This is a genomic window from Spiroplasma endosymbiont of Megachile willughbiella, from assembly GCF_964273395.1.
In the GTDB taxonomy this organism is placed as follows: domain Bacteria; phylum Bacillota_I; class Bacilli_A; order Mycoplasmatales; family Mycoplasmataceae; genus Spiroplasma_A; species Spiroplasma_A apis.
Genome location: NZ_OZ187005.1, coordinates 173,014 through 403,699, shown reverse-complemented (window position 1 = coordinate 403,699; position 230,686 = coordinate 173,014). Strand labels below are relative to the sequence as shown.

The window sequence follows — 230,686 nt, the reverse complement described above, 5'->3', positions numbered from 1 at the left end:
GTACTTCAAAATAAAAAAAGCAATTGTGTGGTTTTTTTGTGTATTTAATTTTAATCTTGTTTTTGACTTTCTTTAGTCTCGACTTTATTATTTGATTTATTAGGAGCAACTTTTTTAGGAACGCCCATTTTTTTGTCTACCTTTTTTTGTAGTTTCTTACGTTTTTTTCATAATTTCTTATGCATTTTAGGAGTTGTTTCTTTCAATCAACTTGTTATATTGGAAACATGGTATTTATTTTTTATTGAATTTCAAAAAATGTAGTATTTATTTATTGGATTAATTAATTCATCAATTGGGTATCTGTGGCCATAAAGACTATAGTCTTCAAGTACTAGCTCTTCAATTGTTGGTGTTTTATCGATTTCTTTTATTCAAGTTTCTTTGGAAGTTGTAGTTGGCTTATCACCAGATTTTTGATCTCTTGGATTACCGTAAAGTTCTTTTCACAACTTCTCTTTTTCTCTTTGTTCTTTTTCATAATCTCTTTCCACTGGAGTGAATTGATTATTCTTTGCAGCAAATAGCTTTTCTTCGTAACTCAAAGGCTTCTTATTATCATTTTTAGCTTTTGTTGTAGTACTTGAGGTTTTTTTCTCAACAGATTCAGCTTTATTATCTTTATTTAAAGTTTTTAGTTCGTTAGAAGAGTTTTTATCTTTTATATTAGAATTAATAGCTTTATTCTTTTGAAGCTCTTCTCTTTTTTTCTGATTTTCTTTTCTTTTTTGTTCTGCAAGTTTTTTTGCAGCTTCTTTTTTAAGCAAAGCTTCTTTTTCTTTTTTTTGTTTTGCTAACTTTTCTTCATTTTCACGTTGTAGTTCACGTTCACGAGCTTCTCGCAACATTTTTTCTAATTTATCATTTATCTTTGGTGTTTCAGGTTTATTAAGTTTTGCTTTTTCAGCTGCTAATTTTGCGGCTTTTTTACGTTCTTCGTCAACCTCTTTTTTTATTAGAACTTCTTGGATTTTTTTGATGTTTGATTTTTTTTCACTGAATTCCATTTTTCTCATTTCTAAGAGTAATCTGGTTCTTGTATCTAAGTGTTGGGTATCTTTAGATTTAATTTCAGCTTCTTCTTTAGAAATTAAGAATAAAATAAACTCCATAATTTCTGATCTAATTGCGGGTTCATATAACTCATACTCTTGCGCAAATAAAGCGATGGTTTGTGTAGTAAGTTTTTTCTCAATCAAACCTTTGATTCTTAATTTAGTTTTTTCTGTTATTAATGTGAAGTCCTCGGGACTACTTTTCTTATCAATGACTATCATACTTTTATACCTCGGTTAGTTCTTTCTTTTGTAAAGATAATTTAAAAATGATTTTTTTAGAATGTTGCCTTTAAATATATACTTCATTTTTAGATTAATATTATTCTAATTATAAACTAATAAAAAAATAATTACATTCTTGTTAATTTCATAAGTATGTTATAAAAAAATGGGTTTGTTTAAAACTTTTACCCATCTTTTTCTATTTAAGATTTTCGTTGAATTTTTTGCTAATTCTTTCAACTTTTTCTCTTCTTTTTCTTTCCTCAATTTGTAATAGTCTTTCTTCTTCATCATCTAATCTTGAAAGTTTCTTAGCTTTTTTAGCTAATTTTAATGATTCATCAAATAACTTTTCATCGTGAACTCTTGTAAAGTAAGCTTTCATTTTTAACTCAGTGTTTTTAATTAACTCTTGTTCACGTCTTATTTCAGCATCTATAGATGCGATTTCTGATCTATATTTAGCGTCTCGTTCTACTCTTCTATCACGTTCAAGTTTTAAGACTGTTGCAACTCTTTTTTCTTCAGATCTTCTCATTTGTCGCTCACGCATTAACTCAATAAGTTTTTGGCGTTCTTGCATCCTTCTTAATCGATCTGCTTTTTCAATTGCTTTTAAGTTTAACTCGTCACGTTTTTTAATTCTTCTTAATTCACGTTCCTCAGCAAGTCTTCTAGCACGCGCTACTATGTAACTGTTTGCTCTCTCAACTTTCATCATATTAATTCTATGACGTCTCTCGTTACGAAGTTCACGAAGATATTCAATTTTTTCAGTCATTTCATCAATAGCTTTACCTTCTCGTCTATTTGACTCAAGTAACTCTTGCATTGAAGGTCTTTTCATATAATCATAATTCATGTTGTAATGACCAATTGGTTTTATTTCGTGATAAGGTTTTGATGATTCACCTGTTTTGATATCAAAATTTTGTTTCCCATCAATAGAATTTCTTTCGGTATTAATAAAAACTTCAAATCCATCTTTTGGGATAATGTTTCTTTTATCAGGTTTTATAAGTTCATCCTTTTCATTATATGCGATAGGCTGATTTTTCTTTTTTAGTGTATGAATAGAATTTGGTTGAATTTCAGAATAGTTTTGAAAGAAATCAATTCCAAGTTCTAGTGCTGAGAGATCTTTTTCATTTTCATCTCTAATTGGTTCCACAGCTTCAATATTATTTATAATATTAAACTCTTCTCTTGACATATTTTCATTAGCAACATAACCATTAACATTATTTTCAGTTACTTTTGACTCAGTTTTTGTCTCTTCTGATTTATTTTCATTATCTAAACTACCATTAACAAATGCTAATAAATTCGGATCTGGCTTAGCTTCTTGCGTCATTATCTCGGTCTCTTCATCAACAAATTTGTTTTCTTCAACATTTTGATTGTTTTTAAATGAATTATCCAAAATGCTTTCGGGCTCGATGATTTTTTCTTCTTCTTCAACTTGCATAGTTACATCATTTAAAATATTCTCGATTTCGTGTAAGTTTTTACCAGTTTTAGGAGTTGCTGTAAAATTGAATTGTTCACTAGTTACTTTTGATTGATAACCAGCTCTACTCATAATTTCTTCTTTTGTTAATCTTCCAGAATTGTTTGCTCCTGGAGAAAGTCGAGACATAAAGTCTTTTCTTTTTTCAGCAGGAGACGTAGCAAGTGGTTTAACATCTAGACGTTCTTTTCAACCAGAAATTCCATCTGTAGATTTTTTTTGACCTCTTGTATAATTTTCTCAAAAGAATTTAAACAGTCTGTTAAATTCAGCTTCTCATAGTTGTACCAAATTTATTTTTCTTGGATCTTCATCAGGTAAAGAATCAATTCTTTCAAATGAAGTTATTAATTTTTTATAACTCTCATCAGTTTGTAAATTATATTTATGAATAAGAGCTAAAGACTTTGGACTAAATGGTTGAAATATATATCCAAAACTTTCTACAGATTCTGAATTATTAGTTTTTTTTGATGCCGATTTTTTTGTTGCTGCCATGCCTTATTCCTCCTAATTATTTATAAACAATATTATTATACACTATTTTAGGTCGATTTTCCGTGTTAAGTTAGGTTTGAAGCTATAGCTTATTATATTATTTTATACTAAATGAATTCTTATAACCAACATAAATTGAACATAGTTATTTAAGTTTCTTTAATTTTAAAATAAAAAACTCTCTTTATAAAGAGAGTTTTTTAAAGTTTTATTTTTTTCCATCTTCATCAGAGAAAATCAAATCAAAAGTAATATCATCTTTTGTCATTGTTGTGTATGATACTTCTCCATCTATCATGTAAGATACTTTAAATTGACAATTTCTAAATTTCAGTTTAAAACTATTGTATTTCTGGAAATCGGAAGTTGAAAGACCATAATTAGTTGGGACTCAGTTTTCATTTTCTATTGAATAAAACAAGAAAGAATACTCCCCTTTTAATAATTCAACGTTAGAGTTATCTAAATCAGTTTGGGGAACTCCTAATGACACTAATATTTGTTTTAAACTTTTATTTAGTAGTGTGGACATTTTTAACTCAGGAATTATTTTGTTTAAAGCTTCATTAGCGGTTGACAAGACTTTTTCTCTAATTGTTCCTGCAAATGGCTTAATTAATCCTTTAATGAAATCACTTAGATCAGATTCATCGATTAATTTTATTGCATCGACATCTTCAATAAAATTAACATTCATGTTAGGTGATAAAATTGAGTCTTCAATATTAGTAGCGCCTGATTTCTTAGGTGTGATTATTGAATTAAAGATGTTTAAAGCAATATTTGTAGGATTAAGAAGAATCTTGTTTAATAAATTATCTAAGTAATCATTAATCATTCTATTTCGTCCTGCTACTTCTACTGTATACCAAAATTCAAGTTTGAGGTACCAGTTTCCATTAACACCCCTTTTATTTTTATTAAAACCTATCAGTGCATTAAATAATAAACTATCAATATTTGTCTTAGCTCTTGCTACACTCAAATTATCTTCGTTATTTTTTTTATTTATAAGTTTCAATGCATCACTCATATCATTAAAAAAATAACTTATCATGTTATATACAAAATTATGACTTTTTTTATAATTATCGGTTGAAAATAAGTATTTCAATAGTTCACACATATTAGGTGCGGCACTAATTAGTACATTCATAAGACTTAAATTATTTTTTCCATTAGTATTTCCAATTTCCAGTTTCATATCTTCATTACCTAATGAAGATAAATCTAAACCAAGAGTATCTATTAGATTAATATTTAGAAGGTCTTTAATTTTTACTTTAGTTTTGTTATCCCCTTTTATATTAGGTATTTCGATCTCTTCAGGAAGGCCAAAAGATATCAATAGCTCGCCTAATTTTTTTACAAATTGCTTCAAGTGATCTTTGAATTCATTTTCGAAAGACTCATATTTATTTTTACCGGCCACAGAAGATGGATCAACTTCTGTCAAATTATTTAAATTCATATTAGAAATGCTTTTTATTGGTTTCATAATTTCATCCACCAATGGTATTTCGAATGATGACAATCTATCGAGTAACTCAATGAAACTATACAATGTTCCAAGAGTTATCTTAGTTACTGACCCACCAATATTGAAAGAAAATATAGCTAAATCAACTTTTGCCGAGTTGTAATTACCAACAGTCTCTAAACTATTACCATTTATTAGATTTATCATGCTCATATAGATATCAAAATACCCAGTTGATCATTGGATTGAATTAGTTTTTAGGAGTGTATCTAAATAGTATAAATTAACTCTAGCTTTCCCATATTCAATTTTTATTTCTTTTTTTGTTGTACCATTTGCTTCATAACCTTTCATTATAGGCTTAGTGAATGAGTTATCTTCAACAATTTCTAAATGAAACTTATTATCTTCTAGAATAATTTTTTCTTTCAATTCCTCCAAAAGAGTTGCTTTTAAACCAGCTTCTGATACACCTTCTACTTTAGAATTGATAGTAAATAACTTAGAAGACTCAGCATTAAACTTGTCAACTACTTTTTTTGATGATTCCTTTATATAGCTTCCGTCATTTTTCTCATTTTCATCACCAAAGAGACCATTATAGTCATTTTTTGTACCACAACTAGTCACAATATTTAGTGGTGTAGCAATCAAAGTCATTGATGTAAAAAGTAATAATATTTTTTTCATAATTTCCTCCTAATTATTTATCTGTAACACTAATGTTGGATTAACCCTTGAAATTTGTCTATACCCAAACAGAACGGTAAACAAATAAATAGACATTACTATCACAATTACTAAAATTGGTCATAGATAATAAAAGTTAAATGGTATTACAATAAAGGAATTACTTGAAATTGCATTTATTACCGAGTAAATTGAGAACCAAGCAATCGCAAATCCAGTAAATATTGTGAATGTTAAAGGTGCTAAGTATAATCACAAAACTTGTCCAACTACGTATCTATTTGTATAACCTAGTACTTTCATAGTTGCAATAAATTGTGAGTTTTCGTTAATTATTAAAATAGTTGTTAAGAGAATTATAATTGTCGAAATGAATAATGATATAAAACTAAGAATGTAAGTCATCATTTCAAGTAAACTTCCAAGTTGGTCTAATTTTGCTTTTTGATCATTCAAGGAGATAGTTTCTAGAACACCGGGTTTCTGATAACCCTCTTTAAAACTTGATGTTTTAGTACCATCATTGTTATAGATGGTAGTTTCTTTTCCAATAAGTCCCTGAGTACTATAATCACCAAACTCTTGTGTTCTTGAAGTATTTATCCTTTCATCATTGAAACCGTTATTCAAAGTATACTTGTAATTGAAAACGGGGTATTGGTTTTTAAAGATTTTTCAAAGAATTGAAGCCCCTTCTTTATAACCATTTTTGTCATTATAGTCTTCTGGTAAATTCAAGAAAGTTTTACAAAAGTCATCATAAGGATTTTTAGCGTCTGTGTTATAGATACCGTTTCTTCAAGAAATAACATTATCATCGAAATAAGTTAGTCAATTAATTCATTTTTCAGGAGTTAGATCTTCAAATATATCGATATTGTCAAAGTTTTTCAAAGCATCTTTTTTATATCATTCATTTATGAAGAAATTGTTGAAAAAGAACTTTTCAGCTTCATCATATCCAAGGATTTTATTGGCATTTTCATTAGAAATTCATGATTTAGGTTCACCATATCCATCTTGTATACCAACTACAACAAATTTCTTTTGCCTACTTAATAGCGATGATTTTATATTTGATTTAGAAGCAGCTTCTTGTATTTCGGTTTGATTACTAATTTCAGATAGTGATTTTGGAGCTATACTTTTATCACTAATAGTTGCTGTTTTTATAGATTCATTAGTACTCCACCCAGTATCTGTCTCGTTATATGCATAATAATTTTTGTTATACTCTGTTAAATATTGATTATCACCATTCTTATTTTGAATACCCATTTTTACCGCTTCAAGTGAAATAGGTTCATTTGAATTATTTGTGATTAACTTTTGATTTATAGTTATTTCTAAATTATCTTTCACATTAACTGAGAGTTTTTTAGCAAAAGTTTGATTAACAATTATTGGTATGTACTCCTTATAATTATCATTAAGATTTTTAAATAAGTTTTCTTTAATGTCTCTATTTTGTGAATCTATTAGTGAGACTGCCTTAGTTGAAGGTTCTAAACCAAGAATATTTATATTATTTTTACTATTACCAACTTCAAAAACACCGTGCAACATAGTTCCTAACTCGTCGTTTTCCTTATCAAAAGGAACAACATTATAGGTGATGTTGTAATCTTCATTTTTTAGAAGTGCTTTTTTCGTATTGTCTTGAACTTGACTTGTTTCTTTTTGATATATAGATTGAATAAAAGAGGTTCCTATCTTACCTTCAAAATGAATTCAATATCAGAGTACCAAATATGTATTAATTTCTTGTAACTCATCGATATTTAGATTCTCAAAATCTGTATTTGAAATAGGTTTTCCCTGAAATGATAACTCACTAGTTTTTGAAGAGAAATCGTTTAAGAAATTTTTCAAGAGTTTTGTTCATTTAGTGTTTGTATTATCAATCAACAAACCAACATCTTCAGTAGATGCAAATTTGAATGGTGTTTTAACTTCCTTATTGATAACATCAAAATCGTCAATAATCAGAATTTGAGTATTGTAATCAATTTTTTCTAGCAACTCTGCACTCAATGCGCCATCTTTTATAAAGTTAGAGTTAACTTTTAAAGGTAATGCATTTATGCTTTTTTTATAAAAGTTTATCAACTTTTGAGAAAGTGCAATACCTGCTAGTTTTTTATATTTTGGATCAATAGTATCTTTTACTTCATTTGATTTTTCATAAACAATATTCACTAATTCAGAATAGTCACTTCATTGATTAAGTATCGACGCTATTGCTTTATAAGGTCCAGGGAAATTATTAGAATCTGGTATAGAAATATTGTCCAAGAGTTCTAAATACCTGATTGATAAGTTTTTTCAGTTAGCGTAATTATTTTTTGATAATTCGTTTAACACCAGTTCAGAATCAGGGTTACTTTCAACAATTGGTATATTATATGAATAATAATTTCGACTAACATCACCAACTATTAAATCTTTTAATATTTTATTAAAATCATAAGTTGGTTTGCCTTCGATATCGATCAAAGGATAAGATGTTATATATTTTTGTTTTTTCTTATTTGACTCACTAAAGTCTTCAACAATATTCTTACCATTTAAATAACTTCAGTCATCTTTTTTGTTCGGGTTATATGTTTTCAAAAAAGTCGATGGGTTATTTGCAATTGGGTTTGTATATTCAACAATATCTTGATAATTCAAACCTTTAAATGATTCTTTTTTATTATTAGAAACTATTGTTGGTAACATTACAGAAAATGAAATCAAGATTGTCGAGATAAGTAGAATCAACGTTGAACCTAACACTTTAACCTTAGAACTAATCATTAGCGCAGCATGTAGTTTTGCGCTTTTACTTGATTTTTTATAGAATCCTTTATAAAACCTATCAAGTCAAGAAAGTTTTTGTGATGAATCTCCAACAAGTAAAACGATGGCTTTATTATTCAAAACAAGAAATGCGTTATAAAAAGAAATTAAAACCAAAATCACTATTGCCCCCAATAAGATTACTGGGGCATATTCGGCACAATAAGTAAATTTTCCATAACTTATATTAAAATAACTCGAAAAGGCATTCACAAATACTTCTTGGAGTCCAACCATCATTAAATAAGCAATTATAAAACCACCCAAAGCGACTATGATTGGTGTAATCAAGAAAAAATTTATTAGGTTCATATTGCTGCAACCCAAAGCTTTAAATGTTCCCATCTTACTTTTTGTATCTGCGAGTTGCTTTTTGATAAGTAAAACGGTAACAAACAAACAAACTAAACTAATAATAACCGTTGTAACAGTTGATAATACTTTATAAATATATAAAACATTATTCAAGATTGTTACTCTTGAAAAAAACTTATACGAAGGGTCTTTATTTGAATAAAAAAGTTTCAAATTGTCAGTTGAAATATTACCACTCTTAACTCATTGATTATTAAAAGCAGAAATTTGTTCAATGGTGTTTTTTTCTCTATCTATAAAAGAACCTGAAAAATATATTTCACGTTCACTTTCTGAGTTTGCAACTAGTTTAGCTTTTGAAAAATTATAACTATAAAGATAATATTCTTCTGAAATACTTTCTAAAGTTAATCCAAAAACTTCTGGAGATAGGTAGGCAATCATCTCCTTAGAATTATTGGGTAATGATTTTGTATTATTGATAGATGGATACACAAAATCAATTGATGAACCTGTTCCGATAACTTGGAATCACATTATACTTTTATAAACTGATTTTTCTATCCCATTTATAGGGTCGTTTATATCCTTACCAATTCCGAATGGTAAATCATGAATATCTTTTTTCACCAATAATTGATTTCCATATTGGTCTGGTACTAATCTGATAATATCTCCTAAGAAAATATTGTTTTTCTTAGCAAATGTATCTTGAATTATTATTTGATGCAAAGCTAAACTTTTATCATTAGAGAAATTTTGACCTGAATAAACAACTAGTTTATCAACGTTTATATGCTCCTCTAACTCCTTTTGTTCATTAACTTTAACTATACTTGTTTTGGTAACACCCTTGATATTAAGTTCTGTCTCACCATTCTTTATATTAGTAAATAGTCTACTTTCTGTTCTTGATCAATCAAAAAAATTCTTACCTTTTATTTCACCTTCTTCATACTTTTTACCTTTGTTAGATATTACATTTAATAAATACTGTTGATATAAATCTTGATTTGAGTAATTTAAAATTGTCTCCCCACCGATAATATCATTCTCGTTAAATGAAATTTTAGGGCTTTTTTGAGAATCAACAACAAAATCTCTTAAATTAGATTGAGTTGATAAATTATGATAATTTTTTTCAATCCGTTGGTAAGCAACGTTCATAAAAAGACAAGCAATTAAACTAATGGCTATTAAAAAACTAAGCCCAATTAATTGCAAGGGGTTTTTAAATGAGTTTTTAAAACCAGACTTGATTACTAGTCAACTTAAGTTAGATTTTTTCATATTAACTCATATCTATTGATTCGATAGTTATTTTATAACTAATATCGATATCATCACATGTAGTATAGTCATCAAGTTGATTAGAGACAAGTACCTGAAACTTTATTTTTTCATTTTTGTCAGACCCGTTTTCTTTTCAAAAATTAACTTTAAAAGTTGTTTTCAAATTTAATGAATCATAATTACTTGTACAAGCACCGTACCAAGCTCTTTTTCTATACGGAATTTTTATTGGATTGAATTCTTGCATTTTGTATTCTTTTTTATTACCATTTATGTCATTCAAAGGAACACTCAAAACTTCATTACGAGCTTGTTTATATTGATTAGTGTCTATTTGTTTTGAAGAATTTATTTTTTCAGTTTGAATTGAGTATTTAAATTTCAAGCTAGTTTTTTTAGCTAAATTTTTAACATCGTTTAATGTTAAAGGAAATTCATATTCACCAATGAAAGTTTGATCTCCGTCATCGTCGTTTCTATGACTTGAGCCTATAGTTGGTGAGGAGGAAATTCTTGATTTAGTTTTTGAGCTAGTACCTTGAGGAGTTGTATTTTTAAAATCAGAAAAATTATAGTTATCCTCTTTATAAAAGATTGTTACAAATTTAACAATAACTTCTCCAAAATATTTTAAGGAATTATCTAACGCTGATAGTTTTATTTCTGAATAAGTTGGATTACCTATATTAAGGTTATTTTCATCGAAGTTTTTACCATTCACGTCTTTAATTTTATTTATAATATCTTGTCTATTTCTTCAAAATACCTTATTAAGATTATCCCTTGGTATCATGTTTTTAATATCTTTTCTAATAATCTTGAAGTTCATTTTTTCGTTACCAGTCATATTCTTGATTCTTAGGTCAAATCTAGTGTTAATTTTAGAGTCTAACTTAGTAAATTTGTCTTTAACAATATTGGAAATATTTATATCAAAATCACTTTTAATGTATTTTAGTAACGGATTAGCTTGTTTTAAATTTGCTAGTATTTTATCTTTAGAGTTTGAATCATCATAGTCATCAATTCCACCAATATCAGTTGTTTTTAATATTCCGCTTAGTTTATTACATTTATAAACTACGTTGATTTTACCCTTTAAAGCAAAATCATAAATATGAAATGTTGAGTTATCTAACTCGATTTCTTTTTCAAGAACTAAACTCTTGTTTTTTTCTTGTAAATATTTATCTAATAAAGGATTTTTTTCTTTTAGTTTACTTAAAATTGTTGATTCATCAACTTTATCCACTTCTCCTATATTAGTTACTGGAATAATAGCTGCTATATCATCAATTGAATAATTAATTACTGATTTAGAACCCTTTTCGAAAGTTATGTCTTTTAAGTACAAAGAAACGTTATTTAAAGTTTTTGAATCTTGGTTTAACATTACTTGGTTTTTATAGTTTTTAAGAATTTCATTTTTTTCAATTACTTTACTAATGATCACATTATCATCCAAGCTACCAATGCTTGATTCCAATGTTCTTTCTAAAATAACACCATCCAATGAAGTTGGTTTAAAATCTATATTAACTTTGTCACTGTAACCTTTTGCAGATAACACACCTTCATATATATTAGATAGTTCTAGACTTAAATCTTGATTTATATTTACATTTCTTAAGTTTTTATTCATTTTAATTAGTTTATTAAATATGGTTTCTGACTTGATGTTTTCTACACTTCCAATAGATGAAACGTTGATTATTTTTTTAAGAGAAGAACATCTAAACTTTATATTAATAAAGCCAGAGTAGTTTTTTATAGTTATTTTTCCGCTATTTAAAGTCATTGAGTTCAAATATACTTTCTCTTTTACTCCCGGATTTGCTTTCTTAAAGCTAGTTAAGATCTCTTCTTCACTAAAATCACTTATCAAACCAATATCAGTATACAATTTAAGGTCTTGTATTTTTTGATAACCTTGGTTGCTTTCTTCTAATTCCTTTGATTTCTCATCTTCTTTTTCTGAATCAGGTGTGATATTTTCGTTTTTGAAATTATTGTCTGTTGTATTAGCAACATAAATACAAGGTGTGACAGCTGCAGAAGAAGAGAATGTCATCATGCTTATAAATAATAATAGCTTTTTCATAAATAAACTCCTTTAAATATTGATATTCAATTCATAACCTTACAAATGAATGATTACCTTGAATCTAACAAATGTCAGTAACTAATCTTATTGATAACTACATGTTTAATTACCAAACAAAGTAGTCTTGATTAGTTAACCTTTTCAGTAATCTACTTCATTACCTTTGTTATAGTGAATTTAAAGATTAAAATCAACTCTTTTGGAGATTTGTATTTTTCTTTTATAAAATAAAAATTTTTTAGAGAAGAAAAAAAACAAGCTAAGCTTGTTTTAAATAGGAAATTAACGTTTTATATAGGCAAAAGCCACGTTTTTAGGTCTTATTGATAAAGTTTTATCCATTGAATCAAATATTAGGGAACTTAACTTTTTCTCACTTGTTGATAATTTGTCAATTGAATCTGTGTAAATTTTTACTAAAATGAACAATATATTATCGTAATGCAAGTTAACACGAGCTTCTACTTTAACTGGAGTGTTTACATTATTCGTTACAACATACTCAATAATTTTTTTAAGTATTTTTTCATCTATTTCAAGATTTCCTCTTGTATTTCTTTCCATTACAATATACATCAATTTTACCCCTTAGTTGCTAATTAGCTCTTCCTGAATATTTACCGTCATTAGTATTTACAATTATTTTTTCTCCATTTTTAATAAATAGCGGAACTTGTATTTCTAAACCTGTTTCAAGTTTTGCCTTTTTTTGGGCACCACTAGTTGTATCACCCTTTACGGCTGGTTCAGCTTCAACAATAGTAAGTTCTAGTTTTTCAGGAATAGAAATACCTAGCACTTCTCCTTCATATTCTGTTAATTTAACCATTGTTCCGTCTGTTAAGAATTTTAACTCTCAAGTTAATTTTTTAGAAGGTATTTCAACTTGGTCATAAGTTTCTGTGTCCATCAATACACAATTGGTTCCATCATTGTAGAGGAATTGCATATCTTTCTTTTCAATCATAGCTTTATCAACTTTATCACCACCGGTGAATGTTAATTCAACTCTAGCCCCTGATCTTAGGTTTTTAACCTTAACAGTTACTTTACCTTGTTGTCTTCCTGTTTTAGAAAATGAATTTTCTAAAACAACAAAAATATTACCTTCATATAAAAACGTGCTTCCTGGTCTTAAATCATTTACTTGCATAGTATCTCCTCATATATCAAAATCTACATTAATTATATCTAAAAAGATTAAACTTTAAAATATTAACCTAAAATTAAACCCATTTTGAATGGTGAATTAGGTTGGTTGTAGCTACTTGCCGCAACCATTTTTTTACCTGCTATTTGTAGTTCAAGAATTATGATAAATCCATTATTCGAAGCTACTACAATACCCTTATTATTTACTGAAACTATTTCTCCTGGTTGAAAAATTTTTAAAGGCATTGGAAATATATCATTTTCATCTAACAATCGCGCGGATTTAATTCTTAACCTTTCATTACCTAGGAATGTAAATGCTATCGGTTTAGGGCTTAAAGCTCTTATAAAATTGCAAATATTTTCGGATGTATCATCTCAATTAATTTTCTCTTGTTCATTTGTTAAGTTATAGGCAAATGTAACTTTTTTCTCATCTTGTTCCATTCCTTTGATTTTGCCTTCTAAAATGTTAAATAAACGTTTTTCGATCATTTTTTTACCTAATATAGCCATTTTATTGAAGAGTATTCCTGAATCATCACTTGAGTCAATCTCAATTTCTTCTTGAACATAGACTTCACCAGCATCCATTTTTTTTATCATTTTCATTAAGGAAATACCGGTTTTCTTTTCGCCTTTCATAATAGCATATTGAATTGGACTTCCCCCTCTATATTTTGGCAATAATGAGGCATGTACGTTAATGGAGTTTTTAAATAATTCTAAAACTTTTGAAGGAATAAATTGCCCAAAAGCACAAGTTATTAAATAATCCGCATTCAAGGCAACTATTTCATCATAAACATCTATTACTTTTGTTGGCTGTAGAAGTTTATAACCCTTTTCAATTGAATATGATTTAACCGGAGAAAAAGATAACTCTTTTTTTCTTCCAATAAGTTTATCTGGTTGTGTAATTACACCAACAATTTCTATTTTTAATGACTCTAGTCCTTTCAAAATACTGACAGCTATTTCTGGAGTTCCACAAAATATTACTCGATATTTATTCACTTAATCTCCTCTTCTCTAATATTTTTTCAATTTCTAATAGGTAATCCTTATCGTAGTCTTTAACATATTCTATAATTTTTTGTAAAACAACTACCATAGCTAATGTGTCTCTATCACAATAAGCAAGCATATCTGGTTTAAAAAGTTTGTCTCATTTTTCTTGACTAAAAGAGCCATCGATAAATTGTCTAAAAACCTGGCTAGCTTTATCTCCTTTATTTATTCTCAAATCTTTATAACTTAATTTATCATTTAGCACTGGTTGGGTTCTTTTTATAGAAGAACTTCCCTTGAAATCTGGATGATAAATTAGTCAATTGTCTTGACTTAAATTAAAAAAGTTTCATAAATCAATAGTGTTTTGTCTAATATATTTTAAGGGTTTAGAATATTTAGGATATTGGAAAATCAATGATTTTAAAACCATTCTTTCAAAGTGTTTGTTATACGCTACATACTTACCGGGACCATAAGAAAAAGAGTCTTTAATGAATTTTTTTACAAAATTAGGTCGTGGGTCTCTCTGAAAATCTTCAATATGATTAAAGTGTTTCATTGTTTTATTAGGTTTTTTAAAATCAAATTTATCATCCAAAATTACATGTATAGAATATTGAAAAGGAATTTGTTGGTAAGTTTTTGATTCATTAAAATTCGGCATTGCTCATTTTGAAGTTTCAAAGTCATACATATAAATCGGATATTCATAATAATGACTTAATAAATCTAATAATATCTCATACCTTGTTAGGTCTATAATATCAAATGAAGTTATTGTTTTGGTCTTAGCATACTTATTTGTCATTTTAATGATTCTGCAAATGACGTTATTAAAATATTTTTTTCCTTTTGAATCAACCCATTTTTTGTCTCATGGATCTTCAATATCTTCCATATACACTACATTTTTGGTGAAAAAGATTTCAGCAGCTTTTTGTTTAAAGCGCGATATATCAAATAAAGTTGCTTTATTTTTGTCAATTCAACGAATAACATGGTGACAATAGACCTCTTTTTCTTTGAAGTTAGCGTTTTTGTAGTCTATACTGTATTTACCACACTTGATATTTGCTAATATCTTCTCATTTTCAAAAGAGTTTGAGATTTCAGAAAACAAATCTTCAACGTCTGTCTCATCGATAAAATTTAGAAAAAATTCTATAAAAGATGATTTATATTTCTTATCATAGAATCTGTCCACAATGTTAAAAAGCAAATCATAATCTATGTCACTTACTTCCTCATATTTTTCATCCATAACTATATTATCGAGTATCGGCTTTATATTATCATCATAACTGATAATTTCTTCTTCAACACTCTTATCAATCTCTTCTTTATCAACTAATCCTACACCTCTATAATAGTCTTTGTTTATTAAACATAAACTTACTTTGTCAACAAAATAACCAGCTTGAGTTAATACATAATATTGATAAAATAAATCGAAAATATGTTCTGTTTTTCATTTTGAGGATGCTTTAACCTCTATAATTTCAACTCGATTGTTTCCCTTGTTGATCAAAATGTCACATCTTACTCGTAAATTGCCATCACATGCCTCAAATGAAGGTTCGAAAAGCATTTTACAATTTGAGTCATTTAATAAATCTCTTGTTTTTTGGATTGTATCTTTGTATCCTAATGATTGAAAATCAAAGTATGAATAAGAAGTATTTTCTGCAATATTTTCTTTATATAGTTTTTCAATGAAATACTCTCTTGCAGCTTGACCAATTTGATTACCATCAATGATAGTTTCAGCATCCATCGGCAATAACTCTAGTCCGTTAATGCTTTCCATCTCTTTCAAAATCAAATCTCTTTGTTCTATTTCTTCATCAGACAGATTATCACCTTTTAATAAGTGTTCATATAGACTTAATGGATCAAACCCACTAGAATTCTCAAAATCATCTTCATTGTTTATTTCATCATTCAAAAAGCATTCATAAACTTTATTTTTTTTAAGTTTTAAAAAGCTATTAAAGTTTTCCAAACTATGATAGATTCAAGCAACTTTATTACAAGTTGTGAGATACCTTTTAAAATCTTCTTTTGTTACTAGGCCCTTTAATTGCATTAAAATTTCCTCCTATAGTTAATGATAATGAAAAATAACATACTTTCGTTACGAAAATATGTTATTTGTTTCTTTTAGGCACAAACTTAACTGTAGTTGCTTTCACAACATCATCAATTTTGTTTGTATTATCTTTACGTTGTTTAGCTTTTTCTTCGCGTAAAGCTTGCATTTCTTCTTTTTCTTTTAGTTTTTGTTCTTTTGCTTTTTTAGAGTCTTCAATTTTCATTAATTTTCTTTCTTCTTTAGAAAGTTTTATTTTTTTCTCAGCAATTGCAATACGTCTTTTTGTATCTTCTAGATCCAATTCTGTATTAACTTGTCATGAAGTTGTGTATGATTTTTTACTAGCTTTAGTAGTAATTCCCTCAACTTCATATGCTCTTGTATACATTAATTTATTTGTTTTTGGCTCATACATTTGAACAACAACATCAAATACATCACGATATTTATACTCTGGTCCTTTTCTTGCGTATACTTTTTCATATTCTAATTTGATATTTTTCAAACTTTGTGTTTTTGCTAAATAGAATTTTATTTCATCTTTTACTACTCTTTTTCTATTTGCTTGCTCTTTTTTTTGCGCTTTTTTACTTGTTATCGATGAAACAATAACAAAAACTATTATAATAACAGCTACTACCCCAATAATGATTGAAGTCATCATGCTTGAAGAAAATAAATTTGGTGAAAAATTCATGTGTTTACCCCTTTATTCTACAAAGTAATTTTATCTTACTTTAAATCGTTTTTATTGTTTAACTTATAACTTTATCAATAACACCGCCACCAATACAAACATCGCCATAATATAAGACTGCTTCTTGCCCTTCAGTTACAGCGCGAACGTCATCTTCATAATCCAGTTTAATTTTTTTGTCATCCAAAATAGTAACAGTAACTGATATATCTGGTTGACGATACCTAAATTTAGCAGTGCAGTTGAAAGTTTTTTCTTCAAAATAATTTTTGTAATCAACAATAAAATTCATATCAGTTATAATACACTGTTTCGACTTTAAATATCCATCATCAGACAATTTTGAAACGTAAAGTATTTTATTATCTATATCCTTACCTGCAACGTAATACGGTTCTTTTTGACCACCTAAGTTTAATCCTTTTCTTTGACCAATCGTATAGTACATTACACCAATATGCTTACCTAAAACTCTTTTATCTTTTATATCCACGATGTCTCCAGGTTGGTTTGGAATATAGTTTTGTAAAAAACTTGTAAAATTTCGCTCTCCAATGAAACAAATACCTGTTGAGTCCCTTTTTTCAGCAGTGGGTAAATTGTATTTCGATGCCAACTCTCTAATTACTGATTTTTTGTAATTATACAAAGGAAATAATGTTGATTCTAACTGTTTTTGTGTTAGTTGACACAAAAAATATGACTGGTCTTTATTATTGTCTTTTCCGCGGAGTAATTCAAATTGACCGTAACTATTTTTTCTAACACCTGCATAATGACCCATTGCAATATAATCTGCTTCTAATTCTACTTGAGCATAATTGAGAAACTTATCAAATTTAATATATTTATTACACAGTATATCAGGATTTGGAGTTCGTCCTTTTTTATATTCATCGACGAAATACTCAAAAACATAATCTCAATATTCTTTAATAAAATCAACTCTGTGGATTTTGATTTTCAATTTATCAGCAACTGCCTTAGCATCATTATAATCTTGTTCTTGGGGACATATATCGCCCTCAAATTTATTCCCTAGAACGTCGTTATTTAAGGTACTATCTCAGTTACGCATAAACAAACCTTCAACATCATATCCTTGTTCCAACAAAAGAGCGGCTGTGACACTCGAGTCAACTCCGCCACTAAGACCAACTATGACCTTTTTTTTCTTCATTTTATTTACCTTTAATTCCTTTAGCTAATTTTTTTCTTTCTTTTCTTGATAATTTATTATTGTTTTTAACACTTTCAAACCATTCTTCAAAGTCATCAAAACTTGGTTTGTCAAGAGTTGCTTTATTTATATTTTGAGCATCAACAACTAGCTTATTGACTAATTGAGTAGTTTCCCCAGTTTGGTCAAAAAATTCTTGTTTTTGTTTTTCTTTATTAGGGTTAGTGTCTTGAGATTCAACAGCTTTATTGAAATCATCTGTGCTAAATGAATTATCGTAATCTAGATTATTAACTACTGGTTTAGGTAGACCTTTTTTGAGCGCTAAAAAACTATTGACTAAATCCATTGTCATTGATTTCTTTTTATCATTTACTATATCAAAAAATTGATCGATTTCAGTTGTTGTTGCTTTATCTCTTAAAGCTTTTTTGAAGCTTTCTTTTCTTAATTGTTTTTCCAAAACTCTTTGTTTTTTTAATTCTATATCTTGGTTATGCTTTTGTTCTAACATAGCTTGTTTGCGACGTTTTTCTTCGAAGTCCCTCAAACGTTGTTGTTCTAAAAGTTCTTCTTTTTTTCTTAATAATGCTTCTTTTTGTCTCTGTATTTGTTCTTTTTTTTCTTGTCTTTGTAGCAACTCCTGATTTTTATTAAGTAACTCTTTTTGTTTATTTATTATTTCTTGTTGATGCCTAATTGCTTCAATCATTTGAACTTCAGCTTCTTTGAGTTTACGTGCCTCTTCAAAAACACCCATTGCTTCTCTTTCAAGTGTTTCTTTATCTTCTATTCTTGAAAAACCTTTTGTTTCATTTTTATTTCTATGTATATGTTTGTTGGCAAATGTACTGTCATTACTTTTTGAGCGAGGTAAATATAATTCTTCATTATTAAGATGTTTTTCCAGACTCTGGTTTTTATTTAACTCTCTGTTTTCATATTTATCATATTCTCTAGAAGTAAGATTATAATTTTTATCAATACTTTCTTGATTTAAGTTAACATTTAATTTTTCAAGTAACTCTTCTTTTTGCAACTGCTCTTTTTGGTAACTTAGTTCTCTTAATTTTAATATTTCATTAGGTAGGTTAGATGGTCTACTATTGATACTTCGATCTAAAATATTAAGTGACTCAAATGTTCTGTCTTCAATATCATCTTTATTAAAATAAATGCTATTAGATTTATTTTTCTTCAAAAAATGTGAGTTTGCATTTTGCACTAATGATATTTTAGGCTCTGCCTTTTTTTTCTTTAAAGCAATTGTTTTATCAAAATCTAAGGAGATAGAAATACTGTCAGAGTTATCGTATCAAACATCTTCGACTGGATTAAAACTTTTTTTATTTGCGTTATCGTCATTGATTCCATTACGTTTGATTTGTAATACTTTTATTTTATCTGCCATAGTTTTTGTCTCCTTTTATTATTATACAATACATATTTATATTTTAGTCCATTAGTAAATAGGATAAACTTCAGTAAATTTACTCAAAAATATTGAGTGATTAAAAAAACCACTCTATAAATAAAATAAATTAATAGTGCCAAATAAATGTTTGTTAAGAGAGTTAAAAAAATATATCCATAACGGATATATTTTTAATTTTTGATATTATTGGAAGACTTGAACTGAGATATTTTTTGGATCTCTTCTAAAAGTTCTTTTTCTTCTTTAGAAACTTCTTTTGGTATAACAATGTTGATTTCTAAAATCAAATTACCACGACTTGATGATTTAACACCTTTGAATAACCCGTGATTTTTCAAAATTAGTGTATCAAAGTTTTTTGATCCTTTTGCTATTTTCACATCCAATTGGCCATCTAAACTATCAACTTTTATAGTATTGCCAAGTAAAGCATCCAAATATGAAACGTTTAGTTTTGCTTTAATATCATAGTTATTAACTATTTTTATATCACCTGTTACAGATAAATCTATATTAGCGTAAAGATGACCTTTTTCTCCACCCTCAACACTGTAATTTCCAACATTTCTTAAAACAATTTGTTGACCCGGAGTTAAACCTTTAGGTATAGGTAACTTGATTTTTTCGCGTTTTAAGCGAGCTCCCTCTCCCTTACAACTCTTACATGGGTTTTTAATTGATTTCCCTTTTCCTTTACACTTAGGACAAGTTTGTTGTGTTTGAAATTTAGCTATACCCATGTCTTGCAGGATTGTGACCACTCCGTGACCATTACATACCTCACAAGTGATAATATCGCTTGATGATTGGGCCCCAACACCATTACATTCATCACATTTACATACAAGTTGTAATTCTACTTCTTTGTCTACACCAAATAACAACTCGTTTAATGTTAAAGTCAAATCAACAACTACATCTTGACCACGGGCTTTTTTAGAACTGCGTGAGCTAAATCCTGAACTGCGTGAGCCTCTACCAAAAATATTAGAGAAAATATCTGAAAAGAAGTCGTTGCCACCACCCATATTTGAGAAGAAGTCACTAAATCCTGAGAAACCACCGCCAAATCCGGCACCCATTCCTTGAACTCCATCGTGACCAAACTGATCATATGTTTTTCTTTTTTGCTCATCAAGAAGCACTTCTGCTGCTTCTGTAGCTTCTTTAAATAACTCTTCGGCATTTTCTTCTTTACTTACATCTGGATGATATTTTTTAGCTAACTTTCGGTAAGCTTTTTTAATTTCATCTTCAGTAGCTGTTTTAGAAACCCCTAGAATTTCATAGTAATCTCTTTTTTTAGGCATATTGGGCCTCACTTCCTATCTTTAAAAAACAACTTTTGCGAAGTTGTTTTTTAAAACTATTTTTTATCTTCTTTATTTTCATCTACTGACTTTGTTTCTTCAGTTGTTTGTTGAGCTTGAGCGGCTGCCATTTCAGAAGCCATTTTCATAGCTTGCTCTAATTCATTCATTTTTTTCTCTAAGCCATCGTAATCTTCTTTTGCAATAAGTTCTCTAATTGATTTAGAAAGTTCTTCAGATTGTTTTTTCTGATCTTCTGGCATATCTTTTGTTGAATCTTCGATTATGTTTAAATAACTTTCTGCTTTGTTTTTTAACTCGATATTTTTACGTTTTTTGCTATCTGATTCAGCATTTTCTTCAGCTTCTTTAACCATTCTTTCAATTTCAGCCTCACTTAGACTTCCAGAGTTTGAAATTGTAATTGTTTTTTCTTCATTTGTATCTTTATCTTTTGCAGTTACCGAAACAATTCCGTTAACGTCAATTTTAAATGTTACTTCTATTTGAGGTACACCCTTTGGAGCAGGTTTAATTCCAGTTAATTGGAACTGTCCAAGAGATTTATTATCTGCAGCCATAGGTCTTTCACCTTGTAAAACGTTAATGTCTACTGCTGGTTGATTATCAGCTGCTGTTGAGAAAACTTGTGATTTTTCTGTTGGGATAGTTGTGTTTCTTTGAATCAAAGGAGTCATTACACCACCCATAGTTTCAATTCCTAAAGTTAAAGGGGTTACGTCTAATAGTAAAACATCAGTTACGTCTCCAGCCAATACTCCACCTTGGATTGCAGCTCCCATAGCAACAACTTCATCTGGGTTAATTGTTCTGTTTGGTTCTTTTCCTAATAATGATTTAACCAAAGTTTGAACAGCTGGTATTCTGGTTGAACCACCAACCAATAAAACTTGATCAATATCAATTGATTTTAGTTTTGCTTCTTTTAAAGCATCTTCAACAGGTTTTCTAGTTCTTTCAACTAAATCTTTAGTCATTTTTTCAAATTCACTACGTGAAAGTTTTGTACTAAAGTTAACTGGTCCATTTTCATTCATTGCTATAAATGGCAAGTTAATTTCTGTTTCTAACTGACTTGATAAGTTAATTTTTGCTTTTTCAGCTTCGTCTTTAAATCTTTGTAATGCCATTTTGTCATTAGAAAGATCAATTCCTGATTCTTTTTTAATTCCTTGACCAATTCAGTCCATGATTTTTTTATCAAAATCATCTCCACCAAGATCATTATCTCCTGATGTTGATAGTACATCATAAGTTCCATCTGCTAACTCTAGAATTGAAACGTCAAATGTTCCTCCTCCTAAGTCATAAACTAAAACTTTCATTTCTTTATCTTTTTTGTCGATACCATAAGCAAGTGCTGCTGCTGTTGGTTCATTTATAATTCTTTCAACTTCTAAACCTGCAATTTTACCTGCATCTTTAGTAGCTTTACGTTGTGCATCATTAAAGTATGCTGGTACTGTAATAACTGCTTTATTAACCTTTGTCCCTAGTTTATCTTCTGCATATTTTTTTATGTATCTTAATATTTCAGCTGATATTTGTTCAGGTGTATATTCTTTACCTTCTAATTTAACTTTTTTAGAAGTTCCCATGTCACGTTTAATTGATATCGCTGTATTTGGGTTTGTAACCGCTTGTCTTTTAGCTGCTCCACCAACTATAATGTCACTATTTTTAAATGCAACAACTGAAGCAGTAGTTCTTTGTCCTTCAGGGTTTTCCAATACTATTGGTTGTCCCCCCTCCATAATTGCAACAACAGAGTTTGTTGTTCCTAAATCGATTCCTATAATTTTTTCTTTTGCCATATTTTTATACCTTCCTTCTATTTTGCTACTTTAACAGCAGCATGTTTGATAACTCTATCATGTAATTTGTATCCATTTGATACCACTATTGCTATTTTTCCGCTTTCAACCTTGTCTGTTTCAACCTGTTCTATTGCAGAGTGAATTTCAGGATTTAAATCGTCACCAACGTTTACTGTAATCATTGATACACCTGCATTCGCTAATGCTTGATCCATTTGATTTATAATCATTTCAAATCCCATCAAGTAATTTTTAATTTCAGGATTATCAGGAGTTGATTTCAAAACACTTCTAAACATATCGATAGCAGGAATAATTTCTGTGGCTATTTTTTCACCACCATATTTTCTTACTAGTATGCTTTCGTTTTGAAATCTTTTAACCGTATTTTGATTGTCTGCAATTGCCATTAATCTAGATTCCTCTAGCTTTTCAACTTTATCGATTAAGTTTGCAAACTCTAACTCAAGTTTATCTAAGTTAGAAAGTTCTTTTTCCTTTTCATCTTTTTCCTTGACAGGCTCAACTTTAAATTCTTTTTTTATTTTTTTAAATAAATCCAAAACGTTCTTTTGTTCGTTTTTGTCCATCGTATTATTCTCCTTCTTTGAATTTGTCTTCTATTTTTTTGCTAATCCATTCTAAAAGATCAGAAACTTTATCATATTGAATCCTTTTAGGTCCAATTAAAGCCAGAGTACCTTTTCCCCCACCTTCTGTGGGGAAGTTAGTACCAACAACTGCTATATCATCGTTTCCTAGACCCGTCTCAAAACCAATTGCTACTGATGCCTTGTTGGCATTTTTATTTTGAGAATTAAACCACGCAAATGGCGAAGTACTCTCTATAAACTCTATAATTTTTTTTATTTTTATTGGGTCATTGAATTCAGGATTCTCAAGTAGATACTTAACACCACTTGTTTTAGATTGTGAAGTACCTGTATGTAAAAGTGCATTGATAAAAGTTTGGAGAATGAATTCATACTTTTTAACCTGTTGTTTTAAAACTGGAATGATAGCTTTTGATTTAAATTCTATCTCTGAGATTTTTGAGTTAACAAGTCTTTCATTAAAAAGATCAATTGATATTTTTAACTCTTTCAAAGTTACTTTATCTAAGTTAACAATCTTATTTTCGATTTGACCATTTGACAAAACGAAGACTACTATTGAACTAGAACCAGACAATGGTACTAATTCTACTTTAGATAATACAACTTCTGTTGTGTTTCTAGATGTTGCTACAACAGTTGCTAACTTTGTCATTTCACTTAATATCAATGAAGTTTTTTCTAGAACTTGATCAATAGTAGAACCTCTTGTTTTAAAAATATTTTCAATTTGAAGTTTTACTTCTTCCATATCATTCGACTTCATGAGGTGATCAACATAATATCTATAACCCTTTGTAGAAGGAACTCTACCAGAAGAAGTGTGTGCTTTTTCTAAGTAACCTTGTTCTTCCAGAAATGCCGATTCATTTCTAATTGTTGCAGAAGATATGTTAATTGATAGTACTTCTTGAATTCTTTTTGATCCAACAGGAGAAGCTGATTTAATATATTCTTCGATAATGGATTGTAGAATTTGTTCTTGTCTTTCAGTTAACATATTAACCTCCTTAACAATTCTCTTTAAGTTTATCAATAGCACTCTAAATATTCAAGTGCTAATTTAATTTATTTGATGTAGAGATAACAAATCTACCATCTTGTACATCTATAACATAGTTTCTTTTTGGTTGTATGTCATTTGATACAATTGCTCTTGCTATTACTGTCTCGATATTCTTTTCTATGTATCTCTTAAGTGGTCTAGCACCATATTCTCTAATATAACCTTCATCAGCGATTTTTTTAATAGATTCCTCAGTGAAGTTTATAATATATTCATTATTTTCATAAACTCTATCTTTCAGTTCACTTAAAGTTTTTTCTATAATTTCTCTAATGATGTCTTTTGATAATGGATTAAATCTTATTACATTATCAATTCTATTTAAAAATTCTGGTCTAAAGAATTTTCTTAATTCTCCTTCAATGACCTTTTCGTCTACTAGTTCGTTTTCTGTTGACATAAGATATTCTGAACCAATATTTGAAGTCATAATTATTATTGTATTTTTAAAATCAATAGTTTTACCTAGTGAGTCAGTTATACGTCCATCATCTAAAACTTGTAGTAAAACATTGAATACATCTGGGTGTGCCTTTTCAACTTCATCAAATAATACTATTGAATAAGGTGTTCTTCTAACAGCTTCTGTTAATCTACCACCCTCTTCGTACCCAACATATCCTGGTGGAGAACCAATCAATTTAGAAACAGATTGTTTTTCCATATATTCACTCATATCGAGTCTTATCATTTTTTTTTCACTACCAAATAACAACTTAGCTATGCTTCTAGCCACTTCGGTTTTTCCAACACCAGTAGGTCCTAAAAACAAGAAACTTCCTATAGGCTTACTTGGATCTTTAATTCCACTTCTACTTCTTAATATTGCATCTGCAACAGCTTCTATTGCTTGATTTTGTCCTTTTACCATTTTTCTTAAACTTGTAGGCAAGCCTAATAGTTTTTCTTTTTCAGATTCCATTAGATTTTCAGTAGCTATTCCAGTTCACTTAGCAATAATAGATGCTATTTCTTTTTCTGTTACTTCCTCAGAAAGTAACTTGCTTTCATCTTCAACAACAGCTTGTTTCAATTGTTTCTCGATCACAGGTAAAAGTGAATATTGAATTTCACCAGCTCTTTGGTACTTACCTTCTGATTGAGCTTGTTCAAGTTCTAATTTAAGTTGACCCATTGTTGAGCGTAGCTGATTAATTTTTTCATGAGCTTTCTTTTCTTCTTCTCATTTATCATTTAATAATTTTTGTTTTTCTTTTAAAGCGAATAATTCTTTTTCGTTAATAGCTGCTCTTTCAAGAGACTTTTCATCAGTCTCTTTAGATAATGCAGCTCTTTCTATTTCTAATTGAACTACTCGTCTATTTATTTGATAAAGTTCAGTTGGAACAGACGCAAGTTCTGTTTTGATTGTTGCGCTAGCTTCATCGACTAAATCGATTGCTTTGTCTGGTAAAAATCTATCTGAGATATATCTATTACTCAATTGAGCAGCTGCTACTAAGGCGTTATCGTGAATACGTACACCATGATAAGTTTCAAACTTCTCTTTTAATCCTCTTAATATTGAGATTGTTTCTTCCACTGTAGGTTCTGAAACATACACTTTTTGAAACCTTCTCTCAAGAGCTGCATCTTTTTCTATATATTCTCGGTATTCTTTAAGCGTTGTTGCTCCAATGGCTTTTAATCCACCTCTGGCAAGTGATGGTTTAAGAAGGTTAGAGACATCCATTCCACCGCCTCCACCAGTTTTACCTGCACCAACTATAAGATGTAATTCATCAATAAATAGTATGATTTCGCCATTTTCTTTTTGAATGGCATTCACAATTCCTTTAATTCTTGCTTCATAGTCACCAAGGAAGCTTGCACCAGCCATAACACTACCCATATCTAATTCTAGAATACGTTTATTTTTAAGTACACTTGGAACATCTCCTTTATTAATTCTTTGAGCAAGCCCCTCTGCAATAGCTGTTTTACCTACACCAGGCTCACCTATTAAAACTGGGTTATTTTTTGTTTTTCTACTTAATATTCTGATGACTCTCATTATTTCATCATCTCTACCTATAATAGGGTCAATTTTTCCTTCTTTGGCGTCCTTTGTCAAATCCCTAGTATATTTACTTAGTATTTCAGGATCATTTAAAGGGTCTGGTCTTTGTGTAAAATCCATAATCTATTCCTCCTGATTAGCACTCTTATAGTGATATTGCTAATCATTAATATATTGACATTTTGTTTTAGCATTGTCAACAATTAAGTGCTAATTTTTTTTTTTTTTTTTCACCAATCTAACTAGAATAATAAGAAAACCAGCCAGATATTCTTGCATAAAATCACAAAAAGAAGGCTTATGCCTTCTTGTTTTTTTTCAATAACTTATAGATTATATTGATATATTAATCAAAATTAGGGTTATTATTCAAAGAATCTTTGTAAAAGGTATTAATTAATCCTCTAACTGAGCTTCCGGTTGCTCTATTTTCTATAGAATGAGTTCCTGAAATATCTAAATGTATAAAGATAACATTCTTTGGAACAAACTCATTTAAAAAAGCAGCTATAATAGATGGATTATTACTATCTATATCTTTTGGACTACTTGTATAGTCTGCTAGAACAGAATTTTTAATTGAGTTTTTAGTACTTCAATGAATTGGTAAAATCCATAAATCCTCACCAACTAAGTTGAAATACTTCTCATAAATTCTTGCTCTTTTAATATTATTAGTGAAACACCCTGTTATATGCTTTCCTAAAACGGTTTTCATAGAGCTTCCTAAAGTGGCGATTGTAATTATTTCCCTTGGCTTGTATTCGGTGCATGCAAACGAAATTAGATCAGCTAGCACTATTCTTCCTTTTAAATTATTATCTTCAATTTGAATAGTTTTTTTATTGTGTGCAATAACAATATCACCCGACTGTATAGAGTTTATGTTATTAATTTTCTGTATTATTGGAATCAAACAAACAATATTTAGTTTCAAAGATAATTTACTACATGCATCAATTGCAGCAAATGCATTAGTAGCACCACTTTTATCTAACCTTAATATAAAGTCGTCAATATTATATATGTTTATAGATTCGTCACTAGAAGTAATTCCTTTGCCGATTATAACAATTTTTTCCTTAGAACAAGTGTCGCCATTGTATTCAATTACAAGAACCCTAGATTCTTTGTTGATGGCTAATAAACTAGCCATTCCATAATCTAATAACTGTTTTTCATTATAAGTCCTTAATGAAAGATTTTTATTTAAAATACAAAGTTTTTGGATGGTTTTGTAAAAAATATCTGTATCTCCTTCTAAATTTAAAACACTGTCTGCTAAATTACAGGCTAAATTTTGAGCTTCATAGCAGACTTTTAAAAAATTAAAATAAACAAAGTTCTCTTCAGTAAAGTTGCTTTTATAAAATCAAAAGTTTTTAGGTTTATTCTTGTTTATGGTTTTCTTTGAATATTTTTTTCCATAATTCGAATAAACCAAATTAAATAGTACCGCAAAAGTAGAATTTAAATCTTTGTCTGCTATCAAATTAAAATCCAGCACAACATTAGAACTAATATCCATTACTAGATCATTAATAACATTATATTTTTCAGATAATGTTTTATTTTTTAAATAACTTAAATTGAAATAATTGAGATTATTCTTTTTATAAAAAACAAATTCCTTTAAATCCGCATCTTTTTGAAGAATAACTTTTTCTATATCTGATGGCAAATCTTTCACAATAAATATTTTCATAATTTTCTCCTTGACTCAAAAGTTGAGCAAAATGAGGATTGATTAGTTCTTTTAAAAAAATAAAGGTTGCTTAATCAAACCTGTAAAATTTAGTTTCTTTATTAATAATTGGTTTAAATAATATATTTAATCGTGCTTCTCAGGTAAGTGATTTAACAATGAGGCAAATACAAGATTCAAGATTTGAAATAATCCCTCACCTCTCAAACTATATAAATTTCAAAGCTGACTTTCATTAGATTCAAAAGTTAACATCATATCTATATTTGGATCTTCGAGTGAGTTTTTCTTTGTACCTATATGAAGTCATTTTGCATTGTTACTTTTGGCCAACTTACCAATAGAAAGAACGGATTTATTCAAGTTTGATAGAGAAATAGTAATAAACAGGTCATCTTCATTAGAAATATTCCCTAAGGAAATTAAAGTTCTGTAATCTTGTTCTAAAAAACAATTTAATCCAAGAGCAACCAATTTATTTTTAAAATCAATAGCTTGGTTGTAATTAATATTAGAAGCTGCTATTATTATTTTTTTCGCATTTTTAATAAGAATAGACGAAGCTTCAATTTTGTTTTCATAAATCAGCGACTTGATAGATTGTCTTTGAAATTTTAAAATTGAGAAATAAAAATCATAAAATTCATCTAAATCTTTTCTGTATAAATTACGGATTACTATTTCATGATTGGAATATATATAGTTATTATTTAAGTCGTTAACCACTTTTCTAAACTCTGCAAATCCTTGAAAGCCAAGGTTTCTGCAAAACCTAAAGATAGTAGCTTTGCTTTGACCAGTACCTTCAGATATTTCTTTTAAGTTTATTTTTTCACTGTTATCTAAATTTTCTAATAAATATTTAGCTATCGTTTTATTATGTTGATTCATATCAGGCATACTAATTTTAATAAGTTTAAATACACTTCTTAACTCCATCAAACCACTTCCTTGCAAACATATATTAACTAAATATAAAAAAAATACCTACTATTTTTTTAAAACTTAAAGTTTTTTCAATAGTAAGCATTTGTAAATTTAGTTCAAATATGCTTTTTTTATATTTTTTCTAATGAATAAACAAATCATTTGCATAAAAGTAGAAAAAATAATCTTGTCCATTTTTTTTCTTTTTCTTGTTAAATTTTTTTCTTTTGTTAATAATTCTTTTTCCAAGAGAAACATTTTTATTGGTAAATAAGAACCTTGATTGTTCATCAACCGCTCATTCGTATCTTCAAACGAATCAATCATTTTAATTTCTAGAAGATCCTTTAATACTTGTTTTTCTTTTTCAATGAAAACAATTCCCATATCTTTCAATATATCAAAATCAAGTAATAGTAGTGCCATGTTTCAATCAAAATTATCTTTATTTTTTTTGTTATGCAAATTATGCCTTTCTTTTTTATCAATTGTTAATCAAAGATTAGGGTCATAGCGTATTTGATTAGTGAACAGTTTACAAGCTGCTTTTAATCTCACGAACTCTGCTATAAGGTCCAAACCTTCAAAATGCTTTTCAAATATGTTAACCGTTTGTTTTTTAATTATATAAAGTAAACCTTTTAATATGAAACAATTTTCAAAATCTTCGTTAATTGCTTTACTCACCTTTTTAAAACAGACATTCTTGATAGCATCTATCAATAATAAATCATATTTTTTTTCTATCCTAGTTTGCGGTTCGTTTAAAAAATCAAGTGTTAGTGGTATTGGATTTGTCTTATTATTTGTTGTTAATAAATGTAAAAATATATAACTACTTGATAGATTTTCATACGTATTTATATTTTTCTCCATAATAAGCCCCCTATAATTACTATCGTGACTTTACAGATATATTAACAATATTTTTATGGAATAAATTTGAAATTTTTATCTAAGGGTTTACATAAGTTCTCATTAACTATTGAATTATATCCGAACTTTTTCGCATCTAAATATGTTTCTTTAACACAAACATCGAGCGCCAAACCACAAATTTCTATGAAGTTTATATTTCTTTCAATAAGTCAATCATTCAAAGTTGATTCAACATTTTCAGAAACATAAAAAGCGGAATAACTATCCGAGAAACGATCAGTCCCTTTTTTAATTATCAAGTCTGCATCACTAGCATCAACATAAAAGTTTGAACCATTTTGGTCGACCAAACAATGCTTACCTCATAAATCAAAAGATACATGATTATTTGGATGGAAGTCACCTGAAAAAACAATGTAATCGTTGGAAGATTTGTAATCTGCTATTCTTTCTAAAATTCCTTTTTTTAAAGTTTCACCACCATCAACATATAATTTTCCGTTAGGATCAGCGAAATCAAATTGATAATCTACTACAAGCAATACTTTTTTCATTATAAAAAATCTATTAATATCTCGTTTAAAATATTAAATCCTTTCGTTGTGCATCTTAATTTGTTATCTACAATTTCTAAAAGATTTTCTTTTATTTTCTTTTGTATTAAATCATAAAAATGATTATAAGCATCAATGTTTTTGCTAACAGTAATATCAATGCCGTCAATCATTCTTAAACCCATCATTAGGATTTGAAAATAATAATCTTCGGTGGTAAGTTTTTCATAGTTTTTGGAATACTTATCTACTTTCCCCTTATTGGAAGTTAAATAATAATCGCCATCAATTTGTTCAAAACCCGTAGCACCTACTCCAACACCAACAAAAAGGGAGTTATTTCAATAGCTTGTATTGTGTTTAGAATATGCTCCATTTAATGCGTAATTAGAAATCTCATATCTTTTATAACCTAATTTAACTAAACCTTCATTAACAATATCGTCAAATAATTCATCATTGTCTGGTAATTTAAGTTGTTTTTTTCCTCATGCTGAATCTTCTTTCATTATCAATGAATACCAAGATATATGTTCTGGTCTTAAAGATTCAATATAGTTTAAATCATTTTCAATATGTTCTTTCGTTTGATCAAATAAGTTGTACATCAAATCAATACTAATATTGCTAAAGCCAAAACTTCTTGCTAACTTAAACTTTTCTATCGCCATTTTATTATCGTGGATTCTACCTATTTTTTTTAATAACTTATTGTCAAATGTTTGAACTCCTATACTTAGACGATTTATATGATAGTTCTTATAAATCTCTAGTTTCGATTCTGTTAGGGATTCAGGGTTAATCTCAATAGTATATTCAAATTCAGTCTCTTTGACAAGTGGTTTTAATATCTCACATAACTTAATTGTTTGCTCCTCGTTTAAGCAACTTGGTGTTCCACCACCAATATAGATGGTTTTAATAAATTTTAGTTTCTCGCCATAACTATTTATTTCAGATTCTAAATTCTCTAAGTAATTAAAAATCGCCTTTTCCTCTTTTGGTTTAATAACCTTTACAAAATCACAAAAAAAGCAAATATGTTCACAAAATGGTATATGAACATATAAGCTTTCAATTTGTCTATTTTCTATTTTGCTGCTCATGGTTTAAGTGATAACCCTTTTTTCTTTCTAAATATCAATCAAGGAATAACAATTACAAATAATATTAAAGCCATTGTAACACAAAATATAATTAAGCATCTTCTATTAGCTCTTTTTTTGATTTTAGTTATTTCTTGTTGTGGAATTATTTCATATCCATAATATGAAATAATATTATTCTTTCTAGATCTTGATGTGATTATATTCAAAATATGTGCAGATAGCATTACCAATAAAACAATTATATTAACAGTGATATCTGATGAAAATGATTTTGTAACTTTACCGATTTCCCAGAAAAAGAAATGTAATGGCTTATCACTATCATGCATAGCTTGGAAACCGTATAAAATACCCAAACTTATTGAACCACAAATATAAGTTGAGAATGCAATTCAATTAATATAAATACTTCTTGATAATAAAGAACGATAATTTCTAGTTATAAAATAAGGCACTTTTTCGATTCCATAAAGTAATCCCTGTTCATATTTTTTGACATTAGAATGAAGCAGAGTGTAATCAGATGTACTGATACCAAAGAAACATATCGATATGATAAGAAAAAAAATCGAAAAGAACGGATACATAACTTTTTCATAGTTAAATCCAAGTCATTTTGAGTCTTTTACACCAATTGTTTTGTAATAAATAGCTAACATAAATGATGTGACAATTATGCCAATAGTTCCTAATAAAAATAAAGCAAAGATTCGTAGCTTCTCACTTCTTATTTCACGGCCAATTGCCGCTGGTATGATGTTAGCTTTTTTCATTCTTGCTTTATAACTTAAATCATTGTACTGATTATAGTTATTTGAGGGTTGCATGTTATTGTTATAATTTTGATTATATCCGTATTGATTATTTTGGTTATAAAATTGTCTATTATTTGTGAATTCTTTATAACCATAATTCATATTATTGGCTGCATAATGTTGACTATCGTATCTTATTTGTTCAGGAAAATTAGGTTGAAATTGGGGTTGAGCACCATAAATTAAATTAGGTTGTAATTGATTATGGTAGATATCATCTTGAGCATATCTATTTTGATAAGGTACATTTTGAGCATAATTATTTGGAATGTAATCATTTTTTTGTAAAATGCTTGCTTCATTATTATAAAAGTTATAGTTTTCTTCAACTGGTCTTGGTGGTATTTGACCTCCATAAACATCTTGTCTTGGTTGGTAGTAGTTATAAGGTTCGTAATTTAGATTCTGTATATTAGCATTTTGGTAGTTGCTTGGAGGTGTCATTTGGTTGACATTTGCATATTGTTGCGATGCATTGAACTGTTTATTATATGTGTCAACTTCTTTTTCTCTCAAAGTGTTATTTCTTGGTAAATAATAACCATCGGTCATATTTTTTTGATTTACAAGGCCATTTTGGTAATTAGCAAGTTCATTATTAAAAGTGCTATTAAACTGAGGCGTTGAGTTATTAATTTGTTGAATGTTTTGATTAAATCCATATCCATTATTTGAATTAACGTCAAAAGCACCAACATTATTATGTTGGTTCTTACTTTCTTTGTCTACAGTAGATTTAAAAACATTGAATAAACTCATAAAAAACCCCCTTTTATGAGCTGTAATAAATTATTTTTGAGATTTCATATATTTTTTTATTTTAGCCAACTCAATTTCAAAGTCATTTCTTAGTTGTTCAAACTTTTCTAATCTTTTAAAATCCTTAGCGGTTACTTCAGTTTTTTCGTATAAATACTTTCTATTTTTTTTCAATAAAACGAAAATATATAAAATTAAAGAAGTTAAACCAATTATAGCGAAAATTAACAAAATAACCCATAATTGAACTTCGAAATTTAATACTTTAAAAACAGTACTGCTAGCTAATCACATATACGATCACCTTTATATTAAAGCCCATAATTGCAAACTACCCTATCTACAATCAATAAAATATTAACATAATTGAAGTTCATATTTCTATAAATTCTATCAAAAAAAATAGTTTTCAAAGTTATCAACATTAAATAAAAAAATTCCATAAATATGGAAATTTTTTATTCTCAACTAGCTACTAATGCATCAATAATATCGTTTTTTCATTCAATAACGTCTAGGTCATTAACAAAGAAATCAATGAATTGATCTTTAAAAGTAACGATTAAGTTAGCTGAAAAGTCTGATGCTTCTATTTCTAACTCTTTTAATTTATTAATTATTTCTTCTGGATATTCAGGATTAAATGCGATTGATTCAACACAATCTTCTGCGAAGTCCTCTGCATTATTTTCATCCTCTAATGCTCCCATTAATGCTGCATAAATTTCATCTTCGCCAACTTCATTAGCTTTAACTTCTTTTGCGATATCTTCTAAAGAGCTACCGCTTTCTTTTAGTTTTTCATAAACATTTTCTATTTCTTCTCCGAATAAAACGACTGCAAAGTACAAACTCATTCCAGCAATTAATTCTTCAAACATTTTATCAGCTGTTTCGTCAGGTAAACTGTCGATATACTTGCTAATTTCATTTGCTTGGGTTTCTGTCATATATAATTCTCCTCATATGTTTTATTATCTAATAAAAATATAATTTAGTCTATCAATTTACCAAAATATATTTTGTTACGCACAATTAAGGTCGTTTTAAAGTTGGAGGAACGGGTGCACTAGTTCTCTTATGACTAGATATTTTATGTAGATATTTTATTCGTTCCTCAACATCCATCGGAACAGGTTTGCCAAGTAAATAATCGTCTATTAAATCATAACCAAAGCCTATTTCTTCTTCATCTGTTTGATTTTCTCATAAACTAGCTGTTGGAGCTCTGTTTATTATACTTTCTGGAACTCCTAATATTTTAGCAGCTTCCTTAACTTCCCTCTTCAAAAGATGAATTATTGGTAACAAATCAACCCCACCATCTCCGAATTTAGTGAAGTAACCTATATGTCATTCATCGGCATTATCAGTACCTAGAACCAAATAATTTTTGGTTTGTGCTATTGAATAAAGTGTTGTCATTCTTAGTCTTGCTTTTGAATTTGCTAATGCTAAATTACTTTGTTCAACCCCACTAGCATTAAGAGCTAATTTGATAGTCTCAAAAGTATTTGTCAAATTTACATCTATACAATTTAGGTCGAGTTTTTCTATCAACTCATTTTTACAATTTTCATCCAACACCGATGAATTACATGGCATTCACACTGTCAAATAGTTATCTGGAAAAGCTTTTTTAGCTAATGCTGCAACAACTGCACTATCTATACCACCGCTAATTCCAACAACTAAGCCAGAAACTCCTGTATTTCTAACGGTCATTCTAAGTCAATCTACTACTTCATTTAAATATTTTTCTAAATACATAATTTAATCCATCCATTCTAATTCAATATCATAAATTTTAACCAAGTCACCTTTTTTAGCGCCTTTTTCTCTGAGTAAATCATAGGCCCCGATACGCTTTAACTTTTCATTGAATAATAATAAATTATCGTGAGTGGAGATAGGAGTTTTTTGGTATATTTTATAAACATCTTCACCTTCAATCATTCATTTTCCATTACCTAAGTTTTTAACCTTAACGTCTTTGGTATCTCCTTCAAAAGTATAAAGTTTAAAGTCAGCTTTTTTTTCATCGGGAATTAACCACAAGGGTTCATCTTTCACAACTTCTAACAAAGAACCGATTTCCATTAATAATTTATCGATATTATACTTATTCAAACCCGAAACTTCAATTATAGTTTTATCTTTATACTTTTCTTTGAAATAAAGTAGATTGATTTCAGCTTCTTCAATATCCATTTTGTTTGCAACTATGATCTCAGGTCTCTTTTCAAGATTTAGGTTGTAATTTAGAAGCTCCTTTTTTATCAATTCGTAATTTTTTATGACATCTTCAGAAACATAATTACCAGACATATCAATAACATGACAAATAATTTTACATCTTTCAATATGTCTCAAAAATTCATGACCTAACCCTTTACCAAGACTAGCGCCTTCGATAAGACCTGGTAAATCAGCCACTGTGAAGGTTCTACCTTTTTTATCTCTTGTAACCCCTAGTTGTGGGTTCAATGTTGTAAATGGATAATCAGCTACTTGTGGTCGGGAGTTTGAAATTGCTCTAAGCAACGTTGATTTACCAGCATTTGGTAAGCCAACAAAACCAACATCTGCTAAGACTTTTAATTCTGCTTTGATATTTATATTAACTCCTGGGTCACCGGCTTCAAAAATTGTTGGTGCTTTATTACGTGAGTTAGCAAATCTTGCATTTCCACGGCCACCCTTTCCACCTAAAGCTAATACTTGTCTTTGTTCGTTATGGTCGAAGTCTGCTATTATTTCGTTTGTATCTGCATTGAACAAAACAGTTCCAACCGGAACTCTAACTACTATATCTTTACCATTTTTCCCATGCATATTTTTAATATCACCCTTGTAACCATCTTCAGCAATATAATACTTTTGCAATTTCAAATCTAAAAGTGAAGACTTTCCTTCATCTGCAACAAAAATCACATCTCCACCTTTTCCACCATCACCACCGTTTGGTCCTCCGTTTGCAACATATAATTCATGACGAAAAGAGACGGCACCATCGCCACCTTTTCCAGATTTGATATTAAAATAAGCTAAATCTACAAACTTCATTCTTTATTCCTCTTCAATTGAAGAAATTTGTATCTCTCCATCTATTAATTGTTGATAACAATTATCGCAAGCAAAAGTTGGCATCCCAATAGATGCATTGTAATCATCAACTTCTTGTCATGCTTCTATTGGATCTTCCATCAGTTTATCTAGTTCTTCATCAGAAATGCTTGGATTATTTTCTAAAGCGTCAAAAGCTAAATCCCCCAATGATTTTGGTGAATTTGATGCCACATATCCTATTTCATCGATTCCACAAACCGAACAAGTTATTCCAAATAATTGCATCATTATATTTTTTGTGTCGTGAAACTTTATGAAGTCTTCTTCGTTAAATGTTGTTTTTTTCATGTTTTTCTCCTAAAATAAATTATCAAACTCGTTTAATAATATCATTGCTTTTTCATAATTGTAATCAATATTTTCGAAATCTCTTAATTCGTTATTTATTCCTAATGAATTTTTTGCAGTCATAATTACACACACCAAAATTTCATTGATTCCATAACCTTCAAATTCAAAGTTGGGAAATATACTGTAAAGATATGATTCTGCAATATGTTTACAAATATTATATAGTGTTGGATTTTTATCATAAACCAAATTATTTAATTTTATATCAACCTCGTTGATAACCTGATTAAATTTTGAAACATCAAAAGTAGCGGGGTTTATATTAAATGACTTAGCACCTTTTTTTACAACTAAATCTACATCTAGTTTTTGTTCTAATAAAACCAAAATTAGAAAAGTTTTGAACTCATCCTTAACAAGGTCAGAAACTAAATAATCTTTAATATCAGGCAGTATCATTCTTGCATTAAAACTACGCAAAGCGTCGAAAGCTAGTAATTGAATTTCTTGGTCTAATACTTGCTTCATTACAGAAGATATTTTATTTAATGTTCAAATAGAACCATCGTTATTTAGATTTGAAGATAGTTCGCTCTCAAGATCTTTCAAATAGTTTTGCAATTTACTTTCTATATCGCTAGGTATGTAGGGTACACTTAGTTCTTCTTTTATTAATTCCAGTGCTTTCTCAAAATCTCTGTTCTTGATATTCTGTTCAATCATTAAAATTAGATTATCGTAAAAATTTGCACTCATCAAACCACCTACTAACACAACATATTATACAATACTAATATCGATTAAGAAATAACATACTTAAAAAAGAAAAAACCATTTATCATGGTTTTTATAGTTAATTACTTAACTGCTTTTTTCATAGAGTTTTTTAATGCAGCATCTTTTGTTTTAGAAGTAACAACTTCTTTAATACGAGCAGCTTTTCCTGATAATTTTCTTATATAGTAAATTCTTGCTCTTCTCACACGTCCACGTTTTAAAACGTCTATAGAATCAATAATTGGTGAATGAACTGGAAAAGTTCTTTCCACAAAAACACCGTTAGAGTTTTTTCTTACACAAACTGAGAAAGATATTCCACTTCCTTGAGTTTTAATTACAACACCTTCAAATGCTTGAATACGATACTTTTCACCTTCTTTAATTTTTACATTAACTCTTATTGTGTCACCAGATGTGAATTCTGGTAAATTAGAGTTTAATTGTTCATCAATTAAAGATTTTGTGTTTTTTGATAACATGTTCATAACTAATTTTCTCCTTTCGTATTTTTTAGATTATCGATAAATTCGATATCTGTTTTTGATAAATTTTCATCCTTTAATAGGTCTGGTCGTTTAATATAAGTATTTCTTAATCTGCCTTCTTGACGAAACTTTTGAATGTTTGCATGATGGCCGCTAAGCAGTACATCTGGGACTTTTTTGCCCCTAAAATCCACGGGTTTAGTATAAACTGGATGATCCAATAGATTATTTTCAAAACTATCATTAATGTGTGACTCTTCAGAAATAACACCCGGAACCACTCGAGATATTGAATCAATCAATACAAGACTAGCTAGTTCTCCACCAGTTAATACATAATCTCCTATAGAAACTTCTATATCAACGTAGTCAAGAACTCGTTCATCAAAACCTTCGTAATGCCCACAAACTATTATTAGATGTTTATGCTTTTCTATATAGTTTCTAGCAAATTCTTGTTTCCAAGTTTTACCTTGAGGGCTTGTTAAAATTACTAACGAATCCTCGGTTTTACAAGCTTCAATCGCATTCACAACTGGTTCCACCATTAAAACCATACCTTTTCCACCACCAAATTGATAGTCATCTACTTGATTGTGATTATAGTTTGTGTAATTTCTTAAATCAACTACTTCAATCTCTATCTTTGTTTTATCTAAAGCTCTTTTTATAATAGATTCAGATATATAAGATTTAATCAAATTGGGAAATAAGGTTATTATTGAAAACTTCATTTAGATAAGCTCCGTTATATTCTTCAAAGTAATTGTTTTTGACTCGTAATCAACTTTTTCGACAAACCTGTCTACACAAGGAACTCATATAGATTGATTATCATTATTCAAAACTTTAACCAAATCCTGTGCTCCATTATACATAACATCAATAACTTTTCCATAATTACTATTTTCAAATAGTACATGAAAATCTATCAATGAAGTATATAGTTCAAATAAATCATCTTCTTTTAAAAAGTAAACTTCTCAGTCTTTATAAGTTAATGCCGTATTGATATTGTTGATGTCTTTTAATTTTAAAATATGCTTGTTATTTGAAATATAAAACTTTTCAACACAATAAACTTCAATACTATTTGACTTATCTTTCAAGAAAATCTTTTTATTGAGTAAATCCTTCTTTATTGATAAGTCACTATTAATTCATATCTTAAGTTCACCTTTAATACCATGTGTTGAAATAACTTTTCCAACACTAATTAGTTTTTCTTCAAGGTTACTCATAAAACTCGACCTCAATTTCAACTTTTTTCTCTTGAATCGAGAGATTCAGATTCATCGAATCTTGTAAAGATTTAATTATTCCCAAAATAGTTTCTCTTAAATTCATTTCAATTTTATCTTCGATAACTAAAATGAATTCGTAGGTTTTCTTAGTTTCAATTTTCTCTTTTAGAATATAGATAATATCTTTGGGTAAAAGATCCGAAATAAAATCATTCAAGATCTCGTATACAATTTTCATTATTTACTCTCGTCTTTTTTAGCTACTTTAGTTTTAGCCACTGTTTTTTTAGCAACTTTTTCTTTTTTTGGTGCAGCTTTCTTTTGTTCCAATTTTGCATTGTGCAAGTCTGTCATTACACCTTCTTTTGAAAGAATGTTTCTAACAGTATCGGTTGGTTGTGCTCCTTGTTGCATTCATTTTAGTGCTACTTCTTTTTTAAGATCTACAACACCATTTATTGGGTTGTAAGTTCCTATTAACTCGATGTATTCACCATCACGTTTAACACGTGAATCTGAGGCTACAATTCTGTAAAAAGCAGCTCTTTTTTTACCAGCTCTTTTTAATCTTAGTTTTACCATAAGTTCCTCCTTACTCTATATAAATACATTAATAATAATATATTAATAAATTAGGTTGTCAAGTATTTTTACTTAACAAAGTATTTTATTTGAAAACAAAAAAAACACCAAAGGTGTTTTGAATTCATAATGGCGCCCACGAGAAGATTCGAACTTCTGACCCTACGCTTAGAAGGCGCATGCTCTATCCTACTGAGCTACGTGGGCATCAACAAGACAAAAATATAATAACAAAAGAAAGTTATTTTTGCTATCTTTTTTAGTCTTTTTTTCAATTTAATAATTTTAGTGGTAATTCAAGTGATGATTGAAACTTCAAAGTTAAATCATCACTATTTGATTTTTCACCTTCATAATTTAAACATAGTTTTTTGAAATTTGCAAAGATATTTTCAATTAGAGTAGTTGTTTGTACAGTGTGTCCTAATGGATGTGGTCCAAAAAGTATAATGACATACTTTATCAATTCTTCCAAATTGTAATCAAAAGATCTTGCAGTTTCTGGTTCGATTGATAATAAAAATGTTAATACTTTTCCAAGTTTATGCAAAAGAACATTTTCTTGTAATTGTTTAGAGTTATCAAATTCAATTTGTGAGGCTTCGATCAATTCATCCTCGCTCATAAAGAATGTCCCTTCATTCATATTTTCAAAGCTTATTCTTTCTTTAAATTTATTTTCCTTAACCTCTGTAAATAATTCTAAGATTTCGACATAAAGCTTTCGTTTCTGTTGAACATGATTATCAATAACTTTAGGTAAATACTCATGAACCAAAAGCATTGTTCTAATTTCAGAAAAAACATATCAAACAATTTCGTGAATTGTAACTAATTTATTGAAATCTACTTGTATATGTCTTGTTCCCTTTGATCTAATGTATGTTTTCAAAATTTTGTAGTTCATATGTTGATGAGAAAACGGTGATAATACAGCTTTAGATTCTGATGTATAGTCATCCAATATTTTGTTGTTTGCTTGAATTTTGTCTAAGTATAAAAAGTAAGGTAAATAATTTTCTAGCATCTCAAATACCTCTCCACCATCCGAAAGCATTGTAACAGCTGTTATTTCATCTTTCATTAAAATTGTTGTAACCTTAGTTAACTGAAAAAGTGCTTTGAAACGCTCTTTCATATCAAAATCATCTCATTTAGATGCTGTAAAATTACTTAAAAATAAACTTCACTCTTCATCATTTTCAATCAATTCAATTGTTTCTTGAAGATATTCAACTTCTTTTGGTTTTCAGTCTCTGCCAGATTTATATTTTCTAATCAAATTATCTCTTTGGTAATATTTATGGACTCTTTGAAATAATCCTTGTTTTTCACCATTTTTTATTAGATTCAATGTAAACAAAAATGGATATAATGCACTAGTCTTAAGTTTTCCATCATCAGATTCATGATTAATGTCGTATTCATAATTAAACAAAGCTTCTCTTACATAGGCTTTTGATATTTTAATCAAATCTTTTGGTTTTCTAAAACAATAGTTATTGATATAAGGTAAAAGTAGACCTGAAATCAGTTCATAAACTAAATTTTCAGTTTCTTCATCTTTAATTACTAATTTTTTCGGTTTTTCTTTAACAAATCTATATCTTACTTTATGTAATTTTTCAATATTTTCAATAATATATTCAGCATATTCCTTAGTTTCTTCTAATGGAATTTCACTGATTTTTATACCTCTATAAAGGGTATATTGTATGACTCCAAAATATGTTAAAGGATATAAACTAGATATTAAGTCTTTTTGTGTAACAATATAATATTTTAATTCTGCGTTATTCTTTGCAATGATATGCAAACCATATCAAAACAAACTTTCCTTTTCAAAATTTTTCATTTTCACCTCTAAATAGACTTGATAATTTTAGACCAAAGTTGTGTTCAATACAATTATTTTGTATAAATAAACTAATAAATGAAATTATTACCCAAATTTACAAAATATTATTTTTCTTTATAAATTCTTTCATACTAGAAATTGCTCTTTGTGAGTATAATTCTCTCTTTTCCTCTTTTTTAAGTTTATTATCAATCACCATATTTTCGACTAAACTTCAGTTTGCTTTCATAGGTTGAAAGTTTTTTTCACTAGTTGTTATTATATAGTTTTGTAAAGCACCCATAACTGTATCTTTCGGGAAGGAACAAAGCGGTTCATCATTAATCATTTTATAAATATTAATTGCAGCTATAATGCCACTACTACAAGACTCTACATATCCCTCAACCCCTGTAATTTGTCCTGCAAAGAATATATTTTTATTAGTTTTCAATTGATTGTAGTTATTCAGTAATGCAGGAGAGTTAATAAAATTATTTAAATGCATAACTCCGTAACGAACAAATTCAGCTTTTTCCAAGCCTGGAATTAGTTGAAAAACTCTTTTCTGTTCTTTTCAAGTTAAATTAGTTTGAAATCCTACCATATTATACAAATCATCTTTTGCATTATCCTGTCTTAATTGCACAACTGCAAAATTTTTGCTCCCATCGATATTACTCAATCCCGCTGGCTTTAGAGGACCAAATCTAAGAGTGTTGAAACCTCTTTTTGCCATAACTTCGACTGGCATACACCCTTCAAAAAACTTTAAATTCTTTTCTTTATCTAAGTGCTTTTCAGCCAACTGAGCATTTACCAACTCATCATGAAATTTTTTATATTCTTCTTCAGACATCGGACAGTTTATATAATCTTCCGTTTCTCCTTTATCATAACGATTTTTTCTAAAACAAATGTCCATATTTATAGTATCTTTTTTTATTATCGGAGCAACTGCATCATAAAAATAAAAATACTCTTTACCAAGTAACTTTATAATTTCATTCTGGAGGTTATCGGTAGTTAGTGGTCCGGATGCAATTAATGTTATCTCATCATCATCCAAAGTGACTTTTTCCTCATCCAGTATTTCGATATATTTATTTGATTCTAGTTTATTTGTTATATAGTTTGAAAACTTTTCTCTGTCAACAGCAAGACTTCCTCCAGCTGGTATTTGAGCATAATAAGCCGCTTCTAATATCAATGAGTCAAATAGTTTCATTTCTTCTTTTAAAGTACCAACAGCATTCTTATTATCTAATGATCTAAGTGTATTCGAACAAACAAGCTCTGCAAAAGAATCGAGTTTTTGCACTGGATTTTTTTGCACTCTTTTTATTTCAAATAATCTTACGTCAATTTCTCTTTTTGCTAGTTGTCAAGCAGCTTCACAACCCGCAAGACCAGCACCAATAATATTAATTCTCTTTTTCATTACTTAATTATAGCAAATAAAAAAATGGCATAGCCATTTTTATTCCATTAATCCAGCTTCGTAAAGTTTTTTGAAGTGTCCTTCTTTAGTTTTTAGCTCGTTGAATGTACCTATTTGTACAACTCCTACATCTCTGGCTAAAACAATTATTTGGTCGCAATTTTTTATAGTACTTAACCTATGAGCGATTGATACGGTTGTTCTATTTTTCATAAGTTTATCTAGTTCATTTTGTATTTCTTTTTCAACAATATTATCTAGGGCACTTGTTGCCTCATCTAAAATTAATAACTCTGGATCTTTTAAAATCATTCTAGCAATTACTAAACGTTGTTTTTGACCACCAGATAACATAAACCCTCGTTCACCTAAAATAGTGTTATAACCGTCTGGTCAAGTCATTACTAACTCATGTAATTCCGCCTTTTTAGATGCTTCAATAGCTTCCTCTTCAGTTGCATTGAAATTTCCATATTTGATATTGTCTAGAACAGTTCCAAATAATATTTGTGGTTCTTGTTCAACATAACCAACTTTATCTAAGTAAGTAGAAAGTTTAACTTCTTTTAAATCTATATTATTGTTTATTAAAACCTTACCTTCACTAGGGTCGTAAAATCTTAACAATAGTTTAGATATTGTGGATTTACCACTTCCTGTTTCCCCAACAAAAGCATAACTCTTTCCATGTTCAAATTTGAATGTGAACTTTGGTAATATGATTTTATCTGGTTTTTCTGGATATCTAAATTCAACATCTTGTAAAATAATGTCTCCACTAATTTTATCTATTTGCATACCTTCTTCTGGTTCATAATGTGGATCTAATATAGATTTAGATCTAATAATTTCATCAATTCTGAACGAAGCTGTCGATGCTTGCACAACCCCAGCAGTAACTCTAGCTAGTTGCATAATAGGACCAACCATTGTACCAACACCACTTATAAATGATGAAAGTATAATTGAAAGCAATTGCGTTTGGTCATTGTATAATAATGCCGCCGAGATTACAACAACCATTTGGATTGAAGAAATACCAGCAATCATAACAGTAATAATAGTAGACTGCATAGAGATAAGACTAAAAGATTTTTTATAATAATCATTGTGAATTCTCTTAAATCTTTCAGTTTCATAAACTTCAGTACCTGAAGCTTTTATTAGTCTAATAGTTGCAATTCTATCTGTAACATCACCATTTATATTTGTTATAGAGTCTCGAACTTTAAACATAAGTTTTTTTACTATTCCAAAAGTTGAAAACATTGTTATTAATATTATTAACATCAATGCTACTAAAATTCCTGTTAATTTTAAATCTATTGTTAATAACATTCCAAGAGAACCAAAAAATGTAAATATAGCTGATAACAATGTAACAGGAACTTGTTGCGCTTGGTCACCAATAATTTGTGTATCTGAGACTATTTTTGTAAGAATTTCTCCTATTTTTTTATCAGAATAATAACTCATATCTTGTTTAACAAGTTTTTCAAGTGCTTTATTTCTTAGTTCTATTTCTATATTTTTACCCATAATACCAGCAATAAAATTGGAAATAAAAGTAAATAGTCCTAATGCTACAAAAAGTGCTAACTGAAAGTAAATTCATTCTTGTCAACCAAGTTGTAATCCAAAAAAGTCTGTGTAATAATTCTTTGAATCTAATAATTGAGAATTTTCGTATCCATTACCTCTATAGTATACACTTAATGAGTTTTCATTATTTTTTTCTAAAATAGAATTTAAACCATTTTCATCAATACTTCCACTACCAATGCGACTAGCAACGATAGCAGGAATCATAAGGCAAGCCATCATGTTTTGTATTATTTTTGGTCCTACAACGGTAGTTACAGCAGACAATCCAGTGATTATAAACAAACTAAAGGCAATTAAAGGGTGTCTTTTCAAATAATTAAAAACTATTCCAAAAAATGTTTTACCACTTCCTTTATTTCTTTTGGTTTTAAAAGTTGGGTTTGAGGATGTTTTATCAGGGTTTTGAGTAACTAAAGATTGAGAGTTCGAGCTATTGTTATCATTATTATTCATAAGAACCTCCGCTTTCTTTCATATTTAATAATTATTATGAACCTATTTGTAGAAAATACAATTGAATATTAATTTTTATTAAAAATAAAAAAAAGAGATTTTAAATCTCTTTTTTCAATTATTAAATAAATCTATCATTTGTGTGTCGGGAATAAAATGATTAGTTAATTTAAAAATTATTAGGTATAAACCTTACAAGTGTGATATTTCTACCACGAAATTATTATACCACTTTAAATGTCGTTTACTATATCTTTTGCAGTTTCTATCAACTTTCCACCCATCTTGATCAATTTATTGGTTCCATTTAGCTCACCAGACACAGATGGTATAGCAAAAATATCTTTCCCTTCATTGAGAGCACAGTTGATAAGATTATTAAAATTATCAGCTTCTTTAAATTGAACGAAAACAATACCCTTCGAAAGTCCACATAATAATCGGTTTGAATATTCAATATAATCATCTGTTTTATCTTCACTAACCTCATAACACTCACAAATGAATAATATGTTTTTATGTTCTATATCTAATGATTTATCTAAATAATCCTTGATTCCAGATTTTAAAATGAATATAGTTTCAAGTGACTTCTCTTTGCATATATCAAGAACCTCTTCATTTACACCCTCATTCTCGTTAGTAATTATTAATTTATTTTCTTTTTTCAAATCAGGCAATAATGTCGCTATTCTTGTTTTTCCATAGTCATCTATCTCTTTTCCGCCAACTATACCAACATTTTTTGCATAATTACCTATCAAATTTATATCTCCTTTATAGAACAGTACAAATGGTGGCTTATGTATATATTTTAATGAGTTTGGATAAAATGGGCTAAGAATGGTTATAAAATTACAATTTATTTTTTGTAATACATTTGTTATTTCTTCTTTTGAAATGCGTTCTTTTGTATCTAAAGCTTTGTAAATCTTATCTCAGTTTCCCCTATATTTTAGTGAAAAGTATAGCAATACATTTTCCATTTAAGCTATATGTATAATCTTGTTGGCAACTATTTCATTACCATAGGTAACGCTATCAGTTGAACCAAAAGATATTATCCTTCCTTCAATTCCAACAAAAGACTGATCATAATATTCATACTCATCACCCAAAACATTACTTCATACTTTAACATTTATAAATTCGTCTGTTATTATTCCATCTTTATTTTTATAATTTCTTGGAACTCTTAAAATAAATTTAAACAGCTTTTTCTCTCCATTTTTTGAGTTGAAAACTAGCTGCGGAGTCCCCTCTATTTGTCCGATTATATTTACATTATTCATAATAATTTCCTCCCAATGAATATATCGTCTGTAAGCTTTGAAATATAGCAGGAAAATAAAAAAATCATTTGGACTTGGTAATAACTCAAATCTAAATGACTTTTAAAATACTGATATTTAAAATAAGCGTTTATCTGTTCACCTATTCTAAATTTTCACCTTTTTTGTAGGAAGCAATTTGATCGATAAATGCTTCTTTCAAGTTTGCTCTATCAACATTATAAGAGTTTTCAAGTTCTTTTAATGCCTCTAGTTTTTCTAAATTATATTGTTTTTTAAGATCTTTTGTAATTTCTTTGTCTGATACTTTAGTTGCATAAGTTTTCTTTATATTTTGCAAGTTTTCAATATATGCTTCTTTCGTTTTTTTCTTAGACAAGATCAAATTTTGTTTTAGTATACCTTTATATCCGAGTAATGGCGAGTCTTGTTCTATAAGACCTTCGGACTTCGCTACAATTGGTGCAACAGCAACAGCACCAAGAACATTAGCCCCAGTTCTTCCCATGTCAAACAAACCATCTAACGGTGCTATGAAGGCTAAAACAGAATCAGTAAACCCAGGAAAACCAATACCACCAATTACACCAACTGTAACTACTGTAGCAGTACCAGGGACTCCAGCAATACCAAGAGAAGCAATAATAGTTACTAAAAGAGATATTAGGAAAAATCCGATGAACCCCATTTCATGAACTACCGAACTTGAATCCGTACCTGTTCATAAAATACTTGTTGCTAGGCCAGCTTGGACACCTGCACAAGCTATTAGACCCATTGTTGTAGAAATTGGTCCGATAGTATTTGCGGCAACTTCACCAACTTTTAAATCATTTTTAATAGTATCAATTGTAACTGGTAATGTTGCGTTTGATGATTGAGTTGCAAAACCTTGTATAAGCGGTCTTCAAGCACTTTTTCATCACCCAGAAACTTTCATACCAGATAAGAAAATTAATAATGTCAATCAACCAATAGAGATTAATATCCCTAGATAACCAACACCAATTACTTTACCAATTACAGCAAGCATACCTATTGGTCTAGTTACAATCGAAACAGTAATCATAGACATAACTGCTAATGGCATGAATTTCATAAATGTCATCAGAATTGATATGATTATATCTCATCCAGTGTCCATAGCTTTTCTAACAGCTTCCATCTCAACACTTTTTCTTTTAGATAGTATTTTTACAGATAAACCAGCAAGTGCACCAACAACCATAACTGGAATTATTGAACTTGCAGCCATTGTTGAGAAAAAGTTATCTGGTAAGTATCCTCAAATTATTGATGGCAAAGGAACTAAGCTTTTTCCTTTTTCAGAATTAGTATTATTATCAAAAACAGATAACCCTTCTACTTTACCGACATTTGTTAACATTCCAAGTGCAAATGTTACAACAAAAGCAAAGGCTACATTCAATAGAAGAAGTCCTATACCCTTGATTGTAATTATACCGACATTTTTAGATGAAGGTTTTGCTGTAATTTTAAACATTGCTATAAATACGATTGGTATAGTTAACAGTTTTACCCCGTTTATAAATATTTTACTGAAGAATTCAGCTCAAACTTTTAGTTCATATACTCAATATAAGTTATGACTACTATATTCGTAATCCTTATATGCATTTTGATCAGGGAATCCAATAATTGCTTGTAAACTTAAACCATAAACAAGCCCGATACCAAGTCCTATCAACACACGGTACATAAATTTTAATTTTATTTTTTTCAAGAATATTCATAATGAGATTTGTAACGTTATAAAGATTAATATTGTAACAGCCGATTCTCATCTACTAATTGCTAAAAAATCCTTTAATATATCAGTCTTTTCTGCTAAAAACATATTATCCCTTTCTTTCATTTTATTTTAATATATTAGATATTGCTATATGTATTATGTCAGTTGTTTTTGAGAACGGCGGCGAATAAACTAAATCAACTTGTTCCAAATGTTTATCGATAATGGTTTTATTCCAAATCATAGCTGCTAATGCATTAATTCTCAAAACAGCTTTATTGCTACCACACATTTGTGCGCCAATAATAGTTTTATCTTTATTATTCATAATTAATTTAAGATAAAGATCGCTTTGTCCATTAACATAATGAGTGAAGTCTTTATCTTTTATAAAAATTGATTTCACATCCATATTTTTTTCTTTGGCATATTTTTCTGTTAAACCAGTTCTTGCCACCTCTAGATCAAAAATTCTAATAATAGAACTTTGAATTGATCCTTCAAAACTAATATTTTTACCAACTATATTATCAGCTATAACCCTTGAAAATTTGGAAGCTACGGTTGCTAATGGGGAATAAATATCTTCACCTGTTATAAAATTTTTAGAAGTGGCACAATCTCCACCAGCATAAACATCTTTTATATTAGTTTCTCCCAGTTTATTCACCAATATAGCTCCATTATTAATTAATTTAAGATTGGTGTCTTTTAGAAACTCTGTGTTAGGTTTAAACCCTACACATAAAAGAACTGCTTGTGTTTGTATAACTTCGCCGTTTTTCAAGACTACACCAGAGACATTTCCATTCTCATTTAATATTTCTGTGACCTGTGCACCTAGAAAAACTTCAATTTCTTTCTCTATTAGTTTGTCTTTTATTAATGTTGTTATCTCAGAATCAAAACTTTTTGAAGATAATTCTTCTTCCATTTCTATAAGATTTACTTTTTTACCTATTTTAGATAATGTTTCGCACATTTCAAGGCCTATAAATCCTCCACCAACTATGGTGATCTTTTCTATGCTATCTTTATTTAAAAGTGCATTTTTAAGGTTTTTACCATCTTCTAAGGTTGTTAAAGTAAATACATTGTTTGTGTTTATACCTACAATGTTAGGAACTATAGGTTTTGCGCCAACAGCGATAGTTAAGTAATCATAAGAATCTGCGCCATCTTCTAATATTACTTTTTTGCTTTCGAAGTCAATTTTTTTTACTTTTTTATTTGAATGAACTTGTATGTTCATTTTTTCGAAGTCATTGATAGTTCTTGCCAACATCAAGTTTTCATTTTCAAACTCGTCGGCCACATAATAAGGTAGTCCGCATGCTCCAAGTGAAACATAACTTTTATCTTGATAAACAGTAATATCTATTTTTGGATCATTACGTCTCAATCTTGCAGCGACTCCCATTCCTGTAGCACTACCGCCAATAATTATAACTTTCATATCCATACCCCCTATGGTCTCCCTAACAATTATTATTATATCTACATAGGTAAAAAAAACGAAAAAAAATATAAAATTTTGAATTTTATATTTCTAAAAACATTTTTAAGTTTTTAATAAGGTTCTTGCATTTTTCCTTAGCATTCTCTAAGGTTTTATCAATTGTAACAAAATAAATCTTTATTTTTGGCTCAGTACCGCTAGGTCTAATGGCAAATCAACTGCCATCTTCAAAATAAAATTTCATAAGATTTTGACCTGGCATATTATATAAACCATTGATATAATCTTCGGCATATTTTAATTCTAAATCTCCAAGTTTTTCAAAATACTCGCTTCTTAGTTTTTCCATAATTGGCTCAACTTTTGATTTAATTTCTTCTGGTTTGAAGTTCAAGTTTTCTGTATAAGTGTAAAAATATCCGTATTTTTCATATAGTTCAAAAAGAACATCAATTAAAGTTTTATTTTGTTTTTTATAGTATCAAGCAGCCTCAACCAACATAGTAGTTGCTTGGATGCCATCTTTATCTCTAGTTGAGGAGTCCAATACATAACCGTAACTTTCTTCGTATGCAAAGACAAAATTTAAGTTCCTTTTTTCTTCTTTTAAAATTTCTGAACCCATTCACTTGAAGCCAGTTAAAGTTTTAATTACACTTACTCCATAAGTTTCACTAGCAATTCTATCACCTAGGTCACTAGTAACAAAACTTGAATACATTGCAGGATTTTTTGGTAATTTATTATGTTTTTTTAGTTGGCTCAGTTTTCACTCAATTAATAATGGTCCTGTTTGATTACCATCAATTCTTATTCATTCCCCATTATGGTTAATTGCACAACCAATCCTATCTGCATCTGGATCTTGAATAATCATTATCGATGCATCGTTATGTTTTTTTCCATATTCTAATGGAATAGTTCAAGCTGGTTCAAATTCAGGATTGGGGTTACCAACGTTTTTAAAAGTTGGGTCTTCAAAAGAATGTTCTGCAACTTCGATCACATCATATCCAAACTCTCGTAACAAAGGGGGAGTAAACTCAGTTCCTGTACCATTAACAGCTGAGTAAATAACTTTGAATTTGTTTCTATCTTCATTTTTGTAAAATTGTAAATTCTCAATCATTTTTTTGTAATTGACAATTACTTTTTCATCTACAATATTCATTAATGATTCATCGCACTTATAGTTTCAATTAAGTATATCCTTTATTGTTGACATCTTATCTGCGATCACTTTTGTTTCTTCATCTATTAATTGACAACCAAACTCATCATATATTTTGTAGCCGTTATAATTTGCTGGATTATGACTGGCAGTTATCACAATTCCACCAATAGCATTCAAATCCTTTGTGGCGAACGATACAACTGGTGTTGGTTTCATATCATTGTTTTTAAATAAATAAGCTCTTATACCAAAACTGGTTAATATTTCAGCTGCTAATTGAGAAAATTCTTTTGAGTTTTTTCTATTATCATGACCAATTACAACCCCTCTTGATAGAGAATCAGGGTATTTTTTTATTAATAATTTAGCATAACTTATTGTTACTAATTTTATAGTATATGAATTAAATCTTCCTGGTCCTGGCCCCAATATTCCTCTAATTCCAGCAGTACCAAATTCTAATTGTAAATTAAAAGCATTTTCTAATTCATAATCATCAGCTGCTAACAGTTGTTCTTTTAACTCAGGAACCATATTTTTAGCATTTATTCATTGTGAATATAATTGACTATTTTTGTCGAACTTCATTTTTTTTCTCCTTTATATTAGCCACTGGTTTGTAAGATACCCGATGAATATCTAAAATTCCATATTCTTCAAGTCTTTGAATGTGTTCTTTTGTGCAGTAACCTTTATGTTTTTTAAAATTATACATAGGATATATTGTATCAAAACCGTCCATCAAACGATCTCTATACACTTTTGCAATGATGCTTGCAGCAGCGATTGTTTGACTAAGATTATCACCCTTAATAACTTTATACGTTTTATACCCACTTAATTGTATATCTTCTCCATCAATTAAACAAACATCTGGCTTTATTTTTAAATCTTTTATGCTTTCTAGCATTCCTAAAACACTTGTTGCTTTAGGATTCAATTTATCAACGATTTTAGCATCATATTCTTTAATAGAGCAGTCTATAGAATTTTCTAGAATTTCGTTGTAAAGACTTTCTCTTTGTTTACTTGATAATAGTTTAGAGTCTCTTATTAGAACATTATTATAAGAAGGTTTTAATATTAAACTCGCTACAACAATTGGACCTGCCATCGCACCTCTTCCAACTTCATCACTTCCTGATATAAATTCCACATTTTCATTGTTCCTTATTTGTTGGTCAAATAAATATCGTTCATTTTTTATCATTCAACAGTTAAATCACTTTCAATTGTTGAATCTACATCAACTTCATCAACCAAAGTTAAACTTTCGTAGTTTACCTCAATTGGTTTTTCAAAAGAGATTTTTCCTAAATTAAGGTTCAATAAATCATGGACGAATAGTTCGATAGCTCTCTCTACATCAGCTATTGAATCTAAAATGATAAATTTATTTCTTTTAGCAATTTCTTCAAAAATTTTAAATGTATCATCGTAATTAATTGGTCTAGATATAACTTTATTTATTTTATACACATCCTCAACCAATTTTGGATATGAATTATAAATATAACGCATAAGTTTAGTGGCAAACCTTTCTTTTGGAACTACTTCAATTCTTATTGAATTAGTTGCTGCACAGTTACAAGCAATTGTTTCATTTTCAAATTTTGAAGGTAGTATTCCAGGTGTATCGATAAGCGTTATTTTGTTAGTCATAATAATTCTTTGCATACCGCGAGTTACACCCGGTTTATTTCCTATTTTAAGTCGTTTACCTTTTGAGAGTTTAGAAATTACAGTAGATTTACCAACGTTTGGAATACCTACCACTAAAACATTTATTTGTGGATTTTCTATTCCCCTTGCCTTGTCTTTTTTTTGCTTTTCAATTGTCATTTTTTCGATAAGTTTTAATATATCGTTATAAATAGGTTGTTGTTTATCTTTAATTACATAAACAACATTGCCACAGTTAAAAAAATAGTCTTTTCATTGTTTAGTTACTTCATCATCAGCCAAGTCACCCTTAGACATTAAAATCAATCTAGGTCTATTGTTAAGTAACTTTCTAAATAAAGGATTTTGAGTTGAAAATGGTGCTCTAGCATCAACAATCTCGATCACTAAATCAACAATTGAGATTTTAGCTTCTATTTCTTTTATACTCTTATTCATATGTCCTGGAAATCAATTGAAACTTGATTTTTCATTCATAGAGAACACCTCCACATATCTTTAATTGTAACGATAAAAAATAATAATTAAAATTCTTTTTTAAATTGACAACTTATAATAAGTTTTACTTATGATACGGTTCTTTTCTGATTATTTTAATTGAGCGGTAGATTTGTTCTAATAGAACTACTCTAACCAAATTATATGGTAATGTTAGTTTACCGAAACTTATTTTATTTTTGATCAGTGTTTTGAAATTATAACTAAAACCGTCGCTAGGCCCAATTATAAAAGTGACATTGCCACCCTTGAAGTCCTTAATATCACAAATTGTTTTAGCGAATGCCTCGGATGTTTGTTGAATAGCATCTATTTCCAATAAAAATATATTAGGGTCATTGATATTTTTAATCTTAGTTTTTATCGCTTCTTCATTTCTTGCCATGTTAGTTTTAATATCATTTGTACTACTCTCTGTGATCTCCACTATATTTATATCGACAAACTTTTTCAATTTATTTAAATATAAATTGTAGATTTCCAGATATTCCTTGCTCATTTTATTAAAACAAATAATTTTGATATTTATCATACATTTCTCCAAGATTTTAAATATACACTAATCATATAACATTTCGTAACTAACGACTAAAATAAAACAAGTTTATGGTAAAATATATTAAATTAGATTTTGGAGGAAATTTATATGTCTGAAAGAAAACACTTTCAATCTGTATTGGATCTAAGACCTCAATTTGAAAATATAATAGATGCATTAGTTCCTGATATTCAATTTTCATACTCAGCAATTTTGAACAATTCAACTATACAAACATATTTTAATATGATCTCATTAGAATATTACGGTTACGAATTTTATCAATTATTGAGATTAAATAAACTAGAGTTTAAGTTAAATGAAAGAACGCTAAATTTAACAATATTAGAAATGGTATATAACATAGTTTTGCAAATAGTTTCTAGAAAATGAAGATACTCAGAGTATATTGCTTATGATATGTACATATTACCACTACGTATTCAAAAATATGTAAATGCAATGAATTACAAATTTATCGAAACAGAGATTGAAAATAATAAAGTGGTTTTTAAATTAGTAAGTCAAAAAGAAAGAATCATTTCAGAGAAAGTAATAGAAGAGTATCAAGATGATAGGATTAACAATATAATTCACCAATTTAGATCGGCTACAGAACACGAAATTGAACTAAAGTTAGCTTTATTTAAAAATATTGCATTATTTATTGAGGTTGGTAAACCTATAATGTATCAGAAATTTGGGAATAAATTTGCGGATGATTTTTATAGCCAAGTTACAATATTAGATAAATATAAATCCGATAGTTTAACCGAAAAGCAAAAAAAACACATTGCTAAGGTTGTTGATGATTTATTTAATATTTCAGTATTATTAGTATTACTAATGAGTGATTCTATGAGAGCTGGAGTTTGATCTAAGATAAGTGCAGAAGAAAAACGAAAAAAAGAACTTGATAGAACTAGAAGAACTATTGAGGAAGCAAATCGAAGACTACAAGCTATTAAAGAACAAGAAGCTTCTGACGTGAAAAGAATAGGTTCAATTAAAAAGTAAATATTTCCTAAAAGTTATGCATTTTAAGTATAACTTTTTTTATTTTCATAAAAAAACTTTGCTTATATTTGAAATTTAAGCAAAGAATAAAATATTAATATTTTGTTGTTATTACTTCCCTATTTTATAAGTAACCATAATTTTTCCACCATTAATTGCTTTATACACATTTGAATTTTCCTTTATAGAAACTTGAGCATTATAATCAAACATATAATTAACCTCTATTTCATTAATATCTACATTTTTATTCTTATTTTTGATAGCAGCTATAATAGTTTCTCTATTTTTATTCTTAATAGTTCCTAAATCAGTAACAGTTAAGTCTGTTGATAAATCTTTAAGGGTTGCTTTGACAGAGAACTCGATGTTTATTTCAGAACCAGCAGCGATTTGGTTATATACTTTTGATTCTTTTTTAACTGAAACTTTTGCACTTTTATCTGTTATTGAAGATAAAGTTAACTGATCAACAACAACATTCTCATTTTTTTCTTTGATAGCATTCATGATTGTTTTTTCATCTTTATTTGCCAACTCACCTAATTTGGTAACAGTTAAGTCTTTTGATAAATCTTTAAGGATTGCTTTGACAGAGAACTCGATGTTTATTTCAGAACCAGCAGCGATTTGGTTATATACTTTTGATTCTTTTTTAACTGAAACTTTTGCACTTTTATCTGTTATTGAAGATAAAGTTAACTGATCAATAACAACATTCTCATTTTTTTCTTTGATAGCATTCATGATTGTTTTTTCATCTTTATTTGCCAACTCACCTAATTTTGTAACAGTTAAGTCTGTTGATAAATCTTTAAGGATTGCTTTAACAGAGAACTCGATGATTATTTCAGAACCAGCATCGATTTGTTTATATACTTTTGAGTCTGTTTTTACTGAAACTTTTGCACTTTTATCTGTTATTGAAGATAAAATTAACTGATCAATAACAACATTCTCATTTTTTTCTTTGATAGCATTCATGATTGTTTTTTCATCTTTATTTGATAAATCACCTAATTTGGTAACAGTTAAGTCTGTTGATAAATCTTTAAAGGTTGCTTTGACAGAGAACTCGATGTTTATTTCAGAACCAGCAGTAATTTGGTTATATACTTTTGATTCTTTTTTAACTGAAACTTTTGCACTTTTCTCTGTTATTGAAGATAAAACTAACTCATCAATTATAATATTTTTATTTTTTTCTTTGATTGCATTCTTTATTGTTTTTTCCTCTTTATTTGCTAAATCACCTAATTTGGTATTAGTTAGTACTGATGATAAATCTTTAAGGGTTGCTTTTTCTTTTGAACAAGCAACCAATGAAACTGGACCTGCTCCTATAAGTGTTATTGACCCTAATATACTTAATAGTTTCTTCATATTTTTCAACTACCTCCCAGTAAATTCGTTTAGGTTAAAACCCGTTTGTGATATTAACAAAAAAAAAAAAAAAAACATATGTTTATAAGAAAATATGTTTTTTTAGTTAGTAATAATTATTTTTAGTTTTAAACTGGTTGCTTTGTTGATGAAATAACTAATTCTCTAACAGCAACAGATTGAGGTAACTCGTATGTATAAAGTATCATATCCGCAACTACTGACGTCTTTAATCCACCGTCCAACTTAGATTTTCATTCATTATATGTTTCGATAGAATCTTTATTTACTGTGTTTGAAATAAGATTAGTATCAACAAGAGCTGGTGCTATTGTTGTGACTCTTACATTATATGGTGCTAGCTCTTTTCTTGCTTGTTCACTAATAGCATGAACTGCAAACTTTGTACCATTATAAATTGCCCTGTTTTCGGAGGTTCATCTACCAGCTACACTACTAATATTTATGATAGTACCTGTTAATCTTTCTTTCATATCATTAATCACAATATGCATTCCATTTAAAACACCTTTTACATTAATATCTACCATTTGATATTGTTGTTCAATATTCATGTCAAATATTTTTCCTAAAGGCATAATTCCTGCATTGTTAATCAAAAGATCTGTTTTACCATAAGTATTTTCTGCAAATCGAACAGCACTTTCAAACGCCTTTAAATCTTGAACATCAACACTTTTACAAATAGTATTAGGTAAATTCAACTCTGTCAGTGGTTCCAATCTTCTAGCCAATAACAATAAAGGATAACCTTTTTTTGAAAAACATAACGCTAATTCTTTACCTATACCAGAGGATGCTCCAGTTATTACTACTAATTTTTTCATTTAAAACCTCTAAATATTTAATTATTCAAATATTATCTCATTCTACCTAGGCCACCCAAGTTTGGCATTTTTCCAGACTTCATTTGTTTCGCCATCTCAAGAACTTGTTTTTTTCCTTTGTCAAATTGATTAAGTAAGTCATTGTACTCTTTTTCTGTTCTTCCTGAACCTTTTAAAATTCTTTGCTTTCTTGTGATTGCTTTTAAAATTCTAGGGTCACGTCTCTCTTTTACTGTCATTGAGTCCATTAAAACATTAGCAACAAATAATCGTTTTTGCGCTTGTTCAATTTGTGTTTCATTGATCTTCCCATTCATCCCTGGCATCATTTTCATTAAGCCACTAATGTTACCCATTTTAGCAAGTTGAGCTAATTGGTTTCTCAAATCTTCTAAATCAAATTGACCAGCAAACATACGCTTCATTGTTTTTTCCATAGTTCTTTGGTCTACAACAGCCGCTGCTTTTTCGAATAAAGTATCAACATCACCCAATCCTAGAATTCGGTCGGCCATACGTTTTGGATGGAACTCTGCTAACGCATTTATACCCTCACCCTCACCGATAAATTTAATTGGTAACTTAGTTATATCCGTAATAGATAATGTAGCACCCCCACGCGCATCACCATCTAGCTTGGTTACAATTACACCACTAAGTTTAAGAGTTTTGTTAAATTCCTGACTAACATTTATAATATCTTGACCCGTCATCCCATCGACTGTTAAAATAATTTCTTGTGGTGAAACAGCTTTTCTAATATCATTTAATTCTTTCATTAATGTTTTATCAATTTGTAGTCGTCCAGCAGTATCCAAAATAATAACATCATAGTTATTTTTTTGAGCGAAATCAACTGCTTCTTTAGCTGTTTTTACTGGACTTTGTTTTCCTTTTTCAAAGGTGTCTAGATTATTTTTATTACCCAATTCAACCAATTGATCAATAGCACCTGGACGGTAAATATCTAGACCTACCATTAATACCTTCTTTTTATATTTCTTTGATATTAAATTACTCAATTTACCTACAGTTGTTGTTTTACCTGCCCCTTGTAAACCAGCCATCATGATTATTGAGGGTTTTTTATTGATTTCAAGTGGAGTATTCACCTTACCCAAAATTTCAACAAGTTCTTCATGAACTATTTTTATCATTTGTTGATCGGCTCTTAAACCATCTTGAATGAATTCTCCTTGACTTTTATCTTCTATTTTTTTTATGAATTTTTTGACTACATCAACGTTTACGTCCGCTTCAAGAAGAGATAATCTAATCTCTCTCAAGACTTCTTTTATATTATCTTCATTTAAAGTTGTCTTTTTTAAATTTTTTTCAATAGACTTTTTCATTCTATTAGCTAAAAAATCTCCAAATCCCATTTTAATCAACTCCAATCATCTAATTAATTATAGCATATAAAAAAATGACTAAAATCGGCTTTTAGTTTGATAATAAAATAAAAAAACCGTTTAAACGGTTTTATACCTTTAGAGATTGTCTGATTTCTCTAATCAAAGTGATAACTATCTCTCCTGGTGTTCTGTTAATAGATGATATTTTGTCCTTGATTTTGTAGACTAATTTTTTCAGTTCATAGTCATCTACTAAATTAGGATTAACAATTACCCTTATTTGACGCCCTGCTTGTAACACATATGCTTTTGAAACACCTTCAAAACTTAAACAAGTTTCTTCGATCTCTCTCATTCTGTGCATATATTCCTCTGAGTTATTATTACGAGCTCCGGTTCTAGCGGCACTTAAAGTGTCTGCAATTGCTACAATTTCTGCATAAAATGATTTTTTTTCAACATCACCATGATGAGCTTCAACTGCGTTAACAATTATTTCATCCATTTTTACTTTGCGCAATAATTGAGCTCCCAATGAGATATGGGAACCTTCTTTTTCGAAGTCTATTGCTTTTCCAATATCATGTAATAAGCCTGCCAATAATGCTGTATCTTCATCAAGTTCAAGCTCGGCTGCTATTAATTTAGAGAAAGTTGCTACTTCGATTGAATGTTGCAAAACATTTTGACCATAACTATATCTAAACTTCAACTTACCTAAGGATTTGATAACCTCAATATCCAAATTATTGATTTTAAATAGCTCCATGATTTCATAACCAGTTTGTTCGAAAGTTTCTTCCAACTTTTGTTCTTGTAATATCAACTGTTCCTCAATAGCTACGGGTTGAATTTTTCCTGATTTCATTAATGCCTCTAATGCTTTGTAGGCGATTTCTCTTCTTATTGGATTGAAAGAAGATATGAGAATTCTGTTAGGAACCTCATCAATGACAATGTCAACACCACCATATTGTTGGAAAGTTTTAACATTTCTACCTTCCCTACCTATAATTTTTCCTTTTAAATTATCGTCTTCAATTTTGAAAATTGTGGTGTTTTTTTCTGTTGCAACCTGAACAGAACATTTTTGCATTGCATCAATCAATATTTCATTCGCTCTTTGTTTAGAATTTATTAAAAGTTTTTCTTCTTTAATTTTTAGTTCCTTTGCTAAATCTTCAATGTAGGTTTTCTCTGTATATAAAATTAACTTCTCTTTAGCTTCTTCGACATTCATTTCAGATGTTATTTCTAAAATAGAAACTACTTGATCAATCTCTGTTGATAACTTGCTTTTCATTTTTTTTACTTCTATTTGGGATTGAACAAGTTTTTCTTCTTTGTCAGCAACTTCTTCTAGTTGTTCAAAAAGAAGTTTTTTCTTTTTAATATAATCTTTTTCTAGAGATTCTAACTCCTCTTTTTTCAAATCGATTTCTTCTTCAGCTTTAGCCTTCATTGCAGCAATTTCAACTTTGGTATCTGCCATTGCAGTCATTTTTAGCTTTTTTGCGTCGCTCTGTGCTTTTTTTAAGACATTCTTGTACTTGCGACTAAACAGTATATATATTAGTGCGGTTGTAAGTAATACTGATAGCACAACAAATACTGTTATTATGACAATGAATGTATCGTTTTCTCATGTAAATTTCATCTATGTTACTCCTAACTGATGAAAAGCGGTTTTGTAATTCAACACTTTAATTATATACCTTTGAATATCGAAAAAGCATATATCAAAGCAAAAAACTATTTATATGAGATTTCATAAGGCTAATAAACAAAAAGACCTAGTTGAAGGTCTCTTTTATTCCAAAAGCTTGTAAAAGCATTAGAGTTTAAATAATATAAAATGCTTATATGAAATCTTTTTATTGTATTTTATTTGTATCAAGAACATTATTTTTAGATTTGTTTTTTAACAAAACTAATCCAAAGATTGTTAAAGTAGTAGCTAATATAGTTAACACAAATACTACTGGAGATACCAAAATTAGGAAAAGTGTAAATACTCACGAAATAATGCAAAGAACTATTTTAGAGTTTTTGAAATAAATGCTAGATAAGATTATCGAAACCAATGATAATGATATATAAATTGATATAAAAGAGATATTTTTCGCATTTAAATCTAAAATGAATATATTGATTATTTGTTTAATGATACATAGGATAGACGACAATATTATTATTACCTGTGTAACTTTAAAGTAAAACTTATTTTTTTGTTCTCGATTATAATCAAAACCTTCGTAATAATAAATAAATGTTATTAGACCTAAAATTAGTAACCCAACTGCTATTAGAGTTTTTATAACATTAACATCAGCATTTACAAAGTTATCTATTGCAATACAAAATGTAGCACTTAGAAAATTTAAAATCAAGAAAGGAATTAATGATTTATTTTTTTTATTAATTATTAAAATTAAACCATATATGAAGGTTGCAATTAATAAAACTAAATTAATGGAAGTCGCAGAGATTAAAGAAATGAACCTATCCACATTATCATTCTTATATTTATGATCAAGATAAACGGGGATATTAACCATGTAACCAAAGAAAACATTTACAAGAACTGCTACACCTAGCATGATTATTAAACCTACTAAACATTTTTTGTAGTTCGGTGTTTTTTTTATCATATTATTCCTCCTTTATAGTTGTATTGATAAATTAGTTCCGTCATCTTACTTAACTTAGAACAAAGACATTTAATATTGTATTCACCACCCGAGCGAATAATTTTTTTTGTATAGTAGTACTATAGTAAGTAGTTTACTTATTGAAATGTATAATAATGTGATTAGACTTATTAAATTTTATAAGATGCCCTTAATAGTTTGGTTAGTTTATCTAAATATATAAAACAAATTATTCAAAAACATAATATAAACAATTAATAAGAAAAGTTAAATAAACTTTTTATAGATGACATAATTCAAGTATATTTAAAGTGAAGTCAAAAGTAATAGTTTAAGTTTTGATTTTTTTTACTTATTTAAATTAATAACTAAGATATTATTCTTGATTGAATGATATTATGTTAATAATTTGACAGAACCAATTTTTATTTTATGACTTAAGCTTTCATATATTTATTTTCATTATAGTTGAACTTATCGCATCTAAATTTAGTAAAATATCATGACTCAAAGGATTATTTCTAAAGACTTACTTTTTTTTGTTTATTATTATGTAAAGTCTTTGTATTACATATATATAAATATTTTAAGCTTCAAGTTATCAAAAAGATTCTCTCTTGAAGATTATCAATATTAACGTCTCTTACAACTTTGTTAATTTATAATTATAAATCTTATAAAAAATAATCAAGTTAATACAGTTGACAACTTTATTATTTCCTCCTATCGATTAGAAATTACTCTATATTTAATTACTATTGCAGAGTAATTATGAATTCATAATATTTGAATAAAAAAAAATAGTAGAAAAGATAGTATTTAATTACTAAATTTAAAAATTAATTGTTCTGTTATAGTTTTTATAACATTTAGATGTACTTGTTAATATTTACCTAAAAAATTAATATTCTTCAATATGTAAAATTCATGTAGAATTATAAAAGTAAAAAAAGTTATTTTGTAAATATGAAGAATTAAAAATATAAGAAAATGTTGAAGATTTATAGACAGCGATTTATTGAAGATATCCTTTAGTAAGTTGATCAACATAAGAAACTCAAAATATATAAACAAAAGATTTTTTAAACTAGGATTTGAGAATGATAAAGATATATTTTAAATTCTATTTACAAATTTCTAAAAAAAAAAAAAAAAATCACACTCCAAAAGTGTGAAATGAATTTATTTTTTAATAACAATAAGTTTCTTTGAATCAACAAATTTCAAAATCAATTGGTATTCTTTACATTGATTTATTATTTCATAACTTCGTTGATCTTATTTTGAATTTCTAGTAACTTATCAGGATTTTTAATCAATCAATCTCGAACAGATTCTTTTCCTTGCCCTATTTTCTCTTCGTTGTAAGAATATCAAACACCAGCTTTTGTCAAAACATTATAAACAGTTGCAAGCTCAATAACTTCTAATTCTCTATCGATACCTCTGTTGTAGTTGATTGTTATTTGACAAGTTTTAAATGGTGGTGAAACTTTATTTTTTACCACTTTTATTTTAACTTTGTTAGCGCTTGGTTCACCATTATTCATAATAGTTTCCCCTTTTCGAACTTCTAATCTTACTGAAGAATAAAATCTAAGTGCTCTACCACCAGGTGTAACTTCAGGATTTCCAAAAATAACACCAACTTTTTCTCTTAATTGATTAATAAAAAGAACGGTTGTATTAGTTCTTGAAATAATCCCGTTTAGTTTTCTTAAGGCTTTTGACATCAAACGTGCTTGTAGACCGATTTGTTGGTCGGACATTTCACCATCTAATTCAATTTTTGGCACTAAAGCAGCAACAGAGTCAACAACAACAATGTTTATTGTGTTAGACTTCACCAACATTTCTAAAATATCGAGTGCTTGCTCACCAGAGTCTGGTTGTGCAACTATAAGATTATTGATATCCACTCCAAGATTCTTAGCATATCTTGGATCAAGAGCATGTTCTGCATCAATAAAAGCTGCTCTTCCACCTAGTTTTTGCGCCTCAGCAATGGCATGCAAAGATAAAGTCGTTTTACCACTTGATTCAGGTCCATAAATTTCAACAACTCTTCCTTTTGGATAACCACCAATTCCAATAGCTTTATCTAATAAGAAACTTCCAGTTGGAGTTGCTTCAATTAGAGAGTTTGCTTTGTCTCCCAATCTCATTATCGAACCTTTACCAAAAGTTTTTTCAATATCTTTTAATACAGCTTTAAATTCAGGATCATCATATATATTATTTTCCATATTTAAAATAGCCTCGTTTTTTGTTTTCTCAAAAATTTCTTTTATCATATCTTCCTCCCAATACATATATCGAGAGAAGAACATATTTTTTTACGTAATCCCTAATTTATTTTTAATTTTAGTTAATAATAAATTTAAAGCTTTTTTTTATATTTTTTCCTTGAAATATTTTTGTAAATATTCAATTCGAAGAGAAATACTTCGTCCTTAAGCAGGAATCCAACATATGATAAACCACTTCTTTGATTATGTAAATCAATTGGAGTAGCATAACCTGTAAAACCAACAACCACATCTGTGTTTAAAATATTTTTGGTTTTGTGTAGCATTTCTTTCAATGCTTCTATTGATACTGAAGAATATTTTTTAATTATTTCTGGTTCAATCCCAAGCTGATTAATTTTAAATTCATCACTATAGCATATAAAACCACCTTTATATACCGTGCTTGCTCCTGGAATATTTGATAAATCACTACCAAATAATCCGCCTGTGAATGATTCACAAGAAGAAATTGTATAATTATTTGCTTTTAAAAAATTAAATAATTTTTTCATTTCCACAAATCCTTAAAAAATATAATGAGACTAATCTGTCATAACCCACGTTCTGTACACAATTGTGCATCAACTATCTATCTATCGCTAAATCAGCGATCCAATTTTTCAGTTCAATTCCCGAAAAACTAGCTCCTCTACCAAAATTTGAGTTTCTTGCTTGTGGAGTTTACCCGTTCCATTTCACTATTTCTAGTTACTCGTCTCTGTGGCACTTTAAAGACATCACCATATGAAAAATCACTTAGGTTAGTCTTGTCGTCATCATAAAAGATGCCTAGGGTTATTTTTTCCCCTAGCACAAACACTACATCCATCTCAGGATGTGCAAGCGTGGAGTTTCCTCTATATTCTTTTTCAAATATAGCAGTTGATTTCAAACCAATCTCACCATATATTTTACACTATTCTTTATTAAACTTCCCTTTTTCTAAATTAGAAATTCTTTCAATTAATGCACTACTTCCCAACCCTTGTCTTGCAAGTTCCTCTTTTTGTTGTTCATTTAATTTTAAATGTGCCATTGTTGAACTAAGTTCTGACTTTAGTCTAGCAATTTTATCAGTAAGGTCTTTAATTTTCTTTTCTTGTTTTTGTTCCCTATCAGCAAATAACTTATAATCTTCTGCTATTATATCCAAGAATGCATCAACTTCTTCTACTTTATAACCCTTATATTCAACTTCAAAATCTTTTTGTAAAATATCTGTCCTTGTCAATTTTATAATGTTAGCCATAATTACCCCTTTTCTTCACTTTGAAATATTATATAACGAAATTTAGTTTTCAATCTATTTATTAATTCACAATAATAGCAATCAACATTGCTGTAATCTTTATGGAGGTTTCTATATGAAAAATAGTGCAAGATTAATATCAATAATAGGATCAATAATATTTTTTATTTCAGCAATTGTCACATTAATAAATGATCATTCAAAACGATGAAGTTTAGCAGAAGATATTTTTGTAATCATATTTTCAATCTTTTTGATTGTTATTTTGATAATAAAAACTAATCGAAAATTATCATTGTTGTGGTTCACACTTGTCTTATTATTTGGTGTTGTTTATATCATATTATTATTTACAAACTTTAAAAACCTTTTATATTTATCACCAGGTATCGTTTGTTGTATTGGTGGGATAATTGGATTAGTAGCAGTAGCAAAAGATTAAAATGAGTTCTTAAATAACTCATTTTTTTTATAAATAATGTAATTTGATAAAAGAAATCGGCGATATTAATTATGAGGTGATAATTTGATACTAAAAAATAAAGGACTTTACTTAGAAAGTGTCATAAACTATACACTTGAAAAATATTCTAATGATAGTTTAGCCTACTTTTATAAAATACCTTTGAATTCTACGTTAATTTCTGTTGATAACAATATCCTAAAGTCAAAGCTTACCAAAAACGTTTTTTGTGATTATATAGGTATATATAAAGGAGCCTATATAGAATTTGAGGCGAAAGAAACCGAGTTAGACTATTTTAATTTATCTAACATAAAAAAAAGTCAATTTGAAAAGTTAGAGATTGTTTCTAAAAACTCAGGGGTTTCATTTATAGTTGTTTATTTCCATAAGTATGATAAGTATTATGGATTATCATGAAGTAGTTTGCTAAATTTCAACACAAAAAAAATCAGTTTTGACTGATTTGAAAGAAATGGTTTCGAGATTTTTTTTGATGGTCGTTCACTAGGTTTGATTGATTTTATTAATCATTTAATCAATTGTATCTAGTCAACTTTAAATTATTTTTTTTAATATAATCATTAATTGTTTTTAATAAATCTTCAAAAGTTGTTATATTATTGTTGATTATTATTGATAGTAACTTTGGTTTTGAGATTCCTTTTTCGATATACGAAATTATAAGTTCAATTTCTTTTGCTTCTAGTTTTCTACCAATTAATTCTTCAATAAACAAATAATTAGTGTCATTGGTTAAATTTGAATTTTCTTCTTCAAGTTTAACTATTATTTTATTAAACAATGGAGTGAAGTCTAAAGAAGTTTTCTTACCTTTTTGTTCTAATTTTATTAAATTATTTACCAATAAGTTGTTAATTTCTTTTTCAATAATAGATTTTTCAATAGACATATATTTAGACAATTGAGATGGAGTAAAGTTTTTTTGTTCTTCGTTAGATAATTCCATAATTATTAATATTATTGCAAGTTGGTTTTCAGTTATAGATAGTTTTGAGTAATTGAGAATTAGTAAAGTTTTTTTATTGATTAATCCTTTTCTAAAAAAATCAAACACAGGGATTCCACCTTTCAAAAAAAATAAAAGTTGCTTATGCAACTTTTTTTATTAGTGATTAAATAAATTATTTAGCCACAGCTTCTTTAAGTTGTTTTGAAACTTTAAATTTCGCTACTGTAGTTGCAGGAATTTGGATTTTTGATCCTGTTGATGGATTAACACCTTCACGTGCAGCTCTTTCAGTAGTAACAAACTTTCCAAATCCAGAAATTGAAACTTCTTCTTTTTTCACTAAACATGAAACAATTTCGTCAAAAATGAAACTTACCATTTTTTCTGCCTCTGCTTTAGTTGAGTTAAAATTTGCTGATAGTTTTTCTGATAATTCTTTTTTAGTCATGGTTATTACCCCTTCTATCTATACCTATACTACCTTAGCGTATTTGAAAAAATCGTGTATTAATACACTAGGCTTGCCATTATTATATAGTATTTTATACATTATTTCAAAAAAAGGTGAGGAAATTTTGTGCTTTTTGATGATTTTATAAGCTAATTCACAAGCGGCCACACCCTCCACCGTATTTTTGTGAGTTTTTAATACATTTTTAGCATTGTCTTTTTCTGCAATTTGTAAACCTAATGAAAAGTTTCTTGATTTAGGAGAAGTTGCGGTTAATATTAAATCTCCTAATGTGGCAAAATTCATAAAAGTTTCTATTTTAGCTCCAAAATGTTTAGCAATATTGTATATTTCGGAATTGCCTATTGTAATAAGTGATGCTTTTGAGTTATCAGATCCGGCAAAACCAGTTAAAATTCCATTTGCGATGGCTACAGTATTTTTCAAGGCAGCTGCTATTTCACAACCTATAATATCTGTTGAAGTTTTAACAAAGAAGTATTCATTTGAGAAAATATCCGCCATTAATTGCGCCACTTCTTTATCTTCATTACAACTCATAACGCAAGTGGGTTTTCGCATTATCACTTCAATTGCAACTGATGGGCCATAAATTGCACCATATGACTTCATTACACCTTTGTTTGATAACTTGGTTTTTATTTTTTTACTAAGTACATCTAAGTTTTCGCTGTCTAACCCTTTTGATACATTTATGATGTGCATTTCTCTTTTTCCATACTTAAGAACATTATCTAAGGCATTATCTAAGGCAAATGTTGGTGTTGATAAAATTACTATTTCAGCCTTTTCCATAGCTTGTGCAAAATCGTTGGTAGCGATAATATTATCATTAATTATAAGGTCTCCAAAGAACTTTGAGTTCAAGTGTTTTTCATTGATATCGTTAATTTCGGTATTATCAATTCCAAACATAATAACTGAGTGTCCATTATCCGATAAAACATTAGCAAGGACAGTTCCATAAGCACCGGTGCCAACTATTGCTATTTTCATATTTTTCATTCTTATTTTCTCTCCCTAAAAATTATGTTGATTGGTACTCCTGAAAAATCAAATTGTGATCTTATTTGATTTTCTAGAAAACGTTTATAAGAAAAATGAACAAAAGAAGGATTATTGACGAACAACACAAATGTTGGTAAATAGGCCTCCACTTGTGAAGCATAATAAATTTTCAAACGACCACCATTATGATTTGGTGCTGGATTTATTAGTTGAGCTTTGTTGAAAATTTCGTTTAATAAACTTGTTCTAATTCTCTTCTTGATATTATCTCTCACTAATTCAACTATTTCAAATATTTTATGAACTCTTTTATTTTCTTTGGCTGATATAAAAATGACTTTAGCATAATTCAAATACTTGAAGTAGGCTTTAATCTCCTCTTCTTTCTTTTTCATCGTATTAGATTCCTTATTTTTAACTAAATCTCATTTGTTTCCGATAATGATTATTGGTTTATTTTCTTCGTAAGCAAAACCACCAATATTTGTATCGTGATCTGTTACAGGTTGACTAGCATCCAACATTAATATAACAACGTCTGCTTTATTGATGCTTGTTAAGGACCTTAAATAACTATATTTTTCTAAATTTTCGTATATTTTTCCTTTTTTTCTCATTCCTGCTGTGTCAATAATAGTATAGTTTTTACCTTCTACTTTTATTTTGGTGTCAACACTATCAATAGTGGTTCCAGCAACTTCAGATACAATCATTCTTTCCTCACCAACAATAGAGTTTACTAGGCTTGATTTACCCACATTTGGTTTACCAACGATAGAGATTTTTATATCATCTGAGTTCTCATTCATAGCAAACTTCGGCATTTTTGCTGTTATTGAGTCTAATAAATCACCAACCCCAATACCATGTGTTGAAGATATGAGACAAGGTTCTCCAAAACCAAGAGTCATAAAAGAATATGACTCATCATATGTTTGTTTTTTATCGTACTTATTAACTGCTAAAATTACTGGTTTTTTAGTTTTATATAATATTTTTGCAACCACTTCATCTTCTAGTGTTATACCTTCTCTAAAATTAATTACAAAAACTATTACGTCAGCTTCTTTGATGGCGATTTCAGCTTGCATTTTGATTTCTTTTGCGAATGCTGTATCTTGAAGGGTGATACCACCAGTATCAACAATTATAAAAGGCAAGGTCAATCACTCTGCATTTCCATACATTCTATCCCTTGTAACACCTGGTTTATCTTCTACTATGGCTTTTTTTTCTTTGATAATACGATTAAATAATGTAGATTTACCTACATTTGGTCTACCAACAATTGCTACAACACCTTTTCTTGACATGCTTAACCTCTTTCTTGATTTATCGAATGAATGTGTTTTAAGACTTTATCGACAACTTCATTAAAGGCTAAATCACTAGTATCAATTACTCATGCATCCTTTGCAATTTTTAGCGCTCCAACTTCTCTATTCATATCAGATTCATCTCTTGCTTTAATTTGGTTAAGGAGTATATTGTAATCCACACCTGATAAATTATTTTTTTTATTTTGTTCCATTCTTCTTTGGGCACGAGCCTCAGGCGAGCAATCAAAGTAAATCTTTAAGTCAGCCTTTGGTAGAACTACAGTCGTGATATCACGTCCAACCATTATATTCCTTCCATTTTCTACCATTTGTTTTTGTAAAAACACCATTTTCTCACGAACTTCACTTATAGTTGCAATATATTTGATATTTTCAACAACATCATAATCATTTATATATTGCGAATAATCATTGTCATTAATTTTTATAAATGAACCATCTATATCTACTGAATTAAGTTTTTTCAATAATTCAATAATTTGATCTTTTTTAGAAAAATTAACATTGTTTTGTAAGCATCATTTTGTAAATGCACGGTACATTAGACCAGTATCTATAAATTTAAATCCTATTTTTTCAGCCACTAATGACATAACTGAACTTTTACCACTACCAGCAGTTCCATCAACTGCTATATTAAAATTAGTTTGCATAATAAGAACTCCTTATAAAAAATATGGTGTGATAATAGAAACTATCATTATTATTATTGCCATTATTATGAATATCAAAACACCTTTAAATCTATATTTTTTCTCATACATTTTTCAATCTTTCATCAGTAGTGCTTGAGCTTTTTCTGTTTTATCACTCACTTCTGATAACATTTGCATAGTACTTCTTGTGTCTTGACTTCTAACTTTTTGCACAGTAGCCATAGATATCTCTTGTTCCACCCTTTTATTTAATTGTTGCTTTTGTTTCAACTTATCAATATTTATAGTAAAAATTTCTTCATTTTTTTTCAAACTGTTGAAATAACGAATAAACTTCTCATTTCTAAGTTCAATTTGTTCCTCTATATCACTATTTGGCATATTATTAGCGGGTGTTTCTTTAGATTTTATTTGTTTAAGGTCGTGCATATCTTTTCTAATCTCGTATTTTAAGTCCTCAGATATTAAACTAGTGGACCTATCTTTATCTAAATACGGTTTTTCGATTTGATGTTTTTTATCAAATATATCCAACTTTTCTTTAAAATAATTTACATCTATTTGTTTTAACTTTTCAAAAGTTGCACTTATTATTGATTTTTCATTATGAATTTGTATGTTATATGCTATTTCTTTATTAACTTGGTCATGAATTTGTTTATTTCTTTCCATTCTTGAAATCATATCCATACTTCACCTCTAATCAACATATATATTATAAATTAATTATGCCACTTTTTAAAATTTTGTTATGATAATGTTAGGTTAAGGAGAAATTTTTATGAAAAAAACTTGAATTGACAAACCTTTATGTATTGGTTGTATGGCTTGTGTTGAAATTGATGAAACAGAAACTCTCTTTATGGATGAAGATGGTTTAGCCGAAGCAAAAGATAATGATCTTGAACTGGTAGAGGCCCAAATGGTCTGTCCTACTGGTGCTGTAAAAATTGGATAAAAAAAATCTAGACAATGTCTAGATTTTTTTAATAATATAACTCTTTTTTATGTTTTTTTAACATCTCTCATATTTCAGATTCAAACTTTTTAGTACCATTTATTACAGCTAATAAAGGTGATTCACATATTTTAGTAGGAAGTTGAAGAGTGTCTGCAAAATACTTGTCAATACCCTTAATTAAAGAAGTACCGCCACATAAGGTTATACCATTTTTAAATATATCACCAGCCAATTCAGGTGGAGTTTCTTCAAGAACTTGTACGATTAAATCCAAGATTTTAGCCACACTTACTTTTAATACTTCTCTAATTTCTTCTGGATTGAGTTCTACTGTTCTTGGAAGACCAGAGACAACATCTCTTCCATAAACATTCATCCTTCTTTCATCAGGATATTTAGCTAATGAACCAATGTTAATTTTAATACTTTCTGATGTTTTAGCTCCAATATCCAAACCATATTGTGAACGCACAAACTTACAAACTTCGTCATTTAGGTAGTTACCAGCAACTTTGATTGATTTTGATAATACAATATCACCAGAACACATTACTGCAATATCTGTTGTACCTCCACCACTATCAACTATTAGTCTGCCGGTTGGAGCATTAATATTTACACCACCACCGATGGCTGCCATTTTTACTTCTTCTTCGATAAATACATACTTCGCACCAAAGCTTTGACCTATTTTCTTAAGTGCATTTCGTTCCAAAGTGGTTACTATTGATGGACAAGCTAAAAGCATAACGCACTCTTTTAAAATTTTTTCTAATCTTAATCTTGAGAAAATAAATTTTAACTGTGCCTGTGTTGCTTTTATATCTGTAATTACGCCATCAACCATAGGTCTAACTATTCTTAGATTCTTGTTACCTTTTCCAATCATCTTATAAGCTTCTTCACCAACTGCTACAATTTTGTTCTCTTTAATTTTATAGGCAACGATTGAAGGTTCATTATAAACAATACCTTGGTTACTAATATAAACCAGTGTAAAAGTTGTTCCTAAATCCATTCCCACAAAAATGTGTTTTTTACTATTTATCATATTTACCTCCAGCGAAGAAATGAATAAATCAATAACTTCCAAGTAGATTATAACATTAATAAAAAATAATTCCGTTAAATAGGTTATGTATGGAAATAATTTCAATCATAAATACATAAAGTTCAGCCTTCAGTTGGTTATTGTTTTATAGTTAATTTATTGTATGAATTTCAATACGCTCATGTTTTTCATTCTTTAACTTTTTTCTATAGGCTTTATTATTCAAACTATCATTTGAAAATTGCAAACTTAAAAAACAAAAAATCTAAATTTGGCATAAAATTGTTTATATAATGCGTATATAAAAAGCTAAAAATAATATAAAAAAAACTTGATGTAAAACATCAAGTTATTATATTAGTTGTGTTGTTATTTATTTTGAATTAGAATTTTGATTATGCTTTTTTAATTGGTCATAAATGTAACTTTCGTGTCTTTTGGTTCCGTTGATAACTGCCAATAAAGGAGATTGTCCTATTTTTGCAGGCAATTGTAATGTGTCACCAAAGTATTTATCTATCCCTTTAATCAATGCAGTTCCTCCACAAAGTGTCATACCATTTCTGAATATGTCACCAGCTAGTTCTGCAGGTGTTTCTTCAAGAACTCTAACAATCAAGTCGATAACTTTTGATAAAGGTATTTTTAAAACTTCTCTAATTTCTTCGGGTTTGATTTCGATTTCTCTAGGTAAACCAGAAACTATATCACGACCATAAACTTTCATAGTTTTTTCGTCTGGATACTTTGCCAAAGAACCCATTTTAATTTTCACAGTTTCTGCTGATTTTATTCCAACTTCCATACCATATTGTGATCTTATGAACTTCAAGATTTCTTCGTTTAAAACGTTTCCAGCAACCTTGATAGATTTAGAGATAACTATATCTCCAGAAGCGATTACAGCTACGTCAGTTGTTCCTCCACCCATATCTACTACTAATTGACCCATTGGTGCTTCAATATTAATACCACCACCAAGAGCTGCCATTTTAACTTCTTCTTCTACAAATACTGTTTGAGCTCCGAAAGAAGTTGCTATTTTTATTAGAGCACTTTTTTCCAAATCAGTAATAACTGATGGACATGCTAGCAACATAACAGAACCTTTTAAAATCTTATCCAATCTCAATCTTGAGAAGATGTATTTTAATTGTGCTTGCGTTGCTCTTATATCGGTGATAACACCATCAACCATTGGTCTAACAATTCTTAAATTTTTGTTACCTTTACCAATTAGTTTATAAGCTTCGTCTCCAACAGCCACAATTTTATTTTCTTTAATTTTGTAAGCAACTATTGATGGTTCATTATACACAATACCTTGCCCACTTATATATACCAATGTTGACGCTGTACCTAAGTCCATTGATACAAAAATCGGTTTTTTTCCTGCCATATTTCTTCCTCTTTTCAATATAATTAAATAATTTTTAACTACCAATAGATTGTACCAAAAAACCCTTAATTAATGAGTTTTAATTAAAAATCTCGTGGTGCAATTTTATCAATTGTTTTATAAATTGATATAAATATTCCATAGTTTAAAGTAAATTTTAAATAATTAAAACCAATCAAGATCAATGCAAAAGGTAAAGTTTTCAAACCTTCAGCTCCATATAATTTAAGTAAAAAAGAGAAATTTAAAAAAGTATTTCATAAACTAGTTAGACTAATTACAATTAAAGATACAATCAATAGTTTTATATAAACTCCATACTTAACTTTTAGTACAACTTTAGTTCTGAAAATTCATGCAAAGAGAATAAACATCCCCAAAGAGAAACTATCACTTAAATTCATAGCCAATACTCCTATTGGTTCAGCTAATGGGTCAATACCGATAAATCTCATTCAAGTGGCAGGAAACACAAGTAACATCGCATAAAAACCATTTATAAGTTTTCAACAGATAAGGAATGAGAAAAAACTTATTTCAATTCTTAAAAAATTATAAATCGGTATCAAACTAAACAAAATAACACTAAGCCATGACAAAAATAGATTAAAAGCCAGTAACATTGCCATAATTGTTATTCTTTGAGTATTAAGTCGAAAATAACTTTTCCACCTATCTTTTTTTAAATTCTTATCTTTTAAAATTATATTTTCCTTGTCTGTTGGTAAACTTTTAAAGTTTTTCATAATTCCCCTTTTTCAATAATTTCGCAATTAACATAGTAATTTTACTATAAAATTTATTTGTATAAGGAGAAATAAATTATGAAAAATAATGTTATTGAAATGATAGTAGAAATTCCAAAAGGAAGTTCTAATAAATATGAATATGATTTGAAAACAAAAAGCATAAGTCTTGATAGAGTTTTATATGGGGCTAATTTTTACCCAGGTGAATATGGTTTTATAGATGACACTCTAGATTGAGATGGAGATCCTTTAGATGTTATAAGTTTGGTAACTTACCCAACAATGCCTGGTGTGAAGGTGAAAGTAAGAATCTTAGGTACAATAAAAATGATAGATGCTGGTGAAATTGACACTAAACTTTTCGGTGTTTTTAATGATGACCCAAGATTTGAAAGTTACCAAAAATTAGAAGACGTTCCACAACATTTAAAAAATGAGATTGAAAACTTTTTCTTACAATATAAAGCTTTACAAAAAAAAGAAGTGCGAATTGAAGGATGAGGAGACCTTGATCACGCAATTAATGAAATCAAAGAATGTAAAGAAAGATTTTTGGAATATAAAGACAGATATCTTAAAGATGGAGGAAAAGAGGAAATATTAGCAGAGTGGAAATCTAAAGGTTTAGGTCAAGCTTAAATAATCAAAAAACTTTGGAAATAATCCAAAGTTTTTTGTTGTTTATATTTTATTACCAATAATTATCTAATGTTTTTAATATTTATTTTTTAAGTTCTTCTAGTATTTTACTTGCATAACCTTTAATTTTATCAGCGCTTAAAGTAACATCTATACCTTTGTTAGCAAGTTCTGAGAAATAATATTTAGATGAGCCTATTACTTTTTCTCCATTTTTAAATAATTTCATAATAAGGTCATATAAATTTTTATTTACTTTATTACCATTATCATATGAAATTTTACCACCAAGTCATTTTGTAGTTCCAGATCAAGTTTTTTTATCAGCTAGATTAACATCAACAAATTTTCCGTCTTTTTCTTCTGTCACTCCAATATCTTTATACTTTTCTAAAACCTTGTTGAAGAAATTCTCGTTTTTATTGTATTTTTCTAGGTGTGAGATTGCTAATACTGTTGAAGACACAATATCTTTTTCAGCTGATGTTATGAACTGATCATTAAACTGTGGGTATACTTTAATTTGATCAGTATCTACACCTATAACTTTTGTGCTAGCTTTACGTTTCTTAATAACATTTAGTAAATCCCCTGTTTGTGGACCAGCAACTGGTAAAACAACATTTGCCTTATCAGTGTTTACCAATTTATCAGATATACCTTGTCCAGATCCTGCTAAAAAACTACCAGAAAAATAATTAGATTGATCAATTGCAATACCTTCATTTTGAGAATTTGCTCTCGATACTTCTACATTCAATAATTTTTCAAGACTTCCGTCTTTCAAATTAGGATTTATTGCTTTAATCATTTCTTCTATATATTTTTTATTTTCTTCATCTTTTTTAAATTCATTATAGAAATTTATTGAAGCCAAGAAACCATGCATAAAGTTATCAACTGCAAAACCATTAGGGCTACCACCAAATGTAGCCAACACTAACTTACCATTACCATCTTTATTATAATTTTCGGTTGCCAATGAGTAAATTATTGATGCAAACCCTGAGTAAAACGCTGAAATATCTGCTCTAAACAATAAACCAGTTACGTTATTATGGTTTTCATTACTATTATCTATAATAACTACATCATCTATCAATTCAGAAGCTTTTTTAAGGCGTTCACCACCATGCTTATAACCCGGCAATATCAAGGTTTTCGCTCCAGCTGATTTTGCTATTTTATAACGATTATCAAATTCTTGTTCATCTTTTGGTTCACTATATCCTATACCATCATATTTTTTATCTAAATTATCATTAATACCAAGTAAGTTCATTATTTCATTACCTGCGTTATAACCACTCTCATTAAAAGATTTATCATTGATTTTACCTGCATCGGTTACCAAGTAAACATCCATTCAACCCTTATATTTTTTTCCACAAGAAATGGCTGAAGACGCACTTGATACCAATACTGTAGTTGCCATAAGACTTGTTAATAGTTTTTTCATATTTCAATCCCCCTTTTCGTATAGAAACAAAATCTGTTTACTTCACAAAAAACCTTAAATTATTTTACTAATTTAAGGTTCCTTTCCAATCTAATTATATGTTGATAAATGTAAAGAGACTTCATTTAACTTACGACCTAATTATACTTTCAAAAATTAGAAATTCACAAAATATTAAATAATTTAAAAATAATTATTGATTTTTCACAAAAAAAATGAGAACCATACTCATTTTTAATATTATTTAAATAAATTTGCTTAATTAAATGTTTAAATATTTGAAAGATATTTATTACATTAAGAACAAACACTTATTAATAGAGGATTTAAACCTCTGTGAATTCATCCTTAGCTACTCACGCTGTTGTACCCACAACCGCTAGTGAGAACAATGAAATAAATGTTAAAAATAAAATAACTTCTTTATCAGATGACTTCAAACCAATACCTACTATCAATATCATAATTAGGTCAATAAATATAACAACTCCTACTAAAAGATGGGCATAATTTGCTATTTTATTGAAACTATTATTTCCATTAGCATTCATGATGATAATTATAAGACTAACAAAAAGTCCTATTGCTGAAAGCGAAAGTAATAATAATGTTCAAATTATCATATTTTTTTCTAGGAAACTTCCTTTTTGATCATCTAAGAATGAGTAAAATGGGTCTCCATACTGGTCTTTTGCTGCATAAAATACTACAGTAGTAATCAGTAGACAAGAAAAGCTTGCAAGCATTGCTATTCATGATTTTTTCATAAAATTTTTCCTCCTATTAAATAAACATAAATTTACTTATAGATAAATTATACACTCTTGTTATTTTAGTAATGAGGGTAATTTAATGTTTTTTTTGATTTTGTTTTTCAAGACCAAATTATTAAATAAGAATAACAAAAAACCTCAGTAATTGAGGTTTGAAACATTATTTAAATTGTTTTATTATTTACCATTTTTAAGCGGTAAATTCATCTTTTGCTACTCATGCTGTTGTTCCAACTACTGCAGCAGAGAAAACCACCACAAGAGCAAATATAGCTGTTGACATATTTGATACAGGTTTAACAGTTATTCCTGATACTAAGATCATAATAGCAGAGAATAAAACTAATACCGCAACAAAAATATGAGCATAGTTTGCATATTTATTTAATGAATCATTATCTTTAAAGTTTAAAAATAAAATCACTCCACTAACAATCAATCCTAGTATTGATACTGCCATTACCAAGATTGCTCAAATTTGCATTTGATTTGATGGGAACTTACTTCCTTTTAAATAATCATATAGAAAAATTGAACTATCCTTTAATGCAAAAAATAAGATTGAGATGATTGTCAGTACACCAAAACTTGCACACATTGCTATTCAAGATTTTTTCATAAAACGTTCCTTTCTTATAAGAAACCAAAGGCTTCTTATGAAAAAAATTATACACCTTTAAAGTTTCAACACTTCGTTTTTCACGGTATTAAAAATTTCTTTTAAAATTTAAAATGTATTTAGTTACTAAATGCAAACAAAGGGTCCTAAGAATTTTGTGTTCTCTGTTTTTTGATTAAATCTAAAAATTTCAAAATTGAGTTTGTTAAACTCAAGTGAATACACTCTAGCTGCTATGATATCAGTTTTATAACCAATACACTCACTATCAACAAATGAGACAATTTCCCTTTCATATTTTGTTTCTAATCAATTTTTACCTTTTGTAGAAAAGTATAAACAAGAAATTATTATAAAAAAAGTTAAAAATGAAAGTGCTTGGAAAATTGGAATCCTTATTAATCACATAAATATTCCTTCAATCATTATTCTATCTTCTGAGAAAAAGAAATACATTATGAAAAGCATCATAGAGATAACTGTTGTTAATGAGTAAATAAAATAAGCTAGTTTAGGTATTACCGACCAAAACAAATTAAATTTTTTCAACTCTTTATCATTTTGATAACGTTTTGTATTATATCAAATACTTGCTAGTAGATAATCAATTTCGTATCCAACACTAGGCATCACCCATCTAGGTATCGTGATTTTTTTCTTTTTTTTGTTTAACATGTTGAAAATTCTTGAATAGTTATCTAATACTCCATATTCGATAGTCAGATCCGGACACTTTAAATACTTCTGAAAGTTCTTTATGAGTTCTTCAATTTTTGTAGTAGATATATTTATATCTGCAGAGTTTATTTCTCTTACTTTAATTCTGGAATAAACTAAAGTATTGTACAGTTTCAAAGAAAACAAGGTCAAAAGTGTTAATAAAACACCTATCAATAATATTTTATGTATATTTTCCATTAATTTTATTGCTCCTTTTTTTAACGCTTATACTTATCAAATAAATATTTAATTTCAGGCTTTAAAGTATTAACTTTTTTCACATCATAAACCGATTTTATATTCCTTACAATACCATGACTAGCCATGAAAGCATTCACAAAAAACTTCCCATCCTTATAGTTTATTGGTTTTAAAGTTCCACCAGCTGTTAAACCGGAGGCAAAAAACCTTGTTCTATTATCCGCTACTAAATCTATATCTGACAATATAGTTGTGAAATCGATATTATGTTTTGATAACCATGCTGATTCTTTTAATATTCTATTTTTAGTCTCTTCTTCATTTGGTCAAATATCTTCATAAGAAACTAAACGACATTGCATCCTACAACCAGAAGCAATTGCCAAAGAAGCCATCAAACATCCTTCAGGAGCACCTCCAATACCATAAACAATATCAGCTTCACCATTTACAACATCAATAGCAGCTAAAACATCACCATCTTTTATTAGTCTAATAATTACACCAAGATCATTTAATTCTTTAATGATCTTTTGGTGTCTTGGTTTATCTAAAACAATACATTTAATATCTTTTCTATTGACCTTTAGTTGCATTTGTTTAATTATTTCTATTATTCCTGAGTTTAAATCTAATATTTCATTGAACTCACTGCTAACAAATACCTTCTCCATATACATTTCTGGAAGTTGTAACATTGTATTTTCCCTGGAAATTGCAATTGTGGAAATACTACCTGCAAAGTTATAAGCAGCGGGATTGGTACCCTCAATTGGGTCGACTGATGCATCAAATATTGGTGCATCATAACTGCTTGGACTACCTAATATTTGGCCCACAAACAACATTGGTGCTTCATCCAACTCTCCTTCACCATTAACTATTTTTAATTTGAAACCCTGCTCATTCTTAAGCATTACTTCAAAAGCTTCGACAGCTGCTTGATCAATCTTATTTTTATCTTTCAAACCAATATATTTATAAGAAGCAATTGCTGCTAACTCAACAGTGCGCAATAAAACAACATCTTTATTCATTTAAACTCTCCTAATCAATTACTATTATAACAAAGAAAAAACCAAGTATTTTTTTAATAAGTTAAAGGAATATAAAAAAATCTTAATAGATAAGATTAAAAAATATAATTTTTTTAGAAAATGTTTTGTCAATATCACTTTAATGATATTTGTTAAATCTTAGTCCTATTAAAGTAATTATAAATACCATTAAATCCAAGTATCTTTTTTTATTTTATAATAGCTCATCAAGAAACTTGAACCAAAGTATTTTCCAGTATCTAAGATTTCCACTTTGAAGTTAGTATCTGTAATATCAACAATATTTATGTCATAATCTAATATTAAGTTAGCATTAGGATACTTTGCATTTAACAAGACTTTGATTGTATGTCGATAAACTTTGTAATCTGAAGAACGATAGGTAAATATTTCACCTAAATTTCTATCTTTTATGATTTCTTCAAGGTTTCCTAATTTATCTAACTTGTTATAATTGTATGTTATTTCAACTTCACCTTTATATGTAGGATTATCATTTTTTGCTATGATTTTTACTTTGTTATTTCCGACCCAACTTAATAAATAGTACATAAGTTGATAATCCAAAGATATATTATTCAATTCATTTATTTTCTCAAAAACAACATTAACATCCCTATTAAAACTATCAATATATCCATCGATTTCTCCGATGTTTACCATTTTGATTTCATCCTTCAAATCTTTTTTATTGAATACAGTTTTATCATTATCAATTTCAAAATATATACTACATCCAGTATTATGTTTATACGGGATTACTGGATGACTATTCGCCACACTTAAAACCAAAAAATATTTCTTTTTATCTGGACTATAATAAGGTTCGTTACTTATACCATTTCGTATATATTCAGTGTTAAAATGAGGATTTTCTAGCATAAGTTGTTTTAAAAAAGCGTCAACATCAATTTTGACCTGCCCGTTGTCGTTTTTGGCACCTCTTATTAAACCGAACTCTTTATTTTTGATTGAGTTTGTTAACGATACCTTCTCTTTGCCTTCATAATTTACCAAAACTTCTCCTCGGAATGTAGAATAATTACTATTTGATTTAATAATAGCTGATGTTGAGGTTATGTTTGTAACTATTAAGGCATCTGAGATGGATTTATCAAAATTATCATTGTGAAATGATGCAGCTTCAAGTATCTCTTCACTTGTAAAAACACTCTTTTGTGAGTAAATTTTACCTAAATAAGTCTTCTTTATTAAATTCTTGACTTCAATACTTTCCACTTTTTTGTAATTATAACTGATAGAAACTTCTCCTTCATACTTAGTTGACTGAGGGTTTGCACTTATCCTTGCACTTGATTCATTCACTTCTGATATAGAAATATCATCAAAGGTAAACTTAGTATTATTAATATCATTAATTTTATTTAATAAAATGCTATTACTAGGTATATTTGTATTATCTTTTATGTTTCCTAAATTAGTTTTAGTTATTAAATCTGTTAAGTTCCCTTTTTTATGGATGTATTTAAATGTTAACAAGCATTCTCCAATCACATTTTTTCCATTACCTTTTATTCTAGCATTAAAAACAGTTAGAGTTTCATCAACCAACGATATATCACTTGAATTCAAATCTAAGCCGGTATTAACCTTATTTACTCTAGCAATTAATAATGGTAATGAAGGAAGTTCCTCATAACCTTCAAATTCTCCTAAACTAGTATTTATTGTTCTAAGGTCCTTTAAATTTTGATCATCGTTTTTTATTTGAATACTACAACTTAATGTTTGGACTGTACCGATTAAAAATAAAAAGTTACTGCTGATTAATATTAAAACTTTTTTCATTACTTATCTCCTTTTAGATAGTATATCAATATATAAGTGTTTCTTAATTTTAGATTAACCTGATAAATTGAAAACAAATTTCATAAACTTAACTAATTATAAAAACCACCTTAATGGTGGTTTTTATGATATATTTACTTAAATTTCAACGTTGTGATAAACTTCTTGTACATCTTCAAGTTCATTTAATTTATTTATAAGCTTATTAAACTGTAATTTTGTTTCTTCATCATTAATTTTAATGAAATCATCAGCCAACATAGTAGTTTCTGCCAATTTATAATTCTTTAAACCCGCTTTGTCTAAAGCTGTTTTAACTGCATTAAAAGATTGAAATGATGCATATACCATTGTTAATCCTTCTTCTTCAATAACATCATTAACTTCTGCATCTGTGTCCATCAATAATTCTAGAACTTCTTCAACGGACTTTTCTTCAAACGCAAACAAACTAGTAGGTTGGAAAGAATGAGAAACCGAACCTGAGTTGGCAATCTTTCCCCCGTTTTTATTAAATGCATCCCTTATTTCTGCTATTGCTCTATTAACATTACTAGTTAAAGAGTCAACAATTATCATTGAATTTCCGGGTCCATACCCTTCATAACGATTAGAAACGTAATTTTCAGCTTCGCCACCCTCTGCTTTTTTTATAGCCCTATTAATTACATCTGTAGGAACTTGTTTTGATTTTGCTTTATCAATTGCACTTCTTAATGCCAAGTTTGCCTCAGGATCAGAACTACCATTTTTTGCAGCTATATAAATTTCTTTAGAAGCCCTTCCATAAATAGCAGATTTCATAGCTGCTGTTTTTTCCATACTTTGTTTTCTTACTTCGTGAGCTCTTCCCATAAATATTCCTTTCACATAATTTAAACTAATTTATTTTACCAAATTGGGTTCAATTTCGTATATTTTATTCATAATAATTTCCATTTTTTCTTCTAAATCGTCACTTTCAGCATCGACAACTAAGAAATTGAACATATGTTTTCTTCTTTCGAAAAAGTCATCGTACCTTTTATTTAGTAACTCCCAATACTCATAAGGCGTTTCTAGTTCTTGAATTCTTCCTCTATCTTTAATTCTTTCGATAGCCTTATCTGTTGATAACTTCAAATAAATAACTAAATCAAACTCTGACTTATATCCAAGACTTGGTATTATAACTTGTTCGTAAAAATCGGTGTAAGTTTTGTAATCAATATCGTTCATGGTTTTTAAATCATGATTAACTGTAACAAAAATTGGATCTTCAAGAATTGTTCTATCAAAAATTACATTTTTTAATGATTTTGCTTCTAATAATTGTCGACTTCTTGCTGTTAACATATAGATTTGCATTTTAAAAACATTTGCTTTCATGTCTTTGTAATAATCATCAAAATAAGGGTTATTATCAATTGGTTCAGGAAATATTTCATAACCAAGTTGCTTTGAAATTAACTCAGAAATTGTTGATTTGCCAGCTCCTACAGTTCCAAATAATGCTATTCTCATAAATTACTCCTTATTATTCTTTTTAGATATTGAATTATAAATGCCGTAGAATTGTTTAATTTCGTGTGGTTTTAAACTTCTAAACTTACCAACTTCAATATCATTGATTGTTAAAAACTCTATTTGCGTTCTTTTTAACTTTTTCAAATTTATATCGGCAGCTATTAACATTTTTTTAATATGATGTTTTCTACCTTCGGCTATAGTTATTTCAACTATTGACTCATTATATTGATCATCATATTTCAGTAATGCAGCATGTATTGCTTTTGTTTTATAATCTTCATCAATGATAACACCGTTTAATAAGTTTTTGATTTGTTGTTTAGTTACTTTACCATCACAAAGCGCTTGATATGTTTTTCTAAATTCATACTTTGGATGCATCACAAAGTTAGCAAATTCTCCATCGTTTGTCATTATTAATGCACCACTAACATCATAATCCAACCTACCTACTGGATATACCCTAATTTTGCTATCTTTAAAAAAGTCAGCAACAGTTTTTCTTTCTTTAGGGTCATACATAGTAGTAACAACCAATCTTGGTTTATTAAATAAATAATAAACTTTTTCTTTAACAATTTCTAGTTTTTTATTATTAATTTTAATCTCTACATCACAATTAAATTTCGAACCAAGTTCTGTAACTACGATCCCATTAACTTTAACTTTACCGCTTGTGATTAAAGTTTCAGCTTGTCTTCTTGAACAATAACCTCTTGTTGCTATAATTTTTTGTAAACGTTCCATATAACTAATCTCTTTTGAAAATATCTTTTTCTTCTTCTATTGTTTCTTTTAACTTTGGTAAATCATCAAGGCTATTTAAATTAAAGTACTTTAAGAAATCATCAGTAACTTTATACAACATTGGTTTCCCTAATTCTGATGATTTACCCGCTTCTTCAATTAAGTTTCTTAACTTTAATTTATAAAATATCGTCTCGCAATTAACGCCTCTAATGTCCTCGACTTTAGCTTTTGATATTGGGCCTTTGTAGGCAATAATAGACAAAGTTTCGATGCTTGCAGTTGATAACTTCGCTTCTGTTTTAATATTAGATAACTTAGCATAATGCTCGGCATTTTCTTTTTTGGTTATCATCCTGAATTTATTTCTTGCAAACTTTTGAATATCTAAACCACTGGCTTCGTCACTACTATATTTATCTTTTAAAGCGTCAAGTATTTTTTCGATTATAGAGTCTTCTTCTGTGTTTAAAATAAACTTCAAATCATCTATTGAGACACCATCATCTCCATTAACAAAAAGAAGCCCCTCTGTAATTGCTAATTTTTTATTAAACTCCATAGGTATTATTCCCTTTCACTAACTAAATAATCAATTATTACATCATCAACTTCTTGATAAATATAAATAATTTTTTTAGACGCTAAATCTAAAACAGCTAGAAATGTAGCAACTAGCATTCTTAAAGTAAAATGTTTCTCTTCTATCAAATCACTTAGTTTTATTTTTTTTATTCTATTTTTTTCTAAAAAATTTCTTATTTCAACAGCAATTTCTTCTGGTGATACATCTACGTTTGTCAATGTGTTAGTTTCCATTATAGTTGATTGTTTTTTTTCAATAGCTTTTAAAAATATTTTTGCAAACTTATCGATATCAATATTATTCGGCGCTAATGGTAAATTATCATCATCAATTTTAGTTATCTTGAAAACAGATTTTGGTTTACTATATACCTTTAAAGAATCCTCTTGTTGTTCTTTGAAAAAGCTTGTTACTTCTTTGATCTTATGATATTCCATTAAGCGTGATAATAATTCTTGTCTTTGATTTTCTTCATAATCTGAATCAACCTCAACAACTTCCTTTGGGATTAATAATTTCGACTTCAGTTCAATAAGATATGCAGCCATCACAAGGTATTCGCTTGCAACTTCAATATCTAACTCTTCACACTTTTGAATATATTTTATATATTGATTTGATAATTCCAATAAATTGATATCCATAATATTCAATTGTTTTTCCTTGATCATATGAAGCAATAGATCTAAGGGTCCGTTGAAATTATTTAAATTTAAAGATTGTCATCGTTCCATATTTATTCCTTAACTGTTTCGCCTTTTTCTTTAAGTTTTTCCAAAGTCTCAATTAGTTGTCTTTCGGGCTTTAAGTATTTATTCAACGCTATCATTATTCTACCGACAATTATAAATAATAAGTCTATCGAAAAAGAAATATTGTACTTAAAACTAGGGTCTGCGAAATCATGTTCCAATACATTTCTTAACCTTCTAATATAATGTCAAGCTTTTGATATAGTTATTGTTTCGATACAAATAGTTAATTTTTCATGATCAATTAAACTATTAGTTAGAAATCCGATATCTTTTGGGAAATCTACAAAAAATTTCAAACCATTTTCATTATAATCACTTTTTATGTTTTTGTAATATTTATCATTTAGGTGCCTAGCAATATATGTAAATTTATCAAAAACAGTATACAAATATTTGAATGTCTCGTTTTGTTGGTGAAACTCAACTGTATTTATGCCAAACAAAGTCTTATAATCAGACAATGAGCTGTATTCATAGGTTTTTTCTAGGAAGTAGCGAACAATACTTTTAATTTCGACAAAGATTTTGAAATCGAATATATCTCGATCACTATATAATGCTTTTTCTAATGCTTTTTTACAAATTTTTATGTAGTCCGCAATATGTTTTATAGTTAATTTTATATTTTCGTTTTTAGTGATTTGTATATTTAAATAACGTGCACTTTTTTCACAATAATGTACTAGTCTCTCAATTATGGCATCTTGTTTGAAAAATGTTTCATCTAAATATTCACCTATTACATCAACATAAGTCAAAAACTCATTACGAGATTCATAGCTTTTATGAGTTAGCGCATCATTAATTGCAACTATGTCCCGCAATGTAATTCTTTCTGCCACTTATTTCAACTCCTATAACTTTAATTATACTAAAAAATCCTTGTAGTTAAGGTTTTTTGAACTATATAAATTAAAATAACTAAAATTTGTATTTAATTAATATGTGTATAATTAATATGAAACTTTAAAAGCAAGATTGCAATTAAAGATAATGATAGAACTAAAATATAATTTGTAGGGGGTTAATAATGTATAAAAGAACTGAAACCAGGCCCGTCTATGTTGGGAAAATTCAAATTGGTGGTAATAATAAAGTTGTAATTCAATCAATGACTACCTCAAAAACTCACGATGTGGATGCAACGCTTGAAGAAATAAATAACTTATACAAAGAAGGTTGTCAAATTGCTAGAGTTGCTGTGCTTGGGATTGATGATGCAAATGCACTTCAAGAAATAGTTGAAAAATCACCAATACCAATAGTTGCAGATATTCATTTTAATTATAAGTTTGCATTGATAGCTGCTGATTCTGGATGTGCAAAAATTAGAATTAACCCTGGAAATATTGGTATCGAGGAAAACACAATTGCAGTTGTACAAAAATGTAAAGAAAAGAACATACCTATTAGGATTGGAGTAAACTCAGGAAGTTTACCAAAAAAATTAGTTGAAAAATACGGATGAACTCCCAAATGCATGGTTGAGGCGCTTAGAGAACATATAGAGATTTTAGAAAAGTATGAATTTTATGACATAATATATTCTTTAAAAGCTACAGATCCATTAATGGCAATTGAAGCATACAGTCTTGCTTCAGAAATATGAAATTATCCAGTCCATATAGGAATTACAGAAGCAGGTAGTCTATTGAATGGGGCCATTAAATCTAGTTTTGGAATCGGTTACCTATTATTCAGAGGTATTGGAAATACCATTAGAATTAGTTTAAGCGAAGACCCTGTTATGGAAATAAAAGTAGCAAAAAGATTGCTGAATTCGATTGGTTTATTTGATAATATGGTTGAAGTTATAGCTTGTCCAACTTGTGGAAGATTAGAATTTCAGTTACGAGAAGTAGTAGCGGAGATAGAATCATTTGTTGAAAATTTACATTTTCCATTAAAAATTGCTATTTTAGGATGCGTTGTTAATGGTCCAGGTGAGGCTTCGCACGCAGATATTGGAATAGCTGGAGGGAAAAACGGAGGAATCATATTTAAAAAAGGAAAAATATTTAAAACCGTTTCCCAAGAAAAACTTGTTCCCGAATTAAAATTGTTAATATTGGATTATTATGAAGAATGAAAAAGCAAAAACCAGAATAGTATGGACTAATTAGTATTGAATATCATTTCAAATGATATTTTTTTTGACTCTTTAGGATTTAATTTTAAGATCTTGTACTTATTTTTTAAATCATGATCACTATTTCCACTCTTGTCAGGCATACCACACCACGGTTCTATACAAATAAATCCACTATCATTATTATCTCTTCAAAGACCCAATGTTGAATAATCATTCAGGGGTAGTTTAAATTCAAATGAATCATTTTTATATAGTAAATAACTTGATCTTAGGGTGTCACAAAAATAAGACTTTGATTCAGAAAAATCAACATCCTTAATGATAATTTCCTTTCACTTTTTTTTATTTTGTTCATCTTCTAAGTAAAGTCCTTCTGGAGTGAATGAATCAAAGAAGGTTTCTTCTGATTCTAAAACTATTTTTGAGGAATCATCAACTTTAAATGCTGGATGATGTCCGAATGAATAATACATATCAACATCCTCAACATTTTTTACAACGAAATCAATGGAAAAAACATTTTTAGCGACTTTCAAAATTAAATCTAGTTCAAACTCAAAAGGATAAATTTTTGAGAATTGACAATTAGATGAAAACGATAATACTGCGCAGTCGTTATAAATGCTTTTTATTGTCCAATTATTTATATTTTTCATAAAACCGTGTCTTGGTAAAGGATATTTAACGCCATTATATTTAATATAACCGTTAATAGCTCCACAATTTGGAAATAGCAAGGGTCATGTTTTTTTTCAAGACGAATTCTGTTGATAGCAAACCTCATTATCTTTGAACTTCAAACTAGTTATTTCAAAATTGCAACTATCGGCTTTAAAAGTAATATCTAAGTATTCATTCTTTATTGTATACATATTTAAACCTACATTTCATTATTATCTAACTCATCGACTTTTATTTGAGTTTTGGTTTTTTCAATAACTCTTTTTTTAAGAATTATTTTTAAATTTTGCACTGCTAACCTTGGGTTAATGTAGTCTGCAAAAATATACTTATGAGTAAAATAGAATATAAACATAGCAAGCAGAACTAACAGCGAAGAGAGAGTCATAATAACAGTGATAGAATCAATGAAACTCTCGTAGATTATACTATCGTTTGTTAATAGTTGCTTGGTTTTTAAAATTTCATCTACTGATTTAAAATACTTAAACACACCTACCTTAGAATTTAATAAGGTTTCTTCAATAACTTGATTCAAAAACATACCACCAAATAAAGCCGATCCAAAAAAGCCTGTTACAGGGTTTTTTGGTGCACGATAATTCCAAAACATACAAAAGCTAAATAAAGAGTAAATTATTTGTGTGTAGCATACCCCTATTAGGATATTTAAAATCATAAATGTGAAAGGATTTTTATTGAAGGCTAACACTACGTACAATAAGAATAATGTAAAAAAACTTGTAAATAATAGATACTTCTGATTGAAATGTGGAGTTGCAAATTTGAAGATAAGATAAGAAATCAGCACTGAAGGAATAATGAAATTGAAGTCATATAATCTTAATAGTGTTTCTACAAGGTCATTTGAGTAACCATTATAAATGCCTTGGAAGGCAATAAACATTTTTGTTGTTAAGGACATACTTAAAGTACCTGCACAAGAAACTAAAAATGTAATTATATAAATAGTGAAAAAATTTCAATTATTCTTTCTGGGTAATTGTGATCGAATACTTTCATCAAAAGAGCTAGCTAAATTTTTATTCTCCTTTTGCGTAAAATTTAAATATAAACATATAGGTATAAAAAGTAGAACAAATAAATTGGTATAAGTAAAATTTTCAGAAGATAACACTATTGTTTGAAGTTGCCCTATAAATGTACCTAACAAACCAGAAAAACCAATAATTGTATAAATGACTCAAGTAACCGGTAGTGTGTTTATACGATAAAAATATTGTTCATTTAAAAACAAGTAATGTATTGTGGATGTAGAAAGAATAAAAGCATATAAAATTGAATATATAATGAAGACGTATATATTGCTAACTTTTAGAAAGTTCATCAGAAGTGTTAATAAGATAATACTAGCATAAGATAAATACATTCATAATTTTCTACTTTTTATTATACCTGTAATGAATGTAGCAAATGGTTTAAGTATTATGATAAATATTAAAGATATTATCAACAAAATTATTAGATATGTTCTGTTTTCTAAACTTCTTGCCAATGAGTCTTTAAGGTACACTAACTCGTAGCCTAATAAACTTGAACATAATCAAAATATTGCCACTTCCAAGCAAAAAAGTAAAGCATTTTTTGATAACTTCTCTTTTCGTAACATAAGTATTACAATTGTAAAGCAAATGCTAATGATGATTGGTGTTAAAACTGTAATGTCTCAATATTTCATTTCATACCTCGATACTTAATCAACTATTATTTTATTACAAATTTTCTATTTTAATGAGTAAGATTTATATTGTTATATTTGTATTATTGTTTTAAAATTAAAGAATAACTATCTTTTACTAGATAACTAGCTAAATTAACGTTTAATATGGTAAATACTTTCAAAATTAAAACATTAACATTTAGTTAGAACGATATTAAAACGAAAAAGAGGTACACATATGGAAAAGAACGAAAAACAAACGAAATTAACTTAAATAAAAGCGAAACTATTTGCAAATTGCTAGTAACAATTAGCGCTAGTATTATAGTAGCAATTAACTTAATATTTTTAATATGAATCATTATCTTAATAAATAATAAAATCACATTCAACTCAACAGAGATATTCTTAAGGAAATTTGCTCCATCAGCAAAATGATTTATATTTGGGTTTTTAATATCATCAATTATCATGTCTACATTAGTTATTCTATTTATTAATCTTAAAAAGATAAACTTATACTTGCCAGCATTATACTTAGCTATCTTCTTGGGTATTGCATCAACTATTAGAGCATTTGTCTCAGAATATTATGGCATATTGATATATTTACCAATTGGTTTATTAATATTAATACCTAGTGGATTTTTATATTATAAAAAAATTCAACTTTCTAAAAAAAATAAAAAGGTTATTCAATAATGAATAACCTTTTTATTTAACTATTCTTTGTTGAAAAATAATTCAAATATTTGTTCCTTGATAATTTTGGAAAATCTTTTCTACATTAGAAAGAATAAAATTATGGTCAGTATCAATAGTTTCTCTTAATTCTAAAGTTGTTATTTCAATTGGTCTCTTTGAATCTTGTGTTAAAGATTTAAATGTATAATCAAAGCATTTTTGTTGATCTAAAAAACTATATCTTACTTTTATCTCCGTAATCATTCTTGAGTCTAATTTTATTTCCAAAATACTGTAACTTTTCATTATTTGATTCTGCCTTTCTTTTAAGTTTTGCTACAGATTATTAAAGTTTTAGGGGAAATTTATTTTGTTTAATGTGTCATATTATACGGTTTTTCTATGTTATTAACGTGTTTTGTTAATTTTTTTTCTTCTTTCAAGTTCTTAATTTCTTTTTTAATTTTTTTCATATCATTATGAACTTTAATTAAGTATAAACTTGATTCATTATTAAACTCTTGGATAGAATCAATTACTTCAATCTTAGATTGTAACTGAAAGTTATAGAATGCTAATTTCTTATATTGCTTATTACCAACTGAAACTCAATAAATTAGAGAAAAAGTAATAAAGACTAAAAAAAGAGCTGGAGTAGCAATAATTATAAGTACATCTGCAATAAAATATACAAGATTACCATCATTATAGTTTGATTGAAAAAGAAAAAATTGCTTCAATATTTCAAACGAAATAGTGTGCTCTGGTGAATTAATATAGAAGTTAGCAATCTTCATAAATAAACCAACTATCGGGGTTATTAAGAAGATAACAAACACTGTAATCAATCAGCCGGACATATTTTTAAATTTTCTGTATATTTTAGAGTTATTTAACTCCGTTTTATCAAAGTTTGAGTTATTTCAAAATAAAGTATTACTCTTTTCGTTACTATCTTGGATATACTTCTCGTCCAAAGCATCTTTTATATTTTTTTGTTTATTAAAATTATCTAGTAGTTTTTTTGTATTAAGTGGTCCAGTTTCAAGTGCTTCAAAATGTTTTTCTTTGTATAAATTAGCTTTCTTATTCAAACTTTTTATTACGGTGTTGTCAGAAGTTGAGCTATTATTAACTGTTAATTTTTCTTCAAATTTTGTCTCATAGTTATTTTCATTCATTTTATTTATGAAATTACTATCAGCCATTCGTTTTTCTCTGTAATTTTCATTAATATTGGCAGTCTTATCTGAATGATTATTATTTTGTTGTTCTCTTACTATGAAATGTTGCTTCTGTTGACTTAAGTTTTGCTCACTTGATTTTATGTCAACTATGTTTTCGCTTTTCACATTGTCATACATATTTTGTGATTTATCTAGATTTTTATTTAGAAGTTCATTTGATATATTTTCTAATGAAACTTGTTCTTTTAAATTATGTTCACCTGAGTTGAACAAGTTTTCACGTGCCCGTTCTAGTTCACGATTATTTTCTACATTATTATGGAAAGTTTCTTGTGTATTTGAATTATTCAAAGTTCTTCTTGGAACATGGATGTTTTGACCTGGGTTAGAAAAATAATTTGATTTATGTGAAGCCATTTTCTCTTCTCAAATACCACTATTTTTCATATCAGTTAATGTTTCATTTACTGGCGTATTATTCAAATTTTCATATGTATTAAAACTTCTTCTTGGAGTAAAGTGTTTTTGAGAGTTAGGTGTTTGAAAATTTTCAATTAAACGAGTAGTTTCACTAGAATCAGTTATTTCAGAAAAGGTTATGTCTTTTTTGGGTATATATCTATCGAAATTTGATACATTCTGATTATTAGTTTCCAGACTAGAATGTTCGTCAAAATCAAAAAACTCGTTTGTGTTTACCTCACCAACTTCATCAAATAATGATTTAATGTAGGCGGTATCACCCAAACTTTGATTATGTATATTTACGTCCCCGATATTTTCACTTTGTGTTTTCTGTTTTATTTCAAATTCTCTAACATATCTTGAATCAATATTTAAAACCTCTTGTGTTAATATATTTTTGATTTTCAGAAAACTTAACTCTCCATTTGATATTTGTTTTGTTTGTATATCTAAAATAACTCAATTTTGATTATTATAGACTACTAACACCCCTATTTTAAAGCCCATATTACACCCCTTGTTTTTAGTATATATCAATGTATATTAAATGTAAAATGATTTTAATTTTAAAATTTCGTTTTTACCTTTAAGTGCGATAAAATATACATATAGTAAAAGAGGGTAAACAATGAAAGAAATACGAGTATACAATTATCAATATGATAACTTTAAACTTAAAGTTGGATTAATAGAAGAAAAAATTGCATATATCGGTTTTGAAAATGAAGATCTACTAAATTGATTTAAAACTGATGAGTTTGACATAGTTGAAACTAATGAAATTTTAGATAACAAACATTCAAATTTGCTTAATAGTTTCTTTAATAAAGAAATCTTGGATATAGACTTTGATGATTTATATGTAGTCGGTACCGAATTCCAAAAAGAAGTATGAAAAGAATTAATGACAATTCTTCCAGGTTCGACAATTTTTTGCAAACAATTAGCTGGAAAATTAAAAAGATTGGATTCAATTAGAGCTGTTACTAGAGCTGTACAAAAAAACCCAATATTATTATTGATTCCTTGCCACCGTGTTATACCTTATGAAAATGAGGAATACGCTTATAGGGCTGGTGAAGAATGTAAACAAATGCTGTTAGAATTAGAATCTTAGGAATGCTTTAAAACTAAAATTATTACAATTGATATTATTTCGATAAAAAAGATAATTGCCAAAGAGATGTAGATTATATTTACTAACTTGGCTTTTTTTGTTACATTTTTAACTTCTACATCGTTTAGTTTTTCATTATATTTATAAATATTAGTTCTTTCTTGGTGGCAATCTACGTGATATTTTTTCAAACAATCGTTTTCACCAAATATATCAGTTATAAAAGCAGAGTTTTCTTGAATTATTTCTTTGCAATAAAAACAAACTTCCATTGTACTACCTCACTAAAGAATAAATTATATATGCTGCCATTACAATAATAGAAATAACCAACATAAACAAAAATAATACATTGAACGCAGAAAACCTATTTAATTTATCTTTTTTTATATTTTTTTTATACTCTAAAATTTCAATCTGCTTGATATCACCAAATTTTTCGATATAACATTGAGTGTGATAATTAGCAATTTCACCCTCTATATTATCTACAAGAAATTTATCTTCTGCCGTTATTATTATTTTACAAACTGAACAATTCATACATCCTCCTTAAAAGAAAAATACAAAAAATAATGTATGTTAAATACTTATTTTTTGTATTTTATATTGTCATCAAGTCTTTTTCTTTTTCTTTTGCCAAGTCATCTAAAAGTCCTATATATTTATCAGTTAACTTTTGAATGCTATTTTCTGAATCCTTTTTTACATCTTCAGGAACAGAAGAATCTTTTTTGATCTTATCATTAGCATCTCGACGTTCATTTCTAACTCGTATTTTAAAAGTTTCTAATTCTTTAAAAACTTTTTTTACTAAATCTTTTCTAACATCCTCAGTTAAAGGTGGAATTTTAATTCTAATTAAATCAGCTTCTGACATTGGATTTAGTCCAAGGTCAGCCTTGTTTATTCCACTAATAATGTTACCAATTTGACTTCTATCATATGGTTTAACAACTATTTGTTGTGGTTCTGGTGTTGATATTTGTGATGTTTGTTCAATTGGAGTCATAGTTCCATAAAAATCAACCATAACACCTTTTAACATCAAAGCATTTGCTCTTCCTGTTCTAACTTTTGCTAAATAATTTTTGAAACTTTCGATAGTTTCTAACATATTCATTTCTGTTGTATCAATTAAACTATTTATCATGTTTAAATCTCCTTATTTAATAATAGTGGCTTCTAATTCTCCATGAGCAACTTTGATGATATTATCATGTCCATTCATATCGAAAACTACAATTTCAAGATGTCCATCTCTTGATAAAGTTGCAGCAGTTGAGTCCATAACCTTTAAATTATTTACTACTAAATCGCTATGACTTAATGAGTCATAAAAAACTGCTTCTTTGTTAGTGTTGGGATCAGAATCATAAACTCCCTTAGTACCATTTTTAGCCATTAGTAAAGCATCGGCTTTTATTTCGATTGCTCTAATACAAGCTCCAGTATCAGTTGTAAAGTAACTGAACCCTGTTCCACCAGCAAAAATAACAACGTAGCCTTCGTCTAATTTCTCTCTAGCATTTCTATAATTGTAAGCATTTGTAACTGTCTTGATTTCAAGTGAAGAGTAAACTTTAACTTTATCAAATCCAATTTTTCTTAAGGTTGCTTCAAATGCTAAAGCATTCATAATAGTAGCTAACATACCCATATAGTCAGCTTCAATTCTATGCAACTCAAGGGTACCTGCTAATTTACCCCTTCAAATATTTCCTCCACCAATAACTATTCCTACTTGTAGACCTTGGTTGGTTAATTCTATAACCTGTCGGGCAACATCACCAAGTTTATCCTTATCATAAATTTCTTCAGACCCTTTTAAAGCCTCGCCCGAGATTTTCAATAAAACTCTTTTAAATTTTAATGCCATATTTACCTCGCTTTATTGATTATAGCAAAAAATAAACTACATTTTGCTAAATCAAAAATAAAGTGTTAGTGGATAAAATTCAAAAGAGTTTAGTATACATAAAATATGAGTTGCTCAATTATTCCATTTCCATATTATTAACTTGGTTTTGAAAACGTGTTTTCAAGAACTTTAAGTTTTCGCAAATTATTGGAACAGTAATCATATAAATTACATAATCAAACATCGTATTAAATGTATTATAAATTAATGAGTAAACTAGTGTATTTTTTCACTCGAACGCATATGATGGATCAGAACCAATTGCATTAGGATTTAACCAAAACACAACTCCAGCAAGTACTCTTGATAAAAATATAATTATGATGGGTAATGTTATAAATCCACTTCAGAATATATAATTTTTAAATTTACTTTTTGTTAAGTTTGTAGGAACAAACAATGATGCTAATGCTATGCTACTAATTGGTATAAAGTAGTCCAATATATATTGATAAGCAGTATAAATAGCAGTTCCAGGCATAATCAAAGGAACAATACCAGCAATCAAACATAAAGTAATAGATTGTGTAAAAGTTAGTAAAAAAGTTCCAAAAAATAAAGGTATATATTTAATTGATAAAGTAATTCAAAATGGCATTGGTGGTATAAATCCACTAACATAAGACAAAATTAGGTAAACCCCTAAAAGAACACCCATTGAACAAATGTCGAATATATTTCATTTTTTTGGTTTTTTGATTAGTTTGATCTTTTTGATTTGCATAAGGTTAAAAATAACAAGTTCAATGTTTATAGAAAAAATAGCTAATCACAATGATTGTTTATCTCTTATTGGTTGTAATATATATTTCATTAGACTTGATAATGAAAGAATTAAATACATAATAAAAATTGCTATAAACATAAAACATATTAAAATTGTTTCACCAACATTAGGTGCCCTTGTGCCTCCGTCACTGTCAAAGATATTAACGGATAATAATTTTATTGTTCCAATGATTGATAGCGATAATACAAGTATACAACGTACTACAGTTAATAAAATTGATGTAAATAATAGTTTATCTTTAAAATATTTCTTCATAAAAATCCTCACGAAAAAGCAGATTTTTTATGTTTAGGTCTTCCTACGCTAGTATTAACTAGATCAGGTTCTAAGAGTATTTCTCAAACTTCTATTTAGAAGCTACCTCTGCCTTTTACAAATTAATTCTATAACAAAATAAAAAAATATCTCGTTATTTGAGATATTTTTTTATTCATTATTTTTAGTAGTTTCTTTAACTTCTGCCTCATTAGAAGAGATGTTATCATTTTTTATTCCGTTTTCCTTAACATCATTACTAGGTGTCTCTTTTTTCGTAGCTTTTGATGGTGTGCTTATATCTGTAGCTACAAGTTTAATTTCTTTTAATCTCTTAGCAAAGTATTCCTGTTGGCTCATCTCTTCAACTTTATGACCTGTTAATTCAACATTTTGAGCGAAGAATTGACCCAATACACTATTTTTAGAAAGTTTTACTTTTTTTAAGCTTTTTGTTCCTTCTAAATAATTTATAAAGAATTTGCTACTTTTTGTATCACTAATAATGTTATTGATCTTAGAATATTTGATACTTTCTCCCATGAACATAATTTGATCTTCTTCAAATATTATTCAAATATTTTGCGGCATAAACCCTAATAAAAAATATCAAACGCCGCACATTACAAATGCAATTGCTATAAAAGTAATAGTTAGAACTCTTGCTAAATCTGGGTTTTCTTCTAAAAAGAATTGCCCGAAATAAAACAACATCCCTAAAATCACTGCTACAAAACTTAAAGCTTGCATTCCTAATATCGTAAATAAACTTATTTTATTTATTAATTTTTTGTTTTGATTTTTTGTGAACTTATACATATAAATATATGAACAAGCAGCGGGTATAATAATTGATAATAATAATACTACAAGAAGTATTAATAAATTATTTTCTTTAAGAGAACCATCTGTTCCTCATGTGGCTGACGCTAATATCATAAAAACTATCCTTTCAACTGAGCAGCAACTTCAGCAGCAAAGTCTGTTGTCACCTTTTCAATTCCTTCACCAACTTCAAATCTAAACATTTGTTTTAAAGTTGCTCCTTTTGAACTTATAAATTTACCTACTGATTGTTTCTCATCCATTACGAAACTTTGTTCAAGAAGAGTAACTTCGGCAAGTTTTTTGCTCAATTTACCGTTCAAAATTCCTTCTGCTATATTTTCTGGCTTACCAGTAAGATCTGTGGTTTCTTTAATAATGTGCATTTCTGAGTCTTTAAACTCTTGAGGAACATCCTCTTTTGCCAAATATCTTGGTGCCATAGCTGCTGTATGCATACATATATTATACGCATCATCAGCAGAAATATCACCTTCAAATTGTAGTAAAACTGATATTCTGTTATTTGCGTGGTTATAGATTGATAAAGTACCACCTTCAGCAACAGATAATCTTCTTAACTCGATTTTTTCTCCAATAGTTGCAGTAGCTTCAATGCAAGCTTCTTTTATTGTTTGTCCAGAAGCTAATTTAACTTCTAATGCTTCTTCATGAGTTGTAACATTAGAGTTTAGAAGCGCATCTCCGATTTGGTTGATTAAACTCATAAACTTTTCGTTTTTTGAAACGAAGTCAGTTTCTGAATTAACTTCGAAAATAATTGCTCTTGAACCGTTGGTTTTAGCAAAAGCAACACCTTCGGCTGCTATTCTATCAGCTTTTTTAGCTGCCTTAGCAAGACCATTTTCTCTTAGTCAAACTATTGCATCATCAATAACTCCGTTTGTTGCTTCCAAAGCTTTCTTACAGTCCATCATACCAGCTGATGTGATTTGACGTAATTCTTTAATTAATTGTGGTGTAACTGCCATATATTTCTCCTTATTGATCAACAGAAACATTTGTAGCTGTTGAGTTTTCTTCGTTATTATCAGTTCTTGATGAATTAGTGTTGTAACTTCTTCCAGGTCCTGATGGTCTTTGACCTTGAGGTCTTTCTTCGCGTTTTTGTGCCACTACTTTTAGTGTGCTTGGTTGCATTTTGAACCCAGCAGCGTCTGCATAAACATCTACAATGTAGTTTGTTATTATGTTAACAGATTCTTGAATATCATCATTTGCAGGAATTACAAAATCTACCATATCTGGGTCGACGTTTGTATCACAAATAGCGATAACTGGAATTCTTAGCTTTCTTGCTTCTTTAACTGCTATTTCATCAGTTTTTGGGTCTACCACAAACATTGCTGCTGGTAATTTATGCATTTGTTTAATACCACCCAAAGTTTTTTCTAATTTCATTTTTTCTTTTTTTATTAAAATTTGCTCTTTTTTAGGTCTTAAATTAATTTTTCCTGTTTTTTCTTCGTTTTCTATGTTTCATAAAGCTTTAATACGTAAAGAGATGGTTTTCATATTTGTTAAAGTACCACCTAATCATCTTGAGTTTATATAAAAGTTTCCGCTTCTTAATGCAGCTTCTTTAACAGCACTTTTTGCTGATCTTTTAGTTCCAACAAAGATGATTTTTTCTTTTTTCATTCCAATGTTAGTAACGAATTTTTTTACGTCTTCTAACCTTCAAATTGTTTGTTGTAAATCAATGATATGATTTTTATTTTTTGCTCCATATATATATGGTTTCATTTTTGGATTTCAGCGTTTTGTTTGGTGTCCAAATTGCGCTCCAGCATCCCATAACTGTTCTCTTGTTAAATCTTTTGCCATATTTTTTGTTCTACCTTTCATGGTTTTATTCGTTAGTCTTCCATAATGGTTCGAACAACAACCACTTGTTTTATTAAAATAAACAAGCACTAGGTTGATGAATTCCCATATGTGATTGCATACCCATTAAATAAAATACACAACACTTTAAGTATAAAGTTTTTACTAATAAATATCAATAAAAAACCCATAGGGTTTTTTATATTTCTTTACTTTTTCTTTTTGCTTCATAGCAGCTGACTGCTCATTTTATGAATAGATAACTACTATAAATAAAGAAAGGCTGAATTAATGCACTAGCAAAGAAGGCAAATAACATATATAGTGGCATACCAACAGTTCTAAATTCAAAAAAACTATTTAAACTTTGAATTGGTAGCAATGTTATTGCGGTAACTAATATTGCTAAAATCATAAATGTTAACAGGTAGTAATTGAATTTATATTTATCGACTTTCTCAGATCTTTTCTTATACTTAATAGGTAAAAATGTATTGTTATATATTAATGCATAAAATATTGGTCCAAAAATTATTGCAATATACACACCAGTTTTCGCAAATTCTGCAGCGATTTCAGGTGTTTCATGAACCATTATAAGTGCTAATTGATAGTTTAAGATTGCAAAGAATGAGTTGAAAAGAGTTGTTAAGGTAATCTGCAAAATGATGCCTTTTAAAATACTCTCTTTTTTATTAAGTGGTGGCTTATTTTTCATTACCCCTTTTCTTTCTCTTTCCATTCCTATTGGTATTGCTATTATTGTTTCAACAATAAAAATATGGAATAAGATATTGACTGAACCGAGAGCTAGATTTTTATTGATTGCTAGTATTAGTAGGATTGTTATCATCTGACTAATATTTGAAGCAACTAAGAAAGAAATTGAGTACTTAATTTTTTCGTAAACGTTTCTTCCTGAATTAACACCTGAGATAATACTTTTGAAGTTATCATCTGCTAAAATAACATCACTTACTTCCTTAGCAACCTCTGTTCCACTTAATCCCATTGAAATACCTACATCAGCTTTAACTAAACTAGGAGTATCGTTAACTCCATCACCAGTCATTGCAACTATATTTTTTTGCTCTTGCAAATATTTAACAATGACCGCCTTATGATCCGGATTAACTCTTGCAAAAACATTAGTAGTTTTTAATTTCTCTTTTAAGTCTTCTGGAGATAATTCCTCAATTTCTTGACCAGTTATTACATCATTATGTTCATCATCAACTATACCAAGTCTATTGGCTATCTCATACGCAGTTATTTTATGGTCACCAGTAATCATCATTACTCTAATACCACCATCTCTTGCAATTTGAACGGCTTCTTTAACTTCTGGTCTTGGTGGATCAATTATTGCAACAACACCTAAAAATATCAAACTGTTTTCGTATCTTTCTTTTGGTTTAGAAATCGTTTTTGTAGCTAATCCTAAAACTCTCATACCTTGACTTGCATATTTATTAAGTGTTGTTGCTACGATTTCTCTGTCGTTTTCTGTTAATAATGTCACTTCTCCATCGATCAACTTGTGTGTACAATTTTTTAACAGATAGTCCAACGCTCCTTTTGAATAAACTGTTTTTTGGCCTTCAACCAAATTTAAAGTAGTCATCATTTTTCGTTTAGAATCAAAAGGAATTTCATCTAAGCGTTTATTGGTTTTTCTAATTTTTAAATAATTTACTTCTGCTTTCAAAGCTAAATCAATTGTCGCTAACTCAGTTGGGCTTCCAATTTTAGTTTTAGTTACGATTGCATCACTACAAAGTGAAATACAATTAAAAAGTTCTTTATTATCTGTGTATTTTATTTTATTGATCTCATACTCCCTAAAGTTGCAAAAAACCTTATCTACGGTCATTTTATTTTGAGTCAATGTACCGGTTTTATCTGTACAAATAACGTTAATGTTACCCAAAGTTTCAATTGACTTCGGATTTTTGATAATAACGTTCTTTCTTACCATCTTTTTAGTGGCAATCATCAAGCAAATTTTAACTATAATTGTTAAAGATTCTGGGATGATTGAAATTGCAGCTGAAACAGCGATTAACATAAGTTTATTTCATGGTCTCATATTTAATGATAATTCATCTCTCATAAACCATGACATTACAAACAATATAACTCCTAATATTATTGAAACCAATCCGATTATAGTAGTTAATTTTATAACTTTATTCTCTAATGGTGTTTTTTCCTTTTTGTGGGCAGTAATTTTAGTAGCTATTTTTCCTATTTGTGATTCACTCCCTGTACCAAAGACCACACCAAGCAACTTTCCTTCCATTACTAATGTGGACATGAAAGCAATATTTTTTTGATCTCCTAAAACTAAGTTATTTGAATCAATGATTTCACTAAATTTCAAAACTGGTTCATTTTCACCGGTTAATGCAGATTCATCTATCAAAGCCATTTGATTATCAATTATTCTAATGTCAGCAGGAACAAAATCACCTGCATTTACATAAACAATATCTCCTGGAACTAAATCTTCCACATAAACTTCTTGTTTAGTCGAACCACGTAGTGCAAGAATTTTTTGTTTTCCTTTTGAGTCTAATGAAGAAATATAATTTTGTGATTTTACTTCTTGAACTGTTGCAATTATAGAATTTATAAAAACTATTAGAGCAATTATGATTAAACCAACTATATCTGGTGCTGTCAAACCTCCAGATACTAAGGAAATAATTAATGATAAAAATCCTGCAAGCATCATTATCATACTTAAAGGATCTAAAAAGGTCTTTAAAAATATAATTAGAATGCTAGGTTTTTTTGATGAGGGAAGTATATTTTTTCCAAAAGTTTCTTGTCGATTTAAAACCTCCTCTTTTGAGAGTCCTTTATTAGGATCTACCTCTAATTTTTCATATATAGATTCATTTGATAACTGATACCATTCAAGATTATTATCTTGAACTTTTTGATCTTCATTCATGCTTTTCACTCCTTGAAACTAGAAATAATACTACTCTTTTAATTTATAAATGCAAACAAAAATGATGCGGAGAGCCTTCAAACTCTATAAGGATAGAAAAAATCCTTAAAAAACACCCTTATTAATTAGTTTATTCAGACTCTATCAGTACAAAATCTTACATAAAAAAAATAAAAACTGATTGTAAAAATCAATAAATACTAAAAAAGTGGTAATGACTTTTTTACTAAATAAAGACTTTTAAATAAAGTAATGTTCTTGTATCAATAATAAATACGTTAGAAACTAAATAGGTTCATAAAAGAACTTCAATTTTGTTTGAAAAAGGTTAAAAAAACCCAATTTATGAATTGGGCAAAATTTTATTCTATAACATTCTTCTTTATAACTTTTTGATTAATTGACTTTCAGTTTTGATATGCTTTATGTCCTTTTATCATGAATACTAAGGGAATAATCCCTAATCCGCCCATCAATGTAAGAAAAACATAAGAAAAGTAAAATAAAATTAACTCTATCTTAAATTTTTTTGGATTTCCAGTTTCAATTTCGTATAAAATGGTCATTTGGTTGTTCATAGGGCTTTTTAACTTTCTCTTACGTTTAAAAAAACTTAATATAAATATATACTCAAAAGTTAGTAAAATTATAAGACCAACCATAGGTATGACTTGAATTATAGGAGCAAGTCATTCTCCTTTGGTGATATAAATAATCATTCTCACTGAAATTGATAATAATATCAATGAATCAAAAATAGTTATTACAAGAGCTCCTGCTATAAAATAAGTTGCTTTTTTATTAAAACATTTATTATTTTCCATAGTAAACTCCTTTTCTTTCTTTTATTTTTAAAAGGAAGAATTAAATATTTACTCATCATAATGATTTTTTTTGTTTTATTAATTTTTGGGTTTGTTTAATTTCAAAAAATATTCTTTTTCTTTCCAAAAAAGACAAGAAAACTTTTAAATTTAATAATCATTCATTTAAAAAGAATAAAAACTTATTCAACATACTTTCGTTTAGATTAAATCTTAAAAAAATGTTTTTGGTTCTTTTTACAATGCATAAAACTTTTTTAAACACATAGGTTTGTATCAATTTATACAAAGACTTCATTAAAATAAAAAATAGATATAAAATAATTAGAAAAACAATTAGAAATCCCACTAAAATTCCTTGAGGTTGTAACGAACTTGTTATATTTAAATCAAAAAAAGCAACATTCAAACCTTGTTCAAATAACAACAAAGGAATGATCAAAAATATTATTTTTTCAAGATTTTGGTTAATAAATGATAATTTATAATCATCTTTTTTTAAACTTACTTGATAATTCTCCGCTAAATGTTTATTTATTTTTAAGATTATAAAAAAACTATAAATATATAATGAACAATTAAAAATCAAATTTAAATAAAAAGGAAGCTGATTACTTAAATAAGGTAAAAGATTATACAAAAAGGAAATACCAAAAGTTATGCTTAAAGTCTTTTTAAAAAAAATATTATGTTTTAAATTCTTCATACATACCTCGTTTTATTTATTAATTTTAGCAAAAGTAAGAAAGGTTTTACAGTCAACTTTTAGTTTCAAGAATAAAAAAACTGTTCCTAAGAACAATTTTTTGTATATTAATCAACTAATGTAATCTCGTATCCAAGGTTACCACTTTCTGTTTGAGATGGTTTATATTTTCCTTCAGTATATTCCGTTCCCTTATATCCACCAATTTGCATTGCAAGTGGTGCTAAAGCATCCATACCATATATATTTTGTCCACCAGGAATAATTTCAAAAGATGGAATAGCGTCATCATTTGAATAATGAATTTTTGAGAAATTCACTAATTCTTCTATACTAACAGTCTTTTTGAATTGTTCATCCATTTGAGAATATATGTTTTCAACAATATTTTTTTTATTTTTACTATTATAAATAGTTTTATTCAACTTTATTTTGTTTTCTTTTGAATCTTTTATGTGTTCTCCAAATACTATTCTGTTCTCTTCTTTTAATTTAAAATCAAAAGTTGTTGTTTTACTAGTATTTGCAAAAACTCCAGACAACGAAGTTACTCATGCTAGATTTACATTAATTTTATCTAAAAAAACATTTTTTTCTATTCCAATATCATTTGCTTTTCCGATAATTTCCATTGCACCAATGAATAAATCTGATTTTAGGTATTCTATTAGTGGGTTGGCTACACCTGCATTTTGCATTGCAAATGTATATGGTATGTAACCTGGATTACCATCGATTTTGGTATTTTCGTTTGTTTTTATAAATTCTGAGTTTGAGTTATTTTCAGAACCACCATTTTGTTTTATATAATCACCATCAAAGAATTTTCGTTGTTGATCAAAAATACCCTTTGCAACATACATATTTCCGATATTTATATTTTTTAATACAGTTGCTGAGTCTATATTTTGATTTACATCAATAGTAGTAGCTCCTATTGCTCTTTTTGAATCAGCTTTTGCTTCAATCTTATATTTTTTTTTTGTATTCTCTACTTTTTTGATTTGAACATCATCATTAGAAAGATTCAAAGTGTTCATTCAGTTAAATGATGTTAATATAGAATTTTCAGTTATTGCGGTCTCTTTAATCCCTTTTTCTGCATTAATAATCCCATTTTCATCCATATTACCAGCCAATATAGATTTAACTAAATTAGTATCATTTTCAAGATCTACTATTTTATTTTCTTCTGGTTTGACTTCTGTAGTTTTTTGCGCACAAGCAACTACTGTTGCACCGGTCGATGTTACCATTCCGAATGCTGCTATTAAACTTATTAATTTTTTCATTTTATTTTCTCCTTTAGAATTTAATCTTTTGTTATTTAAATAGTTATTTATTAAAAGACATACTACTTGGAGGGCAAAAACCTTTTTTTAGCGTGTTTAAGAAATCGGTTTTTCTATTACTTATTAAACAAGTAATTTCTTCGTTTTTTTGAACCATGAAAGTGTAAATCTCAAGTTCTATATTTTCTTGGCCCAACTCAAATGAAAAAACATCAATACTGAAAAATGAGTTTTCAATGTTGTTTGCTATTAAGAAGTTCGAGAAATTGTCATCTAACTTCAAAAAGGTAATTTTTTTTCTGAATATATCTACTGCTAGCATCAAAAATAATAATATGATAGCAAATGCCACTAATATAAAATCTAATCCAATTATGGAGTATAGAACTTTTGTATTTATATCAATAAACTCAAGGCTTAAAAAATCATAATAATTTAAAAATAAAATTGGAAGAACAATCAATGTAAATTGAGTTAAGTTCTTAATTATTTCATGAGTGGAGTGGAGTTTTTTAATGTTAATGATTTTATATAAACTACTTATCAACTGATAATAAAGTTTAATCAATTCAATTATGATAGCAAATAATAGTGATATTAAAAATATAAGGTTTGTTAAAGTACTAAAAGCAAAGTCAAACATTAAAGGTTTTTCTATTACATTTAGTTCAATAAGAGTGCTTGAAATAATGTGTAAAAATAACAAAACACCAATTGAGGAATATAAAAGTTTTTTCTTTTGAATGTTCATTATTTCACCACTCTTTCTTTGAATTAGTTTACTATATTATAAAAAATTATGTTTCAAAATAAGTAAAGGTTAACTCTAATGTTCCCTTTAACTTTGTAGGATATTCATCATTACCTACTTTTTCTCGTGTTTTAATTGTTGCCGTGAACTTGTTTGAACCTTTCGATTCAATCACTGCGCCTTCAATATTAAGATCGTTTATAAGAATACCCAAAAGGTCTAAGCGAGATGCAAAGTTTAATGTAATATATTGCATAATTATGGAAAAAGGTTTTTTAGATGACAAAACGCCGAGTTCGTTCTTTGCATCTTCTCCAGCTAATTCATTGATATCCTTTTCACCAGGTCAAGGTTCTTCTGATTTCTTAATGTTGAATTCTAATATAATTTCTCCATAAAAGCTTTTTCTTTTTTCTTTATCAAAATCACCAAAATTAATTATAGCTTTATTCTCTTCTATTGTTATATTTGCATCTTCCTTTAACATCTCTTCTGCTATTTCATCGATAAATTTGATTAATGTTAAATTCATAAACATCATTTTCATTAATACTGTTTTTTTGCGATTGTCATTAATATAACCAAGTTTAAGTGTTCTTACTATATCAGGTAAGTATCTTGAATTTGTAACATTCATTTGAAAAATCAATTCATCTTCTAAAGCTAACTTGTTAGTTACTATAAACTTGTAAGTCCCATTTCTTAGTAAGTTATCATCTAAACTTTTTTCTAATAAAGAAGCATTTCTATAAACAGTATAGTTTAAATTATTCAAACTATAACCAGCCATCTCAAAAGCGTTGTTGACATCCTTTATCAAATCATAAGTATAGACATATTTACTAATATCTAATTTGTCTTCTTGAAATTTTTCAAAACCTTTTTTTTGAAATGGATAGACTGGGTCCGGACGTTTTATTTCATCATACGAACCAGATCCTGCACTACAAGAGACCAACATGTTTGTTGATGAAGAAAGCATTAAAATACCTGTAAATAAATTAAGTAGTTTTTTCATAGTTCCTCCTTTTTTACTCTTGAATTGCTAAAAGTAATCTAATTCTTTTAAGTATATTTCAACTAATTGTTGAAGATAAAGTGTATATTACACCTACGATTGTTAATGTTAAAATTGGATATCACCATGTAAATGCAAAGAATGGTAAAACAATTGAAGATTGGTATAAATTAGATATTATGGCTGCACAAACTGCAATTCCAATTCCATACCCAATAATTGAAGTAATTATAACCAAAGGAATATACATACCTATAAATAACTTCAATAAATATCTATTTTTGTATCCTAAAACTTTCATAACAGCTATTATTCTTTGGTTTTTAACAATAACTAAGTTAACAATCAACATAATTATTATCAAACAAAGAATAAGTGCAATAGCTATTATCACATATATAACAAACTTAATATTTTGTGCTATTCTATTTGCTATATTTTCTGCTAAGTCTATTTTTAGAGCATCATTGATAGTTCCTGTTTTGTATGCATTCATTGAACCATTACTTGTTTCACCACCATTTAATCCATAACTTGAGAAGTCTCCAAATTTTTGTGATGAAGTTAACCCCTTAGAAATATCTGAGAACGATGTATCCTGAGAAGTTTTGTAATTAAATAAAGGGTACTCATTTTCAAATAGCTTCAAAATTTTGTCTAAATTAGCAATATCTGATTCCAAAAAGTCCTTAAACTTGTCTTGATAATTTTTAAGAGTATTTCCTTCGTTATTAGTAGTAAGTTTCCATTTATTTATATTGTTTATAAAGTCTTCCATTTCTTTTGGAGTATTTTTAGGTTTTCTTCATTCTTCTAAAAATATTTGAAATAAAACAGCCTTAGTTTCATCAAATTTAGCTATTTTTTTAGCTTGTTCATTCTGTATTCAAGCTTTTGGATTTCCGTATTGTCTAGAAATCCCAACAACCTTATAAGTAGTATTTATAGTTTCGTTACTTTTGAAAACTTTACCTTCAGAAACTTTTTGTGACATAACAGTTGGCTTGATTAAAGACTGTTGTGAAGGGTCAAGGTTGGTATTGTAAATAAATTCGTTTGTTTCTTCACTAATCGATTTATTTTTCCATCCTTTTTCTTTTTGGTCTATTAGTGACCTTGAATATAATTCCTGCTGATTTGTGTAGCCACTACCATTCTGAGCGTTCATTTGCGTAGTATCTCATGAATCTAATTTGATAGGACCTTTTGAGTTGTTTAAAGATTCAATAATATGATCAACAGCGATATTATCTCCAACTTTGATATTTAATTGCTTGGCTAGGGTTTCATTTATTACAATATCATTTAAATTTTCAAATGATGAACTAAGATTTTTTTTGCTTTCATTAATTAAATTTTGTGTTTTATTACTTGGCTCAATTCCATAAATCTTGAAATTAGTACTATTTATAGCAGCATTCAAATATACACCTAAATCATCAGTTTTATCATTATAAGGTATAACATTGAAACCAACATTAAACTCTTTAGAGTCATCAGATAAACTATCATTCATTATTTTTCTTACTTGTTGTGGTGAACTTACATAGATACCTTGCAAGAATCCTTGTTGAAGGTTATTTATAAAGAATGCTTTTATTCAGTTATAAATAGTAATGACTCTTTTACCTACTACTGAATACCCTTCTTTTTCCAAAACATTATAAAAACTTAATTCAAGATCTTTATCTCCTTGAATTTTTCCTTTAGATAAGATTGGTGTGAAATCTGGGTTTGCATTTTTTAGTTCATGTAAGTCATCGTTTAAATCATCTTCTGTTATTAAATCTTTTTTAGTTTGCTCACCGTTAGGACGTATAACACCACTATCTTTGTCGTAATACATGTCCTTGATATAATTTAAACCAATTGTTTTACGATAATTAATATAAAATAATCTTAATTTTTCTAACTCATCAAGATGTTCTTTTAAACTAACTGAATTTTTAATAAACTCAAATAATTGTTTCTTTTCTATAAAATTGTTTAATCCAAAATAAGAGTAATCATTTCAAACACCTGATATAACACTTGTATAAGCTGTGTTTTTATCGACTCCATCTGGAACCTCTAATTTTAAATCTTGATTTGTTAAAAACTTTTTATTTAAGTTTTTATAAAGTAAATCTGTTAGAGTTCCAACATCTTCTTTTGGACTATAAACATCTGCACTAATTGTATTATTTAAGTACATATTGTATAACTTTTCAGAATCATCGGTTGGTAAAACACTATCACTACCGGGATTATAAGTTTTGTAAAATGATGTTGGTATATTATAGCTTGGTGAATAGTACTCAACCTTATTGTCGTATTTATTATCAATATATGAAGATTTTAAATAATTATTAAGTATGCTCGGAGAAACCACACCAATAGTTACTAAAAACGAAGCAATAAGCATTACTGAAATAATTGAAACAAATTTTGAAATAGATGAAGAAAGAATAGCACCTTTAAATCTTGAGTCAAACTTTTTAGATTTTGTTAAGAATTTCTTCAATTTGATTTTAAATTTATTAGTTGTAGATATATTTTCATAATTAATCATTTGCAAAGTTGAGTATTTACTCAATATTATTCAGTAAGTTAATAGCGTAATTGACAATAGTAAGAAAAATAATCCAAATACCAAGGCCGCAAGACCCACTATTGAGGGGTCAATACCAGCAAACTGTATGGTAAAGTAATTAGAAAAAATATTTTTTACTAATACTTGAAATGGTAGACCAATAAAATATCCTAAAATTCCACCAATTAGAGATATGAAGAAAGGATATAAACAGTTTGATATAATTAAACTTCTTGGTGTGTAACCTAGTGAAATTAAAACTCCATTTTGACTAAATGATTTTTCAATCTCATTTTTTAACATAATTACTAAAATTACAATACCAATTAAGATTATAGCTGCAGCTGTTGTGTACATTACTAAACTAAAATACTTTAAAATCTCTCCGAACATAGATGTTCTTCAGTGCATAGAGTAATCTTTATCGTTTATACTGTAAACGATTTTATTTGAGTTTTGTAAAGAACTACTAAAATATGAGTCTAGTCCAACGGATTTAGATTCTACTCGATCTGTCAAATAAGAGTTCAAAATTTTAGATAAATCATCAACACTGGTTTCCTGATTATTAAATTTAATTGAGTAATAAGTTTCTTTATCTTGTTTTGAGACTACCTTAATTGTTTCTTTTGATTGCAATTCAGTACTTGAGTAATTTATTTTGAAATTGTTAATATCAGGGATTACTTCACTTAACTTTTTAATTACCCTCTCGTTAAAAATATTAACAGCATAACTTTTGTTTCATCCAAAGGCTTTTGGATTAACGTATGCTAACCCTTCATTTTTAGCATTCGGTAGTGGAGATGTGTTATCAATTATTGGTGTTGCAAAGTCTGCGCTTGAACCAAATCCCACTACTTGAAATCAATTCATATTAAAATAATCAGAGTTTTTAATTCATTCGTTAATATCTTGATTTTTGTAGTCATCAATATTAACTTTTTTAGTTTTACTATCTTTAACTAAAATTGATGAACCAAATGAGTCCTCGTCGAATCTAACTATATCATTTATTTTTATGTTGTTAGATTGAGCAAAAGATTCAGATAAATATACTCATCTAGTAGTAAGGTCATATAAAGATTTTTCATAACTTTTTCAAGTATCTAATTTCATACCTTCTGTTACTACAAATTTATCAACACTTCTAGCTGTATCTAATCCTATTATTTTTAAAGTTTTTTCGTTATTAAGAGTGATTTTTCTAGATTCCACTCTATCAAAATCAAAACTCCATCCTCTTTTCTCTAAGCTATTTTTCAAGTATGAAAAAATAGCTTCATTTCTTACTTCTTCATTTGAAATTTCTCTAAAAGCATCATCTTCTGTATACTTGTATCCAATATTATCTAAATCCACAATTGCATCATGTAAATTACTTTTTAACGAAAACTGAGCGTTACTGTTTTTCAATCTATTTACAGTTGAATTCGTTGAAGTGAAAACAAAAACAGATAAAAATATTAATAAAATAACCATTATTAGTTGCAATTGATTTTTTATTAAATTTTTAAATGTGTTTTTGAAAAAAAGTTTTTGTCTTTTCATACATACCTCTTATCTATAATTAAAATATACACAAAAGATGCTATTACCTAAAGAAAGTTCTCACTCGTTTTTTAGGTTCGTGCAGTGTATATTTGTTTTTTTCTAGTTGAGTTTAGAAAAATAGCAGTTTTTCATTAAACTACTTAAATTATATTTGGTGTGTATTTCTTGGTGGATCTATATTCTTTTTATATTTATTTAAAAACGATGACTTCATTTCTTTTATTTTGATCATTATGTCCTTATTTTTGTTAACCATATATGTAGAAATTATATGGTCAAAGTCTTTTTCGTAAACTGATCAATTAAAATAAAACATTGAAAAAAACATTGTTTCAATGTTCAATGTTGAAAAGTTATATACAATTTCTATATTATGATTTAGAATTTGTAATCTTTTTATTATATTTATATAAGATACAAAAAGACAAAAAACTATTATGTTCATAATTATAATAAGTGATAGTAATGAAATATAAAAGTATAAAAATCTTATTTCAGTAGTAACAATAATATTTGCGAAATTATCATATAGTGAAATAATTATAAAAGGAGCAATTAAAAATGTTAATTGTATCAAATCTAATATTAACTCTTTTTTAAACTTTAATTCTTTTCATTGAGATGGCTCATAAATCTTTAACTCTATCTTTGATAATAGCTTTATAAATTCGAATATAATTAAAAACAAAATTATAACTAAAAACAGTGTTTGTAGTAACAAGCTCACATTTCTATTTAGGTATTTTAAATAAACTAATCCGCTAGAGTCCCCAGTAGTAATTAAAACTAAATGCAATATTACTAGACTAATAAATACTCTAAAAAGTACATTTTTCTTTTTTAAATTGTTCATAGTGTTAATCACTTCCTTGTATTTTATTTATTAAATATATTTATATAAAATAGGTAAACTTTTACTCTAAGTTATTCTAATTTTATAACATAATCGTTATATATATCAAGAAAGTTATCTTTTGGAAGTCATAAAAGTTTATTAGTTTATTAGTTTATTTTTTTGAAAAAAAAGTGAAATTCTTTTACTATTGTGTATAATAACTTTTAAGAAAAGTTTCGAGGTTATTATGTTTTTAAAGAAATTTGTAGTTTATAAAGGAATTAAATCTAATAAATCAAAGAGATCTTTTCAAATTGTATTTTATTTTTAAATATTGCCAGTCATTTATATATGACTGGTTTTTTTATGAATAAATAGATGTAGGAGGAAAAAATGGAAAATAAAACAGATGATTTAATACTTCAACCCCATCAAAAACCAAAAAATATTGGACAATGGTTAGTATTAAGTTTACAACATGTATTCGCAATGTTTGGCGCTACAGTATTAGTACCAATTATTATAAACGGGTTAGCAAATGAAACAGTTATCAATATATCTATGGCCCTTTTTTGTTCAGGGTTTGGTACATTAATTTATATTGCATTAACGATGGCTAAAGTACCTATTTATTTAGGGAGTAGTTTAGCATATATGACGGTTATCGGATTAGGATGAAAGGATTGGCACAATGCAGTTTTTATCGCTGTATTTGCAGTTGGACTAGTATATATATTAGTTGGTTTCATCATTCATTGAACGGGCATTAAATGAATTAAGAAAGCCTTCTCACCAGTGGTTATTGGTCCTATTATTTGTATTATTGGGCTTAGTGCAGTCAAAAGTGCATTAAGTGATATTGGTTTTATATGAGATTCAACTAAGCAATATCCACAATGATTATCAATTTTGATAGGAATTATAGTATTTTTAACAGCAGCGATGTTCATGTTAAAAGCAAAATCATTTTTAAGAGTTATACCTATATTGATTGCTTTAGTCATAGGTTATGTATTTACAGTGATATTACACTATTCATTATCAGGTTATGGTTATAAATTATTAGATACTGATTTAATAACTAATGTGTCTTCTTGAGAATGGTATCCAAGCTTTAAAGGCATTTGAAATGTGGACGGTTCGAAGATAGGACCTGCATTAGTTGCTATTGTACCTATCTCATTAGTAACTATGGTAGAACACCTTGGTGATCATATAAACATTGGTAATATGACAAATAAAAACTACATCGAAAATCCTGGTATTAGTAAAACATTGATGGCTGATGGAGTAGCAATGGGATTATCTGGATTAATTGGTGGACCACCGAATGCAACGTATGCTGAGAATACGAGTGTTGTTGGTATAACAAGGGTCGCTAGTGTATGGGTTACAGGTCTTGCAGCTTGTATGGCAATAATCATGAGTTTCATAGCACCAATAAATCAAATAATAATTATGATTCCAAAGCCAGTGCTTGGGGGAATAAGCTTAATGCTCTTTGGAATGATAAGTTCTAACGGTATAAAAATTATGATAGATGAAAAAGTAGATTTCAAAAATGCCAAAAATATAATTATTTCATCAGTAGTTCTTGCTACAGGTATCGGAATGAGCATTACTGGTTCTACCATAAAGATTGCAAGTTCTTTTGAAATAACAGGCTTATTCTTGGCAACATTTTTAGGATTAATGTTAAACCTTTTTCTACCAGACCAAGATAATTTAGGTTTCAAAAGTTTGTTCAAAAGAAAAGAAAAAATAAAAAAGACAAAAATAAAAAAATAACATGAAACTTTCGAAAAAAAGTTATGTTATTTGATTATTATAACTATACTGTAAGTACTTTGATACTTGCAGTTTTTTAATTATGCGGCGCAAAAGGATCGACAACAGACAATGTATCTGGGTTTTCTCTTTTTTTCATTTGTTTATCAACAGAATAATGATTACCATTAGACATTTTCAATCAGTCGATTATATCTGAAATTTCAGAAATCTCTTCACAGAAATCAATTGAGAACCACTCGTAAAATTTCACAGATGTGTAATCTTTTTCTGCTTTAGCATTTTCTGTGTAATCATCAGTCATGTGTGAGAACATTTCTCGCATTGACTTATAATAATTTAAAATATCGATTATATTATCGAATTCCTTAACCTCAACATTTATCGAAGAAACTTTGAACTTTTCTCCTCTATCTAGTAGATAATTCATAATTCTTCTTTGGTGAAGAAATTCATCTTGCGCTTGAACTTGAAAGAAATGTGTAAATCCAGGGTAACCCAATTTATCACAAGAATTACTCAAGTTATAACAAGTCAATTGCATTTTCGCATGTTCATTTATATAATTTTGTAAATTTTCAGTAATTGATTTATTCATATTTTTTTCCTCCTTTGTGTTAATGATATAACAAAAAAAAGGAAAATCTATTCCTTTAAAATTTTGTTAATTTAGCAATTGATTTTGCATATATTTCCATCATTTTTTTTAAGTCATCTATCTTAACATATTCATTGTAAGCGTGCATTGTTGATTCCTCTAAATCAAACTCTGCTCCAAAAGCTATCATATTTGGCATTGACTTTGCAAAAGTTCCTCCACCAATAGCTATTGGTTCTGATTCTAAATCACCAGTAACTTCTTGATAAACTGACATGATTTTTTGAACTACGTCACTTTCCTTAGAAAAATAAACACTGTTTTCAACAGCAACCACTTTTAAGTCTATATTTAGTGGTTTTAAAAAATCTCTTAATTTTTCATTTACATCTCTATGCGGATTACGTGTACACGGCACCCTAAAGTTAATTGTAAATCTAAAATCTTCTTTTGTAACTTCTATGATTCCATTACATACAGTAAGTGAACCTGTTTCATCTGAGATATCTCCAAATAGTTTTTCCATATTATAGTCTAAATGAAAATATTCACTTACAAATTGTGCTAATGGATGCTTCAATCCTACTTCATTAATTGCTTTTAAAAGTCAAGATGAAGCTGCCACTCCTTTATGCGGTAGACTACCATGTGATGATACTCCTTTTACAAAAAGTTTATTTTCATCTATATAAGTTTCGATGCTATTTTGTTTTAAATAATTATTAATTTCCTCTAATTTAGGTCCTTTATATGTTACTAAGTCATTTATCGCATTATAAACTTCTCCACCGCTTATCTCAAAGTCTGAACTAAAATTTCCTAATAAATCCACATCGCTTATCCATTTTTCCGCATAAACCACTGGAAAATGTCCATCAGGAACATAACCTAAATCACAAAGTTTTTCATTTTTTACATATGCTTCCATACATTCTCAATTAGTTTCTTCACTTGTACCAAATATGAATCGTACGGTGTAGTCTGGTTTAAATCCGTTATCGATTAAATACTTAAAGGCAAAAATATTTACCATTGTTGGCCCTTTGTCATCAAATGAACCTCTACCATACAATTTACCATCTTTTTCAATTGGTTCGAATGGAGGAGTATTTCATTCTGAAATATTACCAGCTGGGACTACGTCCAAATGACAAATAATACCGAATAATTTGTCAGAGTCTCCATAATCTGCATAACCATATCTATAATCGGGAGCTATAAATGTTTTAAATCCAAATTCTTTACATAAATTTATACAATGATCCAGAACGTTACGTATATCTTGGTCTACTGGGCTTCCTTTTTCTAAATTTTTACGATAAGATGGCATAGCAACCACTTTTTTTATTTCATCCAATGCTTTTGGGAAATAATTATCTAATAAGTCTTTTTTATCCACTTTCATTTTTAATACCTCCTTTTTTATTATATGCTTGTTATTTAAATATTGCGGTGTTTTTTGATTATGTCGTATGCATTATTGATTTGAGCCATAAGTTCTTTAGCTTCGATCGTTTTATTTTTATCTGGGTGATACTTTCTTGCCAAGCTACGATATGCCTTTTTTATAGATTCGTTTGATGTTTCTTTCGTTACACCCAATAATTTGTAACACCTTAAAAGATTTTCTTCATCTAATCTATTTTTATTATCATAAGTCTCATTTCAACTATCACTTTGATGGTTAATTTTTTCTATTATTGGTACTTCATCAATGATTATTTTTGTTAATTTATCCAATTCATTAGAGAAGGTTTGAAAACTTTTATCAACTATTTTTTTGAAAAAATCATCAATAAATTTGACTGAGTTTAAGTGAGTTGTATCCATTATTCTTTTTATAAATGTATTATTGAAAATTTGAAAGCTATGTTCACTGAATTTACGATATAACTTCATCACCGGTAAATTTCTATTTTTAGTTTCTTTTGAAATTTGTTCTAAATATTCGAACAATTCTCTTTCTTTTGAAGCTCAAAAAATATAAAAACTGTTTTGAGTTTTTGATAAAAATTCAACTAAGTTATTATCATTTATGTTCTTTCTAGTTTCTAAAAAGTCACTTTTAAAAGGAAAAATATTAAAATTTTCATAAAAGTTGTGGTTCTTTAAAAAAATTTTTTTATCTGTGTCGTTTGAAAACTTCATTTTGAAATTTGCGAGTTCCTTTTCGACCTTTTTTAAGTTATTATTCTTGATTAAATAAATAAAGACAAATAAACCTAAAGCACAAAAGGCTAATAATAGTGTGATAGAAATTGCAACCAATATGTTCATTTTAACCTCTTTTAAAAAAAGACTCTTTTGTAGAGTCTTTTTTATTTTATTTCTTGTGGAACTACTACAGCACGTGTTTTGTTTTTCCCAAATCTTTGATATTTAACTATACCTGAGACTAGAGCGAATAAAGTATCATCCCCGCCTCTACCAACGTTATTTCCTGGATGGATCTTAGTTCCTCTTTGTCTAAATATAATTGAGCCAGCATTTGCAAATTGCCCATCAGCTTTTTTAGCTCCTAAACGTTTTGATTCTGAATCTCTTCCGTTTCTTGTTGATCCTACTCCCTTTTTAGAAGCAAAATATTGTAAACCTAATAAAAAACGCATTTTAAAGCACCTCCTTTATCTTTATATTTTTTGGATATTGAATTTGAATCGTTTCTAATTGTATTTTTAAAAAATCTACAAACTCTTGTAATAATTTATCGCTCTCTAGGATGATGATAGAAATTTTATTTTCTTCTACTATTATCTCGACATTTTTACCACATTTTTTATCAAACGCATTCAAACTTCCATTAACTATTGCTGTTATACCAGCACAAACTAAATCTTTTCCGTATTTATCTGAGTTAGCATGACCACTAATGATTATTTTAAAGAAACTATTATTTTCTTTATAAAACTCAGCAACTACCATACTATTCCTCGTTTTTAGTTTTTGTTTCAGCAGATTTTGTTTTTGTTGTTGAAGCTGCTGCTTTAGGTGTTGATGTTTTTGATGTTGAAGCTGCTGCTTTAGTTGTTGATGTTTTTGATGTTGAAGCTGCTGCTTTAGTTGTTGATGTTTTTGTTGTTGAAGCTGCTGCTTTAGTTGTTGATGTTTTTGTTGTTGCAGCTGTTTTAGCTGTTGAAGCTACGGCCTTAGTTGATGATGCTTTTTCAGTTGTATTAGTACTTGGTTTTGTTTCAACAGATTTTGAAACTTTACCCCCAACAGATATATCATCGATTTTAACTTTTGTAAATGGTTGTCTATGACCATAAACTTTGTTAACATTTTTCTTTGGGTGATATCTTACAACTCTAAGTTTTTTACCTTTTCCTTGTTTAACTATAGTACCCATTACAACAACATCTTTTACTAATGGTGTTCCTATTGCAGTATCTGTAGCCAACACTTCGTTAAAAGTAATTTTTTGTCCTTCCTCTACCGAAACCTTTTCAATGTAGATTTCGTCACCGGGTTGAACCTTTATTTGTTTACCACCTGTTTTAATAATTGCGAACATATATATTCCTCCAGTCTAGACTCGCCTTGTATGTGAGTTTTACCTTCTTATAACATACAAAAGAGCGGTTGAAACTAGCAACCTAAATTATTTTATACTTTTTTTAAATGAATTACTAACTTTTCTTTAAATTTAATAACAACTATTTTTACGAGAGTTTTTTTGTATTAAAGTAAAGTGAATTTATAACCACCGACAAAGACGATAACATCATAGTAGCAGCTGCTATTTGAGGCAATAAAAGACCAAAAGCAGCAAGAGGTAGACTTAAAATATTATAAATAAAAGCTCAAAATAAGTTGGTTTTTATTTTAAAGTGTGTTTTTTTAGCTATTTTGATAGCCTTAATTATTAGTAAAATGTCTTCACTTGTTATTATGATATCACTAACTTCTAAAGCAATGTCTAGCGAACTAGATAGAGTAATACCTATATCAGCCTTTTTTAATGCTAAAGCATCATTCACTCCATCTCCAACCATTACTACAGTGTTTTTTTCTTGTTTTAAACTCTCTATAATCTTTTCTTTTTCAAGAACTGTTTTTTTACTGTGATATTCTTTAATATTAGTCATATTTGCAATATATTCAACCGGTTTTGCATCATCTCCTGATAATAAAATTGTTTTTATTTTAAGTTTGTTAAGTTTTTCAATTAACGTACTTGAGTTTTCTCTTAGAGTATCACTTAATTCTAAATATCCACAATATACTTCATCAATAACTAAATTCAATATCGAGAAGTATTTATTATCTGACTTATTATAAGGTTTTTCTTTATCTAATAGTCAATTGTTTGATCCTACTTTTATTTTATGTTCATTGACTATCCCACTTAAACCCTTTGATGTATGGGTTGTAAAATTTTCTACAGGAAAAGTCTTGTAATTAGGTAGCTCATTTATTAATGCTTTAGCAATAGGATGTGAAGATTTCATTTCTAGGGATTTTAATAAGCTCAACATATAGTTTTTATCAAAAGTGTCATTTTTGATATTAATTGAGTTGATTTTAATATTTCCATGAGTTAAAGTACCTGTTTTGTCAAATACAAAAACATTTGCTTTTGCCAATTTTTCAATAACATCGCCGTTTTTGAACAAAATATTATTTTGTGCTGCTTTACTAGATCCGACTATAATAGCTATTGGCGATGCAAGTCCAAGTGCACAAGGACAAGCAATAATCAAAGTGGTAATTGCATTTAAAATGACTCTCTCTGAAACATATTTATCATATAGAACTCAGCCAAGAAACGTTACAATGGCTAACATTATCAAGAAAGGTACGAAATATGCCGTAATTTTATCAACAAGCTTTTGGATAGCAATGTCATTAGATTGAGCATTCTTTAATAAATCTACTATTCTATTTATCATAAAATCTTCTTGTTTTTTTTCAAATAGTATTTCAATATAGCCCTCTACCAAAGTGGTGCCAGCAAAAATATTATAATTATTTGCTATATGAATGGGTTTAGATTCACCAGTTATAATAGAATTATCGGCTCACCCTTCGCCATTGATTACTTTTCCATCAATTGGAACTAACATACCATTTTTAACAATAACTATATCATTTAATATTAAATCACTTAAAGAACATTCAATTATTTCATTATTCTTTTTTTTCAAAACTTTTTGTGGGACCAACTTTGAAATCAAATCCATAGAGCTTTTTGCTTTATTCTTAGCAAGACTTTCTAATAATTTCCCCAGTAAAATTAATGTAATTATTGTTCCAGCAGTTTCGAAGAATAAATGATCTCCATGAATATATGTTCAATTATTTTTAATTGATTTATATATGCTCAATGAAATCGCTAAAGTTGTGCTTAATACTACTAAAATATTCATATTTAGTTTTTTATTGATGATCGAATAATATGATGAAATAAAGAATGTATAACCAATAAAAAACTCTATTATTATAATTGTAATAAGCTGATAAATTGGATTATTTAATATAGCAGTTAAAGTACTCTCATACTTAAATAAACCTAAAAACATTCCTAATAATAAAGGAAAGGTTAAAGTGGCTGCCAAAATGAATCTTATCAAATAGGACTTTACTTCCCTATCTCATAGTTTTGTTTCAAAACTTCCAGTTTTCTCTTCAGCTTTATAACCTAATTTTTTAACTAAATCTATTATGTGCTCGCTATTGATTTCCTCATCACACTCAACGATTAAAGATTTAAGTGGTAATGATACTCTTACTTTTTTAATGCCTTGACTTTTAGAAAGAGAGTTATTAATTGTTTTTGCACAATTAGTACAACTCATACCTTCGAGGGAGAATTCTCTTTTCATAAATTACATATAACCTATCTTCTTTAAAATTAGTTTTATATCACTTGAGCTTATTTTAGACTCATCATAATTAATGGTAGCTACTTTTGTTTCTGGATCGACATGGGTAATAACAAAGTCTTTCTCTTTTTTTACTAATTTTTTTATTTTCTTTACACAACCCTCACATTTTATATTTGTTAATGTAACTTGAATTTCTTTCATATATTCCTCTTATCTTGAAATCTTATCAATTAAATTTTTTATTTCCTCAATATATTTTTCATTATTTTTATCACTTTTTACACAACCATCAATGTGATCTGTGATTAATTTTTTTGAAACAGAGTGTAAAGAGGCTCTGACAGCATTAACTTGGTTGATTATATCAATGCAGTATTTATCATTTTCAATTTGATTAATAAGACCTGTTACTTGTCCATTAATAATTTTTAATTGTTTAATTAAATCTAACTTTAATTTTTCTTCTCTATTAGTTTTTGCCATATCTCTCTCCTATACCCCTAGGGGTGTAATTATATTAACATATTTTAAAAAAAGGTCCAAGACCTTTTTTTAAAATAGTGGAAGGGTGTGGTCGACAACCTGATTTTTGTGTTCCAAACTAAGCTTATTCGAAGATGTATTATCCAATTTTATTGTATTTTTTCCAATTTTCATATCTAACTTATCATAGTCATTAGCATGATTAAATAAAAATACTGTTGAAACAATATCGGAATACATATCTTCAACGAACGAGGTTACTGAACTGATTATTGAAGCGATTCCTCCAAATAAAGATCCAGATACGCCAGCACCACCTCTAATTTGATGTTTTTCATGAATAGTTAATTCTCTCATATTTACCTCCAAATATATTTTCGTAAAGATATAAGAATAATTACTATTTTTTATGAAAATCATTATACAAATCTGTTTTATTTAGTTTATATTTTTTTGATACTGACTTAATAGCTTCTTTTTTTGATATTCCTTGTTCAACTAATTTTATTATTTCACCTCGAAAGTCAGTTTCTTTTGAAGTAATTGAGCTTAATGAGGCATTTTTGTCAATGACAATTACAAATTCTCCTTTACATATGAAATCATTTGAGTTCATATAGTTGGATACTTCATCAATGGTACCTAAAATAACTTCTTCATTAAGCTTAGTTATTTCTCTTACGACAGCGATTTTAGTGTCATCGTTCAGTATTTGGTTTAAAAAATTAATTGTTGAAATTATACGGTGTACAGACTCATATATTGTAATCACCGCTTTATAATTCTTGTCATTTAAAAAAGTTATTAAGTCAACTATTTTACTTTCTTGCGCCTTACTTTTTTTATCTAAAAAACCTAAAAAAATATTTTCATAAAAGTTAAAACTTGACATTATCGCTGCATGAATATAAGCAGGACCTACATTAACAGCTGTGACATTAAAGTTTAAAGTTTCATCAATTTTAAGAGCATTAATTATTTGGGTTCCAGGATCAGAAATACCTGGTACCCCTGCATCACTTATAATCGCAATATTTTTTTGCAAAATTAAGTCATTTTTAATTTCTTCTAGTTTTTCATGTTCGTTAAATTTATGAAGTGCTTTTAAAGGTTTGGTTATCTTTAAACTTTTTAGTAATTTTTGACTATCTCGTGTGTCCTCACAATAAATGATGTCTACTTTTTTAAGTACTTCTATCGCCCTGTGAGAAATGTCACTTAAATTTCCTATTGGGGTACCTACCATAAATAACGTTGGTCAACTATTCTTATATGTTTTTTGAATACTTAACATATTATTCTCCCATTTAAAAAAACCTAATGTATAGGTTTAAGAAATTTCTTCAATTGTTATTTTGTATGGTTCTTTTAATTCACGGATTTCCATTGTATCTCCAACTGATCTACCGATCATTGCTTTAGCTAATGGAGATTCATTTGAAATTTTATGTTCAAAAGGATCTGCCTCAATCGCACCTACGATTTTAACAGTTGATATTTTTTTTGTTTTTGTATTCATAAAAGTTACTTTGCTTCCAATTTTAACTTCAAATGTTTTTTTATCTGAACTTTCAATGATTTTAGCCTTTGAAAGCATAGCTTCAACTTCTTTAATACGAGCTTCAACTTCTGCTTGTCTATTTCTTGCCGCATCATAATCTGCATTTTCAGAAAGATCTCCTTGAGCACGTGCTTCAACTAGTTCTTCGATTACTTGTGGTCTTACTACATTAATCAAATGAGTTAATTCTTCTTTAAGTTCCTTAAGACCTTCCTCAGTTAATATAATATCTTTATCTGTCATATTAGTCCCCTTTGTTAACTATGATATTATACATTTTTTAATCAATAATATGTATATAATTTTGTCATTTTCCTTTTAATCATCTTATTATGTAAATTATAGACCTTGTTAGAGGGTCTACAATTATTCCTAAATAAACAAATATTAATCCAAATCCACCAACAGCATTAAAAGCATAGACGATGGTAAATGGTATAGCAACCATACCAATACCCATAGTTATAAATGATATTATTATTGGATATCATAAATCACCAGCACTTCACAAAGCTCTTAATAAAGTCATATTTACAGTATCAACTAAAAGTTTTACAGAGAATATTAAAAGTAATGTAATTCCTCAAGGTCAAATATATTCAGTTGGTGTATTTAGTAGTTTCAACATCGGCCACGATAGACAAATCATCACAATATTAGATATTATTGTGGCATAAATAGCTGCCTTTCAACAATTTATACCAGTTTCATAAGCTCCTTGTCGATCATTTGCACCAATTTTTCTAGCTACAAACACTGATGTAACCGTTCCCATAGCTTGTATAAAAGCGGCAGAATATTGTCCGATATTATTCGCGTCACGATGCAACACTAATCATGAAAATTCGTTACTGATTGGTGCATTTGTTGATAGTTTAGCTATTGCGATTCCTGTCGCAAAGTTACATAAATTTCAAACACCCATTTCGATTGTTATTGGTAAACCAGTTTTAATAGTTTCAACTGAGTATTTTCAGCTTAATTGTTTTTTCTTATTAATTTTAAAATCTATAAACTTAAAATTCATAAACATCATATATATAGCTTGAAAAATCCCAGTTACAGTTAACGAAAGCGCACTATAAACGGGGTTGACATTAGTAGCATATAGAATCACCATTACTACTATCAAATCAATCACATTTGCTAGTATCGCACCAATAGTAACATGTAAGCTTTTCTTCATAGATTGAAGGCCAGCTACAAATACTTGGGTTACTGATAACAACACTAAATTTATGTTCAAAAAGCGATAATATTTTGATACAAAGTGTAATTCGCTTTTTTCATATGTGTTAGCACCTATTATAGGAGTGTCTTTTGCTTCCATTAATTTTACAATTTGCTCTGCAAATGATTCAATAAAAACAAAAATTATTGAAGTTATCATTAAATTTACTATTAGTCCAGATACCACTACTCTAGAAACTTCGTCTTTTCTGCCTTGACCAATCAAATTACCTGCTACTACGATTGTTCCTGTCGAGATCAAACTTGGAATGAACTGTAACGTATTATAACTTAACACTGCTTTTGAAACAGCTTCAGAGTAAACACCACCATCATATCAATTTATAGCTATTAAATTTATTTGGGCAATGATTATATTGAATAATAATTGCACAAAGATAGGAATTGCCATCTTTGTTATATCTTTTAAGTCTTCAACTTTTCAAAAAGGTACTTTTATTTTTTCAAAAACAATAACATCATTCTTAGATGTCTTAAGTTTTGATTTGTCTTTATTATTTTTCATTTGCTTCTTCCTTACCTAAATATTCAAATAAGTTTTTTGTTGTTTGTTTATTTTTTATAATCGCCAATAATTCATCAAAACTAGCAGCCTTAATATTTTTTAAAGTCAGAAAACTTTCGTAAAGCTTTTTAGCAGTTGTTGGACCTAGACCTTTTACATTAGCAACCAAATCATCCTTCAATAGGTTATTGGATTGTCTTTTTCTAAATCCAGAGATTGCAAAATTATGCACTCTCATTTGAAAACTTTCTAACATTTTAAATAATTGTGTATTTTTTTCAAGATAAATTTTCTGATTATCGTGGTTGAAAACATATTCTGTTTTATGGTGGTCATTTTTAACAAGACCAATTATAGGTATGTTGATACCAAGTTTATTAAGTGTTTCTCTTGCTGCGTTTACTTGAATAATACCCCCATCCATAATTATTAAGTCTGCTCACTTACCATGATCATCTTTATCCTTAGAGTATCTACGTTCTATCATATTTTGCATTCTGTGATAATCGTCAGGGTGTTCAATATCAATATTGTATTTTCTAAAATCATTCTTACTCGGAACACCTTGTTTGAAAACAACCATTGCACCAGTTACGAACTCATCTAGAATATTTGCTACGTCGTACATTTCTATATGAGATGGGAATTTGGGTAAGTTTAAAGTGTTTTGCAATTCTGTTAACAATTCTTCTTTTGTTAAAACATTTTGATCACTGTAATTAATTTTTTGATATAAAAATTCTTGAGCATTCTTTTTAGCTAGATCTAAAAGTTTTTTAGATATAGTGTCATTTTCATCAAGTACCTTGTTTCCAAATAATTGTTTAAGATCATCCAACTCTATTTCAGAAGGTAGGATAATGTAGTCTGATAATATATTTTTTGCATAAATTTGCATCACAAAACTTTTCATCATTTCGAAAATGTTTTGGCCTTCGTATTTGAATATATCTTGATCCTTAAGGGCTAATTTTCCACCACGATAAAATAATACTGTAAAGCAAATATAATTATCATACTCAAAATAATTGAATACATCTCTATTAAGATTGTCATTTAAATCAACACTTTGTTGTATAAGTGTAAATTCCATATGTCTTATTATTTCTTTGATTCTCTGAGCCTCTTCAAACTGAAGGTTTTCTGAAGCTAAAAACATTTTTTGTTGTAATTTCTCTTTGACATCAGTTGACTTTCCGTCAAAGAAATCTTGAACTAGTTTAATTTGTTTATCATAGTAATCTTTATCTACTTCTTTAAAGCAAGCACCACTACATTGGTTTATATGATAATGTATACAAGGTTTATTTAAATTACCTTTACATCTACGCAATGGATAAATTCTTTCTAATGTTCTCATAATATTTCTGGCACTTGTCCCATCTGGTAATGGACCAAAAGAGATCTTGTTTTTTCTGTCATAATTACGTGTATACAAATACATCGGGTCTTTTTCATTTGTTATTGCAATATAAGGATAACTTTTATCATCATTTAATACGATATTAAATCTTGGCTTATATTTTTTTATTAGATTTTGTTCTAAAAGAAGAGACTCCTTCTCATTATCTGTTATTATAGTTTCAAGTTTAAAAATCTCACGAACTAGCTTAGTTGTCTTAAAATTATGTGCCTTATTAAAATAAGAATTCACTCTTTTTTTTAAGTTTTTAGCTTTTCCGACATAAATGACTTTATCGTCTTTATTGAAGTATAGATAACAACCTGGTTTTTCTGGAATTGTCTTTAATTGTGATGCAAGTTTCATATTGTTACCTCTTTCAATATTATATTTTATACCATTAAAAAAACACATTGCTAATGTGTTTTTTTATAATTCTTCATTTTTTACATAAACTTCTCGTGATTTTGAACCGTTTTGAGGGCCAATTACACCATATTCTTCAAGTTCATCAATTATTTTGGCAGCTCTATTATATCCTATAGAGAATTTCCTTTGCAATAAACTGGTTGAAGCTTTTTGTTCTCTAACAACATAAGACCTTATTTCATCAAACATTGGATCTCTTTGAGAAGAGGAACCACCACCATACTCGTTATATTCGTTTTCTTCAATCATAAACTCCTCATCAAATATTTGAGGTTGTTGATTTGAACAATGATAAACTAATTTCTCTATTTCTTCATCGCTAATAAATGAACCTTGTGCCCTTATTAAAGATGAACTTCCTGGTGGCACATAAAGTAAATCACCTCTCCCAATCAGTTTTTCTGCTCCACCAGAATCTAGTATTGTTCTAGAGTCGATTGAACTAGCAACAGAGAAAGCAATTCTTGCTGGAATATTTGATTTTATTACCCCTGTCAAGACATCTGTTGATGGTCTTTGAGTAGCCACAATTAAATGTATACCTGCTGCTCTTGCCATTTGAGTAAGTCTCATGATAGAGTCCTCAACATCTTTTTTGTTAGCTGTCATCATTAAATCAGCCAACTCATCGATAATGATTACATAGTATGGTAATCTTCTTGAAGGTGCTGACATTTTAGAATTATAACCTTCAATGTTCTTGACACTGTTACTTGTGAATAGAGCATATCTTCTTTCCATTTCATTTATTACTTTTTTTAAAGCACTATTTGCGAGATTCATATCACTTATAACTGGTGCCAATAAATGAGGTATTGAAGAATAAATTGATAATTCTACTTTTTTAGGGTCTATCATTAGAAACCTTACTTCGTGTGGTTTAGATCTCATTAATATAGAAGAAATAATACCATTTATCATAACTGATTTACCACTACCTGTTGAACCAGCAACTAATAAGTGAGGCATTTTATCAAGCTCTCCAAATAACATTTCTCCACTTACGTTTTTTCCAATTGCAAAAAGTAACTTTGAGTTCATATTTTTCAAAGGAACATTTTCAATTACGCTTCTAAATGGGACAATGGCTGCTTTATCGTTCGGTACCTCGATACCAACTGCTGCCTTACCTTGAATTGGAGCTTCAATTCTAACATTTTGATTAGCTAATGCTAATTTTAGGTCATTTTCTAAACTTGTAATACTGTTTACTTTTGTACCTACTCCTGGTAAAACCTCAAACTTCGTAACACTTGGACCAATATTCATATTGTTAACAGTTGCTTTTACACCAAACTGTGCGAACGTATCATTAATAGCCTTGGCTTTTAGTTTAGCTTTCTCTCTAATCTCAAGCAACTCATTTTGAGTGTTTGTATCTGAATTTAATAATTCTGTTTTTGGTAAACTATAACCGGCATTTACAAATATTTCTTTATCAACCGCTTTGTTTGAATTTATTTCAATTGTTTGATTATTATTTGATCTGTTAACAAAACTATTACCAGGGTTAATAATTGACTTAGTAAAAATATCTTCCATAGGAGAAGTATAGTCATCAATACTGTATAGAGAGTTATTTTTTTTCTCTTTTTCCTCGATACTACTATTTATAAAGTCTTCTAGTGAAATTTGACTAGGTCCTTCTTTATTAACTGGTTTTTTAACTAATTCTTTTATTATTTCTTTTGTATGACCGTTAGCACCGTGTGGGGTAATTGAAGTCTCTTTGCTAAACTTTTGTCTAGCTTCCTCAGTTGACACGTTACCATATTTTGACTCTAATGGTATTGTGTAATCAAAATTTTCTTTTGGTTTACGTCTTGGTAAAAATTGCTTATCAAAATCAAACTCATTAGTAACTTGAGTTGGAGCCTTTTGACTATTTATATCACTCTCAACGTTATCATAATTTTCAGTGACAACTTTTCTATACCCTTTAACCCCGCGTGCATAAATTGGTTCATCTCTTTTCATATACTTGTGATCATCAAAGTTAATAGGATTATTAATTTTAGGTACTTCTATATCCAGATTTGAACTGTAAAACTTTTCGTCTGGTTGTTGATAAATTTCTGATGTCATTTCTTTTCTAAAACTTGGTAATTCAATCGTTATATCAGAGTCCTTAATAGAAGAAATTATATCAACATCATTCAGATTGATTTCTTCATCAATACTTATAATATTAAAAATACCTTTTTTAGTTTTAACTCTTACCTTTGAATTATTATTCTTTCCCCTTAACGAAAGAATTCTTAACCTTTTAAACACTCTTTTATGCTTAGGTTTAAAGAAATAAAAAGGATTTCCTGTAAAAATTCACATCATATTAAGAAAGAAGAAGAAAGTTGCCACTATTAAAGAACCATATATTGTTGTATATGAAAAAATTCCTGCCAAAGTTGCTCCTATTAATCCACCCCCAGCTCAAGTGGTAAAATAACTTGTTGGACTTGACCAAAGTAAACTACCTTCTGCATTACCAAAAAATGAGTGTAGCTTTCAAGTTGCTAAATATGATTTGATAGAGTCTTGAAGAATACTTTTGCTTCAATAATGTTCAATAACTAGGCCAGGATTATTTATGTGGTAAGCGCATATAAATAAAACTGAGGTAAATATTCAACAAAACATTATTCAAGTAAGGAATATCATTGCCAAAAATCTTTTTTTTGGCTTAAACTTTATACCAAAATACACGGCAAAAACCACTATGAAAAATAGCAAGTATAAAAAATACTTAAATCAACCAAATGGCAAAGTAAAAATTATATCATCTAATAATTGACCAACTATTGTTATCCTACCTAGTGACATTATATTCAAGAAAAATAAGATTAAAGCTGTTAGAATCCAACCAATAGAGTCAGACCTTCTTTGTTTTTTATGAACAGTGAATGCTTTAGTTCTATCATTATCATTTGGTACGCCCGGAAAACCATTATAATTATTCATAAAAACTCCTTTGTTTATTTGCCCTTATATTTATCATTTTAATATAATTTAGTCTCTATTTTTAATATAAATGAAAATAGAATATATTTAAAAAATTCTAACATAATTAAAGGATAAGTTATAAGTTTTCAAGTAAAAAAAAGAATAAAGTTATCAAAAGATAACTTTATTTAATATACGTTTTTTTTATAAACTCAGTTTTTAGTGTGTTCTCGAACCTCAAAAGCAGCTTCTTTGCTTATAATAATGCTTTCTTGGCTTACTCTCTCTACAATAATCTTTATTGTCTCGACCTCGTCATCATCGGAGTCTTGTGGCCTTCAATTTTCTATTTTATTCTCCGTACAAATATCTTTTGCTCCTGGAATTAGCGATATTTTATACATAGCATCCAGAAATACTAAGGTTTTGTAGACATTATCTGAATTGATCAACGGATTACCTTCTTTTGGTGGATTATTCTTAGAACTTTCGTCATCCAATCATTCCTTGAAAGCCTCAATTTCTTTATTTAAAGAAATAATCAACTCCGTTTTTTCTTTTTCAGTGAGTTTACTGTAATCTTCTTTCCAAAAATCATCAGTTTATTTACTACAAGATACCACAAGAGATGAACTTGTTACTGAGGCTCCGAACACACCTAACACTAATCTTAATTTTTTCATCATTTTATTCCCCTTTAACACTTATATTATAAGTTTAGTTAAAGTAAAATTCTTTTTAAAAAACTAAAAAAATATTAGAGTGAAATTATTAGTCAGTATTATCATTTGAGTTAACGGCGATTGTTTTATTTGTATTAACAACCCTCGTGTTAAAACTGGTTGCTCTTCTTCTCGGTTCATAGAAAGAACCTGTATTGATTTCGTTTACTATTACTAAAACAATTGGTTGCTTCCCTGTGTCTTGTTTTAAAGTTGAACGGGTACGAGATATTATTTCCTTTTTAATTAAGGACATATCGTATGAGTTTGGGTTTATTTTCATAGCCTCTCGGTGTTTATCAAATATATCAATAATTTGTTTTTGTAGAAGTTTGAATATAGGGTTGTCATCTTGTATATAAATAACACCCCTCATTTGAATATCTATTAAAGAGACTAATTCTTTAGTTTTGTCATCCAAATTAGCCCCGATGATAACTGCTCCATCAGTTGCTAATTGTTTTCTTTCGTTCAAAACAACAGCACCAATATCCCCGACTCCAATACCATCAACGTAAACATCGCTAGTTTTAACTACTTCTGAACTAATTATTAATTTTCCATTTTTGTTAATTCTAAGTACTTGTCCATTGTTTATTAGTTGGATATTTTCAGGTTTAATACCAGCTTCTTGTGCCGCTTTTTCAGCACATAAAAAGTCTTTGTACAAACCTTTTATAGGAATAAAACTTTTTGGGTTCATTATCCTTGTCATAAGTTTGATATCCTCGTAACTTGCTCTCATAGATCAAATATTTTTATCACTTAAGGCAATCAATTTTGCATTAGTTCTTGCTAATTCATCTAATATCTCTGCATGTCTTTTTTCAACACCAGCTGCTGGTGGAGTTGCTAATATTATTACATCTTTTTCAGAAAACTCTATAATGTCGTCGTTTCCTGCAGCTATTTTCGCCATTCTTGAATATAATAAGTCACCGGCTCCTGTTAAAATAAGGATACCATCTTCAGATTTAGCATATTCTTCTAAAGAAATAATGTCATTTTTAGAAATTCCCAATGAATCTTGAATGATTTTTGATTCAACAACTTTCACTAAAGTTTTGCCATATATGGCCATTTTTCTTCCTTGCTCTTTTGCCTGTCTTATAATTTCAAAAAGTTTAAATACATCCTCTTCAAATATCCCTAAAACTATTCTGTGTTTCATATCCTTCATCGGAGTTGTAATGTATTTTTCAATTCTATGATTAGGAACAGTATATCCAATTCTTGAAGCAAATTCTGAATCACTTATGAAAGCTAGGACTCCTTTTTCTGAAATCTTAGATAAGTGGTTCATATCAGTTGAGAATCAAGATTGTTCATTACCATCCATTATGTAATCCCCAGCATAAACAATTGTTCCATCCTCTGTATGTAATGCGAAACAAAAAGACTCAGGGAAGCTTGCAGTGGCTCTAAAAACTTCGATACTGTTCTTACCAAACTTTATTATTTCTTTATCTTTGATTATTTTGAAGTTATTTTCTCTATTTTTAATTCTGTATTTAAGATTACGATATTTTAATATTGTTGTTGTTAGCTCATTGCAATAAACAGGAACATCGATATCTCTTAAAATATAACTTATTGATCCTGCATTATTACTGCTTGGGTTTGATAAAAATATTCCCTTGATTCTTTTTGAGTTAGCTTTTAGATAATCAAAACTTGGTATTACAACATCAATACCTAATATACTTCTTTCTGGGAACTTGATACCTGCATCGAAAACGAATAAATCATCATCAACACTAACTATGAAAATATTTTTTCCTCTTTCGTCTTGACCACCAAGTGCCAAGAATTTTATTTCTGCCATAAATTTTCTCCTTACTTGCAAATTATAAAATTTGATTTTTTTATTATAGATAATGTAATCATTCTATAAAAGTTCATGATTACAAACAGATAATTCAACTCTCTAATTATAGGTTATATTTACTTTTTTGTGAATATTTTTAAAATTTCTCTATTATTAGTAGTTCTTTATGCCAAATAATATTTTAAATCGTTAATTTAATTTTATAATATTTTAAAGAAAAATCCTACATATTTTTGCACATTTCTTATTCAAGAAAAGTGCATTCATAAGAAATAAAAAAACATCTTTATTTAAGATGTATGATATTGAATCTTTACAAATTCGGTAAAATTTATTCAAACTCACTAAGAAGTATTTAAAAAAATAATTTTATAACACTTTCTAGATCACTTCAAAAAAGTGGTAAATGTAAGTTACATCATAAATACTATTAAAACCAAAAAAAAAACTATGTGGATTTTTCATATGTACGAATTTATTTAGTATTTGATTGCTAAATACTACAATATTTTTATTGTTTTTCAAATACATTTATATAGACCAACCCATTCTTATTTTTTATTGCTTGCGATGATTTGTTATTCAACAATTTGTAATCAGATGGTTTATTATTTAATATAAAAAGTCCTGCTATGAAATTAAATATATTTCCAAAAATCATACTGCATAACCCTAAAGCGGTACTTTCATCATATACATAGATAAGTTTCTTAGTTTTCAATGTCATAGGTATCAATCATGCTAAGGGTAATATTAAAAACGAGTTAATGATTGTTCCCGCTAACATTAATTTGTATGCGGTGTTAATTTTCTCATTGTATGTATTATATTTTTCTTTATATTTATTGGTAAAGATCACATACCCTTTATGTTTTATTGCTTTAATAATAAACAAAATTGAAAAAGTAACCATAATAAAAACTACGATTAATAGAAACAAATTGATCATAAACGCGGCTTTAAAAACAGAATTAAATATAATTAAATATAAATATAGAAAGAATCAAATAATATTAATAGCAATAAGTAATTTAGACCCAATTAATATGTTATTTTGTTTATTTACAAAACTGATCAAAACAAGACATGAAATAGAAAAAAATATCATGAAGAATGAACACAGAATATAAATTAACGGTATTAAAATAAAACCTTCATTTAATAATTCAATTGTGAATAATAAGGCCATCGAAAAGCTTACTATACTCATAGCAATACTAAGAACAGATGCACTTATGCCAAAACTTCAATAATATTTTTTCATTTATTTCTTAACTCAACTAGATTCTAATTTTGTAGCTTAATTCAAACCTAGTTAACATTTTGCTCAACACTTGTATTATCAATTTCGTCATAACTTTCTTGTTTGTTAACAAGTAGTAGTATACCCGATACGAACCCAAATGTTCCAGTAAATAGTAAACAACAAATTCCTAAAACAAGTGAATCTGAATATTCGTTTACCCTTTTTTTAACAGCTAATGTCATTGGAATCATTCATGCCAAAGGTATAATGAAAAATGATGATAATACTGTACTCACAATCATCAATATGTAGGCAATTTTTGCTAATTTACTTTCTTTATTCATTTTATATCTCCTTTTATATGTTTATCAACTTATTTATTATAACAATTTATAAAGAATAGTCCTATAAGTTTTTTAGATACGCTAAAGAAATAAGTGGAAGAATCAATTGATATTCATATTAGCTTTTATTTGTTCAATTAAAACAAATTTTAGTAGATAAAATCTTCATTTTTAAGTTAATTTTGAGTATATAAACATTAAGCAGCGAGACTATACATATTGTTCATTTATTGAATTATAATAATAAGTAGTAACTAAGGAGTTAAGTATGGGAATAAATGTGACTGATTACAATGAAATAAAGGACCAAGTTCTAACAATAGATGTAAGAACTGTTTTGGAAGTGAAAACACTCGCTAAATTAGATTGAGCCATTAATTATGAGATGAATTATTTACATAGTAATTATGAAGAAATCTTAAAAAATCACGAGAATAAGAAAATTATAACTGTTTGTAATGCTGGTAACAGAAGCTCTCAAGCAGCACAATTTTTAAGAGAAAAAGGGTATGACGCCGATTACCTTGATGGTGGTATCTATAGGTATATGAAAATTTTTAAAAAATAAAAAACTTCATCATTAGATAGTAATCTAATGATGAAGTTATATATTAAATTTGATTTGCCAAATCCTTTTTTAATCTTCTATAAAAATTACTAAGATCGAAGCCTTTTATAAATAAGGATACTTTATCATCTTCAATGCTAACTTTTAATCCTAGCTTTTTAAGACTCTTAAGATTAACTAGGGAAGTACTTACCAGTTTTATTTTGTTATTATCATCAATTTCTTCAATATTTTCTATTCCACCCAGATATTTTATTATGTTTGGATAAGTGAATGCTGTTTCAATATTTATTAATTTATTTTTTTTGAATTTGATGTTGATTCTTTTAGCAATTGATAAATAAGTAAATAGCATTAAGGCTAATATAATAAAAGTAAATGTTATCAGAATTGTTGTAAGATCCATTAAATCACTTTTTCCTTATCTTTAATAAATATATCTCTTAGAACTTTGATTTCACTTTGTTCTTTTTCACATTGGTGGCTGATTACACTTACTTTGATATCACTTACTTTAATTGAGATTTGTTTGTCGATTAACTTTATGACTTGAGTATCGCAAATCAAAAGTTCATTGATACTCTCTAATTTCAAATTAAGCTTATAACTGTTGTTTAATATTATTGGAGAATTGAGTGTTCTGAATTTATTGGTGCTTATAGGGACAAGTTCTTGTAATTGATATAACATTTGATTTTTAGGTAAAATTACAGCTCCACCCGTTGATTTTATATACCCTGTACTTCCATTTGAAGTAGATATTACAAGACCTGTTCCATGAAAGGTTTCCAAATAATCGTTATTGATAAAAATATCTATATAAAGTGCTGTTCGCTCATTTAATATTTTTATCTCATTCGTTGCATAGAAACGATTCTGACCGTTTTTGATTTCTAAAACTTCATATTCATAAATACTATAAGTTTCTTCCTCAATCATTTCCAGTATTTGTTCAAAGTCATCAACTCTATTTTTGTTGGTATAAAAACCAATACCCCCTAATTTAAAGGGTATAAACTTTGTTTTCTGTAATTGATTTTGATATTTGGCAACAGCTTTCAAAAAGGTACCATCACCCCCGATTACAAAAACGAAATTAGGGTTTGATTCTTCTAAGACTCAACCTTTAAGGTATAACTTTTCGATAAGTTCCTTACTTAGTTTAATAGTAGAATCATAATCATTTTTAACAACATTGAATTTGAACATAAATACCGCCCTTTCCATTAATTTTACTTATTTATTTTATAAAAATAAATAAATTGTATAATTAGTTATGTAAAACTTTAAGGAGTATTAAAATGAATAAAAAAAGAATGATATCTGGTATAACCACAACCGGTCAAATGACATTAGGAAATTATATTGGTGCTATGAAGAATTTTGTAGATCTTCAAGAAGAGTTTGAAATGTTTGTATTTGTTGCTAATTTACATGGTATTACTACACCGATTGACAAAGCGTCATTAAGAAATAATATTAAAAGTATGGTGGCTCTTTATTTTGCTTGCGGTATGGATCCTGAAAAATCAACAATATTTTTGCAAAGTGATGTCCTTGAACACACTCAATTGGGTTGAATATTGACTTGTAATACAACATTAGGAGAACTACAAAGAATGACACAATTCAAGGATAAAGCTTCTAAGGTCAAATCAGATAATGGTACAGAGTTTGTTCCAACAGGTTTGTTGACATATCCAACATTGATGGCTGCTGATATATTGCTTTATGATGCAGAATTAGTTCCAGTTGGTAAAGATCAAAAACAGCATATTGAGTTAACAAGAAACATTGCCGAAAGAATGAATAACAAGTTTGGAGAAATGTTTACATTACCTGGTGAATATACGCCAAAAATAGGTTCCAAAATAATGGATTTACAGGATCCAACTAAAAAAATGTCTAAATCAAGCACAAACCCTAAAAGTTATATTGCTTTGTTAGATGATTTGGAAGTTGTTAAAAACAAGATTAAATCAGCTGTGACTGACTCTGAGAATATCATCCGTTATGACCCAGAAAATAAACCCGGAGTAAGTAATCTTTTGACAATATATTCATCTTTAACAAATAAAGATATTGAAGAAACAGAAAACTATTTTAAAGGCAAAGATTATGGTGTATTGAAAAACGAAGTTACTTCTGTTGTTGTTGATTTACTTAAAAATATACAAGACAGGTACAAACAATTGCTTAACTCTAAAGAAGTGGAAGAATGACTGGAACAAGGTGCTCAAAAAGCAACTTCAATTGCAAGTAGAAAAATGAATAAGGTGTTAAACCTTGTTGGGTTAAGTTACAAAAGAAAATAATTAGTATTTCTTTAAATATAATAATTTTATGATAATGAGCATAATAAAAAACTATCGAGATTTCGATAGTTTTTTGTTTGAAAGTTTAAAATAATAATTAAAATTATGTTTTTGTTATTCTTTTTTTATTTTTTTATTTTTAATACACTTATCTTGAAAGTATTTTAAATGACCGTTTACATTTAAAAAAACCGTTTCTTTCAAGTAAACCCTTAGTTTCATACCTCTTTCAATTGCTAACATAGTTCACTCTTTCATACTTGCTGAATTTGCTTGTAATATATCATAAATAACCATCACGTCAGCATAGGCATCATGATGATTGAATTTAATATCAAAATGATTTGCAATTGTATTCAGTTTATGATTTTCTAAGTTTGGCAATAGTTTCTTAAATAATTGTACTGTGCAAACAAATATGAAATCTTTATTGATACGAAGTTGGTTTTTTATAACTGATGAGACATCAAAAGCTGCATTATGTGCATATACCACATAGTCTCCATTAAAATAATCCTTAATATTTTTAAAATATTGTTTTAAAGTTAACTTATCTTTAAACTGTAGCGACCATTCTTGAATTTCCTCAATAGATAACTGGTTTTCTTCATCTCTAACTGAGTTTATAATAAACTCATCAAACCATCAAGGACTGGGTTTCAACCATTCGTTAAAACTTTTTACTATTTTACCGTTTTCAACGACTATCATTGCAAATTGTATAACACCGTACATATTATTGACTGTTTCAAAATCTATAATTACATATTTATCTTCACTCGTTTTTATAATTTCTTTCATAAGTTCTTTATGATTTTTAAATTGTTTACTGAAAGAGAGGTTTATATCAAAACGAGTTTTTTTATTAACTAGTTTATGAAAAACTTTTGTTTGTAATCTTGAGTTTACTTCATTTATATAAATTTCAAAATCCTCCTGCTTATTGTTTAAACTATTTTTATTTTTTTGTATTTTTATTATCTTGTTAAATAAACTTACTAACTTGGGTTCAATGTAGTTAATATATTCAATTTCGCTTTTTTTCAAGTTAAATAAACAATATTTAAAATCTTTGAATTTTTCTCTTAACTGCTCATCTAAATAAATGATTGTTTTATATAAAATTAGTTGCAACCTATGAATTGGTAAAATTTCTTCAATGAATTTAAACTCTCATATAGTTTTATTTTGGTAATCAACACAATCTATGCGACCTGAATAAGTAATACCATCTTTATGTTTTAGACTTATATTATATTCAAACTCACATTTATTACTCAATAACCCTTTAAAGATTTTCATAGCAGTTTGATTATCTTTTTTCGAGATTCAATCAATTTCTTGAATTTGATTTAGTCTAGAGAAATCTTGGTTATCTATTGCAAACATCAGCAATACTAGTTTTAAAATATTAATTTTCTTTTTTTCATATTCTTCGATTACTTGCATTATCCACTCTTTTTTCTCTTTTAAAAAGTTAAATTCTGGCAATTCCGAGTGAACGGAGTTTACTATTGATTTGATATTATCGATTATATTGTCTAACTTTTTAACTTTATATACATAATACAAAGGAAAATATACCCCGTTAAATACGGTTAAGTTTTCGTAATATTCTTTATTATTTTGTACAAATTTTTTTGAGTTCGGAATATGTTCTAAAGAGTATCTAGTATTATATTTAATTTTTTTAATATCAAATTTTTCTAACTCCTTATTGAAATGTTCAATTGGTAAAAAACTAAGAAGACTAGACACACTTTTTTCCGTAACATCATTCTTGAAAAATGGTTCAAATTCTAGGTTATTATTTTTGTTTCAAGTTTCTTTGTCTTGTTCAGAAATGTTATATTGTATATATTCTTTCAAATTATTAAAATTTAGGAACTTGAAAGCTTGATTTGAAAAGTGATTGATGACTATCGTTTTTTCTGAACTCCGAGTTAGAGCTACATAATGTAAATTAGTTGGTTTCTTGTGATCTGAATATTTATCATAATGAGAAAAATAGCTATTATCAAAATCAAATATTATCGCTACTTTTCGTTCCCTTCCTTTTGCTTGATGAATTGATGAAAAAACAATTTTGTTCATCAATTCATTGTCTACTATATTTTCTTCATCACTAAAAGGTTTATAAATCAAATGACCTTTATTCGATAGGAAGGTTGCAAAGTTTCCCAAAGGATTCCTAGATGATTTAACCGAGTTAGACAAAATAAAAATATCTTCATCGTTGTATTTATCAAAGATAGGTTTTAAATAATAATAAAGAGAGTTAGTGTCAAAAGCATTTGTTACAAGATAATTGAAACTACCATCGATTTTTTTATTTGAGTTTATTATTTTCTCATTGTAATACACTTCGTTTATAAAATTTGCACACTCTTTAGTGATTCTAAAGCTTTCACTTAAACTCATTTCTTTCCATTCATAATCATTTATTTCTTTGAATGCATATTCGGCATTAATCAAAAAATTAGGGTTTGAGTTTTTAAACCCATAAATTGATTGCTTTGAGTCTCCTAAAACACAAATTAATGAATGAGAAAATTTTGTTTTCAAAATTTTCATCAAAGGTTCATAAATTAATGGTGTCATATCCTGAACTTCATCCAAGATTATAATATCGCTTTTTTCACCATCAGTTCGAATAGGTTTACTATCAGATTTAATTTTAGCCAATTTTAAGTCATCATCACAAAGAGTGTTAAATCAATAACCCATAAAAGAGTGAAATGTTCTTACCTTAACATTTTTTAGATTTCATAAGTTTATTTTTTCCTTTGTTTCATCAGCTAATCGTTTATTATACGTTAAGATCAAGACTTCTTTCTCTTTGAAAGATTTGGCAATCAACAAACAAGTAGTTGTTTTTCCGCTTCCTGCAACAGCTTCAACGGTAATGTTATATTGATTTTTGAGATTTTCTATTATGGCTTTTTGTTCTTCGCTAGGATTATGATTCATAAGTAGATTCCATTCTAAGTTTTCTAAAATTATTTTATAATAAAAATGATAACAATAAGTTTAAAAAAAATCATTTGAATAAGGTCAAATGATTTTTTCTAAAATGAATAAGGTCAAAAAAACAAAGTATTTTAAAATAAACTAAAAAAATATAATGCAAAAACAAATACAATAGATAACAAGAAACGTATCTATGTATTTCACGAATTATATTTATGATACAAAATTACTTTGTAAAACCTATTATCATTTATAAGATGCTCTATACTTTTGTTCTTGCACAATGAAATAATTGTACACATATCAAAGCACATAAATTCAAATTTAATTAGTATGAGCGAAACTTTATCGAGGTTTTCTTGCTTATATAAACACTTGCGGATTTTTTATCTTCAAATATATATCAACGTATCTGCTGTCTCACCACATCCACAGATTCCACAATTTTCTGATGTTTCTTTAAATTCGCAATAAGCGTTTAAAAGTTCTATACGTCCATTTTCTAATGAGCTTGAAGTTAGTTCACCTTTTTTTACCGCTAATAAAATAGTTTTACCACTATCAAGGGCATTTAAAATAGGTGAAAAATCTCCTTTATCAACTGATGTGATTTTAACTACATTATTCAAATCTTTAGCCATAACTTACTCTCCTCTTAACTATAATATTATAAAATAGTTGAAAATGATTAACTCTCATATTCTTCTTCGTTGAACTTTCATAACAAATAATTAACTTTCTTTAATATTTTCGAACAATTTTGTTTAGGACGATAATCTCTACAAAATGGATGAATTGCAATAAAGTTTTTTTGTTCTAGCGACATCTTTTTAAGGTCAACAAGTTCAATGATTCATCCGAAGTATCCGTATTCAGTATTGTTGAAGTTCTCTTTAATCATATGAAATTTACATATAAAACATAATCTCATTTCATTCTCATCTTTATTTATTAATTTCGGTGCGTTATTTCAAGCACTCTCAATATCTTCTTTAGTGAATTCAATTGTGTGATCTTCCTTTAAGGTGGCCATAATTTACCTCTTTTCTATAAAATAAAAAGCCTTGTAAAAAGGCTTTTAAAACAACTATTTTTTTTCGTTTAAAGCTTTTTTTGAAGCGTCAACAATAAGTTCAAACTGTTTTGGTTCGTGAATAGCTAATTCTGATAACATTTTTCTATTCATGTCGATACCTGCCAATTTTAGTCCATTAATGAATTTTGAGTAACTTAATCCTAATGGTCTAACAGCAGCATTAATACGTATAATTCATAATTTTCTGAAATCACGTTTTCTTAGTTTACGTCCAACGAACGCATAATGCATTGAACGAACTACTTGTTCGTGTGCTTTCTTATAATTTGCTTTTTTTGTACCATAGTAACCTTTAGCTCTTTTGATTCAACGTTTTCTTCTAGCTCTAGTTACTTTTCCAAATTTAATTCTTGCCATATTTTCTTACCTACCTTTTAGTTTTGTAATAGTCCTTTTAGACGTTTCATGTCTCCTGCTGAAACAAATTGAGCTTTTTTAAGATGTCTTTTTTGTTTTGTTGTTTTATTTTGTGCTAAGTGAGATCTATAAGCTTGACCTCTTTTAAGCTTTCCACTTGCTGTTTTCTTTACTCTTTTAGCCAAAGAGCTTTTTGTTTTCATTTTAGGCATAACTATTTCCCTCCTATATTTAACCTTTTTTAGGCACTACATACATATCTAAGAAACGAATATTTAGTTTCGGCTCTCTTTCGATTTTTGCGATGTCTTCTATTTTTGAAAAAAATTTCTTTAGGGTTTCTTTACCAAAATCTTGGTATGCGATTTCTCTTCCCTTAAATTTGAGTGAGATTTTTACTCTGTCACCAGCTAGTAAAAATTCTCTTGCTTTTCTGGCCTTGGTGTCAATATCATGATCACCTATACCAACTGTTAATCTAATTTCTTTATTTTCGACTTTAACTTGATTTTTTTTATTTTCTCTAGTTTTTCTTTTTTGTTCATATTTGAATTTACCGTAATCTAATATTTTAGCAATTGCTGTTACATTATCTTGATTACCAACTTGAAGTAGATCAAGTCCTTTTTCTTCAGCGATTTTCAAAGCCTCAAACTTATTAATAGGTCCAACCCTTGAACCATCTTCATTTATAATAAGAATTTGTTTCGCTCTAATTTCACGATTTACAAATTCTGCTTTCACATTTCTATTGTCTGCCATTCTTCCTCCAAAAAAAAGTGTGCCTTAAAAGATTAGGAGCACACTATAAATTATTTATTTCTTCACTTAAAATAATAAATAAGTTTTACCGCTTCCTGAAAGTGACGGTGAGCTGCGTGCTTCTTCTTTTAAACCAAAATAATTATAATACATTTTTAGATATATTATTAAAATATTTATATTAAATTTAAAAAATTTTGTAGATTATAAAAAAGTTACAAATCTTTATAGATTATCTTTAAGTTGAAATACAGCAATAAATCATTTTTTTAGTGAATAAAGTGTAAGAAATAGTATATTAATTAGTCATATAAAATTTACTGTGCTAATTTAAACAATAGAACAATAAAAAATACAAGATTGACAATTAAATCTTGTATTATTTATTTTAAATAGTTATTACAGGTTTTTTTAAACTACATTTCTTTGATAACTTCTATACCAATTAAATTAAATGCATTGCTCAAGACTTGTAAAATACATTTTATTAAAAATACTTTTTGCTTAGATAGAGCAAAATTATTCTCATCAAAAATCTTAGTATCTCCATAATATGAGTGGAATTTTTTTGATAAATTTTGAATAAACTCACATATTATATTGGGTAATCTTGAAGAAGCAGAGTATTCGACAATTCTATTGAAAGAATCCATCAAAATTATCAACTGTTTTTCTTTATCATTTATTTCAAGTTCAGTGTCTAATTCATTGATATCCAGACCCATATCAGCTGCCTTAGTAATTATTTTGTTACATCTTGCTGTTGCATACTGTGCATAATATACAGGGTTAGTAGCATTTTTTTGAACAGCAACATCTAGGTCAAAATCCATATGACTTGAAGGTGTTTTAGAAAGCAACATATATCTTACTGCATCTTTACCAACCATTTCAATCAGATCTATTAGCCAAACCGCTGTCCCTTTTCTTTTAGACATTTTGTATTCCTGACCATCTTTCATCAATCTAACCATTTGGATCATATCGATGCTTAATATGTCTTTTTTGTTTCCTAAAAGTGATAGACCGGCATTCATTCTTGAAATATAACCATGATGGTCACCACCCCAAAAGTTAACGTACTTATCAGCACCTGATCTTTCTATTCTTACTTGATGACATGCAAGATCAGGTGTTATATATGTGTAGTCACCATTAGATTTGACTAAAACTCTATCTTTATCATCGCCATACTCAGTGGTTTTTAATCATAAAGCTCCGTCAAGTTCATAAGTCTTTCCTTTTTCTTTATATATACTTAGAACATGTTCAATTCCATTACTTGAGTACATTTCAGCTTCACTCGTATACAATTGAATTTCTACACCAAACTGAATAAGTTGTTTTTTAATTTCACGCATAAAAATTTCAATCGATTCTTTTTTAAATAACTCATGTGTTTCAGGATCAGAAATCTTATTATCCTTGAAAGTTAAATCTTTAAATTTATCTCCGTGCTTTTCTAAAAAAGCTTTTGCTACTTCGATATACATATCCCCACCATACATCTCTTCTGGTTTTTCAATATTTTGTCCTAACAACAATTTATAGTGGTAAAACAATGTTACTGCAGACACATTTATTTGATTCCCCGCATCATTTGTATAGTATTCTGTTTCAACATCATAACCAGCAAATCTTAATATTCTTGCAACTGAGTCTCCTATTGCACCATTTCTTGCATGACCAACATGTAAATATCCTGTCGGGTTTGCAGAAACTAATTCTAAGTTGTACTTGAAATTTTTTCTTTTAGAAGAACCAAAAGCTTCTTTTTCTTTATTTATGGAATTTAAAACCTTAAATGTAATTTTTTCATTAATAGTCATATTGATAAATCCTGGGCCAGCAACTTCAACTTTATCAAATATTTTATTTTTAGATAATTCAGTGGTAATTTTATTAGCTAATTCTATTGGGTTTGAGTTGTTTAACTTTGAGTTAATCATTGCAAAATTAGATGAAAAATCTCCGTTACTTCCTTCTCTTGGTCTTTCAATTAAAACTTCTCCCTCAAGATTATTATTACTTATGATATCTTTGAAAATACTTTCAATTTCTTTTACAATAATGCTCATAGTTTATCTTCCCTTCTCAGTATATATTTTTACACTAAATTCACTTTGGATACACAGTAAATTATACCTTATTAAATTGCCTGTTTTATTGACTTAATTAAATATAATTTATCTTTAATCTTAAATAGTAATAAAAATAGACACGCTTGTGTCTATTTTTTTATATAGTGAATGTTGTTCCACTAGTTCCTTCGATAACTTGGTTCGCCTTTTCAAGTGATCCAATAATAGCATCTTTTTTTGTTCTTTCAACAAAAGATAATGCTGCCTCAACTTTTGGTAGCATACTACCAGCAGCGAAGTGTTTTTGTTCAACTAAGTCTTTTGCTATCGCCAACGGTGTCTTGAATAATACTTCTTGGTCTTCTTTTCCAAAATTAATCATCACATTCTCAACAGCTGTTAGAATAATTAACTTATCAGCATCTATTATTTCAGCTATTTTGGCAGCCGCAAAGTCTTTATCAATAACAGCAGGAATACCTAGATATCGATCATCTTGCTCAATTACAGGTATCCCACCACCTCCAGCAGCAATGGTGATAATATTATTATCTAAAAAATTGGATATACAAGTTTTTTCCAATATGTCAATTGGTTTTGGTGACGGTACAACCCTACGTCATCCTCTACCAGCATCTTCTTTCATTGTCCATTTGTTTTCAACTTGTAAATGTGCGGCTTCGCTTTCTGAGTAAAAATTTCCTATTGGTTTACTTGGGTAGTCAAATGCAACATCTTTTTTATCGACTACTGTCTGGGTTATTATTGTTGCAACTTCTCCTTTTAACTTTCTAATTTTCAATTCATTTACGATTGCGTTCTGTAGATGATAACCAATATAACCTTGACTCATACTACCACATTCTGGAAAATCAACCATAGGAGATGAATCCAAAACTTTATGAGCAGAATCAAAGGCTAAATTTATCATTCCAACCTGTGGACCATTACCATGAACTATCACTATTTTATTTCCTTTTTCATACATATTTACTATATTTTTTGCTGTAAGTTTCACTATTTCTTTTTGTTCTTGTGGGCTATTGCCTAAGGCATTACCACCGACTGCTACAACTATTTTTTGCATAATTACCCCTTTAGAATATTGTTCCGGCAGGAAGCAATGACCCCAAACCTAACATTATTATTGATAAACCGGCTGTTAGTGCAATATATATTCAAGAACCTTTTAAGAACTTACCATAATCTATTCTAGCTATACCAAGAGACCCCATAACAACTCCGGAAGTCGGAGTAAATAGATTAAGAACCCCACTAGCAAATGAAAATGCTAGAATTGATCCAGAACCTGCCCCAACGCTTGTTGCTAAAGGACCTCATATTGGAAAGATTGCTGCTGCAAATCCGGAAGTTGACGGAATTAAGAATGAAAGTGGCAGGAAAATTAAGAAGGAAACAATAACAAATCCTGATTTATTCATTCCACCCATACCATCACTTAAAGTTTTAATTATGAAACCATTCATTTGAGTAGCTTCTAAAATTACACCAACACCAGCAGCAGTTGCTATGATCAAACAAACACCTAAAAGGTCTTTTGTTCCGTCAATGTATCTTTCTACAAAGTCTTTTTCACCTCTTCAATTTAGCAATCCTATAAATAATGCCGCAATTAAGAAGAAAGTTGCAACCTCAACTAAATAACCCGAACCAAATCCAGGTATTAATGCAGTTAATCAAGGAATGTGTTTATTCATTCAATCCCCCGCACCTTTAGCATCAGCACATTTTATAAGACTGTCCCATCCTACAAGATAAAGAACCATAAGTATAAATGTTATAGCAAATACAACCAGGGAAAGGATTCTTTTTCAGTTAAATGGAACTTCTTCTTGTTTTTCTCCTAGGAAAAAAACTTTGTCCCCTTCATAAGTTGAAAAAGTCACTGACTTTTGTGGATTTTTTTTAACTCTGCTAGCATACCACATTACATAACCAACACCAACAGCTGTAAATACTATTCAAGAGATTCAACGAAATGCCATACCATCTCCTGATTTTAAATTACCTGATGATTCTGCCAATGCAATAACAAACGGGTTAACTGTAGAAGCTAAAACTCCTGTTCCAGCTCCAAAAAGTACTATCATTAATCCCGTAAATTTATCAAATCCAGTTGATAACATTAAAGGTATTAGTATCATATAAAATCCTAAAGACTCTTCTGCCATTCCATAAGTAGACCCACAAAAACTAAAGAAAGTCATTAGTATTGGAATCAACCAAATTGAGTTTTTACTAAACTTTTTAGCTAAACTTTGTGTGAATGCATCTAAGGCTTTTGATTCCATTAAGACAAGAATAAAACCACCTAATGCTAATATGAATATTATTACTTCGGCTTTGTTTACAAAACCTTTCATCACTGAATAAAAGACATCTAAAACCCCAACTGCTACCAGTTTAGTTTTTTCAACATCTCCATTTTCAAGTACCTTATCATATGAAAGTCCGGCACCCCCTAATATTCAAGAAAGAACTACTATAAACAATATTATAAAAAATAATATAGTAAATGCAGTGGGCATCCTGAACTTTCGTTTTCTTTTTTTGGTATTAATTTCGTCCATATTTAACCTCTTAATAAACCCTTAATTTTTTGAGGGTTTATTATCTATAAGCCAATCATAGCTACCATTATGGCTTTAATAGAATGAATTCTATTCTCTGCCTCTTCGAAAACTAATGATCTTTTTGATTCAAATACTTCATTTGTTACTTCCATCTCGGTAAGACCAAACTTATCAAAAACTTTTTGACCAATTTCTGTGTTCAGATCGTGAAATGCAGGAAGGCAATGTAAGAATATAGCATCTTTATTTGTATTTTTAAACATCTCGCTTTTAACTTGATATGGGCTCAACAATTTAATTCTCTCTTCTCAAACCTCATCGGGTTCACCCATAGAGACTCACACATCAGTATAAACAACATCTGCTTTATCGACCGCTTTCATTGGGTCAACTTCAAACTCGATTTTAGCACCTGTCTCTACACATATCTCTTGACATCGTTTAACAAGCTCTTTGTCTGGTCACAATTCCTTAGGTGCCGCTGCAACAAAGTGCATACCCATTTTAGCGCAACCAATCATTAGTGAGTTAGCTACGTTATTTCTTGCATCCCCGCAAAAAACAAGTTTTTTACCTTTTAGGGTACCAAATTTTTCAATGATAGTCATAAAATCAGCTAAAATTTGTGTTGGATGATACTTATCTGTTAAACCATTGAAAACAGGTACACCAGAATAATCTCTCAGTGCTTCTACATCACTGTTTTTAAACCCTCTAAATTCAATGGCATCATACATTCTTCCTAACACTCTAGCTGTATCTTGAATTGACTCCTTTTTACCCATTTGTGAACCAGCACTACCTAAATAAGTTACATGAGCTCCTTGGTCCAATGCAGCAACTTCGAATGCACACCTAGTTCTCGTACTATCTTTTTGAAATAGTAAGACCACATTTTTTCCTGTTAACTTAGGTATTTCATTCCCAGCGTATTTCGCTCTTTTTAAATCTCTTGCAAGATCCAAAAGGTATTCAATCTCTCTTGGAGAAAAATCTAAAAGTGTTATTAAACTCTTTCCTTTTAAATTAAGCATTATATATCCTTCCTTATTTATCTCTATGAAGTGGCATTGTCATACATCTTGGCCCACCTCTACCACGAGAAAGTTCGCTACTTGGTATTAAAATAACTTCCACTCCTGCTTTTTCGAGTAGATTTATTGTTACTCAGTTTCTGTCATAAGCAATTACCTTTCCTGGTGCAATTGTTAGAACATTTGTACCATCGTTTCATTGTTCTCTATCAGCTGCAACCGGGTTATCACCACCACATTTAATTAAAATTGGTGGTTTACCGATAAGTTCCTCAAGAACCTCAATAAGAGATTTTGAGACAGTTTTTGTTCCGCATTCAGTAACTTCATAAATTTTGAAAGCTCCTGGGTCATCAAAAATGATTGGGTGAACAATAAATTTGTCATAATCAACATTTGTAAAAACAGTGTCAAGATGCATAAAACTTCTTGATTTTGGTAGTTCTAAAACTAATATTTTTTTATATGATCCTTCTTTAAATAATTTTTTAGAAAGTAATTCAATTGCTTCCATTGAAGTTCTTTGGGAAACACCAATGATCAATGATTCTTCATTTAAAACAAGGACGTCTCCACCTTCTATACTAAACTCATTTTGTCTTTCGTAAAATAAAGGAACTTTATCGGCATAATCTTTGTGATTTTTAAACACAAATTGCGGAAATATTGTTTCTCTATTCCTTGTTTCGCTTCACATTCTGTTCAAAACAACACCATTACCAACAGATGCAAATGGGTCCCTTTGAAATAGTACGTTTGGTAGTGGGTCGGAAATAAATGGATAATCGCTTTTATCTGTTGGTTCTAAATCAATTTTTAGAGTACCTGCAATCATCTCGTTAACCATATCTATATTGCTCATTTGGCATATATAGTTTTTATATTTATCAATTCATTTACCCTCAATCTTAGCTTCTTTTATGAAAGTGTCGATGAACTCGTCCTTAAGTTTGGGATTTTGGTCTAAAGCTTCAGCCACTAAGTTTTCAATATATAAAACTTGAATCTTATTAGCTTTCATTTTAGCGACAAACTCGTCATGCTCTTTTTGAGCAACTTTTAAGAATGGTGTGTCATCAAACAATAATCTTTCTAAGGTGTTCGGTGTTAAGTTTTCTAACTCCTTACCTGGTCTATGTACTAAGACTGTGTTAATTTTTTTTATTTCGGAAAATACTTGAATTTTACTCATATTCCTTCAACTCCTATCATTGATATGGTTAACTATCTCCCTTCCCATAAACATAATAAACCTAAAATATAAAAAAAATACTAATATTTGTATTTTAATTAGAAATTATTCTAAACATAAAAAAATAACTTACTCTTGTAAGTTATTTGTGAATTTTTCTATGTCCTTGATAGAGGGATTTAATCTTTTTTTGTTAACTACCAAATTGTTTCCCTTGCAATACTTAAGATAATTATTTTCCGCTTCTAAAAGTTGAGATTCTCTTTTTTCTGTATTTTTATCATTATCTATTTTATATTTTATATTTCTAATTTCGTTTTCTAATTTATACACATGTAAGATCATCTTATGATAATTATTTTGTTCTTCTGATGTGTATTTTTTCTTAGGAATAATAGTATCTCCTGGAAAATAATTGATATCTTTGTGTTTACATCCAACATGATGATAGCCTTTAGAGATTGCTTCACTCATAGTAATATATTTTTTATCATACTTTTCAAGAGAAAGTACTTGATTTTCGAATGGTTGACAAAGTTTACAACAATCCTTTACTTCTGCAACATATATCAAGGATTTCAGTCTAAGCGCTTCTTTTTTTCCAAACCAATTATAAATTCCAAACATAGGTTTATAGTTATCATTTTTATACTTTATTTTTTTATCCTTTGGTTTATTTATTAAATCATTTTTTTGTTTATTCTTTTTACTTAGTTTCTTTCATGGAATAACAAAATATAGTATTACAACACATAATATTATAATGAGAATCATTCATCATTTCAGACTAGATAAATTAAACATATTTAAACATTCTCCTCATTAAGTTTTTCATAATACTCCTTGGAATCTATCAGCGAGATTCTTTGTTTATTATTACAAATTGTACATAATCCCTCACGTTGTTCTTCTTTATCAAAATCTAAAGGTATTTCAAAAATAAACTTTGAAAAATCTCAACAGCTTTTACAAAATGTAAAAATATAATTAATATCATCATCAAATATAAATGCCATAAATACTCCTTATAAAAAATAAAATGATTAAATCATTTTATTTAAAACTTTATTTACCAAGTTGTTTTTTAATAGAATTAGCAACATGTTCAACATCTGGACCAATTACAATTTGAGCACCCTCTGCACCCAATCTTTTTGTTCCAAAGGCTCCTGCTAATTTGACCATTTTATCATCTATTAATGAATTATCTTTCAAAATAAGTCTTAGTCTTGTTGCACAATTATCGATACTTACAAAGTTATCTTCACCAACAGCTTTTATAATTTTTGCTGCCATCAAATCATATTTGTTAGTAATCTTAGAATTATTAGATAATTCTTTGTCAAGTAAGTCGTTAGAATTGATTGAGGCATCATCTTTTATTTCTCGTCCAGGTGTTGCCAAATTCATTTTAGTTATTGTTATATAGAAAACTAAATAATATGTTAAACCAGCACCAACTGATAAAACCAAGATTCATAGGGGATTGCTCAACACTAGACTATCGTGATATTTTGCAATACCTCAAGATTGTGCAAAAGAGATCAAATAATCTATGAAACCGGCACTAAATCCGAATCCTATTTGTATATGCATTCCAGTAGTTATTGCAACAAACACACCTGTCATTAAAGCATGTAATAACAATAATAATGGTGATATAAATACGAATGAGAACTCAAGTGGTTCAGTTATTCCTGATAAAAAGGAAACTGCTGCTACCCCACCAAGAAATCCTGCCACTTCTTTTCTATTTTCTTTTCTTGCAGACATTATCATGGCTAAAGCAGCACAAGGCATTCCACCCATCATAATTGGGAAGAAACCAGACTGGAATAATCCTGAATTTGACATTCCGTTGGCAAATGCATTAATATCTCCGTTTACAAAAGTAGGATCTCCTATCACATTTCCATTGATTGGACCTACTTTAAAGTCACCAACAGGTAGTTGGAACCAGAAGAAAGTATTTAGTATTTGGTGTAAACCAAAAGGTAGTAATAAACGATTTAATACTCCATAAATTGCAGTTCCAGGTACAGCAACAATTGGATTATTAGGATTAGCTACCAACCCACCAAATGACACTAAACCATATTGTATTCAAGGTCAAATGATTGAAAATAATAATGCAACTGGTATAGCAGCAACTAATGCAACCATCGGTACAAATCTACGACCTCCAAAAAATGATAAAGCTGTGGGTAGTTTAATATCTTTAAACTTGTTGTAGAAAAATGCAGACATACAACCAGAAACAATACCTCCTAATACACCTATATCAAGAATGTATTTACCCCCACTTATATTTTCAACCGATGCCTCAGTACCTTCTTTGTACAAAGGAACATAAAATAATCTTGACCACATGTCTCCTTTATTGTCCTCGAAAGTAAATACGCCTTTATAAAACATCTCAGGCAAAGTATGCTCAGCTGTTAATGCAGCCAGTGACATATAAAAGATTAATGCCACTAGAGCAACTTCTCCACGATGATCTTTAGCTAATCCAAATGCAGTTCCGATTGCAAATAGAAGAGGCAAATTCTCAAATGGTACCGCACCTGGTTTTTGTATTAGTGTTGATATTCAATATCCCACTTTATTTGTGATTAATACACTACCATTATCTAATATCTCAGATGTGTATTGTAAACCCAATGCACCAAAACGATTTAATATTGCTGCAAATGGTAGAACTGCAATTGGGAATTGCAATGCTTTACCGAGTTCTTGCAACATTGTTAAAAAGTTGTTCCACGACCCCGAACCACCTGACGAACTTTTTGTTTTCTTTGCAAGTCTTTTTTCTTTTTTGCTCGCAAATATTTGTTGTTCAGCCATATAGCTCTCCTTTTCTATGACTATTATTGTCTATATTATAATAATATATTTTTTTGAATATTTCTCGTTTTTTTCTTGATTTTATTGGAATATTTTCTATACTATTATCCTATAAATTTTCCAATTGCTATCCCCAATGTAACTAATGAACCAACATATCCAACTAACATAACAATAACTATTCCATAATATTGTCAAAACCTAAAAAAGGATTGTTTACTAGTTAAGGTTTTAAATGTATCCTTTTCTTCTTTTTTTCTTCTTTTGAATCAGACAAAGAAAAAAGTTGCTAGTAATCCAAGTACTAGCAAACCAATTCCAATAGCTAAAACAATTCATGCTTGATTAGTAGTTAATTTTGCTAATATTATCATTATAATTCCTCACTCGAAAATCTAAAATGGCTTCAAGGTTTGATAAAGTCAAATAACCTAAATTCCGATTCTTTGATCCTTCCTATATAATTATATTTATTTTCAGTGTCTTCTAAGTTATCCTTGAGTATTATGTGAAGTTCACCTTTATATTTTTTATCATTGTTGTTTACAATTACAACATCACCGTATGTGTACAACTTATTGAGATTATTTGGTTCAATTGACGCGTCTTTATATTTTACTCTGCTAAAAGTTGATCTTATAAAGTATTCATTAATATCTCCTCTTCGAAAGTGTTCAAAGTTTAGAACTCCTTTTTCAACTTCCGATATATTTGTTAGTATTTTTAAATCAAAAGTAATTTCGTAACGTTCAAGTGAACTTAATTCTTTTAGTTCTTCTTCAGATGCATAAGCATTACCAATCAATACAGTATCAATCTGATTGCTATAAAATAAAATTTTGGCTTGTTCCTTTATACTTAGGTCTCTTTGTTCTTCTAAGGTTGGTAATTCTTTACAATCAAAAGCAGTTGTCATCTTACCAAAATGGCTACCAACAAAAGCGGCTGTTTCTAAACCATGTTTTAAAAATTTCTTATTCGCTTTTTTAAAGAACTCAAAAGGAAGTCCTGTAAATCTCATAGGATAAAAATTATGGCAACCACTTATCCTACTTTTAACTGGTTGAAAATCTAAAACATTATCTATCAAATGATCGTTATTTGACATATTTAGTTGTATATCGATATGTTCATTGTTATGTGTTACTGTTGCAATTTCAAACGGTAGACTAGGAGAATCTAATCTCAAACAGTCAATTCCATATTGTTTGCACTTTCCTAAATTATCCATTTGTAAATTGAGAAGTCTCATTGATTTATATTCAACATCTAATATTGTATAAAAGCCAAGTGACTTAGCATATTTTAAACTTCTCAAAACTTTTTGGGCTTTATTATTAAATTCCTCGTCATTAGCAAAGTGAAGGACACTTGTAAATAATACTTCAAAACCATACTCTTTTGCTCTTTCTAAATATTGTTTATCTTCTTCAAAAGATGATTGTTCAGGATAAATTGATATACCTAACCTTCTTTTCATATGTAACCTCTTTCATAAACTAATTTTAACAAGAAAAAAATCTCTTTATTCAAGAGATTTTATAATTATTTTCCAATTGTATTTATAATTAAGTTTATTATTTTTTCTCCACTTCCAATAGAGTAAGTTTCTGCATCTATAACCAAAACTGGTATTGTTAATATTTTTTGTAAAGCTTCTTTTTCATAACTAACCTGTGGACCTAATAGTATCAGATCATAATTTTCTCCAATAATTTTAGCTTCATCAACCGAAGTTGCTTTAATATCAATTTTATAATCACTATCATAAGCGGCATCTTCGACCTTTTTTAAAAGAATCGAAGTACTCATTCCAGCTGTGCAAGCTAATAAAACTTTTTTCATATTATGTACTCCTATTTCCTATTTATGAATATTCAATATTTTTTCTATCTGGTATTACTACTTTTTGAGATTCAAGTGAACCAAATTTATTTAAAACCGATTTTTTTTCAACAAGGTTAGCTAAGATAACAAATGGAGAGTATACTCCAAACAATACACCTATATTAACAAAAGCTACAACAGCACCTCATAAGTCTTTGGTTGTTAACAAGCCACCTAAAACTGGTGGTGTCGTTCACGGAACAATTACCGAAGAATAATTCATAATACCTGTCACAGTAGATATATATGCAATTAAACCAGCTAATAATGGCGCCAAAATGAATGGTATAAATAAAACAGGATTTAAAACAACTGGTAAACCAAATAACAGAGGTTCGTTCACACAAAATATTGATGGCACAAGCGTTACTTTAGCCATAAAACGATAATCCACTCTTTTTGAAAAAATAAAAATTGCTAATATAAGACCGAAAGTTCCACCAGTTCCACCAATATGAATAAAATTATTCATGAATGGGTTTGTAAAAACATAAGAAGGAATACCTCCAGAGGCAATAGCATTCTGATTTTCACCTATACCTGCTAATTGGATTGGTTCAATTATTGGTGATAAAACTCCACCAGCATGTATCCCTAAGAATCACAACACTTGTCATAAAAGAACGATAACTATCATACCTCCAAGACCAGATACTGCATGAACTAATGGTTTTTGTATCAAAATTACAATCAATTCATTTATTGTTGAAAATGATATTGGGGGTTTACCTTGAATTACATAAACAGGTCCAACAAAGATACCCACTTGAGTAATTACAAATGCTGTAAAACCAAATGTCATCATCGTAAAAGCATACGGAATCAATACGTTAAATGACTTAGAAACACCCTCAGGAACAGATTTTGGCATTTTTATTTTTAGTTTCTTATTCTTTGATATCTTTCCAAAAATGATAGTTGATAAAATAGAAACCACGATAGAAGTGAACATACCAGTAGTACCGAAACTAGATAAATCTTTAACAAATAATGGATTCATTGCTAGAAATGATCCCATACCAACAACAGCACTAGATCATTGATTAACCTTATAAAATGGCGCAAGATGATAGGCAATTGAACCTGCTAACATAAACGCAAAGAATGCATAGGTACCATTTCAAATATTGTTACCAATATCTTGTAAATTTTTCAAAATTTGAAGTTGGTCTATTGATAATGAAAATAGACTAAATAAACCACCATTAGATGCGCTTAGCAAAATGTTATTAATCAATATAAATAAAGCACCTATTATAACTAAGGGCATTAAAGAAAAAAAACCATTTCTAAGTGCTACAAGTATCTTTCAATTTGAGATTTTTCCAGAAAATAATGTAGTCTTATCAACAAAAGTTTTAAATGTAATAGCCCCAGTTTTTCCTTTGTTGTATCTCAATTCTAATTTGATATTGTTAATTTTCGATTTTTGGAATAAAGTTTTATTTCGAAGAACTATTTTAAGAGTATTAATTTTTACGATTAGGTCATATAGACTTTCTTCGGCCTCACTTTTAAAATTTGATACTCTTTTTGAAGCGAACTTACGGATCTTTCATCAACTTAATTTTAATTCCGGATTATTTGCTTTGAACTCATCTATTAAGTTTTTATACTGTTCTTTAAACTCAAGTTTGAACTTTAAAATATTCTCTTTTGAGCTTTTCTTGCTTTCACGAAGAGATTCTAACAATTGTTTTTCATTAACCTCTCGTTCAACTTTGGTTTCGTTTCAGTATTCTTTCAATAAACGTTTACTAGCTTTGAGTTTCAATTTCATCTCTTTATTTTTATCTTTTAAAGACTTATTTGCGGATGTAATAGAGTTTATTTCATTTGTTAATGTGTTTGAACGATTTATAATTTTCTCTTGGTACTCTTTGATTAATTTGGCTTTTTTTATCTCGTAATCTAAAAACATTTTTTTGATATTTTGTTTTTGATATTTTGCATTTAATAATTGAACATTAAACTCATCTTGTATCTCTTTCAGTTTATCTTTTTTTATTTTTGTGAATCTGCTTTTGATACTTCTTAAGTCATGTTTTTTATCTAAAATGAGGTCGTTAGTCTCTCTAAGCTCGACTTTGTTTTTTTTGATATTCTTTTCAAGTTTGTTTATCGTTCCATAAACATAGCTAACTTTGGGATATTTGACATATCGATCCATTATTTAATATCTCCCTTCTATTAATTAATCATGGTATCAGTCTTTTTTAATTGCCTCGATATCATAAAAATAAAGAGAATTAGTTGAAGATACATTAAATCTTTCTAAGTACTTGATACTTTCATTACATTTAATGCAATCAAGATAACTACGATCAACATCGTATTTTTTTAATAAGTCATTCATATCGAAATTACCTACATTTATATAGTTATAAAGGTTTTCGTCGAACTTGATTTGTGTATTGCTTGCACCCATAGATTTGACTACTTTTAAATAAATAACTTTAAAAAACGGCACAAATTGTCCTACTTTTATTGTTTTTATCAAACTATCAATTTCATATAGTTCTGAATTTGTAAAATCATAGGATTGGAAATCCTCTTTATTTTTATTCATTACGCTTTCATAACAACTTGAAATGATATTTAAATTTTTTCTAAGAACCGCAAATGCAGCGGTTAAAAGTTGAAATGATGGTTCTAAAATAAAATCTTCTAAATAAGTTAAAAAATTAACTTCTGATTCATAGTTCATAACTTTAGATACACCATATGAGGAATAATCCATTAACAAATAAGTGATTCATTTAGAAAACCTATTATTTCCATCATCATCTGTTTTGCTTATAAAAGTATTTCAGAATACTTTGTATTCTTTGAATAAAATTAAGGATTTACGAACAATATCTACAATTTCATTTGAAGTAAAATTGGTATCCTTAGATAGATCAAATTTATTTTCAAAATCATATTCTATCTTGTATTCGTTTTTTTTAGTTATATTTTCTCTATCCAACTCCAAAATTTCTTTAATTTTGGAAGAATAAGTTTCTGTGCAAGAAACCGAGTTTGCAGAAGAAATAATAATTGGGGTTGATAAAAATAATGTTGAAAATATAATATATAACCTCTTCATAATTAACCTCTTTTTATAATAATATAACAAATAATATGAATTATTCAAGAAACAAGTTGTATAGTAAGAATCAATGTTAGATTAATTTCTAAAACCACTCATTGTTGCTTAATTTATAATTATTATCAATTTTTAAAAAATAAAAAAAACTTTTACAAGTTTTAGAAAAATACGGTTTCGTTAATATAATTGAATGATGTTCCTATCAAAAGCAAGATAAATAATAAGATAAATAAAATTGCATAGAATTTAAGATTACCTTTGACAAGAGATGCATAGTCCATTCTACCCACTTGTGCTGCACCAACAACGATTCCTGAAGCAGGAGAAATCATATTACAAAATCCATTTGCGAACGCAAATGCAGTTATGCTACCACTCACCATAGAAACACCTGTTCCTGTAGTAACTTTAGAAGCTAATTTCCCTCAATTTGGGAAAATAGCTGTTGCGAATGCCGTTGTGGAAGGTATTGCCAATGATATAGGCAGAAATAATAAGAATGTTATGATTATAAATACAAAGGGCTTAATATTCCCACCAACTAAATTAATACCATCACTCAATAGATTACTCATATAAGATTTTTTAAGTAAGACCGTTATTGCTCCTGCTACTCCAATAATAAAAGCTACACCAACCATATCCTTTACACCATTCAATAAATCTTTTACCATTGTTTCTTCATCTTCTCATATTAGAAAAGAGATAATTAAAGATGATATTAAGAAAAAAGCTGCTACATGTTCCATATCTCCAACTCCAAGACCTGGTACAAAACTAGCTAAAAATGGCATGTTATTATTTATTCAATTTCCAAAGTCTTTTAAAGGTCCGGTATCTTTTGGATAACCTAGAATTTTATCCCAAGCAAATAAATAAGATATCATTATGAAAAAAGTTAGTAAAAATATGATATTTATTCATATTCTTTTTTTTGTTAATTTTACTGGTTCGGTTTGCTCGCTCAAATAGAATATTTTGTCTTCTTCCAAAGTTGAAAATGTATATGACTTGGTTGGGTCCTTATGAACTTTGTTAGCATAAATCATAATATATGAGCAAGTAAAGGCTGTAACAATAACAAAAGCTAATAATCTAAAAATTAAACCATCCGTTTGCGAAACTATTTCTGGTCCATTTCCGTTAGAAGCATCAACAGCTGCAAAAATCAGGAATGGATCAAATGTTGCAAGCATTGGTCCAATACCTCCACCAAGTAATACTGTATTTATAGCTGTAAATTTATCAAATCCCGCAGCAAGCATCAAAGGAATAATTACCATGTGAAACCCAATCGCTTCCTCTGCTAATCCATAAGTTGAACCCAAGAAACTTAAAAAAGTAACAATAATAGGTATCGCTCATATTATTTTATTCTTAAATTTTCAAGCAATAGTTTGTGTTAATGCATCTAATGATTTAGACTTCATAACGACATAGATAAAAGCTCCAATTGAAAATATAAAAACAATGATACTAATTTTATCTTTGAAACCTTCGAATATAGAAACAAAAAGATCTACAATACCAATTGCAGCTATTCTTACCTTTTGGCTAGGTTCACTAGAGTTTTCTACTGTTGTTGTAACCCCACTATAATGTAATATTCAAGATATAAGCATAAGTGCTACTAAAACCATAAAAATTATAGTGAATGATGTAGGCATTTTAATTTTCTTTTTTTGTTTTCTTTTCTCCGTAAATGGTAAAGAGTCTTTTTTATTAGACATATTTTGGCTCTCGCATTCTATAATTATTGAATATTGATATATTAATTTAATATTATTTTAATTTAACACATATAAGTAAATTTGTTAACTGTACTCCTATATAAAACTCTCGTGTTTATATAAACTTATCATTTTGAACTTAAATGCATTAATTCTTTTTTTATTATATATTAAATATATTTTGAATAATTACTTTCTTAAAATTAAGTAGTAGTAATGAGAATTGATAAATCATCGAATTAAATATCTTCACAAAATATCTTAAAAAATTATCACAAAAGAATATAAAAACTTTATTCCTTTCATATCTATTTAAAGTATTTTTGAATATCAATCATAATTTATTAATAAAAAAACTAGTTAAAACTAGTTGATTGAATGTTTGTTGTTTTTGCTATTTGATAATTTATTTTTCAATAATGTGATTCTCTCTTTTTTAAACAATAAGTTTGTATATTTTTTATTAACTAAACTTAGAATACCCGGTATTACAAATGAACCCCCAACCCAATTTCCAAATAATGTGGGGATCAAACTTACAAAAAGAAATAAAATTATTTCTGTTCCATGAGAGTTTTCTGGATTGAAAATATTGCGTGCAATTATTATCCAAAAGAAAAAAGTGTTGGCCGGACCATGTTGATATCCAGAAATAACAAAAAAGAAAATTGGAAATATCATAAGCAAGAATACTGCAGCGTGATTTTTAGTTGAGTTAGTTAATTGTAATGTTGAAGAAACCATTATGTTACAAAGGATTGCTCCGCCAAATGAGTAAAGGACACTTAAGAAAATCATCTTACTTGTGTAGTTATTTGAGTTCGATTTTACAAATGAGCTCAATTCGTATAACTTTTTTATACCACTTTCATAAGCAGCATCCATAAAGGATACAGAACTACTATTCGACCCGATTTTTAGGAGCAGACCTCCACCAACTAAGAAAACAATAACGAAAATCAATGTACCTAGTAGGTTTCCTATTAGTACTCCAAAAATACCATTTAAATATTCTTTTGTTGTTACCGCCTTCTTTAGTCACGGTATTGTAGCTACAACGTGTGAAGTAAATAAACCACCGCCCAAGAATGTTATCAATATTATGCACCCTGGAAAAATAAGTCCCATTAATATATTTCCTAGACCAGACTCTTTTAAAAATTGAGGTAAAGAATTACTTGCAATAATACATGCTGTATAACCAAAACCAAGAATAATACCGCTCAATATTCCCAACAAGACTTGTTTGTAAAACGTTACACGGATTTTATTAATCGAAGATATAAAGCCGTTTAATAATCCATTAAGCATAAAACTCTCTGTTTCATCTAAAAGACTATAATCTAGTTTTTTCAATTCTTCTATTTCAGCTCTTATCTTTTTTTCTTTTGTATCCATACTTTCCTTACTACCCATATGTCTTATCTTTGATTTTTGAATTTAATAAATTAATGAACTCTTCTAATTGTATAGTTATTTGTTCACTACTACTATATTCACGGTATGTAACTGTATTATCTTTTTCTTCATTATCACCTAACACTAATTGGTATGGTATTTTTTTAATTTGTGCATCTCTTATTTTATAACTTAATCTTTCATCTCTGTTGTCTATGTGCGTTCTAATCAAATTGTTTTTCAGTTTATCTCTAACCTTTTCTGCATAATTTGAATTTTTTGTTGCCAATACAGGTATTATTTCTACTTGAACAGGTGAACATCACAATGGTAATACTCCCATTGTTTGCTCTAATAATACCGAAATAAATCTTTCATAAGTTCCTATTAAACCCCTATGAATCATTATAGGTCTTAATAAGTCACCCTTAAACCCAACATAAGACAAGTCAAACTTTTGAGGTAATAAAAAGTCTAGTTGAATAGTTGATACAGTTATTTCATGACCAAGAGCCGTTCTAGCTTGAATATCAAGTTTAGGACCATAAAAGGCCGCTTCACCTATCATCTTTTTATAATCTAATTTTAATTCCTTTAGAACATCTTCTAATTGAGATTCAGCTTCATTTCACATTTTGTCATCATTAAAATACTTTTCTTTATCTTTTGGATCTCTTAAAGATAGAGATAAGTAATCAACTTTTATATCAAAAGTTGCCAACACTTCTTGAATTAAATTAAAACATCTTACGAACTCATCTTTAACTTGATCTGGACGAGCAAATATGTGTGAATCAGTTAATTCCATTGCTCTTACTCTTTCCAATCCAGTTAAACTTCCAGATGATTCATATCGATGTTGTAAAGCATGTTCGGCAAATCTTAAAGGTAAGTCACGATAACTTCTTTGTTTATAATTGTAGACACTAATATGATGTGGACAACTCATTGGTTTCAAAACCATCTCTTCTTTAGGTAACTGCATTGGTGCAAACATATCATTTCGATAATGATCTCAATGACCTGATTTTTTATACAAATCACTAGTACCAATCACAGGTGTTTCAATTTGAATAAAATCATATTCAAATTCTTTTTCCATTAAGAATTTTTTAATCTCTTGTTTTAAAACTGTTCCATTTGGAAGTCAAATTGGTAGTCCTTGTCCGATTATAGGATCCAAATTGTATATTTCTAAATTTTTAGCAATATATTTGTGGTCTCTGGTTTTGATTTCTTCCAAAGCGTTAATTTTTCTATTAAATTCTGTTTCATTAACGGCAGTAACTCCGTGAATTTTATATATCATTTGATTATTAGAATTACCTTGAAAGTAAGAACCCGTTAAATTAGTCAAACTTACTTTAAATAATTGACCTACGTTTGTAAGAGTTGCAAATCTTGATAAAAATGGAACATTGTAAAGTTCACCAATTGCAAAATCGATATATTTCTTTTTGTCTTCTTCGATTGTAGCTTGAATGTAGTCTTCCTTCACACCCATCTTTCTCAAAATATTGATGTATTCATCTTTAGTATATTTTCCAAATATTATTTCAGGTGAATCTTTTATTATTTCATTTACTTTGTCTTCTACTCTTTTCAGGTCTTCTAATTTAAGTCCTTCTTGGTAATCAAAGAATGCATAGAATTCATACTCAGAAGACTTTTCATCTTGTGGAACCGCACTACCTTTTGGGAAGCAAAACTTCAGAGCTAGACTTGTAGCTAGTTTTGCTGTGTAGTTTACCACTTGTTCAAATAGTTCGTGTCTCTCAGTTATTATTTCTAGCTTACAATCTCTTTTTATTTTCGCTTGTGCTGGAACAACTTCTTTGTCATTAATTAGTGCTCCTAGACATTTTTTCCCTAAACTAATAGCTATGTCATTAGCAATTTCTAAAACTGTTTTTGGTTCACTGTAACTCTTTACTTGTCCGTCCAATAATGTAATTTTCATTAGTTACTCCTTTTTAAAAATATGTTTTTTTATTTAGAACTTAAGAAGCCTAAATAAAATCTCTACACAAGAATTATACATCAAAAATACTTTATTAAGGAATTAAGTTATCTCCGCCCGATATTAGTTAAAATTTAACTTTCTGAAAGGTTAATAATATTCAAAAAAACTTAATAATAAAAAATATTTTTTTAAAATTTTCAATGATAATAATAGTGTAGTTAATAGTTACTCTTATAAGTTCACATATTGGGTGGACGTTTCTACATCGGACCAATCCGATACTAATATAACTATTATTGACAATTTAAAATTAAGTGTCTCTATTAATTACAATATCAAAATTACAATGTTTTAGATAAAATAATAAGTCTAAGCATATGGAGGGTAAATGAAAAAATTATTATTTTTAGTAGGAAGTTTCTCAATACTTACTACTCCAGTATCAACAATAGTATCTTGTGGTGGAAAAAGCAACACACTTAGAATCGCTTTTGTTCCATCAAGAAATGCTACAGATATTTTAAAAACCGTTAAACCTTTGGAGGAAAAACTTAAAAATAAGTTAAAAGAAAAAGATTCATCATTTAATAAAAATGTTGAAATAACTGCAGCAACAAATTACGAAGCAGCTGGGGATTCAATGAAAAAAGGTAAATCAGACTTGGCATTTTTACCAATAAACACTTATGAAAGCTATCGTGGTGATAAAAAGGAAGATGGTACATACTCAAAAGCTGGTATCTTATTAGTTTCTTCTAGAGAGTCTCTTGCAGCAGAAAGTAACTTTGAAGAATTCAAAACAAACGGGAAATTTGATGATGCAAAGGCAAAAGCAGAATCAAATGGAGACAACTTAGCAAAACTATCAAAAAATTATGATCAAATAATTGAAAATATATTAAAGGACGAAGATTCTTTTAATAAAGAAAAATTAACTGAGAAATTATATAACAAAGATGAAAAAGTGAGTTATTATAGATCTTACATTTATGCTAACAAGAAATTTATAAAAGACACTTTGGGTGAAGAAGATTTCAGAAGCAAAGAAAATGCTAAAAAGTTGATTAAAAAAGCTTCCGAAGATAAAAAATTATCATTAGGAGGAAGCCCAACTTCTAGTGCTTCTGTTTTATATCCATTATTATGAATGAAAGAACACCTTGGTTTAGACAATAACGAACTTAAGAATATATACGAAAACAAATATAAACAAGCAAGTTATACAGATGCCGCTGAAAAAGTAAGTAACGGTACTGTTGAACTTGCAGTAGGTTATGCAGATATAAGATACGATATTAACGATCCAACAAAAATGAAGGATGCATATAAGAACACACAAACAATTGGTGCTTCACGAGGAATACCAAATGATGGAATTATGTATTCTAGAGAAACAGTTGATGAAACTTTGGCTAATAACTTAAGAGAATCATTCTTAGAGTTAGTTGCTGATAAAGCAAACTCAGAAATATTTGATATTTATAGCCATAAAGGTTATGTTGGTGTTGGGAGCAAAACTTCTATCGAATATGAGAAAGAGCAAGATCAAATAATAACAGATAACTTAAAAAGTATAAGCATCATACAAGACCTTTTGAAGGAAATAACTTCATAAACATCTTAGAAAAGTTTAAAATATGTAATATAAATTACATATTTTTTTATTGGAGGTACAATGATATATTTTAACAATGTTAACAAGGTGTGACCTAATGGTAAACATGCCTTAAATAATATTAATCTACAAATCAAAGAAGGAGAATTTGTTGCGGTTGTTGGCTTATCTGGAGCCGGAAAAACTACCCTTTTAAAAACAATCAATAAATTTAGTTCTATAAACTCGGGAGAAATCTTAATAAATTTTGAAGACAAAAATTACGAGGTCAACAATATTAAGGGAAAAGAATTAAAGGAACTTAGAAAAAAAATTGGTTTAATGTCACAAGAATATAATAATATCGAAAAACAAATAGTCATAAGAAACGTTCTAAATGCAAGAGTCTCTAAAATGAGCTTCCTTAGATCTTGTGTGGGTTTTTTTAATAAAAAGGACAAAATAATAGCTCTAAGAAATTTAGAGAAATTAAACCTTCTAGACTATTCTTATGTTAGAGTTGAAAACCTAAGTGGTGGACAACAACAAAGAATAGCCCTAGCCAGAACACTGTCACAAGAGCCAAAACTTATAATTGCAGATGAACCCGTTTCCGCACTAGACCCAGTACTTGCAAATCAAGTAATGAATGACTTTAAAAAAATAAATGAGGAGGATAATATCACTATTATAATAAACATACATCATATTGACTTAGCAATTAAGTTTGCTTCTAGAATAATTGGCTTGAATAATGGACAAATTGTTTTTGATGGCAAACCCTCGGAATTAACTCAGAACAAATTGGAAATAATATATGGAAAAAATTACGGTAAAGAATAACTATGTTAAAAAGAAAGTTAAATAGTTTAACAACGAGGGAAACTTTTAAAATAAACAATAGGTACGCTCAACCACCAACAAAATTGTTTACATGATTAATGATTATAATTGCAATCATATTAACAATATTTGGATTTATGTTTTTAAAGAATAGTTGAGAAGAATTTTTTAGTAGTTTTTCCCAATTAGGAGACACTATTAAGGAAATGTTGAAGTGAGACTTTAAAAAATTCTCAACACCAAATAGTTTTGGAGACACATTTTTAGGAAAGGCCTTTACTTCACTGGGTTCTACTTTAATTATGTCTTTCTCAGGAACAATTATAGGTGTTGCAATTGCAATACCAGTAGCGATGTGTTCTTCGTTTAACATAATTCATAATAAGTTTATAAATAACTTATGCAAAACAATCATGGCATTGTTAAGAACAATTCCTGCATTTACTTTTGCGCTTATATTGATAGGTTATTTTGGTCAAACTACTTTGTCTGTTACGATTGCAATCGCCATATTCACCTTTTCAATAACAGGTAAATTGTTTTTAGAGAGAATAGAACACGTCAACTTTAAAATTTATAGTGCAATGCAAGCAACGGGTGCTTCAAAAATGAGATCATTCAGAAGTGCAATTGTACCTCAAATATCGCATAATATTCTGTCAATTACATTCTATTCATTAGAAACAAACATAAGATATATTGCCATTATTGGTGGTATGTCTTCCGTTGGGATTGGTGAGCTAATACAGAATAATATCGATTTTCAACAGTGAGATCGTGCAGGATTCTTACTATTCTTATTGATAATGGTAGTATTAATTCTGGAAATAATAATATATTTTGTGAAAAACTTCATTTTAAAGGATAAAGATTTTATATTGGATTTTAAAGAACGAGAATCTATGTTATCTAAGACTAAGAAGAGATTGAAAAAGACAAACTTAAAGTTTTATATTTCAGAAGTAATCATTCAAAAATACAAAAAAATAAAAGAAACTACACATTTGTCAAAAGCAGAAAAGAAAAATCTAAATAATAAACAAAAAGAAGAAGTCAAGTATTTCAAATATCAACATAAAAACAATATCAAAAAAGACGTACTTCACTTTGAGACTGTAAAACAAACAGAGGTAAATAGTAAAAAATGATTTGTTTATAACGATATTTTGAAACAAAATGTTAGATTAGATAAAACTTACTTGACCAAATTCAACATCGAAGTAGAGTCAATGAAATCAAAGTTATATCAAGAGTCTAAACTTGAAATTGCTAAAAAACATGAGGAGTATTTAAAGGAATTAACAACCGAAAAGGCTCTTAAGAGTGCACCGAAAAAATGAATTAAAAGAGCGATTCTTTATACGGTTCTCATTGCTTTATTTATATATTCATTCTCAAAAATTAATTTTCACCTAGAGTCAGAAGCAACAATCAAGCAAACTAACTCTAATATAAAAAGTATATTAAATATAAGTTGAAACTCATTATTTTCTAAAACAGATGTAGCACCATATTCTGTCATATATCTTTTATTCGAAACCTTGTCTATTGCAATAGTCGGAACAGTTCTTGGTGTAATAATGGCCTATATTCTTGGGCTATTAAGTGCTGAGACAATTGTAAATATATATGTAGCAAAAGTATTTGTAATAATAACTTCAATTATTAGGGCAGTTCCAACATATATATATGCCATTATTTTTATTTCATTAGTGGGACTAGGTCCATTCAATGGTGCTATTGCTTTGGCTATGGGGACAACTGGAATGCTTACAAAATATAATAGAGAAATTTTTGAAGATGTTAATTTGAAGATATCATCACAGTTACAAGCCACAGGCTTAAATAGTTTGCAGAGATTTAGATATGGAATAATTCCGCAAACAACAAGTAGCATAATTTCATATATAATTTACCGATTTGACATCAATTTTAAAGAGGTTTCATCTTTAGGTATAGTTGGTGCTGGTAATTTAGGTTATTTGTTATCAACTTATTTTAATGATCAATTATTTAACGAGTTTGGGGCACTTTTATTCGGTATTGCTTTATTCACACTCTTGATCGAGTACATAGCTACAATACTTAGAACAAAACTTAATCAAGGAGTTAACCCAAAATTTATTGATTATTTAATTATTGAAATAAAAAATAAAATGTATATCAAATATAAAGCAAACGAGTATTTAATAAATAAAAAAGCAATTTACAGTTATGATGAATCAAGAGCTTTTTATTCATACATAAATAAAAAACTTTTCGAGTTAGAAAAACAAATTCGCAAGGAAAATGGTATTAGTCATAAAGAAGCTTATCTTAAAGCTTTCTCTAGATTAGCAAATACGACCTTTGAATCTTATGAAGAGCTATCTTCAAGATACCGACTAATCACATACAAATTGACTAAGGATAGAATAGACTATTTGAACTCCATTAAATTAGATTACAAAGAGAATATAAAACAATATAAAACAACATTAAAAGAAAACATAGATAAAAAAATTGACACTGATACAAAATATTTTAAAATTGAGTATAAAAAAAGTAAGAAAAATGCCAAGGATATTTTAAAATACAAAAGAAGTAGCTTAGCTTAATCGGAAGGAATAAAATATTGGATACACTGATAAAAGAAATTGAATCACATAAAAAAATAATATTATTAAGGCATATTTTTCCAGATTATGATGCAATAGGTTCACAAATGGCTCTCTACAGCTTTATTAAAGATAATTTCAAGGATAAAAAAGTTCTTCTTGGTGGTAACTTGCCAAAAGAGTACCGAACAATCGGTAGAGTTGATAAATTACAAGAGCAAGATTTCGATAAAGCACTAGTAATAATAACTGACACTGCGACATTAAATAGAATTGATATTCCAAACCTTGATTTTCTACATTATGCCAGCGTAGTATTCAAAATCGATCATCATGTGAATGTCGACAAATATGGGACATTTGAAATAGTTGATGATACCTATCCGGCAACTTGTGAACTATTAACAAAACTATTCGATAGTTCATCTTTGTTATTTTCAGAGTCAACAGCATATTATTTGTTTCACGGGCTTGTTACAGACACAGATCGATTTATGTATAGAAGTGTAAGTTCAAGAACATTTGATATGGCTTCTATTCTACTGTCAAAAGAAATAAACTTCAAAAAGGTATATGAAAATATTTATAGTCTGCCAGTTAATTACATGAAATTAAAAGGATATATATTATCAAACTTTTGTTTAACAAAAAGCGGTATAGCTTACTCTGTGATTACTAGCGATATACTAAAGAAATTTGAAGTGAGTGAACCGCATTTGGTTTCATTATGAGTTAACTTACTAGGTGAAGTTAAAAACGTAAAGATTTGAATATTTTTTGTAGAAAATATAGATAATTGTAGAGTAGAATTTCGCTCTAACAAGATCTCAGTTAGAGAAATCGCAAACCATTTTGGTGGTGGCGGTCACGAAACTGCATCAGGTGCAAAACTCAATACAATAGCTGATTATGAAAAAGTTGTAAATTTTTGTGAAAAATTTATAAAATAAAAAAACCTACATTTAATCAAAAGATTATGTAGGTTTTTTTATTAGTTGTTTTTTTTGTAAATATCTTTTATATCAAATCTATCCCTAATGTTTTTAGTGTCATTATCACATATAGCTTTAATTGCTTCCCTAGCCTTTTCATGAGACTCGCAAACTATCATTTGAGGTACATCTCCCTTATTAAGTTTTTCATAATGAAATGCACCACTAAACATTTCATTTATGCCAAATCCTGGAAATTCACCCTCCAGTATTCCTTGTTTCACTCTAAAATCAGAAACTATTGGTAAAAGGTACTTATTTGGGTTGTTTATTGCTTGTTCTACCATTAAACCAAATTCCATATGTGTACCAGAATCCCAACCATCTATTTCAAAGATTACAAATTTAGAATCAGTAAGACCATTATAATCTTGTTCAAAAATAAATGTATTCGTTGGTCTTTCTACTTGATTTGAATCGAAATCAACAGGATTATGAATTTCAAAACTAGGAAACATTTCTCTTAATTTCTTCCCCTCCATCTTTCTTTGATTTCATTGAGCTTCAGTAAACATACTGCCAGCATTGTATATTACATTATCTTTCATTTTTTTCTCCATTTCTCTATATATAAATAATACTAATAAAATAAAAAAATTCCTTATATAAGAAATTTTTTTATTTTAAAATTATTGATTATAGTTATACTATAGCAAAAAAGTATTATTTAATTTATGTGTCTTTGATTAAATTTATATTTTATATTGATGAAAGTAGAACTTATAGGTCACAGAACTACTTAAACATTGTATTTAAATTTATAAAATATATTTTACTTTTTTGATGAAGTTAGCAATTATGTTTACTCATTATATTTTTTTTATTATGATAGGTTTTCAAGTATTACGAAAGCAATAATGATGAATAAAGTACATAGCATCAATATGTTCTATTCTTATTGCTTATACTCAACATTCTTTCTAATATTAGAAAAAACTTGTTTTTTAAATAATATTTCTGTTAAACACGGAAATTTAATAAATTTAGATGTTTTATGTAAAGATATACGATCTATTATGAAATTTATTGGAGCAATTATCAGAAGGAGATATTCCGTTAATTATATGACTATTTAAAAGAAAGAGAAAATTTGAACAATTATCGATAATTCTAGAAAGTATAAAATTTCATCAAATAAATATTCATGTTTAACAAGAAAAGTTGATTAATAGTATCTAAACATTATCTAAAAATGTGTTGTTTGTTTATTTATAAAAAATAATAGTTTTTTAATTTATTAATATTAGTAATTGATAATCACCAGCACCATAGTATTTTAGAAATACTTTAGATAATTAAATTATGAAATATTGAAGTTAATGCAAATAACATTTAAGCTAAATTAATCGATTATGATAATATAGCAATTATTTGAAGAGTTTCTTAGTTAACGAAATAACATGATAGAAACTTAATGTAACTATCATTCAGTTACAAGTTTATTTTGTTCACAATTCATTAAAATATGTTCAAAACTTATAGAAAGCTATCAAATAGGTTTCTTGGTGCAAGAATATTTTACGAAAACTATCAATTAATATTTTGTTTTTTTAAACTTGTTTTAAATAAGAACAAATAAGCGAAAAACAATTTAATTGATATGTTTATTTTATTAATTGTGAAATAAAAAGTCTTGAGAGCATAATTAAACGTTTATTTAACCAGCCTTTGTAACTTGATAATTTATTAATAAAAATACACCTACTGAATTAGAGAGATAAACATTGGTAACTCAACTCATATAGTACTTTTTATTTCAATTTATTTATAACACAAAAAGTGTGAATTTAGAGATTTTTTTAAAACCTTAAAATATTTTTAAAAAATAAAAAAAATGTTGATTATCAACATTTTTTAGTAAACTATTTGTTTAGAATTGCTTCTAATTTTTCATCTATTGACTTCAATAGTTCCATTAATGGTTTTTCAAAATTTTCAATTCTACCATTACTTGGACCGTTACTTCCGCCACCAGATCTACCATTATTGTTAAATCTTGGACGGTCATTGCTTCTTCTATTATCACGATCAAATCCCATACATATTACCTCCTGCCATTTATACATCTTTTTAAACGGTAATATCTACGTAACATTCTCAACTTAAAAAGGTATTTATTTAAATACTTTATAAGTATATAGGAAAATAGATAAAGTTATAGTTTTTTTTATTTTTTATTTATCCCAAAAATGGACTAAGAATTATTTTGTATCCTTAAGTCAGTTTCTTGTTCTTGAAACCGCCTCTTTCCATCCCCTTAGATATTTCTCCTTGTTGAAGTTAGTATCAGCATTAATCTTGGTATCTGTTGCTCAAATACTTTTTATTTCCTCAATACTAGTTCAAAAACCAACAGCTAATCCAGATAAGAAAGCCGCACCCATGGCTGTTGTCTCTATGTTTTTAGGTCTAATTATGGTTGTTTCACTAATATTTGATTGGAATTTTATTAAATAATTATTTTTAGCGGCCCCACCATCAACTTTTACATTTTTGATTTCTAACCCAGAGTCTTCAGCCATAGCATCAAAAACATCGTTGGTTTGAAAAGCAATTGATTCTAAACCTGCTTTTATAATATGTTCTTTAGTTACACCTCTATCGAGTCCAAAAATAGCACCCCTTGAATATGGATCTCAATATGGAGAACCTAGACCTGAGAAACTTGGTACAAAATAAACTTGTCTATCGTCATTCACTTGCTCTGCGTATCATTCGCTCAATTGGGTTTTATAAATAATTCTTAGTTCATCTCTTAATCATTGTAGTGTTGCTCCAGCCATCATTACAGACCCCTCAAGTCCATAAACGAAGTTTTTCCCAATATTATATGCGATAGTTGTTAAAAGACCGTTTTTTGACTCAACTTTACTAGTACCAGTATTCATTAAAATGAAAGCACCGCTTCCATATGTAGCTTTTATCTCACCTGGTTCTAAACAAATTTGCCCAAATAGTGCAGATTGTTGATCTCCAATAGAAGAGCTAATTGGTATTTTACAATCAGACATTTTTGAAAGTAGGCCAAAAAATGTATATCCATAAATTTCACTATTGCTTTTAATTGTGGGTAACATTGATTTTGGAATTTGAAATAATTTTAATAAATCATCGTCTCAATCATGAGTATTGATGTTATATAACATTGTTCTTGACGCATTAGTGTGGTCTGTTACAAATGCTTCTCCTCCAGTTAATCTCCATATCAATCATGTATTAACGTTACCAAAATAAAGTTTTCCGTTTTTTGCTTTCTCTTTTGCTCCCTTAACATTATCTAAAATCCATTTCACTTTACTAGCTGAGAAATAAGCATCTACCACTAAACCTGTTTTTTCCTTAATAAATTCTTTATGTGTTTTTTCTAAATCAATACAAAAGGCATCGGTTCTTCGATCCTGTCAAACAATTGCATTATAGATAGGATTCCCAGTCTCTTTGTCTCATACTATAACTGTTTCTCTTTGGTTAGTGATTCCAATCGCTTTTATTTGTTCTGGACTTATATCGCTTGCATTTAAGGCTCCTATAAGTGTTGTACGTTGAGTATTTCAAATCTCAACAGGGTCTTGTTCAACTCATCCCTCATTTGGATAAAACTGAGACAATTCTTTCTGATTTGAGGAAACAATTTCCCCTTTTTTATTGACAACAAGTGTTCTTGCACTTGTTGTCCCCTCGTCTAGTGTTACAATATATTCTTCCATTTCGTGCATTCCTTCCTAATTATTTTATCTTTATTTATAAAATATGTTTTTCTCATTTGGTTGATAATTTGGGTTTATTTCCATTTTTAGAAATGGTTTCAAGAGATTTATTACATAGTCAGCAATTGACGGAGCACAAGATATTCCAGGGCTCTTAATACCTGCGATATTAATAAAGTTTTTATCCTTTGATGCGTAATTGATATAAAAATCATCTGTCTTTAAATAGATAGGTCGTGATCCAGAAAAGCGAAGACTAGTTAACTTAATATCTAAATTAGGTAATATTTGTTTACCAATTTTTATTATTTCTTGTTCCTTCTCTGGTGTTATCACTCTTGTTTCCTCTTTTGGAACATTTTCTTCAGCTGTTGGTCCAACTAGTATTTTTCCCTTCAATGTAGGGGCTACGAGAACACCTTTACCGTGGATTGTTGGAACCATAAATAAAACATTATTCACATTATTATTCACAGACTTCTCTAAAACTAAATATTCGCCCCTTCTTGTATTTAAAGTAAAATCATCAAATCCTGCCATCTTAGAAATTACATCAGCATAGTGTCCAGCACAATTAATGACCCTTTTTGCAGAAACAGTTTCCTCATTAAATGAAACTTTAAAACGATCTTCACTTTTAGAAATATGAGTAACTTTACTGTTAAATTTAACTTTAACTCCATTTCTAATGGCGTTTTTTAATAAAACTCCTGTTAGTTCAACTGGATCAATTACCACTGAACTATTACATAATAAAGCTTTTTTCACATCTTTATTGATATTTGGCTCCATTTCTAAGATTTTATTTTGATTAATGATTTGCATTTCTTTTGAGTTTAAACCATTATCTATCCCTCTGTTATACAAAATATTCAAATGTTCTACCTCATTATCATTGAAAGCTAATACTAAAGAATTTATATTCTTGTGACTAAAATCCAACTCTCTAAATCAGTCATTATACCTTTCCTTACCGAGTATATTCAAAGATGCATTTAGTTTTCCTGTTTAAGCATCGAAACCACCATGTATTAAACCAGAATTTCCTTCTGATGTCTCCATTGCATAACTGGGATTTGACTCAAGGACAATAATATTTAATTTATATTTCGATAATTCTCTTGCTACTGAGGCACCTATTATTCCAGCGCCTATGATACAAATATCATATTCGAACTTTTCCATATGTAATCCAATCTAACGTGATTTTTTAAATCAAAAATGCTGCTCCAACTACTAACCCACTTGCCAACGGTGCTATTACAGGTATTCAAGAATAACTTCAATCTGAGCTCACTTTGTTTTTAATAGGTAATATTTGGTGAACTATCCTTGGTACTATGTCTCTTACAGGGTTTATGGCATACCCAGTTGTTCCCCCTAAAGATAATCCAATACCAAACACAGTTAATCCAACAAACAATGGACCCATTCATCCAGCATTAGAATAAAATTTTTTAATGGATAATATAGCAACAATAAGAACAACAGTTCCTACAAACTCTGCAAAAAAGTTAAGTGCTGCGTTGCGATAAGTTGGTGCTGTACAGTGCATTCCTAGTACATTAGCACCTTCCCCACTTGCTGCTGTGTGTAAAATATGTTTAATATAAAATATATCGATAATTACTTGCCCTAATATTGCTCCAATTAATTGACCAATTAGAAATATTGGTAGTAAACAAAAATCACCAACATTTTCCTTTCATCCATTAGTCAAAACAGCAATCGTTACAGCTGGATTTAAATGTGCTGCTCCACCAAGAGCTGATGAAATTGTTGCAGCTAATGCAACAGCTAATGCTCAACCCGTTGTTATAGCTATAAATCCACCTTTGTTACCCTTAGTATCCCTTAAAATAACATTGGCTACTACTCCATTGCCCAATAAAATTAAGAAACAAGTTCCTAATAATTCTGTTCCAAAATGTGTAAATCAATTCTCCATAAAAATTCCTTTCCATACTTGCCAAAGTGCCAAGCAAATTTAAAGTATCAAATAATACTAAAATAGCAATCTAATAGACAAATATTGGTAAAAAAGATTTTCCAAGAATAATAAAAAAAACTCTTTTTTTTAAAAAGAGTTTTTGATAGGTTTTTATATTATAAAACTGAGATTTCTTTGATGTTTTCATTTCTAACGAAAAGAATTTTTTCCCCAGATTTTGCACCTCAAGATTTTGCAATCTCAGACACTGCTTTTTCATCATTTAGGAAATCATCGAAGTTTTCTACTTTATTCATAAATATTGAGTGTCATACTCCGAATGATGTTCATAATTTTTCATCATCTGTTACACCCAAAATTGTAACATTTGGTCTGAATTTAGAGATAGTTTTTAGTAACTCACCTGTTCTTGATGCTACAACTGCGTACTCATATTTACCATCCATAGTAGTATTAGCTAATTGGTTTGCAATATCGGCACGTTTACCACTTGTAGTATTTCTAGCATTTTCTAATTGTTTTTCATAATATAATTTTGTATAAAATTCAATTTCTGCACGTTTATTAATAGTAGACATAGTTTCAGTTGTTATGAATGGATAATCACCATTAGCTGATTCACCACTTAACATTGTTGCATCTGAACCTAATTCGGTTGCATAATAAACATCTGTTACTTCTGCTCTTGTTGGTTGAGGATTATCAGTCATAGATTCTAACATTTGTGTTGCAACTATTACTAGTTTACCTTTTTCACGACATTTTCTGATTATTCTTTTTTCTTGGAATGGAACTTCATAATAAGGAATTTCTAAACCTAGATCACCACGAGCGATCATTATTCCATCACTTGCATCAATAATTGAATCAATATTATCAATTCCAATTTGTGATTCTATTTTTGAAATAATTTGAATATGCTCTGCGTTATTGTCTTTTAAAATATTTCTGATTTCTTTTACATTATCAGCAGTATTAACGAATGAGGCTGCAATATAATCTATATTATTTTCAATACCGAATTTGATATCGTTATAGTCTTTTTCAGCCAAGAAAGGAAGAGTGAAATCAACACCCGGAAGGTTAACACGTTTGTTTGTTTTTACAACGTGATTATTAAATGCTTTACACATCACTAACCCAGGTTTTACATCTGTAACGTGCATAGTAAGTTTCCCGTCGTCTACTAAAACAACATCTCCCACTTTAACATCTTGTGACATATCATAAGACATTTGTAACTCAGTAGGTCCACATTCCCTTGTTTTAAAGTCTTCTGGGTTTGTATAAACAGTTACTTCTGTTCCTGCTTTAATTTCTTGTTTTCCATCTTTCATTTTACCTACACGGATTTCAGGTCCTTTTGTATCTAATAGAATTGAGATTGGAAGTTTATGTTCTTTTCTTAACTCCTTAACTCATTCAAATCTTTCACCATGTTCTGAAAAATCAGCATGTGAGAAGTTTAAACGTATTGTAGTCATACCTTTATCGTAAAGTTCTTTAATTGCCTCTTTAGTATGAACTGATGGTCCAACTGTAGTAATAACTTTTGTGCGCTTCATTTTGTCTTTTAAGTTATAAATTTTCATATATTATTATTCTCCTTTTGTCTAACAAAACCATTATATCACTTAGTGTTATATAGTAGTAGTTTGTTATTGATTATTTTGTTAGCTTATAAAAAAACACAACATATGTTGTGTTTAAAGTCCTTTTTATTTTCCTGTTAAATCGTGAATAATATCTGCTACATGTTCAACATCGGTGCCAATTATCACTTGTAGATTAGAATTACCGAGCCTTTTAACACCATAACATCCAGCTTCTTTAAAAAGCTTATCGTCAATGTTGGTCTTATTATCAATAACTTCAAATCGAAGTCTTGTGGCACAATTATCCACTTTTTTTATGTTATCCATACCTATAATATCAACTATTTTTTTAGCCATATTACTGTATTTATCCGACTTAGTTTCTTTGCTAATTGGTTTTTGATTAATAACTTCTCCATTATTTGAACTGTTTTCACGACCAGGTGTCATAATGTTCATTTTTTTGATTATAAATGAGAAAGTAAAGAAGTATGTTGGGAAAGCCAATCCAGCTAACGCAAACATCCATAACGGGTTAGAGATAACACCATAAAATGCCCCGTTTACATTTCCTTCGTATTTACTCATTCCTCATGAGTTTGCAAAGGAGATTACATAATCGATAAATCCACCAGAGAAACCAAATCCGATATGCATATGCATTGCTATTGCTATTGCAGCAAATATTGAAGTAAATAGTGCATTAACAACTCACAGAATTGGTCCTACAAATATGAACGCAAATATCAACGGTTCGTCAATACCAGTTAGAGCAGCAACAGTGGCTACACCAATTAAAAAGGTTGCAGTCTCTTTACGTTTCTCTTTCTTAGCACAATATATCATCGCCAAGGCAGCACCAGGTAATCCACCTCAGAACATAGGGAAGTAACCTGTTTGGAAGTTACCTGAAACCATTGATTTTTGGAAAGCATTAATATCTCCAAAAATTGTGTAAGATCCATTACTATTACTTAACATACCTGATGGGAGAGCTTGATCTCTTACAGATATGAATTCTTGGTAATTCTCGGTTGTAATAGTTTTATTTATCAATGCTCCTAATTTAAATAAATATTCGCTATTTATTTCATGATTTTCTAAAAATATATCATTATAAACTATGAACTTACCACTAAAATCAACCAAATGACCATCTATTGGCATTTGGAATCATAGAAATGTGTTGATAATGTGATGTAGCCCAGTTGGTTGAACTAATCTATTGATAAATGCGTAGAAAAATGCTCCCGGTATAGCGAATGCATCATTTGAAATAGCTTTACCAAATGACACTAACCCATATTGGAATCAAGGTCAAATGATAGCAAATGAGAATGCTACTGGAATAGAGGCAACCATCACAATCATAGGTACAAATCTACGACCCCCAAAAAATGCTAGTGATTGGGGTAATTTGATATTTCTAAATTTATTATATGAATATGCAGAAAGACAACCAGCAACAATCCCCCCAAGTACACCTATATTTAATATATAAGTTCCACCTGTTCGGTAAAGGCCGTCATAACCTTCTAACCTACCTCAATTTGGTACATAAAATAATTCAGATAAACTTTTTGTTACTTGTAGATGACCCTCCTTATCAAGACTATGAACATCGAAAGTTAAAGTGTTTTTGTAAAATAGTGAAGGCAACCCTCCTTCTATCAAAAATGCAACAATAATTAGATAAAATGCTGCACCAACTAATGCCGCTTCCCCCCTTTGGTCTTTTGATAAACCAAAAGCAGTTCCAATAGCAAAAATTAATGGAAGTTGATCAAAAATGGTTACACCTGGTTTTTGTATTATGAAACCAAATCATCAACCCACATTTCCTTGACTATTTGCATTTAGTTCCATACCCAAAGACCCAAATCTATTAAGTAAGGCAGCAAATGGAAGTAATGCAATTGGATACATTAGGGATTTACCTAACCCCTGTAGTTTTGTTAATAAATTATTTCAAAATGTATTCCCAGCCTTATTAAGATTCTTACTGTCTTTCTCTTTTTTTTGCCTAGGAACCTTTTGTAGTTTTTTAGATACCGTATTCATCAGTGTCTCTCCTTTCTTGGAAATTTATTTATTTAATTCTCCTTTCTTGGAAATTTTATTAAGAGATAAAAAAAAAGCAACCTTTTTCTGAAATATTATGGCAGAAATTGGTTGTTTTTGAATTTTTATATATACGAAACTAACATAAAAATGCAAAACAGAGTAACAACAATTGATGTAAATAAGAAAAAGACGATTAGTCACTTGTAAAAGAATAAGTAAACGCTCCCTTTTTTATGATTATCTGAATCAAATGATTTAGCTTTATGTTTATTTTTTTGTTTCACTCTTAATATATAGATAATGGTGAGAATTGTCCCTAAAAAACCCGCAAATAATCCAACTAATAAGCCTATTTGTGTTGCAGTCATTTACTTATACTCGTGAATACGTACACCCTTGACAACTCTATTAACCTCACCAGAAGGACAAGGGTTATCAGGATCAATATTTAAAGATAAAGATTTCATAATTGCAAATAATTGAGCAAAATAGATGTAATAAACCCCAATTCAAATTTCGTCATTCAAGTTAGTATTTATAAATAATTTAAGATTTTGATTTTTATTGATACCTTTATAATCTAACTCTAAAATTAATTTTATTCTATTTTCATTTTTTAGCTCTTCTATAAGATCTTGTTCATATTTTCTAGAGTGTGAGTTCGATGATCTCAAAACTAAAACGGCGCTTTCTTTATTTAAAATTGATTTCGGGCCATGTCTAAAACCTAAAATATCATTAAAAAATGTAGGGATTATCCCCTGTGTTAGTTCGAGGAATTTTAAACTAGACTCTTGGGCAATACCTTTCATAACACCACTTCCTAAATAAATTATTCTTTTGAATGAAAGTTCTTCTAACATATGTATATTTTGTTCGATATGATGCACAGCATCTGAATATTTGCTCAAATTATCTTCAAAGTTTTCAAAAAATAAGCTGTCAGTCATTAAAGAAAATATCAAATTGGCAGCCATCATCATTCCAGAGTAACTTGATGTCATTGCAAAACCTTTGTCATTCGACTCATCGGGCAATAGTATTAATTCGATATTTTCTAAAAAGTTCACTTGCTTTGCTAACTCTCCGTTTTTGTTACAAGTTATAATTAAATTAAAATAACTTTTCATATATTTGTTCATTACATCAAGTGAAGCAACCGATTCTGGGGAATTACCGCTTCTAGCAAACGAAACTAAAACCACTTTTTCATTTTTACGTACGTAATATTTTGGGTTTAAAATTAACTCTGTTGATGAAACAGATATTATATTCAAACCTTTACTATATCAATAAGGTTGGATTGCATTTCCTATGAATTCACTGGTTCCTGCCCCTACCAATAGGATTTTGTAATTCTTATATTTTTGGGCAAATTCTTTATAGTGATTAATATTATTTACGAAGGTTTCGTAAATTTTTTTAAATATGATGGGTTGTTGGCGTATTTCTTTTATTGTTTCTATATTTTCAAAACTAATCATTATTCTCCCTCTTCGCTAAAAGAAGTTTATCTTTTAGCAATTCTTTCATTTGTTCGCTACAATTGTCTGTAATTATATATTTAATACTATTGATATTAGTTATTTTATTAGCACCAATATTTATGAACTTTGAAGAATCTATTAGTAAATAAGAACTTTGACAATTATTCATGGCTTTTAAAATCACATCGATTTCAGGGTCAAAATCATCATATACATTTCCTTTATCATCAATACTTAAGGCACTAAAAAACGTCTTTGAAAGGCGCATCTCATTAAAATGATTTGCTTGATTTTTCGAGGAAAAGACTTGACTTTTCTCTCTAAAAAGTCCACCTAATAAAACTACATCTTTAATAAAGCGATTTTTTCTGGACTCATTAAAAACAGTTAATGAGTTAGTAACTACCATCTTAATAGTTTTTTTTATCTTAGAGACAAACTTTTCCATTGTAGTACCTGCTGAACAAAAAATAATGTCTTGATCACACAATAGTTTTACAGCGGTTTTTGCAATCAAGCATTTTTTATCTATCTCGATAGTTAATTTTTTAACCCTGCTTTCTTCAAAGTCATCATTAATTTTTAACGATATTCCTCCAAAAGATAAACTAATAGCTTCTTCAAGTTCTAACTCCTTAAGGTCTCTCCTCGCTGTAGTTTCATTAATTCCTAGTTCATTAGCAAACTTAATAAAATCTCTAGATGTTATAAATTTTGATTTTTTAAGTTTTTCTAGAAACAATTCCTTTCTTTTAATTTTGTGCATAATATCCTCCCATTGCCTATTTTATATCAATATGGAATAATTTGGAGAATATTGAAATAATTTATTCAAATTTTGGAATTTTTTATACTAGCGCACTACTCTTATTTTTATTTGATCGGTTTGTTTTAAAATAGTACTAATTTTTTCTTTTGTAATACTATGTTTTCAAATTATAATTGCATTGCCAACTAATAATGAGCTCTTGAGTGCTGATTCGAAATCATTAGTTTTAATAAATGTATCTAAGAATCCTGCCAAAACTCCATAATTAAGATCAATAACTTCTTTATTTTGTAAATTAAGATTTTCAAAAGAGGCCTCTAAGATATTTTGGTTATTTGCTAAGATGAGATTGTTATTTTTACATACTAAAATATTTTCTATCCCTTTATTAAGTAAAACGGACATAGAAATAATTAAATCATTTTGATTGTTTATTTTTTTTCCCATTGTTAATTCAAGTTCTTCAATGTTTGTTTTGTATAAAAAAACTTTGTTTCCCAATAATTTTCTTAAGGGTTCACCAAAAACATCTGTCACAAATCTCGCTTTATTAATGTTAGCAATTTCGCAAATATCTCTTATGATAGAATTATCTACATTTGGTGGAACTGTTCCAGTAGAAACTACAATGTCGTTTTCTTGCAAAACATCATAAAAATATGATTTCATCTTTCTGAGTTCAAGTTGGGATACAGGAGCACCAAAGGTGTTACATTCAGTTATATCATTATCCGCCAACTTAACACTTATTCTAATATCTCCCTTCGCTTGAAATCATTTTAAGTTCATATTCTCTTTTTCCATTTCATTCTTAAAAAGTGATCCAAAATGAGGAGGAATGAACAATATAGGTATAACATCTCAATCCATCTTCTTAAATATTCTTCCGATATGAAGAACTTTAGTAAATGGCTTCATTTTAGATTTATAAGATTGATTTTTTTTATGTTTAACTAACTCATCGAAATATAGTTTGTATTCAATTGAAGGGTTTAGGGAAGTAATGTAAATTTTTTTCTCCATTTTCAATGTGAAATTTTAACACCAAAAAAAGTTTGGTAGATTAAAATAATCATTTCCTTTCATTATTTCTGCTTAAAAATTATAGTCTTTATAAACATTAGTTTTCATAGATATATATTTTACCTTCAAAAGGTTAATTGTCAATAAAAAAGAGTAAAAAATCTATTTTACTCATTTTTTGCAATTATTATATTATTTAAATCAAACTTGGGTGCTTTTTCACTAATTATAGTTGTGTTTTCCTGAGTAACCACTTTGACACTATTTTTTTTACCATATTTACTAGAATCACAAAGAATGAAAGCTTTTTTTGAACATTTGATTACTTTTTCTTTTATCATAGCTTCTTCTATGTTAGTGGTGTACATTCCCTCTTTGTCAACATTATTGATACCAATAAATGCCTTATCAAAATAAAAGTTTTCTAAAAACTTCAAAGATAAAACACCTGCAGTAGCATGGGTTGATGGGATTATTGTTCCACCAACTAAACAAACTTCAATATCTTGCTCCATTAGTTCCAGTGCTATTGAGTACCCGTTAGTTACTATTTTTATATCCTTATCTGCTAAATATTTTATTAATTTTTTTGTGCTTGTTCCTGTATCTAAAAAAATATAATCTTTCTCTTCAACTAAGTCTGCAGCTGTTTTAGCTATCAAATCTTTTTCAAAACTATTTAAATTTATTTTTTCCTCATCAAAAGATTCTCTATTAGTTTTATGTTCAAATATAGACTTAGCGCCACCATAAACTTTTATAACTCTGTTTTCCTTATCTAGTGAATTTATGTCGCTTATTATAGTTTGAATAGTTGAATCAGTTAATCTAGCAAGTTCATTATTTTTTACAAAGCCCCTTGTGTCTACTAATTCTAATATCTTAGCTCATCTCTCTTCTTTTAACATTCAAATTCTCCTCGTTGTTATTTATTAAAAAAGTTTAAAAAAGTTTAAAAAAGTTTAAAACAATGTAAAATACTTATGTGTATAGTTTATCACAAAAGGAGGTATCAATTATGAAAGCCAAATTAAAATTAGAACTAGCAAAAGCAAAAAGAGAAGGCTACGCAGTTCCAGCCTTTAACTTTGATAACCTCGAGATGATGAAAGGAATTATTGAAGCTTCAGAGGAAGAAAAATCACCTGTAATATTGATGGTTACTGAAAGTGCAGCTAAATATATCGGAATTGAGAATGTATTTGCTCTTTCATTAAAAGCAGCAGAAGAAGCTCGAATACCAGTTGTGTTACATTGAGATCATGGCTTCGATATTAATTTAATTAAACGAGCATGTGATGTGGGTTTTTCAAGTGTGATGCTAGACGCATCACTTAAACCGTTCGAAGAGAATGTAAAGGAAACAAAGGAAGTTGTTGAATATGCAAGAACTAGAGATGTGGATGTTGAGTCAGAAATTGGCCATGTTGGTGGAAAAGAAGATGATAGAGATACATCAAATAAAAAATATACTTCTTTAGAAGATGCAATTGCCTTTGAAAATAAGACTCAAATAGATGCACTCGCGATAGCGATAGGAACAAGTCACGGTTTAAACAAGAGTAAAATCGAACTACAATTTCAGCTACTAAAAGAATTAAGCGAAAAAATAAAGGCACCTCTTGTATTACATGGGGCAAGCCAAGTTTCATTGAGCGACCTACAAAAAGCAATCAGTTTGGGTATAACTAAAATAAATATTGGTACAGATCTAAAAATTGCTGCTTGTAATGGAATCAGAAGTTGATTAACAGATCACCCTAATGAGTATGACGCTCGTAAGTATGGTAGATCTTCAATCGATGAGGTCAAAAATGAAGTGAGAAAAAAAATTAGAGCCTTCGGCTCTAACAATCGATATAAATAAAAACACACTACAATTCTAAACAATGTTTTAGACAAACAAAGTAAATAATATTTTACTTTGTTTTTGTATTATTATATTTTGATGCAAAATTTAGTGTTCTAGTGGTATAGTCCTTATAATTATTAACAATAGACTGACTATGTTTGGCATTATCATATATAATCAAGTTCTCTTTATTGTTATCGAAAAGACTTTTTTTATAATGCATAACTACCGAATTATCATACATAATGAAGTCGTCTATTTTACCATGAATATATAATATTGGTAAATCTTTGATTTTTTCATATCCTCAAAATAAGTTAACTTCTTTTATGTTAGTTTTACTATGTAGTCTAAATAAAAAATTAATTCATAATGTACCTAATCATCAAGGTAATTTAGTATATTTTTGTAAAAAGAATCTAATTTGTGGAATTGCTTGCATAAATGGGCAATCAGCAATAATTCAATCAACTTTATTTTTTAGATAATAGTTTTTAGCAAACATAAGCGATGTTGTCGCTCCCATACTAACCCCTAAAATTCCTATTTTACTTGTTTTTTTAGTCTTTTTAATTCACTCTACTAACACATCAAGAATTTTTGAATTAGTTAAACCAAAATCTGATTTCTTTCCATATGTTTTCCCATGTGCATAGGCATCGAAAGTTAATATATTATAACCCTCTTTATAAAAATGAAATACATTTCTTACACCAATATATTTATTTCGTTTAAAACCATGAACACCGATAACTCATTTATCGCTGTTCTCGTGTTCCATCGTTAGAACACTAATTTTTTCTTCTTCATTTCCTATAAAAAACTCTTTGTAAGAATTTTCATTAATATTATATTTTGGCATTTTTTTGACTTGACCATCATATTCTAAGTCACTAAGGGTATTTAACTCTTGACCCCCTTTTCCAATTCCGCTTCTTTTATATTTGAACAAATATGGAACAAAGGCTATTGAAAAGATTGTAACAAAGATAATCACAATAGGAAAAAAAATTAAAGTACAAGATAAAGCAAATCAGTTGTATTGATATTTTCTTAATTTTTTGTAACTTTTTTTATAAGACATTTTAATAACCTCTTTTATATATTAATTAATTATATTACAAATTGGTACAATTGCTACATTGAACAGGACCCGTATTATATTTTAAAAAAAAATTACCGAAGTAATTTTTTTAAACAGTATGAACTTTTATGTTTTCTGATCTTACGATTAAAATTTCTTCGCCTTTTTTGGCACCTCATGATCTGGCAATCTCGCTTAAAAGGCTTGGGTTTGCCACTGCTTCATCAATGTTTTCTACTCTATTCATAAAAATTGAATGTCATGAACCAAACGCTGTTCATAATTTTTCATTTTCACAAATACCTAGAATAGTAACATTCGGTCTAAACTTAGAAATGGTTTTCAATAATTCTCCAGTTCTAGATAAGACAATTGCAAACTCATACTTACCATTTCGAGTAATATTAGCTAATTCATCTGCGATTTTTGCTCTTGGTCCTTGAGTTGTACTTCTTGCAATTTCTAAAGCTCTATCGTAATAAACTTTTCCATAATAACCAAGCTCAGCACGTTTATTAATTGTTGCCATAGTTTCAGTTGTAATAAAAGGATAGATACCAGCTGCTGATTCTCCACTCAACATTGTGGCATCTGTACCTAGTTCAGTAGCATAATAAACATCGGTAACTTCGGCTCTTGTTGGTTGTGGGTTATCAGTCATTGATTCTAACATTTGAGTAGCGACTATCACAAGCTTTCCTTTTTCACGACATTTTCTAATCATTTGTTTTTCTCAATAAGGAACTTCGTAATAAGGTATTTCTAAACCAAGGTCTCCCCTAGCTACCATTATCCCGTCACTTGCATCAATGATTTCATCGATATTAAAAATCCCAATTTTTGATTCTATTTTTGAAATAATTTGAATATGTTCGGCATTTTCTTCTTTAAGTATTTTTCTTATATCATTTACATTTTCTGGTGTGTTTACAAAACTTGCTGCAATATAGTCTATTCCTAAATTTGCCCCAAATCTTATGTCAGAAATATCTTTATCACTTAAAAATGGTAATGAGAAATCTACACCTGGTAAATTTATACGCTTATTTGTCTTAATTACATGAGAATTGAAAGCTCGACAATTTACGATTCCAGGTTCAACATTCAAAACATTTAATGTTAACTTCCCATCATCTACTAAAATAATGTCACCAGACTTCAAATCAATACTCATATCATAAGAAACAGTCATTTCTCCAGCTTTACATTCTCTTGTTTTGAATTCATTTTCAGTAGTATAAATTCGAATATCAGTTCCAGCTTTTATTTTTTGTGATCCTTCAACCATTCTTCCTACTCTAATTTCAGGACCTTTGGTGTCTAGTAATATTGAAATTGGTTTGTCTAATTCTTCGCGCAATTCTTTTGCTGCATTGATTTTTAAAATGTGTTCATCTTGACTTCCGTGTGAGAAGTTAAGTCTAACAACGTTCATACCACATTCAAATAACTTTCTCATGTCGTCTTTTGTTCCTGTGCTAGGACCTATTGTTGTTACTATTTTAGTTCTTTTAATTTTACTTTTTAGTTTGCTAGGTTCATAAAACTCTATATTTTTTGTATTCATTTTTTATTTCCTCGCTATAATTTATATTGCTTTATTTATTTGTCTTATTTTTTGATAATCTTCAGTTTTATCTACTTTTGGCATATTTAAGGTTGACTCAATATTTCTAGCTACTAATTTATTTTCACTCATTCCGATATATAAACCACCTTTACCTGCAACTAACTGATCTACTGCAAAGATACCTGCATTAGTTGCTAAATATCTATCCATTGCAGATGGAACTCCACCTCTTTGTACGTGTCCTAATACTGTCGCTCTTGTTACATATCCTGTTGCTTTCTCTATTTTTTCAGCCAACATGTGAACATCTTTGTAAACTTTTTCTGCTACAGCCACTATTACGCTTCTTTTTTTCTTCTTTGCTAAATCCAGTACTTGATTAATGACTTCTTCTTCAGTCAAAGTACTTTCTGTTGTTGAAAAAACTTCTGCACCCGTTGCTGTTGCGGCAAATAAAGTTAAATCACCACATCCATTTCCCATTATTTCAACAACACTACATCTATTGTGTGATTGCATTGTATCTCTAATGGCATCAATAGACCTTACAACTGTGTTCAAAGCAGTATCAAATCCAATTGTAAAGTCAGAAGAAACGATATCATTATCTATGGTACCTGGCAATCCTATGCAATTTATACCCATTTTAGTAAGTTTTTCTGCACCTTGGTAACTACCATCTCCACCAATAACTACTAAAGCTTCAATACCTTTGTTTTTAAGATTTTCTACAGCTTTAGCTCTAACGTTTTCTTCTTTAAATTCAGGTAATCTGGCAGAACCAATTACGGTACCACCTTTGGCGATAATATTGTCTGCGAATTCAAGGTCTACTTTTTCGATCCAATTTTCAACCAAGCCTTTATAACCGTCTTTTATTACATAAGGCTCGATCCCTTTGGCAATTGACGACTTAATTACTGCTGCAATTGCAGCATTCATTCCCGGAGCGTCACCTCCAGAAGTTAAAACTCCGATTTTTTTAATCATTATTTTGCCTCCATATTCTCTAACATTATATAACTTTTTGTTCTTTGTGGCCTAAAATTTTGTTTAAAAAAATGATAACTAACGTTATCATTTTCAATCTTCAAGTTTTTCAATATCACATACGGCTACATAAGGCAAGTTACGCAATCTTTCTTGATAGTCCAGTCCATATCCTATTAAAAATTGATTTTCTACTTCAAAACCAAACCAATCGGGTTTTATGTCGATTTTTCTTCCTTCGGGTTTATCTAACAGACAAACTATTTTAACTTCTTTTGCCCCTTTAAGAGACAAATATTGTTTTATATAATTTAATGTGATTCCAGAATCAACTATGTCCTCTACTATCAAGACATGTTTATCTTTTAAAGATAAGTTCAAATCTAGGTTAATTTTAGGTTCGCCAGAGGTTTTGGTTCCCCCTAAATAAGATGACACCGCCATATACTCACTTTGACATTGAAAGTCGAAATACTTCATAAATGTTGATAAAAAAGGAACACAGCCTTTTAATAAACCAATCAAAATAACAGTGTTTTCCTTAACTTTTGAGTTTTTATAATAATTAGTAATCTCTTCTCCTAATTGCTTTGTCCTAGCTTCAATTTGTTCATTTGTAAATATTATTTTTTTTACTAATGGATGCTTCATTTGTACCTCCAAAATACTTATTTATTATACTACTTATTTTGTTGCAAGAAAGTCTCTAAGATAAGTTTTGCGGCGATTTGATCTTTATTTACCTTTTGCTTTTTCCTTGATAAATTAGCTTCAATCATCAAGGCTTTTGCCATCCTTGTTGTTAGCCTTTCATCAATCAGTACAATTTTGTCTTTTTGGATACCGCCTTCTTCTACTAAGGTATCAATGAATAAGTCTACCATTTCAACTCTGTGACCTAAACTTCCGTTCATATTTTTAGGATAACCTATTATTATTTTTTCAAAGTGTTCTTGATTTACAATTTTCATAAATTGTTCAACCGCTTCTGAAAAGTCATCCTCTTTAAATCTTATAGTAGAGTGGACATTTGCAAAATACCCTTCACTATATGCTACACCAATAGTCTTACTCCCAACATCCAAACCATAAAACTTAGCCATTTTTTCTAAACCTCTTTTTAAAACTTTCAATTATTAAAGGGGTAGTATAAAAATAAATCAAGACTAGCCCTATTGAGAATAAAGTATCAGTTGCGAAGTGAGCTAAAATCAGAATTCTTGAAATAGCAACAAGTATGGTAACAAATATTATTCCAACATAAAAAATTTTATATATATTTTTTTGTTTTTTTGTTTTTTTGTTTAAATAAAACAGTAATCCCATTAATGATAATGTTGATTGCGTATGACCTGAAGGAAAACTATTACCTCTTGAAGCACCAAAATAAACTTCGAATACATACTTAAAAGAAATGAAAGGATCTTCTTTTTCAAATATTTGATAAGGTCTTGGTCTTCCAAAGAAATATTTAAGAAATTGAACAGTAACGAATGATAGGAATAAAAAAACAACTAAATGTGTAGTTTTTCGAGACATATTAAACAAAAAATAATTGTCTTTATGCAGTTTCTTTCTAAATACTATTATGTTTATTATTAGTATAAATGTGAATATTATTAAGTACATAATTGAAGTGGCAAATACTTCTATTAAGATTTTTTCGTCAAACTTGTTGTTGAATCAACTTTTGTCAATGCTATATGATAATAATCCTAAAATCACTATCAAATGAAAAATAACAAAGATAGTTTTACCCCAACTTTTGCTAATAGGATAGTAATTCAAAAAACATAAAATAGAAACGAACAAAGTTAAGTAAATCGGTATTGCGATAATAGTTTTCCCAACAACATCAAACGAATACTTAAATCAATTTCATTGAGAATAAATATTAGTCTTTATAATCTCAGCAATTTTAAAATCATAAATTCCTAAGGTAATAAAAAATGGTATAAAGATACCCACACCCAAAACCCAGTACACAACTTTTTTATTTATTTCTTTTTTTAACTTCAAAATTATCACCATTTAAATTGTAACCTAATTATAGGAACTTTTATATACCGAATCTTTTAATAAAGAATTTTCTGTCATTGATAGTTAAATACCAATAGAGTTCAGGCGAAAAAAACTCCGCACATTTTTGTGCGGAGCTAAATTAACATACTACTTTACTAGTTGTTTAAGTATTTTATTTTGTTAAGTTATAGAAAGATTTCATTCCATCATATATTGCAGCATCACCAAGTTCTGCTTCAATTTCTAACAACCTATTATATTTAGCGATTCTATCAGATCTTGACATTGAACCTGTTTTAATTTGACCTGTATTTAATGCAACTGCTAAATCGGCAATTGTTGTATCTTCAGTTTCACCAGAACGGTGTGAAGTAACTGCTGTTCAACCTGCTTTTTGCGCCATTTGAATTGTTTCAATTGTTTCAGTTAATGAACCTATTTGATTTAGTTTAATTAAAACTGAATTAGCGGCTCTTTTTTCAATTCCTTCAGCAGTTATTTTAGGATTTGTTACAAATAAGTCGTCACCAACGATTTGAATTTTATGTCCCATAGTTTTAACTTGTTTTTGGAATCCTTCTCAATCAGACTCTGCTAAACCATCTTCTATTGAAATTATTGGGTAAGTATCCACAAGTTTATCTAGGTAAGCAATCATTTCGTCAGTAGTCATTGCTCATTCTTTACCTGTAACTTTTTCAATTTTTTTGAAGTGGTATTTACCATCAATGTATAATTCTGAGTTCGCACAATCCATTGCGATCATAATTCCTTCTTTTCCAGTTTTATATCCTGCTTTTTCTATTGCTTCTACTAAAAGATCTAAAGCAACCTCAGCAGGTGTTTTACTTTTGAAAGCTTCTAATGATTCTTCTGGATAAGCTCATGCAAAGTTTGGAGCAAATCCCCCTTCATCACCAACTGCAGTAATATCATTTTTTTCGTGTAGTAATGATTTTAATGCTTGGAAAGTTTCTGAAGCTCATCTTAATGCTTCACTAAATGTTGGTGCCCCAACAGGCATTACCATAAATTCTTGGAAGTCGATTGCACTGTCAGCGTGTTCACCACCGTTTATTACGTTTAACATTGGAACAGGTAATCTTCTTGCGTTAACTCCACCAATGTATCTGTATAGAGGCAATTCTAATTCAGAAGCAGCTGCTTTTGCAACCGCAAGAGAAACTCCAAGAATTGCATTGGCTCCCAAGTTTTTCTTAAAGTCATCACCATCTAATTTACACATTGCATTATCAATTGCTATTTGGTCTGTAACTTCCATACCTATAATTTCGTTTGCTATTTTTTTATTTACATTGTCAACGGCCTTTAAAACACCTTTTCCATTGTAGCGTTTTTTATCTCCATCTCTTAATTCTAATGCTTCTCTTGAACCAGTTGATGCACCTGATGGTACCTTAGCTGATCCAAATCCACCAAATTCTGTTGTTACATCAACTTGAACTGTTGGAAATCCACGTGAGTCTAATACTTCACGTGCAACTATATTAACTATTTTTGACATATTTTTTTCTCCTTACCTTTTTATAATAACCCTAAAAAATACTGAAATGAAAAGATTTTTGTGAGAATCATTAGAATATTTTTCAGAATTCTTATAAAAAATAGAAAAATCCCCTAGTGAGGATCGTTTCTATGTTGTTTTCTTTCGTTTTCTGATAGTCATTTTTTTCTTAATCTAATGTCATCTGGGGTAACTTCAACTAATTCGTCTCACTCAATAAATTCAAGCGCTTCTTCAAGAGTGAATTTTTTTGGTGGAGTTAACTTAACAGAATCATCACTTCCTGATGCTCTTGTATTTGTTAGTTTTTTTCCTGTTGTAGGATTAACATTAAGGTCATTATCTCTTGAGTGAAGACCAACAATCATTCCATCGTATACCTCTACTTGTGGTCCGACAAACAATATACCTCTTTCTTCCAAGTTATTCAATGCATAAGGTAATGTTACACCATTGGCCATTGAAACTAATGTACCATTAACTCTTCCCTCGATTTTTCCTTTATATGGTTCATACCCCATTAAAGATTTAACCATAACACCTTCTCCTCTAGTGTCATTTGTAAATTCAGATTTAAAACCTATTAGACCTCTTGTTGGAACTATGTAAGTTACTTTATCTCTAACTCCATCACTGTCCATGTCTACCATTAAACCTTTTCTGATATTCAATTTATTTATTACTGTTCCAGCGTATTCAGTTGGTACATCAATTATTACCTTTTCCATAGGTTCAAGTTTGTTTCCATTTTCGTCTTTTCTAAAAACAACTTCTGGTCTTGAGATACCTAGTTCAAAACCTTCTCTTCTCATAGTTTCGATTAAGACTGATAAGTGAAGTTCACCTCTACCCAAAACTTTAAACCCATCAGCAGATGAATCACTTAGTGGTTCAACCCTTAAACCAACGTTGACTTCAAGTTCTTTATCTAATCTTTCTTTTATGTTTCTAGTTGTAACATATTTACCAACTCGTCCAGCAAAAGGTGAAGTATTTACTAAGAAATTCATACTCATTGTAGGTTCTTCAATGATGATTGGTGGAAGAGGAACAATGTTATTAGGGTCACAGATAGTATCACCAATGGTCAAATCACTTATACCCGAAACAACAACTATTTCTCCAGCTTGCGCTTCTTTAACAGCAACTCTTTTCATTCCTTGATATATAAATAAACCTGATAGTTTACCTTTTATAACTGATCCATCGTTTTTTGATATTGATACTTGTTGTCCTTCTTTGAGTACTCCTTTGAAAAGTCTTCCAATTCCCAATCTCCCAATAAATGAGTCATAAGCAAGAGAAGAAATTTGCAATTGCACCGGTTCTTGACTAAGTTCTAAGGGATAATTACCTACTTGTTTGATAATAGTTTCAAACAATGGAGATAAATCTTCACTAGGTTCATCCAATGAATATTGCACTTTTCCTTCTCTAGCAACTCCAAATAAAGTTGGGAATTCAATTTGCTCATCATTTGCATTTAGTTCCATAAACAACTCTAGAACTTCATCAACAACTTCCATAGCTCTTTGATCTTTTTTATCTATCTTATTAATTAATAAAATTGGTCTTAAACCAAGTTCTAATGCTTTTGATAAGACAAATCTTGTTTGTGGCATTGGACCTTCTGCTGAGTCTACTAACAAAATTACTGTATCAACAGTTTTCATAATTCTTTCAACTTCACTAGAAAAATCGGCATGACCTGGTGTATCCACAATATTAATTTTGTATTCATTATATTCAATAGCACAGTTTTTAGAATAAATAGTAATTCCTCGTTCTCTTTCTTGATCATTACTGTCCATAACTTGCTCTTTAACTTCTTCGTTTGCTCTAAATACTCCTGATTGACTTAAGAAAGCATCAACCAAGGTTGATTTACCTGCGTCTACATGGGCAATAACAGCAATGTTTATAATTTTTTTATTCATAATCTGGTTCTCCTAAAAATCGTATAACAAAAAAATCATATCAAATTATGTGCAACTAATATATACAAAACTTGATTATTTTACAAATAAATTCTATATATTTGCCGCTTCATAAACACTGATATCCTTAATTAATATTTTTATAAACTCAATAAGTCTTTCGGCTTCGCTTGAAATTAAACTTGTGTGTAAATAAATACTTTGACCTTCGATAAAGTTCAAAAAAGCTAATTTATCTAGCTTTGAAGGTAACTTATTGAAAAGTAACTTTATGTAATAAATAAATAATAAGCCTGCTACATTTCTAAACTTTTTTTCAACTTCTTCTAAGATGTTGGCTTTTAGTTTAGATATTTTTTCTTCTTGTCTTGCAAAAAGCAATTCTAGATCACTATCACTTAATATACTGTATAATTTATAATCTTCATTGATTATTGAAAATCCATTATTAACTTCCCTTTGGCTTATATAGTTTTCAAACAGTGTAGAAAAGAAAATAGAGTCTTCTTTGCAACAAAACGGAAATTTCAGATGTTTTCTCATATCAAGACTCCTAGTGTTTAGTTTTTCAACGTTTTATAAAATATTTCCAATGATTGATCCGTCAACATTTGTGTTTCGGTTAGCCTCATATCATCTTCTTCGATAAGTGGTTTATATTCTTCGATTATACAATTTGTATTTTTTTCTTCAACTAAAATTATTTTTTCTCTTAAAAGTAAACCAAAGTAGAATTTAGTTGAGTAATATATTGCAAAATTATATAAGACAACTTCGTGGTCACTTTCAAACTCTGAGTTACCGTCACTATCATCCTCAAGGTCATCAAGTAAGTCACTTATTAAGTCATTTATTTTGTAATTTTCTTTGATAACTTTTTTAAAATCTTTTATACCTTTTATACCTTCCATAGTTCTAGAAATTTCGCCTGTTTTTGTTACATAACGAGATGGAACTTTGATATCTTTTAACTCTTCTTTGAATCCTTTAATTAATAAATCAAAATATTGTTTGAATGAGTAATCAAAGAGACGCAACTCTTTTTGTTGATTTTTTTTAGTTTCTATATAATAATCTCTTGTTATGCCATAAATATATTCATAATCTGTAAACGTATCGCATATCGACATCATTCTCAAGAGACAACTAAGGCTATCACGGTCAACTTCAGCTTTATTTTCTACCTCTATTTGTTCAAATGCTGTTTCTATATAATTTCTAAACATTGCCACATCTTTATATTTGAATCAATTTTTTTGTATGGCTTGTAAAAACTTATTATCTTCTCCGAAGAGAGACAATAATATAAAAACTTCTTTATTTATAGTTTCATAAGGAATGAAACTATAATATTCCCACTCTCTATAACTCATAACTTTAATCCTTTCAATAAGTAATTATGTAAACACAATAACTTATATACACTGTTAATATGGTTCATAAGTTGAATATCATATTATCAGCAAGGTCATTTTAAATAAATTATTATGAAAATTTACTTAGTAAACTTTTTATAGTTGCTTTGATAAACATAGTACCTATTTTATAACCAATAATAAATTACTCACTCTATTATATATTTTTTGACCAACAATTTATTAGTTTTAAATTGTATTTATAAAGTTAAAAAAAAATTTTCTTGCGGAATTTATCAAAATGAAAATTTAGATATATTTTTTTATTAATTGAATTATCATCCATAATACATTTAATTAAATTTCTAATTACATTAAAAAATATCGTATTTTTCGTAGTAATGCTCAATTATAGTTTTGAACATATTAATTTTTTTCATTTCATTAGCTGCGCTTGGGTCAGGATTAACATCTGGATGGTATTTTTTTGCAAGTTTTCTATAAATTCTTTTAAACTCGTTTGGAGGGTCCATTTTCGACAAATCAAAATAAGCAAAAGCATCATTAACTTCGTCATTGAAAACCATTGTTTTTGTTTTTTCAAAAAAGTCTTCAAAATTTTCTTCTTCTGGTTCTTCATAAGTATAGGTAGATGAACTCGTCTTGCCGTATTCTTTTTGAAAAACAAATGTTTCTAAAGTCAAATCAATCACCTGATCCAACATTCTGCTTCAATGATATGTGAAATCTTGACCTAATTCCAAAACTTCCTCTATCAATAAGTGATGCCTATATGGAGAGACTTCAATACCTTCTAAAAGTATTAAGATTTTTTCAATTATCCCTTCATAAGCATCAAGTGTGGTTCTTTGCATTACATCAAATACCCTAAGTATGTTATTATCGTTCAAATCATTATTGGCGAATGTATAATTAAAAACCTTTCAAAATCTAAGAGTAACATAATAATTGAATTTTGAAAGAGATGTTATACCAAGAGTAGCTCCAAATACTCCAACTTTTTGTTTTAGAAAGTCGAAAACGTTTTTGAAGAGACTGGTTGCTGGATATGAAAAAAAGCTCTCTGAAATTGAGTATTTCTTGAAATCTCATTTGAAACCATTTTCCTTAACTGTTGGTATTGTTTGAGAACTAAGAACATTTTTTAGCTCTAAATTATAATTCTCAATTAAGCCAACAAGATTTTCGACATTTCAGTGATTTACCTCTTCCAATGATCTGTTTCATTCAATAAAACTAGATTCTCCTTCCGAGAATTCATAAACAAACTTTTTTTTGGGCTTTTCTTTCTTTATTTTTTTGAAATTTTTCTTCCATACCATCGAAATATATCTCCCATCTTTATTAAATTATACTTTATAAAACATTCACTTTTAATAGTTCACTAACACTTTTATAATTTGGTAGATATTTTTCAATTAAATATCAAAAGTCTTTTGAGTGATTCTTATGTACCAAGTGACTTAACTCATGTATTACAACATAATCAATCGCAATTTGTGGATAGTGAATCAATCTTATGTTTAAAACGATTTTAGATTGCGAAGGATAACAAATTCCTCACTTACCTTTCATCTCTTTCAAGGTAAAGTTTTCAAACTCTAAGCCCATTATGGTTTTTCAATGATGAAGTCTGCTCAAAAAATAATTATATTTCTGTATAGCTAACTTTTTATACATCTTTTTAATGGTTTCTTCACTCGTTTCATATAACATAAATGAGTTGTTATCAAGAAGTTTTTTATCATTCACAAAGGTTACTTCTTTTCTTTCTCCTAATATTTTGACAAAACTTGGGTGTTCTATTTGTATGTTTCTATGATTTTTGTTTAACTCAATAATCTTCATGATTTTTGAGATATTTTTATATATTAAATGTTCAATTTCTCAATCATGAGCACCTAATGGGGCAGAAATGATTATTTGTTCATTTTCTATTTTAAGTCTAATGTATTTTTGTTGACGCAAAACCAAATAATATGCTATTTTTTCACCTTTATAACTTAGTATTTTTTTTAGCTTTGCCATTCTTTTTATTAAGCTTATAAGTTGCCTTTAAAGCATCTTCCTTTTCATATTGTTTGATTTTTCGCTCAACCTCTTCTTCTTTCATTTTGATTTTTAGTTCTTTCAAATCTTTATTCAAAGAAGCAGAATCATATTGCCCAAACTCAAGTCTACCTTCTAAAACTTGATTAACAATACTTCTATCGTTAATATCAGACTTGAATAATTCATTAAAATCTAGTTTTCTTCTTCTAATCAGATCTGCTTCTATAGCTGTATATATTCCAAAAAATAGTAATACAGCTTGTATACATTGGAAAAATATCATCCATCCATTTCATGGTGAGAAATTCTCTTTTGCGGCACTTCAATATTTATCGCTCGGATTTATAAAACCATTACCAATACCCTCGGAAGGTTTGTGAGGTAAAAAATCGATAGAAAATCAAATTATGTATATCGATACAGTTGACAAAATTGACCAAAAAAAGAATCTAAAAGCTAAATACGCTCTCTTACCATAGGTTTTTTTCTTGAAGAATGGTTTATAAACAAATAAATAAATTAAGAGAAAACTAACAAATCATATCGACGGAGTGATAATTCATATTAACAAAGAGGCAAGTTTCTCTACATCATTTGTAATTATATATTCTCCATCTACGATAGATATTTTCGCAAATAATACCATAACAACATACTTAAATAGTGGTTTAACACCGGGGTCATAATAGAAGATAAGTGCGAAAAAGATTGGAACAATAATTCAATAAGCGATCATACAAAGCCTGAATAAATAAACAAAAGTTATTGTGATACTTTTTGTAGGTTTATATCTAATTGCTTTTTTTTCATTTTTCTTGGCAAGTTTTTTTTCTTTTTTTACTTGCTTTGAATTTTTTAAGTTCAGATTTAGTGCATTTTCCATAATCATTACTCCCATCTATTTTTTCTACAACTTTAAAAAAAGAATTTGGGTTGTTTGCCAAATTCTTTTAATGCTTGTCGCTTTCTTCACGAACTCTTCTAGAAATAAACTTGTATCCATCTGATAAAGGATCTTTTCTAGCTAAAGAAGTTGAACTAATACTTTCATAATCGTCATTTTTAAAACTGTCTCAAATGACGTCATCTTCGTAAACTTCCCTTTTAGAGATTGTGTCTTTTTTGACTTCTACTTCTTGGCTTTCTGTTAGGACAAAAGGCTCTATTTTGGGAACTTCATTTTGATTATTAATCTCAACATCCCCAAGGTCCATACCATTTAATGAACCAGTTTTTTCAATTTCTTCAATAGCTTCGTCATAACTTTTTATCAAACTAGACTTCAAGTTGTTTATTTTTGTTTTTAAATCCTCGTCGTTTTGATTTTGAACTCTTAAATTACCTTGGTCAGGGTTAGGTTGAGTAGTTTCTTGTTGTAAAAACTGTTCATTGCTAACTTTTTGACTAACAACATTGTTATCAAAATTTAAATAAATAGAGCTTGTAAGAACAACAAAGTCAACAGCAATTAAAATTATTGAGACCATAGAAAAAAATGTAGGTGCAAATGTCAATTGAAAAGCCAAAGCTAATATTAAAGCTAATAAATTAAGAAAACCAAATCATTTTAATATAATTGTGTTTTTCTTTTGTAATAAAATAATTAAAAGTGACAATATAAAATTTAATGAGCCAAATGCTAATATAAAATAAGTCAACTTTGAGATACTTGAGTTATTAACTACTAATTGAAGAGAGCTATTTATGCTAAAAAAGGGCAATAATATTACACAAAAAACTGTTGACAATAAAGTTATAACAATTTTTACTAAACTAAACTTCTTCATTCTTTATACCCTTTCTTGTTGATTTAATTATATATTTTAGTTAAGGAATAAGCAATAGCAATAAAATTCTACCTAATTAGAAGTTTAAATTATAAGGTTGTTACTTTCAATTATAAGTATATCTATCCATGATATTAGTCATCGAGTTTTAAAACTGCAATAAAAGCTTCTTGAGGAACTTCTACTGAACCAATTGCTTTCATTCTCTTCTTACCTTCTTTTTGTTTTTCTAATAATTTTTTCTTACGTGATATGTCCCCTCCATAACATTTTGCTAGAACATTTTTTCTCATTGCCTTAATGGTTTCACGTGCAATAATTTTACTTCCAATTGCCGCTTGTACTGGAACTTCAAAATTTTGACGTGGTATTATTTCTTTAAGTTTTTCAGTAAGAACTTTCCCTCTGTGATAAGCGAAATCCTTGTGGACAATAGTAGATAATGCATCTACGACTTCACTATTCAGAAGAATGTCCATTTTAACAAGTTTAGAGACTTTATAACCGATTAGTTCATAGTCAAAGGATGCATATCCTTTTGAAATTGACTTTAACTTATTGAAAAAATCAAATACAATTTCATTTAATGGCATTTCATAGAATAAAGTTCTTCGGTTGTCATCAATGTAATCTATATCTACATATATACCCCTTTTATCTTGACATAATCCCATCAAATCACCTAAATATTGGTCTGGTGTCATTATTGACACTTTTACATAAGGTTCTTCTATAGTGCTAATTTTTTGGGGATCTGGTAAGTGTGCGGGATTATCGATCTCAATAATGTTTCCGTCAGTTTGAGTAATCTTGTAAACGACTGATGGCGCAGTTGCAATCAATGTTAAGTCATATTCTCTCTCGAGCCTTTCTTGAATTACATCCATATGAAGCAATCCCAAAAATCCACATCTAAATCCAAAGCCAAGTGATTGTGAACTTTCCGCTTCATAAACAAGGCTAGCGTCACTTAAAGAGATTTTCTCAAGAGCATCTTTTAAATCTTTATATTTCGCTGTATCAATTGGGTAAATACCGCAATAAACCATTGGGTTCATTTTTTTATAGCCTGGCAATGGTTCTGTTGCGCCATTTTCTTTTGTGGTGATTGTATCACCGACATGAACATCTCTAACAGTCTTGATAGAAGCCGCTAATCAACCAACTTCACCAGCTTCAAGACTTGTTTTTTTAATTTCAAAAGGAGTTTTAACACCTAGCTCAGTTACTTCATATACAGCACCACTTTGCATCATTTTGATTTCTTGTCCTACTTTAACTGTTCCTTCAACTATTCTTATAGAAGCCATAACTCCACGGTACTTATCATAATAAGAATCAAATATTAGAGCTTTCAAAGGTTTTTTGTCATCAGCATCTAGTGGAAACGGAATAAAGTTTACTATAGCTTCTAAAACATCGCTAACATTTAGTCCTGTTTTTGCACTTATCATTGGAGCATTAGAACAATCTATACCAATAACTGATTCAATCTCTTCTTTTACCCTATCTGGTTCTGCAGCTGGTAAATCAACTTTATTTATAATTGGTATTATTTCTAGATTATTATCTATAGCTAAATAAACATTAGCAAGTGTTTGGGCTTCAATACCTTGACTAGCATCAACAACCAATAAGGCTCCTTCACATGCAGCCAAACTTCTAGATACTTCGTATGTAAAATCAACATGTCCAGGAGTGTCAATTAAATGGAATATATACTCGTTACCATCTTTTGCCTTATACCTCAACTGAATTGAATTCAATTTTATAGTGATTCCTCTTTCACGCTCTATATCCATGGAATCAAGTAATTGCGCTTGCATATCACGTTTGTCTACAGCTCCAGTTAATTCTAGAATCCTATCTGCCAAAGTTGATTTACCATGATCGATATGAGCAATTATACTAAAGTTTCTTATTTTTGATTTATCCACTATTATTGCCCCCCAATGTTTTATAACACTAATCCATTTTACTAGAAATATCTTGTTATTTGTAGATATTTTGATAATATATTTTTTTGATTTAATACCCTAAACACCTATCAATTTTTGGTAAAATTTTTTTAAAAGGAGTCACATATGAAAATAGCAATAGATATTGGTGGTACTACCATAAGAGTTGGGTTGATTCAAAATAATGTTATCGAGTCTGTACAAACATTTGAAACAAAACCAAATGATTTTAACCAATCAATTCAAGAAATTTACGAAGTAATTACTTCTTGAAAAATTGAGGAAGATATATCATTTGTAGGAATTTGTTCTCCGGGACCATTAGATATACAAACTGGTTTGATTTTAAATTCACCAAACCTTCCCGATTGAAATGGAAAAAACATTAAAGTTACTCTTGCAAAAAAATTGAATTTAGACATTAACAAAATATCAATAAATAATGATGCAAATATTGCAGCATTAGGTCAATGAGTAGTTAGAGGTAACAAAAACAACGAAAGCCTTCTATATTTCACAATTTCTACCGGTATCGGATCTGGATTCATATACAAGGGTGCAATATTTAACGGATACAAATCAATGGCTTGTGAGATTGCAAACGCAATACCTGACCTTAATAATTCAAAAGAAGATACAGATAGAGTTGGCATTGAGTATTTTGCAAGCGGAAATAATATAGTTAAGCAACTAAGTTTAAGAGGAGTTAATGTTTCATCAGCAAAACAAGCTTTTGAGCTTTTAGATGAAAATAGCAATCCAATTGTTAATGATTTTTTTAAAGAAATAGAAAATAAGTTAGTACAATTATTTGCAACTGCTATCTATTTTTTCAATCCTGAGTTGATTGTTGTGGGCGGTAGTGTTGCAGAAAATAATAAAAGATTTTTTGAAAATATATTTAAACGAACATTACGAGTAACATATGACATCAATTACCAAACTAAGTTCGAATTCTCAAAAGATTTAACAAACGCAACTCTCTTAGGATGTGTTTCACAATAAGAACCCTATATAAACATCTGAAATAAATCAACTAAAAAAATATATTTTTTATCAGGATTTATAGTAAGGTGTTTTTTTATATAGTATGAATAACAAGATAAAGACATGAAGTGTTTAAAAATCTCGTCATACATAAACGCAAAAAAATGGAAATGAATAAAAAACCTTAACTAGAAGCGTGGAACCATATGTCTTATATTCATAAAAAAATGGACAATACTTTATATGAGAAAATAAACAGAAATAAAGAGTATTTATGATCTAATATTTAAAAACAAAGAATACGAGTTTAGAAAAACATTTAGAAAACTTCAAATTGAATAAATATTTAACTAACGCTTGTAATGCAATAGAGTAATTTCAAGTCATGCCTCAAAGATTTTAAATTGACCATAGAGATTCTATATTACTATCTGTATCTCAAATTTTAGTTAGGTTATTTATTATAACAAATCCACTTGTTCTTTATTGAATCAGATTATTCATAAAATAAAAAGAACATTTTATTTATATAGATTATCAATATTCTTTACATCCTTAGACTCATCTTTGATATATTTTAAATAAATTTTTTTAGCGTCAGCTTTATTAGAATCTAAAAACTCATCATATAATATTTTTCCCTTGTTAATTAAAATCAAGTGATCAGTTATCTCTGAGAAATCCTCGATTTGATGTGTGGTAATAAAAAACGTTACTCCTTTTTTATTTAGTTCCTCCACAATTCTAACAAAATATTCTTTTGAGCCAATATCTAAATTAGCAGTTGGTTCATCCATAAAGATGTATTTTGGTTCATTGACCAATGTACCGGCAAAGATAGCTCTTTTTTTTCATCCACCACTTAGTTGTTTCAACTTTTTATTAATGTGTTCTTCTAATCCAAAAAAATCTACTAAGAAAGACAATTTTTCTTCTAACTTACTTTTATTTATCCTATGTATATTACCAATATACTCGATATATTGTCTAACCGTTAATGATAACGGGATATTATTGCTATCTGGGAAAAACGCAAAATCTCTCAAGTCTTTGTTAGACATTATCTCATTATTGTATTTAATTTCACCCTCTTTATAATTTAACTCTTTAAAAAGCGCTTTTATAGTGGTTGTTTTACCCGCTCCGTTAGGTCCGCAAAATAAGCAAACTTCTTTCTCATTTATTTTAAAGCTGATATTCTCTAAGGCTGATTTTTTATTGAATTTGTATTTTTTACTCAAGTTTTTTATTTCAATCATAACTGTTTCTCCCTTTACTCGATTAATATTCTTTTAAGCCTAAAATAATTTAAATATAAAATTGCTGTGGCTATCAAAACAAGAAATATATAAAATCCTTCATAACTAAATATTGTGATGTTCTTGATATTGTAATTTAGTATATTATAATTTGTTTTGTTTTCATAATTTGTTTTGAGATTGAACTCATAATAATTTCTTAATATTAAAAATTCATTAGTGTTATTATTGATAATTGAAATTTGCTCATTTTCTCAATTATACATTCCACCGTATGTTATGTTATTATACAAAAGCATTGGATTTAAATATAAATGAGTTTTAATTTGGTTAACTAAACCTTTTTGATTTTGAGGTAACATCGTTTCTATAATTTCATTGTTAGAGTAATTATAAAGTAAATTAAAAGTCATTGATATAAAATAATATAACGAGATCTCATCAAGGTTCGCGTATTTGTTGATATCACTTTTTCAAATATAGGGTGTAAGTTTAGCTGTTCCACTTGAATCTACAAAAATATCTTTTGAGAATGAATTTAACACTAAAAACTCTTTTGAAAACGGTATAAAATAGTTTATGAATTTTTTGTATTTAATATTGTCAATGTTGTTTTCAAAACTATTTAGTATGTTAAAAAAATAAGAAAAATCATAATTAATAATATTATCATTTTTATTAAATATAAAGTTACTAAAATCTATATTTTTAATTAAGTGCTGTTCTTTTGTCAAATAATATTCATGTGCGTAGGATAAAAACTCTTTAAACTCCGGCGCTTTTTTTTCAACTAGATTCATAAAATCATCATTTAAAAGATTGCCTTGCAAGATAGAAAAGTTTTTTAAATTTTTTACATCAAAATCTATTGAGAAAAGCTTATTAAAGTTTTCATCTTCATTCAAGTTGTTAGCTAATTTATATAGTTTTTTATATATTAATGAATTATTATTTAATGAAGTTGAGTTAGATTGTATATTTTGTAAATTAGAGTTAGAATCTAAAATTAAAGAATTAAAGAAAGATGACAAAGGTGTGAAAAAAGAAAGTACACCGACTAAAATATAAACTAAATACTCATTTACAAAGTTTAACAAAAAGAAAGTAACAGTAACTGTTATTATTGCTAATAATGTGTAAAAACTATACTTTGTTAATATTGCTTTTTGAATATATCTAAAATTGTGAGGTATTCACATCAATGATATAGAGTCAACGACCAACATACTAATTATTAAAAAAAATATAAAAGAAAAAATTACAATACACCTCAATAACAAACTATTATTCAAACCAACACCAGATTTTATCTCTAAACTTAAAATTGATTTTTGCCTATCGTCAAATAAAAAATGTTGAGTTATCATAAATGAAAACAGAATCACAAAAACTGAACATAAAATTGTTTTATATAATAGCAACTTAAAAAACATGCTGACAGGGTTATAATCAAAATATTTTTCACTTGAGATATATTTCATAATGATTATCTCAAAAATCAATGAAAGTAAAATTATCATAAAGAATAAAGTCATGAATAAATATTTTTTAACTACTCTCTTAAACAAAAATTTGAGCAAGTATAAATTGATATCAATCTTGTGAGTTCTTTTTTTCATAAGTTAAATCCTTTTTTTAAATTAATTTTTAAATATTCTTTTATATCTAAAGTATGTTAAAGTTCAAACGATTGTAAGAATCAATAGATACATAAAATATAAGTATGTATAGTTTATTGGTTCGACTGTAACTTCCTCAAGTTCTCCTATTTTATAGGGACCCTCTGTATTTGATGATTTCTTCAAATACTTATATTGCAAGGGCATAATAGGACTTTCAAAGTTTTTTTGTTTTGATGAAAACGAAAATGTATCATAGTAGTATTTATAATTTTGACTATAATAATTACCAAACTGTAATTGTGATAGCTGATTGAAAGGGTTGTATTTAGCAACCTTTTTCAATAGTTCTAATGACTCTTTTGGAGGTGTCAATTCTTCTATTTTACCTTCTTCAAAATTTTTTCGAAAATTGATATTACTATTTGTTATGGTGAAAAAAATAGATGAAATAAAATAATAAAGATCCAATTGATCAGGAGTCTTATAACTTTTCAATGTACTTTCGAAATATCCTGTTTTTATGAAATGGTCGAAGTCGCTACGAGAGTCATATGACCCATTACTACTATAAAAGTCCATAAAAGCTAAATAATCATTCGAGTAATCTTTTAGAATATTTAAAAAGTTCAGATATTTAACATCACTAGATAATTTAATTATTTTATTTAGTATTACATATAATGGATTTCTAGTTCTTATATAAAGTGGGTTATAACCCCTTCTATAATTATAAACATAGGTATCTTCAATTTTAAAACCTCTATCATCATAGTTTCTGAACTCTTTATAATGTTCAGAAAATACTTGATTAAGATAATCAATGAAATCTATATAGTTTTTTCCAAAAAGTCCTTCTGCTAATTTGCGCTCATTATTTAAAATATATTCATAATTACCAAACTGATATTGCTTAATTTTTTCATCTTGTTTAGTGTAATCATAAACTTTTTCAAACCCAGTGAAAATGTCTTTAAAGTTTTCATCTTGTGTAATTTTTTTATAAAAATCATTACGTTTATAAAGAGTAAAATAATTTGTTTCATAGTTATACAGCTCGCTATTTTTTGTATAAACAGTACTTCCTATAACATGTGATACTGAAACTACACATGCTATTATTCCCATCAAACAAAGTGCAAACTTATTATCCATAATCATTAATGTCAAGAATGTGAAAGTTGAGATTAAAAATACAATCAAAAACTGATAACCTAGAAAACTTATTAGTTTTAGTTTTGACTCAATAAATAAATTACTTATTGTGAATGTCAAGATACTTTGCAAGATAAAATTAGATACAACAACAATAACAATACAAAATAAAATTATTGTACATCTTTGAATGAAAGTTTGAAAAACCCCGATTCCACCCTTCATCTCCAAGTCGGTTTTTCCTTCTTTTATATCTCTTGAAAAAAGTAATGACGTTATATAAATAAAAATTACAGATAAAAATACTACGTCAAATATCTTTTTGAAAAAGAATACAGAATTAAATAAATGGTCAACATCAGTTATATATTTATTACTAAGGTCAAAATAATTGACAAATGATATTAGTTCCATAACCATCGATAATGAAATAAAAATGAAAAACATTGTTATAAACACTTTATTGAAAATGCTGTTTTTGAAGTTAACTTTAAAAATATAAAAATTTATTTTATTCATAAAAAACCTTTCGTACCAATACTAAAATTTCATTCATAAATTTTAATTGTGTTTATTTAGACAAAACTGCCATAATAGGGTCTACATATATATTTATATATTTTTTAGAAAAACTAGCATTTCTGAATCTATAAGCACCGTTATATCTAATTTCAAAATTTAAGGACTTTCCTAAAACTACGCAGGTGTTCAAAAAAACTCATTTATCATAATTTCCTGTTGTATGCTCAAAAACATAAGTTACATAATAATCATCACCTGTATAGTAACCAGCTTCCTTGTTTTTCCAGCCAGGGACCAACATTTCTCTATTTGTTTTTTTCCCCGATTCAGAAAGTTTGTTTGTGTCTCCATTGATTGCGGAACTTAGGTCTACAATTAGCCATAAATATGAATCGTAGTAATTGTAATCTGATCCCGAATTTTCATTTATTCCGACTCTAACATCAAATTTTATTCTAATTTGTCTAAAATTTTCAATTAATTCCCTATTACTTGAGTAGTTATTAGCATATGCATACTTTGACCTTGTTGTTAAATCATGCTCTGCTATTTTTCCATTTCTAGAATAATCGCCTTCAGCAATCGGGACAGCATAACTCAAATGCAATTCTTCTTGTTCATAAGATGATAAAAATTCGTTGGAATCTTTATTAGTTAAGCAAACATATCTTTCAAAACTGTTAAGATTATTATTTACAAACAAGGGAAATAAACTTATAAAATATAATAAACTTTTTTTTAATCATAACTTTTCCTCCAGAACAACACACATATAAAAAAATATAGTAACATTTTGATACATAATGATATTTTAATTATATTCCTATACTTCATAAAAAGTCTTTATTAAAATAAAAGTTGTTTATAGTTAACTATAAACAAAAGTAAATAATAAAATATTTTGTGTCATTAAAACTTCTTAGATTTGTTTTTGATTTATAATAAAAAACACATTTAAAAGCAAAGTGAGTATAATCCTACTATATATTTGACAGAATATTTTTATAATCTATACTTAACAAAATATTTTTATCAGTCTAATAATTTGTATTTTTTAAGTAAATCGTCATATGTTTCAGATTTTTCATTGTTATCTTCACTTTTTGTATTACATGCAATAACACTCCTAGTTTAAGGCAATAATCCTACTGCTCCTAATACACTTAATAATTTTTTTCCCATTTTTTCTCCTAAAAATGTTTTTAAAAGTTTTTTATTCCTTATAAATGTTAGATAACTAACACTATTAAACTTCGTGTTTGTTTTTATTTTTAATGTAAAAATAAATTATTGCAAAAAAATTTATTATAAAAATAAAAGAAAAAATCATGTATTTTTTTCTTTCCGATTTATCTGTACTACTTATAAAATAGGATTTATATTTTATTCTTATGTATACACTTAAGACATAAGTTGAAATAAAGGGCACAAAAGAGTCTAAAAATATGAGTCCAACACTCAATTTTTGTCCATAAATTGTATTTTCGTTGATAATTTGAAAAATTCCAGCTATAAATATTCCAAACCCGAAAATATCTAAAAATAAAATTGAAGATAAATAAAATTTAGCTGATGGCTTTCTTTTTGAGTTTTTCATAAATATTCCTTTCCATTATTTAGTATGTAATTATAAAGCTTCTTTATTTATTACAAATATTCCTATTACAGTAAATTTAACACCTCTACCTTTATCAATAGCTAAATCTGTAGCTACATTTCCAATTATGTAAGAAATAACTATTAAAACAATTTTTAAAATTATACCAGCATATGGTACACCACTTAAAACTCATGACACAACACCAGCAAGGCTTGTTGCAGACACTAGTGATATTGTAACCTTTTTTAGACTTTCTGAAGTTAAAGTTAAATTATATTTAATAAACCAATATCATCTGTACTCAATACTACCTCAACTGTAATTTGATACACTTCTGGATAACAATGCATTATTTTGAGTATAAACATATTCTTGTAATTCATTATGAACAGTTCCATCGGAATTAACTGTAAAAATTCCTTGCTTGAATGAATAATTTAATTCTTTTAAAAATGATTCTGATGTGAATATATCAATAAATTCACTTGTTGCTCCTTCTTTTATTAACAAATTAATATCAAAAAATAAACGATGGCTTTCTTTATCATAAACAATATAACTGTAAGCAACATCTGAATTAAAAACGTTTAATGATCTAGAACTAGAATTCTTTTGAAAAAGATAATCTAATTTTTGTGACTCGTCACTCAATTTAGATTTAATTGATATATTTGATTCTACTTTTTTGGTAAATTCAATTTTATTTTTAATTGCAAAAATAAAAAAATTACAGATGATAATAATAGTGAGATTGTTCCAAATCACTTAAATTTGTTATTATTTTGAAAACATATTTACTCCTCTTTCGTTTTTTAAAAACTTATTAGCATTTTATCAAAAAAAAACTAATCTCTAAATAGTTATATATATTTTTTAAATTATAAAAAATAATTTAAAAAATAAGAAAAGTTTACTTCTGATATATAATGATACAAAACTTTAATTTTTTAAATAAAGAATGACTTCTATGACGACATTAGGATTGCTCCAATGTTTTTTACATATCGAAGTATCAAAATATCAATAGCTATTATTAAAAAATCATTGGATAAAAAAACATATTCTGTCAAGTAAAGGGTCACCCCAAACTACAATTATTTTAACAAATTACTCTTGTACATTTCTATAGGAGTGATTTTTAATTTATTTACTATTCTATTGTTTGAATAATTTCAAATACAATTTTCCATTCAAGTTAAAAATTCTTTTATGTTTGAAAATTTATATCCTTTAAGATGATTCTGTTTGAAACTATTAAAGAATGTTTCTACTATTGCGTTTTGTCATAAAGCATAACCATCCGTCATACTTTGTTTTATTTTATTTGCTTTACAAAAATTCATCATATTAATACTTCTAAACTGGGCTCCTCTATCTGTATGGATAATTGAATTATTTATATTGTAGTTATTTTTTAATATATATAGTGATTTTATTAATTCTTTTGTAGTTTGATTACTTGAAAAATAAGTTTTTAAAGGTAATCTAGAATAAACATCAATATATGCAAACATATATAATTTAGAGTTACTAAACTTAAATTCTGGTATATCTAAACATATTTTTCCAATGGTCTTGAAGCAAAAAAATCTACTTTACCAGTAATTGGATTTTTCAATAAATTTGGAGCAGTATTTACAGGTTCTTTTTTGCCACTAACTTAAGATTTTCACTTTCTACTTTTTTCACAATTATCAGGAAAAAGTCCTTGACTTTTCATTGAACTTAAAACTGTTTTTCTACCAATGCCGAATTTTAAAGCTATTTTTTTATGCCATCGTTTACGGTGTGTACCATATTTTAAGTCACAATCATTAAATACTAGTTTTATGAATAAATCATAAGAAGTATTTCTTTTTGTTTTATAATTTTTCGAACCATTATTAACTCAACTTTTATAAGTTTAAAATTAATGCTTAATAAATTTAATAGTCATAAAAGTTTTATATTTTTTTGCAAGTATTTACTTATTATTTTATAAAATTTAATGTTTATTTTTTGTTTTTTAAATTCTTTACTAGAGATGCTGTGAACTTTTCCATAATTTCGACCTTATTAATTAACTCTCTATTTTCCTTATTTTTATTTTGCATCTCTTTTCTTAAAAAATTTAACTCTTGTTTTATGTTTTCGAAGTTTTTTTGTTTATCAATACTGGATTTTCTGCCTCTTTTTTGACAAATAAACCAGAGATCCCACTAGTTATATACCTATTCTGTCATTGATAAATAGTACATGGTTGTTTAATATTATATTTTTCTGCTATTTTTTTGCACTTATATCAGATGATAAAAATTCATTTACTATTTTCATTTTTTCATCTGCAGTAAATAGTTTTGTTTTAGCCATAAAAAAAGAACCCTCTTATAAAAATTATATACATAATTTTTGTGTAGTTTGGGGTGACCCTTTAAAGTATAGAATATGTTTTTATAAAACAATAAGACTTTTTATTTGCAATACACTAATTAGTAATATAAGAGTTTAGAATAACTAAAAAAATCAGTTTAGAAAATTATCAAATAAAAGGTTGGTAACTAGATTATATAAAGTTTTGATAAGTCAAATGCGTTGACCTTATATTTTCGTTATAATCATACTCAAAAGAAAAATACTCTTTCAGTTGAAAGAAATTAAATAATCAACATTAACTGGGTTTTTTGGAAACTGACTTACTAATAAACATAAAGGCTAAGTTATTCATTAATGCGATCCCGTTACAATGAAATCATCAAACTTATAAAACTTAGCTCCTAAATGATAAAAAATTACTAAAAGTTTTAAGTCGTCTAACTAATATGAATTATAGCAAAACACCTTTAGATAAACCTATTTATTGATATCTATCAATTTTCATAGCTTGTTTTTTTGGTTGAACACGCTTTAGACATTATTAAAATAATTATATTAAATGAATAAAAAAAACTTCATACGAATATCATATGAAGAGTGCATCTTTCGCTTTTATTTTTGATACAGTTTTTAATAACAATCGGTTTTTACTTTTTTCATTTTTTTTCGTACTCTGATCACAATCCTTTGACATAATCGTGATCAAATTCATCTTTTTTAGCTTTGATTTTTTTCTTAAGAACATCAACTGTTTCTCAAACCACTTCTATTATAGAACGTGAATAGTTAAATGCTAAACGATTTCTATTGAATTCCTTTAAATCTAAAATTTTAAAACTTCCATCATTAAAAACTTTTATATCTAAGTCATAATCAATGTACTTAATTGTATTTTCTTCGATAATATACGGTGATGCTAAATTACAGTAGTAATTAATTCCGCGCTCTTTAAACATACATATTACATTGTACCAATTTTTTTTATAGAAAACTCAAATTGCTGGTTCGTTTGTTTTTCATTTCCTACCACTTAACTCAGTAATTAAAACTTCTTCGTTAATTAAAATAATACGGTCATCATTGGCTTCGAGAACTTTTACACTCTCCCAACATCTATATAAACTTCCATTATGCTTATATGCATGAACAAGAACTGATTGTCCTGGTTTTACTTTATTCATAGGTAAAACCCCCCCTTTCATTCTTATTCTTTATAATTATTTATTTAAAAATACAATACTTTAAATTAGGCACAAAATTATTATATAACATTATTCTATTTTTACATAATAAACAAAAGTGCGGATTTTTACTTTAAATATTTTATACTTAGCTTTTTAGTTTTTAGAAAATTCATTAAAGACTTTCGTTTGTTTGTTTTATAAAGTCTGCAGAAATATTATAAAAAATAAGGCATCTAATAAATATTTCCTAAAATTATGAATCGAAGTGGCTAGATTGATTATATATATTATATTATGTAAGATGCTTTCAATACTCTGATATAAGATTCACAAAATTAAATTTAAAAGGTTTTGCGTTCATAAAACCTTATATTTAAAATATAATAAAAAACAGATTTTAAAAATCTGTTTTTTATTATCGAAATCAATATTATAGGATTTCTATAAATCTAATTTGACATTTGATTGTTGTCTTTGAGTATCATTAATTCTTTTTCTCTCTTTTTTCAGACATATTAGAAGTAAGACACCAGCTAATGTGGCAATCAAACCAATAATTGTGATTATTAATAGACTTGCCTGATTAGCTAGTTTATTAGTTGAGTAACCAGCCTCAGTCCCTAAATTTTTAAGCATAATTGAGTCTAGTTGTCAAAACCAAGCATCAGGTGAGAAAGCTATAAATGATATAAATCCAACAGAAAGAGCGTAATGTTTATGATCTATGTTTATCTCATAAATTGTAGCTCATCTATTTGTTACTAATGCTCAACAAGTTATCCCAAGCATTAAATAAAGACCACTTACAATTACTTGTATAGCAATTTTGATTCCTTTAGACATATTATTAAAGGACTCTGATGTAAAACCGGGAAGTAATGTTGCTGTAATACATAATATCGATGCAATTATTAATCCTATGATGATAAATAGAATGTATTTTTGACTTTTGTCAGCAATTTTACCAGCGGATGTTGAGAAAAGAAATCTAAACAAGTAGGTTCTACAAACCCCAAGAATTATTACTATTATCGCTGTCACACCTAGTGCATCTTGAATGAAGGTTACAAACACGCTTAAACCAGATTGATACATATAGACCCCCATAATAAGAAGTGTCACTAGTCAAATTTTGTAATTTTTCAAGACACTCGAAAAACTTTTTATATCAAATTGGTTACTTTGAGCAATCTTATCCTTTTTTAATTCAGGCACAAAAAAGTACAGTAATATACAATTCATAAATATTAAAACACAAAGTACAAATACTAAACCCGAGAATGCTCAACTTCCTAAGCTATCTTTTCAAACTGAGCTAAATAGTCAAAATAATAGATATGCTAAACCAATAACAAAACAACCAATTAAACCGTTTAAGCTACCATGTACACCATTAAGCTTTCCATTTTGTTCTGGTGTTCCTTGTTCAGATAACAACTTTCATAAAGCACTTCAAAATATAAAACAAGTTATAAAACTTCATAAGGAGAAAATAACATATACTTGTACTAGTTTTCCATAACTTATAAAGGGTATAAATCCGTATCAAATACCAACAAGTCCACTCGTGAAAAGACCTATTAAGGTTAACTTTTTCAAACTTATTTTATCCGCGAAATAACCACCTACAAAATAACTAAGTAATGATACGTAACCATAAATCGATGTTGCCTGTGAAAACTCCGAAGCTTGAATCCCTAAGGACTGTGCGATCAACACAGAGGACATAACGTTTTTCAAATAGAAAGGTGCAGCCATAACCAAAACATCCGCAAGGGCTAGAATGGATATTATACCAACTGTTTTTCTACTAATTTTATTTGTATTATTAATTACTTTGTTTTTCATAAATACTCCCTCCTTTTAAGTAAAATTAAATATTGACATCTAAGTCTGATACATCGCTAATAAAACTATGAATAAGATCTAAACCATAATAACTAATCATCAGCTTAACTTCCTCATTATTTTTAAAAGTTCATATATTCAATGGCATATTAATTTGTTTTATGATTGAGATATTTTTCTTTTGTTTTAATGTTGTTATACACAAATTAAGATAATCAAACTTTTTTAAAAGGGAGTAATCAATATTTCCTAAGCCTACCGCTAAATAAGCTTTTTTAAATTCGACTGGAAGTTTATTTATAAACTCCAAACAAGAAACTCCAAAAGACGATACGATAATTTCTGCTTGTGTTTTTTTTCTCAAAATCAAAAGAGCTTCCTTTATTATGTTAAAGTCTTGAATGCTATACCTATCAGGTTTTATTTCAACATTAATCATTGAATACTTGACAGCTAATTTATCAACAAAATCTTCTATAAATAATGGTGGTAAAAATTCTTTATTATTTTTAAAAAAGTTTATATTTTTTATTTCTTCATAGGTTAACGACTTTACCCTTTCATTACAATCTCCTATTCTTGAAAAATTGTGATCATGAAATATTATTATTTTTTTATCTTTTGTGAGGCGAATATCAAACTCAACAGCCTTGCAATACTTCAATGCGTTTTCGAAATCAACCATTCGATTCTCACCATTTATTGATCTAAAACCTCTATGTGCAACTAACATTTTTCTACCTCATTTCTTTCGCTTTTCTTTTTTTGTTATTACTTTTAATATAAAACTCCTAACCTTTCTATTCATACCAAAAAATAAAAAAAAACTAAGGCTTTTAAAAAAACTTTTTTCAAATTTTTTAAACCTTAGTAGTTATTTTTAATATGACCTCGCAAAATAAACCATATATTTTGATTCCTTTTTACAGTTAAAGCAATTTGATTTAACTTGTTCAACATCATCAGGTATACATCTTGAGTTGGTTTGTGTTTTTTCTTTAATATCATTTTCACAAGTGATATCACCGCAAAACGGAACTAACACAAAACCTTGTTTTGTATTTAAAATATCTTGATACTCTGTAATAGAATCTGCTTTTGATGTTCTATTGATTCTATTATCTAAAGCTATTTGATAAATATTTCTGTCAAACTCCACAATTTGTTCATCAATATAACTTTTGATGTCATCAAATTTAATACTCACTTTTGATTTAATATCTCTTCTTGAAACTGTCACTACTCCATTTGCTAAATCTCTTGGACCAACTTCAATTCTTATTGGCACACCCCTAATTTCTGCCTCAGAGATTTTGTAACCAAAACTTTTTTCTGACCTGTCAATAAAAACACGATAGCTTTGTGATAACTCTTCAAATATAGCGTTTGATCTAGATTCAACTTCCTCAGAGTTATTTATATTTATTATTTGTACTTGTACAGGAGATATTTTTGACGGAATAACAAGACCATAGTCATCTGAGTGTGTCATTATTATTGCACCTATAAGTCTTGTTGAAACTCCTCAACTTGATGAATATGCAAACTCTTCTTCTTGATTTTTGTTTTGGAATTTAATGTCAAATGCTTTTGCAAAGTTATCTGCAAAAAAATGACTAGTACCAGCTTGAAGAGATTGTCCATCGTGCATAAGAGATTCAATAGTATACGTTTCTTTAGCACCCGCAAACTTTTCTTTCTCTGTTTTTCTACCACTTATAACTGGTAATAACAAAACATCTGTCGCAAACTTTTTATATATATCAAGAATCTTTAATGTGAAATCTCTTGCTTCATCACTACTTGAGTGAACAGTATGTCCTTCTTGTCATAAAAACTCACTAGTTCTTAGAAAAGGTCTTGTAGTTTTTTCTCAGCGCATAACATTTACTCATTGATTATAAATCAATGGAAGATCACGATAAGATTTTACTTCTTTAGCAAAATGTTCTGCCATTAAAACTTCACTTGTTGGTCTGATATATAAATCTTCTGCTAATTGTTTGTCCCCTACTTTAGTTACGGTAGCAACCTCAGGAGCAAAACCATCAATGTGATCTTTTTCTTTGTTAAATAAACTAGCTGGTATCAATAATGGGAAGTAAACATTATTTACTCCTACTTTTTTAAATTCTTTATCTAATATATTTTGTATGTTTTCTCAAATTGCGTAACCATAAGGTTTGAATATCATGGTTCCTTTAACTGGTCCATAGTCTATCAAACCAGCATTTCTTACTACATCAGTATATCATTGGGAGAAGTTTTCATCTCTTGGGGTTATTTTTTCAATTTTTTGGGTCATTTTAACTTGCCTCATTCTTTTTTTCTATGTTTCCTGTTTCACCAAAGTAAACATCAATTTCGATTTCATTAGCTTGGACATATGTTTGAATACGTTTTAGATTAGCCTTATCTTTAATCATTATAAAATCGATCGCTTCCACAGGTATTTTTTCATAAACGTACACTATGTTTGCTACTTGATCATATGCTCAATCTTTTTTTGTTAATTTAGCTAGGGTTTGTGGGTTTATACCTACTACAGATATTTTTTCAACATCTACATTTGCTTCACTAGCCCATTTTCAAAAATGAGCTCTTGATGAAGAATCAAACTCCATACCTACAGAATTATTATTTTCAAGATAAGTTCAAACAACATACTCCTCATTAGATTTAAGTTGTTGGTCTTTAACAAGTCTAATTCCATTTTCTAGGATTAGAAGTATATTATTAACATCAGTATAAAAGTATAAATTTGCAATTTTTTTATTTTTTATTATTTGTAATACTTTTTTTTGTTCATTTTTCCCAGCAACAATTTTTTTAAATAAACCTTTTTTAGGTGCTCCTTCTTTTAAATCGATAATCGGGCCTTTCTCGTCTTTAGTTTTCTTTTTTGTATTTTTCTTTTTATTCTCTTTAAGTTCTTTTTTAGCCATACTATTACCCCTTTAACTATAAATATTTTACTTTATAAAAAATATTTTAAATAAAATATATATATTTCTTAATTGTTTTCATAAAAAAACTCCGTTTTGCGAATTAGCAACTACGGAGAATTGTATTTTCTAAATGGCGGATTGAGAGAGACTCGAACTCTCGCGCCGGTTGCCCGACCTAACACCTTAGCAGGGTGCCCTCTTCACCAACTTGAGTATCAATCCATACAAAAAGATTATAACAAATTTTTTTATATTGCTATAAAATTATGAAAAATGCTTATTTTTTATTGCCACATTAATAACAATAATTTCGTTAACTTATAGGTTGTAAAACGATCGACATAACAGAGTCGTTTGTGTTTTTAGATAAGTTATATTTTGAAAAAAAGTTTAATTTTTTTGTAAAATTGAGACTTAAGATATTCGGGTGAGAAGTTTACAAAACTCTTATTGCACATTTTATAGTTTAGATAATAATCAAATATTTTATCTCTTCGACTTACAATATAGTTTATATATAAATTAAATAGTGTTCGAATTTTATGTAAGTTTCGCTAAGAACAAAAGAAATAACCTTATACTTTTAAATTTCCTTCAACTTGTTTTAAATATTGTTTTAAGACTTTTATACTTCTGTTATAAATAAAGTTATTTTTTTCTTCTTTAGTAGGGAAGATACCGAAATCTTGTTTTATTATTCCTAAATTTGCTTTCATTGGTTTCAACTTTTTTATCTTTGGGTTAGTAATATAATTTATTAATGAACCTAAAATAGTTTCGCTCGGTATTTCTAAAAACTTAGTTTTTTTAATCGTACTAATAATGCCCAACGATGCTACAATTGCAGATGAAAAAGATTCTATATAACCTTCAACACCCGTTATTTGACCTGCAAAGAATATATTTTTTCTTCTCATAACTTGTAGTTTTTTATTTAAAATTTTTGGTGAATTAATATAATTATTTTTATGCATGACTCCGAATCTTTTGAAAGAAGCGTTTTCTAATCCCGGTAAAGATGAGAATATTCTTTGTTGTTCTGATCATGTTATGTTAGTTTGAAATCCAACCATATTATAAAGATTATCCATTGCATCATCTTTTCTTAATTGAACTACTGCGTATGGTTTAACACCTTTATTACTTTCTAAATTATTTGGTGACATTGGACCATTCAATAAACTTTTTTTTGATACTTTTGCTAATTGTTCGATTGGTTGACAACCAGTAAAATAAATCTCTTTTTCAAAGTCTTTTAGTTTTACTACATCTGCATCAACTAACTTTGAATGGAATGCTTCAAACTCTTTCTCATCTAATGGTATACAAATATAACTTTTATCATCACCATGTCTTGATTTGTAATAAACTTTTGAAAAATCGATAGAGTTTTTTTCTATGATTGGTGAAGAAGCATCTAAGTAGAATAGTTTTTGATTACCAATTAACTCATTTATCTTATTTTGAAACTCAGGACTTATCAAAGGACCGCAAGTTACTAGAGTAATGATTTTTTCATCAAACTCTTTAAACTCTTCTTCTATGATATCAATATTTTCATTTTCTCTGATTAGTTTTTCAACTAATAAAGAGAATGCTTCTCTATCAACTGCCAAAGCATCGTCAGAAGGTATTGCAGTTTTGTATGCACAATCTAAAATAAAGGAGTTAAATAATTCTAACTCTTTTTTTAAAATCCCAACCGCGTTTTGAGTTGACATACTTCTAAATGTATTTGAACAAACTAACTCTGCAAAAAAATCACTTTTTTGTATTTCATTTTTCTTTGTTTTTTTCTTTTCATAGAGTTTAACTTTAATTCCTCTATTAGCTAGTTGTAATGCTGCTTCACACCCCGCAAGTCCAGCTCCTACAATAATGACTTCCATTATTGAATAACACCTAATATAGAGTTAATATTTTCTATACTAATATCATTATTAAAACTATTGTTTACTCTTGCCGCAGTACCTATATGAATATATTTCGAGATTTTTTTTAAATCTTCAACATTATTCAAAGTTACACCTCCACCAATTAAAATTTTAGTTTTTAAATTCAATTTTTTCATTTCTTTTATGATGTTTATATTTAGTGTTGGACCACCGGAAGTCAAAACGAAATCTATGCCTAGGTCATTTAGAATTTTATATTCTTTTAAAAAGTCTTTCACATGATCGAAGGCTTTATGAAAAGTTATTGTCAAATGTTCTTTTATTTCTATCACCTTCTTGAGAAATTTTACATCTACAGAAAGGTTTTCATTAAGCAACCCGATTACTATACCGTTAGCTTTAGTACTTTTAATATATTCAATATCTTTTAGTATCAAGGACACTTCTTCTTTTTCAGAAACAAAGTTATTATTTTTATGTCTCACAATTACATTAACAGGTAGTTTAGAATAATCACAAACCTCTTTAATTATTTCGTACGAAGGAGTGAACCCATCTTGTTCTAAATTTGCACAAAGTTCAATTCTACTTGCTTTAGTTTTATTGATTAAAATAACATCTTCTAAGTTTTGAGCAATAACTTCTAGAAACATTTATAAATATGCCTCAAGCTCTCTAACTTTATCCAGTTTTTCTCAAGAAAATTCTTTTTTCCCAAAATGCCCATACTTAGATGTTCTAAAATAAATAGGTTTTTTTAAATCTAAGTGGTCTATTATGTGTTTTACTTTAAAGTCAAAATTTTCCAACAAAGCTTTATACAACACTGGCATTGAAACATTATTAGTTCCGAAAGCTTCTATGTGGATTGAAATCGGGTTTGGTTTACCAATTGCATAACTAACTTGTATTTCAACTTGATTAGCTAACCCAGCAGCAACTAAGTTTTTAGCTGCGTACCTACACATGTAAGCTGCACTTCTATCTACTTTTGAAGGATCCTTTCCAGAGAAAGCCCCACCACCGTGTCTAGCAAAACCTCCGTATGTGTCGACAATAATTTTTCTACCTGTCAAACCAACATCTCCCAAAGGTCCACCAATAACAAATTTACCAGTTGGATTTATCAAAACTGTAAAATCTGTATTCAATCCATGTCGCTTAGCTATCACATTCATAATGTTTTCTTTAATGAATGTTTCAAACTCCTCTTTGTTATAATCTTCATCATGTTGAACTGACATTAAAATAGTTGAAATAGATGGATTATTTGGGTTTGTATAGTCCATAGTAACTTGTGATTTCATATCTGGCTGTGCATATTTGAATATGCCCGCTTTTCTTAACTTTGAAGCCATGTGAACTAAATCATGAGCTAGTTGAATTGAGTAAGGCATAAAAGTTTCGGTTTCCTTAATTGCATAACCAAACATAATTCCTTGATCGCCAGCACCTTGTTCATCACCATCCACTCCTTGAGCTATATCTGGTGATTGCTCCTTTAGCTTTATAACAACTTCACATTTTTCTGCATCAATTCCAGTTGTTGCACTTTTATAATTAATACGTCTTAATATCTTTCGAACCTCTTCTTCGTAATTTACAACTGCTTTAGTTGTAATCTCTCCAGTAACAATAATAAAGTTCGCAGTTGCTAGAGTTTCACATGCAACTCTAGATTCTTTGTCTTGTTCTAAACAAGCATCTAGGATTGCATCCGATATTTGATCACATAACTTATCTGGGTGACCTTCAGATACAGATTCACTTGTAAAATATTTTTTCATATAATCTCTCCTCATTAAAAAAGTCCCACTAAGAAGGGACACATTTAAAGTTATCTTCTTCTCATCGTTGGTTTCCCCTGAATTTAAGCACCTAACTTAAAAGGTTGCTACTACTTCGTCGAGTTTTTTCTCTCAGTAGTTCTTAATAAGACTTATAGAATAATAATATCAAATTTTGAGTTGATATAAAATTTTTTCTTCAAAGATAGTACGAAAATTTCTTAAAAAATATGTAAGTATTATGAAACATAAAAAAAGAAAAACTCAAACAAATCAATCCGAGCTTAAATTAGGAGTTAAACTATTTCTATATTTAGTTATTGTAGTTTGGTGCTTCTTTTGTCAACTCAACATCGTGAGGATGAGATTCTTTCAAACTAGCATTTGATATTCTAACAAACTTTGTTTCATCTCTTAGATGTTCTATATTTGGGCTACCTGTGTATCCCATACCACTTTTTAAACCACCCATAAGTTGGAATATAACGTCTTTTGTTTTACCTTTAAAGGGAACACGTGCTTCTATTCCTTCTGGAACTAATTTTTTTGAACCTTTTTGAAAGTAGCGGTCACTACTTCCACGTTTCATTGCTATCATTGAACCCATGCCAACATAAGTTTTATATTTTTTTCCATTAACTATTATTTCTTCACCAGGAGATTCTACAGTACCGGCAAAAACACTTCCTAACATTACAGCATTTGCACCAGCCGCTATTGCTTTAGTGATATCTCCAGAATATTTAATACCTCCATCAGCGATTATAGGTAAGTTATTTTTGTGTGCTCATTGGTAAACATCGTTAATAGCGGTGATTTGAGGTACTCCAATTCCAGCAACTACCCTAGTTGTACATATGCTACCAGGTCCTACCCCAACCTTTACACAATCTGCACCCGCTTCAAATAAAGCCTTTGCTGCATCTGCGGTACAAATATTACCTGCAATAACATCTATCTTTGGATATATCTCTTTTATTTTTTTAACAACTTCTAAAATGCCTTTGCTGTGTCCATGAGCAGAATCAACAACCAATACATCAGTTTCAGCTTTAACCAAAGCCTTTACACGTTCCATAACATCTTCACTGACACCAACTGCAGCACCAACTCTCAATCTACCTTGTTTATCTTTACAAGCACTAGGATTATCTATTGCTTTGTCAATATCTTTGGTAGTGATTAACCCTGCTAATTTATTGTTATCATCTACTATTGGAAGTTTTTCAATTTTATGTTTTAACATAATATGCTTAGCTTGCTCTAAAGTAGTACTCCTTGTCCCAGTGATTATATTGTTTTTGGTCATTACAACATCAACACTAGAATCAAAGTCTTCAAAATATTTTAAATCTCTATTAGTTACAATCCCTATTAAATTATTTTCATCATCAACAACTGGTAGACCTGATATTTTATATGTGGCCATTATTTCATTAGCTTCTTTTACTTTGGTATCTTTTGAAACAGTAATTGGATCAGTTATAAAACCAGATTCATTTCTTTTAACTTTTTGCACTTCAAGTGCTTGTGCGTCGATTGATAAGTTTTTGTGAATAATACCTATGCCACCCGCTCTAGCCAACTCTATCGCCATTGCAGACTCAGTAACTGTATCCATAGCGGCACTTAGGAGAGGTATGTTCAACTCAATATTTTTTGTTAACTTGGTTTTTAAATTAACTTCTGAAGGTAAACTTTCAGAGTAATTAGGAACTATGAGTACATCATCGAAGGTAACTGCATCTCCTATTATTTTTCCATTTAGATCGTTATTTGCCATTTTATCTCCTTATTCCCATTCAATAGTTCCTGGGGGCTTAGAAGTTATATCGTAAACCACCCTATTGACACCATCGACTTTATTGATAATTTCATTAACAACCTTATCCAAAAACTCTCAAGGTAGGTGGGTTGATGTAGCTGTCATAAAATCTACAGTGTTAACGCTTCTTAACGCTACGACTCAATCATATGTTCTATTATCTCCCATAACCCCAACAGTTTTAACCGGAAGGATTGTTGCAAATGCTTGACTAACTTTATTATAAAGTCCAGCATCGATAAGATTTTGTATAAATATATCATCAACTTCTCTTAATATATTCGCTTTTTCCTTAGAAACCTCACCAATAATTCTAACTCCAAGACCAGGTCCTGGGAATGGGTGGCGGTTGACAATCAAAGGATCTAAACCAAGTTCTATTCCAACCTTTCTAACTTCATCTTTAAATAAAGTTCTAAGCGGTTCTAATAAGGTAAACTTGAGATCATCTGGAAGTCCTCCAACATTATGATGTGATTTAATGGTTTTAGAACTATGAGATTTTAATGAAGATTCTATAACATCAGGGTAGATTGTACCTTGCGCTAAATATTTTGCGTTTTTAAATAAACTCGCTTCCTCATTAAATACCTCAACAAATGTGTGTCCTATTATTTTTCGTTTCTCTTCAGGGTCACTTATTCCTCTTAAAGCATCATAAAACTTCTCACTTGCATCCACTAGTTTTATTTCCATATCAAATTGACTGGTATAAGTATCCATAACTTTTTTGGCTTCGTCTTTTCTTAATAAACCAGTATCAACAAAGATACAAGTTAACTGTTTACCAATCGCTTTTGAAATTAAAGCAGCAGCTACACTTGAATCCACTCCACCACTAAGCCCTAAAATTACACGATCATCTTTTACTATTTTTTTAATTTCATCAACTTGTTGGTCTATGTATCTGCTCATCGACCAATCTTTGTTACAGTTGCAAATATCATATAAGAAATTTTTGATTATCTGTGTACCTTGTGTTGAATGTGTTACCTCAGCATGAAACTGAATTCCAAAAATTTTATTTTTTAGGTTCCCTATTGCTGCTACACTTGAGTTTGTATGAGCTAATTGTATGAAATCCTTTGGCATTACTGTTAAGTGGTCGGCGTGACTCATCCACACTTGTGTTTGTTTATCTATATCTTTAAATAAAGGGTTTTCTGTATGGTCAATAATTAAATCTGCTTTTCCAAACTCCTGTGAGTCAGCTAACTCGACTTTACCTTCAAAAAGTTCTGTTACTAGTTGCATACCATAACAAACTCCTAAAATCGGTAAATTAAGACCAAAAATATTTTTATCTATTGTATAAGCATCCTGAGCATAAACGCTTGAAGGACCACCTGAAAGAATAATACCTTTAAGATTGCTATATTGTTTCAATTGTTCAGCGGTGTTATCAAAATCAACAACTTCTGTAAAAACATTTAATTCTCGAACTCTCCTTGCTAATAACTGCGTATATTGGCTTCCGTAATCTAGAATTAATATTTGTGTTTTGCTCATTTTATCTCTCCTTGTATTTAATTATTATAGCACTCAACATTATACGAAAAAACAAGTTAAATAAAAGATTTAATATATAAAGGTTCTATTTGTTCCACATCAGTAGCTTCCTCAAACAAATGCTTTAGTTTTAAATAACTAGATACATAATCCAAATCTAAATAATCTTTTTTAATAACAAACTTTTGAAAATTCTCTATAAAATCTTCTAGAATCTCTAAAGGTATTAATTGGTCTTGGATTATGCAAATTCCATTATCATAAATTCCGATATAAACTTTTCCTCCTTTAGCATCTAAAATGCTAACCGCTGAATCCAAACCAGCTTGAAAAAAAAGTGATGATATCAGATATACCTTAAAAGAGTTGTTTATTGTTTTTAAAGTTTTCGCAATTGTAACTGCAACCCTAACTCCAGTGTAACTACCAGGACCTTTAGTTAAATATATATTGGTTATATCTTTAAGGTTTAGTCCATTTTTTTGTAAAATTTTTTGTAACTCCTCTAAAGCTATATCACTTATTTTATTTTGGTTTTGTAGATATAAGGAATCGACAATCTTATTTTCTTGTTCTAAAATAAGTATCAAAGTATTGTTACTTGTATCCATAAATAAATTCATTTAAATCTCTCTTATTCTATGATGAATTCTCTTGTTGTCTCATCAATGATACTAATGTTTATTATTATAATCTTGAAGTTTTTTTTGAAGTCATAATTCATATTTTCACTTCACTCAATAACATTTAGTGAGTCATAAAAATAGTCGGTGTACATATCTATTTCCTCACCTTTGCTCATTCTATAAGCATCAACATGATTTATGTGTAAATTATTACGACCTATAAATTGATTCATTATCACAAAAGTTGGTGAGGTTACTACATCAGTAACACCCATTTCTTTTAAAAGTAATTTCGTAAATGTTGTTTTACCTGCACCCATTGGTCCATTCAATAAAATGCAAGTGTTTTTTGGTTCTCTTAAGTCTAATGCATCAAAAACCTTTTGCAATTCTGATAGTGAGCTAACCTTCATATATCTAATCTCAACTTCCTATCTCATATATATATGATATAATTTTTTTTGTAGGAGTGGCAATATTATGGTTAAAGATATTTTAATAATTGGTTGTGGACCAACGGGCCTTTATGCTTGGAAAATGGCAGTAGACTTAGGTCTAACCGGTACGATCATAGAAGCCAAATCTACTTATGGTGGGCAAGTAATGTCAATGTATCCTGAAAAATACATCTATAATTTCCCAGCAATTCCTAAGATAATTGGAAAAGATGCTATGCATAGTATGTTCGATGCAGTAAATAAAGACATCTCTAAAATCGATCTATTATTTAATAAGAGTGTTAAGCAAATCAGAGCAATACAACCTTTAGAAGAAGTTCAACTTTACGAAAACTGGTTTGAAGTGGAATTTGACGATAAGTCTAAAGAAGTATATAAAAGAATATTAATATCTGATGGTATTGGTACATTCAAACCAATCCCGTTATGTGAAAAAGAATATGAAAATATCTTTTATAATGTTAACGACTTGAGACTATTAAAAGATAAAAAAATTATAGTTTTTGGTGGTGGAGACTCAGCTGTGGACTGAGCTAACGAACTTGTAGAAATAGCTTCTTCAATTACAATAATACATAGAAGAGATGAATTTAGAGCAAAGCCAGGTAATTTAGAAAAAGCAATCTCATCAGGCGTTAAAATATTGAAGTCTTATGAATTTGTTAATATAACAAAAGAAGAAAATAACAAAGCATTATCAATAGAAGTTAAAAGAGTTGATGATCAAAATTCATTACATTTAGATTTTGACTATATAATAGTTCAATTCGGTCAATCTATTCAAAAAGACATACATAAAAATTTAGAAATCGAGATAAATAGAGTAAATAAATTTTTAGTAAATTATAATATGGAAACCTCAGTTAAGGGAATTTATGCTGCTGGGGATTGTTGTTGATATGAAACAAAGATTAGAAACCTTTTAAGTGGTTTTTATGAAGCAATGCACTCTGTTTTTAATATTGAAAAGACGGTACATCAAAGAAAAATTCTTAATAACGGTTGATAGGTTATTTTGAAATTTCATGATTACATGTTAAATTGAGAGACTAAAATACTTATTCCTTTTTATGAAATTGTTTACGAGAGTAAATAATGTTTTAAGAGAAATGATACAACTAACAAAGAAATTTTAAACAGGCTTTATCTTGTGAAATAGGAGATTACTGTTTCTTTACAAAAAAGAAAAAACGCACTTTAAATGGCGTTTTTTTTATTTAACGATAAGACTTTTTTGAGTCATTTCTTTTGGAACTTCTTCTCCTAAAATTTCCAATATTGTTGGAGCAACATCAGCAATTGCAGGATCTTGTTGTCTCAATTTATAAGATTTATTAGTAATGATGATTGGTACCGGTTGGCTTGTATGTTTCTTATTAGGACCACCTTCTGCATCAATCATAACCTCAGCATTTCCGTGATCAGCTGTTATTATCATAGTGAAATTGTGTGATTTTGCAGCCTCATAAACTCTTTTCAATTGTTCATCCAAGGTTTTAACACCCTTAATAGCTGCTTCTAAATCGCCAGTGTGTCCTACCATATCACAGTTTGCATAGTTAAGAACGATTAAATCGAATTCATCTTTGTTAATTTCTTCAATTAATTTATCAGTGATTTCTACAGCCGACATTTCTGGTTTAAGGTCATAAGTTGCTACTTTTGGAGACGGTATTAAATCTATTGACGCTCCTTGAAGCGTGATTTCATCTTGGTTAGCTAATCCATTTTTAAAGTAGTCTTTTCCACCGTCAAAAAAGAATGTAACGTGTGCGATTTTTTCAGTCTCTGCTATTCTTAATTGGCGATAACCTTTTTTACTTAGTCATTCACCAAGGCCATTAATAACTTCGATTGATTTAAAAGCAATATTATTGCTCAATACTGATGCAGAATATTCCATCATACATACGAAATGGATTTTATCACCTAAAAATGTAAGATTAGAAAAGTTCTCATCTTTTCAAGAATCATAATTTTTATTTGTGAATGCACTTGCTAACTGAATAGCTCTATCTGGTCTAAAGTTTGTGAAAATAACAGAGTCATTTTCTTTTATAAAACCGTTTGGTGCGTCAGTATTATAAGCTGGTAGAATTGCTTCATCATCTTTCCCAAGTGAATATTGTTCTTCGATATATTTTACCGGGTTTGTAAAACTATTTTTTGAGGTTCTATTTACCATCGCACTATATGCTTCGGCGGTTCTTTCCATTCTTTTATCCCTATCCATAGAATAAAATCTTCCTGATATTGAACCGACCTGTCCAACTTTATATTTATCAAATAAAGTAAATAAATCTTTAAGATAATTAATTGCTACTGTGGGTTTGGTATCTCTACCATCTGTGAATAAATGAACGTATATTTCTTTAAGTCCAGCTTTAGCAGCAGCTTCAAATGTTGCAAACATATGTAACATATGAGAGTGAACACCACCATCAGAGAATAAACCCATAATATGTAATGCGCTATTATATTTTTTACAGTTTTCTATTGCTTTTACAATTTCCTCATTATTTTCAAACTCATTATTTTTTATAGCCTTATTAATAAGAGAAAGTGATTCATATTTAATTCTCCCTGCACCTAAGTGTATGTGTCCAACTTCAGAGTTTCCCATTTGACCCTCTGGTAGACCCACTCATTCGCCACTTGCGTGAGCTGATACTCAAGGATACTCTTTTTTTAAAGATTCTACGAATTCCATATTTGCTTCGTAAACAGCATTACCTTTATTTTGTTCGGCTAATCCTCATCCATCTAGGATTGCAAGAATAACAGGATTTTTTGTTTTCATAATTAATTGTCTCCTAAAACATAATTTTTTAATTCTTTTGCTACTGAACCTTCTAAATGCGTAAATTTAGAAACAACCTTAGCATGTTTTTTTACTTCATCGTTAGCATTGGCTGGAGCTATAGATAGACCCGCGTACTCAAGCATTGGTATGTCATTAGCACCGTCACCCATTGCTAAAATTTCGTCAATCTCAATCGCATAGTAATTTTTTAAAAACTCCACCGCATATTTTTTATTAATACCCTTAAGAGTAACTTCACCACCAAGTGATTCTGGATGTCAAGCTACTTCTAAACCAAGGTTTCTTAGTTCCTCGACAAAGCTAGGTACAACATTGAATATAAGTAATTTGTAGCAATTAGTAGCTATATCTTCGTTAAAAACCATGAGATTTCCTTCAAAAAAATTTGTTTCAAAAAACAATCCTTTTGACAGCTCTATTGGTTTAGAAACAAAACACTTAGACATATCTGTTGAATAAGCTCATATTTCTTGATCAGCAAACTTTCCACTTGATATTAAATCAAAAGCTTTTTTTACAATATCCTTAGGTATTGGGTTTGCATCAATTACCTTGTCATTTTTTAAATCGTATATCAAAGCACCATTAAACCCAGCAACAAGCGCTTCTTGTTTATCAAAATCGTAAATTTCAAATTTGTTTACTTTTGCTAATACAGGTCTACCAGTTACAAAAACTACTTTAACACCTTTTCTAATAACATTATTTATAACATCAACATTTGGTTCAATGTAATTGCCTAGGTTTGCATATGTTGTTCCATCCATATCGAGAGCTACTAACTTAAATTTACCCATAAACTATTTCAAAAGTCCTAGATAAGAGTCTTCAACAAGTGAAGCACCACCAACAAGTGCACCGTCAATATCTTCTTGGGCTAATATTTCCTTAATATTTTCTGGTTTTACACTTCCACCGTATTGAATTAGAACTTCATTTGCAACCTCTTCATTATAAATATTTTTTATAATTTGTCTTATTTCTTTACATACGCTTTGAGCAATTTCTGGTGTTGCAACTTTTCCTGTACCAATTGCTCAAATTGGTTCATAAGCAATTACAACTTTTTTAGCTTGCTCAGCTGTAACGTCTTTCAAGTTTTTTTCAATTTGTGATTTAACCCACTCAATAGTTTTACCACTTTCGTAAGTTTCAAGACTTTCACCACAACATAATATTGGAGTCAAATTTGAATCTAACAAGGCTTTTACTTTTGAATTAATAAGCTCATCTGTTTCTCCAAATATGTCTCTTCTTTCTGAGTGACCGATAACAACGTAGTCCACGTTTATATCTTTCAACATTGGAATTGATATTTCTCCAGTAAATGCACCTTCTTTTTCGAAATAGCAATTTTGTGCTGCTATAACTAAGTTTTTTGAGCTTTTTTTAATATCTGCTAGCATTATTGCTGGTGCAGCAATCCCTGCTATTAAGTTTTCTTTAATTGTTATTTTTGATTCTATATTTTGTATAAATTTTACCGCTTCTGAATTGGTCTTAAACATTTTTCAGTTACCTATAATAATTTGTTTTCTCATATATTTACTCCTACTATCTAAATTAAATTTTAACATTTTGCGATTATAAAAAATAATAAAAACTATAAAAAATAATGTCCGCAGACATTATTTTAAAATTATTGATAATGTTGAAAATTATTACTTACTTAATAAACTGGCAGAATCATCATCCAATAACAAGGTTACATTGGGGTGTTGTTGTAAAATTGAACAAGGTCATTCAGTGGTAACGGGTCCTTCAACTAGATGTTTTACTGCGTTTGCTTTACTTGAACCTGTAGCAATTAATAAAATTTCCTTAGCTTTCATGATAGTCTTTAGACCCATTGATATTGCTTGAGTTGGAACTTCCTCGATATTTTCAAAGAATCTTGAGTTAGCTTCTATAGTTGATCTTTGCAAATCAACTACCGAGGTTATTGAGTCAAAACTTGTACCAGGTTCATTAAAACCGATATGCCCATTTATTCCTAATCCTAAAATTTGTAAATCTATTCCGCCTGCTTCTTGTATTTCTTGGTCATAAGTTGCTGCTTCTGAATTAGAATTTATTAATCCAGACGGAACATGTGTTTGTTCCATTTTTATATTTACGTGTTTGAATAAGTTCTCATTCATGAAGTATCTATACGATTGTTCGTGATCTGAGCTTAATCCTTTATATTCATCTAGGTTAAAAGTTGTAATATTTGACCAATCTATATTGTCCTTTTTAGTTCTTTCAACTAGATACTTGTATGTAGACAAAGGTGAACTTCCTGTAGCTAACCCAAGTATTGCATCTGGTTTCTTTGTAATTTTTGTAATGATAATATCTCCAGCTGTTTTACCGATCTCCTCGGTTGTTTTTAATATTAATTGTTTCATAAGTTCTCCTTTAATTTATTCGTGCAAGAAATGAATTCCAATAATCAAAATATTCATATAGATTTTGTATTTTTTGGATATTAAGACCCAAATCTGGAATCATTCTTTGTAATAGCACGTATGTTAATAATCTATTTTTACCTCTAAATAAATAGCTTTTCTCCTTAGTTTTTATTATAGTTCCATAACTTTTAGGTATAACATCAACGATATCTTTGTATGAAATAACAAACACAGAAACTTGTTTATTAGATGTCAAATAAACTTTTTTATTTGAGAAATATACATCAAACTTGCCAATCATCTTCAGTTTTTTTTCCGAAGTTTCTTCAAAGAGGTGGTGCACATTAACACTAGTTTGAAGCAGATTGATTTTTTCTTTTTTTTCTAATTCAAACTTCACAGGCACTAATTTTAATGGTCTTCATGAGTTAAAGATTAGCTCGTCTAAGTCATCTAAAAATCGTTCTTCTTTTGAACTTAATGTAAGATCTAGTTTTTTGATATTTCTCTTGACTTGATTTACAAAATGCTCAGATAATTCGAAATTCTTATTAACTCACCTCCACAATACTCAGTACTTGAATTGAGCAAATGTAGTTTTATCATTAATTTTTTTTGAAATTCTTTTAACATAAAATTTTGATTTTCTTGAAATATTATCCTCGTCTAAATACTTTATTCATTTAACTCGCTTAAAAAAATAATCTACATCCATATTTGCTCGCAAAAACATAATTACACTCCTCTTATAAAACTATTTTACAATAAAAAAAATCTTAAAGAATTTTTTAATGGAAATATTTTTAAAAATAGTCTCTTTAATGAAAAAAGAATTCATAAATAAACTTTTTTTATTAAACTTCTATATTTGTATTATTATAACCTTGTAAATTGGAGGAATATAAATGAAAACTATCGTTATTGGAACAAATCATGCAGGTACCACTGCAGTAAGAACATTACGAAGATTAGACAAAAATATGGAAATAACAACTTATGACAGAAATGATAACATATCTTTCTTAGGATGTGGTATTGCTTTGTGAGTTAAAGGTGAGGTCAAAGATCCCGCGGGATTATTTTACGCATCACCAGAGATATTAAAAGAAGAAAATATTAACATTAAGATGGAACATGAATGAGTTTCTCTAGATACAAATAAAAAAGTAGTTAGAGTTAAAAATCTTAAAACAGGTGAAGAATTTGATGATAATTATGACAAATTAGTAATAGCAACTGGAACTTGACCAGTTTTCCCACCAATAGAAGGGATAACTTTGGAAGGTGTACAAATTTGCAAAAACTATCATCATGCGCAAGCAATAAAAGCTGCAAATAATGATCCAAAGATTAAAAAGGTTGCAGTTATTGGTGCTGGATACATAGGTGTTGAGTTGGTGGATGCTTTTGTGGCAGCTGGTAAAGAAGTGAGTTTAGTGGATATCGAAAACAGAATTATGCCTGTATATTATGACAGCGAATTTACTGAAAATATCGAAAGTGAAATGAGAAATCAAGGTGTAAATTTAGCACTAAATCAAAAGGTTGTAAAGTTTGTCGGTACAAATGGTAAAGTGAATAAAGTGATCACTGATAAAGGTGAAATAGAAGTTGATTATGTTGTATTTTCAGTTGGTGTTAAACCACAAACAGATCTATTAAAAAACACTCTAGAGCTTGATGCAAAAGGAGCAATTATTACAAACGAGTTTATGCAAACTTCTGTAAAAGACATTTATGCTGTTGGTGATTGTGCGCAAGTATATAATATTTCTATGAATAAGAATAGTCAAATAGCATTAGCTACAACAGCTGTTAGAACTGGTATTATGGCAGCAGTAAATATAGTTAATGGTGATTCATTAACAGGTCTAGGTTTCACAGGCGCTAATGGTATCGAAGTATTTGGATGAAAAATGGCTGCTGTTGGTCTATCAATAAACGCAGCTAATAAACTTGGATTTGATGTTGAAGAAAAACTTTTCAAAGACTCAGATAGACCAGAGTTCATGTCTTCATATAAAGAAGTAATAATTAAAATAGTTTGAGATAAAAAATCAAGAAAAATCGTTGGTGCTCAAGTTGCATCGCAAAATAATCACACCGAGGTAATGTATATGTTTGCTTTAGCAATACAAAAAGGATTAACTATTGATGAATTACCACTTGTTGATATATTCTTCTTACCTCACTTCAATAAACCTTACAACTTTGTAACTCTTGCAGGGTTAGAAGTACTAGGTTTAAACTATTTTAAAAAATAAGTTCAATTAAATCATATGAAAAACTCCTTTCAAGGAGTTTTTTTGTATGGATTTAGTTATAAATCTATATAAATAGCAAAAGTATTTTTTGTCCTTCATTTTGACAAAAAAAATGAACATGACACTTTTATAGTACGACAAAAAAATAGACAATATGCTTGAAAGGAGTCGATATAATGGACGAAATTATAAAAGATTTAAATAAGAAAGAAACCAATAATAAGTTCTCGCTTTTTTTAAAGAATAACTTTAACAAAAGAATCGCAATGCGAAGAGTACAAAAGTTTGGTGGATGACTCAGCTCGATGATCATGCCAATAATTGGGTTGATGATAGCATGAGGATTATTAACTGCCTTTTTCATAGAAAAAGGATGGACACCAGTTGCAACAATAGAAAAATATATTGTTGGCAACGTAATAAAGTATTTGATACCAGTCTTAATTGGATTCAATGCGGGTAGAATAGTTCACAAAGATCGTGGTGGTTTTATAGCAGCATTTGTTGTTTTCGCTGTAGTGCTTGGGAATGAATATAATCCAGGTTTTGCAGAAAACTCAACATCTTCACCACAATTCCTATCAGCAATGATTGTTGGACCTGCTTCAGCCGGTATCCTTCTGGGAATAGACAAACTGCTAGATGGAAAAGTTAAACAAGGTTTCGAAATGCTTGTAAATAACTTTGTAATGGGATTTTTAGCATTCGGGTTAGGTATAGGAGCCTTTTATGGGATGCCTTATGTATTTAATTCAATCACATGAGCGCTTGGAGAATTAGTAAGACTATTGATAAACAACAAACTAATTTTTCTAAGTGCTTTGATTGTAGAGCCAGCTAAAATATTTTTCCTAAACAATGCAATTAACCATGGGGTATTCACAGCGCTTTCACAAGACTTATATAGACAATACGGAAAATCAATATTGTACTTATTGGAGGCTAATCCAGGACCAGGTCTAGGAGCCTTATTAACAATTATTATATTTGATAAAAAACAAAGAGGAAATGCAGCCGGAGCTTCAGTAATACATTTCTTTGGTGGTGTGCATGAAGTATACTTCCCATTCATCCTAATGAAAATTGAAATGTTAATAGCTTTAATAGCAGGTGGACTTGTTGGTGATGCAATATTCCAAATATTTGATGCAGGATTAATCGCGCCCGCTTCACCAGGTTCAATAATAGCTATTTCTATATTTATAGCTTCTGGTGCTATGAATTATGTTGGAGTATTTCTGGGAGTATTTGCAGCATGTGCAACTACCCTTTTAGTTGGGTCATTAATTCATATTATTATGAGACGTAAATACAAAAGTAAAGAACTTTCTTATGAAGAAGCAGTTGATAAAGTTAATGATCTTAAAGGTAAAGAAAGTAAATATCTAAAACCCAACAGTGAACATGGAGTCAGTTTACCAAATATCGAAGATGTTAAAACTATCATATTCGCCTGTGAAGCAGGTATGGGTTCAAGTGCAATGGGTGCTTCTGTTTTGAGAAAAAAACTTAAGGAAAATAAAATAGATGTTGAAGTAATTAATCTACCTGTAAAAGAACTTCCAAGTGATGCAATGTTTGTAATTACACAAGAACAGTTAACAGACTTCGCTAAACAAAAAGCGCCAAACGCTATACATAAAAGTATCACTAACTTTTTAGATAAAAACTTTTATGATAAAATCATCCTAGATTTTAATAAAAAAATAGAGATGACAGATGAAAAAAGAAAGACAATTTAGAATTTTAAATATACTAATAAATTATAAAAACGTAGAAAAAGAAATGTTGATTAGTTATTTCGATATTAGCCAAAAAACTCTAAATAGAGATTTTGAAGAAATCAACATTTTTTTAAGGGGCTTAGGAGATTTCATTATTTTAGATAATGATAACAACCTCGAGTTCAAAGGAAATACGGAAAACATTCTTCAAAAGTTGCAGCTAGATGATAATTTTTTAATGAAAGAAGAAAGATTATTATATATTTTCTTAATCTTACTGAGAGATAAAAAAACTACAGAATTACAACTAGCAGACGATCTAGATATTTCCTTAAATATCATTGAAGATGATATTAATGAGTTAAGAAATATTTGTAATAAACAAAAAATAAATTTAACAATTAGCAAACAAGGATTGAAAATTGCAGATGTCACTGAAGAAAATGAGATTGAAGCTGTTGTAGAACTTACAACTAAATGTTTGTTATTTAAAAAAGTTTACTCGATTTTGAAATTAAACAAAATAGAAAAACTTTTTTCTAGTTACATTTATACAACACTAAAGAGAAAATATAAAATTGATATTTATAATAAGATATTTCATTGAATAATTGAGTACACAGCAAACCACATTAATATATCTAACTTAAATGCCATTTTGCTATCGATCAAAATTACGTACTGATTAAATCATTCAAAAAACTCTATACTATTAGAAAAACTTAAAGACTCAGCTTATTATAACGAGTTCATTGATAATATTGGTGGGTTATATTGTAGTGATGATATTAATTACTTTTTAAGTAAAAAGATCTCAATAGATAAAAATAAAAATAGTGTTATCGAATTTGTAAACAATCTAGATAAAGGATTATTCAAGCTATTCAATGAAAAATTATGTCTAGATAACAATATAAAAGAAAGAATTGTAAATCACTTGGCATCAAATATTTATATTCAGAATGTGGATGAGTTTGTTATCAAAGAATATTCAAGAAGTTTACAACCATACAAAAAGAAGTTTGTTGAACTATGAGAAGAAATTGAAAAAAATTTAGCTTTATACTTTAGAGATCTAAAATCATTTGAGGTTCTTGCATATGAAATATTTATACATGTGCTTGTATGGTTTGATACATACATATATAATGAAAAACTAAAGCTCTTAACTATCTGTATTGGGGGGTTTGGTCAGAGTGTTATGATTAAAAACCACTTAAAACCAATTTACCGAAATGCAGATGTTGAGAATTTACCTTACTCGTCGGTTAATAAAAAACTTCTAATGAAATACGATTTAGTTATTTCTTCAATTGACTTAAGTGAATACAAATTACCAAACATTTTAGCTATGCCAATTATCTTAATTCTAAGTAAGAAAAAAAACATACATAAAATAATAAGTGAAAAAATATATAGAAAATTAATAGGTGAGAAAATGGAGACACAAATCTTAAAAGCAGAAAATATATTAATAAAGCAAAAAGCAAAAAGCAAAATTGATGCCATAAAACAATGTGGTAATTTACTTATAGAACAAGGTTATATTACAGAGGACTATGTGAACTCAATGATAGAAAGAGAAAAAAAGTTCTCCGTGTACATTGGTAACTATTTAGCCATTCCTCATGGAATAAACGATGAAGGAGTAATAAAAGATGGAATAGTTATTGTCCATTACGATGAACCAGTAGATTATGATTCAAATCCTGTGCACTTTTTTATAGGAATAGCAGCTAAATCTAACAATCATGTAGATATATTATCAAATATTGCTGAAAAGATGATGGATATTGACTTTGTTGAGGATTTAATCAAAAATCCTTCAAAAGATAGAATACTAAAGGAGTTCAACTTTTAATGAAGATTTTACATTATGGTGCTGGTAATATTGGTCGTGGTTTCATTGCTCCGATATTATTAAATAGTGGTTTTGTAACGGAATTTTATTTCATCGACAACAATAAAGAACTTATAAACAAACTTAAAAACAGCAAAGAGTATAAAATAAAATATTTAGATGAAAGCAATAAAGTTGATACCGTTAAAGGTTATAAAGCATTGTTATCTAATGAACTAGAGAGCAATTTGAGCTTAGAAACCATT

At 28.6% G+C, this 230,686-nt stretch carries 206 protein-coding genes, 2 tRNA genes, 1 other RNA gene, 3 pseudogenes and 3 riboswitches (1 of these 215 cut by a window edge); of the genes and pseudogenes, 22 read left to right on the top strand and 190 right to left on the bottom strand.

Features of this window, described 5'->3' with window-relative positions:
- Window positions 1-50 precede the first annotated feature (50 nt).
- The 46 genes from ACI2WZ_RS01840 to ACI2WZ_RS01615 all read right to left on the bottom strand — a co-directional run bounded on the left by ACI2WZ_RS01840 (window position 51) and on the right by ACI2WZ_RS01615 (window position 53,415).
- Window positions 51-1,277: a hypothetical protein gene (locus ACI2WZ_RS01840; RefSeq protein ID WP_500245068.1), complete on the bottom strand. Its 1,227-nt coding sequence runs from the start codon at window positions 1,275-1,277 to the stop codon at window positions 51-53.
- Window positions 1,278-1,479: 202 nt separating this feature from the next.
- Window positions 1,480-3,288 (bottom strand): hypothetical protein, encoded by a 1,809-nt coding sequence (locus ACI2WZ_RS01835; RefSeq protein ID WP_500245067.1) that lies wholly within the window; start codon window positions 3,286-3,288, stop codon window positions 1,480-1,482.
- A 208-nt stretch (window positions 3,289-3,496) separates the two neighbouring features.
- Entirely contained in the window at window positions 3,497-5,458 is a 1,962-nt protein-coding gene (locus ACI2WZ_RS01830) for a hypothetical protein (protein WP_500245066.1), read from the bottom strand.
- 9 nt (window positions 5,459-5,467) lie between these two features.
- The gene (locus tag ACI2WZ_RS01825) at window positions 5,468-9,904 is read right to left on the bottom strand and encodes an ABC transporter permease (RefSeq protein ID WP_500245065.1); all 4,437 of its coding nucleotides are present in this window, start codon (window positions 9,902-9,904) and stop codon (window positions 5,468-5,470) included.
- A gap of 1 nt (window position 9,905) precedes the next feature.
- The gene (locus tag ACI2WZ_RS01820; protein ID WP_500245064.1) at window positions 9,906-12,008 is read right to left on the bottom strand and encodes a hypothetical protein; all 2,103 of its coding nucleotides are present in this window, start codon (window positions 12,006-12,008) and stop codon (window positions 9,906-9,908) included.
- A 285-nt stretch (window positions 12,009-12,293) separates the two neighbouring features.
- The gene (locus ACI2WZ_RS01815) at window positions 12,294-12,587 is read right to left on the bottom strand and encodes an MMB_0454 family protein (protein WP_023789139.1); all 294 of its coding nucleotides are present in this window, start codon (window positions 12,585-12,587) and stop codon (window positions 12,294-12,296) included.
- Window positions 12,588-12,606: 19 nt separating this feature from the next.
- The gene (gene efp, locus ACI2WZ_RS01810) at window positions 12,607-13,164 is read right to left on the bottom strand and encodes an elongation factor P (protein WP_500222854.1); all 558 of its coding nucleotides are present in this window, start codon (window positions 13,162-13,164) and stop codon (window positions 12,607-12,609) included.
- Between the two features lie 62 nt (window positions 13,165-13,226).
- On the bottom strand, window positions 13,227-14,180 hold the full coding sequence (gene fmt / locus ACI2WZ_RS01805; protein WP_500245063.1) for a methionyl-tRNA formyltransferase: 954 nt from the start codon (window positions 14,178-14,180) through the stop codon (window positions 13,227-13,229).
- Complete coding sequence (locus tag ACI2WZ_RS01800; RefSeq protein ID WP_500245062.1) at window positions 14,173-16,263, bottom strand: DUF2779 domain-containing protein; 2,091 nt, start codon at window positions 16,261-16,263, stop codon at window positions 14,173-14,175. Before ACI2WZ_RS01800 ends, fmt begins: the two co-directional genes overlap by 8 nt.
- A 61-nt stretch (window positions 16,264-16,324) precedes the next feature.
- Window positions 16,325-16,966, bottom strand: coding sequence for a hypothetical protein (locus tag ACI2WZ_RS01795; protein ID WP_500222848.1), 642 nt, complete (start codon window positions 16,964-16,966; stop codon window positions 16,325-16,327).
- A 58-nt stretch (window positions 16,967-17,024) separates the two neighbouring features.
- Entirely contained in the window at window positions 17,025-18,146 is a 1,122-nt protein-coding gene (gene mnmA / locus ACI2WZ_RS01790; protein WP_500245061.1) for a tRNA 2-thiouridine(34) synthase MnmA, read from the bottom strand.
- Between the two features lies 1 nt (window position 18,147).
- Window positions 18,148-19,557, bottom strand: a complete 1,410-nt coding sequence (locus tag ACI2WZ_RS01785) for a hypothetical protein (protein ID WP_500245060.1) — start codon at window positions 19,555-19,557, stop codon at window positions 18,148-18,150.
- Between the two features lie 194 nt (window positions 19,558-19,751).
- Window positions 19,752-20,891: a DnaJ C-terminal domain-containing protein gene (locus ACI2WZ_RS01780; RefSeq protein ID WP_500245059.1), complete on the bottom strand. Its 1,140-nt coding sequence runs from the start codon at window positions 20,889-20,891 to the stop codon at window positions 19,752-19,754.
- Window positions 20,892-20,947: 56 nt separating this feature from the next.
- Window positions 20,948-22,726, bottom strand: a complete 1,779-nt coding sequence (gene dnaK / locus ACI2WZ_RS01775; protein ID WP_023789131.1) for a molecular chaperone DnaK — start codon at window positions 22,724-22,726, stop codon at window positions 20,948-20,950.
- A gap of 17 nt (window positions 22,727-22,743) precedes the next feature.
- The gene (locus ACI2WZ_RS01770) at window positions 22,744-23,319 is read right to left on the bottom strand and encodes a nucleotide exchange factor GrpE (protein ID WP_023789130.1); all 576 of its coding nucleotides are present in this window, start codon (window positions 23,317-23,319) and stop codon (window positions 22,744-22,746) included.
- 4 nt (window positions 23,320-23,323) lie between these two features.
- On the bottom strand, window positions 23,324-24,343 hold the full coding sequence (gene hrcA / locus ACI2WZ_RS01765; protein ID WP_023789129.1) for a heat-inducible transcriptional repressor HrcA: 1,020 nt from the start codon (window positions 24,341-24,343) through the stop codon (window positions 23,324-23,326).
- Window positions 24,344-24,401: 58 nt separating this feature from the next.
- Entirely contained in the window at window positions 24,402-26,549 is a 2,148-nt protein-coding gene (locus tag ACI2WZ_RS01760; protein WP_500245058.1) for an ATP-dependent Clp protease ATP-binding subunit, read from the bottom strand.
- A 226-nt stretch (window positions 26,550-26,775) separates the two neighbouring features.
- Window positions 26,776-28,134 (bottom strand): M17 family metallopeptidase, encoded by a 1,359-nt coding sequence (locus ACI2WZ_RS01755; protein WP_500245057.1) that lies wholly within the window; start codon window positions 28,132-28,134, stop codon window positions 26,776-26,778.
- A 126-nt stretch (window positions 28,135-28,260) separates the two neighbouring features.
- Entirely contained in the window at window positions 28,261-29,073 is an 813-nt protein-coding gene (locus ACI2WZ_RS01750; RefSeq protein ID WP_023789126.1) for a MurR/RpiR family transcriptional regulator, read from the bottom strand.
- A gap of 99 nt (window positions 29,074-29,172) precedes the next feature.
- Window positions 29,173-29,937, bottom strand: coding sequence for a hypothetical protein (locus ACI2WZ_RS01745; RefSeq protein WP_500245056.1), 765 nt, complete (start codon window positions 29,935-29,937; stop codon window positions 29,173-29,175).
- 53 nt (window positions 29,938-29,990) lie between these two features.
- Window positions 29,991-30,494 carry an isochorismatase family protein gene (locus tag ACI2WZ_RS01740; RefSeq protein WP_500245055.1) on the bottom strand — a complete coding sequence of 168 codons (504 nt, stop codon included), beginning with the start codon at window positions 30,492-30,494 and terminating at the stop codon, window positions 29,991-29,993.
- Window positions 30,494-31,600, bottom strand: coding sequence for a radical SAM family heme chaperone HemW (gene hemW, locus ACI2WZ_RS01735; protein WP_500245054.1), 1,107 nt, complete (start codon window positions 31,598-31,600; stop codon window positions 30,494-30,496). The genes ACI2WZ_RS01740 and hemW overlap by 1 nt, the downstream gene beginning before the upstream one ends.
- Window positions 31,585-33,177, bottom strand: coding sequence for an MSC_0882 family membrane protein (locus tag ACI2WZ_RS01730; RefSeq protein ID WP_500245053.1), 1,593 nt, complete (start codon window positions 33,175-33,177; stop codon window positions 31,585-31,587). The genes hemW and ACI2WZ_RS01730 overlap by 16 nt, the downstream gene beginning before the upstream one ends.
- Before the next feature lie 30 nt (window positions 33,178-33,207).
- Window positions 33,208-33,471, bottom strand: a complete 264-nt coding sequence (locus tag ACI2WZ_RS01725) for a TIGR04561 family membrane protein (RefSeq protein WP_023789121.1) — start codon at window positions 33,469-33,471, stop codon at window positions 33,208-33,210.
- 164 nt (window positions 33,472-33,635) lie between these two features.
- Complete coding sequence (locus tag ACI2WZ_RS01720; protein WP_023789120.1) at window positions 33,636-34,127, bottom strand: hypothetical protein; 492 nt, start codon at window positions 34,125-34,127, stop codon at window positions 33,636-33,638.
- Between the two features lie 85 nt (window positions 34,128-34,212).
- Window positions 34,213-34,947 (bottom strand): NAD(+) synthase, encoded by a 735-nt coding sequence (gene nadE, locus ACI2WZ_RS01715; protein ID WP_500245052.1) that lies wholly within the window; start codon window positions 34,945-34,947, stop codon window positions 34,213-34,215.
- 3 nt (window positions 34,948-34,950) lie between these two features.
- Window positions 34,951-36,243 (bottom strand): GTPase ObgE, encoded by a 1,293-nt coding sequence (gene obgE / locus ACI2WZ_RS01710; protein ID WP_500245051.1) that lies wholly within the window; start codon window positions 36,241-36,243, stop codon window positions 34,951-34,953.
- Window positions 36,244-36,246: 3 nt separating this feature from the next.
- Window positions 36,247-36,594: a hypothetical protein gene (locus ACI2WZ_RS01705; protein WP_023789117.1), complete on the bottom strand. Its 348-nt coding sequence runs from the start codon at window positions 36,592-36,594 to the stop codon at window positions 36,247-36,249.
- 9 nt (window positions 36,595-36,603) lie between these two features.
- Complete coding sequence (locus ACI2WZ_RS01700; protein ID WP_500245050.1) at window positions 36,604-37,353, bottom strand: DUF3196 family protein; 750 nt, start codon at window positions 37,351-37,353, stop codon at window positions 36,604-36,606.
- A 101-nt stretch (window positions 37,354-37,454) separates the two neighbouring features.
- Complete coding sequence (rplS, locus tag ACI2WZ_RS01695; RefSeq protein WP_051372151.1) at window positions 37,455-37,856, bottom strand: 50S ribosomal protein L19; 402 nt, start codon at window positions 37,854-37,856, stop codon at window positions 37,455-37,457.
- An 8-nt stretch (window positions 37,857-37,864) separates the two neighbouring features.
- Complete coding sequence (gene trmD, locus ACI2WZ_RS01690) at window positions 37,865-38,596, bottom strand: tRNA (guanosine(37)-N1)-methyltransferase TrmD (RefSeq protein WP_500245049.1); 732 nt, start codon at window positions 38,594-38,596, stop codon at window positions 37,865-37,867.
- Window positions 38,597-39,103: a ribosome maturation factor RimM gene (gene rimM / locus ACI2WZ_RS01685; RefSeq protein ID WP_500245048.1), complete on the bottom strand. Its 507-nt coding sequence runs from the start codon at window positions 39,101-39,103 to the stop codon at window positions 38,597-38,599.
- Entirely contained in the window at window positions 39,096-39,344 is a 249-nt protein-coding gene (locus ACI2WZ_RS01680; protein ID WP_500222818.1) for a hypothetical protein, read from the bottom strand. The genes rimM and ACI2WZ_RS01680 overlap by 8 nt, the downstream gene beginning before the upstream one ends.
- Window positions 39,344-39,688, bottom strand: a complete 345-nt coding sequence (gene rpsP / locus ACI2WZ_RS01675; RefSeq protein WP_023789111.1) for a 30S ribosomal protein S16 — start codon at window positions 39,686-39,688, stop codon at window positions 39,344-39,346. The genes ACI2WZ_RS01680 and rpsP overlap by 1 nt, the downstream gene beginning before the upstream one ends.
- A gap of 130 nt (window positions 39,689-39,818) precedes the next feature.
- Window positions 39,819-39,895, bottom strand: a tRNA-Arg gene (locus ACI2WZ_RS01670).
- A 52-nt stretch (window positions 39,896-39,947) separates the two neighbouring features.
- A complete protein-coding gene (locus tag ACI2WZ_RS01665; protein WP_500245047.1) occupies window positions 39,948-41,543 on the bottom strand; it encodes a hypothetical protein in 1,596 nt (531 codons plus the stop codon).
- A 97-nt stretch (window positions 41,544-41,640) separates the two neighbouring features.
- Complete coding sequence (trmFO, locus tag ACI2WZ_RS01660) at window positions 41,641-42,966, bottom strand: methylenetetrahydrofolate--tRNA-(uracil(54)-C(5))-methyltransferase (FADH(2)-oxidizing) TrmFO (RefSeq protein WP_500245046.1); 1,326 nt, start codon at window positions 42,964-42,966, stop codon at window positions 41,641-41,643.
- A gap of 39 nt (window positions 42,967-43,005) precedes the next feature.
- The gene (locus ACI2WZ_RS01655; protein ID WP_500245045.1) at window positions 43,006-45,024 is read right to left on the bottom strand and encodes an ABC transporter ATP-binding protein; all 2,019 of its coding nucleotides are present in this window, start codon (window positions 45,022-45,024) and stop codon (window positions 43,006-43,008) included.
- Window positions 45,025-45,257: 233 nt separating this feature from the next.
- Window positions 45,258-46,010: a DNA-processing protein DprA gene (locus ACI2WZ_RS01650; RefSeq protein ID WP_500245044.1), complete on the bottom strand. Its 753-nt coding sequence runs from the start codon at window positions 46,008-46,010 to the stop codon at window positions 45,258-45,260.
- Entirely contained in the window at window positions 46,011-46,316 is a 306-nt protein-coding gene (locus ACI2WZ_RS01645) for a single-stranded DNA-binding protein (protein ID WP_500245043.1), read from the bottom strand.
- Window positions 46,317-46,458: 142 nt separating this feature from the next.
- On the bottom strand, window positions 46,459-48,174 hold the full coding sequence (locus ACI2WZ_RS01640) for a dicarboxylate/amino acid:cation symporter (RefSeq protein WP_500245042.1): 1,716 nt from the start codon (window positions 48,172-48,174) through the stop codon (window positions 46,459-46,461).
- Window positions 48,175-48,193: 19 nt separating this feature from the next.
- Complete coding sequence (locus ACI2WZ_RS01635) at window positions 48,194-49,525, bottom strand: CoA-disulfide reductase (RefSeq protein WP_500245041.1); 1,332 nt, start codon at window positions 49,523-49,525, stop codon at window positions 48,194-48,196.
- Between the two features lie 85 nt (window positions 49,526-49,610).
- Window positions 49,611-51,290: a phospho-sugar mutase gene (locus ACI2WZ_RS01630; protein WP_500245040.1), complete on the bottom strand. Its 1,680-nt coding sequence runs from the start codon at window positions 51,288-51,290 to the stop codon at window positions 49,611-49,613.
- Window positions 51,271-51,912 carry a ribonuclease HII gene (rnhB, locus tag ACI2WZ_RS01625; protein WP_023789102.1) on the bottom strand — a complete coding sequence of 214 codons (642 nt, stop codon included), beginning with the start codon at window positions 51,910-51,912 and terminating at the stop codon, window positions 51,271-51,273. Before rnhB ends, ACI2WZ_RS01630 begins: the two co-directional genes overlap by 20 nt.
- Complete coding sequence (ylqF, locus tag ACI2WZ_RS01620; RefSeq protein ID WP_500245039.1) at window positions 51,906-52,862, bottom strand: ribosome biogenesis GTPase YlqF; 957 nt, start codon at window positions 52,860-52,862, stop codon at window positions 51,906-51,908. The genes rnhB and ylqF overlap by 7 nt, the downstream gene beginning before the upstream one ends.
- Before the next feature lie 85 nt (window positions 52,863-52,947).
- Window positions 52,948-53,415: a 23S rRNA (pseudouridine(1915)-N(3))-methyltransferase RlmH gene (locus ACI2WZ_RS01615; RefSeq protein ID WP_500245038.1), complete on the bottom strand. Its 468-nt coding sequence runs from the start codon at window positions 53,413-53,415 to the stop codon at window positions 52,948-52,950.
- Window positions 53,416-53,529: 114 nt separating this feature from the next.
- Here ACI2WZ_RS01615 and ACI2WZ_RS01610 point away from each other — a divergent pair, with 114 nt between their 5' ends.
- On the top strand, window positions 53,530-54,438 hold the full coding sequence (locus tag ACI2WZ_RS01610; RefSeq protein ID WP_500245037.1) for a hypothetical protein: 909 nt from the start codon (window positions 53,530-53,532) through the stop codon (window positions 54,436-54,438).
- Between the two features lie 111 nt (window positions 54,439-54,549).
- Here ACI2WZ_RS01610 and ACI2WZ_RS01605 read toward each other — a convergent pair whose 3' ends face one another.
- The 9 genes from ACI2WZ_RS01605 to ACI2WZ_RS01565 all read right to left on the bottom strand — a co-directional run bounded on the left by ACI2WZ_RS01605 (window position 54,550) and on the right by ACI2WZ_RS01565 (window position 64,215).
- Window positions 54,550-55,821: a lipoprotein gene (locus tag ACI2WZ_RS01605; protein WP_500245036.1), complete on the bottom strand. Its 1,272-nt coding sequence runs from the start codon at window positions 55,819-55,821 to the stop codon at window positions 54,550-54,552.
- A gap of 128 nt (window positions 55,822-55,949) precedes the next feature.
- Entirely contained in the window at window positions 55,950-56,669 is a 720-nt protein-coding gene (locus tag ACI2WZ_RS01600; protein ID WP_500245035.1) for an SDR family oxidoreductase, read from the bottom strand.
- A 32-nt stretch (window positions 56,670-56,701) separates the two neighbouring features.
- Window positions 56,702-58,051, bottom strand: coding sequence for a signal recognition particle protein (ffh, locus tag ACI2WZ_RS01595; RefSeq protein ID WP_023789096.1), 1,350 nt, complete (start codon window positions 58,049-58,051; stop codon window positions 56,702-56,704).
- Window positions 58,052-58,151: 100 nt separating this feature from the next.
- Window positions 58,152-59,681, bottom strand: coding sequence for a ribonuclease Y (rny, locus tag ACI2WZ_RS01590; RefSeq protein ID WP_500245034.1), 1,530 nt, complete (start codon window positions 59,679-59,681; stop codon window positions 58,152-58,154).
- 217 nt (window positions 59,682-59,898) lie between these two features.
- Complete coding sequence (locus ACI2WZ_RS01585; protein WP_500245033.1) at window positions 59,899-60,675, bottom strand: hypothetical protein; 777 nt, start codon at window positions 60,673-60,675, stop codon at window positions 59,899-59,901.
- 1,256 nt (window positions 60,676-61,931) lie between these two features.
- Window positions 61,932-62,921 carry a recombinase RecA gene (gene recA / locus ACI2WZ_RS01580; RefSeq protein ID WP_500223110.1) on the bottom strand — a complete coding sequence of 330 codons (990 nt, stop codon included), beginning with the start codon at window positions 62,919-62,921 and terminating at the stop codon, window positions 61,932-61,934.
- Window positions 62,922-63,055: 134 nt separating this feature from the next.
- Window positions 63,056-63,478: a CinA family protein gene (locus ACI2WZ_RS01575; RefSeq protein ID WP_500245032.1), complete on the bottom strand. Its 423-nt coding sequence runs from the start codon at window positions 63,476-63,478 to the stop codon at window positions 63,056-63,058.
- 36 nt (window positions 63,479-63,514) lie between these two features.
- Window positions 63,515-63,860, bottom strand: an RNA gene (rnpB, locus tag ACI2WZ_RS01570) — RNase P RNA component class B.
- A 22-nt stretch (window positions 63,861-63,882) separates the two neighbouring features.
- Complete coding sequence (locus ACI2WZ_RS01565) at window positions 63,883-64,215, bottom strand: DivIVA domain-containing protein (RefSeq protein ID WP_500222788.1); 333 nt, start codon at window positions 64,213-64,215, stop codon at window positions 63,883-63,885.
- A gap of 115 nt (window positions 64,216-64,330) precedes the next feature.
- Here ACI2WZ_RS01565 and ACI2WZ_RS01560 point away from each other — a divergent pair, with 115 nt between their 5' ends.
- Both ACI2WZ_RS01560 and ACI2WZ_RS01555 read left to right on the top strand, forming a co-directional pair.
- Window positions 64,331-64,657, top strand: a complete 327-nt coding sequence (locus ACI2WZ_RS01560; protein WP_023789088.1) for a hypothetical protein — start codon at window positions 64,331-64,333, stop codon at window positions 64,655-64,657.
- A gap of 84 nt (window positions 64,658-64,741) precedes the next feature.
- Window positions 64,742-65,230, top strand: coding sequence for a Holliday junction resolvase RecU (locus ACI2WZ_RS01555; RefSeq protein ID WP_023789087.1), 489 nt, complete (start codon window positions 64,742-64,744; stop codon window positions 65,228-65,230).
- On the opposite strand, the gene ACI2WZ_RS01550 is transcribed toward ACI2WZ_RS01555, so the two are convergent.
- The 6 genes from ACI2WZ_RS01550 to ACI2WZ_RS01525 form a co-directional block, all read right to left on the bottom strand.
- Window positions 65,205-65,756 (bottom strand): DnaD family protein, encoded by a 552-nt coding sequence (locus tag ACI2WZ_RS01550; RefSeq protein ID WP_023789086.1) that lies wholly within the window; start codon window positions 65,754-65,756, stop codon window positions 65,205-65,207. The two genes, ACI2WZ_RS01555 and ACI2WZ_RS01550, sit on opposite strands and share 26 nt — an antisense overlap.
- Before the next feature lie 67 nt (window positions 65,757-65,823).
- Entirely contained in the window at window positions 65,824-66,099 is a 276-nt protein-coding gene (locus ACI2WZ_RS01545) for an HU family DNA-binding protein (protein WP_023789085.1), read from the bottom strand.
- A gap of 24 nt (window positions 66,100-66,123) precedes the next feature.
- Window positions 66,124-67,128, bottom strand: a complete 1,005-nt coding sequence (locus ACI2WZ_RS01540; RefSeq protein ID WP_500245031.1) for an NAD(P)H-dependent glycerol-3-phosphate dehydrogenase — start codon at window positions 67,126-67,128, stop codon at window positions 66,124-66,126.
- 2 nt (window positions 67,129-67,130) lie between these two features.
- The gene (der, locus tag ACI2WZ_RS01535) at window positions 67,131-68,444 is read right to left on the bottom strand and encodes a ribosome biogenesis GTPase Der (protein ID WP_500222781.1); all 1,314 of its coding nucleotides are present in this window, start codon (window positions 68,442-68,444) and stop codon (window positions 67,131-67,133) included.
- A gap of 2 nt (window positions 68,445-68,446) precedes the next feature.
- Window positions 68,447-69,124 (bottom strand): (d)CMP kinase, encoded by a 678-nt coding sequence (gene cmk / locus ACI2WZ_RS01530; protein ID WP_500245030.1) that lies wholly within the window; start codon window positions 69,122-69,124, stop codon window positions 68,447-68,449.
- Window positions 69,125-69,136: 12 nt separating this feature from the next.
- The gene (locus ACI2WZ_RS01525) at window positions 69,137-69,811 is read right to left on the bottom strand and encodes a hypothetical protein (protein WP_144083783.1); all 675 of its coding nucleotides are present in this window, start codon (window positions 69,809-69,811) and stop codon (window positions 69,137-69,139) included.
- Between the two features lie 97 nt (window positions 69,812-69,908).
- Here ACI2WZ_RS01525 and ACI2WZ_RS01520 point away from each other — a divergent pair, with 97 nt between their 5' ends.
- Window positions 69,909-70,085: a ferredoxin gene (locus ACI2WZ_RS01520; RefSeq protein ID WP_023789080.1), complete on the top strand. Its 177-nt coding sequence runs from the start codon at window positions 69,909-69,911 to the stop codon at window positions 70,083-70,085.
- Window positions 70,086-70,113: 28 nt separating this feature from the next.
- On the opposite strand, the gene ACI2WZ_RS01515 is transcribed toward ACI2WZ_RS01520, so the two are convergent.
- The 3 genes from ACI2WZ_RS01515 to ACI2WZ_RS01505 all read right to left on the bottom strand — a co-directional run bounded on the left by ACI2WZ_RS01515 (window position 70,114) and on the right by ACI2WZ_RS01505 (window position 73,284).
- Entirely contained in the window at window positions 70,114-71,139 is a 1,026-nt protein-coding gene (locus ACI2WZ_RS01515) for a rod shape-determining protein (protein ID WP_500245029.1), read from the bottom strand.
- A 373-nt stretch (window positions 71,140-71,512) separates the two neighbouring features.
- Complete coding sequence (locus ACI2WZ_RS01510) at window positions 71,513-72,538, bottom strand: rod shape-determining protein (protein ID WP_500245028.1); 1,026 nt, start codon at window positions 72,536-72,538, stop codon at window positions 71,513-71,515.
- An 83-nt stretch (window positions 72,539-72,621) separates the two neighbouring features.
- Window positions 72,622-73,284, bottom strand: coding sequence for a hypothetical protein (locus tag ACI2WZ_RS01505; protein ID WP_023789077.1), 663 nt, complete (start codon window positions 73,282-73,284; stop codon window positions 72,622-72,624).
- Window positions 73,285-73,362: 78 nt separating this feature from the next.
- On the opposite strand from ACI2WZ_RS01505, the gene ACI2WZ_RS01500 reads away from it, so the two are divergent.
- The gene (locus ACI2WZ_RS01500; protein WP_023789076.1) at window positions 73,363-73,926 is read left to right on the top strand and encodes an inorganic diphosphatase; all 564 of its coding nucleotides are present in this window, start codon (window positions 73,363-73,365) and stop codon (window positions 73,924-73,926) included.
- Between the two features lie 82 nt (window positions 73,927-74,008).
- On the opposite strand, the gene ACI2WZ_RS01495 is transcribed toward ACI2WZ_RS01500, so the two are convergent.
- The 12 genes from ACI2WZ_RS01495 to ACI2WZ_RS01440 all read right to left on the bottom strand — a co-directional run bounded on the left by ACI2WZ_RS01495 (window position 74,009) and on the right by ACI2WZ_RS01440 (window position 85,004).
- Window positions 74,009-75,385 (bottom strand): BMP family ABC transporter substrate-binding protein, encoded by a 1,377-nt coding sequence (locus ACI2WZ_RS01495; protein WP_023789075.1) that lies wholly within the window; start codon window positions 75,383-75,385, stop codon window positions 74,009-74,011.
- Between the two features lie 326 nt (window positions 75,386-75,711).
- The gene (locus ACI2WZ_RS01490; protein WP_023789074.1) at window positions 75,712-76,152 is read right to left on the bottom strand and encodes a hypothetical protein; all 441 of its coding nucleotides are present in this window, start codon (window positions 76,150-76,152) and stop codon (window positions 75,712-75,714) included.
- A gap of 196 nt (window positions 76,153-76,348) precedes the next feature.
- The gene (locus tag ACI2WZ_RS01485; RefSeq protein ID WP_023789073.1) at window positions 76,349-76,777 is read right to left on the bottom strand and encodes a hypothetical protein; all 429 of its coding nucleotides are present in this window, start codon (window positions 76,775-76,777) and stop codon (window positions 76,349-76,351) included.
- Window positions 76,778-76,903: 126 nt separating this feature from the next.
- The gene (locus ACI2WZ_RS01480) at window positions 76,904-77,695 is read right to left on the bottom strand and encodes a hypothetical protein (RefSeq protein ID WP_500245027.1); all 792 of its coding nucleotides are present in this window, start codon (window positions 77,693-77,695) and stop codon (window positions 76,904-76,906) included.
- 20 nt (window positions 77,696-77,715) lie between these two features.
- On the bottom strand, window positions 77,716-78,735 hold the full coding sequence (locus ACI2WZ_RS01475; protein ID WP_500245026.1) for a fructose-bisphosphatase class II family protein: 1,020 nt from the start codon (window positions 78,733-78,735) through the stop codon (window positions 77,716-77,718).
- 189 nt (window positions 78,736-78,924) lie between these two features.
- Window positions 78,925-80,565, bottom strand: coding sequence for a hypothetical protein (locus ACI2WZ_RS01470; protein ID WP_500245025.1), 1,641 nt, complete (start codon window positions 80,563-80,565; stop codon window positions 78,925-78,927).
- A gap of 138 nt (window positions 80,566-80,703) precedes the next feature.
- Window positions 80,704-81,420 (bottom strand): YebC/PmpR family DNA-binding transcriptional regulator, encoded by a 717-nt coding sequence (locus ACI2WZ_RS01465; RefSeq protein WP_500245179.1) that lies wholly within the window; start codon window positions 81,418-81,420, stop codon window positions 80,704-80,706.
- 30 nt (window positions 81,421-81,450) lie between these two features.
- Window positions 81,451-82,068, bottom strand: a complete 618-nt coding sequence (locus ACI2WZ_RS01460; protein WP_023789068.1) for a deoxynucleoside kinase — start codon at window positions 82,066-82,068, stop codon at window positions 81,451-81,453.
- Window positions 82,069-82,071: 3 nt separating this feature from the next.
- Complete coding sequence (locus tag ACI2WZ_RS01455; RefSeq protein WP_500222756.1) at window positions 82,072-82,821, bottom strand: pseudouridine synthase; 750 nt, start codon at window positions 82,819-82,821, stop codon at window positions 82,072-82,074.
- 4 nt (window positions 82,822-82,825) lie between these two features.
- Window positions 82,826-83,383, bottom strand: a complete 558-nt coding sequence (gene scpB, locus ACI2WZ_RS01450; protein WP_500245024.1) for an SMC-Scp complex subunit ScpB — start codon at window positions 83,381-83,383, stop codon at window positions 82,826-82,828.
- A 5-nt stretch (window positions 83,384-83,388) separates the two neighbouring features.
- Complete coding sequence (locus ACI2WZ_RS01445; protein ID WP_500245023.1) at window positions 83,389-84,141, bottom strand: segregation/condensation protein A; 753 nt, start codon at window positions 84,139-84,141, stop codon at window positions 83,389-83,391.
- Window positions 84,142-84,143: 2 nt separating this feature from the next.
- Window positions 84,144-85,004 (bottom strand): hypothetical protein, encoded by an 861-nt coding sequence (locus ACI2WZ_RS01440; protein WP_023789064.1) that lies wholly within the window; start codon window positions 85,002-85,004, stop codon window positions 84,144-84,146.
- Window positions 85,005-85,192: 188 nt separating this feature from the next.
- On the opposite strand from ACI2WZ_RS01440, the gene ispG reads away from it, so the two are divergent.
- Window positions 85,193-86,281 carry a flavodoxin-dependent (E)-4-hydroxy-3-methylbut-2-enyl-diphosphate synthase gene (gene ispG / locus ACI2WZ_RS01435; protein ID WP_023789063.1) on the top strand — a complete coding sequence of 363 codons (1,089 nt, stop codon included), beginning with the start codon at window positions 85,193-85,195 and terminating at the stop codon, window positions 86,279-86,281.
- Here ispG and ACI2WZ_RS01430 read toward each other — a convergent pair.
- Both ACI2WZ_RS01430 and ACI2WZ_RS01425 read right to left on the bottom strand, forming a co-directional pair.
- Window positions 86,278-87,126, bottom strand: coding sequence for an aldose epimerase family protein (locus ACI2WZ_RS01430; RefSeq protein WP_023789062.1), 849 nt, complete (start codon window positions 87,124-87,126; stop codon window positions 86,278-86,280). The genes ispG and ACI2WZ_RS01430 overlap by 4 nt on opposite strands.
- 8 nt (window positions 87,127-87,134) lie before the next feature.
- Entirely contained in the window at window positions 87,135-88,634 is a 1,500-nt protein-coding gene (locus tag ACI2WZ_RS01425) for an MFS cation transporter (RefSeq protein WP_500245022.1), read from the bottom strand.
- 279 nt (window positions 88,635-88,913) lie between these two features.
- Between ACI2WZ_RS01425 and ACI2WZ_RS01420 the strand changes: the two genes are divergently transcribed.
- On the top strand, window positions 88,914-89,318 hold the full coding sequence (locus ACI2WZ_RS01420) for a hypothetical protein (protein WP_500245021.1): 405 nt from the start codon (window positions 88,914-88,916) through the stop codon (window positions 89,316-89,318).
- 12 nt (window positions 89,319-89,330) lie between these two features.
- Here ACI2WZ_RS01420 and ACI2WZ_RS01415 read toward each other — a convergent pair whose 3' ends face one another.
- Both ACI2WZ_RS01415 and ACI2WZ_RS01410 read right to left on the bottom strand, forming a co-directional pair.
- Entirely contained in the window at window positions 89,331-89,606 is a 276-nt protein-coding gene (locus ACI2WZ_RS01415) for a hypothetical protein (RefSeq protein WP_500245020.1), read from the bottom strand.
- A 68-nt stretch (window positions 89,607-89,674) separates the two neighbouring features.
- Window positions 89,675-91,459 (bottom strand): hypothetical protein, encoded by a 1,785-nt coding sequence (locus tag ACI2WZ_RS01410; protein WP_500245019.1) that lies wholly within the window; start codon window positions 91,457-91,459, stop codon window positions 89,675-89,677.
- Between the two features lie 121 nt (window positions 91,460-91,580).
- On the opposite strand from ACI2WZ_RS01410, the gene ACI2WZ_RS01405 reads away from it, so the two are divergent.
- A complete protein-coding gene (locus ACI2WZ_RS01405) occupies window positions 91,581-92,069 on the top strand; it encodes a methylated-DNA--[protein]-cysteine S-methyltransferase (protein ID WP_500245018.1) in 489 nt (162 codons plus the stop codon).
- Here ACI2WZ_RS01405 and ACI2WZ_RS01400 read toward each other — a convergent pair.
- From ACI2WZ_RS01400 to ACI2WZ_RS01325, 16 genes are all read right to left on the bottom strand, one after another.
- Window positions 92,066-92,341: a hypothetical protein gene (locus tag ACI2WZ_RS01400; RefSeq protein WP_500245017.1), complete on the bottom strand. Its 276-nt coding sequence runs from the start codon at window positions 92,339-92,341 to the stop codon at window positions 92,066-92,068. The genes ACI2WZ_RS01405 and ACI2WZ_RS01400 overlap by 4 nt on opposite strands.
- A gap of 4 nt (window positions 92,342-92,345) precedes the next feature.
- Window positions 92,346-92,612, bottom strand: coding sequence for a hypothetical protein (locus ACI2WZ_RS01395; protein WP_500245016.1), 267 nt, complete (start codon window positions 92,610-92,612; stop codon window positions 92,346-92,348).
- A gap of 61 nt (window positions 92,613-92,673) precedes the next feature.
- Complete coding sequence (gene frr / locus ACI2WZ_RS01390) at window positions 92,674-93,222, bottom strand: ribosome recycling factor (RefSeq protein ID WP_023789054.1); 549 nt, start codon at window positions 93,220-93,222, stop codon at window positions 92,674-92,676.
- A 12-nt stretch (window positions 93,223-93,234) separates the two neighbouring features.
- A complete protein-coding gene (gene pyrH, locus ACI2WZ_RS01385; protein WP_023789053.1) occupies window positions 93,235-93,948 on the bottom strand; it encodes a UMP kinase in 714 nt (237 codons plus the stop codon).
- Between the two features lie 118 nt (window positions 93,949-94,066).
- Window positions 94,067-95,035, bottom strand: a complete 969-nt coding sequence (locus ACI2WZ_RS01380) for an energy-coupled thiamine transporter ThiT (protein ID WP_500245015.1) — start codon at window positions 95,033-95,035, stop codon at window positions 94,067-94,069.
- Window positions 95,036-95,058: 23 nt separating this feature from the next.
- Window positions 95,059-95,155, bottom strand: a riboswitch (TPP riboswitch).
- 51 nt (window positions 95,156-95,206) lie between these two features.
- The gene (locus tag ACI2WZ_RS01375) at window positions 95,207-95,974 is read right to left on the bottom strand and encodes a hypothetical protein (protein ID WP_023789051.1); all 768 of its coding nucleotides are present in this window, start codon (window positions 95,972-95,974) and stop codon (window positions 95,207-95,209) included.
- Window positions 95,975-95,979: 5 nt separating this feature from the next.
- Complete coding sequence (gene tsf, locus ACI2WZ_RS01370; protein ID WP_500222730.1) at window positions 95,980-96,852, bottom strand: translation elongation factor Ts; 873 nt, start codon at window positions 96,850-96,852, stop codon at window positions 95,980-95,982.
- A gap of 10 nt (window positions 96,853-96,862) precedes the next feature.
- On the bottom strand, window positions 96,863-97,708 hold the full coding sequence (gene rpsB / locus ACI2WZ_RS01365) for a 30S ribosomal protein S2 (RefSeq protein WP_051372148.1): 846 nt from the start codon (window positions 97,706-97,708) through the stop codon (window positions 96,863-96,865).
- A gap of 199 nt (window positions 97,709-97,907) precedes the next feature.
- Entirely contained in the window at window positions 97,908-100,667 is a 2,760-nt protein-coding gene (locus ACI2WZ_RS01360; protein ID WP_500245014.1) for a cation-translocating P-type ATPase, read from the bottom strand.
- A 362-nt stretch (window positions 100,668-101,029) separates the two neighbouring features.
- Window positions 101,030-101,491, bottom strand: coding sequence for a hypothetical protein (locus ACI2WZ_RS01355; protein WP_500245013.1), 462 nt, complete (start codon window positions 101,489-101,491; stop codon window positions 101,030-101,032).
- Window positions 101,492-101,531: 40 nt separating this feature from the next.
- Window positions 101,532-102,197, bottom strand: coding sequence for a hypothetical protein (locus tag ACI2WZ_RS01350; RefSeq protein WP_500245012.1), 666 nt, complete (start codon window positions 102,195-102,197; stop codon window positions 101,532-101,534).
- 107 nt (window positions 102,198-102,304) lie between these two features.
- Entirely contained in the window at window positions 102,305-103,489 is a 1,185-nt protein-coding gene (locus ACI2WZ_RS01345) for a lipoprotein (protein ID WP_500245011.1), read from the bottom strand.
- 43 nt (window positions 103,490-103,532) lie between these two features.
- A complete protein-coding gene (locus ACI2WZ_RS01340; protein ID WP_500245010.1) occupies window positions 103,533-104,240 on the bottom strand; it encodes a hypothetical protein in 708 nt (235 codons plus the stop codon).
- Window positions 104,241-104,286: 46 nt separating this feature from the next.
- Window positions 104,287-105,258 (bottom strand): hypothetical protein, encoded by a 972-nt coding sequence (locus ACI2WZ_RS01335; RefSeq protein ID WP_500245009.1) that lies wholly within the window; start codon window positions 105,256-105,258, stop codon window positions 104,287-104,289.
- 13 nt (window positions 105,259-105,271) lie between these two features.
- The gene (locus tag ACI2WZ_RS01330) at window positions 105,272-109,381 is read right to left on the bottom strand and encodes an ABC transporter permease (protein WP_500245008.1); all 4,110 of its coding nucleotides are present in this window, start codon (window positions 109,379-109,381) and stop codon (window positions 105,272-105,274) included.
- Between the two features lie 148 nt (window positions 109,382-109,529).
- The gene (locus ACI2WZ_RS01325) at window positions 109,530-110,237 is read right to left on the bottom strand and encodes a hypothetical protein (protein ID WP_500245007.1); all 708 of its coding nucleotides are present in this window, start codon (window positions 110,235-110,237) and stop codon (window positions 109,530-109,532) included.
- Window positions 110,238-110,612: 375 nt separating this feature from the next.
- Here ACI2WZ_RS01325 and ACI2WZ_RS01320 point away from each other — a divergent pair, with 375 nt between their 5' ends.
- Window positions 110,613-112,007 (top strand): uracil-xanthine permease family protein, encoded by a 1,395-nt coding sequence (locus ACI2WZ_RS01320; RefSeq protein WP_023789040.1) that lies wholly within the window; start codon window positions 110,613-110,615, stop codon window positions 112,005-112,007.
- Window positions 112,008-112,083: 76 nt separating this feature from the next.
- Here ACI2WZ_RS01320 and ACI2WZ_RS01315 read toward each other — a convergent pair whose 3' ends face one another.
- From ACI2WZ_RS01315 to ACI2WZ_RS01225, 19 genes and pseudogenes are all read right to left on the bottom strand, one after another.
- Entirely contained in the window at window positions 112,084-112,605 is a 522-nt protein-coding gene (locus ACI2WZ_RS01315; protein WP_500245006.1) for a ferritin-like domain-containing protein, read from the bottom strand.
- Window positions 112,606-112,660: 55 nt separating this feature from the next.
- Window positions 112,661-114,010, bottom strand: coding sequence for a Sapep family Mn(2+)-dependent dipeptidase (locus ACI2WZ_RS01310; RefSeq protein WP_023789038.1), 1,350 nt, complete (start codon window positions 114,008-114,010; stop codon window positions 112,661-112,663).
- A 50-nt stretch (window positions 114,011-114,060) separates the two neighbouring features.
- Window positions 114,061-114,243 (bottom strand): annotated as a pseudogene (locus tag ACI2WZ_RS01305) (DnaJ domain-containing protein); the annotation flags it as partial.
- 680 nt (window positions 114,244-114,923) lie between these two features.
- Entirely contained in the window at window positions 114,924-115,214 is a 291-nt protein-coding gene (rpmA, locus tag ACI2WZ_RS01300) for a 50S ribosomal protein L27 (protein WP_023789036.1), read from the bottom strand.
- A gap of 1 nt (window position 115,215) precedes the next feature.
- A complete protein-coding gene (locus ACI2WZ_RS01295; RefSeq protein ID WP_023789035.1) occupies window positions 115,216-115,527 on the bottom strand; it encodes a ribosomal-processing cysteine protease Prp in 312 nt (103 codons plus the stop codon).
- A 295-nt stretch (window positions 115,528-115,822) separates the two neighbouring features.
- A pseudogene (rplU, locus tag ACI2WZ_RS01290) lies at window positions 115,823-116,119 on the bottom strand (50S ribosomal protein L21); the annotation flags it as partial.
- A gap of 148 nt (window positions 116,120-116,267) precedes the next feature.
- Window positions 116,268-118,430 carry a heavy metal translocating P-type ATPase gene (locus ACI2WZ_RS01285; protein WP_500245005.1) on the bottom strand — a complete coding sequence of 721 codons (2,163 nt, stop codon included), beginning with the start codon at window positions 118,428-118,430 and terminating at the stop codon, window positions 116,268-116,270.
- A gap of 3 nt (window positions 118,431-118,433) precedes the next feature.
- Window positions 118,434-118,634 (bottom strand): cation transporter, encoded by a 201-nt coding sequence (locus ACI2WZ_RS01280; protein WP_500245004.1) that lies wholly within the window; start codon window positions 118,632-118,634, stop codon window positions 118,434-118,436.
- 9 nt (window positions 118,635-118,643) lie between these two features.
- Window positions 118,644-118,916: a metal-sensitive transcriptional regulator gene (locus ACI2WZ_RS01275; protein WP_023789031.1), complete on the bottom strand. Its 273-nt coding sequence runs from the start codon at window positions 118,914-118,916 to the stop codon at window positions 118,644-118,646.
- A gap of 69 nt (window positions 118,917-118,985) precedes the next feature.
- Window positions 118,986-119,273, bottom strand: coding sequence for a hypothetical protein (locus ACI2WZ_RS01270; protein WP_023789030.1), 288 nt, complete (start codon window positions 119,271-119,273; stop codon window positions 118,986-118,988).
- A 43-nt stretch (window positions 119,274-119,316) separates the two neighbouring features.
- Complete coding sequence (gene rsmI, locus ACI2WZ_RS01265) at window positions 119,317-120,210, bottom strand: 16S rRNA (cytidine(1402)-2'-O)-methyltransferase (RefSeq protein ID WP_500245003.1); 894 nt, start codon at window positions 120,208-120,210, stop codon at window positions 119,317-119,319.
- Window positions 120,211-120,246: 36 nt separating this feature from the next.
- The gene (greA, locus tag ACI2WZ_RS01260) at window positions 120,247-120,720 is read right to left on the bottom strand and encodes a transcription elongation factor GreA (protein ID WP_023789028.1); all 474 of its coding nucleotides are present in this window, start codon (window positions 120,718-120,720) and stop codon (window positions 120,247-120,249) included.
- A gap of 37 nt (window positions 120,721-120,757) precedes the next feature.
- Window positions 120,758-122,233 carry an MATE family efflux transporter gene (locus tag ACI2WZ_RS01255; protein ID WP_500245002.1) on the bottom strand — a complete coding sequence of 492 codons (1,476 nt, stop codon included), beginning with the start codon at window positions 122,231-122,233 and terminating at the stop codon, window positions 120,758-120,760.
- Window positions 122,223-124,001, bottom strand: coding sequence for an excinuclease ABC subunit UvrC (uvrC, locus tag ACI2WZ_RS01250; protein WP_500245001.1), 1,779 nt, complete (start codon window positions 123,999-124,001; stop codon window positions 122,223-122,225). Before uvrC ends, ACI2WZ_RS01255 begins: the two co-directional genes overlap by 11 nt.
- A gap of 63 nt (window positions 124,002-124,064) precedes the next feature.
- Window positions 124,065-127,022: a DNA translocase FtsK gene (locus ACI2WZ_RS01245; protein ID WP_500245000.1), complete on the bottom strand. Its 2,958-nt coding sequence runs from the start codon at window positions 127,020-127,022 to the stop codon at window positions 124,065-124,067.
- Window positions 127,023-127,192: 170 nt separating this feature from the next.
- The gene (locus ACI2WZ_RS01240) at window positions 127,193-127,549 is read right to left on the bottom strand and encodes a hypothetical protein (RefSeq protein WP_500244999.1); all 357 of its coding nucleotides are present in this window, start codon (window positions 127,547-127,549) and stop codon (window positions 127,193-127,195) included.
- 226 nt (window positions 127,550-127,775) lie between these two features.
- Window positions 127,776-129,551: a ribonuclease J gene (locus ACI2WZ_RS01235; protein WP_500244998.1), complete on the bottom strand. Its 1,776-nt coding sequence runs from the start codon at window positions 129,549-129,551 to the stop codon at window positions 127,776-127,778.
- Window positions 129,552-130,065: 514 nt separating this feature from the next.
- Window positions 130,066-130,818, bottom strand: coding sequence for a hypothetical protein (locus ACI2WZ_RS01230; RefSeq protein ID WP_500244997.1), 753 nt, complete (start codon window positions 130,816-130,818; stop codon window positions 130,066-130,068).
- A 47-nt stretch (window positions 130,819-130,865) separates the two neighbouring features.
- Window positions 130,866-131,144 (bottom strand): hypothetical protein, encoded by a 279-nt coding sequence (locus ACI2WZ_RS01225; protein WP_023789021.1) that lies wholly within the window; start codon window positions 131,142-131,144, stop codon window positions 130,866-130,868.
- 268 nt (window positions 131,145-131,412) lie between these two features.
- Here ACI2WZ_RS01225 and ACI2WZ_RS01220 point away from each other — a divergent pair, with 268 nt between their 5' ends.
- Entirely contained in the window at window positions 131,413-131,712 is a 300-nt protein-coding gene (locus tag ACI2WZ_RS01220) for a rhodanese-like domain-containing protein (RefSeq protein ID WP_500244996.1), read from the top strand.
- Between the two features lie 43 nt (window positions 131,713-131,755).
- Here the strand turns inward: ACI2WZ_RS01220 and ACI2WZ_RS01215 are convergent, their stop codons facing one another.
- Window positions 131,756-132,118 (bottom strand): hypothetical protein, encoded by a 363-nt coding sequence (locus ACI2WZ_RS01215; protein WP_023789019.1) that lies wholly within the window; start codon window positions 132,116-132,118, stop codon window positions 131,756-131,758.
- The gene (locus tag ACI2WZ_RS01210) at window positions 132,118-132,921 is read right to left on the bottom strand and encodes an NAD(+)/NADH kinase (protein WP_023789018.1); all 804 of its coding nucleotides are present in this window, start codon (window positions 132,919-132,921) and stop codon (window positions 132,118-132,120) included. The genes ACI2WZ_RS01215 and ACI2WZ_RS01210 overlap by 1 nt, the downstream gene beginning before the upstream one ends.
- Before the next feature lie 92 nt (window positions 132,922-133,013).
- Between ACI2WZ_RS01210 and trpS the strand changes: the two genes are divergently transcribed.
- On the top strand, window positions 133,014-134,027 hold the full coding sequence (gene trpS, locus ACI2WZ_RS01205) for a tryptophan--tRNA ligase (protein WP_500244995.1): 1,014 nt from the start codon (window positions 133,014-133,016) through the stop codon (window positions 134,025-134,027).
- 114 nt (window positions 134,028-134,141) lie between these two features.
- Here the strand turns inward: trpS and ACI2WZ_RS01200 are convergent, their stop codons facing one another.
- The 22 genes from ACI2WZ_RS01200 to thrS form a co-directional block, all read right to left on the bottom strand.
- The gene (locus tag ACI2WZ_RS01200) at window positions 134,142-136,997 is read right to left on the bottom strand and encodes a UvrD-helicase domain-containing protein (protein ID WP_500244994.1); all 2,856 of its coding nucleotides are present in this window, start codon (window positions 136,995-136,997) and stop codon (window positions 134,142-134,144) included.
- 386 nt (window positions 136,998-137,383) lie between these two features.
- Window positions 137,384-137,638, bottom strand: a complete 255-nt coding sequence (locus ACI2WZ_RS01195) for a hypothetical protein (RefSeq protein ID WP_500244993.1) — start codon at window positions 137,636-137,638, stop codon at window positions 137,384-137,386.
- A gap of 47 nt (window positions 137,639-137,685) precedes the next feature.
- Window positions 137,686-138,030, bottom strand: coding sequence for a hypothetical protein (locus ACI2WZ_RS01190; RefSeq protein WP_023789014.1), 345 nt, complete (start codon window positions 138,028-138,030; stop codon window positions 137,686-137,688).
- A 54-nt stretch (window positions 138,031-138,084) separates the two neighbouring features.
- Window positions 138,085-138,450, bottom strand: a complete 366-nt coding sequence (gene rplT / locus ACI2WZ_RS01185; protein WP_023789013.1) for a 50S ribosomal protein L20 — start codon at window positions 138,448-138,450, stop codon at window positions 138,085-138,087.
- A 17-nt stretch (window positions 138,451-138,467) separates the two neighbouring features.
- A complete protein-coding gene (gene rpmI, locus ACI2WZ_RS01180; RefSeq protein WP_023789012.1) occupies window positions 138,468-138,662 on the bottom strand; it encodes a 50S ribosomal protein L35 in 195 nt (64 codons plus the stop codon).
- Window positions 138,663-138,681: 19 nt separating this feature from the next.
- Window positions 138,682-139,212 carry a translation initiation factor IF-3 gene (gene infC / locus ACI2WZ_RS01175; RefSeq protein ID WP_500244992.1) on the bottom strand — a complete coding sequence of 177 codons (531 nt, stop codon included), beginning with the start codon at window positions 139,210-139,212 and terminating at the stop codon, window positions 138,682-138,684.
- 416 nt (window positions 139,213-139,628) lie between these two features.
- Window positions 139,629-141,290, bottom strand: a complete 1,662-nt coding sequence (gene argS / locus ACI2WZ_RS01170) for an arginine--tRNA ligase (protein WP_500244991.1) — start codon at window positions 141,288-141,290, stop codon at window positions 139,629-139,631.
- A gap of 160 nt (window positions 141,291-141,450) precedes the next feature.
- On the bottom strand, window positions 141,451-142,380 hold the full coding sequence (arcC, locus tag ACI2WZ_RS01165; RefSeq protein WP_500244990.1) for a carbamate kinase: 930 nt from the start codon (window positions 142,378-142,380) through the stop codon (window positions 141,451-141,453).
- Window positions 142,381-142,390: 10 nt separating this feature from the next.
- A complete protein-coding gene (locus tag ACI2WZ_RS01160) occupies window positions 142,391-143,884 on the bottom strand; it encodes a YfcC family protein (RefSeq protein ID WP_500244989.1) in 1,494 nt (497 codons plus the stop codon).
- Between the two features lie 44 nt (window positions 143,885-143,928).
- Window positions 143,929-144,924 carry an ornithine carbamoyltransferase gene (argF, locus tag ACI2WZ_RS01155; protein ID WP_500245178.1) on the bottom strand — a complete coding sequence of 332 codons (996 nt, stop codon included), beginning with the start codon at window positions 144,922-144,924 and terminating at the stop codon, window positions 143,929-143,931.
- A gap of 10 nt (window positions 144,925-144,934) precedes the next feature.
- Window positions 144,935-146,113: an arginine deiminase gene (locus ACI2WZ_RS01150; RefSeq protein ID WP_500244988.1), complete on the bottom strand. Its 1,179-nt coding sequence runs from the start codon at window positions 146,111-146,113 to the stop codon at window positions 144,935-144,937.
- A 129-nt stretch (window positions 146,114-146,242) separates the two neighbouring features.
- Window positions 146,243-146,917, bottom strand: a complete 675-nt coding sequence (locus ACI2WZ_RS01145; RefSeq protein WP_500244987.1) for a phage minor capsid protein — start codon at window positions 146,915-146,917, stop codon at window positions 146,243-146,245.
- Between the two features lie 2 nt (window positions 146,918-146,919).
- Complete coding sequence (locus tag ACI2WZ_RS01140; RefSeq protein WP_500244986.1) at window positions 146,920-147,129, bottom strand: hypothetical protein; 210 nt, start codon at window positions 147,127-147,129, stop codon at window positions 146,920-146,922.
- 49 nt (window positions 147,130-147,178) lie between these two features.
- Complete coding sequence (locus ACI2WZ_RS01135; protein WP_500244985.1) at window positions 147,179-148,957, bottom strand: PTS transporter subunit EIIC; 1,779 nt, start codon at window positions 148,955-148,957, stop codon at window positions 147,179-147,181.
- Window positions 148,958-149,061: 104 nt separating this feature from the next.
- Window positions 149,062-149,331, bottom strand: a complete 270-nt coding sequence (locus ACI2WZ_RS01130; protein ID WP_500244984.1) for a hypothetical protein — start codon at window positions 149,329-149,331, stop codon at window positions 149,062-149,064.
- A complete protein-coding gene (locus ACI2WZ_RS01125; RefSeq protein WP_500244983.1) occupies window positions 149,331-150,437 on the bottom strand; it encodes a DUF871 domain-containing protein in 1,107 nt (368 codons plus the stop codon). The genes ACI2WZ_RS01130 and ACI2WZ_RS01125 overlap by 1 nt, the downstream gene beginning before the upstream one ends.
- 65 nt (window positions 150,438-150,502) lie before the next feature.
- A complete protein-coding gene (locus ACI2WZ_RS01120; RefSeq protein ID WP_500244982.1) occupies window positions 150,503-150,802 on the bottom strand; it encodes a PTS sugar transporter subunit IIB in 300 nt (99 codons plus the stop codon).
- 22 nt (window positions 150,803-150,824) lie between these two features.
- Window positions 150,825-153,014, bottom strand: a complete 2,190-nt coding sequence (locus ACI2WZ_RS01115; protein WP_500244981.1) for a PTS sugar transporter subunit IIC — start codon at window positions 153,012-153,014, stop codon at window positions 150,825-150,827.
- A gap of 24 nt (window positions 153,015-153,038) precedes the next feature.
- A complete protein-coding gene (locus ACI2WZ_RS01110) occupies window positions 153,039-153,932 on the bottom strand; it encodes a hypothetical protein (RefSeq protein ID WP_500244980.1) in 894 nt (297 codons plus the stop codon).
- Between the two features lie 161 nt (window positions 153,933-154,093).
- Window positions 154,094-155,665 (bottom strand): YfcC family protein, encoded by a 1,572-nt coding sequence (locus ACI2WZ_RS01105; protein WP_500244979.1) that lies wholly within the window; start codon window positions 155,663-155,665, stop codon window positions 154,094-154,096.
- 366 nt (window positions 155,666-156,031) lie between these two features.
- Window positions 156,032-157,063 (bottom strand): formate/nitrite transporter family protein, encoded by a 1,032-nt coding sequence (locus ACI2WZ_RS01100; RefSeq protein WP_500244978.1) that lies wholly within the window; start codon window positions 157,061-157,063, stop codon window positions 156,032-156,034.
- A 10-nt stretch (window positions 157,064-157,073) separates the two neighbouring features.
- Entirely contained in the window at window positions 157,074-159,023 is a 1,950-nt protein-coding gene (gene thrS, locus ACI2WZ_RS01095; protein WP_500244977.1) for a threonine--tRNA ligase, read from the bottom strand.
- A gap of 212 nt (window positions 159,024-159,235) precedes the next feature.
- Window positions 159,236-159,330, top strand: a riboswitch (purine riboswitch).
- Between the two features lie 84 nt (window positions 159,331-159,414).
- Here thrS and ACI2WZ_RS01090 point away from each other — a divergent pair.
- Genes ACI2WZ_RS01090 through ACI2WZ_RS01075 form a run of 4 tightly spaced genes read left to right on the top strand, consistent with a single transcriptional unit; the run spans window position 159,415 to window position 165,010 of the window.
- Window positions 159,415-160,641, top strand: coding sequence for a PhnD/SsuA/transferrin family substrate-binding protein (locus tag ACI2WZ_RS01090; protein WP_500244976.1), 1,227 nt, complete (start codon window positions 159,415-159,417; stop codon window positions 160,639-160,641).
- Between the two features lie 60 nt (window positions 160,642-160,701).
- Complete coding sequence (gene phnC / locus ACI2WZ_RS01085; protein WP_023788979.1) at window positions 160,702-161,463, top strand: phosphonate ABC transporter ATP-binding protein; 762 nt, start codon at window positions 160,702-160,704, stop codon at window positions 161,461-161,463.
- Window positions 161,464-161,465: 2 nt separating this feature from the next.
- On the top strand, window positions 161,466-164,060 hold the full coding sequence (locus tag ACI2WZ_RS01080) for a PhnE/PtxC family ABC transporter permease (RefSeq protein WP_500244975.1): 2,595 nt from the start codon (window positions 161,466-161,468) through the stop codon (window positions 164,058-164,060).
- Window positions 164,061-164,077: 17 nt separating this feature from the next.
- Window positions 164,078-165,010 (top strand): DHH family phosphoesterase, encoded by a 933-nt coding sequence (locus ACI2WZ_RS01075; protein WP_500244974.1) that lies wholly within the window; start codon window positions 164,078-164,080, stop codon window positions 165,008-165,010.
- A gap of 41 nt (window positions 165,011-165,051) precedes the next feature.
- Here ACI2WZ_RS01075 and ACI2WZ_RS01070 read toward each other — a convergent pair whose 3' ends face one another.
- The 11 genes and pseudogenes from ACI2WZ_RS01070 to ACI2WZ_RS01020 form a co-directional block, all read right to left on the bottom strand.
- Entirely contained in the window at window positions 165,052-165,600 is a 549-nt protein-coding gene (locus ACI2WZ_RS01070) for a nucleoside 2-deoxyribosyltransferase (RefSeq protein WP_500244973.1), read from the bottom strand.
- A 1,314-nt stretch (window positions 165,601-166,914) separates the two neighbouring features.
- Entirely contained in the window at window positions 166,915-167,091 is a 177-nt protein-coding gene (locus ACI2WZ_RS01065; protein WP_023788975.1) for a hypothetical protein, read from the bottom strand.
- 162 nt (window positions 167,092-167,253) lie between these two features.
- A complete protein-coding gene (glpK, locus tag ACI2WZ_RS01060) occupies window positions 167,254-168,759 on the bottom strand; it encodes a glycerol kinase GlpK (protein ID WP_500244972.1) in 1,506 nt (501 codons plus the stop codon).
- Between the two features lie 30 nt (window positions 168,760-168,789).
- Window positions 168,790-169,944, bottom strand: a pseudogene (glpO, locus tag ACI2WZ_RS01055) (type 2 glycerol-3-phosphate oxidase).
- A gap of 25 nt (window positions 169,945-169,969) precedes the next feature.
- Complete coding sequence (locus ACI2WZ_RS01050; RefSeq protein ID WP_500244971.1) at window positions 169,970-170,707, bottom strand: MIP/aquaporin family protein; 738 nt, start codon at window positions 170,705-170,707, stop codon at window positions 169,970-169,972.
- 158 nt (window positions 170,708-170,865) lie between these two features.
- Window positions 170,866-172,302, bottom strand: a complete 1,437-nt coding sequence (pyk, locus tag ACI2WZ_RS01045) for a pyruvate kinase (protein WP_500244970.1) — start codon at window positions 172,300-172,302, stop codon at window positions 170,866-170,868.
- Window positions 172,303-172,428: 126 nt separating this feature from the next.
- On the bottom strand, window positions 172,429-174,366 hold the full coding sequence (locus ACI2WZ_RS01040; RefSeq protein WP_500244969.1) for a PTS transporter subunit EIIC: 1,938 nt from the start codon (window positions 174,364-174,366) through the stop codon (window positions 172,429-172,431).
- Window positions 174,367-174,737: 371 nt separating this feature from the next.
- Window positions 174,738-175,853: an SIS domain-containing protein gene (locus ACI2WZ_RS01035; RefSeq protein ID WP_500244968.1), complete on the bottom strand. Its 1,116-nt coding sequence runs from the start codon at window positions 175,851-175,853 to the stop codon at window positions 174,738-174,740.
- Window positions 175,846-176,622, bottom strand: a complete 777-nt coding sequence (locus tag ACI2WZ_RS01030; protein ID WP_500244967.1) for a DeoR/GlpR family DNA-binding transcription regulator — start codon at window positions 176,620-176,622, stop codon at window positions 175,846-175,848. The genes ACI2WZ_RS01035 and ACI2WZ_RS01030 overlap by 8 nt, the downstream gene beginning before the upstream one ends.
- 87 nt (window positions 176,623-176,709) lie before the next feature.
- Window positions 176,710-177,648, bottom strand: coding sequence for a PfkB family carbohydrate kinase (locus ACI2WZ_RS01025; protein ID WP_023788966.1), 939 nt, complete (start codon window positions 177,646-177,648; stop codon window positions 176,710-176,712).
- Between the two features lie 167 nt (window positions 177,649-177,815).
- On the bottom strand, window positions 177,816-178,556 hold the full coding sequence (locus ACI2WZ_RS01020) for a DeoR/GlpR family DNA-binding transcription regulator (RefSeq protein ID WP_500244966.1): 741 nt from the start codon (window positions 178,554-178,556) through the stop codon (window positions 177,816-177,818).
- 110 nt (window positions 178,557-178,666) lie between these two features.
- Between ACI2WZ_RS01020 and ACI2WZ_RS01015 the strand changes: the two genes are divergently transcribed.
- Window positions 178,667-179,515, top strand: coding sequence for a class II fructose-bisphosphate aldolase (locus ACI2WZ_RS01015; protein WP_500244965.1), 849 nt, complete (start codon window positions 178,667-178,669; stop codon window positions 179,513-179,515).
- 52 nt (window positions 179,516-179,567) lie between these two features.
- Here ACI2WZ_RS01015 and ACI2WZ_RS01010 read toward each other — a convergent pair whose 3' ends face one another.
- The 15 genes from ACI2WZ_RS01010 to lepA all read right to left on the bottom strand — a co-directional run bounded on the left by ACI2WZ_RS01010 (window position 179,568) and on the right by lepA (window position 195,780).
- Window positions 179,568-180,584: an alpha/beta hydrolase gene (locus tag ACI2WZ_RS01010; protein ID WP_500244964.1), complete on the bottom strand. Its 1,017-nt coding sequence runs from the start codon at window positions 180,582-180,584 to the stop codon at window positions 179,568-179,570.
- Between the two features lie 109 nt (window positions 180,585-180,693).
- The gene (pyk, locus tag ACI2WZ_RS01005) at window positions 180,694-182,151 is read right to left on the bottom strand and encodes a pyruvate kinase (protein WP_023788962.1); all 1,458 of its coding nucleotides are present in this window, start codon (window positions 182,149-182,151) and stop codon (window positions 180,694-180,696) included.
- Between the two features lie 21 nt (window positions 182,152-182,172).
- Window positions 182,173-183,144, bottom strand: coding sequence for a 6-phosphofructokinase (gene pfkA, locus ACI2WZ_RS01000; protein WP_500244963.1), 972 nt, complete (start codon window positions 183,142-183,144; stop codon window positions 182,173-182,175).
- Window positions 183,145-183,228: 84 nt separating this feature from the next.
- Window positions 183,229-183,795 carry a hypoxanthine phosphoribosyltransferase gene (gene hpt, locus ACI2WZ_RS00995; protein WP_023788960.1) on the bottom strand — a complete coding sequence of 189 codons (567 nt, stop codon included), beginning with the start codon at window positions 183,793-183,795 and terminating at the stop codon, window positions 183,229-183,231.
- A 29-nt stretch (window positions 183,796-183,824) separates the two neighbouring features.
- On the bottom strand, window positions 183,825-184,247 hold the full coding sequence (ruvX, locus tag ACI2WZ_RS00990; protein ID WP_500244962.1) for a Holliday junction resolvase RuvX: 423 nt from the start codon (window positions 184,245-184,247) through the stop codon (window positions 183,825-183,827).
- Entirely contained in the window at window positions 184,240-185,163 is a 924-nt protein-coding gene (locus ACI2WZ_RS00985; RefSeq protein WP_500244961.1) for a phosphatase PAP2 family protein, read from the bottom strand. Before ACI2WZ_RS00985 ends, ruvX begins: the two co-directional genes overlap by 8 nt.
- A 175-nt stretch (window positions 185,164-185,338) precedes the next feature.
- Window positions 185,339-186,691 carry a phosphopyruvate hydratase gene (gene eno / locus ACI2WZ_RS00980; protein ID WP_023788957.1) on the bottom strand — a complete coding sequence of 451 codons (1,353 nt, stop codon included), beginning with the start codon at window positions 186,689-186,691 and terminating at the stop codon, window positions 185,339-185,341.
- 113 nt (window positions 186,692-186,804) lie between these two features.
- A complete protein-coding gene (typA, locus tag ACI2WZ_RS00975; protein WP_500245177.1) occupies window positions 186,805-188,631 on the bottom strand; it encodes a translational GTPase TypA in 1,827 nt (608 codons plus the stop codon).
- 90 nt (window positions 188,632-188,721) lie between these two features.
- A complete protein-coding gene (locus tag ACI2WZ_RS00970; protein ID WP_500244960.1) occupies window positions 188,722-189,171 on the bottom strand; it encodes a hypothetical protein in 450 nt (149 codons plus the stop codon).
- 17 nt (window positions 189,172-189,188) lie between these two features.
- Window positions 189,189-190,001: a hypothetical protein gene (locus ACI2WZ_RS00965; RefSeq protein WP_500244959.1), complete on the bottom strand. Its 813-nt coding sequence runs from the start codon at window positions 189,999-190,001 to the stop codon at window positions 189,189-189,191.
- 356 nt (window positions 190,002-190,357) lie between these two features.
- Window positions 190,358-191,326, bottom strand: coding sequence for a DnaJ domain-containing protein (locus ACI2WZ_RS00960; RefSeq protein WP_500244958.1), 969 nt, complete (start codon window positions 191,324-191,326; stop codon window positions 190,358-190,360).
- A gap of 34 nt (window positions 191,327-191,360) precedes the next feature.
- The gene (locus tag ACI2WZ_RS00955; protein ID WP_023788952.1) at window positions 191,361-192,032 is read right to left on the bottom strand and encodes a M48 family metallopeptidase; all 672 of its coding nucleotides are present in this window, start codon (window positions 192,030-192,032) and stop codon (window positions 191,361-191,363) included.
- Window positions 192,001-192,939, bottom strand: coding sequence for a hypothetical protein (locus ACI2WZ_RS00950; RefSeq protein WP_500244957.1), 939 nt, complete (start codon window positions 192,937-192,939; stop codon window positions 192,001-192,003). Before ACI2WZ_RS00950 ends, ACI2WZ_RS00955 begins: the two co-directional genes overlap by 32 nt.
- A gap of 67 nt (window positions 192,940-193,006) precedes the next feature.
- Entirely contained in the window at window positions 193,007-193,843 is an 837-nt protein-coding gene (locus ACI2WZ_RS00945; RefSeq protein WP_500244956.1) for a hypothetical protein, read from the bottom strand.
- 134 nt (window positions 193,844-193,977) lie between these two features.
- Window positions 193,978-195,780, bottom strand: coding sequence for a translation elongation factor 4 (gene lepA, locus ACI2WZ_RS00940; RefSeq protein WP_500244955.1), 1,803 nt, complete (start codon window positions 195,778-195,780; stop codon window positions 193,978-193,980).
- Window positions 195,781-195,927: 147 nt separating this feature from the next.
- Between lepA and ACI2WZ_RS00935 the strand changes: the two genes are divergently transcribed.
- Window positions 195,928-196,806 carry an ROK family protein gene (locus ACI2WZ_RS00935; RefSeq protein ID WP_500244954.1) on the top strand — a complete coding sequence of 293 codons (879 nt, stop codon included), beginning with the start codon at window positions 195,928-195,930 and terminating at the stop codon, window positions 196,804-196,806.
- Window positions 196,807-197,309: 503 nt separating this feature from the next.
- Here the strand turns inward: ACI2WZ_RS00935 and ACI2WZ_RS00930 are convergent.
- The 20 genes from ACI2WZ_RS00930 to tsaE all read right to left on the bottom strand — a co-directional run bounded on the left by ACI2WZ_RS00930 (window position 197,310) and on the right by tsaE (window position 219,330).
- A complete protein-coding gene (locus ACI2WZ_RS00930) occupies window positions 197,310-198,047 on the bottom strand; it encodes an ABC transporter ATP-binding protein (protein ID WP_500244953.1) in 738 nt (245 codons plus the stop codon).
- Window positions 198,048-198,061: 14 nt separating this feature from the next.
- Entirely contained in the window at window positions 198,062-199,528 is a 1,467-nt protein-coding gene (locus tag ACI2WZ_RS00925; RefSeq protein ID WP_500244952.1) for a hypothetical protein, read from the bottom strand.
- Between the two features lie 159 nt (window positions 199,529-199,687).
- Entirely contained in the window at window positions 199,688-201,340 is a 1,653-nt protein-coding gene (locus ACI2WZ_RS00920; RefSeq protein ID WP_500244951.1) for a hypothetical protein, read from the bottom strand.
- A 52-nt stretch (window positions 201,341-201,392) separates the two neighbouring features.
- Window positions 201,393-202,115: a hypothetical protein gene (locus tag ACI2WZ_RS00915; protein WP_500244950.1), complete on the bottom strand. Its 723-nt coding sequence runs from the start codon at window positions 202,113-202,115 to the stop codon at window positions 201,393-201,395.
- Between the two features lie 474 nt (window positions 202,116-202,589).
- Window positions 202,590-202,940 (bottom strand): hypothetical protein, encoded by a 351-nt coding sequence (locus tag ACI2WZ_RS00910; protein WP_500244949.1) that lies wholly within the window; start codon window positions 202,938-202,940, stop codon window positions 202,590-202,592.
- A gap of 30 nt (window positions 202,941-202,970) precedes the next feature.
- Window positions 202,971-203,708, bottom strand: coding sequence for a hypothetical protein (locus tag ACI2WZ_RS00905; RefSeq protein ID WP_500244948.1), 738 nt, complete (start codon window positions 203,706-203,708; stop codon window positions 202,971-202,973).
- Between the two features lie 329 nt (window positions 203,709-204,037).
- Entirely contained in the window at window positions 204,038-204,499 is a 462-nt protein-coding gene (locus ACI2WZ_RS00900) for a DDE-type integrase/transposase/recombinase (RefSeq protein WP_500245176.1), read from the bottom strand.
- A gap of 1,443 nt (window positions 204,500-205,942) precedes the next feature.
- On the bottom strand, window positions 205,943-206,476 hold the full coding sequence (locus ACI2WZ_RS00895) for a DUF402 domain-containing protein (protein WP_500244947.1): 534 nt from the start codon (window positions 206,474-206,476) through the stop codon (window positions 205,943-205,945).
- 444 nt (window positions 206,477-206,920) lie between these two features.
- Window positions 206,921-208,327, bottom strand: coding sequence for an MFS transporter (locus tag ACI2WZ_RS00890; RefSeq protein ID WP_500244946.1), 1,407 nt, complete (start codon window positions 208,325-208,327; stop codon window positions 206,921-206,923).
- 25 nt (window positions 208,328-208,352) lie between these two features.
- The gene (locus ACI2WZ_RS00885; RefSeq protein WP_500245175.1) at window positions 208,353-209,060 is read right to left on the bottom strand and encodes a glycerophosphodiester phosphodiesterase family protein; all 708 of its coding nucleotides are present in this window, start codon (window positions 209,058-209,060) and stop codon (window positions 208,353-208,355) included.
- 147 nt (window positions 209,061-209,207) lie between these two features.
- Entirely contained in the window at window positions 209,208-210,632 is a 1,425-nt protein-coding gene (gene proS / locus ACI2WZ_RS00880) for a proline--tRNA ligase (protein ID WP_500244945.1), read from the bottom strand.
- A 1-nt stretch (window position 210,633) separates the two neighbouring features.
- Window positions 210,634-211,272 (bottom strand): hypothetical protein, encoded by a 639-nt coding sequence (locus ACI2WZ_RS00875; RefSeq protein ID WP_023788936.1) that lies wholly within the window; start codon window positions 211,270-211,272, stop codon window positions 210,634-210,636.
- 134 nt (window positions 211,273-211,406) lie between these two features.
- A tRNA-Ser gene (locus ACI2WZ_RS00870) sits at window positions 211,407-211,497 on the bottom strand.
- 353 nt (window positions 211,498-211,850) lie between these two features.
- Window positions 211,851-213,164, bottom strand: a complete 1,314-nt coding sequence (gene trmFO, locus ACI2WZ_RS00865; RefSeq protein WP_500244944.1) for a methylenetetrahydrofolate--tRNA-(uracil(54)-C(5))-methyltransferase (FADH(2)-oxidizing) TrmFO — start codon at window positions 213,162-213,164, stop codon at window positions 211,851-211,853.
- A complete protein-coding gene (locus ACI2WZ_RS00860; RefSeq protein ID WP_500244943.1) occupies window positions 213,164-213,823 on the bottom strand; it encodes a copper homeostasis protein CutC in 660 nt (219 codons plus the stop codon). Before ACI2WZ_RS00860 ends, trmFO (ACI2WZ_RS00865) begins: the two co-directional genes overlap by 1 nt.
- Window positions 213,824-214,972, bottom strand: coding sequence for a methionine adenosyltransferase (gene metK / locus ACI2WZ_RS00855; protein WP_200859584.1), 1,149 nt, complete (start codon window positions 214,970-214,972; stop codon window positions 213,824-213,826).
- 43 nt (window positions 214,973-215,015) lie between these two features.
- Window positions 215,016-215,109, bottom strand: a riboswitch (SAM riboswitch).
- 161 nt (window positions 215,110-215,270) lie between these two features.
- Entirely contained in the window at window positions 215,271-216,740 is a 1,470-nt protein-coding gene (gene guaB / locus ACI2WZ_RS00850) for an IMP dehydrogenase (protein WP_023788932.1), read from the bottom strand.
- 9 nt (window positions 216,741-216,749) lie between these two features.
- Entirely contained in the window at window positions 216,750-218,291 is a 1,542-nt protein-coding gene (guaA, locus tag ACI2WZ_RS00845) for a glutamine-hydrolyzing GMP synthase (protein WP_500244942.1), read from the bottom strand.
- Window positions 218,292-218,347: 56 nt separating this feature from the next.
- A complete protein-coding gene (tsaB, locus tag ACI2WZ_RS00840) occupies window positions 218,348-218,914 on the bottom strand; it encodes a tRNA (adenosine(37)-N6)-threonylcarbamoyltransferase complex dimerization subunit type 1 TsaB (protein WP_500244941.1) in 567 nt (188 codons plus the stop codon).
- Window positions 218,915-218,925: 11 nt separating this feature from the next.
- Window positions 218,926-219,330 carry a tRNA (adenosine(37)-N6)-threonylcarbamoyltransferase complex ATPase subunit type 1 TsaE gene (gene tsaE, locus ACI2WZ_RS00835; protein WP_500244940.1) on the bottom strand — a complete coding sequence of 135 codons (405 nt, stop codon included), beginning with the start codon at window positions 219,328-219,330 and terminating at the stop codon, window positions 218,926-218,928.
- Between the two features lie 67 nt (window positions 219,331-219,397).
- Between tsaE and ACI2WZ_RS00830 the strand changes: the two genes are divergently transcribed.
- Window positions 219,398-220,384: an NAD(P)/FAD-dependent oxidoreductase gene (locus tag ACI2WZ_RS00830; RefSeq protein ID WP_500244939.1), complete on the top strand. Its 987-nt coding sequence runs from the start codon at window positions 219,398-219,400 to the stop codon at window positions 220,382-220,384.
- Between the two features lie 204 nt (window positions 220,385-220,588).
- On the opposite strand, the gene gpmI is transcribed toward ACI2WZ_RS00830, so the two are convergent.
- The 5 genes from gpmI to ACI2WZ_RS00805 all read right to left on the bottom strand — a co-directional run bounded on the left by gpmI (window position 220,589) and on the right by ACI2WZ_RS00805 (window position 225,325).
- Window positions 220,589-222,175, bottom strand: a complete 1,587-nt coding sequence (gene gpmI / locus ACI2WZ_RS00825) for a 2,3-bisphosphoglycerate-independent phosphoglycerate mutase (protein WP_500244938.1) — start codon at window positions 222,173-222,175, stop codon at window positions 220,589-220,591.
- A gap of 2 nt (window positions 222,176-222,177) precedes the next feature.
- On the bottom strand, window positions 222,178-222,996 hold the full coding sequence (locus tag ACI2WZ_RS00820; RefSeq protein ID WP_023788926.1) for an HAD-IIB family hydrolase: 819 nt from the start codon (window positions 222,994-222,996) through the stop codon (window positions 222,178-222,180).
- A 3-nt stretch (window positions 222,997-222,999) separates the two neighbouring features.
- Window positions 223,000-223,740 (bottom strand): triose-phosphate isomerase, encoded by a 741-nt coding sequence (gene tpiA / locus ACI2WZ_RS00815; protein ID WP_500244937.1) that lies wholly within the window; start codon window positions 223,738-223,740, stop codon window positions 223,000-223,002.
- A gap of 120 nt (window positions 223,741-223,860) precedes the next feature.
- Complete coding sequence (gene nagB, locus ACI2WZ_RS00810; protein WP_500244936.1) at window positions 223,861-224,589, bottom strand: glucosamine-6-phosphate deaminase; 729 nt, start codon at window positions 224,587-224,589, stop codon at window positions 223,861-223,863.
- 10 nt (window positions 224,590-224,599) lie between these two features.
- Complete coding sequence (locus ACI2WZ_RS00805; RefSeq protein WP_500244935.1) at window positions 224,600-225,325, bottom strand: hypothetical protein; 726 nt, start codon at window positions 225,323-225,325, stop codon at window positions 224,600-224,602.
- Window positions 225,326-225,497: 172 nt separating this feature from the next.
- On the opposite strand from ACI2WZ_RS00805, the gene ACI2WZ_RS00800 reads away from it, so the two are divergent.
- The 4 genes from ACI2WZ_RS00800 to ACI2WZ_RS00785 form a co-directional block, all read left to right on the top strand.
- A complete protein-coding gene (locus tag ACI2WZ_RS00800; RefSeq protein ID WP_500244934.1) occupies window positions 225,498-226,856 on the top strand; it encodes an FAD-dependent oxidoreductase in 1,359 nt (452 codons plus the stop codon).
- A 176-nt stretch (window positions 226,857-227,032) separates the two neighbouring features.
- Window positions 227,033-228,598, top strand: coding sequence for a PTS sugar transporter subunit IIBC family protein (locus tag ACI2WZ_RS00795; RefSeq protein WP_500244933.1), 1,566 nt, complete (start codon window positions 227,033-227,035; stop codon window positions 228,596-228,598).
- Window positions 228,576-230,441 (top strand): PTS sugar transporter subunit IIA, encoded by a 1,866-nt coding sequence (locus ACI2WZ_RS00790; protein ID WP_500244932.1) that lies wholly within the window; start codon window positions 228,576-228,578, stop codon window positions 230,439-230,441. Before ACI2WZ_RS00795 ends, ACI2WZ_RS00790 begins: the two co-directional genes overlap by 23 nt.
- Window positions 230,441-230,686, top strand: the start of a protein-coding gene (locus tag ACI2WZ_RS00785; protein ID WP_500244931.1) for a mannitol dehydrogenase family protein. The gene runs 879 nt beyond the window's last position; 246 of the gene's 1,125 nt are visible here — the first part of the coding sequence; its start codon is at window positions 230,441-230,443; its stop codon lies beyond the right edge, outside the window. The genes ACI2WZ_RS00790 and ACI2WZ_RS00785 overlap by 1 nt, the downstream gene beginning before the upstream one ends.